Source organism: Cytobacillus mangrovibacter (assembly GCF_042865275.1).
GTDB classification, from domain to species: domain Bacteria; phylum Bacillota; class Bacilli; order Bacillales; family Cytobacillaceae; genus Cytobacillus; species Cytobacillus mangrovibacter.
In genome coordinates this window covers 173,015-355,977 of record NZ_JBIACJ010000005.1, presented here as the reverse complement: position 1 = coordinate 355,977, position 182,963 = coordinate 173,015, and the positions used below count along the sequence as shown (strand labels likewise).

At 38.5% G+C, this 182,963-nt stretch carries 159 protein-coding genes, 1 tRNA gene, 1 riboswitch and 6 other annotated features (1 of these 167 cut by a window edge); of the genes, 133 read left to right on the top strand and 27 right to left on the bottom strand.

Translation table 11 applies throughout. The features are described 5' to 3' along the window. Positions 1-121: 121 nt before the first annotated feature. The gene (locus tag ACFYKT_RS11995; RefSeq protein WP_389219745.1) at positions 122-2,173 is read right to left on the bottom strand and encodes a methyl-accepting chemotaxis protein; all 2,052 of its coding nucleotides are present in this window, start codon (positions 2,171-2,173) and stop codon (positions 122-124) included. 222 nt (positions 2,174-2,395) lie between these two features. Here ACFYKT_RS11995 and ACFYKT_RS11990 point away from each other — a divergent pair, with 222 nt between their 5' ends. From ACFYKT_RS11990 to murC, 5 genes are all read left to right on the top strand, one after another. Beyond that, positions 2,396-2,713: a thioredoxin family protein gene (locus ACFYKT_RS11990; protein ID WP_389219743.1), complete on the top strand. Its 318-nt coding sequence runs from the start codon at positions 2,396-2,398 to the stop codon at positions 2,711-2,713. An 85-nt stretch (positions 2,714-2,798) separates the two neighbouring features. Then, positions 2,799-3,599, top strand: coding sequence for a DUF1444 domain-containing protein (locus ACFYKT_RS11985; protein WP_389219741.1), 801 nt, complete (start codon positions 2,799-2,801; stop codon positions 3,597-3,599). Between the two features lie 276 nt (positions 3,600-3,875). Continuing rightward, positions 3,876-6,134 (top strand): DNA translocase FtsK, encoded by a 2,259-nt coding sequence (locus tag ACFYKT_RS11980; RefSeq protein ID WP_449257596.1) that lies wholly within the window; start codon positions 3,876-3,878, stop codon positions 6,132-6,134. Positions 6,135-6,206: 72 nt separating this feature from the next. Then, complete coding sequence (locus ACFYKT_RS11975; protein WP_389219737.1) at positions 6,207-7,304, top strand: nicotinate phosphoribosyltransferase; 1,098 nt, start codon at positions 6,207-6,209, stop codon at positions 7,302-7,304. A gap of 224 nt (positions 7,305-7,528) precedes the next feature. Further along, a complete protein-coding gene (gene murC, locus ACFYKT_RS11970) occupies positions 7,529-8,824 on the top strand; it encodes a UDP-N-acetylmuramate--L-alanine ligase (RefSeq protein ID WP_389219735.1) in 1,296 nt (431 codons plus the stop codon). A 41-nt stretch (positions 8,825-8,865) separates the two neighbouring features. Here the strand turns inward: murC and ACFYKT_RS11965 are convergent, their stop codons facing one another. After that, the gene (locus ACFYKT_RS11965; RefSeq protein ID WP_389219733.1) at positions 8,866-9,981 is read right to left on the bottom strand and encodes an aminopeptidase; all 1,116 of its coding nucleotides are present in this window, start codon (positions 9,979-9,981) and stop codon (positions 8,866-8,868) included. Between the two features lie 232 nt (positions 9,982-10,213). Between ACFYKT_RS11965 and ACFYKT_RS11960 the strand changes: the two genes are divergently transcribed. The 3 genes from ACFYKT_RS11960 to ytxJ all read left to right on the top strand — a co-directional run bounded on the left by ACFYKT_RS11960 (position 10,214) and on the right by ytxJ (position 11,581). Next, positions 10,214-10,693 carry a DUF948 domain-containing protein gene (locus ACFYKT_RS11960; protein WP_389219731.1) on the top strand — a complete coding sequence of 160 codons (480 nt, stop codon included), beginning with the start codon at positions 10,214-10,216 and terminating at the stop codon, positions 10,691-10,693. Between the two features lie 16 nt (positions 10,694-10,709). Continuing rightward, a complete protein-coding gene (locus tag ACFYKT_RS11955; RefSeq protein ID WP_389219729.1) occupies positions 10,710-11,180 on the top strand; it encodes a YtxH domain-containing protein in 471 nt (156 codons plus the stop codon). A gap of 71 nt (positions 11,181-11,251) precedes the next feature. Then, entirely contained in the window at positions 11,252-11,581 is a 330-nt protein-coding gene (gene ytxJ / locus ACFYKT_RS11950; RefSeq protein ID WP_389219728.1) for a bacillithiol system redox-active protein YtxJ, read from the top strand. A 16-nt stretch (positions 11,582-11,597) separates the two neighbouring features. Here ytxJ and ACFYKT_RS11945 read toward each other — a convergent pair whose 3' ends face one another. Then, the gene (locus ACFYKT_RS11945) at positions 11,598-13,763 is read right to left on the bottom strand and encodes a cell division FtsA domain-containing protein (RefSeq protein ID WP_389219726.1); all 2,166 of its coding nucleotides are present in this window, start codon (positions 13,761-13,763) and stop codon (positions 11,598-11,600) included. 225 nt (positions 13,764-13,988) lie between these two features. On the opposite strand from ACFYKT_RS11945, the gene ACFYKT_RS11940 reads away from it, so the two are divergent. From ACFYKT_RS11940 to motS, 4 genes are all read left to right on the top strand, one after another. Next, complete coding sequence (locus tag ACFYKT_RS11940; protein WP_389219724.1) at positions 13,989-15,062, top strand: bifunctional 3-deoxy-7-phosphoheptulonate synthase/chorismate mutase; 1,074 nt, start codon at positions 13,989-13,991, stop codon at positions 15,060-15,062. 429 nt (positions 15,063-15,491) lie between these two features. Further along, entirely contained in the window at positions 15,492-16,490 is a 999-nt protein-coding gene (gene ccpA, locus ACFYKT_RS11935) for a catabolite control protein A (protein WP_389219722.1), read from the top strand. Between the two features lie 31 nt (positions 16,491-16,521). Then, complete coding sequence (gene motP, locus ACFYKT_RS11930; RefSeq protein ID WP_389219720.1) at positions 16,522-17,340, top strand: flagellar motor protein MotP; 819 nt, start codon at positions 16,522-16,524, stop codon at positions 17,338-17,340. Then, positions 17,327-18,082, top strand: a complete 756-nt coding sequence (gene motS / locus ACFYKT_RS11925) for a flagellar motor protein MotS (protein ID WP_389219718.1) — start codon at positions 17,327-17,329, stop codon at positions 18,080-18,082. The genes motP and motS overlap by 14 nt, the downstream gene beginning before the upstream one ends. Before the next feature lie 23 nt (positions 18,083-18,105). On the opposite strand, the gene ACFYKT_RS11920 is transcribed toward motS, so the two are convergent. The 3 genes from ACFYKT_RS11920 to ACFYKT_RS11910 are packed head-to-tail and all read right to left on the bottom strand — an operon-like array spanning position 18,106 to position 20,589. Then, positions 18,106-19,278 carry an acetoin utilization protein AcuC gene (locus tag ACFYKT_RS11920; RefSeq protein WP_389219716.1) on the bottom strand — a complete coding sequence of 391 codons (1,173 nt, stop codon included), beginning with the start codon at positions 19,276-19,278 and terminating at the stop codon, positions 18,106-18,108. Continuing rightward, positions 19,275-19,922, bottom strand: coding sequence for an acetoin utilization AcuB family protein (locus tag ACFYKT_RS11915; RefSeq protein ID WP_389219714.1), 648 nt, complete (start codon positions 19,920-19,922; stop codon positions 19,275-19,277). Before ACFYKT_RS11915 ends, ACFYKT_RS11920 begins: the two co-directional genes overlap by 4 nt. 34 nt (positions 19,923-19,956) lie before the next feature. Next, the gene (locus ACFYKT_RS11910; protein WP_389219713.1) at positions 19,957-20,589 is read right to left on the bottom strand and encodes a GNAT family N-acetyltransferase; all 633 of its coding nucleotides are present in this window, start codon (positions 20,587-20,589) and stop codon (positions 19,957-19,959) included. Positions 20,590-20,891: 302 nt separating this feature from the next. Between ACFYKT_RS11910 and acsA the strand changes: the two genes are divergently transcribed. Next, on the top strand, positions 20,892-22,610 hold the full coding sequence (gene acsA, locus ACFYKT_RS11905) for an acetate--CoA ligase (RefSeq protein WP_389219711.1): 1,719 nt from the start codon (positions 20,892-20,894) through the stop codon (positions 22,608-22,610). A 62-nt stretch (positions 22,611-22,672) separates the two neighbouring features. On the opposite strand, the gene ACFYKT_RS11900 is transcribed toward acsA, so the two are convergent. Next, complete coding sequence (locus ACFYKT_RS11900; RefSeq protein WP_389219709.1) at positions 22,673-25,606, bottom strand: transglycosylase domain-containing protein; 2,934 nt, start codon at positions 25,604-25,606, stop codon at positions 22,673-22,675. Positions 25,607-25,813: 207 nt separating this feature from the next. Continuing rightward, positions 25,814-26,040, top strand: a binding site (T-box leader). Between the two features lie 266 nt (positions 26,041-26,306). Between ACFYKT_RS11900 and tyrS the strand changes: the two genes are divergently transcribed. Then, positions 26,307-27,563, top strand: a complete 1,257-nt coding sequence (gene tyrS, locus ACFYKT_RS11895; RefSeq protein ID WP_389219708.1) for a tyrosine--tRNA ligase — start codon at positions 26,307-26,309, stop codon at positions 27,561-27,563. Positions 27,564-27,973: 410 nt separating this feature from the next. On the opposite strand, the gene rpsD is transcribed toward tyrS, so the two are convergent. Continuing rightward, positions 27,974-28,576, bottom strand: a complete 603-nt coding sequence (gene rpsD / locus ACFYKT_RS11890) for a 30S ribosomal protein S4 (protein ID WP_389219706.1) — start codon at positions 28,574-28,576, stop codon at positions 27,974-27,976. Positions 28,577-29,042: 466 nt separating this feature from the next. On the opposite strand from rpsD, the gene ACFYKT_RS11885 reads away from it, so the two are divergent. The 3 genes from ACFYKT_RS11885 to megL all read left to right on the top strand — a co-directional run bounded on the left by ACFYKT_RS11885 (position 29,043) and on the right by megL (position 32,895). After that, entirely contained in the window at positions 29,043-29,636 is a 594-nt protein-coding gene (locus ACFYKT_RS11885; RefSeq protein WP_389219704.1) for a hypothetical protein, read from the top strand. Positions 29,637-29,742: 106 nt separating this feature from the next. Continuing rightward, the gene (locus ACFYKT_RS11880; protein ID WP_389219702.1) at positions 29,743-31,548 is read left to right on the top strand and encodes a sensor domain-containing diguanylate cyclase; all 1,806 of its coding nucleotides are present in this window, start codon (positions 29,743-29,745) and stop codon (positions 31,546-31,548) included. Positions 31,549-31,707: 159 nt separating this feature from the next. Next, on the top strand, positions 31,708-32,895 hold the full coding sequence (gene megL, locus ACFYKT_RS11875) for a methionine gamma-lyase (RefSeq protein ID WP_389219700.1): 1,188 nt from the start codon (positions 31,708-31,710) through the stop codon (positions 32,893-32,895). 51 nt (positions 32,896-32,946) lie between these two features. On the opposite strand, the gene ACFYKT_RS11870 is transcribed toward megL, so the two are convergent. Further along, positions 32,947-33,426, bottom strand: a complete 480-nt coding sequence (locus ACFYKT_RS11870) for a GAF domain-containing protein (RefSeq protein WP_389219698.1) — start codon at positions 33,424-33,426, stop codon at positions 32,947-32,949. Between the two features lie 171 nt (positions 33,427-33,597). Between ACFYKT_RS11870 and refZ the strand changes: the two genes are divergently transcribed. Beyond that, on the top strand, positions 33,598-34,233 hold the full coding sequence (gene refZ, locus ACFYKT_RS11865) for a forespore capture DNA-binding protein RefZ (RefSeq protein ID WP_389219696.1): 636 nt from the start codon (positions 33,598-33,600) through the stop codon (positions 34,231-34,233). An 11-nt stretch (positions 34,234-34,244) separates the two neighbouring features. Here the strand turns inward: refZ and hisJ are convergent, their stop codons facing one another. Next, entirely contained in the window at positions 34,245-35,054 is an 810-nt protein-coding gene (gene hisJ / locus ACFYKT_RS11860; RefSeq protein WP_389219694.1) for a histidinol-phosphatase HisJ, read from the bottom strand. A 244-nt stretch (positions 35,055-35,298) separates the two neighbouring features. On the opposite strand from hisJ, the gene ezrA reads away from it, so the two are divergent. After that, positions 35,299-36,984 carry a septation ring formation regulator EzrA gene (gene ezrA, locus ACFYKT_RS11855; protein ID WP_389219692.1) on the top strand — a complete coding sequence of 562 codons (1,686 nt, stop codon included), beginning with the start codon at positions 35,299-35,301 and terminating at the stop codon, positions 36,982-36,984. Between the two features lie 303 nt (positions 36,985-37,287). Here ezrA and brnQ (ACFYKT_RS11850) read toward each other — a convergent pair whose 3' ends face one another. Beyond that, a complete protein-coding gene (brnQ, locus tag ACFYKT_RS11850; RefSeq protein WP_389219690.1) occupies positions 37,288-38,628 on the bottom strand; it encodes a branched-chain amino acid transport system II carrier protein in 1,341 nt (446 codons plus the stop codon). Positions 38,629-38,937: 309 nt separating this feature from the next. Continuing rightward, on the bottom strand, positions 38,938-40,275 hold the full coding sequence (brnQ, locus tag ACFYKT_RS11845; protein ID WP_389219688.1) for a branched-chain amino acid transport system II carrier protein: 1,338 nt from the start codon (positions 40,273-40,275) through the stop codon (positions 38,938-38,940). Positions 40,276-40,652: 377 nt separating this feature from the next. Here brnQ (ACFYKT_RS11845) and ACFYKT_RS11840 point away from each other — a divergent pair, with 377 nt between their 5' ends. From ACFYKT_RS11840 to ACFYKT_RS11810, 7 genes are all read left to right on the top strand, one after another. Continuing rightward, positions 40,653-41,795 (top strand): cysteine desulfurase family protein, encoded by a 1,143-nt coding sequence (locus ACFYKT_RS11840; protein ID WP_389219686.1) that lies wholly within the window; start codon positions 40,653-40,655, stop codon positions 41,793-41,795. 1 nt (position 41,796) lies between these two features. Continuing rightward, positions 41,797-43,002, top strand: coding sequence for a tRNA uracil 4-sulfurtransferase ThiI (gene thiI / locus ACFYKT_RS11835; protein ID WP_389219685.1), 1,206 nt, complete (start codon positions 41,797-41,799; stop codon positions 43,000-43,002). A 296-nt stretch (positions 43,003-43,298) separates the two neighbouring features. Next, the gene (locus ACFYKT_RS11830) at positions 43,299-43,505 is read left to right on the top strand and encodes an alpha/beta-type small acid-soluble spore protein (RefSeq protein ID WP_102274259.1); all 207 of its coding nucleotides are present in this window, start codon (positions 43,299-43,301) and stop codon (positions 43,503-43,505) included. A 195-nt stretch (positions 43,506-43,700) separates the two neighbouring features. Further along, the gene (gene mbcS / locus ACFYKT_RS11825) at positions 43,701-45,287 is read left to right on the top strand and encodes an acyl-CoA synthetase MbcS (RefSeq protein WP_389219683.1); all 1,587 of its coding nucleotides are present in this window, start codon (positions 43,701-43,703) and stop codon (positions 45,285-45,287) included. Positions 45,288-45,367: 80 nt separating this feature from the next. Next, positions 45,368-46,969 (top strand): amidohydrolase, encoded by a 1,602-nt coding sequence (locus tag ACFYKT_RS11820; protein WP_389219681.1) that lies wholly within the window; start codon positions 45,368-45,370, stop codon positions 46,967-46,969. A 95-nt stretch (positions 46,970-47,064) separates the two neighbouring features. Beyond that, positions 47,065-48,021 carry an EamA family transporter RarD gene (rarD, locus tag ACFYKT_RS11815; RefSeq protein WP_389219679.1) on the top strand — a complete coding sequence of 319 codons (957 nt, stop codon included), beginning with the start codon at positions 47,065-47,067 and terminating at the stop codon, positions 48,019-48,021. 41 nt (positions 48,022-48,062) lie between these two features. Further along, the gene (locus ACFYKT_RS11810; protein ID WP_389219771.1) at positions 48,063-49,676 is read left to right on the top strand and encodes a M20/M25/M40 family metallo-hydrolase; all 1,614 of its coding nucleotides are present in this window, start codon (positions 48,063-48,065) and stop codon (positions 49,674-49,676) included. Positions 49,677-49,810: 134 nt separating this feature from the next. Here ACFYKT_RS11810 and ACFYKT_RS11805 read toward each other — a convergent pair whose 3' ends face one another. After that, positions 49,811-50,611 carry an NAD kinase gene (locus ACFYKT_RS11805; RefSeq protein ID WP_389219677.1) on the bottom strand — a complete coding sequence of 267 codons (801 nt, stop codon included), beginning with the start codon at positions 50,609-50,611 and terminating at the stop codon, positions 49,811-49,813. 158 nt (positions 50,612-50,769) lie between these two features. Here ACFYKT_RS11805 and sppA point away from each other — a divergent pair, with 158 nt between their 5' ends. The 9 genes from sppA to ACFYKT_RS11760 all read left to right on the top strand — a co-directional run bounded on the left by sppA (position 50,770) and on the right by ACFYKT_RS11760 (position 58,638). Next, entirely contained in the window at positions 50,770-51,780 is a 1,011-nt protein-coding gene (gene sppA, locus ACFYKT_RS11800) for a signal peptide peptidase SppA (protein ID WP_389219675.1), read from the top strand. A gap of 140 nt (positions 51,781-51,920) precedes the next feature. Next, complete coding sequence (locus ACFYKT_RS11795; RefSeq protein ID WP_389219770.1) at positions 51,921-52,352, top strand: RDD family protein; 432 nt, start codon at positions 51,921-51,923, stop codon at positions 52,350-52,352. 86 nt (positions 52,353-52,438) lie between these two features. Then, a complete protein-coding gene (locus tag ACFYKT_RS11790; protein WP_389219673.1) occupies positions 52,439-53,134 on the top strand; it encodes a DUF2953 domain-containing protein in 696 nt (231 codons plus the stop codon). A gap of 16 nt (positions 53,135-53,150) precedes the next feature. Continuing rightward, positions 53,151-53,639, top strand: a complete 489-nt coding sequence (ytfJ, locus tag ACFYKT_RS11785) for a GerW family sporulation protein (RefSeq protein ID WP_389219671.1) — start codon at positions 53,151-53,153, stop codon at positions 53,637-53,639. Positions 53,640-53,771: 132 nt separating this feature from the next. Next, a complete protein-coding gene (gene tpx, locus ACFYKT_RS11780) occupies positions 53,772-54,272 on the top strand; it encodes a thiol peroxidase (protein WP_389219669.1) in 501 nt (166 codons plus the stop codon). A 126-nt stretch (positions 54,273-54,398) separates the two neighbouring features. Next, positions 54,399-55,385 (top strand): class I SAM-dependent methyltransferase, encoded by a 987-nt coding sequence (locus ACFYKT_RS11775; protein ID WP_389219667.1) that lies wholly within the window; start codon positions 54,399-54,401, stop codon positions 55,383-55,385. A gap of 504 nt (positions 55,386-55,889) precedes the next feature. After that, a complete protein-coding gene (locus tag ACFYKT_RS11770) occupies positions 55,890-57,077 on the top strand; it encodes an acetate kinase (RefSeq protein WP_389219666.1) in 1,188 nt (395 codons plus the stop codon). Between the two features lie 209 nt (positions 57,078-57,286). After that, positions 57,287-58,129 (top strand): EcsC family protein, encoded by an 843-nt coding sequence (locus ACFYKT_RS11765; protein ID WP_389219768.1) that lies wholly within the window; start codon positions 57,287-57,289, stop codon positions 58,127-58,129. Continuing rightward, the gene (locus ACFYKT_RS11760; protein ID WP_389219664.1) at positions 58,126-58,638 is read left to right on the top strand and encodes a MogA/MoaB family molybdenum cofactor biosynthesis protein; all 513 of its coding nucleotides are present in this window, start codon (positions 58,126-58,128) and stop codon (positions 58,636-58,638) included. The genes ACFYKT_RS11765 and ACFYKT_RS11760 overlap by 4 nt, the downstream gene beginning before the upstream one ends. 268 nt (positions 58,639-58,906) lie before the next feature. On the opposite strand, the gene ACFYKT_RS11755 is transcribed toward ACFYKT_RS11760, so the two are convergent. Further along, a complete protein-coding gene (locus ACFYKT_RS11755) occupies positions 58,907-59,221 on the bottom strand; it encodes a hypothetical protein (RefSeq protein WP_389219766.1) in 315 nt (104 codons plus the stop codon). A 251-nt stretch (positions 59,222-59,472) separates the two neighbouring features. Here ACFYKT_RS11755 and ACFYKT_RS11750 point away from each other — a divergent pair, with 251 nt between their 5' ends. The 4 genes from ACFYKT_RS11750 (at position 59,473) to ACFYKT_RS11735 (ending at position 62,822) form a co-directional block, all read left to right on the top strand. Next, entirely contained in the window at positions 59,473-60,681 is a 1,209-nt protein-coding gene (locus tag ACFYKT_RS11750) for an argininosuccinate synthase (protein WP_389219662.1), read from the top strand. Then, positions 60,678-62,066: an argininosuccinate lyase gene (argH, locus tag ACFYKT_RS11745; RefSeq protein WP_389219660.1), complete on the top strand. Its 1,389-nt coding sequence runs from the start codon at positions 60,678-60,680 to the stop codon at positions 62,064-62,066. The genes ACFYKT_RS11750 and argH overlap by 4 nt, the downstream gene beginning before the upstream one ends. 161 nt (positions 62,067-62,227) lie before the next feature. Further along, entirely contained in the window at positions 62,228-62,374 is a 147-nt protein-coding gene (locus ACFYKT_RS11740) for a hypothetical protein (RefSeq protein ID WP_389219658.1), read from the top strand. A 145-nt stretch (positions 62,375-62,519) separates the two neighbouring features. After that, positions 62,520-62,822, top strand: coding sequence for a DUF2087 domain-containing protein (locus ACFYKT_RS11735; protein ID WP_389219656.1), 303 nt, complete (start codon positions 62,520-62,522; stop codon positions 62,820-62,822). Between the two features lie 45 nt (positions 62,823-62,867). Here ACFYKT_RS11735 and ACFYKT_RS11730 read toward each other — a convergent pair whose 3' ends face one another. Continuing rightward, entirely contained in the window at positions 62,868-63,320 is a 453-nt protein-coding gene (locus ACFYKT_RS11730; RefSeq protein WP_389219654.1) for a universal stress protein, read from the bottom strand. Between the two features lie 114 nt (positions 63,321-63,434). Between ACFYKT_RS11730 and ACFYKT_RS11725 the strand changes: the two genes are divergently transcribed. Continuing rightward, on the top strand, positions 63,435-63,602 hold the full coding sequence (locus ACFYKT_RS11725; RefSeq protein WP_389219653.1) for a hypothetical protein: 168 nt from the start codon (positions 63,435-63,437) through the stop codon (positions 63,600-63,602). A gap of 133 nt (positions 63,603-63,735) precedes the next feature. On the opposite strand, the gene ACFYKT_RS11720 is transcribed toward ACFYKT_RS11725, so the two are convergent. Beyond that, positions 63,736-64,833 (bottom strand): M24 family metallopeptidase, encoded by a 1,098-nt coding sequence (locus tag ACFYKT_RS11720; RefSeq protein WP_389219651.1) that lies wholly within the window; start codon positions 64,831-64,833, stop codon positions 63,736-63,738. A 162-nt stretch (positions 64,834-64,995) separates the two neighbouring features. Here ACFYKT_RS11720 and ACFYKT_RS11715 point away from each other — a divergent pair, with 162 nt between their 5' ends. The 3 genes from ACFYKT_RS11715 to ACFYKT_RS11705 all read left to right on the top strand — a co-directional run bounded on the left by ACFYKT_RS11715 (position 64,996) and on the right by ACFYKT_RS11705 (position 67,436). Further along, entirely contained in the window at positions 64,996-65,676 is a 681-nt protein-coding gene (locus ACFYKT_RS11715) for a metal-dependent hydrolase (protein ID WP_389219649.1), read from the top strand. 96 nt (positions 65,677-65,772) lie between these two features. After that, a complete protein-coding gene (locus ACFYKT_RS11710) occupies positions 65,773-66,021 on the top strand; it encodes a hypothetical protein (RefSeq protein ID WP_389219647.1) in 249 nt (82 codons plus the stop codon). Positions 66,022-66,119: 98 nt separating this feature from the next. Further along, positions 66,120-67,436, top strand: coding sequence for a DRTGG domain-containing protein (locus tag ACFYKT_RS11705; RefSeq protein ID WP_389219645.1), 1,317 nt, complete (start codon positions 66,120-66,122; stop codon positions 67,434-67,436). Between the two features lie 89 nt (positions 67,437-67,525). Here ACFYKT_RS11705 and ACFYKT_RS11700 read toward each other — a convergent pair whose 3' ends face one another. Continuing rightward, complete coding sequence (locus ACFYKT_RS11700) at positions 67,526-67,822, bottom strand: YtpI family protein (protein WP_389219643.1); 297 nt, start codon at positions 67,820-67,822, stop codon at positions 67,526-67,528. A 110-nt stretch (positions 67,823-67,932) separates the two neighbouring features. Between ACFYKT_RS11700 and ACFYKT_RS11695 the strand changes: the two genes are divergently transcribed. Beyond that, positions 67,933-68,868: a DHH family phosphoesterase gene (locus ACFYKT_RS11695; protein ID WP_389219641.1), complete on the top strand. Its 936-nt coding sequence runs from the start codon at positions 67,933-67,935 to the stop codon at positions 68,866-68,868. A gap of 54 nt (positions 68,869-68,922) precedes the next feature. Here ACFYKT_RS11695 and ytrI read toward each other — a convergent pair whose 3' ends face one another. Both ytrI and ACFYKT_RS11685 read right to left on the bottom strand, forming a co-directional pair. Continuing rightward, positions 68,923-69,423 (bottom strand): sporulation membrane protein YtrI, encoded by a 501-nt coding sequence (ytrI, locus tag ACFYKT_RS11690; protein ID WP_389219639.1) that lies wholly within the window; start codon positions 69,421-69,423, stop codon positions 68,923-68,925. Beyond that, complete coding sequence (locus tag ACFYKT_RS11685; protein WP_389219637.1) at positions 69,420-69,755, bottom strand: YtrH family sporulation protein; 336 nt, start codon at positions 69,753-69,755, stop codon at positions 69,420-69,422. The genes ytrI and ACFYKT_RS11685 overlap by 4 nt, the downstream gene beginning before the upstream one ends. Before the next feature lie 436 nt (positions 69,756-70,191). On the opposite strand from ACFYKT_RS11685, the gene dnaE reads away from it, so the two are divergent. From dnaE to ACFYKT_RS11645, 8 genes are all read left to right on the top strand, one after another. Then, positions 70,192-73,554: a DNA polymerase III subunit alpha gene (dnaE, locus tag ACFYKT_RS11680; RefSeq protein ID WP_389219635.1), complete on the top strand. Its 3,363-nt coding sequence runs from the start codon at positions 70,192-70,194 to the stop codon at positions 73,552-73,554. A gap of 403 nt (positions 73,555-73,957) precedes the next feature. Continuing rightward, positions 73,958-75,196, top strand: coding sequence for an NAD(P)-dependent malic enzyme (locus ACFYKT_RS11675; protein WP_389219633.1), 1,239 nt, complete (start codon positions 73,958-73,960; stop codon positions 75,194-75,196). 69 nt (positions 75,197-75,265) lie between these two features. After that, positions 75,266-75,829: a FadR/GntR family transcriptional regulator gene (locus ACFYKT_RS11670; protein WP_389219764.1), complete on the top strand. Its 564-nt coding sequence runs from the start codon at positions 75,266-75,268 to the stop codon at positions 75,827-75,829. A 433-nt stretch (positions 75,830-76,262) separates the two neighbouring features. After that, complete coding sequence (accD, locus tag ACFYKT_RS11665) at positions 76,263-77,150, top strand: acetyl-CoA carboxylase, carboxyltransferase subunit beta (RefSeq protein WP_389219631.1); 888 nt, start codon at positions 76,263-76,265, stop codon at positions 77,148-77,150. After that, positions 77,144-78,121, top strand: a complete 978-nt coding sequence (accA, locus tag ACFYKT_RS11660) for an acetyl-CoA carboxylase carboxyl transferase subunit alpha (RefSeq protein ID WP_389219629.1) — start codon at positions 77,144-77,146, stop codon at positions 78,119-78,121. The genes accD and accA overlap by 7 nt, the downstream gene beginning before the upstream one ends. Before the next feature lie 318 nt (positions 78,122-78,439). After that, the gene (gene pfkA, locus ACFYKT_RS11655) at positions 78,440-79,399 is read left to right on the top strand and encodes a 6-phosphofructokinase (RefSeq protein ID WP_389219627.1); all 960 of its coding nucleotides are present in this window, start codon (positions 78,440-78,442) and stop codon (positions 79,397-79,399) included. A gap of 38 nt (positions 79,400-79,437) precedes the next feature. After that, positions 79,438-81,198, top strand: a complete 1,761-nt coding sequence (pyk, locus tag ACFYKT_RS11650; protein WP_389219625.1) for a pyruvate kinase — start codon at positions 79,438-79,440, stop codon at positions 81,196-81,198. An 81-nt stretch (positions 81,199-81,279) separates the two neighbouring features. Continuing rightward, positions 81,280-81,666, top strand: a complete 387-nt coding sequence (locus ACFYKT_RS11645) for an FxsA family protein (RefSeq protein ID WP_389219624.1) — start codon at positions 81,280-81,282, stop codon at positions 81,664-81,666. Between the two features lie 43 nt (positions 81,667-81,709). Here ACFYKT_RS11645 and ytvI read toward each other — a convergent pair whose 3' ends face one another. Continuing rightward, on the bottom strand, positions 81,710-82,837 hold the full coding sequence (gene ytvI, locus ACFYKT_RS11640; RefSeq protein WP_389219623.1) for a sporulation integral membrane protein YtvI: 1,128 nt from the start codon (positions 82,835-82,837) through the stop codon (positions 81,710-81,712). 709 nt (positions 82,838-83,546) lie between these two features. Between ytvI and citZ the strand changes: the two genes are divergently transcribed. The 24 genes from citZ to ACFYKT_RS11520 all read left to right on the top strand — a co-directional run bounded on the left by citZ (position 83,547) and on the right by ACFYKT_RS11520 (position 109,409). Continuing rightward, the gene (gene citZ, locus ACFYKT_RS11635) at positions 83,547-84,665 is read left to right on the top strand and encodes a citrate synthase (RefSeq protein WP_389219621.1); all 1,119 of its coding nucleotides are present in this window, start codon (positions 83,547-83,549) and stop codon (positions 84,663-84,665) included. A gap of 197 nt (positions 84,666-84,862) precedes the next feature. After that, positions 84,863-86,131 carry an NADP-dependent isocitrate dehydrogenase gene (icd, locus tag ACFYKT_RS11630; RefSeq protein WP_389219619.1) on the top strand — a complete coding sequence of 423 codons (1,269 nt, stop codon included), beginning with the start codon at positions 84,863-84,865 and terminating at the stop codon, positions 86,129-86,131. An 88-nt stretch (positions 86,132-86,219) separates the two neighbouring features. Next, complete coding sequence (gene mdh / locus ACFYKT_RS11625) at positions 86,220-87,158, top strand: malate dehydrogenase (protein WP_389219618.1); 939 nt, start codon at positions 86,220-86,222, stop codon at positions 87,156-87,158. Between the two features lie 182 nt (positions 87,159-87,340). Then, the gene (locus tag ACFYKT_RS11620; RefSeq protein WP_389219616.1) at positions 87,341-87,817 is read left to right on the top strand and encodes a MaoC/PaaZ C-terminal domain-containing protein; all 477 of its coding nucleotides are present in this window, start codon (positions 87,341-87,343) and stop codon (positions 87,815-87,817) included. Between the two features lie 422 nt (positions 87,818-88,239). After that, positions 88,240-88,956, top strand: coding sequence for a winged helix-turn-helix domain-containing protein (locus tag ACFYKT_RS11615; RefSeq protein WP_389219614.1), 717 nt, complete (start codon positions 88,240-88,242; stop codon positions 88,954-88,956). After that, positions 88,953-90,722 (top strand): two-component system histidine kinase PnpS, encoded by a 1,770-nt coding sequence (gene pnpS, locus ACFYKT_RS11610; RefSeq protein ID WP_389219612.1) that lies wholly within the window; start codon positions 88,953-88,955, stop codon positions 90,720-90,722. Before ACFYKT_RS11615 ends, pnpS begins: the two co-directional genes overlap by 4 nt. Before the next feature lie 134 nt (positions 90,723-90,856). Next, positions 90,857-91,822: an FtsH protease activity modulator HflK gene (gene hflK, locus ACFYKT_RS11605; protein WP_389219610.1), complete on the top strand. Its 966-nt coding sequence runs from the start codon at positions 90,857-90,859 to the stop codon at positions 91,820-91,822. Beyond that, on the top strand, positions 91,815-92,750 hold the full coding sequence (gene hflC / locus ACFYKT_RS11600) for a protease modulator HflC (protein ID WP_389219608.1): 936 nt from the start codon (positions 91,815-91,817) through the stop codon (positions 92,748-92,750). The genes hflK and hflC overlap by 8 nt, the downstream gene beginning before the upstream one ends. A gap of 97 nt (positions 92,751-92,847) precedes the next feature. Then, complete coding sequence (gene polA, locus ACFYKT_RS11595; protein WP_389219606.1) at positions 92,848-95,481, top strand: DNA polymerase I; 2,634 nt, start codon at positions 92,848-92,850, stop codon at positions 95,479-95,481. A 54-nt stretch (positions 95,482-95,535) separates the two neighbouring features. Continuing rightward, positions 95,536-96,363: a DNA-formamidopyrimidine glycosylase gene (mutM, locus tag ACFYKT_RS11590; RefSeq protein ID WP_389219604.1), complete on the top strand. Its 828-nt coding sequence runs from the start codon at positions 95,536-95,538 to the stop codon at positions 96,361-96,363. A gap of 235 nt (positions 96,364-96,598) precedes the next feature. Further along, complete coding sequence (ytaF, locus tag ACFYKT_RS11585) at positions 96,599-97,231, top strand: sporulation membrane protein YtaF (protein ID WP_389219762.1); 633 nt, start codon at positions 96,599-96,601, stop codon at positions 97,229-97,231. 20 nt (positions 97,232-97,251) lie between these two features. Further along, positions 97,252-97,851 carry a dephospho-CoA kinase gene (coaE, locus tag ACFYKT_RS11580; RefSeq protein WP_389219603.1) on the top strand — a complete coding sequence of 200 codons (600 nt, stop codon included), beginning with the start codon at positions 97,252-97,254 and terminating at the stop codon, positions 97,849-97,851. Between the two features lie 442 nt (positions 97,852-98,293). Beyond that, a complete protein-coding gene (locus tag ACFYKT_RS11575; RefSeq protein WP_389219601.1) occupies positions 98,294-99,328 on the top strand; it encodes a glyceraldehyde-3-phosphate dehydrogenase in 1,035 nt (344 codons plus the stop codon). A 327-nt stretch (positions 99,329-99,655) separates the two neighbouring features. Next, positions 99,656-100,030 (top strand): adenosylmethionine decarboxylase, encoded by a 375-nt coding sequence (speD, locus tag ACFYKT_RS11570; protein ID WP_389219599.1) that lies wholly within the window; start codon positions 99,656-99,658, stop codon positions 100,028-100,030. A gap of 163 nt (positions 100,031-100,193) precedes the next feature. Next, on the top strand, positions 100,194-100,652 hold the full coding sequence (gene nrdR, locus ACFYKT_RS11565) for a transcriptional regulator NrdR (protein WP_389219598.1): 459 nt from the start codon (positions 100,194-100,196) through the stop codon (positions 100,650-100,652). 125 nt (positions 100,653-100,777) lie between these two features. Then, the gene (locus ACFYKT_RS11560) at positions 100,778-102,199 is read left to right on the top strand and encodes a replication initiation and membrane attachment family protein (RefSeq protein ID WP_389219596.1); all 1,422 of its coding nucleotides are present in this window, start codon (positions 100,778-100,780) and stop codon (positions 102,197-102,199) included. Then, positions 102,200-103,129, top strand: coding sequence for a primosomal protein DnaI (gene dnaI, locus ACFYKT_RS11555; RefSeq protein WP_389219594.1), 930 nt, complete (start codon positions 102,200-102,202; stop codon positions 103,127-103,129). Positions 103,130-103,246: 117 nt separating this feature from the next. Further along, the gene (gene ytxC / locus ACFYKT_RS11550; RefSeq protein ID WP_389219592.1) at positions 103,247-104,122 is read left to right on the top strand and encodes a putative sporulation protein YtxC; all 876 of its coding nucleotides are present in this window, start codon (positions 103,247-103,249) and stop codon (positions 104,120-104,122) included. A gap of 60 nt (positions 104,123-104,182) precedes the next feature. Then, positions 104,183-104,462 (top strand) — a binding site (T-box leader). A gap of 207 nt (positions 104,463-104,669) precedes the next feature. Next, positions 104,670-106,601 (top strand): threonine--tRNA ligase, encoded by a 1,932-nt coding sequence (gene thrS / locus ACFYKT_RS11545; RefSeq protein WP_389219590.1) that lies wholly within the window; start codon positions 104,670-104,672, stop codon positions 106,599-106,601. Between the two features lie 247 nt (positions 106,602-106,848). Further along, positions 106,849-106,980, top strand: a sequence feature (ribosomal protein L20 leader region). A 155-nt stretch (positions 106,981-107,135) separates the two neighbouring features. Then, on the top strand, positions 107,136-107,642 hold the full coding sequence (infC, locus tag ACFYKT_RS11540; RefSeq protein WP_389219588.1) for a translation initiation factor IF-3: 507 nt from the start codon (positions 107,136-107,138) through the stop codon (positions 107,640-107,642). Between the two features lie 15 nt (positions 107,643-107,657). Continuing rightward, complete coding sequence (rpmI, locus tag ACFYKT_RS11535; protein WP_009333215.1) at positions 107,658-107,858, top strand: 50S ribosomal protein L35; 201 nt, start codon at positions 107,658-107,660, stop codon at positions 107,856-107,858. A 26-nt stretch (positions 107,859-107,884) separates the two neighbouring features. Then, positions 107,885-108,244 (top strand): 50S ribosomal protein L20, encoded by a 360-nt coding sequence (rplT, locus tag ACFYKT_RS11530; RefSeq protein WP_389219585.1) that lies wholly within the window; start codon positions 107,885-107,887, stop codon positions 108,242-108,244. A gap of 259 nt (positions 108,245-108,503) precedes the next feature. Continuing rightward, a complete protein-coding gene (locus ACFYKT_RS11525) occupies positions 108,504-108,776 on the top strand; it encodes a DUF1294 domain-containing protein (protein ID WP_389219583.1) in 273 nt (90 codons plus the stop codon). A 63-nt stretch (positions 108,777-108,839) separates the two neighbouring features. Continuing rightward, on the top strand, positions 108,840-109,409 hold the full coding sequence (locus tag ACFYKT_RS11520) for a TVP38/TMEM64 family protein (RefSeq protein WP_389219760.1): 570 nt from the start codon (positions 108,840-108,842) through the stop codon (positions 109,407-109,409). A 31-nt stretch (positions 109,410-109,440) separates the two neighbouring features. Here ACFYKT_RS11520 and ACFYKT_RS11515 read toward each other — a convergent pair whose 3' ends face one another. Then, on the bottom strand, positions 109,441-109,857 hold the full coding sequence (locus tag ACFYKT_RS11515) for a sigma-w pathway protein ysdB (RefSeq protein ID WP_389219581.1): 417 nt from the start codon (positions 109,855-109,857) through the stop codon (positions 109,441-109,443). Between the two features lie 138 nt (positions 109,858-109,995). Between ACFYKT_RS11515 and ACFYKT_RS11510 the strand changes: the two genes are divergently transcribed. Both ACFYKT_RS11510 and ACFYKT_RS11505 read left to right on the top strand, forming a co-directional pair. Continuing rightward, positions 109,996-110,487 carry a dUTP diphosphatase gene (locus tag ACFYKT_RS11510; RefSeq protein WP_389219580.1) on the top strand — a complete coding sequence of 164 codons (492 nt, stop codon included), beginning with the start codon at positions 109,996-109,998 and terminating at the stop codon, positions 110,485-110,487. Between the two features lie 285 nt (positions 110,488-110,772). Then, a complete protein-coding gene (locus ACFYKT_RS11505; RefSeq protein ID WP_389219578.1) occupies positions 110,773-111,858 on the top strand; it encodes a M42 family metallopeptidase in 1,086 nt (361 codons plus the stop codon). Between the two features lie 250 nt (positions 111,859-112,108). Here ACFYKT_RS11505 and ACFYKT_RS11500 read toward each other — a convergent pair whose 3' ends face one another. Continuing rightward, complete coding sequence (locus tag ACFYKT_RS11500) at positions 112,109-112,360, bottom strand: hypothetical protein (RefSeq protein ID WP_389219577.1); 252 nt, start codon at positions 112,358-112,360, stop codon at positions 112,109-112,111. 130 nt (positions 112,361-112,490) lie between these two features. Next, positions 112,491-112,697, bottom strand: a complete 207-nt coding sequence (sspI, locus tag ACFYKT_RS11495) for a small acid-soluble spore protein SspI (RefSeq protein WP_389219576.1) — start codon at positions 112,695-112,697, stop codon at positions 112,491-112,493. 116 nt (positions 112,698-112,813) lie between these two features. Here sspI and ACFYKT_RS11490 point away from each other — a divergent pair, with 116 nt between their 5' ends. From ACFYKT_RS11490 to pheT, 3 genes are all read left to right on the top strand, one after another. Next, positions 112,814-113,572, top strand: a complete 759-nt coding sequence (locus ACFYKT_RS11490; protein ID WP_389219574.1) for a TrmH family RNA methyltransferase — start codon at positions 112,814-112,816, stop codon at positions 113,570-113,572. A gap of 68 nt (positions 113,573-113,640) precedes the next feature. Further along, positions 113,641-113,895 (top strand) — a binding site (T-box leader). Between the two features lie 54 nt (positions 113,896-113,949). After that, positions 113,950-114,987, top strand: a complete 1,038-nt coding sequence (pheS, locus tag ACFYKT_RS11485) for a phenylalanine--tRNA ligase subunit alpha (protein WP_066396598.1) — start codon at positions 113,950-113,952, stop codon at positions 114,985-114,987. 23 nt (positions 114,988-115,010) lie between these two features. After that, positions 115,011-117,425 (top strand): phenylalanine--tRNA ligase subunit beta, encoded by a 2,415-nt coding sequence (gene pheT / locus ACFYKT_RS11480; RefSeq protein ID WP_389219572.1) that lies wholly within the window; start codon positions 115,011-115,013, stop codon positions 117,423-117,425. Positions 117,426-117,456: 31 nt separating this feature from the next. Here the strand turns inward: pheT and rnhC are convergent, their stop codons facing one another. Next, positions 117,457-118,404, bottom strand: a complete 948-nt coding sequence (rnhC, locus tag ACFYKT_RS11475) for a ribonuclease HIII (RefSeq protein ID WP_389219570.1) — start codon at positions 118,402-118,404, stop codon at positions 117,457-117,459. Positions 118,405-118,572: 168 nt separating this feature from the next. Between rnhC and zapA the strand changes: the two genes are divergently transcribed. From zapA to ACFYKT_RS11410, 13 genes are all read left to right on the top strand, one after another. Then, the gene (zapA, locus tag ACFYKT_RS11470) at positions 118,573-118,833 is read left to right on the top strand and encodes a cell division protein ZapA (protein WP_389219568.1); all 261 of its coding nucleotides are present in this window, start codon (positions 118,573-118,575) and stop codon (positions 118,831-118,833) included. A 7-nt stretch (positions 118,834-118,840) separates the two neighbouring features. Continuing rightward, entirely contained in the window at positions 118,841-119,383 is a 543-nt protein-coding gene (locus ACFYKT_RS11465) for a CvpA family protein (protein WP_389219566.1), read from the top strand. Positions 119,384-119,723: 340 nt separating this feature from the next. Then, positions 119,724-121,445: a DNA polymerase/3'-5' exonuclease PolX gene (polX, locus tag ACFYKT_RS11460; RefSeq protein WP_389219564.1), complete on the top strand. Its 1,722-nt coding sequence runs from the start codon at positions 119,724-119,726 to the stop codon at positions 121,443-121,445. Positions 121,446-121,707: 262 nt separating this feature from the next. After that, positions 121,708-124,062, top strand: coding sequence for an endonuclease MutS2 (locus tag ACFYKT_RS11455; RefSeq protein ID WP_389219562.1), 2,355 nt, complete (start codon positions 121,708-121,710; stop codon positions 124,060-124,062). 18 nt (positions 124,063-124,080) lie between these two features. Then, positions 124,081-124,488: a DUF350 domain-containing protein gene (locus ACFYKT_RS11450; RefSeq protein WP_389219560.1), complete on the top strand. Its 408-nt coding sequence runs from the start codon at positions 124,081-124,083 to the stop codon at positions 124,486-124,488. Positions 124,489-124,766: 278 nt separating this feature from the next. After that, the gene (locus ACFYKT_RS11445) at positions 124,767-126,470 is read left to right on the top strand and encodes a long-chain-fatty-acid--CoA ligase (protein WP_389219558.1); all 1,704 of its coding nucleotides are present in this window, start codon (positions 124,767-124,769) and stop codon (positions 126,468-126,470) included. Between the two features lie 507 nt (positions 126,471-126,977). Beyond that, complete coding sequence (locus tag ACFYKT_RS11440; RefSeq protein ID WP_389219556.1) at positions 126,978-127,568, top strand: TetR/AcrR family transcriptional regulator; 591 nt, start codon at positions 126,978-126,980, stop codon at positions 127,566-127,568. A 43-nt stretch (positions 127,569-127,611) separates the two neighbouring features. After that, positions 127,612-128,385, top strand: a complete 774-nt coding sequence (locus ACFYKT_RS11435) for an enoyl-CoA hydratase (RefSeq protein WP_389219554.1) — start codon at positions 127,612-127,614, stop codon at positions 128,383-128,385. A 207-nt stretch (positions 128,386-128,592) separates the two neighbouring features. Further along, entirely contained in the window at positions 128,593-129,366 is a 774-nt protein-coding gene (locus ACFYKT_RS11430) for an electron transfer flavoprotein subunit beta/FixA family protein (RefSeq protein ID WP_389219552.1), read from the top strand. 155 nt (positions 129,367-129,521) lie between these two features. Next, positions 129,522-130,499, top strand: coding sequence for an electron transfer flavoprotein subunit alpha/FixB family protein (locus tag ACFYKT_RS11425; RefSeq protein WP_389219550.1), 978 nt, complete (start codon positions 129,522-129,524; stop codon positions 130,497-130,499). 194 nt (positions 130,500-130,693) lie between these two features. After that, the gene (gene trxA / locus ACFYKT_RS11420; RefSeq protein WP_389219548.1) at positions 130,694-131,008 is read left to right on the top strand and encodes a thioredoxin; all 315 of its coding nucleotides are present in this window, start codon (positions 130,694-130,696) and stop codon (positions 131,006-131,008) included. A gap of 99 nt (positions 131,009-131,107) precedes the next feature. Next, positions 131,108-132,880, top strand: a complete 1,773-nt coding sequence (uvrC, locus tag ACFYKT_RS11415) for an excinuclease ABC subunit UvrC (protein WP_389219546.1) — start codon at positions 131,108-131,110, stop codon at positions 132,878-132,880. 103 nt (positions 132,881-132,983) lie between these two features. Continuing rightward, positions 132,984-133,163, top strand: a riboswitch (Lysine riboswitch). 151 nt (positions 133,164-133,314) lie between these two features. After that, entirely contained in the window at positions 133,315-134,544 is a 1,230-nt protein-coding gene (locus tag ACFYKT_RS11410) for an aspartate kinase (RefSeq protein ID WP_389219544.1), read from the top strand. 55 nt (positions 134,545-134,599) lie between these two features. On the opposite strand, the gene ACFYKT_RS11405 is transcribed toward ACFYKT_RS11410, so the two are convergent. Beyond that, positions 134,600-135,055 (bottom strand): YslB family protein, encoded by a 456-nt coding sequence (locus ACFYKT_RS11405; protein ID WP_389219542.1) that lies wholly within the window; start codon positions 135,053-135,055, stop codon positions 134,600-134,602. A gap of 388 nt (positions 135,056-135,443) precedes the next feature. Here ACFYKT_RS11405 and ACFYKT_RS11400 point away from each other — a divergent pair, with 388 nt between their 5' ends. The 29 genes from ACFYKT_RS11400 (at position 135,444) to ACFYKT_RS11260 (ending at position 168,676) form a co-directional block, all read left to right on the top strand. Next, a complete protein-coding gene (locus ACFYKT_RS11400; RefSeq protein WP_389219540.1) occupies positions 135,444-136,052 on the top strand; it encodes a succinate dehydrogenase cytochrome b558 subunit in 609 nt (202 codons plus the stop codon). A gap of 74 nt (positions 136,053-136,126) precedes the next feature. After that, positions 136,127-137,878 carry a succinate dehydrogenase flavoprotein subunit gene (sdhA, locus tag ACFYKT_RS11395; RefSeq protein ID WP_389219538.1) on the top strand — a complete coding sequence of 584 codons (1,752 nt, stop codon included), beginning with the start codon at positions 136,127-136,129 and terminating at the stop codon, positions 137,876-137,878. A gap of 19 nt (positions 137,879-137,897) precedes the next feature. Further along, entirely contained in the window at positions 137,898-138,659 is a 762-nt protein-coding gene (gene sdhB, locus ACFYKT_RS11390) for a succinate dehydrogenase iron-sulfur subunit (RefSeq protein ID WP_389219536.1), read from the top strand. A gap of 426 nt (positions 138,660-139,085) precedes the next feature. Continuing rightward, positions 139,086-139,550, top strand: a complete 465-nt coding sequence (locus ACFYKT_RS11385; RefSeq protein ID WP_389219534.1) for an acyl-CoA thioesterase — start codon at positions 139,086-139,088, stop codon at positions 139,548-139,550. Between the two features lie 147 nt (positions 139,551-139,697). After that, positions 139,698-139,922, top strand: a complete 225-nt coding sequence (locus tag ACFYKT_RS11380) for a helix-turn-helix domain-containing protein (RefSeq protein WP_009333184.1) — start codon at positions 139,698-139,700, stop codon at positions 139,920-139,922. A gap of 179 nt (positions 139,923-140,101) precedes the next feature. Then, complete coding sequence (locus tag ACFYKT_RS11375; protein ID WP_389219532.1) at positions 140,102-140,560, top strand: MarR family winged helix-turn-helix transcriptional regulator; 459 nt, start codon at positions 140,102-140,104, stop codon at positions 140,558-140,560. A 10-nt stretch (positions 140,561-140,570) separates the two neighbouring features. Further along, complete coding sequence (racE, locus tag ACFYKT_RS11370; RefSeq protein WP_389219531.1) at positions 140,571-141,365, top strand: glutamate racemase; 795 nt, start codon at positions 140,571-140,573, stop codon at positions 141,363-141,365. 100 nt (positions 141,366-141,465) lie between these two features. Further along, positions 141,466-143,610 carry a DNA helicase RecQ gene (recQ, locus tag ACFYKT_RS11365; protein WP_389219529.1) on the top strand — a complete coding sequence of 715 codons (2,145 nt, stop codon included), beginning with the start codon at positions 141,466-141,468 and terminating at the stop codon, positions 143,608-143,610. Positions 143,611-143,747: 137 nt separating this feature from the next. Then, on the top strand, positions 143,748-144,821 hold the full coding sequence (locus ACFYKT_RS11360) for a GerMN domain-containing protein (RefSeq protein WP_389219527.1): 1,074 nt from the start codon (positions 143,748-143,750) through the stop codon (positions 144,819-144,821). A gap of 99 nt (positions 144,822-144,920) precedes the next feature. Further along, positions 144,921-145,676 carry a ribonuclease PH gene (gene rph / locus ACFYKT_RS11355; RefSeq protein WP_389219525.1) on the top strand — a complete coding sequence of 252 codons (756 nt, stop codon included), beginning with the start codon at positions 144,921-144,923 and terminating at the stop codon, positions 145,674-145,676. 16 nt (positions 145,677-145,692) lie between these two features. Further along, positions 145,693-146,304, top strand: coding sequence for an XTP/dITP diphosphatase (locus tag ACFYKT_RS11350; RefSeq protein WP_389219523.1), 612 nt, complete (start codon positions 145,693-145,695; stop codon positions 146,302-146,304). Then, the gene (locus tag ACFYKT_RS11345) at positions 146,301-146,822 is read left to right on the top strand and encodes a metallophosphoesterase (protein WP_389219521.1); all 522 of its coding nucleotides are present in this window, start codon (positions 146,301-146,303) and stop codon (positions 146,820-146,822) included. The genes ACFYKT_RS11350 and ACFYKT_RS11345 overlap by 4 nt, the downstream gene beginning before the upstream one ends. Before the next feature lie 128 nt (positions 146,823-146,950). Beyond that, positions 146,951-147,024: transfer RNA gene (locus ACFYKT_RS11340), tRNA-Arg, on the top strand. A 491-nt stretch (positions 147,025-147,515) separates the two neighbouring features. Then, positions 147,516-147,771, top strand: a binding site (T-box leader). A 78-nt stretch (positions 147,772-147,849) separates the two neighbouring features. After that, positions 147,850-149,565 carry an acetolactate synthase large subunit gene (gene ilvB / locus ACFYKT_RS11335; protein ID WP_389219520.1) on the top strand — a complete coding sequence of 572 codons (1,716 nt, stop codon included), beginning with the start codon at positions 147,850-147,852 and terminating at the stop codon, positions 149,563-149,565. Next, on the top strand, positions 149,562-150,080 hold the full coding sequence (ilvN, locus tag ACFYKT_RS11330) for an acetolactate synthase small subunit (RefSeq protein WP_389219518.1): 519 nt from the start codon (positions 149,562-149,564) through the stop codon (positions 150,078-150,080). Before ilvB ends, ilvN begins: the two co-directional genes overlap by 4 nt. A 289-nt stretch (positions 150,081-150,369) precedes the next feature. Then, entirely contained in the window at positions 150,370-151,392 is a 1,023-nt protein-coding gene (gene ilvC, locus ACFYKT_RS11325) for a ketol-acid reductoisomerase (RefSeq protein WP_389219516.1), read from the top strand. Further along, a complete protein-coding gene (locus ACFYKT_RS11320) occupies positions 151,379-152,926 on the top strand; it encodes a 2-isopropylmalate synthase (protein ID WP_389219514.1) in 1,548 nt (515 codons plus the stop codon). Before ilvC ends, ACFYKT_RS11320 begins: the two co-directional genes overlap by 14 nt. A 65-nt stretch (positions 152,927-152,991) precedes the next feature. Next, a complete protein-coding gene (leuB, locus tag ACFYKT_RS11315) occupies positions 152,992-154,104 on the top strand; it encodes a 3-isopropylmalate dehydrogenase (RefSeq protein ID WP_389219512.1) in 1,113 nt (370 codons plus the stop codon). Positions 154,105-154,431: 327 nt separating this feature from the next. Then, positions 154,432-155,844, top strand: a complete 1,413-nt coding sequence (gene leuC, locus ACFYKT_RS11310; protein ID WP_389219510.1) for a 3-isopropylmalate dehydratase large subunit — start codon at positions 154,432-154,434, stop codon at positions 155,842-155,844. 19 nt (positions 155,845-155,863) lie between these two features. After that, positions 155,864-156,457 (top strand): 3-isopropylmalate dehydratase small subunit, encoded by a 594-nt coding sequence (gene leuD / locus ACFYKT_RS11305; protein WP_389219508.1) that lies wholly within the window; start codon positions 155,864-155,866, stop codon positions 156,455-156,457. A 402-nt stretch (positions 156,458-156,859) separates the two neighbouring features. Beyond that, positions 156,860-157,885: a tetratricopeptide repeat protein gene (locus ACFYKT_RS11300; protein ID WP_389219506.1), complete on the top strand. Its 1,026-nt coding sequence runs from the start codon at positions 156,860-156,862 to the stop codon at positions 157,883-157,885. A gap of 161 nt (positions 157,886-158,046) precedes the next feature. Then, positions 158,047-159,330 (top strand): trigger factor, encoded by a 1,284-nt coding sequence (tig, locus tag ACFYKT_RS11295; protein ID WP_389219504.1) that lies wholly within the window; start codon positions 158,047-158,049, stop codon positions 159,328-159,330. 556 nt (positions 159,331-159,886) lie between these two features. Further along, positions 159,887-161,152, top strand: a complete 1,266-nt coding sequence (clpX, locus tag ACFYKT_RS11290; RefSeq protein ID WP_389219502.1) for an ATP-dependent protease ATP-binding subunit ClpX — start codon at positions 159,887-159,889, stop codon at positions 161,150-161,152. A 198-nt stretch (positions 161,153-161,350) separates the two neighbouring features. Then, positions 161,351-163,018, top strand: coding sequence for an ATP-dependent protease LonB (lonB, locus tag ACFYKT_RS11285; RefSeq protein WP_389219500.1), 1,668 nt, complete (start codon positions 161,351-161,353; stop codon positions 163,016-163,018). A gap of 326 nt (positions 163,019-163,344) precedes the next feature. Continuing rightward, positions 163,345-165,672: an endopeptidase La gene (gene lon / locus ACFYKT_RS11280; protein WP_389219498.1), complete on the top strand. Its 2,328-nt coding sequence runs from the start codon at positions 163,345-163,347 to the stop codon at positions 165,670-165,672. After that, positions 165,669-166,250, top strand: coding sequence for a ribosome biogenesis GTP-binding protein YihA/YsxC (gene yihA, locus ACFYKT_RS11275; RefSeq protein WP_389219496.1), 582 nt, complete (start codon positions 165,669-165,671; stop codon positions 166,248-166,250). Before lon ends, yihA begins: the two co-directional genes overlap by 4 nt. A 168-nt stretch (positions 166,251-166,418) precedes the next feature. Next, positions 166,419-167,195, top strand: coding sequence for a transporter substrate-binding domain-containing protein (locus ACFYKT_RS11270; RefSeq protein WP_389219494.1), 777 nt, complete (start codon positions 166,419-166,421; stop codon positions 167,193-167,195). A 79-nt stretch (positions 167,196-167,274) separates the two neighbouring features. Then, positions 167,275-167,922, top strand: coding sequence for an amino acid ABC transporter permease (locus ACFYKT_RS11265; RefSeq protein WP_389219492.1), 648 nt, complete (start codon positions 167,275-167,277; stop codon positions 167,920-167,922). A gap of 16 nt (positions 167,923-167,938) precedes the next feature. Beyond that, positions 167,939-168,676: an amino acid ABC transporter ATP-binding protein gene (locus ACFYKT_RS11260; RefSeq protein WP_389219490.1), complete on the top strand. Its 738-nt coding sequence runs from the start codon at positions 167,939-167,941 to the stop codon at positions 168,674-168,676. Positions 168,677-168,716: 40 nt separating this feature from the next. On the opposite strand, the gene ACFYKT_RS11255 is transcribed toward ACFYKT_RS11260, so the two are convergent. After that, positions 168,717-169,202, bottom strand: a complete 486-nt coding sequence (locus tag ACFYKT_RS11255) for a LiaI-LiaF-like domain-containing protein (RefSeq protein ID WP_389219488.1) — start codon at positions 169,200-169,202, stop codon at positions 168,717-168,719. Between the two features lie 244 nt (positions 169,203-169,446). Between ACFYKT_RS11255 and hemA the strand changes: the two genes are divergently transcribed. From hemA to ysxE, 8 genes are all read left to right on the top strand, one after another. Then, entirely contained in the window at positions 169,447-170,793 is a 1,347-nt protein-coding gene (hemA, locus tag ACFYKT_RS11250) for a glutamyl-tRNA reductase (protein WP_389219486.1), read from the top strand. Between the two features lie 14 nt (positions 170,794-170,807). Then, positions 170,808-171,641: a cytochrome C assembly family protein gene (locus ACFYKT_RS11245; protein ID WP_389219484.1), complete on the top strand. Its 834-nt coding sequence runs from the start codon at positions 170,808-170,810 to the stop codon at positions 171,639-171,641. 22 nt (positions 171,642-171,663) lie between these two features. Next, positions 171,664-172,599 (top strand): hydroxymethylbilane synthase, encoded by a 936-nt coding sequence (gene hemC, locus ACFYKT_RS11240; protein ID WP_389219482.1) that lies wholly within the window; start codon positions 171,664-171,666, stop codon positions 172,597-172,599. Beyond that, positions 172,596-173,390, top strand: coding sequence for a uroporphyrinogen-III synthase (locus tag ACFYKT_RS11235; protein ID WP_389219480.1), 795 nt, complete (start codon positions 172,596-172,598; stop codon positions 173,388-173,390). Before hemC ends, ACFYKT_RS11235 begins: the two co-directional genes overlap by 4 nt. Further along, positions 173,390-174,370 carry a porphobilinogen synthase gene (gene hemB, locus ACFYKT_RS11230; protein WP_389219478.1) on the top strand — a complete coding sequence of 327 codons (981 nt, stop codon included), beginning with the start codon at positions 173,390-173,392 and terminating at the stop codon, positions 174,368-174,370. Before ACFYKT_RS11235 ends, hemB begins: the two co-directional genes overlap by 1 nt. A 269-nt stretch (positions 174,371-174,639) precedes the next feature. After that, on the top strand, positions 174,640-175,929 hold the full coding sequence (gene hemL / locus ACFYKT_RS11225) for a glutamate-1-semialdehyde 2,1-aminomutase (RefSeq protein WP_389219476.1): 1,290 nt from the start codon (positions 174,640-174,642) through the stop codon (positions 175,927-175,929). Between the two features lie 414 nt (positions 175,930-176,343). Next, the gene (gene spoVID / locus ACFYKT_RS11220) at positions 176,344-177,516 is read left to right on the top strand and encodes a stage VI sporulation protein D (RefSeq protein ID WP_389219474.1); all 1,173 of its coding nucleotides are present in this window, start codon (positions 176,344-176,346) and stop codon (positions 177,514-177,516) included. A 231-nt stretch (positions 177,517-177,747) separates the two neighbouring features. Further along, complete coding sequence (ysxE, locus tag ACFYKT_RS11215; protein WP_389219472.1) at positions 177,748-178,812, top strand: spore coat protein YsxE; 1,065 nt, start codon at positions 177,748-177,750, stop codon at positions 178,810-178,812. Between the two features lie 16 nt (positions 178,813-178,828). On the opposite strand, the gene ACFYKT_RS11210 is transcribed toward ysxE, so the two are convergent. Further along, positions 178,829-179,020, bottom strand: coding sequence for a hypothetical protein (locus ACFYKT_RS11210; protein ID WP_389219470.1), 192 nt, complete (start codon positions 179,018-179,020; stop codon positions 178,829-178,831). A gap of 199 nt (positions 179,021-179,219) precedes the next feature. Further along, positions 179,220-179,491: a binding site (T-box leader), on the top strand. A 68-nt stretch (positions 179,492-179,559) separates the two neighbouring features. Here ACFYKT_RS11210 and ACFYKT_RS11205 point away from each other — a divergent pair. Together ACFYKT_RS11205 and ACFYKT_RS11200 are read left to right on the top strand one after the other, a co-directional pair. Continuing rightward, positions 179,560-182,208, top strand: coding sequence for a valine--tRNA ligase (locus ACFYKT_RS11205; RefSeq protein WP_389219468.1), 2,649 nt, complete (start codon positions 179,560-179,562; stop codon positions 182,206-182,208). 65 nt (positions 182,209-182,273) lie between these two features. Continuing rightward, positions 182,274-182,963, top strand: partial view of a bifunctional folylpolyglutamate synthase/dihydrofolate synthase gene (locus ACFYKT_RS11200; RefSeq protein ID WP_389219466.1) — the 5' portion only. 618 nt of this gene lie beyond the right edge of the window; the window shows 690 of its 1,308 coding nt (coding positions 1-690); the start codon lies at positions 182,274-182,276; its stop codon lies beyond the right edge, outside the window.

The following is a 182,963-nucleotide window of genomic DNA, read 5'->3' as shown; positions in this document are numbered from 1 at the left end:
AGGGCTTAAAAGTCTACAAGACCGTTATAAAATCTTGCGTCAATTATCTTAATTGAACCGCCGTATACGGAACCGTATGTACGGTGGTGTGAGAGGTCGGAGGTTAATCACCCCCTCCTACTCAATTCCTTTTCTTGAAAAAGTTGATGAATCGCAGCTGCTTTTTTGTGTTCTTTACAATATCTTTTGTGTCTGCTGTATCTAGCTTAAATTGATTGACTTCTTGCTGGAGGTCACCGGCAATTTGGCTAAGCTGAGCCGCCGCAGCATTTACCTTTGAAATGGCATGAAGCTGAGTTTCACTTGAGGCGGCTACCTCTTCAGATGTTGCAACAGAGCTTTGTGAAACGGTAAATACATTATGGATTCGATCTGTTAATGAATCATTTGAAGACTCGACATTTTTTACAGCTGCTTCAATGGTACTTATTTTTCCATGAATGCTTTTTATATGATGAACAATATTCTCAAAGGCGCTTTTCGTCATTTCGACAGAAGCACCCTGGCGGAGTTTATAGTCATTAAAGTGTTCAGATTCAGATTTTAATTCCTCCATCATTTGTCCCATTGAGGATACGAATGTTTGTATTTCCATTGCTTCTAATTTCGATCGTTCAGCCAATTTTCTTACTTCTGTTGCTACGACTGCAAAGCCTTTTCCTGCTTCACCAGCTCTTGCAGCCTCGATCGTCGCATTTAATGCCAGTAAATTAGTATTTTCAGCGATCCCTTGTATCTTGTCAATAATGGATGAAATATTTTCTGATTGAATGGCAGCCTCAATTACTTTCTCAGTTAAATGATTTGCAAGCAGCAAAAACTGATCAGAAATCGTTTGCAGTTCTTGGATCGTATGTAAACCATTATGGCCTTCTTTTTCTGTCAGGGCTGCTTCAGAAGCTATTTCCGTACTCAATCGTTCAGTATACTGGATGGCTTTTGTCACTTGTTCAATATCTGTACCGCTTGCTTCAAGCTGGGTTGACTGTTCTTCTGCCCCAATCGCGATATGCTTAATAGCCAAGTTGACTTCATTGGCCTGGGCAGTCGTTTCTTTCGAAATAGAAGCGAGGTGCTGGGAAGAAGCTTGAAGTTGATTAGCAGAATCAAGAATATGAAGAAAAGTTTGCTGTACCTTTTCAGCCATTTGATTAAATGTATGAGCAAGTGCACCCATCTCATCCTTTGCAATGGCAGGTACTCTGTAAGCTAAATTTCCGTTGCCGATCTTTTCTGCACCAGATTTTAATGAACGAATTGATTTGGATATATTTCTTAGCAAATAGATTCCGACAAAGGATAGAACAATAATGAGTAATAGACTGATAGCATAAGTACTATTTGTATAAAGAGTGTTTTGTTTCTCAAGTTCATTTTTCAGGATAGACTGATTAGTTAAAACGGATTTTTCAATCTCAGCTACAGCACTTTCAATGGAACGAGCTTGATCATCGAATTGAATAATAAATTCCTCCGTTTGGTTAAAAGAAGAATTTATGGAATCTAAAGCAGACTGATAATCGGATAATCTTTGAACTAGATAATCCTTGGAGCGCGCATCAATATCACTATTTGCTTGAAATTCTCCCTTAAATGCATCTGATGACTCAATGAATTTCTGATAAGAATCTTCATCTCTTATTGCTAGGTATTTCTTTTCATACATCATCATTAGTAGGAGTTGTTCATTGATGCTGGGAATGTTAAGGGATTTAGTTAGGTTTAAAATCTGATAGGATGTATTTTCAATTTGTCCTTTTAGTCCATGCTCGTCACTGTAGCCGACAAGCTGATACATTTTGGCAAGTGTATTAAAACTCTCTATGTAGTCTTCCGTATTTTGAATGACTTTCGTAAATTGATTTTGTAGATCTTGATCATTAAGCATCTTACTTAATTGGCCTGACTCTGTTTTCACTCTTAAAATATTTTGAATAACTAATTCTTCACCTATTTTGTCGGGAGATCTTAAGAATTGCTGTTCATATTTTCTTGTCATGGCTAGATTGTATTTAATATCTTTACTTCTATCTACAATAGAAAGTAAGGCTGTCTCTTTTTCATCGATATTTTTTTGTAAGATATTTAATAGAAAGTTAAAGGATAGCAGTAAAATGAGACCTCCAATTGTCATGCTTAAAATGAGAATAAGCTTGCTGCGAATTGTTTTCAAATGTATTCACCTCACTATGAATTAATAATATTCTAAAAATTAAAATTTTAACTAATTATAGAACTTATTTCCCATTATTACAATATGAGTTGAAATAATTGTCTAAAAGGAGTACGAAGGGGAGCAGTTCACTAGACCTGTAGTAAAAGGCTTGCTATTATCAGAGTAGATGGGGAAAATAAGACGAATGCAAGTTAAATATCTGCGCAGGAGGAGATAGAAATGAAAAAACTTGAATCAATGGAGCAATTTGAACAACTAAGAGACAATGGAAAACATATCTTTATGTTTTCAGCAGATTGGTGTCCGGATTGCCGTATAATTGATCCGATTCTTCCAGAAGTGGAAGCGAAATATCAAGACTATACTTTTATTTATGTTGATCGTGATCAATTTATTGATTTATGCATACAGCTTGAGGTATTTGGCATCCCTAGCTTTATCGGGTATAAGGATGGGCAAGAACTGGGACGTTTTGTCAGTAAAGACCGAAAGACACAAGAAGAAATTGAGAACTTTATTGATAGCTTAAGTAATTAAGCACCGATGAACCCCCCATCCTTTATGGTGGGGGATTTTTCATGTACAATATAGATTGAAAAAGCTCCTTTAAGGAGGGACTTGTATGAAAATGGATAGTATAAAGATGAAGAAAGAACTAGAAAAGCGCTTAACAAATTCGAATCGCATTTTTTCTTTTGATAAGAAAAAGGATGAGCTTCGGATTGAAAATAAACAGACAGGCAAAGGAATTACGATTTCGTTGCCGGGAATTATTGCTAAGTGGGAAATAGAAAAGGATAAGGCGATCGATGAAGTTGTTTATTATGTAGAAGAAGGACTTCAGGCTATGGAAGGAGATATTGAGCTTAGTGGGCATGAAAAGAATATTTTTCCGGTTATTCGCTCAGCCTCGTTTCCATCAGAATCTGAGGAAGGTGTATCATTTTTATTTGATGAGCATACAGCGGAAACAAGAATATATTATGCGCTTGATCTAGGTACAACCTACCGTCTTATTGATACAAAACTAATGCAAAAAGAAGGCTGGGTTCCTGAAAGAATAAAGGAAACTGCTTTATTTAATGTTCGTTCATTGTCTACAGAGATGAAAAGTGACAAGGTTGCAGGCAATATATTTTATTTCTTAAATAAAAACGATGGATATGATGCTAGCAGGATTTTAAATGAAGCCTTCATTAAAAAGATGGAGCAGCAAATGGAAGGCTCAATGGCAGTAGCCGTACCACATCAGGATGTATTAATTATTGCTGATATCATGAACGAGATTGGTTATGATATTCTCGCTGAGCTGACAATGAGCTTTTTCACTAGTGGACGCGTCCCTATTACCTCTTTATCTTTTCTCTATGAAAATGGGACATTTGAACCGATCTTTATCCTTGGAAAAAATCAAAAAAAATAACCAGCTGTGTTTAAGAAAAAGGATCACATTTGTGGTCCTTTTCCTTAAGAGCAGAATAGTTACGATTGTTCATTAATGATAGTTTAGCCTCGGCATTTAGACTCATTCTCTATTTTTTCTCCAAATTTCGCGAAATACTGCTAAAATAAGAAGGATAGAAATGAAAGAAAGAGTTGGTATAAATTGAGTTGGATTAAAAAGCTTTTTCAAATGTTTAAGAGTGATGAAGATGATTATGAATTAGAGGAAAAACAAGAGTTCACGGAATATAGCCGAATGAAGAATCAATCAGAACCATCAAAAGATATCGACGCAAAGATTGTGTATCAATATCCAAAAGGCCAATTTCGTTTCCCATTAATCCCAGATGAAAAGAATGAAATACAAAAAAGAGAGCCAAAAAATAGGCAGGCAAATACAAGCGAGAAACCGCCACAAATGAGGTTAAGAGAGCATAAGGCTGTATCAAGGACAAGGACCCAGAATAATGATCTTGAACAAAAAAGAAATGAAGGGATTGAAGTTAAAAAGAAAGGTCCTTTCCGACCAACGGAAATTCCCTCACCGATTTATGGATTTGGTCGTCCAAAAATGAGAAGGACAGAGCAAGCTGATTTAGAGCCAATTGTCTATGAGTTATCAGAAGAGACAAGTGCCGAAATAGAGAACAAGCCTATAGTTGACAATTCGGAAGTCGCTAGAGAAGAAGTTATAGTGACTCCAATACAATTGGGGCATGAAGTGGAGCCGTTTGGCTATGCAGACGAGCAAACACTCAGCATTGATGAGCAGCAGGTTGAGCACAAACAGGAAGTAGAAGAGCCTGAAATACGAGCTGTTTTCGAAGATGTTCAAGAAGATCTTAGTCCAAGTTCAGATAAGCCAGAAGAAAGACCCGAAGAAAAACCAGAAGAAAATGAAGAAGCAGAAGCATCAGTACCTTCATCTAGAAAACATATCCCATTTAATGTCATCATGCTTAATCAGGATAAACAGAAGCTAGTGGAGAAACGCATGCCTCTAAAAAGTGAGGAGCCTTTACATGTTCCTTCAGCCCCTAAGACGGAAACATATAGAGTAGCAGAAGAAGAGGAAAGTGATGAAATTGCCTATTATGAATTTCCATCAAGAAGTTTACTTATCCCTTCTGTTAATCAGGAAGAAGCACCGGAATGGTTGAATGAACAGGAACAATTATTAAACTCAACTTTAACGAACTTCAATGTACATGCAAAAGTAGTCAATATTACGCAAGGACCATCAGTGACAAGATATGAAGTTCAACCTGAACCAGGTGTAAAAGTAAATAAAATCACAAACCTCTCAGATGATATTAAATTAAGTCTTGCTGCAAGAGATATCAGAATTGAAGCACCCATACCTGGTAAGCATACAATTGGGATTGAAGTACCTAATAAGAAAAGCAGACCTGTCTTTATTAGTGAAATTATTAATAGTTCTGAGTTTCGTCAGAGCCCTTCACCACTGACAGCTGTGCTTGGTTTAGACATTGCAGGAAATCCGATTGTAACAGATCTGAGCAAAATGCCTCATGGTTTGATTGCTGGTGCAACAGGGTCAGGGAAAAGTGTCTGTATTAATTCCATTCTTATTAGTCTTTTGTACAAAGCTAATCCAGATGAATTGAAGTTAATTCTTATTGATCCAAAAATGGTGGAGCTAGCTCCGTATAATCGTATTCCCCATCTAGTTAGTCCGGTAATTACGGATGTGAAGGCTGCGACTGCTGCATTAAAATGGGCTGTGGAGGAAATGGAACGCCGCTATGAGCTATTCGTTCATGCCGGAGTTAGGGATATTAACCGATTTAATGAGACGGCTAAAGAACATAAACGCTATTCTGACATGCTTCCATATATAGTGATCATTATTGATGAGCTAGCTGATTTAATGATGATGTCCCCTGCGGACGTAGAGGAGGCAATTTGTCGTATTGCCCAAAAGGCAAGGGCCTGTGGAATTCACCTCATTATCGCTACTCAGAGGCCATCTGTTGATGTTATTACAGGATTAATCAAGGCAAATGTTCCGACTAGAATTGCTTTTTCTGTCTCATCACAAATTGATTCACGGACAATTATCGATATAAGCGGAGCGGAGAAACTACTCGGACGAGGGGATATGCTATTTTTGGAAAATGGTTCATCCAAGCCTGTTCGATTGCAAGGGACTTATGTGTCTGATAATGAAATCGATGAGGTCGTTGCACATGTGAGGAGAGAACGGGAGCCTGAATATTTGTTTGAAAAGGAAGACCTCCTGAAAAAGGCACAAGCAATAGAAGAGGAAGATGAGCTTTTTTATGAAGCTTGTGAGTTTGTTGTGGATCACGGCTCTGCTTCCACCTCGAGCCTGCAAAGAAGGTTTAAAATAGGCTATAATCGTGCGGCCCGATTAATTGATATGATGGAACAGCAAGGAATGATTTCAGAGGCACGTGGCAGCAAGCCTAGAGATGTCCTTATTACCGAGGTTGATCTTGAATCGCTTCAAGGTACTAGTACAATAATTTAATCCATGGTATTCTTTACTTGCATGTTTTAAATAATAAGAATAAATATTTGCTTTTATTGAGGAGCTTTTAGAATGAAGGAAATTGAATTAAAATTACAAGGGAAAATTAAACGTTTAACTAACCAGACTTTTAAATTTGATGAGCGGGTTAAAGATGGATGGTTTTCCGCTGTTTATTTTTTGAAGACAAGAGATATCGTAAATAAATATAAGAAGGACAACATCGTCACCATGCAGTTTTTTCAAAAAAACCATGCGGTATTATGCGGGACTGATGAAGTAATCGCCCTTCTTAAAACTTTTGCTGATAATCCAGATGACCTTGAAATATATTCATTAAAGGATGGCGACAAGATTTCTCCATTTGAAACGGTATTAACCATTACAGGCCAGTACCAGACGTTTGGTTACCTAGAAGGTGTCATTGATGGGATATTATCAAGACGGACTTCAGTCGCTACCAATGTATATAATGTTGTCAAGGCAGCGAGTGCCTCTGGCAAACAAAAACAAGTTATTTTCATGGGAGACCGTGATGATCATTATATCACTCAGGCTGGAGATGGCTATGCTGCTCATATTGGCGGGGCAACAGCACAAGCTACTCATGCAATGAATGAGTGGTGGGGGAAACATGGAATGGGCACCATGCCACATGCTCTGATCCAACTATTTAATGGAGATATTGTCTCCGCTACTAAGGCATACCAGGAAACTTTCCCTGAGGATGAGCTTGTTGCTTTAGTTGATTACAATAATGATGTAATAACTGACTCCCTCAAGGTTGCGAGAACGTTTGGCAAGGATCTAAAAGGAGTACGTTTAGATACTTCCAGAACACTTATTGATCAATACTTTTTGAGAAATCAGCATCTTCTGGGTACGTTTGATCCACGTGGCGTAAATGCGGAATTAGTTTTCGCCCTTAGAAATGCTTTAGATGAGGAAGGCTATTCACATGTAAAAATCGTTGTGAGCGGCGGTTTTAATGAATCTCGAATTCAAGAGTTTGAAGAAAACGGTGTCCCGGTTGATACATATGGCGTTGGGAGCAGTTTGCTAAAGATTAATATTGGATTCACAGGTGACAATGTACTAATTAACGGAAAGCATGCAGCCAAAGCTGGCAGACGCTACAGACCCAATCCATTGCTTGAAAAAGTGGAATAACAGACAAGTTAGAATGAAGACTAGATTTATAATCTAGCTTAATCAGATGTAATAGGCACTATTTTTATTACATAGTTATAACTCATAATTAATGTTATAATGTTTGAATATGAAGAAAGTGCATAAGAAATCGATTCAAAGTCATGTCCTAATATGGGGTGTGCGCAAAACTAGATAAATGTCATATACTGTTTTACAGATATACGATGGTTGGAGGTTCTTATATGACTATTTACCATTTCATAGGTATTAAGGGGTCTGGGATGAGTGCCTTGGCTCAAATTCTCCATGATATGAATTATCAAGTTCAGGGCTCAGATTATGATAAATACTTTTTCACTCAGCTTGGCCTTGAACAATCAGGAATAAAGATCCTTCCCTTTCAAAAAGAAAATATACAGCCCGGAATGACAATTATTGCTGGGAATGCATTCCCGGATACTCATGAAGAAATCCAAGAGGCAATGAAGCTTGGCTTGCCAATTGTACGTTATCATCGTTTCCTCGGTGACTTCATGAAAAACTTCACAAGTATTGCTGTAACAGGTGCTCATGGGAAAACGTCGACTACAGGTTTGCTTGCACATGTCATGAAAGGTGCCAAGCCAACTTCATTCCTTATCGGAGATGGTACAGGAAAAGGGGAAGAGAACGCAGAATATTTTGTTTTTGAAGCTTGTGAATATAGACGGCATTTTTTATCCTATTTCCCTGATTATGCAATCATGACGAATATTGATTTCGATCACCCAGATTATTTTGCCAATATTGACGATGTATTTTCTGCTTTTCAGGAAATGTCATGGCAAGTGAACAAGGGTATTTTTGCATGTGGTGATGATGAACAGCTACAAAAAATTCAAGCAAAAGTTCCAGTGCTTTTTTATGGATTTGGTGAAGAAAATGATTTCCAAGCTCGAAATATTGTTAAATCAACAGAAGGCACGACATTTGATGTATTTGTAAGAAATACATTTTATGAAACGTTTTCAATTCGCTCATTCGGAGATCATAACATCTTAAATTCATTGGCTGTTATTGCCATTTGTCATTATGAAGAAATTGATCCACAGATCGTTCAAGAATATCTTCATTCCTTTGAGGGAGTAAAAAGAAGATTTTCTGAAAAAGAGATCGGAACGCAAGTCATTATTGATGACTATGCCCATCATCCAACAGAAATTAAAGCTACCATTGATGCGGCAAGACAAAAGTATCCTGAACGTGAAGTGATTGGCGTATTTCAGCCGCATACCTTTACGAGAACTCAAACCTTTCTTGATGAGTTTGGTGAAAGTTTAAACTTAGCAGATAAAGTTTATTTATGTGAGATTTTTGGATCTGCAAGAGAAAATCATGGGAAGCTTTCAATTGAGGATCTAAAAGCGAAGATTCCTGACTCTGAAATCCTATTAGAAGAGGAAACAGCTATTTTAAAGACACATGAGAATGCTGTTATTATTTTCATGGGCGCAGGGGATATCCAAAAGTTTCAAAAGGCGTATGAAAAGCAGCTATAATGAAAAAAGGATGCAAGCTATTTGGCTGCATCCTTTTTATTTTACTTCAAATTCTCAGGGTTTAGCGCTTCTAATTCAGGAATAACGAAACGGCCGTCTTTGCGAATCAAGCGATCATCGAAATAAATCTCGCCGCCACCGTAATCTGGACGCTGAATGTTAACCATATCCCAATGAATATTGGATTTGTTTCCATTATAGGCATCGTCATATGCTTGACCAGGTGTAAAGTGGAAGCTGCCTTCAATTTTTTCATCAAATAAAATATCCTGCATTGGATGTTGGATAAATGGATTTACACCAATAGCGAATTCACCGATATAACGGGCACCCTCATCCGTATCAAAGATTTTATTGATTCGTTCATTATCATTTGCTGTAGCTTCAACAATTTTTCCATCCTTAAAGGTTAATTTTACATTTTCGAATGTAAAGCCCTGGTATGGAGATGGTGTATTATAAGTGATGACACCATTAACAGAATCACGAACAGGTGCCGTATAAACTTCACCGTCAGGAATATTCATCTGCCCTGAACATTTAATGGCTGGAATGTCTTTAATTGAGAAGGATAGGTCTGTTCCAGGTCCAGTGATTTTCACTTTGTCTGTCTTGTTCATTAATTCAACAAGATTGTCCATTGCTTGATCCATTTTTCCATAGTCAAGATTACATACTTCAAAATAGAAATCTTCAAATGCTTCTGTGCTCATTTTAGCTAATTGAGCCATGGAATTTGTAGGGTATCTAAGGACTACCCATTTTGTTTTTGGTACACGAATGTCACGATGAACCTTTTTGCCGATTGTTGATCCATGGATTCTCATTTTATCATCAGGCACATCTGATTGTTCATTGATGTTATCTCCTGCGCGAAGACCTATGTATGCATCCATTTTGCTCATCACATTTGCTTCAAAGTCTGCCATCATGTCAAATTGTTCTTCTTGTGCACCTAATAGAAGAGAACGATCGACTTGATGATCTTTTAATGAAACGAAAGGATAGCCTCCCGCCGCATAGGCTTCTTTAACTAGAGCTGTTACAAGCTCTTTTTGCAGTCCAAAGTTCTCGATAAGAACCTTTTCCCCTTTTTGCAGACGGACTGAATAGTTAATTAAATTTTTTGCAAGTGTTTCAATTCGAGGATCTTTCATTTTAATACCTCCGAATAACTAATTAATATGCCACCATACTATTGTACCCGAAATTTTTATTTTTGTTTATTTAAACCATTCAGATATGATAAATTAATTATTGTAAATAGAAATGTCGTAAGTTAAAGAAGGAAATAGCTCTTTTGTATGGAAGACTATTAATGAACAGTAGGTTTATGTCGAACTAAATAGGGTAAAAAAGAAAGAAGTTAGCTAAATGGAGGTTTTTTTGTTGCAAATTATTTTATATTTAAGTATTGCGGTAATTGCTATTGCCTTTTTGATTCTTGTGATTTATTTGTCCAAGACATTGAAATCCTTACAAGTGACATTGGATAGTGTTTCAAAAACATTAGTTGGCTTGGAGAAACAATTAGATGGTGTAACTAGAGAGACGACAGACCTGCTACATAAGACAAATGAACTTGCTCTGGATATACAACATAAATCAGAGAGCTTGAACAGTGTAGTATACGCTGTGAAAGATGTAGGAGATACTGTTAGAGGTTTCAATGGATCCATTCAAAAGATTACATCCTCTATCAATAGTCAACTTGAGGAAAACAAAGAAAAGATATCTTCAGTCGTCCAATGGAGTCAAGTTTTTCTCGAAATGAAGGATAAGTGGAAAAAGAGAAAACAAGACTCCTTTGAACATATAGTGGAGGACGAGCAACCCCTTCAGAAAAAAAGGGAAAGAGGAAGAAACTAAAAGGAGGAATAAGAGTATGAGTAGTCAAGAGCGAAACCAGAACGAACAATATCAGTCAAAGTCGGAAGAAAGTATTAATACAAAGGATTTTTTGATTGGGGCTTTAATCGGTGGGATCGTTGGAGCTGCAACTGCCCTATTCCTAGCGCCTAAATCTGGGAAAGAACTAAGAACAGATATTAATGAACAGGCCATTGTACTAAAAGAAAAGACAGGACAAATTCGTGAAACAGCCGTTGCAAGGGGAACTGAATTAGCGACAGCAGCAAAGGAAAAGACCAATGCCATTACACAAACCGTTTCTAAACAAGGAGCGGAATTGGTTAATAAGGTAAAAAGTATAAAGCCAACCGAAGAAATGAATCATCAAGTTGAAGAAAGCAGTTCAGAATCTATTGTTTTATCAGCACCAACTGATGAGATTCAGCAGAAATTAGAAGAAACAAAGCGAGCTTTTGATGAAACAGAAGTGAAAGTTCACCAATAAGCAATATCATTGTTTTAGAAATGGTGAAGTGATAAAATAACTTCACCATTTTCTAAAAGGAGGCAATTTCTATGGAAAGAATGAATGAACAGGAAGCATTTGATAGACAAGTTCCATCCAGCAATCTATTTCTTCTGTTTAAACATAGTTCAACATGCCCGGTTAGTCAGGGAGCTTTTGAGGAGTATGAAAAGTTTGCCAATGAACATGCGGATGTAGAAACATTCTATCTTGTCGTTCAAGAGGATCGCGCATTGTCGAATCATATTGCAGAAACCTTTCATATCAAACACGAGTCCCCACAAGCTATTCTTTTCAAAAATGGAGATGTCGTCTGGCATACTTCCCATTGGAAGATTACGGACCAATCATTAACAAAGGCAATTGAAGAAAATATTTAATAACAAAAGACATCCATTAAATGGATGTCTTTTGTTTGACTGGCCAAACTATTTTTAAATCATCTCCAGGTTCCAGCTTACTATGAAAGGTTGCTTGTTCCCCATTTCTTAGTAAAACAAAGTTCCCGTTTGCTTGGGCAGGCATTTCAATATCGACATGGCCGAATAAGTCTTGAAACAGGAAGGGCTCTAATTTACGCTGCTCAATGAATAGCTGGTCTCCATCCTCGACCGTATCTTCTTCTGTTAGAAGAACTCCCTTTCTTTTTATGAAAGAAACTGGTTTTTGAAGGGTGATTTTTTTGTTATTAAATGAAATAGGAATGGCCTGTGAAAGTATTATTTGCTTCAATTGAGTTAATTCTTTAACTGTTGGTTTGTGTTTTTTCTCTATAATGATATGGTCATGATGCTCATAGCTGTTATGAATCTTACTTTCCATGCCATTTCGATATACTTTACCAGAGAAGGATGGAATAAAAGTATCTCTTTCATTTATTTTGACTCTGAATGGTCTCAATTCTGCAATCAGCTTATGTAAGCCTAATGAAAGAAGCAGTTCTTCAATGGTTTCAGGTATTTTACATTCAATAATATCTCGATCTTCGATAAGTCTCTCTGGTGAGGCTATATGGCCATTGCAAGTGATTGCAGCAGAGATAATATACTTCTCTTCATTTATTTTTACTTCTTTTTTGGGGACTTCATCAATTAGATCGTTTATTTGTATCGTTGCTTTATGGCCATCTTTTCCTTTTTCAACAAGGAGCTGATCTCCATTTTCAATTTCGCTGTCTAGTGAACTAGGTTCTCCATTACGCAGAATTAAGGGAGCCTCCCCATGTCCACCTGGGATTGTCACACTTTGTCCATTTAAGGTTACAATAAGAGCTAAGCCTGGCTTTCCATATAATCTGTTCATTTTTATACCTGATGCAAGCAGACAATCTCCAACTGTGAGTTTGTTGACTTCAAACAATCGCACAGGCTGTTCATTCACATAAACGGTTTTGTATTGAACGGGAGAATGATGTGCAGCGATTGCGATTCCAATTGGTGTAACCAATTCAGGCCCCTGTGCAATATGGGCTGAAATGGTTAATGAACGTATGGCATCAATTCCACGAATAGCCACTCTATTTTCGGGAAGATTAAGTTTTTCAGCAACCCTTTTTGGCAATTCTGGAGTCAGGCTGCCGCCGCCCACTAGCATGACAGCTTTGGGAGATTTATTATTGTTAAGCCCCAAGATTTCATTACAAATTGAGGATGCGAGTTTATCTAACACGGGAGAAATCTGTGCAACGATTTCCTCTTTATTCACTTCAGTCTCAAATCCTAGAATATCTGTAACTATTATTGTATCATTCTTATATAATTCTCTTTTCGCATTTTCGGCAAGTGGAAAGTCTAAGAGTAATTGGTCACTTATTGCTTCAGTTATTTCGTCGCCAGCAATGGGGACCATTCCATAGGCAATAACTGTTCTGAGATCTGTAATGGCGATATCAGATGTACCTGCTCCAATGTCCACTAGAGCAACATTGAGACGTCGCATGGATGGAGGGATTAATACATTAATCGCAGCAATAGGCTCGAGTGTTAAAGCCTCCATCTCAAGACCTGCACGATGAAGGGCAGATAGAAGTGATTCGACGACAACCTTCGGAAGAAAAGTAGCAATAATTTCGACGGATGCTTCTTCCCCCTGCTGATCAATTAAATTACCAATCTCTTCGCCATCCAAACGGTAATAGAGAACGGAATAGCCAACACAATAATAGTAATGGCTTTTTTCTGATTCATGCTTTTCTGCAACAAGGGACTGTGCCTGCTGAACCGCACTTAGTTCGAGATGAAGGATGTCTTGTTTTTTGATAAGCGGTTTCCCATTTATATCGATCGTCACTTTTGAACGTTCTGTTTTCAAAGCTCGGCCAGCCGCCGCCACACATACTTTCTTTAAGGGTCCGTGTTTTTCTTCGAGCTGCTGTTTAATTTCAGAAATAATTTTTGAAACAGACAGGACATCATGTATTTGTCCATCAAGCATTGCCCGTTCTGTATGCTCTTTAACAAGAATGTCTACGACTTGGTAGTGCCCATTTTGTTCTTCAAGTATAATGCCAATTACAGAACGGGTCCCAATATCTAAGGCAAATAGCTTTTTTTGTTCTAGCAAAGGATACACCTTCTTCATAGTTCATTGGTCACTTTATCGCTTAAAAGCGTTTAATTAATAAAGAAATTTTTCGTGACATACTAAGATAATTCATATATAATAACTCTAATTATTTAAAATGTAACACATATTATAAGGGCGATAAAGAAGAATGAGATAAATCAGAGATAATTCATCGATCATTCTTTTTCTGGCTCCACTTTAAATGGAAGGGAAGGGATTATAATGAGTAATGAACTTGATCAACTACGGAATCGTGTGGATGAACTAAACTTACAGCTATTATCATTAATTAATGAGAGAGCGAAGCTGGTTCAGGAAATTGGAAAGGCAAAGGAAACGCAGGGGGTCTATCGTTATGATCCTGTCCGCGAGCGAAAAATGCTTGATCAAATTAAAGAGCATAATGACGGTCCATTTGAAAACTCAACTATTGAGCATATGTTTAAAGAGATTTTCAAAGCAGGTTTGGAGCTTCAGGAGGACGATCACCGGAAGGCGCTATTAGTCTCAAGGAAAAAGAAACCTGAAAATACCATTATCAATCTTAAAGGGGAAATGATTGGGGATGGAAAGCCGCATTTAGTCTTTGGCCCATGTGCGGTGGAATCTTATGAACAAGTAGCAACTGTTGCTGATGCTGTACGATCTAAGGGATTGAAACTCCTACGTGGAGGTGCCTTTAAACCGAGAACATCACCATATGATTTTCAGGGGCTTGGCCTAGAAGGATTAAAGATTTTAAAGCAGATTGGAGACGAGTATGACCTTGCTGTAATAAGTGAGATTGTAAGTCCTTCTGATATTGAACTAGCTGTTGAGTATCTAGATGTTATCCAAATCGGTGCTAGAAATATGCAAAACTTTGAGCTGTTGAAGGCAGCAGGGGCTGTAAATAAGCCAGTTCTTTTGAAACGTGGCATTGCTGCAACGATTGAGGAATTCATTAATGCTGCAGAATATATTATGGCTCAAGGAAATGGACAAATTATCCTTTGTGAGCGCGGAATTCGGACGTATGAGCGTGCGACTAGAAATACTCTTGATATCTCAGCTGTTCCGATTCTGAAGCAAGAAACACACTTACCAGTATTAGTTGATGTAACGCATTCAACGGGAAGACGAGATTTATTGCTTCCAGCGGCAAAAGCAGCAATAGCAATTGGTGCGGATGGAGTAATGGCTGAAGTACACCCAGATCCAGCCGTAGCATTATCGGATAATGCACAGCAAATGGATTTAAAGCAATTTGATGAATTTATGAAAGAACTGCAATCATCTGCTTTCGTTAGAGTATAATAGTAGGAAAGCCTTCTGCATCTTGTAGAAGGTTTTTTATTATCATTTTGTGAAAAAGCAAGGCTTTGCATTGCGGCATGTCAAATACTGTCGTATGATTAAATACATAATTATACATAAATTATAGCTCTTTTCTAAAAGGTTGTTGTATTTGTGATTGCAACTGTTGACCCAAAAGGTTGATTGGAGCGTAAGGTGCGAGACTCCTGCGGGAGAAGTGGGACAGCTGAGACCCCACAGGTGCTTTAGCGCCGAGGAGGCTCAGCGCCCACCCCGCGGAAAGTGAGCATCCTGAAGCGCAAATCAACCTCTTCCAACTAAATATAATTTATACAATATTTTTAAAACAGCCTAACGAACAGATATCAAGAGCTGAAAATAGCAGGGAGATAATGAAAGAGCCTGATAAATTAATGAGGAGTGAAAGTGATGAATGTAACAATATATGATGTTGCAAGAGAAGCAAATGTATCAATGGCAACCGTTTCACGAGTTGTAAACGGAAATCCAAACGTAAAGCCTGCCACACGAAAAAAAGTAGTAGAAGTTATTGATAGGCTTGGCTATCGTCCAAATGCTGTTGCAAGGGGCCTGGCAAGTAAAAAAACAACAACAGTTGGTGTAATCATACCAGATATCTCAAGTACCTTTTTTGCTGAGCTTGCCCGAGGGATAGAAGATATTGCAACAATGTATAAATATAATATTATTCTAAGTAATTCAGATCAAAACCTTGATAAAGAGCTCCATTTACTCAATACAATGCTTGGCAAGCAAGTGGATGGAATTGTTTTTATGGGCGGAAATATTACCTCAGAACTTGTGGAAGAGTTTGAAAAGTCTCCGGTACCGATTGTGCTTGCTGGCTCTGTTGAGGAAAGCGGGAAAATTCCGTCGGTTAATATTGATTATCAACAAGCTACATTTGATGTGATTAATTCCTTTATTGAAAATGGACATAAAGAAATCGCTATTGTGATAGGGCCATTACAAGAGCCGATTAACCGTGATAAAAAATTAGCCGGATACAAACAGGCACTTGCTGAAGCGGGAATTAAATTCAGGGAAGATTTCGTAGTCGAAGGGGATTATACTTACGATTCTGGGATTGAATCCATTGAAAAGCTGCTTGAGCTTGAAAGTAAACCTTCAGCCATTTTCTCTGGATCTGATGAAATGTCGTTAGGTGTTATCCATGGTGCTGTAGATAAAGGATACCGAATCCCTGAGGACTTTGAGGTAATAAGCTCAGATAACACCCGATTAACATTAATGGTTCGTCCACAGCTAACTACAATTGTACAGCCTTTATATGATATTGGTGCCGTGGCTATGAGGCTTCTTACAAAGCTGATGAATAAAGAAGAAATCTCTGATCATATTGTCATTCTACCTCATAGGATTGAACAGCGAAACTCAACTAAATAAAGAAAATTCTTAAATGATCGGGAGAAGACGGATGAAAAGGTTTGATGTATTAACGCCAATTGGATTAATTGTAGGCCTTGCGATGATTATCTTCGGAATTGTTACCAATGATGGAATCAGCGGTTTTCTTGCTTTTATTGACCCTGCCTCGATGCTTATTGTATTAGGTGGAGTTATAGCTGGGTTACTGATGAGCTTTCCACTTAAAGATATGAGACGGATGTTCACTGTTATTAGGCATGGATTTTCTCATAATGAGCAAAATTTAAGCAGATTAATTAAAACATTTGTTCATCTTTCAGATCGTGCACGGCGCGAGGGATTGCTATCGCTAGAAGTGGTAGTAGAAGAGGTTGAGGATCCGTTCATTCGAAAGGGAGTATTACTTGCTGTTGATGGGATTGAACCCGATGTCATAAACGATATTATGAATGCAGAAATTGCAGCAATGGAAGAAAGACATAGAAAGGGAAGAAGTATTCTTGAAAAAGCTGGGGAATATGCCCCTGCATGGGGGATGATTGGTACACTAATCGGTCTAGTTCTCATGTTAAAAAGCTTAAATGATCCTTCCACACTAGGCCCGAATATGGCGCTTGCCCTTTTAACTACCTTATACGGCACATTGCTTGCCAACTTATTCTTCTTGCCATTGGCTTCCAAGCTTGCCTTGAAGACAGAACAAGAGGTTTTCTTAAAGCAAATCATAATTGAGGGAGTGATCGGGGTACAGTCTGGGCAGAATCCGAAACTTTTGGAAGAAAAATTAAGTGCCTTTTTATCCTCGAACGAACGTAGGGAAGCTATACAAGCCTTCAATACAGGAGGGGCTTTGGATGATGAAGCTTAAGAGAAGGTCGACATCTAATACTCCAGGTGCCCCTAGCTGGATGGTCACATTCTCTGATTTGGTCACATTAATACTAGTCTTTTTTATTTTACTATTTTCCATGTCTCAAATTGATATGATGAAATTTAAAGCCATTTCAGAATCATTAAGAGATCAATTCTTTGATTTCTATCCTTCCGTTATTCCAGCTGAAAATCCACCAGGTACAGAAACGGATATACCAGTGGAGGACAACGGCAAAAGTGATCTTGACTTATCTGAAGAATCCTTAAGTAATTTATTGACTGAAATACAAAGTTTCTTAGATATAAATGGGATGGGAGATGTAATTGTTGCCAATCGCACTGATCGAGGAGTGGTTCTTGTGCTCCAAGAGCAGGTTCTGTTTGATCCTGGCGAAGCAACTTTACTCGGAGACGCTTATTTATTCCTGAATAAGGTTGGAGAACTTTTGTTGGAGCTGCCTAATCTAGTGAAAGTAGAAGGTCATTCGGATGATATTCCAATGAGTTCTTTTCGCTATCCTTCCAATTGGGAGCTTTCTGCAGCACGAGCAAGCAGTGTGATTAATTATCTAATTGAAAATCATCAGCTTGACAGCAGACGATTTATGGCGGTCGGCTATGCGGATACTAGACCGATTGTATCGAATGATAGCCCAGAAAACCGACAAAAAAATCGCCGTGTGGAAATTATCATATCTGATCCTAAATATAATGAAAATGATTATATCGAAAAATGAAAAGGACCTAGACAAGGTCCTTTTTACATAGATTCTGTACGGGAATGATTCCTGATTGGAAATAATGCTTTTTCTAAGGTTTGTCTATTTTTCTCGGTAATTTCTAATTTTCGAGGGATTGGTTTATAAAGATCATCAGGATCATCCCATTGAGTAGGAAGTGGAACAGGTGCAGCTGTCCTCCATCCATCAATCCATTCTGAAGGTAAACTTCCGTAACAGTTTGAGTTTTCGGTCATTTCGAGCCATATTAAGGCCCAAGCACGGGGGACTACTCGCCATATGTCGTATCCGCCACCCCCAACGGCTATCCATTTTCCATCACAATATTGATGAGCAATTTCATGTGCAAGCTTAGGGATTTCTCGATAGATTTTCATTGTTGATGATAAATGTGTCAGTGGGTCGAGAAAATGAGAATCAGCCCCGTTCTGTGTAAGAATAACATCAGGTTTGAAATATTCAGCCACTTCTCTTAAAGAAGTACGGTACATTTCAAGCCAAGAGTCATCTTCTGTAAAAGCATCGACAGGGATATTAAAAGAATAGCCGTATCCTTTTCCTTGGCCACGCTCATTGACATTTCCTGTCCCAGGGAATAAATATCTACCTGTTTCATGAATGGAAAGTGTGCAAACATCTGGATCATCATAAAATGACCATTGAACACCATCCCCATGATGGGCATCTGTATCTATGTATAAGACCCTAGCTTTATATTTCTCCTGAATATATTTAATCGCAACAGAGCTGTCGTTATATACACAAAAACCAGATGCTTTTCCCCGAAAGCCATGGTGCAATCCTCCGCCTAGATGAAGGGCATGTTTGGCATGGCCGTTCATAACATAATCAACAGCTGTTAAAGTTCCACCAACAAGCAATGAACTAGCTTCATGCATATTAGGGAAAATAGGAACATCTTCTGTACCAAGACCATAATTATCTGCAATATCGGAAGAGAGCTTTCCGCTGCCAGCAAGTTTTACTGCCTGGACATAACTAGGATCATGGATTAACTGGAGCTCCTCATCTGTTGCAGTACGTGGCGAAATGAGCTGTCCGTCTTCTATTGCTTGCAAATGCTGAAGCAAATCAAATGTTAATTTAATTCGTATCTGATTAAAGGGATGATTCATACTGAATTTGTAGTTCAACAAGTCTTCTGAATAGATAAATACAGAGTTTTGTATCATGATGGCATCCCTGGATGATTTGGCCAAAGCACTTGATGCCCGGCATTTTTTAAATCCTCAATTAGTGAAAGCGGATTCATTGTTTGAAGTCTTATTACAATAATTTTATATTTTTCATCACTTTTATCAGGGTAGACGAGTACACTTTGAATATTCGCTTTCTTATTTGTAATGACTGTTGAAATCTCATAGAGCATTCCTGTTTTATTTGGTACTCTCACTTCAATTTGTGAGCCTGGCTGATGTGCTCCTGTTAATTCAACTAATGTACGAAGCAAATCTGTTTCTGTTACAATTCCAACTAATTTTTTGTTATTTATGATTGGAAGACAGCCAATTCGATGTTCATATAAAATGGCTGAGACTTCTTCAACAAAATCAAGCGGATGTCCAGTGATCACATCTTTTTTCATAATCATTTTCAGCGGATTTTGTAACCCCACTTTAAATTTCTCTGTTTCAAAAATAGATGGGGTTGCATCACGAATATCTCTGTCAGTAACAAGGCCAACCAAAACCTGATTTTCATCAACGATTGGGAGATGACGAATTTTTTTCTCGCCCATTAATTGGATGGCATCAGCTATACGATCATTCTCAGACAATGTAGTAATATCTGTCTTCATAATTTCTTCAATAATCACTTATAATCTCCCCCATACTTAAATGACTATAAAACTAGTACATGAAGCGATTCATGAAACGGAGACGATCAAATTGCTGCACAGATTCAAGATCGACCCTTTTGCCGATTTTCGCCATTAAACAATTGGCAGGATGTGAGCTTATTTCTGGATCATCTGTTGCGTACCATTCAAGGCCGCCTGCATTCATCATTTTCTCCATTACTTTTCGATATTCCCAGACATTTAAGCCTGTTCCTTTTAAATCCCAATGCCAATAATACTCGGTAGTAATGGTAATATAATCCTCCATTGCATCATCCATCATAGAAACTCTTAATAAGTTTTTTCCGGTTCCAGAGCCTCTGAATTCAGGAATGACTTCAATTGCACCAAGTTCAATTAAATTATCCATTTTTCCCTCAGACCATCTTTCAAGTGGATCGGGATAAACATAGGTTACATAACCAACGATTATATCCCTATGTCGTGCAATGATAATCCTTCCTTCAGGCAGAGCTGCAATTTCTATAAGTGCCTTCTTCTGCTGCTCAGGCGGACGGAAAGCAACTAAATCCTTATGAAACTCGTATTCCATTAATTTTCCTGGTGAGACAGGACCTTCAATTAATAGATTTCCCTTTGGTGTTTTTATTTCCTTTGCATTATACGTTTTTCGATGTTCCATTTATTCACCGCCTAAAAACAAGATTTATGATAATTCTATTATACATAAAATTCTACCTTTAAAAGTATCTTCAAGTCATTTTCCATTGTATTCAAAGTAAATTTGTGACAATTTAGAATACAAACTTTATTAGTAATTTATTGGTTATAGAATATTTTTAAAATTGAGAATTGAATAAACTTATAATATAATAATAAACAATTAAGAGAAATAGGGATGCTACGCTTAATCTTTTAGTAGCTAGTTCTTATAAAGATTATATAAACGTCCAGGCAATTCAGTTCAAAGGGGGATGAGGGTTTATGAAAGTAGAAGCGCTGCCAGTTACTAAAGGGGATTATAATCTGAAAAATTATGATGAACTGTACAAAAACTTTGATTGGAAAGATGTTGAAAAGGAATTCTCATGGAATGAAACAGGGCGAGTAAATATGGCCTATGAAGCCATTGATCGGCATGCAGAAACTTTCAGGAAAAATAAAGTTGCTCTATATTTCAGAGAAGGCTTAAGAAATGAAAAATATACATTTAAAGAAATGAAGGAGCTTTCAAATAAAGCTGGAAATGTTTTAAAAGCATATGGGGATGTTGAAAAAGGGGATCGAGTATTTATTTTTATGCCGCGTTCTCCAGAGCTTTATTTTGCTGCATTAGGTGCAATCAAGTTGGGTGCTATTGTTGGGCCGTTATTTGAAGCATTCATGGAGGGAGCAGTACGAGATCGCTTGGAGGATAGTGAAGCAAAGGTGCTGATTACTACACCAGAGCTTCTAAAGCGAGTTCCTGTTGCTGAATTACCCGCACTTAAATATATTTTCCTAATCGGGGATGATGTTGAAGAAGAAGGGGCATACATTGATTTTAATAAACGATTTGCAGAAGCAAGCAAGAGGCTATCCATTGAATGGGTGGAGCGGACAGATGGACTTATTCTGCATTATACTTCTGGCTCTACTGGGAAGCCTAAAGGCGTTCTTCACGTACACAATGCAATGATTCAACATTATCAAACGGCTAAATGGGTACTAGATTTAAAAGAAGAAGATGTATATTGGTGCACTGCTGATCCGGGTTGGGTAACTGGTACTTCATATGGCATATTCGGCCCATGGCTAGCTGGGGTTTCTAATTTAATTGTTGGAGGAAGATTTAATCCAGAATCATGGTACAAGATGATTGAAGAGTATGGGGTTTCGGTATGGTATAGTGCTCCTACTGCATTTAGGATGCTTATGGGAGCAGGAGATGAAGTTGTTAAGCGATTCGACCTAACAAGTCTTCGCCATGTTGTGAGCGTGGGAGAGCCATTGAATCCAGAGGTAGTTAAATGGGGAATGAAGGTATTCCATCTCCGCATACATGATACATGGTGGATGACTGAAACAGGCGGTTTATTAATATGTAATTACCCATGCTTAGAGATTAAGCCTGGCTCGATGGGCAAGCCTATTCCTGGCGTTATTGCTGCAATTGTAGATGATCAAGGCAATGAGCTCCCACCATATCGAATGGGAAACCTGGCGATTAAAAAAGGCTGGCCAGCGATGATGCATACCATTTGGAATAATGAACAGAAATATGAATCCTATTTCATGCCAGGTGATTGGTATGTATCTGGAGATTCAGCTTATATGGATGAAGGCGGCTATTTTTGGTTCCAAGGACGTGTAGATGATGTCATCATGACCTCTGGAGAACGGGTTGGCCCATTTGAAGTAGAGAGTAAGCTGCTGGAGCATCCAGCTGTTGCTGAAGCGGGTGTTATTGGGAAGCCAGATCCTGTTCGGGGAGAAATTATTAAAGCTTTCATTGCCTTGCTGGACGGATATGAACCAACAGAAGAATTAATTGAGGATATTCGCCAATTTGTGAAAAAAGGCCTTGCAGCACATGCTGCACCTCGTGAAATTGAATTCCGAGATAAATTGCCGAAAACAAGAAGCGGGAAGATTATGCGCCGTGTCTTAAAAGCTTGGGAGCTTGATCTGCCTACAGGCGATCTTTCAACAATGGAGGATTAATAGTAAATAACAAATAAGAGAACCGCACTCAAAAACTTGAGTGCGGTTCTCTTATTTGTTAACTATCCATTATTATTATTATTATTATTATTATTATTATTATTATTATTATTATTATTTGGTGGAGGCTCAGTTTCGCCATTCTGATTATTGCCGCTTCCATCCTCATTTCCAGGAGGTGTTGTTTCTCCATCTCCTGGAGGATCCGGTTTCTCGACTGCTGGCGGTTCGGTTTCCTTTTCAGGTTTCTTTCCAACTTGTATCAAATTGGATGGAGCAGATTCTTTTCCTGCAATATCGACAGCAGTTACATAGAACTCCCCGTTTGGAGCAGTAAAGGTTAGTGAATTTCCTGCAGATATACTGGCTACTTTCTTTGCACCACTCTCTGTCTTCTGATAGACACGATAACCTACTACATCACCTTCAGGATGTTTCCCCCATGTAATAGTAGAATTACCTCCACTTATACTTGGCGCATTAGGTTGTTTGCCATTTTCCTCGAGCTTTGATTCAGCGACTAGCAAACTTCCCCATCGGCCTAAATTAGGAATTAAATGGGATGTATCTTTAATTGGTATTCCGTACTTATTTTCAAAATAGTTTGGGCTCAGTATGACCCCAGTTGTAGTGAATTCTTCAGGTGTGCTATCTAATGCTAAGTAGCGGCTATCCCCTATTTGAACGTATCTGCCATTTGCAAAGCTATCATCTGAGCTTGAAGGAACAAACTTTGCGTTATACCAATCGGATTCAACAAGGCCGGCTTTCGAACAAGCATCAGAAGGAAGAAGACCAGATGCTGCACAATAAGAGCGTTTAACAATTCCGCCAGGCATTTGGAATTGTTTATCTGGATCCACTATACTTGGAGCTACATCATAAGCTGAATTCATTAAGTGTGCCCATAAATAAATGATTCGTGGGCTATGGTGAAGACCTTTATATCTCAATTCCATTGGCTTTGGTGTATCATATCCAGTCCAGACGCCAAAGCTGACATTTGGATTAGTTGCAACAAACCAAGTATCTTTTAAATCTTGGCCTGTTCCAGTTTTTCCAGCCCAATCTGAGCTGAATTTTAAACGGCTTTTTAAAGAGTTGGCTGTCCCGCTATTTATTACATCTCTCATCATATCAATGGTTAACCAAGCGGTTTGAGGGCTGAATACTTCAACAGGCTTTACCTCATGCTGATAAACAATATTTCCTGAACTATCGACAATTTTATCGATGATATAGCTGTCGATGAATTTCCCCTCGTTAGCAAATGTCCCGAATGCGTTCACGTTTTCTTCAACGGTCACTCCATTTGTTATCCCGCCGAGTGCGAGAGAAGGATTATGATAATCACTTTCGATTACTGATGAGAAACCCATTTTTTCTAAATATTGAGCTGGACGCTGATCCATGATGGATCTATACGTTAGCATGGCTGGAACATTATAGGACATCTTTAATGCATGACGAGCCGATACTAAACCGCTGTATCTCTTATCATAGTTTGTAGGATAAGGAACATCCGGTTTTGCTGGATTTAAGTATACAGGAACATCAGGTATGACTGTTCCTGGAGCAACAGCACCAAGTTCCATAGCAGGAGCGTATACGAGTAAAGGCTTCATTGTAGATCCGTTTGGTCTTAAAGCATCTGTAGCATGATTAAGCTGTTCCACTTCATAATCTCTTCCACCAACAAATGAAAGGATTTTCCCAGTACTGTTCTCTATAAGAATAGCACCGAGCTGCACTGGCTCGACTACTTCCTTCTTTTCCCCTGTTTCAGGGTCCTTAACAATTTCTACTTTGTCACTTCCGTAATACTCAAATTTATCTCTTGCTGCTTGCATAGAATCGTAGATCTCTTTATTAATAGTCGTATGAATTTGGTAGCCATTCTGACGTAAATTACGGTCAGCTAGAATTTTGTACTCATTTCTAAGCTCGCTGTCATCTTTTAAGTCTTGTTCATCGTAGCCATCATGCTCTGCTAATAGCATGGACATGACTTCAACTGCACGCTTTTCGATTTCGAATGTTAAATAAGGGTACTTTTCAATCGAACTTTCGACGCGTGGGATGAAGTCCTTTGTAATATCATAGGCTATTGCATCATTATATTGATTTTGGTCAATCCTTCCATCATCAAACATCCTTTTTAATACCGTTTCCATACGTGTTAAGCCTGGTTTAATCCCTTCAGGAGTTTTTAATTCTCCTTTTTGGGTATAGGGTGTATAACCAAATGGACTCTGTGGAAGACCAGCAATGAAAGCAGCTTGTGGAAGATTTAATTCCTTTGCACTTACTCCAAACAACCCTTTAGCAGCTGCTTGAACTCCAGCAATATTTCTTCCAGATGAGTTTCTGCCAAAAGTAGAGACGTTTAAATAAGCTTCAAGTATCTCTTTCTTGTCGAAGAACTTTTCAAGTCGAAGGGCAAGCAAAATTTCCTTTGCTTTTCGTTCAAAAGAAACCTCGTTTGTCAGCAGCTGATTTTTGATTAGCTGCTGTGTCAGCGTACTTCCTCCTGTTTGGACAGAAGAATTAGAAACCTCTTGGAAAATAGCACGCATAATCGCTTTAGGCACAACACCGTCATGCTCATAAAAATACTCATCTTCTGTGGCAACGACAGCATTTATTACATGCTCTGATACATCCTCAAGCTTGACTTCTTCACGCTCAAGGTCTGTCCGGAGCTTTCCAAGATAGACATTATCTGCAAAGTATAATTCCGATGTTTCTTCATAATTGTATATATCTTTTTTCATATTTTCGTATGGACGTATCTGCTCATCCTTTACAAGAGAGGCGAAATAGCCAGCACCAACTCCACCAGCAAATGAACCGCCTAGGACCATTAATATGATAAAAAGTAAAACTAAGTTCCATGTGACTTGTAAAGTGACACTTGCACCCTTTTTTGTCTTTTTATTAGTAAAAAGGCTAAGCCAAGACTTCAATTGATTCATAAAGTTTCGGTTTTCTTTCATTCAATCATCCCCCTAAAATCACATACATTATAGCATAAACTGGCATACTATTATCTCTAGGTTCGCTTTTTTTCAGAATTTCCCTTCTTTTTGTTTGTCGAATAACGTAAGTATTAAGTTTCAATATTTAAGAAGTATTTTATTGTTTTTTATGTTGACATTTGTTCATGATATATGATAAAAATGATGCTATATCCTAAAAGTTTATATTAAGCATTGACGGGATCCCATGTAGTGCTTCTATCTCTGTTTCAGAAAGCTGACGGCTGCTGCGAGTCAGTACATGTAGAAGGATGAATTACCTCCCCGAGCTTTCACTGTCAACTTGCACATGCAATAATAGCAGTGAACGGTTATCCGTTATCGTAATGAGTGGAGGATTTTTTTGTCCTCAATCTGGGTGGTACCGCGCAAAATTAATATGCGTCCCTGCAATTATGCAGGGGCGCTTTTTTGTATTTTTGAAAAATTGTTTTGATAAGTTGTGTGAATGTAAGTTGTTGATTGGAGCGGAAGGTGTGAGACTCCTGCGGGAGGAGTGGGACAGGTGAGACCCCGCAGGAGCGGATGCTCCGAGGAGGCTCACCGCCCACCCCGCGGAAAGCGAGCACCTGGAGCGGAAATCAACCTTTACCAACTATGTTTTCATTAGGCAATCTAGGTAATTAATTTGGATAAAAAAGTTTAGGAGGTATATGAAATGAATTTACTTGAAGATTTACAGTGGAGAGGAATTATCTACCAGCAAACAGATGCAGAGGGAATGAAGGAAACACTTGAAAAGGAGAAAATCTCCTTATACTGTGGGATGGATCCTACTGGTGATAGCATGCATATTGGACACTTGCTGCCATTCCTTACATTAAGAAGATTTCAAAACCATGGCCATCGTCCAATTGTTCTTGTTGGTGGGGCAACTGGATTAATTGGTGATCCAAAGGCAACCGAAGAAAGAACACTGCAAACGATTGAGACGGTTCAGCATAATGTTGAATGTTTAACGGCTCAACTGAAAACGATTTTTAACTTTGAAGGTGAGAATGGAGCGATCATGGTCAATAACTATGATTGGACTTCAGAGATGAATATGATTACATTCCTCAGAGATTACGGGAAGCATATCGGAATCAACTATATGCTGGCAAAGGATACGATTGCGAGCCGTTTAGAAACTGGAATCTCCTTTACTGAGTTCGCTTATACGATCATGCAAGGAATGGACTTCAAGCATCTATACGAGAATCATCAGTGCAAATTACAAATTGGCGGCAGTGACCAATGGGGAAATATTACGACTGGTCTTGAGCTTATCCGCAAAATGGTTGGGGAAGGCTCGAAGGCATACGGCATGACAATACCGCTTGTGACAAAAGCAGATGGAACGAAATTCGGCAAGACAGAAAGCGGAGCAGTTTGGTTAGATCCAGAGAAAACAACTCCATATGAGTTCTACCAATTCTGGATTAATGCTGCAGATGCCGATGTGATTAAATACTTAAAATACTTCACATTCCTTTCTAAAGAAGAGATTGAAGCACTAGAACAATCTGTCCAAGAAGAGGCACATCTCCGCAAAGCCCAAAAAGCGCTTGCTGAGGAAATGACTCGTATGATTCATGGGGAAGAATCATTAATTCAGGCGATAAAAATTTCTGAGGCACTTTTCAGCGGAGACGTTAGAAATCTTTCAGCTTCTGAAATTAAACAAGGTTTTAAAGATGTTCCGTCTTACGAGCATACAGCAGGAGAAGATATCAATATTGTTGATCTTCTAGTTGAGGCTAAAATTTCTCCATCTAAGCGCCAAGCGCGTGAAGATGTTGGAAATGGGGCTGTTTATGTGAATGGAGAACGTGTAACAGAACTTGAATATGTTCTTTCTGAAAAGGACCGGATTGAAGGGCAATTTACTGTCATTAGACGCGGGAAGAAGAAATATTTCTTAATTAAGTACTAAAACCTTCAATAGTTAAACAGTTCATTTTTCGTGGAGAAACATTAGAAGTTAGTAGACCAAATCGCACTGATTTGGTCTTTTCCATTTGAAAAGGGTGAGGAGGTAGAAATTTACTTGCCAGTTCGTTAATAAACCATAAAATTGAAGAATTTTGCGGACTGTTGTTCCGCTATTTCAAAAAAATAGTATTTATTTCTTATAATTTTGGACTCTGGTTCCGCTATTAGCGTTTGATATAGTAAATTTTGTACGATTATGATCATTTAACGGAACTGTTGTCCGCTAGCGCTACGAAAATAGTGGATATTATATAAATAGCGGAATAGGTGTCCGTTAAATTTCTGAGAACAAATAAAAACCCTAGAACCATTAGGTCTCTAGGGTTTTTAATATTGCTCTTTGCAAAGCTATTAACGAGAGTAGAATTCTACGATTAGTGATTCGTTAATTTCAGCAGGAAGCTCAGAACGCTCTGGTAAGCGAGTGAAAGTTCCTTCTAATTTGTCTGCATCGAAAGTAACGAAGTCAGGAACGAAGTTAGTAACTTCGATTGCTTCTTTAACGATGTCAAGGTTACGAGATTTCTCGCGAAGTGTAATTGTTTGGCCAGGAGCTAAACGGTATGATGGGATATCAACACGACGTCCATCAACCATGATATGTCCGTGGTTAACAATTTGACGAGCCTGACGGCGAGTGCGAGCAAGACCTAAACGATAAACAACGTTGTCAAGACGTGATTCAAGAAGAATCATGAAGTTTTCACCGTGTTTACCAGCCATTTTGCCAGCTTTATCAAATAAGTTACGGAATTGACGCTCATTTACACCATACATATGACGAAGCTTTTGCTTCTCTTGTAATTGTAATCCGTACTCAGATAATTTTTTACGTTGGTTTGGACCATGTTGTCCAGGAGCGTAAGGACGCTTTTCTAATTCTTTACCAGTACCGCTTAGTGAAATACCAAGACGACGTGATAATTTCCAGCTTGGGCCAGTATAACGAGCCATGAATGACTCCTCCTTTAAATGTTTTTATTTTGTAAAATAAAAACAGATGCACGCAACAATCATGTCCATTTTGTTTTCATGTACCTTCGCCCCAGCAGCAGGGGGTTACACAGTACCCCATCATCGAAAAATGCGGAAGGTGCCCGCTTATCGGCGACAAGCATAAGACGAGCCGGCATGAAGGTTGTTCTTTAACCTTCTTGTCGGATTGGCTTATGACCTCGAGCCGATGGCACCTGGAGCTAGACAGCTTCAGGAATCCGATTGAGGAACAAAATGAGAGCATCAAGGCGCTCACATAGGCTGCAATATTTTACACAAAGAGTATTATATAACTTTTTAATATAAAATGTCAATATGTATTTACCTATATGTATTTAACTGAATATCAAACTTTTTTACTAGCCCGCCTATTTAGATATGGTATAATAAAGTTGGATAAATGATTAATAAAGAGTGATTCCATTTGAAAGAATCGTTGAAAGAAAGACGTGTCCGATTTATATTAATCGGTTTTTTTATGTTTTTAATTGTTAGCGCTTTTCTATATCGCTTTGATCAGCAGCAAGTACATGTGAAACAATATCCATCTATGGCTCTTGTTCTAGAACAGAGTAATCAAGCTAGAGTTAATCCGGTTGTTGCTCTATATGAATATATACATAACCAGCATGTATTGGCGATCTATGAAGTTGAGAGTTCGAATCGATTTAGATTTAAAGCAAGGCATGCGATTGAATTGAAGGATGCACCCGACCGCTTGCTCCCAGATGTAACAGGTGAAGGGATATGGGCAAATGTTCGGGGAGACTGGATATACTTTACGCAAAATTTACAGGAGGAGAAAAGGGATCCCGGACAGCGGAGCTCAGATTCTCCATTTGAAACCCGATTTCAATTTGATGAAAATGAATCCATTATTAATATAAATGGCAAACAATCAATAACTATGGTGATAGGCGAAAAGCCAACTGGGCTGCATTCTTTATCTGAGAATGGGTCATTATGGCTTGTTATTACTGAAACGGATATAAAAATTGCTGAGATTGAAACGAAATAGACAAAAATAAGCAGGGAATTTAAGGCAAAAATATATATAATTTTAAATGTAAGAATATACAATTTTAATTACGCGTGAATAGTATGACTAATAGGTGATGATTAGAATGGAACAGTTTGAGCTGCAAATGAAATTAAAATTGAAAAGTCATTTTTTCGACATCATGGATACGGAAGATGGCTTATTAAATGATGATCAATTAATGAAAGCAATGCTCGAAACGATAAAAGAGTTGACGGGGGCACTGGATGTTTCCTTCTTAGACACATCAATAATAGAGAAGAAGATGCCTTCGATCGTTCCTTTTTCCATTTCTGAACTTAGTCGTCTAAGCAAGGTTTATAAACAATTAGTACCTGAATTCGAAGAATATGATCTCATGCTGCTCCTTATCCATAAGGATTGCTTACTAGGTGGCATATTGCTAAAAGGAATAGAAGGATCATTTTCAGATGAATTTTTTGACATGCTAAGCGAAGAATCTGCGCGATTCTTATATAAAGCTCGCCAGCTAGTGAAAACAATTTCAGAAGAAAAAAGATATAAACAATTGTACCGTGTAACGGAGAAATTCCATTCCTCAATGAACATAGATGATGTGCTAGGAGAGATCATTTATACATTACAGGAGGTCTATCCGTCGTTTATCTATTATCTTCTCCTATCACATGATAATAATAAGCTCGGAGACTTGCCAATCAAGGATTTAGAATATGATAGTGAAAATATTGCAGCGATGCAAGCGTATGTGACTGGAACTTCTCAATTCGAGGATTCTATACAAGAAAAAAAATCTATTTTATATACTCCGTTAAAAGGGAAACAAGGAGTATATGGAGTATTACAGGTGATTGCGCCGAATTCACTTGTATTTCCAAATAATGAAGTGGAGTTCATTACCCTTTTGGCTAATACAGCCGGAACGGCATTAGAAAATGCACAGCTTTATCAGCAATCGAAGCGGCTAATTACAGATCTTCAACTAATTAATGAAACTTCACATCGATTAAATTCAAATTTGCGATTAACCGAAACAATGACATTCATTACCGAACAGATCATCCATTCATTTGATGCGGAAGAAGTCGGCTTTATTTTATTTTCAAAGGATTATAAGGAAATAAAAATATTAAAAGGCAGTACGGATTTCTTTCAGCAAAAGGATGCAGAATTATATATAAATTACACAAAGGGAAAAGTAGAAAAAGAGAAGGAATCTCTTTTTATTGGGGATTTTAATCTGCAGGACTCCCTGACAAGGATTCAATATAAGTCAATAATGGCTGTTCCTATGACTCAATCAGGTGTACTCAAAGGCATTGCACTTGTGATGCATCAACAACCTTATCATTTCACTTTTGAAACCTTTAAATTGCTGCAATCACTTGTCCACCACTCTACTCTTGCCTTTACAAATTCGATGTTAAGAGAAGAGCTAGAGAAAATGGTTGTGACAGATCATTTGACAAAACTTTATTCAAGAAGTTACTTAGATGAGAAAATTCATCTGTCAATGAATAAGGATCAAGAAGGTACATTCATGATGATTGATATTGATAATTTCAAATTAATTAATGACACATTTGGTCATCAAGTAGGCGATGACGTCATTATCCAAGTGGCTGATCTTATTAATGCGAATATTAGAGGATCTGATATCGGTGCACGATGGGGTGGAGAAGAACTGGCTATTTATTTGCCAGGTGTATCCCTAAACGCTGGAATTATCATAGCAGAAAGGCTTGTAAGAAGAGTTTCTGAATGTACGAAACCTCAGGTGACTATTTCTTGCGGTGTCTCACATTGGAATAAGGGCTGCCATGACTCTTACCCTGCATTATTTAAGCGTGCTGATAGAGCTCTTTATATGGCTAAACAATCAGGAAAAAATAAAGTTGTTGTTCAAAAGTAGTGATGGACATTCATATTGGAATCTGCTGTGTAATCATCGGCAGATTCTTATTTTTTGTAAATGGCTTTCAAAATAGTTCGAATTATCATATCCTATAATTAAGAGTTATATTTTTTTGAACCTTATGAAAGCGTTTACAACAGAAAGGGGGAGGAAAAAATGAACAAAAATAATTCAATGAACTTTGAAACAAAAATCATTCATGAAGGATATGAATCAGAAAAATATAGTGGAAGCCTCGCACCGCCTATATTCCAAACATCAACCTTTACATTTGAAACAGCGCAACAAGGGGAACGCCGCTTTGCTGGAGAAGAAGATGGATATATTTATTCAAGGCTTGGCAATCCAACGGTTACGATGCTGGAGGAAAGAATGGCTGCTCTAGAAAATGGAGAAGCGGCCCTTGCATTTGGTTCGGGAATGGCTGCTGTCTCGGCTATTCTGCTCGGTTTAACAAAAACAGGTGATCATATTCTGTGCTCACAAGGGGTATATGGCTGTACATTCGGTTTATTGGAGATGATGAACGATAAGTATAAAATCAGTCATGACTTCTCGGCGATGGAATCGAAAGAACAGTTATTACAAGCTATTCGCCCAGAAACGGTATGTATTTATGTTGAATCACCAATTAACCCAACAATGAAGCTAGTGGATTTGCAAATGGTTGCTGAAGTTGGAAAAGAAAAAGGAATCCCAGTAGTTGTGGATAATACATTCTGTTCCCCGTATTTGCAAAATCCGATTTCTCTTGGCTGTGATGTTGTTATTCATAGTGCGACAAAATATATATGTGGTCATGGTGACGTGATTGCTGGAATTGCTGTTGGGAAAAAGGATTTTATGAGAAAAATGGCAATGACAACACAGAAGGATATTGGTGGTATTATATCCCCGTTCGATGCGTGGCTGCTGCTTCGAGGATTAAAGACGCTAGCAGTAAGGATGGATCGCCATTGTGAGAATGCAAGAAAGTTAGCAAGCTTTCTATTAACCCATCCAAAAGTAGCTCATGTTTATTTTCCAGGGGATGAGAAAAGTCCTGACTATGCCATTGCCCAAAAGCAAATGAGGCAGCCAGGCGGGATAATATCCTTTACATTACATGGGGATAAAGAAACAGCTCAAGTTCTAATGAATGAATTAAAGCTTATCAAAATTGCTGTTAGTCTTGGGGATGCTGAGACATTAATTCAGCATCCTGCAACAATGACACATGCAGTTGTGCCAAAAGAGTCTAGGGAAAAGATGGGCATAGAGGACACATTGCTCAGATTATCAGTTGGACTGGAATCATGGGAAGATATTCGCGACGATCTCGAGCAAGCATTAAGTAAAATTTAATAGAAACAAAGAAAGCGATGATTTAAATATCATCGCTTTCTTTCTTATGAATTATAAATACCTCACTAGAACCTCAACAAACTCTTCTAATTTTCTTTGATCCAACTCGTCAAAGCGGCTTTTTTCAGGTGAATCAATATCTAAAACACCAATAAGCTGGCCATCCTTTACTAGAGGAACAACAATTTCTGATAGAGAAGCTGCATCACAAGCAATATGGCCAGGAAAAAGATTCACATCTTCTACCAATATCGTTTCCATTTGCTTAGCAGAGGTGCCGCAAACGCCTCTGCCTATTGGGATTCTCACACATGCAGGAAGTCCTTGAAAGGGGCCTAATACTAGTTCATTCTCCTCCATTAAATAGAAGCCAACCCAATTGATACGGTCTAAAAATTGATTTAATAAAGCGGATGCATTACTTAAATTGGCGATACGGTTCGGCTCACCTTCTAGCAATGCGGCAAGCTGCTTAATTACTAAAGTGTAATTTTCCTCGCGAGTTCCTCGGTAAAATTCGACGTTAAACATCTTTAATCACCTTACTTCCTTGTATAGTATTTAAATTATAGCAAAACAAGAGGAAATAAGTGAAACTTTGTCGAGAACTATATAAAGGATAAGGCGGTTTTAACAAGAATGTTTATATATAACAAGAAATCAACGTAATTTGACAGCAATATTTGAAAGCGGGGTGGAGAAATGAAAAAGGATACAAAAGAAGTCATTGTTGCTGCTTCCATACATTTATTTAATGTAAACGGGTTTCATGGAACATCGATTAGGGATATTGCTGGAAAGGCAAAAGTGAATCCAGCGAATATTGCCTATTACTTTGAAAATAAACATGGTTTACTTGAGCATTGTTTCACCATTTTCTTTGAGAGATATGTGGAGGAAATTGAGAAGGGATTTGCATTTATCGAACAGGGGGCTTCCGTTTGTTTGAAGAAAATAGCAGAAAACATTATGTTTTTTCAATTTGAAAATCTACATTTAACTCGGCTGATTTTGCGTGAGATTTCAATTGATTCACAGATTGTGCGTGAAATTATGTCTACTTATCTTACGAAGGAACGATTTTATTTTAATAGGGTCATTGAAAGAGGAATGAAGACGAAGGAATTTTGCCATGTAAACGCTGATTATATTACTTTGCAGCTGAAAGGGCTGTTGAATATGCCTTTTTTGAATACGCACTATTTAAGTGAAGTCTTGCATGTCCTGCCAAATGAGAAATATTTTGCCGAGAAATATATAAAAGAGGTTTATAAATGGATTGACGGTGTTATCTGTAAGAATGAATATGAAAGGGCTTATTTAGCAGTGAATTATTAGCTAGAAGGGAATCAAATGAGTGGATCCCCTTCTAATGTCATCATGCTAAGACCTTGACCAAGTTCTTTAGATTGATGTGCATCAGAGCCGTAGACAAGCTTAATCCCCATTTTTGAGGCTTCTGCAGCCACCCATTCAGGTGGATAGGCTTCCTTGCAAAGAGGTTTCGAAAACCCTGCCCCGTTATAATCAATTTCATACTCGGAAGCTTTGATAGCAGTTAACACTTCCATGATCTCTTTTGTAAATTCCCTTTTTACGGGAAATTTTTTTTGGAATTTTTTCACTAAGGTTATATGACCGATTCGAGTAGGCTTATAAGGCCCTAAGTCAGAATAGATAGACTGCAGTAAGGTATTGAAGTACGTACGATAAATGGCTTCACTGGTTCCATATGCAGCAAGCATTTGACCGAAGCCTTTTGGTGAATAATCTAAACAGTCATATTGGCCCCTATATTTTAAAAAATGAACAGAAAGGATGGAATCGTCTAAATAGCTGCCGTATTGATTCAGGAAATTTTTAATTTCATGTTCAAAGCCTTCGATATAATCAACCTCAAGCCCCGTATTGATTTTGATTCGTCCATCGTAAATAGATTTGATCCTTGAAATCTCCTCAAAGTAAAATCCCAATTCATTGATCCTCATAGACGAATCTTTTTGGGGAGTAGGATCATGAAACCCTTTTGGTAATGGTGCGTGCTCTGTAAAGGATATTTCCCTGAAGCCTAATGAAAGGGCTTTTTCTACATATTCTTCTAATGTATCCTTTGTGCCATGCGGGCAAAATGGAGTATGAATATGACCATCTTTAATCATTTGACATTCCCCTTTCTTCTTGTATATTAAAAAAACAGAATGAAATATTTGAAAATTTAAGTAATATACAGATAAAATGAGTATGCATATATGTTTTTTCACAATAATTTAGATAAAAATATGAAATAAATAGTCAATAAATGTCGTTTACATGGTATCATAAAAACATTGAACTGAACATGATTTCAAAAATTCATATAGATTATCATATATCGGCTCGGTACAGAACAGGGGGCTTTAAAAAGTGGAATACATTATTGGCGTTATCGTCATTCTATTGGGGTTATTTTTAACCGGATTTATATTAAAGAAAAAATACTATAAAGATATTGATCGACTTGAAGCATGGAAGATGGATATTATGAATCGCCCTGTTCTAGATGAAATGTCAAAAGTAAAGCAACTAAATATGACAGGTCAAACAGAAGAGCTGTTTGAACGCTGGCGGATGGAATGGGATGAAATTGTAACTGCCCAATTGCCGAATGTAGAAGAGTATTTATTCGATGCGGAAGAATATATTGATAAATACAGGTTCAAAAAAGCCAAAGATGTTCAGCAGGAAATTGAAAAGTTCTTAACTGAAATTGAAGATAATATCAAAAAATTATTGAATGAGTTGAATGAGCTCGTAGGAAGTGAAGAGAAAAACAGGACGGAGATTGAAGAATTAAAAGATATTTATCGTGAGAACAAAAAAACATTACTCGCCCATCGCCATACATATGGAAAAGCAGCGGATATTCTTGAAACACAGTTAGATGAGGCCTTTGCAAAGTTTCAAGACTTTAATGATAAAACGAGTAGTGGGAACTATCTTGAGGCAAGAGAAATTGTGCTAACAATAAAAGGGGAGTTAGAACAAGTAAATGTAAAGATGGAAGAAATTCCGACTTTACTGGTTGAATGTCTTTCGAAAGTTCCTTCTGAAATAAAAGAATTGAAAGACGGGTATAAGGATATGCTCGAGCAAGGATTCATTCTTGACCATATTCAGTTTGAGAAAGAGGTTGAGAGGCTAGAAGAAGAAGTAGCCAACTATAAAGCTTGTGTCGAACGAACAGAAATTGTTGATGTACAAAGAGGAATGGGAGAAATGAAAGATCGTATTGAATTATTATATGATCTCCTAGAAGAGGAAGTACATTCAAAGCATTTTATTAATAAGCAGGACGGCGCAACAAGAAATATGCTTTTTACAAACAGAGAAATTAATAAGCAATTAAAGACGGAGTTAGAAATTGTTCGTCAAAGCTATCATGTGTCAGACAAAGATGTAGAAATTCAAACGCAGCTTGATAAGAAATTATCCCAATTATTTAATCGCTTTGAATTACTTGACCATAAAATTAATAGTCAAAGCACGGCCCATTCACTTCTTAAAGAAGAGCTTGATGGGATTAAGAGTCAGCTTGAAGAAATTGAGGATGAACAAGCAGCATTTGCTGAAAAACTGCAAATGCTGAGAAAAGATGAAATGACTGCCCGCGAAAAAGTAAAGGAACTTAGGAAAAGAATTGCTGAAACGGTTAGACTCATTTCAAAAAGTAATGTACCAGGGCTACCTCAGGACTACAAATATTTAATGCAAGATGCAAAGGAAAGTATTGAAAATGTGATTGCAAAGCTTGAAGAGCAGCCGCTAAATATCCAGACGATTCAGCAATATTTAGAAGTTGCTGTGCTTACGGTAGATAAGGTTGTGGATACAACAGAGGATATCGTTGAAACGATCATCCTAGTCGAGAAAGTGATTCAATACGGAAATCGATACCGGAGCAGATACCCGTCAATTGAAAAGGGGCTGCTTGATGCAGAAGCATCATTTAGGGGATTTGATTATAAGACGGCATTAGAGCAGGCGGCAACAGCGATAGAGGAAATTGAACCTGGTGCCATTAATAAGATTGAGATCTTGATAAAAGAATAGTTGCATTAAAAAGCCCGCTATTGCGGGCTTTTTGTATGTGGAAAATGGTCAGCCTGATTAATTAAACAAGGCTTTATGAGAGAAGTGATACCCAGCGCATGAAATGTACCTACTTAGTAGTGAGAAAATACCCATAGTAAAGGGTGTTTTTCAGGAATATCAAAAAAGGTCCGATTTCTCAATTCTAATGCTGAGAAATTGGACCTTTTTATATTTACTTTTAGTACAAAATAGTTCTTAAATTTGATGAAATTAATTTCCTAAAGTGGTACATCTGAACAAAGATTTCCTTTTTAATAACTATTAGTTATTCGATGGAACTGTTTTGTTCTTTGCTGAACCAACAACTAAAGCGATAGCATATCCAACTACAGCACCTACAATAGCAGGAACAAGCCAGCCTAAACCTTGTGAGAATAATGGAAGTACATCTAATACTTCTGTAATTGCAGAAACGTTAACCCCAGCAGCATTTAAACCGTCTACTAGACCGATTAGACCAGTTGGAATTAATGCAAAGCGATAAACTAAAGCGTATCCATTGAATAGATTGTGAACAAATGATAGTAAGATTAACACGATAGCAAGTGGGTAGATAAATACTAATACTGGTACTGAGAAGCTAATAAGCTGAGTTAAACCAACGTTAGCGATTACTGCACTAAAAGCTGCGAAGATAATTACTAAAGTCTTATAAGAAAGATTTGGCATTAATTTATTGAAGTATTGCGCACAAGATGAAATTAAGCCAACTGCTGTTGTTAAACAAGCGAACAAGATTGCTAAGCCAAGAATAACTGATCCAAATGAACCGAATAAGTGACTAGCTGCAGCTGATAGAAGTGATCCGCCATTTTCATGCAGGCCAATTGCTTCTGGGCTAGTAGATCCGATGTATGCAAGTGATAGATAAACAAGTGCAAGACCAGCGGCAGCAACTACTGCAGCTTTAATCGTAAGCTTTGATAATGATTTTGTATTTGTTACACCCATACCTTTAATTGTAGCAATAACCATTCCGCCAAAAACTAGAGAAGCAATAGCATCCATTGTTAAATAACCTTCAACAAAACCTTTGAAAAATGCGCCATCAGCATATGGGCCAACTGGTGCTTGTGGTGCTCCTAATGGAGTGATAAGTGCTTTAACTACGAATAATCCTAAAACAGTTAATAATGCTGGTGTTAATAATTTACCGATACGATCAACTAATTTTGATGGGTTCATTGATAACCAAGCAGAAATGATAAAATAAATGATTGTAAAAACTAATAGCCAAATACCAGTTGATGTACCTTCTGGCAAGAATGGAACTACACCGATTTCAAATGCAACTGTTCCAGTACGTGGAATTGCGAAAAGTGGTCCGATAACTAGATATAGAACAACTGCAAAGATAACTGCAAAAACTGGATGAACTCTGTTACCTAATGTTTGTAAGTCACCAACTTTTGAAATAGCGATAACACCTAATAATGGTAATCCAACACCTGTTATTAGAAAACCAATAATGGCTGTCCACATATTCGTTCCTGCGTCTTGTCCAAGAAATGGAGGGAAAATCATATTTCCTGCTCCGAAGAATAATGCGAATAACATAAGTCCAACTGCTGTAATTTGTTTTCCTGATAAGTTAGTATTCATTGTTTTTCCCCCTGTTGTAATTTAAAAAATGTTTTGAAAATTTATGACAAAATAATAGAATTATTATTTACTTAATATTGTTTATGGAAATAATCCAGTGTAGTAACCTGTTGTCATCCCTTTTTCCTCCTAATTTTATATTTACAAAATGTTGTGACAATTTAGGGTAAAAATTATTTAAATATACTAAATTAATTATGATTATATATTATGTCGAAGATTCTGTAAATTGGTTTTTAAAAAAAAATATATTTTTTTAATAGGAGTAATCTTGTGGATTACTCCTATTAAATTAAACCTTTATTACTATTAATTCGTTTGAATAGTTTTCTGTGTTGCTCCTGAAGCTAAAGCAATGAAATACCCTACGATAGCTCCTACAATAGCTGGTACAACCCAACCGATGCCTTGTGAGAATAATGGAAGGAAACTCAATGCATCCATTACACCAGAAACGTTTACACCAGCAGTATTTAAGCCATCCAAAAGACTAATAATACCTGTTGGGATTAATGCACAAATATAAACTAAAGAATAGCCTTTAAATGCATTATGGAAAAACGATAGAACAATCAGCACGATAGCTAGTGGATAAATAATTACTAGAACAGGTACCGAGAAATTAATAAGCTGTGTTAAGCCAATATTAGCAATGATCGTACTAAATATTGAGAAAATTAAAACTATAGTTTTGTAAGAATATCTTGGTAATAACTTGTTAAAATACGTTGCACATGCTGATACTAGACCAATTGAAGTGGTCAAGCATGCAAATACTATCGCTAACGCAAGAATAATGGATCCGAATGACCCGAATAAGTAGCTAGCAGCTCCTGAAAGAATTGCCCCACCATTTTGTTGTAATCCTAAAGCATCAGGTGCAGTAGATCCGATAAAAGCAAGTGCAATATAAACAAGTGCAAGTCCTGCCGCGGCAATTAGCCCAGCTTGTACACAAATTTTTGTAATTGATTTTTTGTTTGTTACGCCTAAACCTTGAATGGAACTAATAACAATAATTCCAAATACAAGTGCTGCAATAGTATCCATTGTTAGGTAGCCTTCAACAAAACCTTTAAAGAAAGCTCCATCAACATATGCACCAGTTGGAGCTTGTGCGTCTCCTAATGGCGTAATAAGACTCTTAACAACAATAATGCCTAAAATAATTAATAGTGCAGGTGTTAAAACCTTTCCAATCGTATCAACTAATTTAGTTGGGTTCATTGCAAGCCATGCTGTAATGATAAAGAAAACGATTGAAAAAATAATAAGAGGTACAGGACTGTTTATAGCGCTTTCAGATAAAAACGGGATCATACCGATTTCATATGAAACAGTCGCTGTACGTGGAATCGCAAACAGTGGTCCAATAACTAAGTACATGACTACTGTAAAGATCACGCCGTATACTGGGTGAACACGGCTAGCCATTGTTTGTACATCACCAACTCTTGCAATTGCGATGATAGCTAGTAACGGCAACCCAACCCCAGTTATTAAAAATCCTATGATGGCAGTCCACACATTTGTTCCTGCATCTTGTCCTAAAAATGGAGGAAAAATCATATTTCCTGCCCCGAAAAATAGTGCAAATAACATGAGCCCAACGGCCATGATTTGCTTAGATGATAACTTTGAATTCATACTTCATCCCCCTGAATCAGTCCCCTAAATATTTTGAACATTTACATAGTAACATAAGTGTTAAAAAAATTGTCGAATATTATCAAAGTCTTAATTTTAAATATATTAAGATAACGTTTTCAATCTGCAATTTTATACTTACCATAGCGTAATTGTTCCCATAAATAAAGGGGTTTATTAAAGTTTACAACAATATTTCATTTCAAAAAAATAACAGGATTGGGCAAAATAAATAATAAAATTAAACTTTCGTCATAGGAGTTTTTTATCATTGACGGATTATTTTATAATGAATATGAGGCAAAGAAATTTAATTGCTAAAACTTTTATGATATGATTTAAAGTTGCCAATACGTTTTTGGAGGAAGGAGAAGACAATGATTTACTTCGATAACAGTGCAACAACAAAGCCATATAAGGAAGTATTAGAGGCGTTCAACAAAGTATCAGCTGAATATTTTGGAAATCCATCCTCCCTGCATGGGTTAGGCGGAATGGCAGAGAAACTCCTCTTACAAGCTAGAGAACAAATGGCTAAGCTTCTAAAGGTACAATCGAATGAAATTTATTTTACTTCTGGCGGTACAGAAAGTAATAATATAGCTATTAAAGGGACAGCCCTTATGTATAGAAACAGAGGTCGCCATATTATTACAACGAAGATTGAGCATCCTTCTATAAAGGAATCAATGGAACAGCTTAGAAGTCTAGGCTTTCAGATTACATACATTCCAGTCGATGATCGCGGGATTGTAAGTGTTAGTGAAATTGAAAAGGCGATTACAGATGAAACCATCTTGGTCTCTGTCATGCATGTAAATAATGAAACGGGGTCCGTTCAACCGATTAAAGAGATTGGTCAGCTTTTAAAACGGTATTCGAAAGTCCTTTTTCATGTCGATCATGTTCAGGGGATCGGGAAAGTTCCTCTCCATTTCTATGAAAGCAACATAGACTTATGTACAATTTCAGGCCATAAATTTCATGGATTAAAGGGTACGGGAGCATTGTTTATTCGTCATGGAGTGAAAATATCTCCCCTGTTTTCAGGAGGGGGCCAAGAATGGAATCAAAGAAGCGGCACTGAAAATGTGGCAGGAATGGTAGCAATGGCTAAAGCATTGAGATTGACGCTTCTCAGACAGGATACAGGTCTGGCTGAACTAATAATTATCAAGGATTTTTTGAGGAAGGAATTGGAAAAGATAGAGGGGGTACAGATTTACACTCCTGCTACTCAATCGTCCCCTCATATAATAAATTTTTCAATTAGAGGGTTTAAGGCGGAAGTATTCGTTCATGCACTTGAGGAGAGAAATATCTTTGTCTCTACAACAAGTGCTTGCGCTTCCAAAACACGGAAAGCTAGCAGCGTGCTTTTAGCAATGGGTGTTCCAGAAGATGAGGCAATGAGTTCCATTAGGTTAAGTCTTTCATTTGAGAACACACTTGATGAAGCAAAACAATTTATTGCTTCGGTAAAAGAAGCTGTACTAAAGCTAAGAGAGGTAATGAATTAATATGAATTATGATCGAATTCTTATTCGTTTTGGAGAATTATCGACAAAAGGAAGAAACCGTAAAGCGTTTATTTATAAACTCAGACGGAATATCAAGCGAGTATTAAGGGATTTTGAACAAATAAAAATTGAAGTAAATAGAGAGCGAATGTTTATTCTTTTGAATGGGGAAAACGGATTTGAAATCGTAGAATTATTGAAGAGTGTGTTTGGTATTCAATCCTTTAGTCCAGCAATTAAAACAGATAAAGAGATTGAAAACATGAAGGACGCTGCTTTAGATTTGTTCAAAAAGATCTATCAAGAAGGAAATACTTTCAAAATTACAACAAAGAGATCGGATAAACGGTATTTTCTAGATACAAATGGGGTTAATCAAACATTTGGTGCCCATTTACTGAAAAATATCCCTGGATTAAAAGTAGATGTAAAAAATCCGGATATTAATCTTCAAATTGAAATTAGAGACGAGGCCGTTTATTTCTCTTGTGAAAACATTCTAGGTGCTGGCGGGCTTCCAGTAGGTTCGGGCGGAAAAGGAATGCTGATGCTTTCAGGTGGAATTGATAGCCCTGTCGCAGGATTTTTATCAATGAAAAGAGGCGTAGAAATTGAAGCTGTTCATTTCTATAGCCCTCCATTTACGAGTGAACGTTCAAAACAGAAGGTAATTGACCTAACAGCGAAGCTCGCGAATATAAGTGGTGCAGTAAAGCTTCATATCGTCCCTTTTACTGATATACAACAACTTATCCAAAAGCAGATTCCTGAGAACTATTCTATGACAACGACTAGACGGTTGATGCTTCAAATAACAGATGAAATCAGAAGGAAGAATGAAGGTCTTGCGATTATCACTGGTGAGAGTTTAGGGCAAGTAGCTAGCCAAACACTTGAAAGTATGTATGCGATCAATGACGTAACAAGTACGCCTATTCTACGTCCGTTAATTACAATGGACAAGTCTGAGATTATTGACATATCAAGAATAATTGATACTTTCGATATCTCTAATCGGCCATATGAAGATTGTTGTACAGTTTTTGTTCCATCTTCACCAAAAACAAAACCAAAAAAAGAAAAGGTTCAACATTTTGAAAGCTACATTGATTTTGAACCTCTTATTACAAAAGCCGTAGAAAACACTGAAGTGATCGTAATTACTCCACAATCTTCACAACAGGATCCGTTAAGTGAATTATTTTAAAAGTTTTTCTAAATGATTGTTGTTCTTCAAATAAGTTTTACTTCTAAAAAAGGTTGTTGATTGGAGCGGAAGGTGCGAGACTCCTGCGGGAGAAGTGGGACAGGTGAGACCCCGCAGGAGCGGATGCTCCGAGGAGGCTCACCGCCCACCCCGCGGAAAGCGAGTACCTGGAGCGGAAATCAACCTCTACACACTACATGGTCTCAACTGGATTTCAATGAAGTAATTACCAATAAATATTTGAATATGGTCATGTGATTCTACACATTCTATACTCACAAGGAGGTGAAAATCACATGGCTAACAACAACAGTAACTCAAATCAACTTTTAGTTCCTGGAGTGCAACAAGCTCTAGACCAAATGAAATATGAAATTGCTTCTGAGTTCGGTGTTAACTTAGGTGCTGATACAACTTCTCGTGCTAACGGTTCAGTTGGTGGAGAAATTACAAAGCGTTTAGTTCAAACAGCTCAACAACAACTAGCTGGTTTTGGACGATAATAAAAAAATAAATAATATGGCTACAAGGAGCAGGAATCCATTCCTGCTCCTTATTTATGTTTATAGAAAAAGATTAAATTAATATTTTTAAAAAATAAATGGTTTTGAATTATTAAATAATTTAGTATAATTAGTTCGAAGATAGAAGCTTTATGAAAACAAACTAGTTCAACTTACTTTTAGGGGGAGATATTGATGAAGCGAGAAGATCTATTAGCACCGGAAAAGTATAATTTAGTTGCTGAGATGGAGCGTTATGCAGCTGATTCTGATCGATTGGCCATTAGATGGGAAGATGAACAAGGTGAGAAAAAAGAAATTACATACTCTCAGTTATTAAAAAATGCCAACAGAATTGGCAATGTATTTGCTAATCGTGGGTTGGAAAAAGGGGATGTCGTCCTCGTTATTGTGCCACGTCTGATTGAGGCGTACCAGGCTTATGTTGCTGCATTAAAATTGGGTCTTGTTGTGATTCCAAGTTCTGAGATGCTTCGCTCAAAGGATCTTCAGTATCGAATTACACATGGTGATGTGAAAGGGATTGTTAGCTATCTTCCGTATGTAGACCAATTCTCCTCAATAAATGAAGCAAATGATCTCCCGAAATTTGTTATTGGAGGCCAAGCTGAAAATTGGATTGATTTAGATAGTGAAATGAAGAATGCTTCTGAGGAACTTCCATTGGCGGATACGAATCAAGAGGATATGGCTTTCCTTTCCTATACATCTGGAACGACTGGCAATCCGAAAGGTGTCGTACATACACATGGCTGGGCATTTGCTCATCTTCGTACAGCAGCTCCGAATTGGTTATGTATTGAGGAAGGAGATACAGTTTGGGCAACGGCAGGTCCTGGGTGGCAGAAATGGATATGGAGTCCGTTCCTTTCTGTACTTGGCTCTGGAGCAACAGGCTTTGTATACAATGGCAAATTTGAACCGAAGAAGTATTTACAGCTTTTGGGGGATTATCAAGTGAATGTGCTATGCTGTACCCCAACAGAGTATCGCATAATGGCTAAAGTCGATACCATTCATGAATATAAGCTGCCACATCTTCGCAGTGCTGTTTCTGCTGGTGAGCCGCTGAATCGTGAAGTCATTGATATTTTCAAGGAGAATTTCAATGTGGATGTTCGCGATGGCTATGGGCAAACAGAAAATACTTTACTTGTCGGTGTAACGAAAGGAATGGAACTAAAGGCAGGTTCCATGGGCAAGCCGACACCAGGAAATAGAGTCGAAATCATTGATGAAGATGGAAAGCCTTGTCATGTAAATGAAGTGGGGGATATTGCTGTACATATTGAAACACCTGCTTTATTCAAAAACTATTATAAAGATCCTGAAAGAACTGCAATGCAATTCCGTGGGGACTATTATGTAACAGGTGACAAAGCAAAAATGGATGAGGAAGGCTATTTCTGGTTCGAGGGACGTGGAGACGACATTATCATAAGCTCCGGCTATACAATTGGACCGTTTGAAGTAGAAGACGCCCTTGTAAAGCACCCTTCTGTTAAAGAATGTGCAGTTGTGGGCAGTCCAGACGAGATACGCGGCTTGATTGTTAAAGCGTTTATTGTATTGCGTGAAGGTGTAGATGAAAAAGACCCAGATCTGATCAAGAATTTGCAGGAACATGTGAAGGAGCTAACGGCACCATATAAATACCCTCGAAAAATCGAATTTTTGGCTGAACTCCCTAAAACAACTTCTGGTAAAATTAGACGAGTTGAGCTCAGAAAAAAAGAAATGGAAACAGCGGCACAAAATTAAATCAAAGCACTTAATGCAGGCGTGTAATCGCCTGCATTTTTGATATAGTAAATAGGGGTAGATAAAGGAGGAGCTGGGTTATGGGAACAATTTGGTATGGTGGCAATATTTATACACTGCAAGAAATGGATCATCAAGCAGATGCTGTTTTTACACGAGATAATAAGATTATTGAGCTTGGATCTGCTCGAATACTTGAGGAAAAGTATAAAGATGAAATTGTCAGCAGAATGGACCTTAAGGGGCGCACGATGCTGCCGGGATTTACTGACAGTCACATGCATTTAATTGGCCATGGTCAAAGGCTAATTAGCTTAGATTTATCTAATTGTCTCTCAAAGGCAGAGGTTCTTCAAACAGTTAAACAATATGCTGAAAACTTGGATGCGAATGAATGGCTTATAGGCGAAGGCTGGAATGAAAACCTTTGGTGTGAGCCTGACCCAATAGTTGTGACAGAATTGGATGAAATTGTACCGAATCATCCCGTTTTATTAAAGCGGGTTTGCCGTCATGCACTTGTTGTTAATTCACTGGCTTTAAAGGCTGCATCCATTAATGCAAGTACGGAAAATCCTCCCGGTGGTGTCATTGAAAAGGATGAGTTTGGCAGGCCGAACGGTTTACTAAAGGATCAAGCACAAGAATTGATATTTGAAGTACTTCCGGCCATTTCAGAGGCTTACATCAAAAAAGCCCTTCGAGCAGCTATTAAAGATGCCCATTCATTAGGTTTAGTTGGTGCACATACAGAAGACTTAAATTACTATGGCAGCTATGAGAAGACTTTTCAGGCTTTCAAGCAGGTGATCGAAGAGGAAGGGCAGCATTTTCGTGCACATCTTCTTGTCCATCATGAAGTGGTTGACGAAATGATTAAAGCTGGAGAATACTTTTTAAGTGGAAATGAATGGATTGAGTTTGGGGCAATGAAGATTTTTGCAGACGGGGCTCTAGGTGGGAGAACGGCATTGCTCAGTCATCCATATGCAGATGATCCTTCTACATCAGGGGTAGCCATTTTTACACAGCAGCAATTAGATGATCTGGTTAAGAAGGCCCGAGAATATAAGCTGCCTGTTGCTGTTCACGCCATTGGCGATTTGGCATTTGAAATGGTATTAGATGCAATTGAAAAACATCCACTGACAGGAGAAGGCAGAGACCGGCTAATCCATGCCCAGATCCTTCGGAAGGAACTCGTCTTGCGTGCGAAGAAATTACCACTAATACTTGATATCCAGCCAAGATTTCTTGCTTCTGATTTTCCGTGGGTAATCGACCGGATTGGTGAAGAACATATGGACTATTGTTATGCCTGGAAAACGCTATTAAATGAAGGACTGCCATGTGCTGGTGGATCAGATGCCCCAATCGAGCCGTTAAATCCACTGCTGGGTATTCATGCTGCTGTAACAAGGACGAATATCTGCGATCCTGAGAAAAAGGTCTTTAATGCAGATGAAGCTTTAACGATTTATGAAGCAGTTTGTTTATTTACTAAAGGAAGTGCCTATGCTGTCAGCCATGAATTTGACCGCGGAATAATTAAGGAAGGATTTTTGGCTGATTTTACAATATTGGAGGAAGATATTTTCAATATTAATCCTGAACAGATTCCAAATATTAATGTATCTCAAACGGTTGTTGGAGGGGAAATTGTTTATGATTTGGATAAATAAGGAATGGGCAGATTGATAATAAACATTGTCAGCATCTTACTATTCGAACTATAATATAAATATTTCGATAATAGAAAGAATAGAGGCTCATGCTGATGAAAAACAATGAAGTACATATGGGGATTATTTATGCTGGATTTTCGTACTTTTTATGGGGATTATTACCGATCTATTGGAAGCTGCTACACCATGTGAATGCAGATGAGATTTTAGCTAACCGAATTTTTTGGTCCTTTTTCTTTATGGTAGCTATCTTGCTCTTTACTAGAAAATGGGGAGCGTTTATACAAACACTTATTCATTTTCGCACGAATAAAAAACAGTTAGCCGTGTTGGTGGTTGCTTCTCTTCTAGTCAGCTGCAATTGGTTCATCTATATATGGGCGGTTAACTCAGAGCATTTAATTGAAGCAAGTCTTGGCTACTATATTAATCCGTTAGTCAGTGTAATCCTTGGGATGATCATTTTTAGGGAGAAGCTTTCATTGGCTCAATATGCCTCCTTTGGAATAGCGTTAATGGGAGTACTAATCTTAACTATTTCTTACGGGAAGTTCCCTTGGGTTTCTATCTTTCTAGCATTATCATTTGGTCTATACGGTTTAATGAAGAAAATGGTGAAAGTAGATTCTGCGATTGGTTTAACACTAGAAACACTTGTTGTTGCACCTATTGCATTTATTTATATGATTATCTTATTTATGAAAGGTTCACAATCGTTTTTAGCAGTGTCAGCTGGAACAGACGTATTATTGATAGGTGCTGGAGTGGCAACGGCGGTGCCCCTCCTCTATTTTGCAAAAGGGGCACAGAAAATCCCAATGTCAACTCTAGGATTCTTGCAATTTATTGCACCAACCTTAACATTAATTCTAGGTATTTTTATTTATCATGAACATTTTTCAAAAACTCACTTTATCTCGTTTTTATTTATATGGACAGCCATTTCGATTTATTCTCTTTCAAAGACAAAACTATTTATCAAGCTGGAGGCAAAATGGGATAGGGGGACAGGTCCTGCGTCCCAATCCCAATATAAAAGGGGACAATAATCCTGTCCCCATGTCCCTAGTATAAAGGAGCACTAGAAGTGATGGGAAAAACAATGATGCAATCTCCAGAGCAAATGCTCAATTTATTAAATGATCTTGTTTCAATTGGCAGTATTTCTTTATCAGAGGCAGAAATTCAATTTCCATTGAGGGTTGAGCATCATTTGAAACAAATCCCTTATTTCTCTGAAAAGTCTTCATTCATTACCAATCATTTGACAACGGATGGAAGATCGTTTTTGACTGCGTTATATAAGCATGAGGAAGCAGTGAAAACGGTTGTGATGATTAGCCATTTTGATGTTGTAAATGTTGAAGATTATGGTGATTTGAAGCATCTTGCTTTTCAGCCTATTGAGCTGACAGAAGCACTATTTGACAGATTAGAAGAGCTTCCTCAAGATGCGAGGGAGGACTTAGCAAGCAAGGAATGGCTTTTCGGTCGAGGAACAATGGATATGAAATGTGGCTTGGTTCAGCATATGAGCTTGCTTGAAAAAGCAGCAACTGAACAGTGGAAGCTGAACTTGCTCTTATTGACGGTTCCTGATGAGGAAGTCAATTCAGTAGGGATGCGGGAAGCAGTACCTAAGCTTGAGGAAATAGCTAATCAGCATCATTTAAACTATACATTATTTTTAAATTCTGAGCCCATGTTTGCTTTAGAGCCACAGGATAAAAACTTTTATTTTTATACTGGGACGATAGGGAAAATTATGCCTGCAGCACTTTGCTTTGGTAAGGAGACACATGTAGGTGAGACGCTTTCCGGCTTGAATGCTGCATGGATGACATCAGTGCTTACTCAGGAAGTCGAATGGAATGAGCAGCTTTGTGAAACGGTTAATGGGCAAATGAGTCCTCCGCCGACTTTATTGTGGCAGCGGGATCTAAAAAAGGATTATACAACTCAAATCCCCCATCGCTCAGTCAGCCTATACAATCTCTTATTAATGAAAAGAAATGCAGCTGATGTGATGGAAGAAATAAGAGGAGTAGCCGAATTAGCAGCAAATAAGATGGAAGAATTCATGAAAGAAAAATATCGTATCTTTCAACTGGACGAAAGCCAGCTGCCGACTATTCGAGTTCTATTATATGAAGAATTAAGAGCATATGCTTGTGAAAAGATGGGTGCTGAGTTTATTACGATGTTAGAGCAGTCTGTTATTACACAGACGATTGGTGATAGCCGGGAACAATCGATTCAGGTAGTGGATCAATTAGCGATGCTTTGTCAAGAGCTCGGGCCAATGATTGTTTTGTTCTATGCACCACCGTACTATCCTGCAATTAATACAGCTGACAATCCGATTATACAAGAGCTTTCAGATTCCATCATTCAATACTCAAGCGAAGCGTTTGGATATGAGTTGCTGCCAGTTGAATATTTCAATGGCATCTGTGACTTAAGCTATGCAGGTTTGCAAGGCTTGCTTTCGGATATGAACCGCTATGATACGAATTTACCTGGTGGGAAGGAGCTTTATTCGATTCCATTCCACGAGATGGCTAAACTGACTGCTCCAGTTATAAATGTGGGTCCAATCGGAAGGGATGCTCATAAAAAAACAGAACGGCTTCACCTGCCATTTGCCTTCAAACAGCTGCCAAAATTATTGGAGCATCTATTACTAACACATAAAGGTCAATGAAAATATATTGATCTTTTAAAACTAATTGTAGATAGGGAAAAGCCTGTGGGGCACGCTGTCAGAAACTGATCCAAAGAACGGATCAAAATTCTGCCCGCATACCCCACAGGCAATTCATATTGGCTCTTCCTTATTTATAAAAATGTCCTCTTCACTTTTTCCCAGAAAGAATTATCCTTTAGTTTGACAGTTTTAATCCTCTTCTCACTCAGTTTAATATCAATTTTTTTCACATGTTGGATGCTTAATGCCTCATTATCCATCCCCATTGTTGGATGGTCATTTCCATCTTGAACAACGTTTAATGTCAGCTTTCTTTCTCCGCTCAAAATGAAGGAGGAACCGAGTGTCCGGTAGCGATTATTATTTAATGAAGCCATCTCGCTTACTTGCATGCAAGGAAGGAGCGGATCAACAACAGAACCCCGTAAAGATTTGTTGTAGGCAGTGCTTCCTGTCGGTGTTGCTACGACCATCCCATCTCCTCTAAACGTTTCGAAATGAAAATCGTCAATATAAACATCAAGTAAAAATGTCTTGATAATTGCTGAACGAATGCTAAATTCATTTAAACAATGGAAGGATGTTTGATCATCGATTGTCACCTCAATGGTCGGGTAGCGCCGTACTTCTATTTGTTCATTTGTCATCGCTTCAATCATTTTTTGTTCATCATCAATATGGAAGTCGCAGTAAAGGCTGAGGCTTCCAGTGGTTGAAATCCCCGCATATAAGCAATCATCACGGAAGCCAGTTTTCCGAACTGCCTGCAAAAATGCACCATCCCCACCAATACTGATAATAATATTTGCCTTTTTATAATCGGTAACAATATTGAAATGATAGGCTTCAGCCAGTTTGTAAAGTGCGCTAACCTTCTCAATCATTTCGGCATCCTTTTTATGATGGAAATATAAATTGCGGCGAGTAAGCATATCCATTCCTCCAGACAGTTAATAGTCATTTCTCTTAATTTTACCCATATTATTAATTATTTGGTATGATAATGGTTGTCGAAATCAGTTTACACGTTTTTGAAACATTTTAAAAGTGAATCCCGTAAAGACTAATGGACAATGAGGAGGATGATTGGATGAATGGAAAACGTTGGGCCGCATTAGGCATCGCGGCAGGATTATTTATATTTTCAGTACTCACAAATATTGCTACTGGCATCGCGTTTAGTGATGTGGAAAGTTCGATAACTCAGATTTTCGATAGTACGGATGCTGCTTTTATGGAGGAAGTAGTGGAAGAGGGCAGTGAATTAAAGAAAATTGCTGTGCTTGAAGTGAATGGCACGATCCAGGATACAGGTGAAGCAACATCTCTTTTTACTTCGGGAGGATATAACCATAAAGGATTTATGGACAGGCTCAAGCAAATCAAAGAAGATAGCACTGTAAAGGCTGTCGTTATTCAAGTGAACTCCCCAGGTGGAGGAGTTGTTGAAAGTGCTCAAATTCATGATAAATTGAAAGAAATTCAAGAGGAAACAAAGAAGCCAATTTATATTTCAATGGGCTCAATGGCTGCTTCAGGTGGCTATTATATTTCGGCTCCTGCTGATAAAATTTTTGCAAGTCCAGAGACATTAACAGGATCCCTTGGTGTGATCATGCAAGGCGTAAATTATGCCGGCCTTGCTGAAAAATATGGGGTTGATTTCGTAACGATCAAAAGCGGTCCTTATAAAGATATAATGAGCCCTTCAAGAGAAATGACGGAAGAGGAAAGAAAGATTCTTCAATCGATGATTAATAATTCATATGAAGGATTTGTAAAGGTCATCTCTGAAGGCCGTAATATTCCTCCGGCGAAAGTAAAGGAAATTGCCGATGGAAGAATTTATGACGGACGACAAGCACTTGAATTAAATTTAATTGACGGATTTGGCTATGTGGAGGATGTCATAGATACCTTAAAGGAAGATCATAAGCTGAAAGATGCAAAAGTTGTTAAATATACAGATAATCTAGGCTTTGGTTCTTTATTTAGCATGGGGGCTCAAAAGCTAATGGGGAAAGATATCGAAATGACTGGCATGATGAAGATGTTGTCACAGCCTAATTCTCCACGATTAATGTATCTATATGCTGAATAGGAGGTGTAAAGATGACATCAAATGATAAGGAGATTGAAAAGTTCGAGACTATAAGCAGTGATTCATACAAAGAGCAGGCTGCGCCAGTTTTAACAAAAGAAAATCGCCATGAACAGTCCTTTTATAGTCAGCATAGTCAGATGATCGGCAATCATATCCCAGTAAGATTTGCTGGATTTTGGATGCGTTTTTGGGCTTATCTTCTTGATTTAATTGTAATTGGCAGTATAGACCGATTGATTGTTAATCCTGTGTTTAGACTATTGAAAATCCCGTTAAATGAATTTAGTATCTTTGCACCAATTTCGATTGTGACGGCTATTATCTTCTATGCTTATTTTGTTTTAATGACGCGATTCTTTAATCAAACATTAGGGAAGATGGTTTTTGGATTAAAGGTTGTTCATCTAGAGGGGAAAAGCTTGTCATGGAGTACGATCCTCTTTAGAGAGTGGATAGGCCGATTTATTTCGGCAACTGTACTAGTCAGTTATGTGATCATTGCCTTCTTGCCAAAAAAGCAAGGATTGCATGATCTATTCTCGGATACAACGGTTGTTCATGAAAAATAGGAATAAACCTGCCTGCTCTAAAAAAGCTGGCAGGTTTATTTTTTTTTGAATCGGCAATAATGATAAGCTGAAAGGTTGTGAAGTAATTGAAATGGCTGCTCATCGCTTTAATCATCCTCATTCTGCTGATTATCCTTGTAATGGCAACGAAATTAAATATTATTTTATATTATTTTCACAACAATGATAATGATCATTTAAAGGTTGAATTGAAAGCATGGTTTGGCCTTATTAAGTATAAAATTGAACTTCCGCTAATCAAAATTGATGATAATTCCCCAACGATTGTTACGAAGAAAGAAAAAACAGCAGGTTCACAGGAAAGCCCTGAGAAAACAGAGACGAAACAGTACTCAACCGACGATCTCCTTAATAGTTTGCAAGATACAAAAGAGCTTCTTACACATGTTATTTCACTTCATCGGATAGTACGAACATTCGTAAAGAAGATTTCTATTAAAAAATTTGAATGGCAGACCTTGGTTGGGGTTGGAGATGCAGCAATTACAGGCATGCTGACAGGTGCAATATGGGCAATAAAAGGAAGTATAATCGGGCTTTTAAGTCATTATACAAAACTGAAGGTTGAACCAAATATTATGGTCATCCCCCAATTTCAATTTGCGGTGTCACAAACGGTTATTTCATGTATGTTTCAATTCCGAATCGGACATGCTATGGTTGCAGGAATTAAATTGATTAAATATTGGAAAGGCGGGAAGGCAAAGTTTAAGACAAAGCCTTTATCTGCCTTATCTAATAATAAAACAAAATCAGTATAAAAGGGGAGGCTAACGTATGTCTGACCATCCAATTCAAGGGCTAATGACAACAGCCATGGAAAATTTAAAAGAAATGATTGATGTAAATACGATTATTGGTGATCCTGTTGAAACACCTGATGGCAGTGTCATATTAACTGTATCGAAAGTTGGTTTCGGTTTCGCTGCTGGCGGGAGTGAATTTAAGCTTGATAGCCAATCAAATAGTGGCGGCCAAGGGCAGGGACAAGGACAAGGACAATCAAGCGGACATCCATTTGGCGGAGGTAGTGGAGGCGGTGTTTCCATTACACCAATTGCCTTTCTAATCGTTAACTCAAATGAAGTGAAAATGGTTCATCTAGATGAAAGCACTCACTTATATGAAAGAATCTTAGATCTAGCACCTCAAGCAGTCGATAAGATTCAGCAAATGTTTAATAGTAAAAAAAGTGACGGAAACACCAATCAAGGAAATCAAAATAAACAAGAATACAATGAGCCTAAGCAAGAATTAGATATTTGATGCAGGAGGGTTAACTTTCCAAGAAAGGAGAGTTAACTTTTTTCTTGTCAAAGGAATCTAAATCTTTGCAAAAAAGGTAATGAAAAGTTATGATTTACAATGTACATATGATGTTTAAGGAGGATGAGTGTAGTGGCGTCTATCACATTTAAAGGCAATCCAGTTACATTATTAGGAAATGAAGTAAAGGTTGGGGACAAAGCTCCAGAATTTAAGGTTCTTGCCAATGATTTATCAGAAGTAGGTCTTGCAGATTCAAAAGGACATGTTCGTTTAATTAGTGTTGTTCCTTCAATCGATACAGGTGTTTGTGATGCACAAACGCGTCGTTTCAATGAAGAAGCTTCTAAATTAGATAATGTGAAAATCCTAACAGTTAGCGTGGATCTTCCATTTGCTCAAAAGCGTTGGTGTGCAGCAGCTGGAATTGAAAATGTGCAAACAGTTTCAGACCATCGTGAGCTGTCTTTCGGTGAAGCATTTGGCGTAGCTATTCAAGAGCTTCGTCTTCTAGCACGTGCTGTTTTCGTTGTTGATTCCAATGATACAGTGACATATGCTGAATATGTGAGTGAAGCAACTGACCATCCAAATTACGAAGCGGCAGTGGAAGCTGCGAAACAAGCGAAGTAATTTAAAAATTAGCCCCGGGCCATTGTCCGGGGCTTTTACTTGTCATGATAATCTTGCCATTTTACTTGTGATATGATGAAAACCTCTTTAAAATAGGACGATAGAATATAATTGGAGGATTTGTGAATGAGTATAACACCAGTAGAGCAATTATTTACTGTTTTCAATGAAACAGCGTTAATCATACAAGAAGAATTATCTTGCACCTATTTAGAAGCTCTAGCAGAAACAGGGGAAAACATTTTTCAAGAAAGTATTTTACAAAGTGATGAACTGAGCGAGTTAACCGTTAAAAGATTAAAAAAGAGCTACGATTCCATCCGAATAAGTGATTTTTCTAAAGAGGATATTCGAAAATCATTCCAGCTCGCCATTCTTAAGGGAATGAAAGAAAATGTTCAGCCCAATCATCAAATGACACCTGATGCTGTCGGAATGCTTGTCGGTTATTTAGTTGATAAATTTGTTCCAGAAAAATCTTTCCGGCTCCTTGATCCAGCTGTTGGAACAGGAAATTTATTAACGACAGTTATGAATCAGCAGCCTACAAAAAATATTGAGGCAATTGGTCTTGAAATTGATGATATTTTAATAAAGCTCAGTTATGTCAATGCAAACTTGCAGCAGCATCCAATTCAGTTTTTCAATCAGGATAGTCTTGAACCTTTGTTTATTCAAGAGGCAGATGCAGTAGTTAGTGATTTGCCTGTGGGCTACTATCCAAATGATGTAAGAGCAGCTGAATATGAAATGAAGGCTGATCAAGGTCATACATACGCACATCATTTATTCATTGAGCAAAGCATGAGGCATGTGAAAGCGGGAGGCTATTTATTCTTTATCGTTCCAAATGGTCTTTTTGAAAGCGAACAAGCGCCAAAGCTTCATGAGTACATTAAAGAATACGCAGTTATGCAAGGACTGCTCCAGCTGCCACAAACCTTATTTAAAAACAAAAATGCCGCCAAAAGCATCTTTATTCTTCAAAAGAAAGGCGAAGATGTCAAGCCGCCAAAGCAAGTACTCCTCGTCAACTTGCCAAGCCTATCCAAAACAGCAGAAGTTGAAAAAATCCTTGGCAAAATTGATGGATGGTATAAAGAGAATAAATAAGGCATTAGAAATAATATAAGAATTAGCATATCAATTCACATACAAATTGGTATGCTTTTTTTATTGGATATAACAGTGTTTTTAATAAAAATTAATCTAAAATATCACCAAATAGCATTTTTAAAAAATGTTGTCAGAATTAAAACTGTTAGTTGATTGTAGCGGAAGGTTGCGAGACTCCTGCGGGAGTAGTGGGACAGGTGAGACCCCACAGGAGCGGATGCTCCGAGGAGGCTCACCGCCCACCCCGCGGAAAGCGAGCAACCTGGAGCGGAAATCAACCTCTACCAATCCTTTTTTTATAACCAAATTGTCTTCGAAAACAACCTTTCTTATTCAGAAAACTTTTACTTTACAATGAAACCGATAACAAATGAAAGTGTACCTTGAAATGTTTGGCTGACAATGTTTAAATGAGGAATTGAGAGATATTAATGATGTCCGTTGTACAAAATAAGATTGTACTGTTTAGTGACGTTGTTATGTAAAAGGAGCGGTAGAATTATGGCAAAAATTATTGCAATTAACGCCGGCAGTTCTTCATTAAAGTTTCAATTATTTGAAATGCCTAGTGAGGAAGTTATTACAAAAGGTTTAATTGAACGGATAGGTCTAAATGATTCAATCTTTAATATAGTAGCAAATGGAGAAAAAGTGAAGGAAATAAGGGATATCCCTAATCATGATGTCGCAGTTAAGCTATTACTGGAGAAATTAACAAGTTTGGGAATCATTCAATCACTAGATGAAATTGAAGGAATTGGCCATCGTGTGGTTCATGGTGGAGAAGAGTTTTCTGACTCTGTACTAATCACGGATGAGGTACTGTCAAAAATTGAAGAATTATCAGAGCTTGCACCTCTTCATAATCCAGCAAATATTACAGGGATTAAAGCTTTTCAGCAAGTGTTGCCCAATGTACCTGCAATTGGTGTTTTTGATACGGCATTCCATCAAACAATGCCAGCAAGCTCGTTTCTTTATAGTTTGCCGTATGAGTATTATAAGGAATATGGAATTCGTAAATATGGTTTCCATGGCACCTCGCATAAATATGTGTCACAGCGTGCTGCAGAAATGCTTGGTCGCCCCTTGGAGCAATTGCGGTTAATCTCCTGCCATCTTGGAAATGGCGCAAGTATTGCAGCGATTGAAGGTGGAAAATCAATCGATACTTCCATGGGATTCACTCCACTTGCTGGTGTGACAATGGGGACGCGTTCAGGGAATATTGACCCGGCTCTAATTCCTTTTATAATGGAAAAAACAAATCAAACAGCTGACGAAGTTCTGGATGTATTAAATAAAAAGAGTGGAATGCTCGCAGTATCTGGATTCTCAAGCGATTTACGTGATATTGAGGTTCAGGCATCTGAAGGAAATGAACGGGCAAAATTAGCGCTTGAAGTTTTTGCGGGAAGAATTCATAAATACATTGGCTCTTACGCTGCCAAAATGTACGGTGTAGATGCGATTATCTTCACAGCCGGCATTGGAGAAAATAGTGATGTCATTCGTGCTCGTGTCCTTCAAGGTCTTGAGTTTATGGGTATTTATTGGGATCCTTCTCTTAATAAGGTTCGTGGAGAAGAAGCATTCATTAACTACCCACATTCACCTGTTAAGGTAATGATCATTCCGACTGATGAAGAAGTCATGATTGCAAGAGATGTTGTAAGATTATCTAAATAACTTGATGCCACAGCTTTTTAATAAGCTGTGGTATTTTTGTAGGGAGAATTTTAGGTTTGTCCAATACCTGCTTGTTTAGCGAATAAAATAGGGTTTTGTCCAATAAACGATATAGTTTGTCCAATAAAAATACACGATTGAGAAATATTATATCATTGAGCAACTATGCTATACTTTAGCAAAAGAGGTAGGAAATGGAGGAACCCATTATGGCATTGAACGAACGGGAGAACAGGGTTTTGGCCGAGATTCAAGAGTGGGAAATGAAATTGTATGGTTATGAACCGAATGATTTTGAACTAACATACGAAAAATATTTAGAAAGATCATTTTCGTTACTACCAGATAATGTTCAGGAGCAGTTCTTTTCCACACTCGATAACTGGCTCTTTCATCTTCATGCATTAATTCAAGGATCACAGATGCAAATGGATGCGAAAGAAAGGGTATTAACAGCAGGGCGTGTGTTTAACGCTGAAATTGAAACAATCAATGATCTAAATAAATTACATATTGATCAGCTTCAATATATTGCTCATCAGCAAATTGCCCGTCATCGCCTGTATTCCTTTGCACAGGGGGTAATGGCTGGCTCTGGCAGTCCGCTCATGCTTGGGGCAGATATTCCGGCGATGGCGGTGATCAATTTAAGAGTGGTCCAGCTCATCGCGATGACCTATGGAATTGAAGTGAATACACCGTATGAAATGATGAGCTCACTCAAGGTTTTCCATGCAGCCACCCTTCCGCCGCGTATGCAAGGCAGAGCATGGGAAGAATTAATGGGTGAACTTCAGAACCAAGAGGATTATTACTTTTATGAGGGCAATGATGAACTGGCTGATGTGACTTGGATTGAACAGCCGATCAAACAATTATTTAAAGCAATGGCCATTTTTATTTTCCGAAAGAAGTCGCTTCAGGGAATACCATTTATCAGTATGGCAATCGGTGCAAGCTCAAATTATCAACTGACAAGGAAAGTATCTGAGTTTGCCCATAAATATTATCAATACCGATATTTGCATAAGAAAGAAGGGAACCATAGATGAGTACGCAAGAGCATAAAATGGAGGCGCCTAAACAGGTAGCATGTAAGGTTATTACTGTAAGTGATACGAGGGATAAGGATACGGATAAAAGTGGAAAGCTAATGATGGAATTATTAGAAGAAGCTGGACACACAGTAGTTAGCTATGCCATTGTTAAGGACGAGACGGATGAACTCCGTACGGAAGTTCTGAACGGATGTAATGACCCTGAAATTGATGTAGTCCTGACAAATGGGGGAACAGGAATCGCCCTAAGAGATATCACAATTGAAACAGTTAAGGGATTATTTGATAAGGAAATCAGCGGGTTTGGCGAGCTTTTCCGTATGCTTAGCTATCAAGAAGATATTGGTTCCGCAGCGATTTTGTCGCGTGCGGTTGCAGGGACAGTGAAAGATAAAGCTATCTTCTCAACACCAGGCTCATCAGGTGCAGTGAAGCTAGCAATGAACAAGTTAATTTTACCTGAACTAGGCCATGTAGTAAGAGAATTGAAAAAGGATTTATAATAGGGGCTGCACCTCCAAAGTACATAGGAGCCCCAGAAATACAAAAAATGGGTAAAGTAGTCACTAAAAAGAAAATAGGAGCCTCCAAAATACAAAAAATGGGTAAAGTGGTCACTAAAAAGAAAATACGAGCCCTAAAAATACAAAAAGTGGGTAAAGCGGTCACTAAAAAGAAAATTCGTGCCCTATAAATACAAAAATTGGATAAAGTTGCCCCTAATAAATCCATAAAAAAATCCTTTCTAATTACAGAAAGGATTTTTCTTATCTACATATGAATCTTTGCTGAAATATCCTGATGTGTTCGGTACCATAACCACAGGTCATTAATGATCGAAGCCAGATCAGCGATTTCAGTATTAAGCTCGCATGATTTAATGAAGTTCTCTTCATCTGAAAGCTTCGCCTGCTTCCTATTGATTTGTTCCTCCAATTCGGCAATTCGATCTGGAATCTTTCCACGAATGTTTTCCCAATGAAACAAAATGGCTTGCTGTATATCTTCTGAATATTGATCCCACCCTCTATCAAATGATGGAATCGCAATACCGAGTCGTTCGTTATATGAAAAATGGTCCAAGATTCAATAAGCCTCCCTAAGCCAAGTTTCTTTCATTCTACTACATTCTATAGCTCCCTTCCATGCATTGTCACATAAGGCATGAAAATTCAGCGGATTAAACTTCCCTTGTCGCTAGAACCTTACTAATTTATTTTTATACAATTATACGAATAAGTATTGATTTTTGATTAAAATATGTTATCTTAATACATATAAATGAATAAAAACAAAGATAAATGAATAATTATTCGTAATCTAGGAGGAAATATATTATGTCAAATCCAAAAGTCGTACTTGCCTATTCAGGCGGTTTAGATACTTCAGTAGCAATTAAATGGTTAGGAGATCAAGGCTATTCAGTAGTTGCTTGCTGTTTAGATGTTGGAGAAGGCAAAGACCTTCAGTTTATTCAAGAAAAAGCGTTAACAGTTGGAGCTGTTCAATCGTATGTCATTGATGCGAAGAATGAGTTTGCGAGTGAATATGCATTAATGGCCCTGCAAGCTCATGCACTCTATGAAAATAAGTATCCACTAATCTCTGCACTTTCACGTCCGCTTATTGCGAAGAAGCTTGTGGAAGTTGCTGAAAAGGAAGGCGCAGTTGCTGTAGCTCACGGCTGTACTGGTAAAGGAAATGACCAAGTCCGCTTTGAAGTGGCTATTCAAGCATTAAATCCAGAACTTGAAGTTTTGGCTCCAGTTCGTGAGTGGAAATGGTCACGTGAAGAGGAAATTGAATATGCCAAGCAAAAGGATATTCCGATTCCAATTAATCTAGACTCTCCTTACTCTATTGACCAAAATTTATGGGGAAGAAGCAATGAGTGTGGAATTTTGGAAGACCCTTGGGCGGCTCCTCCTGAAGGTGCGTATGATCTGACAGTCAGTCTAGAAGAGGCACCTGACACGCCTGATGTTGTAGAAATTGGTTTTGAAAAAGGAGTACCTGTCAGCTTGGACGGAAAACAATACCCATTATCAGAGCTTATTTTAGAATTAAATACCCTTGCAGGAAAGCATGGGGTTGGCAGAATTGACCATGTGGAAAATCGTCTTGTCGGCATCAAGTCACGTGAAGTGTATGAATGTCCAGGAGCAATGACTTTAATTAAAGCACATAAAGAGCTCGAGGATTTAACACTTGTAAAAGAAGTGGCACATTTCAAACCAGTAATAGAGAAAAAAATTGCGGAATTAATTTATGAAGGACTATGGTTCTCACCACTGCAAAAGGCATTAGCAGCTTTCCTACAAGAGACACAAACCTTTGTAACAGGGACAGTTCGAGTCAAATTATTTAAAGGCCATGCAATTATTGAAGGAAGAAAATCGCCATATTCTTTATATGATGAAAAGCTGGCAACTTATACATCTGAGGACGAATTTGATCATAATGCGGCTGTTGGATTCATTAAGCTTTGGGGTCTGCCAACGAAGGTGCAAAGCATTGTTCAAAAGAACGGGAAGGTGACAGTGTGAAAAAGCTATGGGGCGGCAGATTTACAAAATCAGCTGAAGAATGGGTCGATGAATTTGGCGCTTCCATTTCGTTTGACCAAGAATTAGTAATGGAAGATATTGAAGGAAGCCTTGCGCATGTAACGATGCTAGCCACATCTGGAATTATTTCTGATGAAGAGGCAAGCACGATTAAGGATGGGCTAAAGCTACTTAAGAAGAAGGCAGAAAATGATGAGCTTTCTTACTCGGTTAAATTGGAGGATATTCATTTAAATCTTGAAAGCTATTTAACAGAGATCGTTGGTCCGGTTGGCGGAAAGTTGCATACAGCTAGAAGCAGGAATGATCAAGTGGCAACAGATATGCATTTATACTTGCGTAAGCAGGTTAAAGTAATTATTGAACTGATTCAGGAAATGCAGGAAGCTCTTATCGACCAGGCAGAATCAAATATTGAGACGGTTATGCCAGGCTATACGCATCTCCAGAGAGCACAGCCGATTTCATTTGCTCACCATTTAATGGCCTATTTCTGGATGCTTGAAAGAGACAAGGAACGTTTCAGTGAAAGTATGAAGCGAATTAATCTTTCCCCATTGGGGGCTGGTGCGTTAGCTGGAACGACTTTCCCTATCGATCGATATGCAACAGCTGAATTGCTTAGATTTGAAGGGATTTATGAAAACAGCCTTGATGCAGTTTCAGATCGCGACTTCATTCTCGAATTTTTATCGAATTCATCGACTTTAATGATGCATTTATCGAGATTAAGCGAAGAATTCATCCTTTGGTCTAGCCAGGAATTCAAGTTTATTGAACTCGATGACAGCTTTGCCACAGGCAGCAGCATTATGCCGCAAAAGAAAAACCCGGATATGGCAGAGCTCATTCGCGGGAAAACTGGTCGGGTGTACGGAAACCTAATGGGGCTTTTAACAGTACTTAAAGGACTGCCTTTAGCTTATAATAAGGATATGCAAGAGGACAAGGAAGGTATGTTTGATACAGTGAAAACCGTGACAGGTTCACTCAAAATCTTCGCTGGTATGATTCAGACGATGAAAGTGAACAAAGATCATATGGAAAAAGCAACAAAAACGGATTTTTCCAATGCGACGGAGCTTGCGGATTACTTGTCGGATAAAGGAATTCCATTTAGAGAGGCACATGAGATTGTCGGGAAACTTGTACTGACATGTGTCCAGCAAGGCTGTTACCTTGGTGATTTGCCATTAGCAGAATATCAGAAAGCAAATCCGCTTTTTGAAGAGGATATTTATGTGGTATTAGACCCAGTCACCGCTGTAAGGAGAAGAAATAGTGCAGGTGGAACTGGATTTAAGCAAGTTGCCATTGCACTTGAAAAAGCTAAGGGATTGCTAATAAAGAAACAGGAAGTTTAATAATGAGTAGAAAAAAGAGAGCTGATCAGCTCTCTTTTTATTTAAAATTAGGATATTTCTGACTATAATAAAAATATATGCTAGAATAGAATGGCAGCTGAATATTGTTAGGGTGGTTGGTTATCATTCTTCTTTCCAAAAAAGGAAGGGGGGTGATAATTATGGAAACATTTCTTGAAATTCTACAAGAAGTTCTCAAAGGGATCGTGCGAGAAGTTGGTGCATATTTCTTTCGGAAAAACATTCTAGAAAACAAGAAAACCGCCCTACGCCGTCGCAAGCTCAAGGGTGGTTCGCACAAAGAATAACTTAACTTGACAACCATCCCCCTGACGGTAGAGGCTGTGGGGAGAAGTGTTTGCTGCACTTCTCTCTTTAATATATATCCATTATACATAAATATATTCATAATGAAAAGGGAATGCCACAGTATCTTCCGAAAGGGTGTTAGTTGTGTATATAAATAAGTTTACAATTACTGCTGAGGAAAGGAATAAGACGATTGCAGCCTTTTTCAAAGAAGGGGTACTTAGAGAATTGCCAAGTAAAGAAAAAAGAAAGATAATTATTCTTTTAGAATTAATAAAGCAGTTCGAGTGTGGGGTCACTTACTCAGAAAAAGAAGTAAATGAACGATTATCAAGTATCTTTGCGGACTTTGCTATTTTAAGAAGATATTTAGTGGATTATCAATTACTTGAAAGAAGTAAGGATTGCAGAGATTATTGGGTAAACGAGGCTTTAGCAGATCATTAAAAATGATGCATGGATTAGATTATCCCATGCATCATTTTTTTTATTTTATGACTCTTCTTTATTTGTCCGAACAACTAATACATCACAAGGAGCATAGCGGGTAATATTTTCAGATACACTGCCGATAAGGAATCGTTCAACTGCATTCATCCCAGTGGCACCGCAGATAATAAGATCTACCTCATGCTTTTTGGCAATATCTTTTGGGATTTTAATTTTTGGAGAACCGTAGTCAATAACGAATTCTACATGTTCAACACCAGCTTCAACCGCTTCGCTTTTGTATTTACCCATCAGCTCTCTAGCAAACATATCCGCTCTTTCGGCAATTGTACGATCATACGCCTCTACAGTTGCAAAAGTACGAGTGTCAATAATATGAGCTAGCAGAAGATGTGAATCATTTCGTTTTGCCACTTCAATCGCTTTCTTAAAAGCCCACTCAGCCTCTGTTGAACCATCCACAGCAACTAAAATATTTTTATATTTCATTCCCATATAAATCTCCTCCTTTACCTTTATTATACAGTAGGAAATGAGGTATATCTGTAGCGAAAAATCGAACAATAAGGGAGGCAGTCCAATTTATTTTTTATAAGGAGAGAATATAACATGAACAAGCGTGAGCCACAAAGCCAAGCGAATCTATTTTTTGATGAAGAAGGAACAAATGCTGTAAGCGAGCAAATTATGGATGTGTATAATAGCGGTGTGATCGATCAGTCCAATGCTAATTTTGATCTAGATGCAGGACAGGAAGATACTGAAGGGGAAGCTTAATTTATTTATAAAAAATTATCTGTTTATCAAAAAGCCTGTGGGATACACGTTAGCAAAAGTGATCCAATAGACGGATCAAATCTCTGCTTACATGCCCACAGGCTATTTTTGTCATACGAATATGGCTGAAAAATTAACGTATTACTTGCAGTTCTTTAGGGAACTTTGTTAAGATTTCTACCCCATTTTTTGTTACTGCTAAATCATCCTCAATGCGCACACCGGCAACCTGTGGAACATAAATCCCTGGTTCGATTGTAAATACCATGCCTTCTTCAAGTAAAAGCGAGTTTGTTTCTGTTAAGGACGGGTACTCATGAACACTTATCCCTAAGCCATGTCCAAGACGATGTGGGAAATACTCTCCATACCCTGCTCCTGCAATAATGTTTCTAGCAGTTAAGTCTACTTCAGAGCAAGTCACTCCTGGCTTACTTGCTTCAACTGCAGCAAGCTGTGCTTTTAAAACTGTGTCATATATTTCTTTTTGTTTATCATTAATATCCCCGTAAGCAACTGTTCGAGTAATATCTGAACAGTATCCATTCCAAACAACACCTAGATCGAAAAGAACAAGATCCCCTTTTTGAATCTTTGTCATTCCTGGTGTTCCATGTGGGGAAGCACCGTTCGCACCAGTCAATACCATGGTAGAGAACGACATTTCGTTGACGCCCTTTTTCTTTAAAGCATATTCAATGGCTGCCAATACATCAAGCTCAGTCTTGCCTTCCTTGATTTCTGCACAGCCTGTTTCAATAGCGAAATCAGCTAACGCACAAGCCTCACGAATGATTTCAAGCTCTTTCTCGTCTTTAACCATCCGAAGTTTTCTTAGCTTTTCTTCAGCAGGTACAAAAGTAGCACCGTTAAAAAGGTGTGAGATCGCTTCATAGCGTTCGACATTCATATGTTCTTTTTCAATCGCAACCTTCGTTACTTTTGAGATTCGCTTATTGATTGCCTTATGTATAAATTCCCAAGGGTTTTCAATATCGCTATAACCGATAATTTCATTGTCCCATCCAGCATTTTTGGCATCTGGCTTTTCCATTGCCGGGCATACAAGGAATGGTTCTTCCTCTTGAAATACGGCTAAACCAAGAAGGCGTTCATGAGGATCGCTTAAAAAACCGCTAAAATAAAATACATTTTCAGGTGCTGTTACAAAGCAAACCTGCACATCATTTTCTTTCATCCAATTAGATAGCTTTTTTAATCGAGTGTTCACGGGTTTAACCTCCTAAATGTTTATATAAAAAGAGTAGCAACTAATTAATAAAAAGTAAACTTTTAGAACAGTTTGGAAAAGGGAATGATTTTTGAAGGCAGGAGAAAATCAATTTTCGTTGAAGTAAACTAACAGACCATATGAATGGAAAGGGGAATAAATATGAAAGTATCCTATCATGGACATGCTGTTGTAAAAGTAGAATCAAAGGGGAAGACGATTTTATTTGACCCATTTATTAGAGGTAACGCTTTAACAGATTTACAAGTGGATGATATAAAGCCTGATGTTATTATTGTCACACATGGTCATGGCGATCATCTCGGCGATACGGTTGAATTAGCTAAGAAAAATAACTCATTGGTTATTGCGAATTTTGAGCTTGCTACTTATTTAAGCTGGCAAGATGTGAATACACATGGAATGAGTATTGGCGGGGCATATACATTTGATTTTGGTAAGGTGAAGCTGACACCTGCTTTTCATGGGACAGGCCTGGAGACAGAAAATAATGAAATCATTTACCTGGGCATGCCTGCAGGTGTGCTTCTAACAATTGATGGCAAAACAATTTATCATGCAGGGGATACTGGCCTATTTTCAGATATGAAGCTGATTGGCGATCGTCATCCGATTGATCTCGCCTTCCTGCCAATCGGTGATAATTTTACTATGGGTCCTGAGGATGCGGCATACGCTGCCAAATTATTAGGGGCGAAAAAAGTGGTACCTATACACTTCAATACTTTCCCGCCAATCAAGCAGGACCCGCATCAATTTGTAAAAATGCTGAATGAGGGTGTTGGACAAGTATTAGAAGCAGGAGAAGCGATCGAACTATAAGAAAAGGCGCAGCGAATCGATGCTGCGCTTTTTTCAATACATGATTTCAGCCTGTCCGCATAAATATTAAAGAAGAAGTTCTAAGGAGGTTGGATGATGAATAAAAATCGTTATTTGCTGTGCTTGCTTGTCTGTGGTCTTCTCCTTTACTATGCAGTGCCGAAGCTAAATATATTCAGTGAAGGACTAGAAGGTGCATTTGCACTTTCATGGCTCGCATTTGCCTTAATTGTTATCGCTGGCAACCTAACAGCTATCCTTTATTCGCCAAAGAAAACAAAATCGCGACTAGCAACAAAATCTGTTGTTGCCGAAAGAAAAAGAGCCAGATCGTTTTATCGCTAAAGAATATATTATTCATGACATTGTCACATCGAATTGAATTCAAGACGTTTTTAACCTTATAATGAAAATATAGGAATTTTATAAAAAGGGTGAACGTCTTGGCTACGAAGCATAAACAAATTTTGCAATATATTGATGAGTTGCCGGTAGGGGAAAAAATATCAGTTAGACAGATTGCCAAGGCACTGACAGTCAGTGAAGGTACCGCCTATAGGGCGATTAAGGATGCAGAGAATAAAGGATATGTTAGCACGATTGAACGAGTAGGAACGATTCGGATTGAACGAAAGAAGAAAGAGAATATTGAAAAGCTCACTTTTGCTGAAGTAGTGAATATCGTAGATGGCCAAGTATTGGGTGGAAGAGACGGATTGCACAAAACTTTAAATAAGTTTGTCATCGGTGCGATGAAGCTTGAGGCCATGATGCGATATACAGATGCTGGTAGCCTCTTGATCGTTGGTAACCGTACGCAGGCACATGAACTAGCACTTAAAGCTGGGGCAGCTGTCTTGATTACAGGTGGATTTGATTCAGATGATAGTGTAAAGAAACTAGCAGATGAACTGCAGCTTCCGATTATCTCAAGCAGCTACGACACATTTACCGTTGCAACAATGATTAATCGTGCAATCTATGACCAACTAATTAAGAAAGAAATTGTTCTTGTAGAAGATATACTAACGCCAGTAGAGGAGACAATCAGTGTAAGAACGACTGATAAGATTACTGATTGGCTTAAAGTGAACCGGGAAACAATGCATAGCAGGTTCCCAGTAGTTGACAAAAATTTAAAGGTCGTTGGAATGGTGACCTCAAAGGATATCATGGGTCATGATCCTGAAACACAAATTGATAAGATTATGACAAAGAATCCTATGACAGTCGGAAGGAAGACAAGTGTGGCTTCCTCTTCTCATATGATGGTGTGGGAAGGAATTGAAGTTCTTCCAGTAGTAGATGACTCCAATAGGCTTGAGGGAATTGTCAGCAGGCAAGATGTGTTAAAAGCTCTCCAAATGATCCAGCGTCAGCCGCAAGTAGGTGAAACCATTGATGATATTGTGACAAATCAACTTGTGCTTACCCGAGGGAAAACAAAAGGGGATGATGTATACAGATGTGAAGTTACCCCACAAATGACGAATCATCTCGGTACAATATCCTATGGCGTGTTTACAACTATTGTTTCTGAAGCCGCAAGCAGAGTGCTTAGAAACTATAAAAAAGGGGATTTAGTTGTAGAGAATATGACAATCTACTTTATTAAACCTGTACAAATTGAAAGCATGCTTGAAATTTTCCCGAAAGTACTAGAAGTCGGGAGGAAATTCGGTAAAGTGGATGTTGAAGTCTTCAATGGAGGCGTCCTCGTAGGAAAAGCCATGATGATGTGCCAACTAATTGAACGGTAATCAACTTCTACGAATTCGTGTTAAAAGCAATAATGTTTGCGAAAACTGCCAAAAGAAAAGACGTTCCTTAAACGGAACGTCTTAGTAAATTAAGATTCCTGTGCTTCTTTTGCAGCAAGGGGTAAATAATGTTTATATGCCTTAAAGCCGGCAAACATGCTGAATCCGCCTATAAGGATAAAAATAATAGCGACAATATATGTGACGGTGTTGCCATTTAAAAAGAACTGATTGACACCGAAAAGTGCTACAAAAAGACCAAGGGCAATACTTGACTTAGAAGAGATCCACTTTCTTTCCACTGGCCGTCTGCTGCGGACATACTTTACTTTATACACTAAGTAAAAAGAAAGAGAGAGAACGATTAAAATTACTAATACAGGCATAAGATTATATCCTCCATTATTCGACATACTCTATTTATTTTAACGGCAAACAGAAGAAAATGCTATCAATAGCTTAAAATTATACGATCTCATTCATAAAGGAGCAGAAAATGAAAGAAAGAATCTTAGATGTTATCAAGAGCTATGAAACGATTATTATTCATCGACATGTCCGGCCAGATCCAGATGCGTACGGTTCTCAGGGAGGGCTGGCTGAAATTTTGAAGGCTTCATTTCCAGAAAAGAATATTTTTACAGTAGGGAAAGAAGAAGAGACCCTTCATTATCTGCGCAGACTTGATCAAATTCCTGATGATGCATACGAAGGGGCATTGGTCATTGTTTGTGATACTGCAAATGCTGAGCGAATCTGTGATAATCGCTATAATCTAGGTGATAAATTAATCAAAATTGATCATCATCCAAATGTGGATGCATATGGAGATATGATGTGGGTGGACACAGATGCTAGTTCTGTAAGTGAAATGATCTATGAATTTTATCTATCTGGAAAAGATGATGGGTTAAAAATGTCTGATGAGGCAGCGAGATTATTATTTGCTGGCATTGTAGGAGATACAGGGCGTTTCCTTTTTCCAAGTACATCGAAAAAAACTTTTGCATATGCTGGAGAGCTCATCCATTACAATTTCTCACGTCCAGAGCTGTTTGACAAAATGTATGAACTATCTCCGAATGTTGTTAAATTAAATGGCTATGTCCTTCAAAATTTTGAAATGAAGCATAATGGTGCAGCTGCTATGGTATTAAGAAAGGAATTATTGGAGGAGTTTCAAGTAAAGGCCTCTGAAGCCTCCCTTCTTGTCGGCACATTAGGCAATATTGCCGGGATCAAAGCATGGGTATTCTTTATTGAAGAAGAGGACCAAATTCGTGTGAGACTTCGTTCAAAGGGCCCGATTATTAATGAGATTGCAAGAAACTATCAGGGCGGGGGGCATCCGCTGGCTGCAGGAGCATCCATCTATTCGTGGGATGACATGGATGCAGTAATCAATGAGCTAGAAGAAACTTGTAAAAGTTAAATACTGCCCGGCTCATGCCCGGGCAGCTTTCTTAATCTATTTGTGTAGCTGACCTTAATCAAGCATAATATCTAAATGAATCGATAAGGTCGTATAGATTACTGTATTTATAACCTTCAGTCGATACCTCTTTTCATTTACTTTTATCGTCTTATTCTCGATTACTTTTTTAATTAGTCCTCTGCTTTTATAGACTGTATCAATATCTTTGGCTATCATATTTGATATATCCTCTTTAATTTGCTCTTCTACTTCATATACACTGTATAGATCAAGCTTATACTTATCGCCGTTTTCTATTTTCACTTTGATGTCTTGAACGGTTAACAATTCCCGATTCTTTTTATTTAATTCTTTAAATTCTTCCTGCCATATTTCCTTTTCCTTTCTAAGGTCAGAAATTTCATCTGCTTGGCTTTTGATTTGCTTACTGTATTTCTCCTGCCACTCACCAAAAATATACAAAAAAACAAACCAACTGATCATTCCGCCAATCGCAATACCTGCTAAAAAACGCTGCCAGATAGGCTGACGGTAATATGGTGGGATTCTCATGAAATATGTTCCTGTGTCAGCCAGTTAATAAGCATTGCCCCTGTCTGAGCTCCACCAAGAGCCGCAAGAATTAACAAAAATTGCTTGAAAATATCCTTTGTTCCCCCTTGAAGAAGCCCTTTTTCGAAGCTGTATACCGTATCAAAAGTCCCTCCAATTGCGGCAACAATGGCCCATACTCGAATGATATTTGATATCCGATAGGCTTCTGTTAAAGGTGGCTTTCCTGTTAGAAAGGCAGCAAGGCTCCCGATAATTGAACCGCCAATTAAAACACCAAGTGCGATGAAGTAGCTATCAAACAATGTAGCGAAAAAAGGCTGGATTTTCATTTTCATCCTTCCTTACCGCAGGAAGACCCCTGCTAAGATAAACTGATACTTCATCATATGGACAAACTACTAAAATTATGTTGAATTGCAGCAAGCAATTTTTAAAGAAAGACTCTTTTCAAAAAGATTATTGTTTTTGAGGAGGTCATGCAAAAAGAGACTCTTAACAAAATAGGTTGTTGATTGGAGCGGAAGGTGCGAGACTCTAGCGGGAGTAGTGGGACAGCTGAGACCCCACAGGAGCGGATGCTCCGAGGAGACTCAGCGCCCACCCCGCGGAAAGCGAGCATCCTGGAGCAGAAATCAACTTCTACTCACTTAAGATAGAAGCGATAATGTTTGCAAAAATAGCCTTTCAAAAAGAGAACGTATTTTCCTTTTTCAAGCAAGCAACTTATAATATATGTATAGTAGAAGAAATAAGGGTGTGAACGATATGTCATTTATTCATCTTCATGTATATAGTGCATATAGTTTGCTTACTAGTACAGCCACAGTTGAGCAAATAGTAACAGATGCGAAACAAAAAGGGTTTCAGGCCATTGCATTAACCGATCGTAATGTGATGTATGGTGCTGTGGCTTTTTATAAGGAATGCCTGAAGCAATCTATTAAACCAATTATCGGCTTGACCGTTGATGTACTCAGTGAACAAACAGCAACAGAATCTTTTCCAATTGTGCTTCTTGCAAAAAATCAAATTGGATTTCAAAATCTATTAAAAATTACAAGTGTTGTTCAAACAAAGTCACCAGAAGGGATTCCAATGAAATGGCTAAAAGCCTATTCAAATGGATTAATTGCTATTAGTCCCGGAATGGATGGAGAAATCGAACACTATTTAGCTAATGAAGAATATGAAAAGGCGAAGACCGTAGCAGGCTTATATGAGCAAGCATTTGCTAAGAAGCATTTTTATCTATCCCTTCAAAATCATCAAACAGAATCTGAAGAAAAGATACTTACGAGTCTTGTGAAATTGGCCAATGAATTGGATATAGAATTAGCGGTAACCAATCAAGTCTATTATTTAGCGAAAGAAGACGCCTTTGCGCAGGAATGTTTATTAGCTATTAAAAATGGTGACAAATTACAGGATGAGGCAAGAGAGCGGTTGGAGAGTAGCGAATACTCTTTGAAAAACGCTCAAGAAATGGCTGAGTTGTTTGCACAGTATCCAGTTGCCCTAGAAAATACAATCAAAATTGCTGAACAATGTAATGTCATGCTAGAACTCCACCAGCAAAATCTCCCTAAGTATCCAGTTGAAAAGAATCAAACAGCAGATCAGCTTCTTGAGCAAATGTGCTGGAAGGGTTTTAAGGAAAGATATAAACAAGCCTCTGATGTTCATTTTGAACGGTTAAAATATGAACTCCAAGTGATTAAAAAAATGAAATTCAGTGACTATTTTCTAATTGTCTGGGATTTCATGAAATTTTCTAAGGAAAATGGAATCTTAACTGGACCTGGCCGGGGATCTGCTGCGGGTTCGATGGTCGCCTATGTATTGTATATAACAGATGTAGACCCAATTGAGCATCAATTACTTTTTGAAAGATTCCTTAATCCAGAACGAATTTCCATGCCCGATATTGATATCGATTTTCCGGATCATCGCAGGGACGAGGTCATAAAATACGTTTCTTTAAGATATGGAGAGCTGCATGTTGCGCAGATCATCACATTCGGTACTCTTGCTGCAAAAGCTGCCCTACGAGATGTAGGCAGGGCTTTTGGATTAAATCCTCAGGAACTTGATAGGCTTTCTAAGAGTGTCCCAGCAAAGACGGGAATTACATTAAAAAATGCTTATAAAGAATCAGGAGCTTTACAAGTTTTTATCAATGAATCGAGCACAAACCGCAAACTATTTGAAACGGCGCTTAAGCTTGAAGGACTTCCAAGACATACGTCAACACATGCTGCAGGGGTAATTATCAGCGAAAAGCCTTTAGTAAATGTCATTCCCATTCAGAGTGGTCATGATCAGGTGTACTTAACTCAGTATTCAATGGAACATCTAGAAGATGTTGGTTTATTGAAGATGGATTTTCTCGGCCTGCGGAATTTATCATTAATCGAAAATATTTTGCAATCGATCCAAAGAAAGACAGGAAACCAAATTGATATAAAATCCATTCCTCTCGATGATGTGGAAACATATTCTTTATTAAGCCGAGGGGAGACAACTGGCATTTTTCAGCTTGAATCAGAGGGAATGCGGAATGTATTAAAGAGGCTTCGTCCGAATTGCTTTGAAGATATTGTAGCTGTAAATGCATTGTATCGCCCAGGTCCAATGGAAAATATTCCACTATTTATTGAGAGAAAGCATGAAAAGCAGCAGGTCGCTTATCCTCATCCAGATCTCATTCCAATCCTTGAGAATACATATGGGGTTATTGTCTATCAGGAGCAAATTATGCAAATTGCCGCTGCTATGGCCGGATTTACACTTGGTGAAGCCGATCTCCTACGGCGTGCTGTTAGTAAAAAACAAAAGGAAGTCCTTGATCGGGAACGGGGGCATTTTGTCAATGGTGCTCTAAAAAAAGGCTATGATGAAAAAACAGCAAATGATATTTATGATTTAATTGTCCGCTTTGCAAACTATGGATTTAACCGAAGCCATTCTGTTGCATACAGTTTTATTTCATATCAGTTAGCTTATTTAAAAACACATTATCCACTGTATTTCATGGCTGCTCTTCTTACATCAGCCATTGGGAATGAGGGGAGAGTCTCTCAGTATATTAAAGAACTGAAACAAATGAAACTTAAGCTTCTCCCCCCTTCAATTAATAGTAGCGGCTATTCATTTTTAGTGGAAAAAGAAGCGATTCGCTTTAGTCTATCAGCAATTAAGGGGCTGGGAGCAGCGGTGCTAAGGGATATTTTCCAGTCTAGGAAAAGTAAGCGATTTAATGATTTATTTGATTTTTGCATACGAGTTTCGTCTAAAGCTGTGAATCGAAAAATCATGGAAGCGCTCATACACTCAGGCAGCTTCGATGAATTTGGGGAGGATCGAGCTATTTTGCTTGCAACCCTAGATGCAGCAATTGACCATGCCCAATTAATGAAGACAGATGATGAGCAATTTGACTTCTTTACAGAAGTTGACTTTTTCCCAAAGCCAAAATATACAAAGGTCGAACCTATTCCATCAGAAGATAAGCTTGCTATGGAAAGGGAGGTTCTTGGTTTCTATCTTTCAGACCACCCAGTATCCTTATATGAAGAAAAATTAACTTTGCTAAGAGCTCTGCCGCTTGCTGATCTACATCCTCAATTGAAAAGAGGGAGATCGGTTGTTTATTTGATAGAAATGAAGGAAATTCGCACCAAAAAAGGCGATTCGATGGCTTTTTTATCCATAAGCGACCAAACAGATGAGATGGAGGCAGTCGTGTTTCCTACAGTATTTAACCGCTTCTCCTTCTTATTAAAACAAGGAAGCATCCTTTTGATAGAAGGGAAGGTAGAGGAAAGAGAAGGAAAACGCCAGTTTATTATTGAGCTGATTGATGAGGTAAAGAAGGCAATTGAAAAGGAAGAGAGTAAAGACCCAAAATTGTATTTGAAAATAACAAAGGAACTGGAAAATGCTGATCTGCTTTATGATTTGAAACATCTATTTAGACAAAATGAGGGGACAATCCAAGTCATCTTGTATTACGAAAGCACGAATAAAAAGATCAATCTTGGAGAAGAGGATTTAATAAATCCATCTGATCCTTTTATAAAGAAATTAAGAGAATTACTAGGCGAAAATAATGTAATCCTCAAACGCTAGTACTTTACAACACCATCATTTATGGTATATTTGTTAAGAAACAACTGGTCTGACCACCGTTATTAAAGTGGGACTAGAATAAATCAGCATTCAGTTTTCATTTATCGCAGATTAAAGAGTTTATTATTGCACCAGCTAAATTAAAGATTATTGTTTACAAAAAAGTTTGGTTGATTGGAGCGTAAGGTGCGAGACTCCTGCGGGAGGAGTGGGACAGGTGAGACCCCGCAGACGCTTTAGCGTCGAGGAGGCTCAGCGCCCACCCCGCGGGTCGCTGTGCACCTGGAGCGCAAATCAACCTTCTACAAAATACATTGTATGTATCAACAATGTCACGAAAACAGCCTTATTATTAAAATCCAGTACCTATATATATTTACAGTTAATAGAAGGAGTGAAATGCATGACTTTACGTGAAGAAGCACTTCATATGCATAGAGTAAATAAAGGAAAATTAGAATCTAAATCCAAAGTGGAAGTGAAAAATGCAAGAGATTTAAGTCTTGCTTACTCACCTGGTGTTGCTGAGCCTTGTAAAGAAATTTATGATAAGCCGGAAACCGTATATGAATACACGATGAAGGGCAATATGGTTGCTGTTGTTTCAGATGGAACAGCGGTTCTTGGACTAGGGAATATCGGCCCTGAAGCAGCGCTGCCAGTAATGGAAGGAAAGGCCGTTCTATTTAAAAGTTTTGCTGGTGTCGATGCATTTCCAATCTGTTTGAATACAACAGATGTAGACAAGATTGTTGAGACGGTTAAATTACTTGAACCAACATTTGGCGGTGTTAATCTTGAAGATATTGCTGCTCCAAGATGTTTCGAAATTGAGGAACGTCTAAAAAAAGAAGCAAATATTCCAGTTTTTCATGATGATCAGCATGGAACAGCGATTGTAACGGTTGCTGGTCTTGTGAATGCATTAAAGATTACTGGGAAGAAAATGAACGAAATTCGTGTCGTTGCTAATGGAGCGGGAGCAGCAGGGATAGCGATTATTAAGCTTTTGTACACTTATGGAGTGCGAGATATCATTATGTGTGACCGAAAGGGAGCGATTTATGAAGGGCGCTCTGAAGGAATGAACGATATTAAAAACGAAGTAGCGAAATATACAAATCGAGATAATAAGAAAGGCAGCCTTGCAGATGTCATTAAAGAAGCAGATGTCTTTATTGGTGTTTCTGCTGCTGGTTCATTAACAGCTGAAATGGTTCGGACAATGAATCAAGATCCGATTATTTTTGCAATGGCCAATCCGATACCAGAAATTATGCCTGAAGAAGCAAAAGCAGCTGGAGCTTCTGTCATTGGTACAGGAAGATCTGACTTCCCTAACCAAGTGAATAATGTTCTTGCATTTCCTGGGATTTTCCGTGGTGCTTTAGATGTGAGAGCAACACATATCAATGAAAAAATGAAAATTGCAGCTGTAGAGGCTATTGCGAGTCTAGTGACAGAAGAAGAGTTAAATGTCGACTATGTCATTCCTGCTCCATTCGATTCTAGAGTAGCTCCAGAGGTTGCGGCTGCAGTGGCAAAAGCAGCTATGGAAACGGGCGTGGCTCGGATTAAAGTAGATCCTGAGGAAATTAAAGAAAAAACAAGAAAATTAGCTGTTATTGGGAAAAGTGAGTGATCCAAGAACGTGATTCAGCCTTTTAATGACAAAAAGATTTATGTTGAAATCGTCAATCAGCTGAGAATGATGATTGAGAGGAATAACTTAAAATCAGGTGATAAATTACCTTCTGAACGTGAATTGTCTGAGCGCCTTAATGTTGGGCGCTCATCCGTTCGTGAAGCACTTAGAGCGCTTGAACTCCTTGGTTTAATTGAGACGAGAAGAGGAGAAGGAACGTTTATTCGTGATTTTGAGGGGCATCAGCTTGTCCAATTATTAAGTACATTTATTCTTCAAGATGATAAAGCAAAAAGAGACATCATGGAAACAAAATATTTAATTGAGTTAGATTGTTTATGGTTAACTATTCATAAATCTTCAGATGAACAGCTTATTGAGTTCAAAAACTGGGCTGATACAGCTGATTATACGGATGATGAATTTTTTTTAAAAGTCGTACGCTTCTCTGATAATCATTTATTCCTTAGAATATGGACAATTTTAAAAGATTATTATAACTCCTTGCCTTTAGACCCGGTAATCGTTTCTAAAGTGGAATATTCACAATTAGTAGAAACACTGTTAACCAGGAAAGAATCAGCGGTTAGGAAGGCATATAGGCTTTTGAGGAAATTGTCGAATAAGTAACGACAATTTTTTGCACATTTTGTAACGCTTTTATTTTATATTGAATAGGATAAGACAAGCTTCGCCGAAATTTCACCTATTGGTAGGCGATTATTTTTTGATGAAAGTGGTCTGACCACTGCATTCGAAGAATTCGATTTTCATGTGTTAGGCCATCATTTCATAAGACTTATAAATATAGTCTCTTTTCTAAAGATTGCTTTTTTGAATAAGCAGTATGGAAGTAATTGATTGACGAATAGGTTGGTTGATTGAAGCGGAAGGCGTGAGACTCCTGCGGGAAGAGTGGGACAGCTGAGACCCCACAGGAGCGTTGTGCTCCGAGGAGGCTCAGCGCCCACCCCGCGGAAAGCGAACGCCTGAAGCGGAAATCAACCTCTACAAACTAGATTTTTATTAAGTTATCCAAAATTGATTCGTAAAATTTGAACATATGTTACGGGGAGGTTTCACTTTGCTAAAAGTTTTTACCAAATCAAAGAAGAAGAAATATGCCACAATCCCTTCGGAAATGGCAAAGCAGGATGTACCCGAAGGAATCATGACGAAATGTCCGAATTGCAAAAAGATCATGTACACAAAAGAATTAGTCAAAAATTTAAAAGTATGTTTTCATTGCCAATACCATCATTCAATGAATTCAAAGGAACGGTTAGATAGCTTTATAGATGACAATAGTTTTGAAGAATTGAATGCTGGTATGATCTCAGAGAATCCATTGAATTTCCCAGATTATCTTGAGAAGATTGAAAAGGATAGGAAAAAGACGGATATAAATGAAGCCGTAGTTACTGGAATTGGGGCTGTTGATGGACAAGCAATAGTCGTTGCTGTTATGGACTCTACCTTCCGAATGGGGAGTATGGGATCAGTAGTTGGGGAGAAAATTACGCGTGCTGTTGAAAAAGCAGACGAATTATCTGTACCCTTTGTCATTTTTACAGCTTCAGGCGGAGCCCGTATGCAAGAGGGAGTTCTAAGCTTAATGCAAATGGCGAAGACAAGTGTTGCCTTGAAAAGATTTAGCGATCATGGCGGATTAATTTTCTCAATCATGACACATCCAACGACTGGAGGCGTATCGGCGAGCTTTGCTTCTCTTGGTGATTACAATCTAGCTGAACCTGGGGCATTAATCGGCTTTGCGGGCAGAAGGATTATTGAGCAGACGATCCGTGAAGAACTGCCTGAGGATTTCCAAACGGCTGAATTTCTATTAAAGCACGGACAATTAGATGCAGTTATTTCAAGACTTGAGCTGAAAGAAAAGATTTCCAATATCTTATCCATACATGAACAAGGAGGTGACCTAGAATGGTAGGTGAACTTGAATTTGAAAAACCAGTAATTGAGCTCAGAAAGAAAATAGCTGGGCTTAAGGAATTTACTAAAGATGCAGATGTAGATCTATCTTCTGAAATTGACAAATTAGAGGCACGCTTAGAAAAATTAGAGGCAGATATTTATGATCATTTGAAGCCATGGGATCGAGTACAAATCGCTCGCCATCCTGGGCGTCCAACAACTTTAGATTATATTTCTCTTCTCTTTACTGATTTCTTTGAATGTCATGGGGACAGAACATATGCAGATGATGAGGCGATCGTTGGAGGGATAGCGAAATTTAGAGGGCTTCCTATTACGGTTATCGGTCATCAGCGTGGCAAGGATACGAAAGAAAATATTCGCAGAAATTTCGGGATGCCACATCCTGAAGGTTATCGAAAAGCCTTGAGGCTGATGAAACAGGCAGATAAATTCAGAAGGCCTATTATTTGCTTTATTGATACAAAGGGTGCCTACCCGGGAAAAGCAGCAGAAGAACGGGGACAAAGTGAAGCAATTGCACGTAATCTATTTGAAATGGCGAGTTTAAAAGTACCTGTCGTATGCATCGTGATTGGAGAAGGTGGAAGTGGTGGTGCTTTAGCACTAGGAGTCGGAAATCATATTCATATGCTAGAAAACTCCACATACTCTGTTATTTCACCTGAAGGAGCAGCCGCGATATTATGGAAGGATGCAACGCAGGCTAAGAAAGCAGCAGAAAGCATGAAAATTACGGCTCCTGACTTGAAAAAATTAGGAGTTGTTGATGAAATTATCCCAGAAGTAAAAGGCGGAGCCCACAAAGATGTGAAAGCTCAGGCTGAAGAAATAGAGACGATTTTATTCCAATCGCTTAAAGAGCTTAGAATGCTAAATGAGGAACAATTAGTGGCCCATCGATATGATAAATATAAGTCAATTGGTGAATACTCCTTTATAAAGGAAGTAATTGGAGTCAATTAAAAGCGTGCTTTCATGCACGTTTTTCTTTTTCATTAAAGAAAATTTAAGAATTGTTTGCATTTTATTAAAACGCTTTCAGTTCACTGATAATTTCACCTATTAATAGATTGTTTGCATTAAGTTGTGATAGCTGTTCCTTCATGGTATTTTAATAAGTATAATAAGAAAATTAAGCCTATTAGCAAATGATATGCTTAGTCATGTTAAAGAAATATTACTGTTTGTTTTGTTAATAATAAGATGGTACTAAGAATGATGTAATCATGGAAATGAAATCGTACATAAGTAAATGAGGAAAACTTTTTCGAGGTGATCGATTTGAAAAGAATTGGTGTACTGACAAGCGGGGGAGATTCTCCCGGTATGAATGCGGCCGTTCGGGCAGTAGTTCGGAAGGCGATTTATCATAATGTAGAAGTTTATGGAATATATGGTGGCTATGCAGGTTTAATTAGCGGCAATATTAAGAAGCTAGAGCTGGGGTCTGTTGGTGATATCATTCATCGAGGCGGCACAGTTCTATATTCTGCGAGATGTGAAGAGTTTCGAACAAAGGAAGGCCAGCAAAAAGGAATGGAGCAGTTGAAAAAGCATGGTATTGAAGGTCTTGTTGTCATAGGTGGGGATGGATCATACCGAGGCGCTAAGGCATTAACTGAACAGGGATTTCCTTGTTCAGGTGTACCAGGTACGATTGATAACGATATTGAAGGTACTCAATTCACCATTGGCTTTGATACGGCATTGAATACGGTTATTGATGCGATTGATAAGATTCGTGATACGGCTACATCCCATGAACGAACATTTATCATTGAAGTAATGGGAAGGAATGCTGGAGATATCGCTCTATGGTCTGGCCTCGCTGGCGGAGCCGAAACGATCTTAATTCCTGAAGAGAATTACAATATGGATGAAATTGCTTCCCGATTAATGAAGGGGCATGAGCGTGGAAAGAAACATAGTATTATCATCGTTGCTGAGGGTGTTTCAAGTGGAATGGAATTTGCGAAAGAGCTGGAAGAAGCAACTAGCTTTGATACAAGGGTTTCTGTTCTTGGCCATATGCAGCGCGGTGGTTCGCCAACGGCATTTGATCGTGTACTAGCTAGTCGTCTTGGTGCACGGGCAGTGGAGCTTTTGCTTGAAGGCAAAGGTGGCCGTGCAGTTGGAATAGAGAATAATCAAGTTGTAGATCATGATATTATTGAGATCCTCGACAAAAAGCATTCAATCGACTTAGATTTATATAAATTATCAAAAGAACTTTCAATTTAATTCTATTGGTTTCGAGTTAACAGAGGAGGAAACTTTTTATGCGTAAAACAAAGATTGTATGTACGATTGGTCCTGCAAGTGAAAGCGTAGAAAAATTAACGCAACTCATTGAAGCTGGAATGAATGTAGCACGATTAAACTTTTCACATGGTAACTTTGAGGAGCATGGCAACCGAATTCAAAATATTCGCGAAGCCGCAAAGAAAACAGGAAAAACGGTTGCTATTCTTTTAGATACAAAGGGACCAGAAATCCGTACAAATAATATGCAAAATGATGCGATTGAATTGAGTGCAGGAAATGAGATCATCGTTTCAATGAATGAAGTGGTAGGGACAACTGAAAAGTTTTCTGTTACATATGCTGGACTAATCGAAGACATTGAATTAGGCTCGAAAATTCTATTAGATGATGGATTAATTGGCTTAGAGGTTATGAAAATCGATCGTGAAGCAAATGAAATCCATACGAAAATTTTAAATAGCGGTACGTTAAAAAATAAAAAAGGTGTAAATGTTCCTGGAGTTTCAGTAAATTTGCCAGGCATTACAGAAAAAGATGCGAAGGATATTCTGTTTGGGATTGAACAAGGCGTAGATTTTATCGCTGCTTCCTTTGTTCGCAGAGCATCCGATGTATTAGAAATTAGACAGCTTTTAGAGGAAAATAATGCTTCTTATATTAATATTATTCCAAAGATTGAAAACCAAGAGGGTGTCGATAAAATCGATGAAATTCTTGAGGTTTCAGATGGATTAATGGTGGCAAGGGGAGATCTTGGCGTTGAGATTCCTGCCGAGGAAGTACCATTAGTTCAAAAGGAATTAATTAAAAAGTGCAATGCACAAGGAAAACCAGTAATCACAGCAACCCAAATGCTTGATTCGATGCAGCGCAACCCGCGTCCAACTCGTGCGGAAGCAAGTGATGTAGCAAATGCCATTTTTGATGGAACAGATGCGATTATGCTTTCAGGTGAAACGGCAGCAGGAACTTATCCTATTGAAGCAGTTCAAACCATGCATAATATTGCTTCTCGTGCTGAATCAGCATTGGCTCATAAAGAAATTCTTTCAATGCGCAGTAAAGATAATGAACATAATATGACCGATGCTATTGGACAATCAGTAGCACACACAGCCCTTAATCTTGATGTACATGCGATTATTACACCAACTGAAAGTGGTCACACGGCAAGAATGATTTCGAAATATCGACCAAAGGCTCCAATTATTGCTGTTACATCCAATGATTATGTATCACGTCGATTGGCTTTGGCATGGGGTGTCTATCCTCGTATCGGAAAAATAGCCAAAACAACGGATGATATGCTTGATACTGCTGTAGAAGAAAGCTTGAATAGCGGAATGGTTTCTTCAGGCGATTTGGTCGTGATTACTGCAGGTGTTCCGGTTGGTGAAGCAGGTACAACCAATCTGATGAAAATTCATGTAATAGGCGATATTCTTGCTAAAGCACAAGGAATTGGCCGAAAGTCTGCATTCGGGAAAGTTGTCATTGCACGCAATGCTGCTGAGGCTTTAGCTAAAGTAACAGAAGGTTCTATCTTGGTGACAATTGGGTCTGACCGGGAAATGGTACCAGCAATTGAAAAATGCAGTGCGCTTATTACTGAAGAAGGCGGACTGACAAGTCATGCGGCAGTTGTCGGATTAAATGTGGGCATTCCGGTTATTGTAGGCGTTGAGAATGCAACAGCCCTATTAAAAGACGGGCAGGAAATCACTGTCGACTCAAACAGGGGCGTTATTTATAATGGACATGCGAGTGTGCTCTAAATAAGATAACAGCAGGAAATTATCTTAGCTGCTTGATTTCTGCTATAATAAGAAGTAATTCTTATAAAAAGAGGTGGCACGATGCGCTACATTCTCTTATTAATCATTATTATTCCATTAGCAGAAATCAGTGTTCTTCTTCTCTCGGGCAATTTGATCGGTGTTTGGCCGACAATCGGACTTCTTCTTTTCACAGGAATTCTAGGAGCTTATCTTGCAAAAAGGCAAGGACTTGAGACGATTAAGAGGGCACAAGAGCAGCTGCAATACGGACAAATGCCAGGAGAAGCGATTTTGGATGGTATTCGCATCTTGGCTGGTGGAATATTACTGCTCACACCTGGATTTATTTCAGATATATTAGGATTATTGCTTCTTATTCCTCCTTCCAAATTCTTATTTCAAAGGATGATATTCAAAGGGCTAAGAAGATGGATGGATAAGAATACGTATACAATTATTAGGTAATAGAATGAAAGGTCACTCCGGAATTGAACGGAGTGACCTTTTCTTATGCTCTATTTGTAGGATCCTTTCCTTTAATAAATACCCAAATGTCCCGAAATACATTAGCTCTATGCAAGGTTGTAATAATGACTAACAGTACTGGTCCCACAATAAGCCCTAGAAAGCCGATGAGTTTAAACCCTACAAATAAAGCAACTAATGTAGCTAGTGGATCCATTCCGATATTGGATGAAAGTATTTTTGGCTCCATTACTTGACGCTGTACAAGAACAATCAAATACAAAATGCCTAAGCCAATAGCCATGTTCATTTCTCCAGCAACAGCTTCATAGATAATCCATGGGACAAAAATCAACCCAGTTCCTAAATAAGGGATGATATCCACAATTCCAGTAATTAGAGCAATCGTGATTGCGTAATCAACGCGTAGGACGAGTAATCCGATTAGTATAATGACAGTTGTAATGGAAATTAATGTTGCCTGTGCCTTCACAAATCCGAATAAAGCCTTTTTTAAATCAGAAAAAACTGTCTTGCTGCTAGTTTTTGCACGGCTTGGAATGAGCTTGTTTCCAAAAGCAGCTAGGCGGTACCAATCTTTGCTAATAAAAAATGTAGCTAACAAAGAAAAGATTAGAACAGTTGCAGCATTAGGAAACCAAGATATTATATTGGGGATTTTCCCAAAGAAATTTTGGATGAAAGATCCAACAGTTGTTCCGATCTGACTTCCGACATTTTTGATATTCGCTACAATGGTATCCTGCTGTCCTGTACCTAAATTCTTAAATAAGCTAGTCAATTGATCATATAGTGGAATGATTTGGGCTGCAAAGAATTCCTCAATATAGTTAATTAATGTGTCTAAATGATCTGGAACAACCTCTGACAGATAATTTGCACCTGAGACGATTTCTACGATAAGTAAAGTAATTAACCCTGCAAAGACTCCAATAAGCAGGATTAGACTAATGAGAACAGCTAGAGATCGAGGCATTCGGCCCTTTTTTTCTAGAAAATTAACAGGTGGGTTGATAAGAAAAGCAATGGCGAGCCCAATGATAAACGGATAAGTTACCTTTGACAAATAGAAGCAGCTTAATAACAGAAGCACGACAAAACCGATCACTAGAAAAAAACGTATGGTTCTATGTAAATATACAGGATTCAAATAAAATACCTCCTACTTTCTAATTGTCATTTTAGAAAACGATGGCAGTTTGTCCAGAGTACCACTGCAATACGCAGATAGATGTAGGGTTATAATCGATATCTTCTGATTATTTATTATATACCAGTACTCTACGAGGCATGAATACAAAAAGATTCATTTAATTCGTATAAATGAAGAAATATTTATAAAAATTCGGTACAAGATTTGAAAGAGATTTAGAAGTAGTTATAGTAAAAAAGGATAATATATTTTTAATATTTACAAAGTTATGTTAGAATAATTTCAAGAGTTATATTGAAAAATAATAATTTTTTCACATTTTAGTCACTTACCATTCACAAAAGTCAGATAATTGTTTATAATAGGACTTAAATATACAACTATTATTACAAGCTACAATAAAAAATGATCTAAATCCTATTATTCTAGTATTTTTGTTTTAGAAGAAAGAAATGTAAGCATTTTCTTTTTTGATAAGTTGAGCAATCGCTCATTTAAAAATGTAAGGACTTTTTAATTATTTGTGTATAGAAGTTAATTAAAATTGGTCTGTGGTTCGGCTTATGCGGTCGGCTTTTAGCGGCAATAATTATTGCTTATAAATATCAGAATATTTTATTAAAAGTTGGATGGTAGGATTCAGTTTCAAGCATACTTACAGACAATAGGGTATGGGGAATTTTATAATGTAAAGGAGAGATTCAGTATGACAGTTACACGTGGTCTTGAAGGGGTAGTTGCTACTACATCATCTATTAGTTCTATCATTGATGATACATTAACTTATGTTGGTTATGATATTGATGATCTAGCTGTAAATGCAAGCTTTGAAGAAGTTATCTATCTTCTATGGCATAGAAAGCTTCCTACTCAATCAGAGTTGGAGGAATTAAAGAATCAATTAGCTGAAAACGCAAATTTACCAAAAGAAGTATTGGACCATTTCAAAATGTATCCAATTGATCAAGTACATCCGATGGCTGCCCTTCGTTCGGCTGTTTCTCTTTTAGGTTTGTATGATGAAGAGGCAGACGCAATGGATGAGAAAGCAAATTTTAATAAAGCCATTCGTTTACAAGCGAAAATGCCTGCTATTGTAACGGCATTTGCTCGTGTAAGAAAGGGCTTGGAGCCGATTGCTCCTAGAAAAGACTTGGGTTTTGCTGCTAACTTCCTTTATATGCTAACAGGCAAAGAACCTGCACCAATTGAAGTGGAAGCTTTTGATAAGGCACTTGTTTTGCATGCTGACCATGAATTGAATGCATCTACTTTTACAGCACGTGTTTGTGTCGCAACATTATCAGATGTTTACTCAGGAATCACAGCTGCTATTGGAGCGCTTAAAGGACCATTACATGGCGGTGCCAATGAAGCAGTAATGAAAATGCTTTCTGAAATTGGAACTCTTGAAAATGTAGATTCATATATTCGGGAAAAACTAGACAAGAAAGAAAAGATCATGGGCTTTGGTCACCGTGTCTATCGAAAAGGTGATCCACGTGCAAAGCATTTGCGAGAAATGTCTAAGAAATTGACAGAGCTTACTGGTGAGCCTCATTGGTATGATATGTCAACACAGATTGAAGCTATTGTAACAGGCGAGAAAAATCTGCCGCCAAATGTAGATTTCTACTCAGCTTCTGTATACCATAGTCTAGGGATTGATCATGATCTCTTTACGCCAATCTTTGCAGTAAGCCGTGTCTCTGGCTGGCTTGCTCATATCCTTGAACAATATGAGAACAATCGCTTAATCCGCCCGCGTGCTGACTATACAGGGCCGGGAATGCAGAAATATGTTCCTATTGGACTAAGAGACTAATAATACATGTAAAAACGCTTGTGCTTAAACAGTATTTGCCTTTTATAAAGGGGCTGCTGTTATAATGAGAGTGGAAAAAAGGTTAGGGGCTTATGCCTTCTAACCTTTGATTCTGATATATTGCTGGGCAGATCTTATATACATAAAAGGCTTTAGCCAGGGACTGCCAGTGCTTTTTAAAAATGGAGGGAAAAGACATGCTAGGAGAAAAAATCACAGTTAGTAATGGCGTATTAAATGTACCAAACAATCCAATCGTTCCATTTATCGAAGGAGACGGAACAGGTCCAGATATTTGGGCTTCATCTTCAAGAGTATTGGACGCTGCAGTAGAAAAAGCTTATAAAGGCGAACGTAAGATTGTTTGGAAAGAAGTTCTTGCTGGTGAAAAGGCATTCAATCAAACTGGTGAATGGCTGCCATCTGAAACATTAGATGTCATTAATGAGTATTTAATCGCAATTAAAGGACCTTTAACAACTCCAATCGGAGGCGGAATTCGTTCATTAAACGTTGCCCTTCGTCAAGAGTTAGACTTGTTCGTATGTTTACGTCCTGTTCGCTGGTTCGAAGGTGTTCCTTCACCAGTAAAACGTCCTCAAGATACAGACATGGTTATTTTCCGTGAAAATACAGAGGATATTTACGCAGGAATTGAATACGCAAAAGGTTCAGATGAAGTGAAAAAGCTAATCGCTTTCCTTCAAGATGAAATGGGCGTTAATAAAATTCGTTTCCCTGAAACATCTGGTATCGGCATTAAGCCAGTGTCTGAGGAAGGGACAGGCCGTCTAGTGCGTGCAGCTATTGAGTATGCAATTAAAGAAGGGCGCAAATCTTTAACTTTAGTGCATAAAGGAAATATTATGAAGTTCACTGAAGGCGCATTTAAAAACTGGGGCTATGAGCTAGCTGAGAGAGAATACGGAGATAAGGTATTCACTTGGGCTCAGTATGACCGTATTAAAGAAGAGCAAGGTGCAGAAGCTGCAGACAAAGCGCAGGCAGATGCAGAAGCTGCAGGTAAGATCATTGTTAAAGATGCAATTGCAGATATTTTCTTACAGCAAATTCTTACTCGTCCGAAGGAATTTGATGTGGTTGCAACAATGAACCTTAATGGAGACTATATTTCTGATGCCCTTGCTGCACAAGTTGGTGGAATCGGTATTGCACCTGGTGCGAATATCAATTATGAAACAGGTCATGCGATCTTTGAAGCTACACATGGTACAGCTCCAAAGTATGCAGGTCTAGATAAAGTAAACCCATCATCAGTTATTCTTTCTGGCGTATTAATGCTAGAACATTTAGGCTGGAACGAAGCAGCAGACATGATTGTGAAATCTATGGAGAAATCAATTGCTTCTAAAGTAGTAACATATGATTTCGCACGTCTAATGGATGGCGCAACTGAAGTGAAATGCTCTGAATTTGGTGATGAATTAATTAAGAATATGGAGTAATATATGTTATTAGGAGGCTGTTTCTTACATAAGAAACAGCCCTCCTTATATAATAAACATTTGGTATATCCCTAAGGAGGAACTGGCCATGTCATTAAAACGCAAAAAGATTTCCGTCATTGGTGGAGGATTTACAGGAGCAACTACTGCATTCTTGCTTGCACAGAAAGAATTAGGGGATGTTGTATTAGTAGATATCCCGCAAATGGAAAACCCAACAAAGGGAAAAGCTTTGGATATGCTTGAAGCAAGTCCTGTCCAAGGATTTGATGCGAATATTACTGGTACATCTAGCTATGTAGATACAGCTGATTCTGATATCGTTGTTGTAACAGCTGGAATTGCACGTAAGCCTGGCATGAGCCGTGATGACTTAGTTCAAACAAACCAAAAAATTATGAAAAGCGTTGCACAAGAAATTGCGAAGCATTCACCTAATAGCTTTATCGTTGTTTTAACAAATCCAGTTGATGCTATGACTTATACAATCTTTAAAGAATCTGGATTCCCGAAAAACCGTGTAATCGGCCAGTCTGGTGTCCTAGATTCTGCTCGTTTCCGTACATTTATTGCTCAAGAATTAAACCTTTCAGTCAAAGATATTACTGGCTTTGTACTTGGAGGCCATGGCGATGACATGGTTCCATTAGTACGTTACTCTTATGCTGGCGGTATTCCACTTGAAACATTAATTTCAAAAGAGCGCCTTGAGGCGATCGTAGAGCGTACGCGCAAAGGTGGAGGGGAAATCGTTAACCTGTTAGGCAATGGAAGTGCTTACTACGCTCCAGCGGCATCACTTGTAGAAATGTGTGAGGCGATTCTTAAAGATCAGCGCCGTGTTCTTCCATCCATTGCTTACCTTGAAGGAGAGTATGGCTACGAAGGAATCTATTTAGGTGTTCCTACTATTCTTGGTGCAAATGGAATTGAAAAGGTGATCGAATTGGATTTAACTGCAGATGAAAAAGCTGCATTAGATAAATCAGCTGAAGCTGTTCGTAATGTAATGGCTGTATTAGTATAATTTTCTACAATAGTAAAATAAATAAAAAAATTCGGGGAATTCCCGGATTTTTTTATTTATAGCCTTTTGTGGATAATATAATAATGATATAATAGAATAAATAGACTGATAATTTTAATAATTATTAGCTATTTTTTTAAGTATCATTGAAATCGTTTACATAAATTCGGAGGTGCAGAAAAATGTTACTTGGGAAAAAGCGCAAATTAGGAAGACAAATTGAAGAGATCTCTGTAGGAGAAAAATTAACTTTAACCGAAAAAATTGAAGATAAAGATTTATTATTATATCTAGGTTTAACAAATGATGCTAATCCACTTTATATTCAACATGACTATGCTTCACAAACACCTTATAAAAAGCCAATTGTTCCAAGTATTATGTTGAATGGAATTATCAATTCAGCGGTTTCAAAATACTTGCCTGGTCCAGGAAGCCATGTGCTTAAGCAAGATATTGAGTTTCTAAAGCCTGTCTACCATTACGGAACGGTACAATTCCTTTTTGAAGTAACAGAGGTTAGCAACAGCAGTCACACTGTTCAAATTGAAGTAATAGCTACGAATGAAGAAGAGGAAACAGTAATTAAAGGAAGCTTACTCGTATGTCCACCACATCGCCTTCATAAGATGGAAGGAGAGGCACTCGATAATTTTTAACTTAATCATTCCTAGAAAGAGATATGCCAATGCATGTCTCTTTTTTTAGGAATTTATATATGATCGGAGGATGTTGATAACTTTAGTGAGTTGGTATTTAAACGAAAACTGTTAACAAAAAAATTGTTGATTGGAGCGGAAGGTGCGAGACTCCTGCGGGAGGAGTGGGACAGGTGAGACCCCGCAGGAGCGGATGCTCCGAGGAGGCTCAGCGCCCACCCCGCGGAAAGCGAGCAACCTGGAGCGGAAATCAACCTCTACTCACTACATTTCAAGTAGGAACATTTGTGGAAACAGCTACATTTAATAGTGTTTCTCTTGTTACAATTTTGCACACAGTTTATATTATAGGTAAGGCGGTTGATTTGGGTATTTTTTCTATCCAAAAGCTTTTCTAGGATTATATAGACATGGAGGCAAATATGGAGAAGAGAATTCTTGTTGTTGATGATGAACAATCAATCCTGACGTTATTGGAGTATAATCTGCAGCAGGCAGGCTTTAAAGTAATTACGGCAATGGATGGGGAAGAAGGAATCAATTTGGCTCTAACCCACTTACCGGATTTAATTGTACTTGATCTTATGCTTCCGAAACTTGATGGTATTGAGGTGTGTAAACAGCTTCGACAGCAAAAGGTGCTAACCCCGATTTTAATGTTAACAGCAAAAGATGATGAGTTTGATAAAGTGCTTGGTCTAGAATTAGGCGCGGACGATTATATGACTAAACCGTTTAGTCCTAGGGAAGTAGTAGCAAGGGTAAAGGCCATTTTGAGGAGAACGCAGATTCAGTTAGAAGCAACGCCAATAGGTGAAGAGGAATTAGGTCAAATGCGTATTGCGGGACTGAAAATAATTCCTGATCATTATGAAGCCTATTTTGAAGATAAGCTGTTAGAATTAACACCAAAGGAATTTGAACTTCTCTTATACTTAGCAAAGAACAAAGGCCGTGTACTGACTCGTGATCAGCTTCTAAGTGCTGTGTGGAACTACGACTTTGCTGGGGATACTCGAATTGTTGATGTACATATTAGCCATTTAAGAGAAAAAATTGAAAACAATACAAAGAAGCCAGTCTATATAAAGACTATTCGTGGATTGGGCTACAAGTTGGAGGAGCCAAAAGGAGAATGATAAAGTTCCGATCACGGCTGCTTTTTGCATTAATTACATTGATATTTGCCGTTCTTATTGGATTAGGCCTCTTGCTCGGGCAACTTTATAAAAGTTATTATTTGAATGCTTTTGATGAGCGCTTAAAAAAAGAAAGTGAATGGATATCAAGCTATGTGGAAGATGAAGGCGGAATTCATTCATTAAAAATAGAAACACTTGATAAATATAGTAAGATATTGGATGTCCGTGTAACCATTGCTGATACTTCAGGTTCAATAATATATGAAAGTAATCAATTAAAGGAAAATGGACTTACCGATCATCAGGCTGTTATAAGAAAGATGATTGAGAAGAAAGGGACAGGAAGCGATTTAATAGAAGTGGATGATGGTCATGATCTTCATTATTACTGGCGATCAATTACGCAATCAGGTATAGATGAGGGTTTTGTTGTTCTTAGTACAAAAACGACGGAAATAAATAAGGCCTATCAACAGATTTGGTGGATATTGATCATCAGTTTAGGGTTTGCGTTTGTTATTATCCTCTTATTAGGAACAAGAATTACTAATCGGTATACGAAACCCATTGAATCGGCAACCAAAACAGCTATAGAACTAGCTAAAGGGAATTACCAAGCACGAGCGTATGAAGATCAGATTGATGAAACAGGCATGCTGAGTGCTTCCATTAATGTTCTTGCAAGGAATCTTCAAGATATGCGAAAATCTCAGGAAACGCACCAGGATAGGCTAGCTGCTCTTATTGAAAATATGGGAAGCGGACTGATCTTGATTGATAGAAAAGGATATATAACTTTAATAAACCGCCCATATAAAGAATTCTTTCGTGTACAAACATCAGATTATATTAATAAACTTTATTATGAAGTCATCGAACATCACGAGATCATAACATTAATTGAAGAGCTTTTTATGACGGAACAAAAAATAAGGAAACAGTTATTTATTCCATTAAATAGTGGAAGACAGTATTTTGAAATGTATGGTGTTCCAATCATTGGCACAAACGATGTGTGGAGAGGAATCTTACTTGTCTTTCATGATATTTCAGATTTGAAGAAGCTTGAACAGGTCAGAAAGGACTTTGTAGCAAATGTTTCTCATGAATTAAAAACACCTATTACTTCGATAAAGGGATTTTCTGAAACGCTATTAGATGGAGCCATGGAAAATAAGCAGGTGCTTGAAGACTTTCTGAAAATTATATTGCAAGAGAGCGATCGGCTACAATCACTTATTCAAGATTTATTAGACTTATCAAAAATTGAACAGCTTGGTTTCCATCTCTCCATTCAGCAATATGATATTACGACGACGCTAGAGGAAGTGATAGCTATCCTGAGTAAAAAGGCTGCTGAGAAGGAGATAACGCTTGAATATGAAAAAGGCAGTGACTCCATTTTGATTGAAGGGGATGCTGATCGTTTGAAACAAGTGTTTCTTAATCTTGTATCGAATGCGATTTCGTATACACCAATTGGCGGCCATGTGCTTCTTCGTATAATCCAATCCGAATCTAATATACTTGTTGAGGTGAAGGATACCGGAATAGGAATGGATGAGGAAGAAACACCAAGAATTTTTGAGCGATTCTATCGGATAGACAAAGCACGCAGCCGCAATTCAGGAGGAACTGGACTGGGCCTTGCGATTGTAAAGCATATAGTTGAGGCACATAATGGAAAAATCACTGTTCAAAGTGAAGTAGGAAAAGGAACAACCTTTATAGTTGAACTAAATAAAAGAATTCAAGGAAACTAATGATTTGTACAATATTTTAATATAAACAAAAGTTGGAGAAAGTGTCACTTGCTTTCTCCTTTTCAATTAATTGAAACTTTTCAATCAGATGATCGTATTAAATATCAACGAAATAAAAAGAAGGGGGAGAGTAGATGACCAGTCTAAAGAGAATTTATACAGTTACAGGTCTTGTACTTTTAATAATTATTTTAGGGATTACTGCTTTTACAACATGGTATACAGTGGATGAATCCGATCAAGCGGTTATTCTAACATTTGGAAAAGTGGAGGAAGGAATCACAGAACCGGGTCTTCATTTTAAACTGCCATGGCCGATTCAAAGTGTAGAAAAGCTTTCAAAAGAAACCTTTAGCCTTCAATTTGGTTATGAGGATAAAGATGGGAAGACGAAGGACTTTCCAGAAGAAACAAAGATGATAACTGGAGACGAAAATATTGTCATGGCTGATCTTGTTGTTCAATGGAAGATTACCAATCCAGAAAAATATTTATATAATTCATCAAATCCGAAAGAGATTCTTCATGATGCTACGTCCGCCTCTTTAAGAAGTATCATCGGAAACTCAAAAATTGATGATGCTTTAACATCAGGTAAGGCCAAAATTGAAGCAGATGTGAGGGATTTGCTGACATCGCTAATAGATAAATATGATATTGGTATTTCTGTATTAGCGGTTAAGCTTCAGGATGTTGAGCTTCCTAATGCTGAAGTCCGAAAGGCGTTCACAGATGTGACGGACGCAAGAGAAACAGCGAATACCAAAAAAAATGAAGCCCAAAAGTATCTAAATCAAAAGATGAATGAAGCAAATGGTGAGAAAGATGCACTTATTTCAAGAGCACAAGGAGAGAAGGCTGCTCGTTTAGAAAGAGCACGTGGGGATGTAGCAGTTTTCAACAAGCTTTATGCTGAATATAAGAATAATCCTGAGATCACTAGAGAGCGTCTTGTGATTGAAACACTTGAGCAAGTACTTCCAAATGCAGAAATTTATATTATGAATGATGACGGAAATACAATGAAATACTTCCCGATTCGTCCTTTAGAAAAAGAGGAGTCTAAGCCTAAAGCAGAAGGAAGTGAAAATAATGAGTGATCAAAATGTTGTTAATATGAATGAGCGCGGTGGAAATAATATGCAATGGAGAAAATATACTAAGCTCGGTATTTTCTTCGTTATTCTTTTTGTCTTGATAGGCATATTAATTAGCAATCTTATCGTAGTAAAGGAAGGGGAATACAAGGTAATTAGGCAGTTCGGTGAAGTAGTTAGAATTGAAAGTGAACCAGGGCTGACATATAAAATTCCATTTATCCAAAGTGCCTCTACCCTGCCTAAATATCAAATGACCTATGATGTTTCGGAAGCTGAGATTAATACAAAGGATAAAAAACGGATCATCATTGACAACTATGCAGTTTGGCGTATAGAGGATCCTAAGAAGATGATTGCTAACGCAAGAACATTGGAAAGTGCTGAATCAAGAATGGAAGAATTTGTTTACTCGGTCACGAGGACAGAACTTGGACAGTTGAATTATGAGGAGATTATTAATGATGAAAAATCTTCAAGAGGCTCATTAAATGATCAGATTACTGAAAAAGTAAACGAATTGCTTAAACAGGATAATTACGGAATTGTTGTCACGGATGTACGAATGAAACGTACAGATTTACCAGCAGAGAATGAACAGTCCGTCTATACAAGGATGATTTCTGAACGTCAATCGAAAGCTCAAGAATATTTATCAAAAGGGGATGCAGATAAGAATGTTATTATCGCCAATACTGATAAAGAGGTAAAAGAAATATTGTCAAAGGCTCAAGCTGATGCTGAAGAAATTCGGGCGGAAGGGGAAGGTGGAGCCGCTAAGGTATATAATGAAGCTTTTTCAAAAGACCCTAGCTTCTATTCCTTGTACCGTACATTAGAATCTTATAAAAAGACAATCAATGGGGAAACGGTTATTGTCTTGCCATCAAATTCACCATATGCTCACTTTTTAATGGGAAATACAAACTAAATCGTTTTAAAACCGTTATTTTTCATTCTTTATCTACTCATGATAAAATGGAGAAAAATAACGGTTTTTTGCTTTAGGCAAAGGAAGGAGAATTTTTTTGAATAAAAAGCTTGTTTTAATTGACGGCAATAGCATTGCTTACCGTGCTTTTTTTGCCTTGCCTCTTCTAAATAATGATAAAGGGATTCATACGAACGCCGTTTATGGATTTACGATGATGCTAAATCGCATTCTTGAGGATGAAAAGCCTACCCATCTATTAGTTGCCTTTGATGCAGGGAAGACAACATTTCGTCATAAGACATTTAGCGAATACAAGGGTGGCAGACAAAAGACGCCGCCAGAGTTATCCGAACAATTCCCTTTCATTCGGGAGCTGTTAGATGCCTATGGAATTTCACGCTATGAATTAGAAAATTATGAAGCAGATGATATTATTGGTACTCTCTCTCTTCATGCTGAAAATGATGGCTATAAAGTGAAAGTTATTTCGGGTGACAAAGATTTGACGCAATTAAGCTCTGAAAAAACAACTGTTTCAATCACCCGTAAAGGAATTACCGAAATTGAAGAGTATACCCCTTCCTATATTCAAGAAAAGTATGGAATTACACCGGATCGCATTATTGATATGAAGGGTCTAATGGGGGATGCTTCCGATAATATTCCGGGTGTGCCAGGTGTTGGGGAGAAGACGGCCCTGAAATTACTGAAGGAATTTGGAACACTTGAGACCATTTTATCTTCTGTGGACAAGGTTGGCGGAAATAAACTGAAGGAAAAGCTTGAGGAATTTAAAGATCAGGCATTAATGAGCAAGGAATTAGCAACGATTACGAGGGAGGCACCGATAGAAATCGGGCTAAGCGAAGTGGCGTATGAAGGATATGAAAGAGAAAAGGTAGCTAGCATCTATAAAGAACTCGGATTTAATTCATTATTGGACAAGCTTAGCGGGGAACCAGGATCAGAGGAAGAAGTGGAGCTTGAAGAGATAGAGTTTGAAGCTGTAAATGAAGTAACGGCGGATATTTTTTCATCTGACAATGCCTTTTATATTGAAGTGTTAGAGGATAATTATCATTATGCAGATATTATTGGCTTTTCGATTGCTAATGATAAAGGGAACTTTTTTATTTCGACAGAGACAGCACTAGCTTCACCAGTCTTTAAACAATGGGCAGAGGATGAGAGTAAAGAAAAAGTTGTATATGATGCGAAAAGATCGGAAGTGTCACTTCGCCACCATGGAATCCATTTAACAGGGGTAAACTTTGATCTTCTTCTTGCTTCTTATCTTATTAATCCATCAGCAACGATTGAAGATGTAGCTTCTGTTGCAAAAAGCCACGGCTATGAATCGATTCAATCTGACGAAGCTTTCTATGGAAAAGGTGCGAAACGAAGGGTACCAGAAGAAGATGTATTGGCTAAGCACCTTGCGAGAAAAGCAGCTGCATTACTATCATTGAAAGATAAGCTGGATGAGGAACTCAAGGAAAATCAACAAGCTGAATTATTCTATGATCTAGAAATGCCTTTATCATTAATTTTGGCAGATATGGAATCATGCGGGATTAAAATGGATCTTGATCGCTTAAAGGCAATGGGTGAGGAGATTCTTGCTAAGCTGGCAGAATTTGAGCTGCGCATACATGAACTAGCCGGTGAAAAGTTTAATATTAATTCTCCGAAACAGCTGGGGACTATTCTTTTCGATAAGCTGGGGCTTCCAGTTTATAAAAAGACCAAAACGGGCTACTCTACTTCAGCGGATGTTCTAGAGAAACTGGAATCTCAGCATGAAATCATTAGGCAAATACTGCATTATCGTCAGCTTGGCAAGCTTCAGTCCACATATATTGAGGGATTGCTAAAAATTGTTAACAAAGATAATGAGAAGGTGCACACAAGATTTAATCAAGCTTTAACGCAAACAGGGCGTTTGAGCTCGACAGATCCAAACCTTCAGAACATCCCAATTCGATTGGAAGAAGGGAGAAAAATTAGACAGGCATTTATCCCTTCAGAAAAAGACTGGGTGATTTTTGCGGCGGATTATTCCCAAATCGAACTAAGGGTGCTTGCCCATATTGCAAATGATGAAAAGCTTATTGAGGCATTTAATCAGGATATGGATATTCATACGAAAACAGCGATGGAAGTTTTCCATGTAAGTGAAGATGAAGTTACATCAAATATGCGCCGCCATGCAAAGGCTGTAAACTTCGGCATTGTGTATGGGATCAGTGATTATGGTTTATCCCAAAGCCTAGGAATTACTCGAAAGGAAGCTGGTGAATTTATCACTCGCTATTTAAAAAGCTATCCTGGTGTTAAAGACTATATGGATGATATTGTTGCTGATGCCAAGCAAAAAGGATATGTTTCTACTCTTCTTCATCGCAGAAGATACCTACCAGAGATCACAAGTCGAAACTTTAACTTGCGCAGCTTTGCAGAGCGTACAGCCATGAATACGCCAATTCAAGGAAGTGCAGCAGATATTATTAAGAAGGCCATGATTGATATGGCTTCACGTTTGAAAAGTGAAAATCTGAAAACACGCTTGCTCCTGCAAGTTCATGATGAATTAATATTTGAAGCACCAAAGGATGAATTAGAAGTGTTGAAAAGGATCGTTCCTGAAGTGATGGAAAACGCAGTTGAGCTTGAGGTTCCGCTAAAGGTTGATTATGCCTATGGACCAACATGGTTTGATGCTAAATAAGTGAATAGAATAATGGTGTAAGTTGACCTATTGATTATACAGGAAGTGATAACAATGCCTGAATTACCAGAGGTAGAAACCGTACGCAGGACATTAAAGGAACTAGTAATGAATAAACAAATTGAAAATGTTTCCGTCTTTTGGCCGAAGATCATTAAACGTCCAGAAGAAGCAGATCAATTCAGGGATGCACTAGTTGGTCAGACGTTGGTTGATATTGGCCGGCGAGGGAAATTTCTTATCCTATATACGAATGATTATGCCCTTGTTTCTCATTTGAGAATGGAGGGGAAGTATGGTGTCTTTAATAAAGATGAGCCAGTGGATAAGCATACTCATGTCATTTTTCATTTTACTGATGGGACCGAATTGCGTTACAAGGATGTTCGGAAATTTGGCACAATGCATCTTTACGCAAAAGGACAGGAATTCGACACCCTTCCCTTATCTCATTTAGGGCCGGAGCCATTTTCAGAGGATTTTACAATCGAAGCATTAGCCTCAAAGCTTGCAAAAACAAAAAGAAATATCAAAGCTGTTTTGCTTGATCAAAAAGTAGTCGTAGGTCTCGGGAATATTTATGTTGATGAAGCATTGTTCCGCTCGGGAATCCATCCGGAAAGAGCAGCCGACAGCTTAACAAAAGGTGAAATAGCTAGACTCCATAAGGAAATTTCAGATACCTTATCAGAAGCTGTTGAAAAAGGAGGGAGTACGATCCGTTCGTACGTAAACTCCCAAGGACAAATCGGTATGTTTCAACTGGAACTCTTTGTCTATGGCAGAAAAGGGGAAGATTGTAAGGTTTGCGGAAGCTTACTTGAAAGAATTGTCTCAGGAGGACGCGGAACCGTCTTTTGTCCAACATGCCAAGTGAAATAATTTTCAAATAGGAATCAGGTGAGCAAGGCGCTTCCGCTTTTCAATGTCCAGCTGCAGCGACTAGGGGCTCGAGGTCATAAGCCAAACTGGCTAGAAGGTTAAAGAGCAACCTTCCATCCAGTTTGTCTTGTGCTTGTCGGGGGTGAGCAAGGCGCTTCCGCTATTCTAATAACACTGGATAGGCTTCTTCCATATACTATCTTAGCGATTGTAAGGGAGGAGTCCGATCCAAGTGATGCAATTAGTTACCCTTTTAATATTAGCCTTTGCAGTGAGTCTTGACAGTTTTAGTGTCGGATTAACTTATGGTATAAGAAAAATGCATATTCCTTTAAAATCAATTGGCATAATCGCCTGTTGTTCAGCCATTGCTTTAATGCTTGCAATGATGATTGGCCGTATTTCTACTCAATTTTTATCGCCTTCCTTTGCGGAAAGATTAGGTGGAATCATTCTAATTTGTCTTGGGGCATGGGTTTTATATCAATTTTTTCGTCCCGAAAAGGCTAAAGATGTTCTTCCACATGAGAAGACGATTGTTAATTTTGAAATAAAATCACTAGGTCTTGTGATTAATATTTTGCAAAAGCCGATGTCGGCTGATTTTGATAAATCGGGGACAATTACCGGAATTGAAGCATTGATGCTTGGTGTTGCCTTATCCTTGGATGCCTTTGGAGCAGGAGTTGGAGCGGCTATGCTAGGATATTCCCCATATTATTTAGCATTGGCTGTGGCGATTATGAGTTCATTATTTGTGTTTATGGGATTGAAGGTGGGGTCTTTTTTTTCCAACAGCAGTTGGGTTCAAAAGTGTTCATTCATTCCAGGCGTACTGTTGATTTTAATAGGAATTTGGAAAATTTAGAGGTTTGGGAGATTTAGCTAATGTCTATTATTGTTGGTTTAACGGGAGGAATTGCTAGCGGGAAAAGCACGGTTTCCTCTATTTTGATCGAAAAAGGAATAACAGTTATTGATGCAGATCTTGAAGCACGCCTAGCCGTAGAAAAAGGGGAAGAAGCATATAATGAAATTGTCAGCCACTTCGGTGAACAAATTTTGCTTGAAGATGGATCGATTAACCGGGAGAAATTAGGATCAGTTATATTTCATAATCAGGACCAGCGTTTAAAGTTAAATAGTATTGTCCATCCGGCCGTCCGAAAAAGAATGCTCATGAAAAAGGAAGAGGCAATTGATAAAGGAGAGGAATTAGTTATCATGGATATTCCTCTTCTTTTTGAGAGTAAACTCACATCAATGGTTGACAAAACAATTGTCGTGTATGTGGACGAAACGATTCAATTGGAGCGACTAATGAATCGTAATCAGCTTTCAAAAGCGGATGCTCTTGCAAGAGTCCGTTCTCAGATGCCCCTAAAAGAGAAAATCCAATTAGCGGATGCTGTGATTAATAATAATGGAACAATCGAGGAAACAAAAAAACAGCTTTTAAATATTCTTAGTAATTGGAAAGCGATATAAAAATGCTGACTGTCCCGTAGAGAAATATTCTATGGGACAGTTTTTTGTTGAATTTTTTACTTTTGTCCTATTGAGCTGTTCAATGGGACAAATTTATGCTTTTTCCAGAAGATTTGTCTCATAGGGCCATTCAATGGGACATTATACATTCTGGCTTTCCAATTTTGTCCCATAGCCCTCTTTCATGAGACAGTTCTCTCGTCCTTACATGTACATCTATCCCATATCTCCGAATATATTCTACGTTTGAAATTCCCCAATGAAACACATTCGATTTATATGCTCTCCAGCAATTATTATTTCTTCGTAGCACACTTGAATTGACAGAATAATAAAACATCCAAATTCCACATTTTAATCATCACAAACATGCACAAATATGTTATACTAATTACATCAATTAACATTAAGAGTATAACATTAATGTGGAGGGAGCCGTAATATGAAGGCGAAAATTGCGATTAATGGTTTTGGGAGAATTGGACGAATGGTATTTAGAAAAGCCATTCTTGATGACAAACTTGATGTGGTTGCCATAAATGCAAGCTATCCAGCTGAAACTTTGGCCCACTTAATTAAATATGATACCAATCATGGGAAATTTGAAGGGGAAGTCATTCCTGAGGATGGAGCTATTATTGTAAATGGGAAGAGAGTTCAGTTATTGAGCAATCGTAACCCGTTGGAGCTTCCATGGACGGAATTAGGAATTGATATTGTTATTGAAGCTACAGGGAAGTTTAATTCCCGCGATAAGGCAGCTCTTCATTTAGAAGCAGGAGCGAAAAAGGTTATCTTAACAGCACCTGGGAAAAATGAAGATGTAACAATTGTTATGGGTGTAAATGAAAGCGCATTAAATATCGAAGAACATGATGTCATTTCTAATGCTTCTTGTACAACGAATTGTTTAGCACCTGTTGTGAAGGTACTTGATGAACAGTTTGGAATTGAGAATGGATTAATGACAACCATTCATGCGTACACAAATGATCAGAATAATATTGACAATCCACATAAGGATTTGCGCCGTGCTCGATCATGTGCCCAATCTATTATTCCGACTTCAACTGGAGCAGCGAAAGCCTTGTCATTAGTGCTCCCACATTTAAAAGGAAAGCTGCACGGAATGGCGTTACGCGTACCAACACCAAACGTGTCACTTGTTGACTTAGTTGTTGATCTTAAATCAGACGTAACAATTGATCAAATTAATGAGGCATTTGAAGCTGCTGCAAAAGGTTCAATGAATGGTATAGTAGCTATTACTGACGAACCTCTAGTATCCATCGATTTCAATACAAACGAACACTCTGCCATTATTGATGGATTATCAACAATGGTCATCGGATCCAATAAAGTAAAGGTTTTAGCATGGTATGATAATGAGTGGGGCTATTCTTGCCGCGTTGTTGACTTAACGAAATATGTAGCTCATGAACTTTCACGCTCATCATTTGTAAAAGTTGCCAACTAAATAATCGATTTTACTGCATATTTAAGGCTTGCCGTTTCATTGGCAAGCCTATTTGCTGTTGGTTTAAGTACATTTTTAATGACTTCTAATAAAATGGGTGAATGGAAAGAAACAGAGGAGCAGATCCCCATTATCAAATTTTTTTAAAAGCTTATATTGCAAAAAGAAAGTAAACAAAGTATACTAGTCCTCGTGAACTTCTTAAATTTTGGTTATAATAGCTACTTAAAGGGTTAGGACCTCTCTGGACTAACTTTCCCCCGTGGTAGTTGTGAACCATTGGAAACTTAGAAATTCATTATTATTGTTAAAGGGGGAAATTTGAATATGGAAACAATGGGTCGTCATGTTATCTCTGAGTTATGGGGATGCGATTTTGAAAAGTTAAATAATATGGATTTTATTGAGAGAACTTTCGTAGGTGCAGCTTTAAAGTCAGGTGCTGAAATCCGTGAGGTTGCTTTTCATAAATTTGCGCCACAAGGTGTGAGTGGGGTTGTAATTATCTCCGAATCACATTTAACGATTCACAGCTTCCCAGAACATGGATATGCAAGTATTGATGTATATACATGTGGTGATCTTGACCCTAGCATTGCTGCGAATTATATTGCAGAAGCACTAGGAGCAGAGACATGTGAGAATATTGAGATTCCTCGTGGTATGGGTCCTGTTCAAGTTAAGCAATCTAACATTCTATAATGTGAAACTCAAGAGGTGTATACTATGCACCTCTTTTTATTTTGTCTAGAACAGTCGCCTGCGCTTTTCATTTTGTCTCGATTATACTGTTGGGGTTTTTCATAAAAAATAGTACAATAAAAGTATCTACATATATGATCGAATAGGATTCGGAGCTGATATTATGAAATGTCCTTCATGTCAAAGTAACAATACCCGTGTTCTCGACTCCCGACCAGTTGATGATTACAGGTCCATTCGCCGAAGAAGAGAATGTGAGAGCTGTGCATACCGCTTTACAACCTTTGAGAAGGTCGAAGAAATTCCACTCATAGTTGTTAAAAAGGAAGGAACAAGGGAAGAATTTAGCCGTGATAAGATCTTGCGGGGGCTTATTAAAGCATGTGAAAAACGGCCTGTTGCATTAAAAGAACTAGAAGAAATTACATCTAGTGTGGAAAAGGAACTTCGCAGCAACGGTGTGTCTGAAATCAAAAGTGAAGCTGTTGGCGAAATGGTTATGGACAGACTAGCCAAAATTGACGATGTAGCCTATGTGAGATTCGCTTCGGTATACAGGCAATTTAAAGATATCAATGTATTTATCGAAGAACTGAAGGAATTGATTAAGAAAGAGCAGTAAATTTTACCTGAGCTGAAGACCTTCTTTGGCTCTTTTATGTTAGGAAAAATAAATGACTGGTCTGACTAATTAGTAACAATGTTCGCGAAAACAGTTTTTAGATCAAACTAGAAAGGTTGATAATTATGGCCCAGCATTGGCAGGAAATGCTTCCGATAGACAGATATACAGTGGCTGCTAGCGGGCTGATGCATGAATATGACCGGAAAGTACTAACCTTTTTGTATCAGCCTTTAATTGGCGCAACTTGTTTTAGTTTGTATATGACATTGTGGGCAGAGCTAGAAGAGAACCGATTATGGTCGAGAACAAACTCTCATCACAGTTTAATGAATTTTATGGATATGAATTTGGAAAAAATCTATCGTGCGAGAATTAAACTTGAAGGGATGGGCCTTCTAAAAGTATATGAAAAAAAGGATGAGGAATCTAGAGCATTTATTTATGAGTTGAATCCGCCATTAACACCAGAGCAATTCTTTTTAGATGGGATGCTCAATATTTATTTGTATAGAAAAGTAGGAAAAAACCAATATTCAAGATTAAAGCGTTTCTTTTCAGAGAAGAATGTTCAATCGAAGGAAGAGTATAAAGAGGTGACTAAGTCCTTCCATGATGTATATATGTCAGGTCACCAAGAATCCATTGCGATTGATTCAGACACTGAACAAATGATGCAGCCAGAGGATGAACAGTTGTTCATTGGAAGAAATGATCAAGGAAGTATTCAAATTCATTCTGCCCTTTTTAATTTTGATCTCCTTTTGGCTGGGTTAAATGAGTCACTTGTTCCCAAAAAAGCACTGACAAATAAGGTGAAAAATGCGATTAGCAATCTTGCCTTTTTGTATGGGATTGATCCAATTCAAATGAAAAATATCGTTATTAGTGCACTAACAGAAGATAACGAAATTAATATAGAAGAACTGAGAAAGTCTGCGAGAGACTGGTATCAGTTCCAAAATTATGATCAGCTCCCATCCCTTGTTGATCGAACACAGCCTGCTGTACACCAGACACAAAAAAAGGAACCAGCAACGAAAGAAGAAGAATTACTTCGGTATTTAGAGACGACATCTCCAAGACAGCTGCTGAAGGATATTTCTGGAGGTGCAGAGCCTTCTAAATCGGATTTGCAGATTATTGAAGATGTGATGTTCCAGCAGAAGTTATTGCCCGGAGTTGTAAATGTGTTGATCCAGTATGTTATGCTAAAGTCAGATATGAAGTTGACAAAAGCGTATGTTGAGAAAATTGCTAGTCATTGGGCAAGAAAGAAGATCACCACGTCTAATGAGGCGATGGTTTTAGCTAAAAATGAACATAAACAATATATGGAATGGGCTGAAGGTAAAAAGGCCCCGAAAACGGCGAAAGCTACTGGAAAGAGAAAACCAATTCGTACCGAAATGCTACCTGATTGGTTTGATGATAAGGAAAAACCTCAACCAGCGAGCAAGAAAAAGGATGAGGAAGAGCTTAAATTGAAAAAACGAGAATTAGAGGAAACATTGAAAAAGTTGCGTTCTGGGGAGGGGACTGAATAAATGGAGAAAATCAACGATACATTGAAACGGCTGGCTGGGAAGGCAGACTTTCAAAAAAGGTATGAGATGCAGCGCAGGGAAACATTGAATAATCCTGATGTACAAGAATTTCTTAAAAGTCATGAGGACGAATTAACAGATGATATGGTAAATAAAAGCTTAATGAAGCTTTATGATTACGCGCAGCAGAGTAAGGAATGCAACCGGTGTTCGAGCTTAGCGGACTGTCAAAATGTGATGAAGGGCTATCATCCTAAGCTCGTCATTCAAAGGGGAAGCATCGACCTTCATTATGAAAAATGCCCCCGAAAAGTGATGGATGATGAAAAGCGAAGAAATGAAAAACTGATTCAAAGTTTGTATGTACCAAGTGATATCCTGCATGCTTCCTTTGACTCTATTTATGCGGATGACGATCGAATTGATGCTGTCCAAAAAGCAGCTTCCTTTCTGATGAATTATAAAGTGGGCTCTAATCAAAAAGGACTTTATTTTTACGGGAAATTTGGTGTCGGCAAATCCTATTTATTAGGTGCAATTGCAAATGCACTAGCCAATAAAAAGGTATCCTCGATGATTGTATATGTTCCTGAATTATTAAGGGAAATGAAAAGCTCGATTGCCGATTCAACCTTAAATGACAAAATTTCCGCAATCAAAAAGGTGCCTGTTTTGATGTTTGACGATATTGGGGCTGAAACAATGTCCAGCTGGACAAGGGATGAGGTAATAGGTCCTATCCTTCAGTTCAGGATGCTAGAAAGACTGCCGACCTTTTTTACGTCGAACTTTGATTTTCAAGAGCTGGAGCATCATTTATCTTACAGCCAGCGCGGTGAAGAAGAAAAGATGAAAGCAAGAAGAATCATGGAGCGGATCAAATATTTAGCTGAGCCAGTTTTAGTAGAAGGTCCTAATCGCAGGGTATAATATTTTAAAGAGAAAGCTGTCAGAGCATATTCTGGCAGCTTTTTATAAATGACTTCTATTTTGTCCAAGTTCCCCATATACATTTAAAACAAAGATTTTACAAAAGGGGGGATTTGGTTGATCGAAATCATTTTCCAAAAGAATGAAGATGCAACAGATTTCTATGGATATCTGCAACTATTTCTGGCGTCTTCTGCATTATCCAATAAAAATATTCTTCAATTTGAAGATCAACATATAGTTAAAATTAATATTAAGCCAAATATGAAGGAGCATTTGGCGATCATACAAGAAGCTTTTTATCAGTTTATTGTAAAAAGTAAACAAGATAATTGGTTTCGTCGAATCTTAGCAGATCATTATTACTATCAAGATGTAGAAGAACAGCAGCAAATTCTTGAGATCATCCATTCCATTCTTGAGGGAAACCGGGAGGATCTAGCGGCATTTGTAAGTGAGTTGGATGTAGAAAGGGATTTAAAGGCAACGATTAGTCAGATTTTCCAAGAGAATATTGCGTTCTCCTTTGATTCCTTTGTGAAATTTCGGATGCGTCCACTAATGAATCAATTGGCCAAGTATGTGGAGATATCTATCGACGAATACAAAATGGAACAGGAATATCAGATGTTTATTCAAACGTTAAGAGATTTTTTATCTGGAAGAGATGCAAAGCTTAATCAAATTCATTTGCTTCTTGATGATGGGGTTCATTTTTTTGATGAGCATTTCTATGAAATAAAGCGTCCGGACCTTACAAGGATGATTGATCGAAAGCTTTTATTTAATCACCCTGTGTATGTGGATTCCGTTACGATTGCTCCATTGCTTTCAATTGCGCCATCTGCCATTTATCTGTATTCAGAAGAAATTGACCAGCCGCTTGTCCGAACGATTCAAAACATTTTCGAAGAAAGACTCATTCTTAATTCGATTGCTGTATTTTATAATAGTAAACGGCAGTTTTCTTTTATCGCCGACGAAAAAATCTAATAAGAGCCCTTGCATTCCTAATATTAACGAACTATAATACAGTACATATTAAGATAATTAGTAATTGTAATGATGAGGACAAGGGTATTCGTAATGACGGTTTATAGAGAGGGAAGGCACGGCTGAAACCTTCCTAACACGATTAGAATGCTTACCACCTCTGAACTTCAACCTTGAACTTTTGCTTGAGTGCAGCTGACGAAGAGATTCGCAGCCTGCCATTTGCCAAAATAGTATGGGTTGACGGAACAAGCCGTTATCTTGCTACAAGTCATTTCTTGCGTATTTATGAAATGAGAAGTAGGGTGGAACCACGTGTGTATAATAACTCGTCCCTTTTTATAGGGACGGGTTTTTTGTTTTATTTGCATTATTAGTTAGTTGGCGTCTTAGGAGCAAGTTTTGAATCTAGTTCCAGCGTCTAGCCCTTCGAGTCATAAGCCAATCCCCCCAGAAAGGTAAAGTACACCTTTCGGGGAGGCTTGTCTAATGCTATGCCTGAGGCTAGGCGAGACGCTTCCACTTTATAATTTAGGAGGAAATAACGATGTCAGAAGTTGTTAAAGTTTCATTCCCAGATGGCGCAGTAAAGGAGTTTCCTAAAGGATCGACAACAGAGGAGATAGCTGCTTCCATTAGTCCTGGACTGAAGAAGAAATCACTTGCTGGTAAATTCAACGGGCAAATGTATGATCTGCGCCGTCCAATTGAGGAAGATGGAACAATAGAAATTATTACACAAGACAGTAAAGAAGCATTAGAAATCCTTCGTCATAGCTCTGCCCACTTAATGGCTCAGGCAATTAAGCGCTTATACAAAGATGTTAAGCTTGGTGTCGGCCCTGTAATTGAAGGTGGATTTTACTATGATATGGATCTTGAACAATCATTAACACCTGAAGATCTGCCACTAATTGAAAAAGAAATGAAGAAAATCATTAATGAAAACATTGAGATTATCCGTAAAGAAGTGAGCCGTGACGAAGCGGTACAGCTTTTCAAGGAAATGGATGATGAATACAAGCTTGAGCTAATCGAAGCAATTCCAGCCGATGAAACGGTTACACTTTATCAGCAAGGGGAGTTCATTGACCTTTGCCGTGGTGTCCATGTGCCTTCTACTGGCAAGCTGAAGGAAATTAAACTATTAAGCATTGCAGGTGCTTACTGGCGTGGAAATAGCGATAATAAAATGCTTCAGCGCATCTATGGAACAGCCTTTTTCAAAAAAGAAGATTTAGCTGAGCATTTACGCCTGCTTGAAGAAGCAAAAGAACGTGACCACCGTAAAATTGGGAAGGAATTAAGCCTATTCACAAATTCGCAATTAGTCGGTCAAGGATTGCCGCTGTGGCTTCCTAAAGGTGCTACTATTCGTCGCATTGTTGAAAGATATATTGTTGATAAGGAAGAACGCCTTGGTTACAGCCATGTATACACTCCTGTGCTAGGAAGTGTGGAATTATACAAAACTTCAGGTCACTGGGGTCACTATCAAGAGGACATGTTCCCTGTTATGGATATGGACAATGAACAGCTTGTCCTTCGTCCAATGAACTGTCCGCATCATATGATGGTATACAAAAACAGTATCCACAGCTATCGTGAGCTTCCAATTCGGATTGCGGAGCTTGGAACGATGCATCGCTATGAAATGTCAGGAGCATTATCAGGACTTCAACGTGTACGTGGAATGACGTTAAATGATGCTCATATCTTCGTCCGCCCTGACCAAATTAAAGATGAATTTAAGCGAGTTGTTCATTTAATTCTTGACGTGTATAAGGACTTTGATTTAAATAATTATTCTTTCCGCCTATCTTATCGTGATCCTGCTGATACAGAGAAATACTTTGATGATGACATGATGTGGGAAAAGGCACAATCGATGTTAAAAGAAGCAATGGATGAATTAGGTGTGGAATATTACGAAGCTGAAGGGGAAGCTGCATTCTATGGTCCGAAATTAGATGTCCAAGTGAAAACAGCTTTAGGCAAAGAGGAAACTTTATCAACTGTTCAGCTTGACTTCTTACAGCCGGAACGCTTTGATTTAACATATGTTGGTGAAGACGGGAAGCAGCATCGTCCGGTTGTTATCCATCGTGGTGTTGTTTCAACAATGGAGCGATTTGTAGCCTTCTTGATTGAAGAATATAAAGGCGCGTTCCCAACATGGCTTGCACCAGTTCAAGTGCAAGTAATCCCAGTTTCACCAGAAATTCATTTTGACTATGCGAAGCAGGTTCAGGAGCAATTACAAGCAGAAGGCTTCCGCGTCGAGCTTGATAATCGTAACGAGAAAATTGGTTATAAAATCCGTGAAGCTCAAATGCAGAAGATCCCTTATATGCTAGTAGTTGGCGATAATGAAGTAGCAGAAAAAGCTGTCAATGTCCGTAAATATGGCGAACAGAAATCAGAAACAGTGTCATTTGAAGATTTTACAGCGGGATTGAAAGCAGAAGTAAGACGTTAATCAGACCCGATACTGCGGGGGAAATCCGATTGTGAATAATATGGAAATCCTGCAAAATAACTCAGGATTTCCGCAAAATAAAATGTGAGTTTAACATTTTAGGAATGATGTTCCATAATAAATATCAAAAAATCTATTGCATGATCTTCATTCTGTTGTTATAATTCAATTCGTTGCTGTAATAATGATTCGTTTGACACGTTAGACTTCTTTGTGATATAGTAACTAAGGTAATTGAATACAGTTTGAGGAAAAGAAGAAGCACCCGCTTCTCACCTGATTGACGCAAAAGTGAGCTGTTAACAGGTATTACGTGAACATTTTTTGTTTGAATTTGTCCGTAAAGTGTGGGTGTTATCATCCACACTTTTTTATTTGCAAAAAAAACAAATCTGCTCCTCAATTGAGCGGGAATGTAATGTATTACTTGCGACTTTCGTTTGGTCCGGTGTAGATTCGTTGGAAGAGCGCCATTCTTGACCCAAACATTGTGTTCGCATTAAACCTTGGAGGTGTCTAACTATTAGCAAAGATATGTTGTTAAACGAAGGTATTCGTGCCCGCGAAGTTCGTCTCATTGACCAAAACGGCGAGCAATTGGGAATTAAATCAAAAATCGAAGCACTTGAAATAGCTGCTCGTGTAAATCTTGACCTTGTTCTGGTTGCACCGAATGCGAAACCTCCTGTTGGCCGTATCATGGACTACGGAAAGTTCAAATTCGAACAGCAGAAGAAAGAGAAAGAAGCGCGTAAAAACCAAAAGGTTATTAGCCTTAAAGAAGTTCGTCTTAGCCCGACAATTGATGAACATGATTTTAATACAAAACTTCGTAATGCAATTAAATTCCTTGAAAAAGGCGATAAAGTTAAAGCATCCATTCGATTTAAAGGACGTGCCATCACGCATAAAGAAATCGGCCAACGTGTTTTAATTCGTTTTGCTCAAAGCTGCAATGAAGTTGGAATAGTAGAATCACATCCAAAAATGGACGGCAGAAGCATGTTTATGGTCTTAGCACCTAAAAACAACGACAAGTAAGAGGAGGAATTCCAAATGCCAAAAATGAAAACTCACCGCGGCGCTGCCAAGCGTTTCAAAAGAACAGGATCTGGTAAACTTAAGCGTTCACATGCTTACAGAAGCCATATGTTCGCTAATAAATCTCAAAAACAAAAGCGTAAGCTTCGCAAAGGAACTCTTGTTTCTTCAGGCGATTACAAACGCATCCGTAACTTACTAGTAAATCTTAAGTAATATCTCGAAATTAGGAGGGAAATCATATGCCACGTGTAAAAGGCGGTACAGTTACTCGCAAACGTCGTAAAAAAGTTCTTAAATTAGCTAAAGGTTATTATGGTTCAAAACATACATTATATAAAGTTGCTAACCAACAGGTAATGAAATCATTAATGTATGCATACCGCGATCGTCGTCAGAAAAAGCGCGACTTCCGCAAACTATGGGTTACTCGTATCAACGCAGCAGCTCGTATGAACGGTCTTTCTTATAGCCGTTTAATGCACGGTTTAAAGCTTGCTGGTATCGAAGTAAACCGCAAAATGCTTGCAGAATTAGCAGTTGCTGACGAAAAAGCATTTGCAGAATTAGCAACAGTTGCTAAGCAAAACTTAAGCAAGTAATAAAAGCGGAAGCGCCTTGTTCAGCCCCGACAAGCATAAGACGAGCCGGCATGAAGGTTGTACTCTAACCTTCTTGTCGGATTGGCTTATGACCTCGAGGGGCTAGGCGCTGGAGCTAGACAATAAAAAAAGTGAAAGCGGCTTTTGACTCGAGGGTCTAGCCGATGAAGCTTGACGATATAAAAGCCATTCTCTCTAGGGGGAATGGCTTTTTCCATAATAAAAAGTTAAGCTTAGATAAAGAAAAGGGAGGATGAGTATGGAAACTGTAATAATGATTTTCTTTATTATCATGAATATAATTGGCTATTACATCATGAAAGCTGATAAGACAAAGGCGAGAAAGAACGAGTATCGCATAAGTGAAAAAACACTATGGCTCATTGCAATATTCTTTGGCGCTTTAGGAATGACGATTGCCATGCAAACCTTCAGGCACAAAACAAAGCATCTTCAGTTTAAAATAGGTTTACCTGTCCTTGCGCTTATTGAGGTCATTCTTGGCCAGTACCTCCTTAATCATTTGTCATAACCAGCACAATTCTTCAATAAGCTGTAAGAGACACTGGAAAACAGCTAAAAGAGGTGAGGCATGATGAATGACCAATTAGCAATGCTGTTTGTAATGGTGGAAACGGCCGGGATTTTAGCACCAATTGCCTTCATATTGTTTCATATTCTAAGACAATTTCTATTTATACCAGTTTCTTTAGTTTGCATAGCAGGCGGGGTCCTATTTGGGAGTTTCTTTGGAAGTGTCTTTTCAATGATTGGTTTAGTGCTTAGCAGTGTTTTTTTCTATTTTCTTATTAGCAAAATGCCCAAAACACATGATAAGCTCTCTAGATTAAAGAAGCGTTGGTTCGGTGAATACCGAAATCTAACAGTCGGTCAAATTAGTGTACTAAAGCTAATCCCATTTGTTCATTATCATCTATTAAACTTTTGTTTAATAGAGAGAAATAAAAGCTTCAAAGATTACTTGAAAAATTCATGGATCACAAATTTGCCACTGGCTGTTTTTTATACAGTATTTGGGGAATTTATTAGCCGATTTACTCCTTCTATGATCCTTATCATTTTATTCTCACTAGGGGTTCTTGTTTTCATTTTACGGGAAAAAGTGACAATCATTAAGTGGCGAGAATTTTTTAAAACGGTATAAGAAAAAACGTTCGGGATAAGTACCGAACGTTTTAAATAAGGTCACCAAATGGTGTAGTGGGTGAATTGCCTTTTTCCATAAATTCCTTAAGTGGACTTTTCCAATCGATTTTTGCATTTGGATATTGTTCACTTACTTTTCTTTCAATAAATTGTAAATCTTCCCGAACCATACCCTTTAGAGAAGCTATGCTTCGTGGCCAAATAAAGATAGAAATTACCTCAAAGGCATTTTCAGTAGTGCCTAAATACTTCTCCCCTTCAAATAATACTCCCTTATAGGTAATGAGGAAATTTTTTCGGACATTATCCTGATCGTCCAGAAAGTAATATCGCTTCTGCTCATGGGCAAGTTCAAGCTTGCGTTTTGGATTTAGCAAATATTTGATTGTGCTATATATGAGAAAGATAATAAGTGCAAATAACAGGAAGCGGATAAACCACATCATAAAGAGCCCTCCAATGTATTTTCCTTTACTTACGGATATGTCTCAAAAAAGTTTCATCTTTTTTGTAATTTGTTATAATTTTTTATATCCCATTAAGCAAATGTTAAACGGATGGGCTGAAAATTAGGATGGTGACTTATGAATTATCAAAAATTGTTTATGATGCAAAAGGGTCTTGATCAACATATCGAAAGCAAGCATCAATTAGAAAAGGAAGATTTGTTTGATCGGAAAATCCTAGCTTTGCTAGTTGAATTAGGAGAGTTGGCGAATGAAACTCGGTGTTTTAAATTTTGGAGTTTAAAGGAGTCTTCACCAAAGCCAATCATATTAGAAGAGTATGTTGATGGAGTACATTTTATTTTATCGCTTGGGCTGGAGTGCGGCTTTGATCAGGAAGAAGATTATCGGACAGATTTACTTAAAGCGGAATCAGTAAATGATCAATTTTTATTAATTTTTGACCAGATAAGCAAATTTAGAACAAGTAGATCTGTGCATGATTTTAAAGCGTTAGTGTGTGCCTATTTACATTTAGGCGAGCTACTAGGATTTAGTTCTGAGGAGACCGAGCAGGCGTACATAGATAAAAATGAAGTGAATTATGAAAGACAGCAGCAAGGGTACTGAATAAGAATCTGTCAGAAAATCTGCAGTATGGTGGACTCATTTGCCCATAACTAGATCAACTGTAAAATAGTTGAAAGGCGGAATAATATTTTTCAAAGCATGTAATTAAGTTTGCTAAATTCGCAAAGAATATCTGTGTTACGGAAGTTAATGGGAAAATTTTGGATCTAAAGATTAAAGCAGCCTCACATGAAAACGAAGGTTGCTTGTTTGATAATTCTTTCAATTATTTGATGTGTTTTGTATAATGAAAACGAATATATTAATATTAAGGGAGTCGAAGGAATGACAAAATTAGATGCCACATTAACAATGCTGAAGGAATTAACAGACGCAAATGGAATTCCTGGTAATGAGCGCGAACCGCGTGAAGTAATGAAGAAATACATAAGCGAGTATGCAGATGAAGTAACAACAGATGGTCTAGGAAGTCTAATTGCGAAAAAGACAGGAAAAGAAGGCGGCCCGAAAATTATGGTTGCGGGCCATTTAGATGAAGTTGGCTTCATGATTACGAATATTGATGACAAAGGCTTTCTTCGTTTCCAAACAGTAGGAGGCTGGTGGTCTCAAGTTATGCTTGCTCAGCGTGTAACGATCGTAACGAACAAAGGGAATGTAACTGGTGTTATTGGTTCAAAGCCACCGCATATCCTTTCTCCTGAAGCACGCAAAAAGCCGGTAGATATTAAAGATATGTTCATCGATATCGGTGCATCAAGCCGTGAAGAAGCACAAGGATGGGGAGTTAAGCCAGGCGACATGGTCGTTCCTTATTTCGAATTTACAGTGATGAATAACGAGAAAATGCTTTTAGCAAAAGCATGGGATAACCGCATCGGCTGTGCAATTGCTATTGATGTGTTAAAAGAACTGAAGGATGCTGATCATCCGAATGTTGTTTATGGTGTAGGCACAGTGCAAGAAGAAGTGGGTCTTCGTGGGGCACGTACATCCGCACAAAAAATTGAGCCGGATATTGCTTTCGGAGTAGATGTAGGTATCGCAGGGGATACACCAGGAATTACCGAAAAAGAAGCCCTTAGCAAAATGGGCAAAGGTCCACAAATCATTCTTTATGACGCGTCAATGGTTTCTCATAAAGGATTGCGTGACCTCGTGACTGATACAGCTGATGAATTGAATATTCCATATCAGTTTGATTCTGTGCCTGGTGGCGGAACTGATTCTGGTGCCATCCATTTGACACATAACGGAGTTCCAGCCCTTTCGATTACCATTGCCACACGCTACATCCATTCACACGCAGCAATGCTTCACCGTGATGATTATGAGAATGCAGTAAAACTGATTGCTGAAGTAATCAAACGCCTAGATCGCGAAACAGTTAATAGAATTACATTTGAATAAGGGTCGAAGATACTCCAGGACTCTAGGATTCCCTGGAGTATCTTTCTCTATAGGTCTGCAATAAGTGTTGGAAGATATTTTGGTTGGAGTGAACAATTGTGGGTATTTTATAGAGGTATTGAGTTTAGGTAAAAATACTGATGTTTTAACTAATTTATCAGCTTACGTCCATCTTTTATCCGTTTTTGGGTAGGCTTGTCCTGTTTAATTGTAAATTTTGTGATCTTTTTATCGATTATTAATTCATACATTATTCTTTACCCTCAACTTCCTTCAAGAATTCTTCTAAAGTATCGAAATTACCCTTAGTGATCCTCTCATTGGCTTCAGTAATTGCCTTCTGTTCTTCTTTTGTTGGCTTAGCCTCCGGAATATTTTTTTCCCTTCCTTTACTTAATTCATGTCTAACTGTTTCTAATATTTTTTGTAAGGTTTCTGTATCTACATTATCAGTGATTGAATGTAGTTCTTTTTTTAAATTATCTCGTAATGCGCTCACCAAAAAAAACCCCCTTTTTTTCATAATTATATCAAACAACCTGTCTTAAGTAATCATTCGAATAATCAGTTTAGAGTATATTTCATAACTTTTGTATAAATAAAAAAGCGGCCATTCAGCCGCTATCTCGAACTTATTTCAAACCACTTTCCAGCGTTTGCAGCATTTCCTGCTTGTCCTGTTCTGAAGAATGATTCCAAATGACTTCAAACAATACTCCGAGCCCAGGAAGCATCTTTTCTTCTCCGTTTTGAATTGCGTCTACGATTGTATCTTTTAGCTCATCTTGTGAATTGCCAGTTACATTGTGTATGATAGCGTTGCGTAAGTTCAAGTTCATTTCACACACTCCTTATTTTTAATCATTTCGATATTATGTTTTCTATTTTTGAATTTATTATGTATTTTATTTAGGATATAATGGTGTAACCTGAGAAAAGTAAAGGAGGAACAGTGTTGAAGTATATTCACTCTGCCAATAATCCTCAAGTAAAACAATGGAAAAAACTACTAACAAAAAAAGAACGTGACAAAACGAACCTATTTTTAGTGGAAGGCTTTCACCTTGTAGAAGAAGCGCTGATAGGGGATCAAATAATCGAAATCATTATTAGTGAGAAGAAAAACTTGCCTCCTAGCTGGGATTACGGTTCCACTCCTGTCACGATGGTTACAGATGAAATTATTGATGGGCTTTCTGATACAGAGGCGCCTCAAGGGGTGCTTGCCGTATGCCGCCAGCGGGAAGCGAGTTCTGACATCGCCAGAGGAGAAAGATTTTTATTAGTGGATGCTGTTCAAGATCCAGGAAATTTAGGAACAATGATTCGAACCGCAGATGCGGCAGGAATGGATGCTGTAATTGTTGGTGAGGGAAGTGTTGATATTTACAATCCGAAAGTACTTCGCTCTGCCCAAGGCAGCCATTTTCATTTGCCAATCATTAGAGGGAATCTATTTGAATGGGTTGATGAGTTAAAAGCTGCTCAAATACCTGTATATGGTACGGCTTTAGAAAATGCCAAAGAATACACGGATATACAGGGACAAGGGAAATCTGCATTAATCGTCGGAAATGAAGGCAGTGGTGTAAATAAAGATTTATTAGGCTTAACTACGGCCAATCTCTACATCCCGATTTTTGGAAAAAGTGAATCGTTAAATGTCGCAGTTGCAACTGGGATCCTGCTGTACCATTTACAACGTGAAAAATAGGCGCGATATTTTCAGGAAAAGTTTGAAACTATGTGAAGAATATACTATAATTAACAGCAAATTATATTTATAAAACAATGACGGAGAAAAAGTAGTTTGCGAAAGAACTTTAAAGGGAGAGAATGCCTAGACTGAAAGCATTCTTAAGGGAAAGCAAAGGAATATTCACCTCCAGAGTTGACATCGGGACCATTGAATAGCTATTTCAATGTAAAGATGTACCGGCTTGTCGCCGTTATCTGAATGAAGCGAATGCATAAGCTGTTTACTTTGCTTTTGTGTTAAAAAGGGTGGTACCGCGAATCCAAAACCTCGTCCCTTTATAGGATGAGGTTTTTTATTTTGCCAAAAAACAGGATTTTAAGGAGGAGTATCAGATGCAAGAACGTTTAAAAGAATTGCAAACGGAAGCGTTGGAAAAAGTCAGCCAATCAGCTAATTTAAAGGAACTAAATGATATCCGTGTATCTTATTTAGGTAAAAAGGGTCCAATTACCGAAGTACTTAAAGGAATGGGGAAATTATCCGCTGAGGAACGTCCGATGATGGGCGCACTTGCTAATGAAGTAAGAGATGCGATTACTTCAGGGATTGAAGAAAAGCAGAAGCATCTAGAGGAAGCAGCTGTTCATGAAAAATTGGCTGCAGAAACAATTGATGTAACACTGCCAGGGCGACCAGTGAAAACGGGGAATCATCACCCGCTCACACGCATTATTGAAGAGATTGAAGATTTATTCATTGGAATGGGCTACACAGTGGCTGAAGGTCCAGAAGTGGAAAAGGACTATTATAACTTTGAAGCGCTTAATTTACCAAAGGATCACCCAGCTCGTGACATGCAAGATTCGTTCTATATTACTGAAGAAACGCTACTTCGTACACAAACGTCTCCAGTACAGGCAAGAACGATGGAAAAGCATGATGGAAAGGGTCCTGTGAAAATTATTTGTCCAGGAAAGGTGTTCCGTCGTGATAATGATGATGCCACACATTCACATCAATTTATGCAAATTGAAGGTCTTGTTGTAGGCGAAAATATTCGCATGACAGATTTAAAAGGAACATTAGAAGTGTTTGCGAAGAAATTATTTGGTGAAGATCGAGAAATTCGGATGCGTCCTAGCTTCTTCCCATTCACAGAGCCTTCGGTAGAAGTAGATGTATCATGCTTTAAGTGTGGAGGGAAAGGCTGTAATATTTGCAAGAAAACAGGATGGATCGAAATATTAGGTTCGGGAATGGTTCATCCGAATGTACTTGAAATGTCAGGTTTTGATTCGAAGAAATACTCTGGCTTTGCATTTGGTATGGGGGTTGAACGAATCGCTATGCTGAAATATGGCGTAGAAGATATCCGCCATTTCTATACAAATGATGTTCGTTTCTTAAATAATTTCCAAGTCCATGAATAAGACAATATTGAGGAGGATGTAATATGTACGTTTCATATAAATGGCTACAGGAATACGTTGATTTATCCGGCGTATCTCCTGAAGAATTAGCAGAAAAAATCACGAAGAGCGGAATTGAAGTTGAAGGCGTAGAGACGCTGAATGAAGGAATCAGCGGTGTGGTCGTTGGCTATGTTCAAGAAAGAGAACAGCATCCGAATGCTGATAAATTAAATAAATGCTTAGTTGATATTGGTGCAGAGGAACCTGTACAAATTATCTGTGGAGCAGCAAACGTCGATAAGGGGCAGAAAGTAGCAGTTGCCACTGTTGGAGCAGTATTGCCTGGCAATTTCAAAATTAAAAAAGCCAAGCTTCGTGGAGAAGAATCACATGGGATGATTTGTTCACTGCAGGAATTAGGCTTTGAAAGCAAGCTTGTTGCAAAGGAATTTGCAGAAGGGATTTATAATTTCCCTCAAGATACTGAGGTTGGTCTTGATGCATTGGAGCAATTACACCGCGATGACCAAGTATTAGAGCTTGGTTTAACACCAAACCGTGCAGACTGTTTAAGCATGCTTGGAGTCGCTTATGAAGTAGCAGCGATTTTAGGAAGAGAAGTGAAGCTTCCTGTTTCGGGAGTTGAAACCTCTTCAGAGAAAGCAACCGATTATATTCAAGTGACTGTCGATGCGAAAGAGGATAATCCTTTATATGTGGCAAAAGTGATTAAAAATGTGAAAATTGGTCCTTCTCCATTATGGATGCAGGCAAGATTAACAGCAGCTGGCATTCGCCCGCATAATAATGTTGTTGATATTACAAATTACATCCTGCTTGAATATGGGCAGCCGCTACATGCTTTTGACTATGACCGTCTTGGTTCAAAAGAAATCCTTGTACGCAGAGCAAAGGCTGGAGAGGAAATCGTTACACTTGATGATGCGAAGCGCAAGTTAACTGCGGATCATTTAGTCATTACAAATGGGGAAAATCCAATTGCCCTTGCCGGAGTAATGGGTGGGGCAAATTCTGAGGTTCAAGCAGATACAACGAATGTCCTTTTAGAATCTGCTTATTTCATCGGAGGACCTGTTCGAAAGGCATCAAAAGATCACGGATTACGCAGTGAAGCAAGCGCACGCTATGAAAAGGGTGTAGATCCGAATCGAGTAAGAGCAGCAGCAGAAAGAGCGGCACAGCTTCTTGCTGAATATGCAGAGGGTGAAGTGCTGGAAGGTTCTGTCGAAGCTAATTCACTATCAGTTGAGCCAGCTGTTGTTTCTGTTACTTTAGAAAAAATTAACCGTGTGCTTGGCACAGACTTAAGTATGAAAGATGTAGAGGATATATTTTCTCGTCTTCAATTTGAAACAGCCACTGACAATGGAGCGATCATTGTTACGGTACCGACACGTCGTGGAGATATTACAATTGAAGAAGACTTGATTGAAGAAGTGGGCCGATTATTTGGCTATGATAATTTAGCATCCACACTTCCAATCGGATCAGCAACACCAGGCCATCTTACTCCATACCAAAGCAAACGAAGAATGGTTCGTCATTACCTAGAGGGTGCTGGACTTTATCAAGCAGTAACTTACTCTTTAACAAATGAATCAAAAGCAGGACAATACTCACTTGAGAAGCGTGAACCTGTTCGATTAGCGATGCCAATGAGTGAAGACCGCAGCGTCCTGCGTTTAAGCATCATTCCACAGCTTCTCGAAGTATTAAAGTATAATACTGCCCGTCAAAATGATAGTCTTGCGGTTTACGAAACAGGCGCAGTATTTTTGGCAAATGGTTCGGAAGAATTACCAGAAGAACGAGAGCATCTTGCAGGTGCAGTAACTGGCCTTTGGCAGAGCCACCTATGGCAGGGTGAAAAGAAGCCAGTTGATTTCTTTGTTGTCAAAGGAATCCTTGAAGGCTTATTTGAAAAGCTTGGGGTTACTAGTGCGGTAGAATTCCGTCAGTCAGAAAAAGAAGGAATGCATCCTGGAAGAACAGCAGAAATCTATTTATCAGGGACATCTGTCGGCTTTATCGGTCAAACACATCCAACAGTAGAAAAAGAATATGATTTAAAAGAAACATATGTTTTCGAATTATCATTAAAGGCAATTTTAGAAGCGGACGTTCCACCATTGCAATATGTAGCGATTCCGCGCTTCCCATCAATTACACGTGATATTGCCCTTGTTGTTGATAAGGAAAAAGCAGCTGGTGAGCTGAAAAGCATTATTAAAGAAGCGGGCGGCACATTATTGAAAGAGGTTCATGTGTTTGACTTATATGAGGGTGAGCGCATGGAAGAAGGGAAGAAATCAATTGCTTTCTCTCTGAAATATTTTGATCCTGAACGAACGTTAACAGATGAAGAAGTTGTGAAGGCTCATGATAAAGTATTAGAAGCAGTGAAGGAGAAATCCGGAGCTGTATTAAGAGGATAGCAATGAAAAGGCAGCCGAAAGCGGCTGCTTTTTATCTGTATTTTTTGGCGTAAATATTCATTGCTTTTTCTGTGTTGGCAAAATGCAGTTTAACAAATGCTGGCAGTGCGTCCTTTCCTTTTTCATGAATCAGCCGTGCAGCTGCTTCATCAACTTTAGATCCTGCTCCTTTTGTAAGCGTGAAGCCTGCTGCTTTACTTAATCTTTCAAAATACTTAACAAATGCATAACGAGCCAAAATGGAGGCCGCAGCAACGGAGAGGTGGACACCTTCTGCTTTTGTACTGAAAAAAACATTCTTTCTTTGGATGATCTTTTCATTTTTAAGATATTGATAATAAATTTCTTCCTTTGCAAATTGGTCGATTAAAATGGCATCAGGCTGATCAGGGGCAATTTTTCCAAGTACATGGCCGATTGCTTGATTATGAAGCAAGGCTTTCAGTTTTCCTTGGGACATTCCTGATTTCTGCATCTTATTATATTTTTCATTGTGTAAAGTTAGTAAGCTGTATGGAACAATATCCTTTATTTGTTTTGCGATGTGTATGATTTGCTCATCCTTTAGGTTTTTAGAATCCTTCACACCTAATTCTTTTAATAATGGAATCTGCTCCTTCTTCACATAGGCTGCAACAACTGTGATCGGACCAAAGAAGTCACCTGTACCAACTTCATCAGATCCAACAACAGAAAGTGTTTCGAAATTCTCTGGCAAGTGGGACCCTGGGGTATTTGCCTTTTTTGCTGTATGGGCTGGTTTAGAAGCTGAAAGGCTCTCTCCCCATTTTGCTGCTTCTGCAGTGCTGTTTCCCCCTTGAAATAAGACTTTTCCAGATTTATAAGCAGTGATTGAACAACTGGGTGTTTTGGCTGCAAATACACTTCCAGGTGGGTATTTATCAGTTAAATAAGTTTGATAATATATTTTCATTTCCTCAATTTCGTTCAATTTTTTTATGATAACTACATTGCTCATGAAAGCACTCCTTCTGTTTTCTCATATTCCTTGTAAAATAGTTTACTACTTATCTTCGGTCGCAGAACCTGACATAGTCTGTTAAGTTTTGACAAGCTTCTACTTCCCACGTTTTTCTGTTCGTGTTATGATATTGTGTAGGATTCTTAAGAATGGGGGGCATGAATGTTGTCAGATGTACAAAAAAACCGTACAAGTGTTGATATATATGGAATTCAGTATATCATTATAGGTACCGAAAGCCCCAGCCATATACGTCTTGTAGCCTCGATGGTTGATGATAAGATGCGTGAAATCAGCTCGAAGAATCCTTCCCTCGGCAGCAACAAACTAGCTGTATTAACAGCGGTCAACGCAGTAAATGATTATATTAAAGCAAAAGACCGTATAGAACAGCTTGAAAATGAATTAAAAAGAGTAAAGGACTGAATAAGTCATGCTGGATCTCGCAATATTAATTATATTAGTTTTTGGATTTTTCATTGGACTAAAAAGAGGCTTTATCCTGCAATTAATCCATTTAACAGGATTTATTATTGCATTCATCATTGCAAATATGTATTATGAAAAGCTTGCTCCGAAACTAACACTTTGGGTGCCATACTTAAGCTTTGGGGATCGTTCTGCTTTTCAAATGCTTTTTGATCAAGCAAATCTTGAAGAAGCCTATTATCGCGCCATTGCCTATGTCGTGATTTTTATTGCTGTAAAAATAATTCTCCAAATTATTGGCAGTATGCTTGATTTTGTAACGAATTTGCCAGTACTGAAACAGCTCAATGTTTGGGCTGGCGGGATACTTGGATTTTTAGAAGTCTATCTTATCATGTTTATTTTATTATACATAGCCGCACTTGTACCAGTAGAAGCGATTCAAACTGCTTTAAATGATTCATTTATGGGCAAAGGGATCATCAAACATACCCCGATATTATCACAGCAAATTAAAGAGATGTGGATCGAATATATGGCTTCATAACTTCTCTAGAACTAGAGAAGTTTTCTTTTAATAGGCTGTTTTTGTAACATTATTGCTAAAGGAACGTAGTTAGTAGAGGTTGATTTGCGCTCCAGGTGCTCGCTTTCCGCGGGGTGGGCGCTGAGCCTCCTCGGCGCTAAAGCGCCTGTGGGGTCTCAGCTGTCCCACTACTCCCGCAGGAGTCTCGCACCTTCCGCTCCAATCAACAATTTTTTTTGCTAAAGGACAATTTACTTAAAAACAACAATTATTTGCAATTGCTAACCTTCCCTGTATGTTTATATACAAGAGAAATACACTATTTGTAAGTTAATCTAAATAGTTAAGGTGGGTGTGACCCATGAGTATAAATAAAAAAGATGTGATTAGGCTTCTTGAGACGATTGCCGTTTATATGGAGCTCAAAGGGGAAAATACATTTAAAACAGCTGCTTTTCGGAAAGCTGCTGCAGCACTTGAAACAAATGATAAAAGTCTAGATGAAATAGAGGATTTCACTAAGCTGCCAGGGATCGGAAAAGGCACGTCATCAGTCATTGTTGAGTATATGACTGAGGGGAAATCGACAGTTCTGCAGGAATTAAAAGAGGAAGTTCCAAAAGGCTTAATTCCACTCCTTCAGATCCAAGGCCTTGGGGGCAAAAAAATTGCTAAGCTGTATAAAGAGCTTGGTATTGAGAGTGCGATTGATCTGGAGGAAGCATGCCGCAATGGGAAAGTACAGACCCTTGCTGGATTCGGAAAAAAGACGGAAGAAAAAATACTTGCTGCTCTTGCGAATGCAGGAGCAAGACCAGAACGACTTCCGCTTGCCTACATGCTGCCAATAGCTGAAGCAATTGAATTGGAGCTTAGTCAAATCGATGAAATAGCGAAATTTTCTCGAGCAGGCAGTTTAAGACGGATGAGAGAGACCATCAAGGACTTAGATTTTATCATTGCAACAGAAAATCCCTCAGCAGTAAAGGACAAGCTATTAAAGTTTCCAAAAATAAAAGAAATTGTCGCAGCTGGTGAAACAAAGGTGTCGATTACCTTCGAGCACAGCTATGATATATCGGTTGATTTCAGACTTGTCCAGCCACATGAATTTGCAACAACTCTCCATCATTTCACCGGTTCCAAAGAGCATAATGTTCGGATGAGGCAGCTTGCGAAGGAACGCGGGGAGAAAATAAGCGAGTATGGTGTGGAAAATAATGAGTCAGGTGAAATTCTTACTTTTTCATCTGAAGAAGCGTTTTATCGCTATTTTGATTTACCGCTCATCCCGCCTGAGCTTAGGGAAGATGGGCAAGAGGTTGAAGCATACACGAAAGAATATGATATAATTTCCCTTGCTGATATAAAGGGCGATCTGCATATGCATACAACCTGGAGCGATGGTGCCTTTACAATCGAACAAATGGTGGAGGCATGCCGGGCAAAAGGCTATACATATATGGCGATAACAGATCACTCTCAGTATTTAAAGGTCGCAGGTGGATTGACACCAGAGAGACTAAGGCAGCAAAAGGAAGAAATTAAGCTTTTGAATGAGCGCTATGATGATATTACAATTTTATCAGGTGTGGAAATGGATATATTGCCTGACGGTACACTGGATTATGATGATGAATTACTTGCGGAAATGGATATTGTCATTGCGTCGATCCATTCTGCTTTTTCACAATCAAAGTCTAAAATAATGGAACGATTAAAGGCAGCCATGAACAATCCTCATGTAGATATTATTGCTCACCCTACTGGCAGATTAATTGGTCGAAGGGAAGGTTATGAAGTAGATATTGACGAGTTAATTGAGCTGGCAAAGGCAACTGGTACTGTGTTGGAGCTGAATGCAAACCCAAACCGCTTAGATCTGGCGCCAGAGCATATTCGAAAAGCGCAAGAAGCTGGTGTGAAGATTGTCATTAATACAGATGCACATAAAATTGATACACTCTCTCATATGGAAATCGGTGTTTCTACCGCTAAAAAAGGCTGGATTAAGAAGAACACAGTCCTGAATGCGATGAATATAGATGAATTGCTATCATTTTTGTCGAAGGATCTTTTCTAAAAGATTGTTGTTTTTGAATAAGTTTTTCATTGGTAAAAAAGGTTGTTGATTGGAGCGAAAGGTGCGAGACTCCTGCGGGAAGTGTGGGACAGGTGAGACCCCACAGGAGCGGATGCTCCGAGGAGGCTCACCGCCCACCCCGCGGAAAGGGAGCATCCTGTAGCGGAAATCAACCTCTACCAACAAAATGTCATTAGCAACAATGTTTGCAAAAAAAGCCTTGTCGAAAAGCAGAAATGAGCTAAATAGGAGGTAAATCCTCATGCAGGAACGTATTTTTAAAGTATTAGAATTTAATAAAGTGAAGGAACAATTGCTTGAGCATGTGTCGTCCTCATTAGGAAAAAGAAAGGCAGAGCAGTTAATGCCGTCTGTCGATTATGAGGAAGTCATTCGCTGGCAAGAGGAAACAGACGAGGCCGTTAAGGTTTTGCGAATAAAAGGAAATGTTCCTCTTGGAGGTATTTTTGATATTCGTCCCCATGTAAAAAGATCGGTTATTGGCGGAATGCTCAGCCCACTAGAATTAACGCAAGTGGCAAGCACAATTCATGCGAGCAGACAAATGAAACGATTCATTGAGGAATTCGTTGATGAAAGAAGCAGTCTTCCGATTTTATTAGATTATGTGAACCGATATACTGTTTTAGCATACTTAGAAACAACGATTAGAAATGCGATTGATGATAATGGTGAGGTGCTGGATAGTGCTAGTGATGCGCTTCGTGCACTACGTAATCAGCTTCGTACGAAGGAATCACGTGTAAGAGAACGCCTAGAAAGCATGATTCGTTCTTCTAATGCTCAGAAAATGCTTTCTGATGCAATTATTACGATTCGTAATGACCGTTTTGTTATCCCTGTTAAACAGGAATACAAGGGACATTATGGCGGAATTATTCATGATCAGAGCTCTTCAGGTCAAACCTTATTTATTGAACCTCAATCCATTGTGCAATTAAATAATGAGCTTCAAGAAATACGTGTGAAGGAACAGCAAGAGATTGAAAGAATTTTAATCGAGCTGTCTGGAAAAGTAGCTGAGGAAAGTGCAGAGCTTGAGATCATTGTTGAAGTGCTGACTGAAATTGATTTCATGTTTGCAAAGGCTCGTCACAGTAAACGCGTGAAAGGCTCGAAGCCAAAGGTAAATAATGAAGGAAGAATTGCTTTATATAAAGCGCGCCATCCACTAATTCCAGCTGATGTTGTGGTAGCGAATGATGTAACATTGGGAAAGGACTATTCTACGATTGTCATTACAGGTCCAAATACTGGCGGGAAAACGGTGGCACTAAAAACAGTCGGTTTATGTACATTAATGGCACAAGCAGGGTTGCAAATTCCAGCACTAGATGGATCTGAAACCGCTGTCTTTGAGGCGGTTTATGCAGATATTGGTGATGAACAATCAATTGAGCAAAGCCTTAGTACCTTCTCGTCCCATATGGTCAATATTGTTGATATTTTGAAAAAGGTAGACTATAACAGTCTTGTCCTTTTTGATGAATTAGGAGCCGGTACAGATCCACAGGAGGGGGCCGCCCTTGCCATTTCTATTCTTGATGAAGTATATAAGCGAGGAGCAAGAGTCATCGCAACAACCCATTACCCTGAATTAAAAGCCTATGGGTATAATCGAGAAGGAGTCATTAATGCAAGTGTTGAATTTGATATTGAAACCTTGAGTCCTACCTATAAACTATTAATTGGAGTACCTGGGCGAAGCAATGCATTTGAAATATCCAAAAGACTTGGTTTAAATGATGAAGTCATCGATATCGCCCGTTCTTATATTAGTGCAGATAGCAATCAGGTAGAAAATATGATTGCTTCACTTGAAGAGAGCAAAAGAATGGCAGAAGCAGAAAGAGAAGAAGCAAATGAATTCCTAAGAAATGCTGAAAAGCTTCATAAAGATATACAAAAACAAATGATAGAGTTTTATGAACAAAAGGATGATCTTCATGAAAAGGCGGCAGAAAAGGCAGCAGCCATTGTTGATCAGGCGAAAGAAGAAGCAGAAGCAATTATCCGCGATTTAAGAAAGATGCGCATCGAAAAGTCTGCTGAGATCAAAGAGCATGAGTTAATCGAAGCAAAGAAACGTTTAGAAGATGCAGCCCCTAAAGTAACCAAGACGAAGAAGCCTGTTAAAGCAAAAGAAAAACATGTCCTTAAAGCTGGCGATGAAGTAAAGGTACTAAGTTTTGGCCAAAAGGGTCATCTTATTGAAAAAACATCTGATAATGAATGGCATGTACAAATTGGGATTTTAAAAATGAAAGTTGCTGAAAAGGATTTAGAATTTATAAAGAGCCAAAAAGTAGTGGAAACAAGACCAATGGCCACTGTAAAGGGAAGAGATTATCATGTTAGTCTCGAACTAGATTTAAGGGGAGAACGATTCGAAAATGCCTTGCTGCGCGTTGAAAAATATATTGATGACGCACTTTTAGCTGCCTATCCGCGGGTGTCCATTATTCATGGAAAAGGGACAGGAGTACTAAGGCAAGGGGTACAGGAATATTTACGTAATCATCGTTCAGTCAAAAACATTCGTTTTGGTGAAGCAGGTGAAGGCGGTTCCGGTGTCACGGTAGTAGAGTTTAAATAATGGGCGGGGAGAATAGGTATGAACCAATTTTGGGAAAATGAGTTTGTGCAAACTGCGGGGTATTTCAGTGTTGTCGTTCTCTGTATGATTGTTTTTCTGGCTATTTTCGAACTAGTCACGAAATATAAGAACTGGGAAGAGATAAAAAAGGGAAATATAGCAGTTGCCATGGCCACTGGGGGAAAAATCTTTGGGATTGCTAATATTTTCCGACACTCCATTATGCATAATGATACATTATTTACAATGATAAGCTGGGGGGTCTTTGGCTTTTTATTATTGCTAATTGGCTATTTTATCTTTGAATTTATGACCCCAAAATTCAAAATAGATGAGGAAATTGAGAATAATAACAAGGCTGTTGGTTTAATTTCGATGATTATTTCAGTGGGCTTGTCATATATTATCGGTGCAGGGTTATCTTAAGGAGCGATTGAATATATGGAAAAATTAGCAAAGGTATTAATGGTTTTATGTGGCTTGTTCATACTTATTGGTGCATATTACTTAATATTTATAGCATAATGTTTTATGATAATTATTTTTCAAAAATCACCATGTAATGTGGTGATTTTTTTTTGGCTCAAAAAACTTTCCAATAGGTGAACAGACTTATTCTAATTGTCATGTAATCTGCATTAGATTATAATAGAAACGAACAGTTGGAATGTTCTAAAAATTTTATTTTTAAAGGAGGGAATCAATTGTTAGAACAAAGGCCGTGGCTTAAAAATTACCCAGACGAAATCCCCTCGACTTTGACTTATAAAAATCAGCAAGTCCAGGATTATTTAAAAAGGGCTGCAGAGGATAACCCTGAAAAAATTGCTATCCATTTTATGGGTAAGGAAACAACCTATAAAGATATTTATGAGTCTGCACTCAAATTTGCAGGGTACTTACAAGAGATAGGTATTGAAAAAGGGGATCGGGTGGCTATTATGCTTCCGAATATGCCCGCATCAGTGATTAGTTATTATGGGATTTTAATGGCAGGCGGGGTTGTTGTTCAAACGAATCCACTGTATATGGAGCGAGAGCTTGAATATCAAATGAAGGATTCTGGTGCGAAAGCAATCATCACAATGGATATTTTATTTCCGCGCGTGACAAAGGTAATGCCACAAACAGATTTGCAGCATGTGATTGTAACCGCTATCAAAGACTACCTCCCATTTCCAAAGAACTTAATTTATCCATTTATTCAAAAGAAGCAGTACGGAATTGTTGTGAACGTTAATCATGAGGGCAACCAGCATTTATTAACAGAAATATTAAAACAGCCAAAACGAGAGCTAAAGGAATATGATTTTAATTCTGATGATGAATTAGCTTTATTGCAATATACAGGTGGAACAACTGGATTTCCAAAAGGTGTTATGCTTACTCATAGAAATCTCGTTGCGAATGCTGCGATGTGTAGGGCATGGCTATATAAGACAAAACCGGGTCAAGAGATTGTACTTGGGATTCTCCCATTTTTCCATGTTTACGGAATGACAACCGTTTTAATTCTCTCTGTTATGGATGCGAATAAAATGGTATTGCTTCCAAAGTTTGATGCAGAAACAACACTTAAAACCATTCAAAAGCAGCGGCCAACATTATTCCCAGGTGCCCCAACGATCTATATTGGATTATTAAATCATCCAGATTTAAAGAAGTATGATTTGTCTTCTATTGATTCATGTATTAGCGGATCTGCAGCACTGCCTGTTGAAGTTCAGCAAAAGTTTGAAGAAGTGACTGGCGGAAAGCTTGTGGAAGGCTATGGATTAACAGAGTCCTCACCAGTTACACATGCCAATTTCTTATGGGATCGTCCGCGTGTGAAAGGAAGTATCGGTGTACCTTGGCCGGATACAGATGCAGCGATTTTTTCAATGGAAACGGGTGAAGCACTGCCAGCTGGTGAAGTAGGAGAAATTGCTGTTAAAGGGCCGCAAGTGATGAAGGGGTATTGGAATCGTCCAGAAGATACAGCAGAAACGTTAAGAGATGGATGGCTTCTCACTGGTGATCTTGGCTATATGGATGAGGATGGATATTTCTATGTAGTGGATCGTAAGAAAGATATGATTATTGCTGGAGGCTATAATATTTACCCACGTGAGATCGAGGAAGTACTTTATGAACATCCAGCTGTCCAGGAAGTGGTAGCAGCAGGCATACCAGATCCTTATCGCGGGGAGACAGTAAAGGCGTATATTGTTCTTAAAGAAGGGGCCAAGGTTAGCGAAGATGAATTAAATAAGTTTGCCAGAAAGCATCTTGCCGCTTTTAAGGCACCAAGATTGTATGAGTTTCGTGATGAGCTTCCAAAAACAGCCGTTGGAAAAATTCTTAGAAGGGCTTTAGTGGATGAAGAAAAAAAGAAATTAAATAATGAACAAGAAAAGCGGGCTTAATCGTAGAGACCGATTTATCGGCTCTTTATTTTTGACAAGTAATGCTTGTCCATATTCAGCAGAGTGGCAAAAGTGATCCTTATTTGTATATAATATTTGTAGGATAATTTCTTGACAGAAATGAATTGTGACACTATTATAAAAATATGAATGATGATTCATTCATTATCTAAAGAAGATAAATAATTAGCTTTTTATCTAGGCTCTTTCTAAAAGATTGTTGTTTTTCAAATAAGCTTTTGTGAATGAAAGCTGAAGCAATATAAGTTAGTTGATTGGAGCGGAAGGTTGCGAGACTCCAGCGGGAGTAGTGGGACAGCTGAGACCCCGCAGACGCTTTAGCGTCGAGGCGGCTCAGCGCCCACCCCGCGGAAAGCGAGCGACCTGGAGCGGAAATCAACTTCTACCCACCACATATTAATTAACAACAATGTTTGCGAAAATAGCCTTAAGCTAACAAAGTTATAGCTCGAGTTGCTCTTGCTTTTTTCTTGGAGGAGGAAAAGTTTGAAAAAGAATAAACCAAAATATCGACAAATCATAGATGCAGCAGTTATAGTCATTGCAGAAAATGGATATCATCAGGCCCAAGTATCAAAAATCGCTAAACAGGCTGGTGTCGCTGATGGAACCATCTATTTATATTTTAAGAATAAAGAAGACATACTAATCTCTCTCTTTCAGGAAAAAATGGGTAATTTCGTTGAAATGATTGAAGAAAAAATTGCAGGAAAAGAAACGGCTGCAGAGAAATTATTAATGATGGTGGAAACACATTTTAATATTCTCTCAGATGACCCGCATTTAGCCATTGTTACTCAGTTAGAGTTAAGACAATCGAACAAAGATCTGCGCCTTAAAATTAATGAGGTGCTAAAAGGATATCTTTCCTTGGTTGAACAGATCTTATCTAATGGGAAAGAAAGTGGAGAGTTTTCTCCTACTCTCGATGTAAGGTTGGCTCGCCAGATGATTTTTGGTACGATGGATGAGACAGTAACAACTTGGGTGATGAATGACCAAAAATATGATATTACTGAATTAGCGGGTCCTGTTCATCGATTGCTTCTTAGTGGATGCCAAAAGCAAGACAACTAGAAATGCTGTTGCACCTTCGAAACAAGTCAAAAGGGGGATGAAAATGGATTTTTTAAAATGGTCTTTTCAAGATGGGGTTGCCACGATTACGTTGGATAGACCTCCAGCAAATGCACTTTCGTCAGGTTTATTAAGAGAACTTTCTTCCGTCTTGGATGAAATTGAAACAAATGATGATATCAGAGTTATTCTAATACATGGAGAAGGCCGTTTCTTCTCTGCTGGTGCTGATATCAAAGAGTTCACTACTATTAAAACTGGTGACGAATTTGCCAATCTTTCTACATATGGACAAGATCTATTTGAACGTATGGAGCAATTTTCAAAACCGATTATTGCAGCCATTCATGGAGCCTCACTTGGCGGAGGATTAGAACTGGCAATGGGCTGTCATTTCAGATTAGTAGCTGATAATGCGAAGCTTGGGCTGCCAGAACTTCAACTTGGATTAATTCCTGGATTTGCAGGGACTCAGCGTCTGCCTCGATTAGTTGGGACAGCAAAAGCAGCAGAAATGTTATTCACAAGTGATCCGATCACAGGGCTTGAAGCTGTTCAATATGGATTAGCTAATCATGCTTATCCAGAAGGCGAGCTTTTAGAAAATGCGTATAAAATGGCAAAGAAGATTGCGAAGAAAAGTCCTGTTTCTATTAAAGCCGCTATTAAGCTTTTGAATTATTCTAAAACAGAAAAGTATTATGAAGGTGTAAAAAAAGAAGCTGAGCTATTTGGTGAAGTATTCGTTTCTAATGATGGAAAGGAAGGCATCTCTGCGTTTATTGAAAAAAGAGAGCCAAACTTTACTGGAAAATAGAAACTTTTCGAATTTTCATTATCAATCTTTCTAGTAATCTATTATAATAATCTATAAGGAGAGATTTTATATTCTCCTTATGCAATAAATTATCATAATCTTTCGAAGTGGTGAAATGTTTACATTTGTCATTATCGAGATTGAGCGCTTCTTGATTCAAGAATTCTTGGGTAAGGCGCTTCCACTTTTAATTTCAGGAGGGAAATCATGAACATCTATGTTTTAATGAAAAGAACCTTTGATACGGAAGAAAAAATCACCATTTCAGGTGGCAAAATAAATGAAGATGGAGCAGAATTCATCATTAACCCTTATGATGAATATGCGGTTGAAGAAGCAATCCAAGTGCGTGATGCACAGGGTGGAGAAGTAACAGTCATTTCAGTAGGCAGTGAAGAATCTGAAAAGCAGCTTCGTACAGCATTAGCTATGGGTGCGGATAAAGCTGTCTTGATTAATACTGAAGATGATGTGGAAAATGGGGATCAATTTACAACGGCTAAAATTCTATCCGAGTATTTAAAAGATAAAGACGCAGATTTAATCATTGCTGGTAATGTAGCAATTGACGGTGGATCAGGTCAAGTGGGACCACGTGTGGCAGAGCTTCTAAATATTCCTTACGTAACAACAATTACGAAGCTGGATATTGCCGGAAGCAATGCAACGGTTGTTCGTGATGTAGAAGGTGACTCTGAAGTAATCGAAACGACACTTCCACTACTTGTAACTGCTCAACAAGGCTTAAACGAACCTCGTTATCCATCATTGCCAGGTATCATGAAAGCGAAGAAAAAGCCGCTTGAGGAACTGGAACTCGATGATCTTGATCTTGATGAAGATGATGTAGAAGCCAAAACAAAGACAATTGAAATCTATCTGCCACCTAAAAAAGAAGCAGGAAAAGTTCTTGAAGGCGAGATAGCTGATCAAGTAAAAGAACTTGTTAGCCTACTTCATACAGAAGCGAAAGTTGTTTGATCGATAAAAGACGATATTCAAGGAAGAACGATATAAACTGAAATTTTGGTAGGTAGAGCTGTCGGTAATAAATAAAAGCAATCGGTCATTTGCCGATTGACACTAATCCAACCTCTGACCTCTAATCTCTAAAATAACGCAGGGGGTAAAACATAATGGCTAGAAAAGTATTAGTATTAGGTGAAGTCCGTGATGGATCATTACGTAATGTTTCCTTTGAAGCAGTAGCAGCAGCAAAAACAGCGGCTGAAGGCGGAGAAGTTGTCGGTGTTTTAATTGGCGATTCTGTAAACGCTTTAGCAGGAGAATTAATTCACTATGGTGCAGATCGTGTAGTTACAGTTGAAAATGAAAATTTAAAGCAGTATACTCCTGACGGATTCTCACAGGCATTAATGGCAGTCGTTGATGCAGAAAGCCCAGAGGGTCTTATACTAGGCCATACTTCATTAGGTAAGGACTTAGCTCCTAAAGTAGCAGCGAAACTAGCATCTGGATTAATTTCTGACGTTACAGGTTTAGAGGAAGTTGGCGGAAATCTAGTATTCACACGACCAATCTATTCTGGTAAAGCATTTGAGAAGAAAATTGTCACAGATGGATTAGTATTTGCTACTATTCGTCCGAATAACATCAGTCCATTAGCAAAAGACGAGTCTAGAACTGGTGATATATCTTCTTTATCTGTTGATGTTAAAGATCTTCGCACAATTATTAAAGAAGTTGTCCGCAAAGCAAGTGAGGGAGTAGATCTCTCTGAAGCGAAAGTAGTTATTGCTGGTGGACGTGGTGTGAAAAGTGAAGAAGGTTTTGAACCATTAAAGGAACTTGCAAAAGTTCTAAATGGAGCAGTAGGCGCTTCTCGTGGTGCATGTGATGCCGATTATTGTGATTATTCACTGCAGATTGGCCAAACAGGAAAAGTAGTTACACCTGACCTTTATATTGCATGTGGGATTTCAGGAGCGATTCAGCATCTTGCAGGTATGTCTAACTCTAAAGTAATTGTTGCAATCAATAAAGATCCAGAAGCTAATATCTTTAAAGTAGCTGATTACGGCATTGTAGGAGATTTATTCGAAGTCGTGCCAATGTTAACAGAAGAGTTTAGAAAATTAGTTGTAAATGCATAATAATCAAACGAGCGGCGAATAGCCGCTCGTTTTCATGATTGCTTAGTCAAACAGCTTTAAGTGTTAATGCCCTTCATGCATAGCTAAAAGAAATGAAGGGGAAATTACAAAGTGAAGCAAATTGGTAGCTTCACTACATAAACTAATGATATACTGTCGTTAGATTTTGAGTTGAAATTTAGGAGGCAAATAATATGGCAATTACAAATGTAACAGATCAAAATTTTTCTAATGAAACAGGTTCAGGCGTAGTTCTTGCAGATTTCTGGGCACCATGGTGCGGACCTTGCAAAATGATCGCTCCTGTATTAGAAGAGCTTGATTCTGAAGTAGGCGATAAAGTTAAGATTGTAAAGCTTGATGTAGATGAAAACCAAGAAACATCAGCAAAGTATGGTGTAATGAGCATCCCTACTTTACTTGTTTTTAAAGATGGCGAAGTAGTAGATAAAGTTGTTGGCTTCCAGCCAAAAGAAGCACTTGCAGAACTATTAAATAAACATGCCTAATTAGAAAATAGCTAATTGAAGAAATCCTCGGCTTTATTTAAGTCGGGGATTTTTGTATGATCAAAATAGGATAGAGTGGAGCTTAGGGAGGTGACATCCATGAATGAAATCATAAAAAATAAACTCATGCTTTTGCCAGATCAGCCAGGCTGTTATTTAATGAAGGATCGTCAAGGGACGATTATATATGTTGGTAAGGCAAAAGTATTAAAAAACAGAGTCCGATCGTACTTTACAGGTTCACATGATGGAAAAACATTAAGGCTTGTCAATGAAATTGAAGACCTGGAGTACATTGTTACTTCCTCCAATATGGAAGCTTTAATTCTCGAAATGAATTTAATAAAAAAATATGATCCGAAGTACAATATTATGCTAAAGGATGATAAGAGCTATCCATTTATTAAGTTAACTGCAGAGAGGCACCCGCGCCTAATCACAACGCGAAAAGTAAAAAAAGATAAAGGGAAATATTTTGGACCCTATCCCAATGTGCAGGCTGCAAATGAGACAAAAAAGCTGCTGGACAAAATTTATCCACTAAGAAAATGTTCGACCTTACCTGATCGTGTTTGTCTTTACTACCACTTAGGACAATGTCTTGCCCCTTGTGTTAACGATGTAAGTGAGCAGGAATATAAAAAAATGGTTGATGAAATTACTCGCTTTCTTAATGGAGGTTACAAGGAGATTAAGAAAGATTTAACTGAAAAGATGACAGCCGCGGCTGAAGAGCTAGATTTTGAAAGGGCAAAAGAGTTTCGCGACAAAATTGCCCATATTGATACGACAATGGAGAAGCAAAAGATCACTTCAACTGATTTAACAGATCGGGATGTATTTGGATATGCTGTAGATAAGGGTTGGATGTGTGTGCAGGTTTTCTTTATTAGACAGGGGAAATTGATCGAGCGTGATGTATCGATGTTTCCAATCCATGATGAGCCAGATGATGAAATATTGACTTTTCTTGGCCAGTTCTATTTAAAGGAAAACCATTTTAAACCGCGTGAAATATTGGTTCCTGATTCAGTAAATGCTGAAATGGCTGAAGAATTCTTAGGGGTAAAGGTTCTAAAGCCTCAGCGTGGACAGAAAAAGGATCTCGTTAAGCTGGCATATAAAAATGCAAAGATTGCTCTACAGGAAAAGTTTTCTTTAATCGAGCGTGATGAAGAAAGAACAATTAAAGCAATTGAAAATTTAGGTCAGCAGCTTGGAATATATACACCCCATCGAATCGAAGCATTTGATAACTCGAATATTCAAGGAACGGATCCAGTATCTGCGATGATTGTCTTTATTGATGGTAAACCAGAGAAAAGGGAATACCGCAAATATAAAATAAAATCTGTACAAGGTCCTGATGATTATGACTCTATGCGGGAGGTTGTCCGAAGGAGGTACACTCGGGTTCTAAAAGAAGGTTTGCCTCTTCCGGATTTAATCATAATTGATGGGGGAAAAGGGCATGTAGAAACGGTAAGAGATGTACTAGAGAATGAACTGAGTCTTGATATCCCTATATCTGGACTTGTAAAAGATGAAAAGCATCGGACATCTCAGCTGCTCTACGGGAAGCCACTAGAAATGATTCCACTTGCAAGAAACAGCCAAGAGTTCTATTTATTGCAAAGAATTCAAGATGAAGTGCATCGCTTTGCCATCACCTTCCACCGACAATTGCGTGGGAAGAATGCATTTCAATCTGTGCTTGATGATATCCCGGGAATTGGAGAAAAGAGGAAGAAGCAGCTATTAAAAACGTTTGGATCTATTAAGAAAATGAAGGATGCACCTATTGAGGAGTTCACAAATATCGGGATTCCATTAAATGTCGCAAAAGAACTAATAAAAAAATTACAGGAATAGATTGTTTGAAAAAAATGAATATGCTATAATTACTGAAAAATTAAATATCACTTTATAGTATTAAAGTAAGTTTAAAGGAACCAACCCTTTGAACTTCCTCTAAAGTGAAGGTAGAGGTGCGAACTTCAAAAGTAAAAGCTTGGAGAAGAATGAGCTTCAATGAAAAGCTTTGAAAGGGAATGTTTGCCGAAGTGAAGAAAGTCTCATCACTTTCTTTGCTGGTTTTGTATTGAATAAATGCAAGATTGTCAAGTTGAAAATGACTTGGAGAGCTATCTCACTGTGTGTGCGTATGCTTCTTTTGTACGTTAATCCCACAGCAATGAGATAGTTTCTCGTTGCTGTTTTTTTGTGTTAAAAATCAGATGTGCACTTGAAAATGGTTGCGTGAGACTTCAAAAGATTAACCGAAAAGGGTAGGAAGAGGGAAAATCATGGGATTAATCGTGCAGAAATTTGGTGGAACATCCGTTGGAGACGCGGAGAAGATTCAAAATGTAGCCACTCGAGTGATCGAAGAAAAGGAGAAAGGAAACGATGTAGTCGTAGTTGTTTCAGCAATGGGGAAATCAACAGACCATCTCGTTGACCTTGCAAAAGGAATATCCATACGCCCAAATAGAAGAGAAATGGACATGCTTTTAACAACAGGGGAACAAATCACGATTTCATTAGTAGCCATGGCATTAGCTGATAGAGGCTATCCGGCTGTTTCGCTTACTGGATGGCAGGCTGGAATCATAACAGAGCCCGTTCATGGCAATGCACGAATTATCGGCATGAATACAGAAAGAATAGATAGTGAGTTAAAGCAGGGAAGGATTGTTGTTGTAGCAGGCTTCCAAGGAATAACAGAAGATGGGGCGATTTCAACCTTGGGGCGAGGTGGATCTGACACAACGGCTGTCGCATTAGCAGCAGCATTACAAGCTGATAAATGTGAAATATACACAGATGTAACTGGTGTATTTACAACAGACCCGCGCTATGTGAAAGATGCTAGAAAGCTTTTGGCGGTATCTTATGATGAGATGCTGGAGCTAGCCCATTTAGGTGCTGGAGTTCTGCACCCAAGGGCAGTAGAGTTTGCTAAAAATTATCAAATTCAGCTAGAAGTCCGCTCTAGTATTGAAAGAGAAGCTGGGACGATTATCGAGGAGGAAGTAACAATGGAACAAAACTTAGTTGTGCGGGGAGTGGCTTTTGAGGAGGACATTACAAGAGTAACTGTTATCGGTTTACCGAACTCCTTAACAGGTCTTTCTGTTATTTTTTCAAAACTAGCAGAAAGTCATATTAACGTCGATATTATCATTCATAGTATATTAGCAGATCAATTAACCAATTTATCCTTTTCAATAAAAAACGAAGACCTGGAAGATACAATCAAGGTATTGGAGAACAGCAAGGAAAAGTTAAATTATGAACGAATTGAGTCAGAATCTGGACTTGCTAAGGTATCAATTGTTGGTTCAGGAATGGCATCCAATCCAGGGGTCGCAGCTGAAATGTTTGCGGTATTAGCATCCAATGATATTGAAGTGAAAATGGTCAGCACCTCCGAAATTAAAGTATCCACAGTGGTAGAACATGCCAAAATGCTGCATGCAGTTGAAGTGCTGCACCATGCTTTTAAACTTTCGGGCACCTTAGTTACACCTTAAAGGTAAAGAAAAAAGCTTCAAACCATCATATGGTTGAAGCTTTTTTCTTTGTTACTTATGGAAGAATACTGTCCTTCTTATCCCATTTAACAGTAAAATGGATCTTTCCCTTTTTTTTATTAGGGTGCTCAAATGCTTCACAAATGACTTCTTTTTGACTCTCTATTTGCTCGGCAATAAATCCAGCTTCCAGTTGAAAAGTACATGGATTGTTTTGACTGCATCGCATTTTTATTATAGGGCTGAACAATTCAAGTTCCATTTCATTTTTGGATTCCTTCACAATCGATAAATCTCCCCAAGCGGATTTCTGAAAAAACTCAACTACTTCATTCAGAGTGTCCATTGGGTATTTACGAGCAAGTCTTTTGCCTGCCCAGTATAAGATTTCCGGTGTATCATTGCCTAATAGTTCATGCAAAAGCACTTCCCGAATAAGTTCATAACCAAATAGTGGAACTGATTCAGTTGTATTTTCATATTTAATTGCATCTATTGCTGATTCGCCCAAGCTGTATTCCCCACTTTCTATTATTCTTCTATTATATACAAAACTGTTGAATTTTAGTCACCCAATCATGGAAAAAGGTTATTTTTCTTAGAGGAAATTATTGTTATTTTAGTATATGTGGAAAACCTAGAAGTCTATTGAAATATAAGGTTTTTTCTTTTATTTAAGTAATACCAATATATTTTAATAATTTTCTCTTTTATGAACACTTTATGTAATCGTTTCCTTGACGCTATATTATGTTGGGAGTAAAATGGACATGTCACATAATTGTAAGAATATGCAGTACTATTTTTATCGTGATGTTTAGGTGGAACATTTGTATACATAATGCTTATAAAAGTGGAAAGTGAAACCTCAACATCTTCAAAAACTAGGGGGGTAAAACATGGCGGGTAATCGTGAGTTTTTTAATCGCAGACTGCATTCATTGCTTGGTGTCATTCCTGTTGGCTTGTTCTTAATTCAGCATCTAGTAGTGAATCATTTTGCAACAGGAGGAGAAGAGTCGTTTAATAAAGCGGCAGGTTTCATGGAACATCTTCCGTTCCGAACTTTATTAGAGACTTTTGTAATTTTCTTGCCTTTATTATTTCATGCAATTTATGGCCTTTACATTGCTTTTACGGCTAAGAATAATACGAGCAGATTTGGCTTTTTCCGTAACTGGATGTTCATGATTCAACGTATATCGGGTGTTATTACACTAGTATTTATCACATGGCATGTATGGCAAACTCGCGTTCAAGCAGCATTTGGCGCAGACGTTAACTTTCAAATGATGGAGAATATCCTTTCGAATCCATTTATGTTCTGGTTCTACTTACTTGGTGTTATCTCTACAATTTTCCATTTCTCTAATGGCCTTTGGTCATTCTGTGTTAGCTGGGGAATTACCATTACACCTCGTTCACAGCGAATTTCAACATATGTAACCATTGGTGTCTTTGTTGCCCTTTCTATTGTAGGAATTCGTGCGCTTACAGCATTTATTTAATTTTAATAATCTATTAATTGTTCGGATCTAATAGTGTTAATTCGGATTTACTAAGTATTAGGGAGTGAGTCACAATGGGTAAAGGTAAGGTTATCGTTGTCGGCGGCGGCTTAGCTGGCTTAATGGCAACAATCAAGGTGGCAGAAACAGGAACTCCGGTTGAGTTATTTTCATTAGTACCGGTTAAACGATCACATTCTGTTTGTGCTCAAGGCGGTATTAACGGAGCGGTAAATACAAAAGGTGAAGGAGATTCTCCTTGGATTCACTTTGACGATACTATTTATGGTGGGGACTTCCTAGCAAATCAGCCGCCAGTTAAAGCAATGGCTGAGGCTGCACCAGGAATTATTCATTTATTGGATCGTATGGGTGTTATGTTTAACCGTACGCCAGAAGGATTGCTTGACTTCCGCCGTTTCGGAGGTACACAGCATCATCGTACGGCTTTTGCGGGTGCAACTACAGGTCAGCAATTGCTTTATGCATTGGATGAGCAGGTGCGCCGTCATGAAGTTGCAGGTTTAGTTACTAAATATGAAGGCTGGGAATTCCTGGGTTCTGTTATTGATGAAGAAGGCATTTGCCGTGGAGTTGTTGCACAAAACTTAACTTCAATGGAAATTAAATCATTTGCAGCTGATGCTGTTATTATGGCAACAGGTGGACCTGGTATTATCTTTGGTAAATCCACAAACTCCGTAATTAACACAGGTTCTGCAGCTTCAATCGTGTATCAGCAGGGTGTTTACTATGCGAATGGTGAGTTCATCCAAATCCATCCAACAGCTATTCCTGGAGATGACAAGCTTCGTCTAATGAGTGAATCAGCTCGTGGAGAGGGCGGCCGTATTTGGACATATAAGGATGGGAAGCCATGGTACTTCTTAGAAGAGAAGTATCCAGCGTATGGAAACCTTGTTCCACGAGATATTGCAACAAGAGAAATCTTTGATGTCTGCGTGAATGAGAAGTTGGGAATCAACGGGGAAAACATGGTTTACCTAGATTTATCTCATAAAGATCCACATGAGCTTGATGTTAAATTAGGTGGAATTATAGAAATTTATGAGAAGTTTACTGGGGATGATCCACGTAAGCTTCCAATGAAAATATTCCCGGCTGTTCACTATTCAATGGGTGGACTATGGGTAGATTATGATCAAATGACAAATATTCCAGGATTGTTTGCTGCTGGGGAATGTGATTATTCACAGCATGGTGCAAACCGTCTTGGTGCGAACTCCTTGCTTTCTGCGATTTACGGCGGGATGGTTGCCGGTCCAAAGGCTTTGGAATATATTAGCGGCCTTAGCAAGCATGCTGAGGATGTTTCTTCAACTGTATTTGATGGACATGTTAAACAGGAAGAAGATAAATGGAATAAAATTATGTCAATGAATGGAACAGAAAATGCGTATGTCATTCATAAAGAGCTTGGCGAATGGATGACAGATAATGTTACCGTTGTACGTCATAATGACAGACTTCTAAAGACAGATGAAAAAATCGTTGAGCTTTTAGAGCGTTATCAAAATATTAATATAAATGATACGTCTAAATGGAGCAACCAAGGCGCATTCTTTACGCGTCAGCTTCAAAATATGCTTCAATTGGCACGTGTTATTACAATTGGTGCTTATAATCGAAATGAAAGCCGTGGGGCTCATTATAAGCCAGAATTCCCTAAACGTAATGATGATGAGTTCTTGAAAACAACGATGGCGAAGTTCGTTGATGCTAACTCTGCGCCAGCCTTCCACTATGAAGAGGTTGATACTGGAATGATCAAACCACGTGAACGTGACTATACAAAAAAACATTAATAGAAAGGGAGAGTAAATGATGAGTGACAAAAAAACAGTTCGCTTTATAATAACTCGTCAAGATAATACAGATTCTGCCCCTTATCAGGAAGAGTTCGAACTAGCGTATCGTCCAAATATGAACGTCATCTCTGCGCTAATGGAAATTCGTAGGAATCCGGTAGATGTAAACGGGAAACAAACAGCTCCAATCGCTTGGGATATGAACTGTCTAGAGGAAGTGTGCGGTGCCTGTTCGATGATTATTAATGGGAAACCACGCCAATCTTGTACAGCATTAGTTGATCAATTAGAACAGCCGATTCGCCTGGAACCAATGCGCACATTCCCTGTTGTTCGTGATCTGCAGGTTGATAGAAGCCGTATGTTTGATTCCTTGAAAAAGGTAAAGGCTTGGATTCCAATTGATGGTACATATGACCTTGGCCCTGGACCTCGTATGCCTGAACCAAAGCGTCAATGGGCATATGAATTATCGAAATGTATGACATGCGGTGTTTGTTTAGAAGCTTGTCCAAACGTAAATAGCAAATCGGACTTTATTGGACCGGCTGCATTTAACCAAGTACGCTTATTCAACGCCCACCCAACAGGTGCTATGAATAAAGCAGAACGTCTAAATGCATTCATGGAAGATGGCGGCATGCAAGGGTGTGGAAACTCTCAAAACTGTGTTCAATCATGCCCTAAAGGCATTCCAATTACCACTTCAATTGCTGCAGTAAACCGTGATGCCACATTCCAATCTTTCAAGAACTTCTTTGGAAGCGATCAAATTTAATAACAGAACTTGCCCTCTTCTCCAATCTGGAAAAGAGGGTTTTTTGATAAGGAAATACAATAGAGTAAATGATACTTTTCATATTTTTCAAACTAATCTATAATTAAAATAGAGTGAATAGCGATTCATTTTTAAAAGCTCTTTTCAAAAGGATTGTTGTTTTTGAATAGGTTGTAAAAATTTATACTTTTGACAAAAAAGATTGTTGATTGTAGCGGAAGGTGGCGAGACTCCAGCGGGAGTAGTGGGACAGCTGAGACCCCGCAGGCGCTCGCGCCGAGGAGGCTCAGCGCCCACCCCGCGGAAAGCGAGCCACCTGGAGCGAAAATCAACCTCTACCACAACTGTTTAATTAACATCAATATTTGCGAAACCAGCTCAATAAAAAAAGATAAATTTTTACTGATATATACAGGAGGTATGGAAATGTCAAAAATAAATTACATTACAGAAATGACAGAATGGGAAAAGGATTTTAATTTCTATTATCCAATTAAAGTTCGCTTTTCGGAAACGGATATGTTTGGCCATTTAAATAATACAGTTCCCTTTACGTATTTTGAGATGGCAAGAATTGAATTTTTTAAATATAAAGGATTTATGCAAGAATGGGTAAAGCCTTCAAATGAAACGATTCCAGTTGTTGCAGACCTTCAATGTGATTTCCTGCAGCAAGTATTCTTTGATGAAGAGTTAAAAATTTACGTGAAGGCAAATAAAGTTGGCACATCTTCTGTAGATATTCATTATATGGGAAGAAGAGAAGATGGCTCCATCTGCTTTACTGGCAGAGGGACAATGGTACAAATATCAAAAAAGACAGGAAAAGGGGTCCCTTGGACGGAAGATAAGCGAAATTTACTTCAAACACATGAAAATATAAATGTATAAAGCAAAAAAAGCACATTTTCAAAAATAAAACGTTCTTCCAATAGGATTGCAGTCACTTCAGACCTTTCTTTCACATATGATATGGTGACTAAATATATACCCACTCCAAGGTTCATAGCTGGCGAAAGGCAAGGAGGGTTACAATACTTGAAGGAGAACGAATATACTCACAAGCCGTTACTCACCAAACGAGAAAGAGAAGTATTCGAACTGTTAGTACAAGATAAAACAACAAGGGAAATCGCTGGTGAATTGTTTATAAGCGAAAAAACAGTTCGGAACCACATTTCGAATGCCATGCAAAAGCTTGGTGTTAAGGGGCGATCACAAGCTGTTGTAGAGCTCCTTCGAATGGGAGAGCTAGAACTTTAATTAAGACCGGCACTCCATTTTTGGGATGCCGGTTATAATTATTGTAGGGCAGTCTTTTTTTTACACTGATTTCTTCTTGAAATTTAGTCGGAAAAGGGTGAAAATAAGTGGAAAAGGGAAGTAGTGCTAGTATTCATTTTTTATGTCTGAAAAGAAAAGTATAATGGGAGTTGTTTCGAGTGGAACTTGAAGATGTGAAAATAAATGAAGAAGCGGATACGGTGGCGGTAATTGAAAAGGAATTAAGGTACATATCCGGTATTATTAAGCAAAAGGGCCGGGAGATTTTAAGTAATTATAAAATTACCCCACCCCAATTTGTTGCGCTTCAATGGCTTTTTGAAGATGGGGACATGACAATAGGTGAACTATCTAATAAAATGTTTTTAGCATTTAGCACAACGACTGATCTTGTTGATCGCATGGAAAAGAATACGCTTGTTAAGCGGGTGAAAGACCCGAATGATCGAAGAGTTGTACGTATCCATCTCCTTGAAGAAGGTGGACGGATCATTGATGAGGTTATCAGGAAGCGGCAATTATATTTAAAAGAAGTGCTAATTAACTTTTCGAATGAAGAAGTTCAACTCTTAGAAAAGAGTTTAATAAAATTACACCAAGATATGCGCGTAGAATGAGGCGGTATGATTGAAACAACCAATTGGTATCATTGATTCTGGTGTTGGCGGGCTAACAGTTGCTAAAGAAGTGATGCGCCAGCTCCCGAATGAAAATATTATTTATTTAGGTGACACAGCACGTTGCCCGTATGGACCAAGGCCTGCAGAAGAAGTAAAGGCTTTCACTTGGGAAATGTCTAAATTTCTGTTATCGAAAGATATAAAAATGCTTATTATTGCATGTAATACGGCAACAGCTGTTGTGCTTGATGAAATCCGTAACGAGTTATCCATCCCTGTTCTTGGCGTTATTTCTCCTGGAGCGAGAGCAGCGATTAAAAAGACAGGAAGTCATAGGATTGGTGTGATCGGAACAGATGGCACCATTAAAAGTCGGGCTTATGAGACAGCGCTTAAGCAAATAAACAGACGAACAGTCGTTCATGGCCTTGCTTGTCCTAAGTTTGTTCCACTCGTCGAAAGTGGAGAATACGAAGGTCCTTTAGCTGAAAAAATTGTAACAGAAACATTGCAGCCATTAGTCAATAAGGATTTAGATACATTGATTCTTGGGTGTACGCATTATCCGCTCCTTGAACCACTTGTGAAAAATGTGATGGGGGATCAAGTGGAAGTAATCAGCTCAGGTGAGGAAACGGCGAGGGAAGCAAGTACAATTCTTTCTCATTATCGAATGCTGAATACATGCCAAGATGAAATAGATTATCAATTTATTACTACTGGATCTAGAACTATTTTTAAGAGAATTGCTTCGAAATGGCTTCAGTTCCCGGTTTTGAATGTAAGTAAGATTACCCTTTAAAAACCTTCTTCGAGAAGGTTTTTTTGATATTGTTTAAGTGTACCCTGACGGAAGGGAACATGATAAAATGGAGATAAATTTAATAGAATAGGGTGATTATTTGTTAAAGCAAGCTGAACATTATTTAATGCAATACTTTGGCTATTCCTCCTTTCGATCAGGTCAAGGGGAGATCATTCGTAATTTATTGGAACAGAAAAATACGCTTGGCATCCTTCCTACCGGGGGCGGGAAATCACTCTGCTTCCAAATACCTGCTCTCATATTCCCTGGAACCGCCATCGTCATCTCTCCCTTAATATCTCTCATGAAAGACCAAGTAGATGCGCTTCTAGCAGCGAATATACGAGCCACTTTTATAAACAGCTCCCTCTCTAAGCTAGAATATCAGGAAAGAATAAATGGGATTTACAAAGGTGAATATAAGCTTATTTATGTTGCTCCTGAACGATTTGAATCAGAAAGCTTTTTAGCGATGCTGAATTCTATCGATATCTCGATGATTGTATTTGATGAAGGGCATTGTATTTCCCAATGGGGGCATGATTTCAGACCAAGCTATCGATCAATTGTAGATAATTTAACTAGGTTAAACCAAACCCCTCTAATCGCAGCTTTAACGGCAACGGCAACAAAGGATGTAGCTGATGACATTAGAATGCTATTAAATATTGGAGCTGAGGATAGTTTTATTACTGGCTTTGCAAGAGAGAATCTAGCTTTTCATATGATGAAAGGTGTAAATAAGAGAGAGTTTATTAGCAAGTATATTAAGAATCACCCGAATGAGTCGGGGATCATTTATACATCAAGCCGTAAAGAGACAGATCAGCTTTATAATCATCTAAAGGATCAGCATCATTCAGTTGCGAAATATCATGCAGGGCTTAATGAGACAGACCGGAAAAATGCCCAAAATGAATTTGTTTATGATGAAGTTGATATTATGATTGCTACGAATGCATTCGGAATGGGGATAGATAAATCAAACGTCCGATTTGTCATTCACTATAATCTTCCTCGCAATATTGAAGCTTACTACCAGGAAGCAGGACGAGCAGGAAGAGATGGAGAAGAAAGTACATGCTATTTATTATTTTCACCACAGGATATCCAGCTTCAAAAGTTTCTAATTGAGGAATCGAACCTAGACTTTCAGAAGAGAGAGCAGGAGTACAACAAGTTAAAGCAAATGGTTAACTACTGCCATACGGAAAAATGCTTGCAATCGTATATTATTGAGTATTTTGATGCTAATAGTATAGTAGAGAACTGCGGGAAATGCAGCAATTGCCAAGATAAACGGGAGCAAGTAGATATTACGAAGGAAGCGCTGATGATATTCTCTTGTATCAAAAGGATGGGAGAACGCTTTGGTGTGACGATAACTGCCCAAGTTTTGAAAGGATCACAGAATAAACGCATTCAAGAACTAGGCTTTAATGGTTTATCTACTTATGGATTACTTAAACATTATAAAGAAAAGGAAATCAGCAATATTATCAATTATTTGCTTGCTGAAGGCTATCTGATTTTGACGGATAGCAAATATCCTGTCGTCAAATTAAGCGAGAAATCTTTGCCAGTGTTAAAGCAGCAAGAAAAATTATATATGAAAATAAGTATTCAAGCTCCTGTCAGTGAAGTGGAGGAAAATAGTGATTTATTTGCTATTCTTCGTGCATTGCGAAAGAAATTGGCAGATCAAGAACGAGTACCCCCATATGTTGTTTTTGCAGATACTGCCTTACGGGAAATGAGTCAGTACTATCCAATTTCAAAGGATGCGATGTTAAGAATTAAAGGCGTTGGTCAGATGAAGTTTGATAAGTACGGCGAATTTTTCATTGAAGAGATTAAGAAATTCATGACTGATCAGAATATTGTCATTGAAGAACAGATTCCAATAGAGAATCCTGCTAGAACTTTAAGAAAAACAGAGAATACAGATGTACCAAGCTTTATGCATTCTTATCAAAGCTATATAAATGGTTTATCAATTAAAGAAATTGCTAAAGAACGCAATTTCTCCCCCATTACTATTCAGGAACATATTCTTCGTGCAGTTAGAGAAGGCAATGATATCAATTGGGAAGAAATATTTGATGGACAAACAGAAGAACTTATCTTAGAGGCTATTCAAAGAGTAGGCACAGAAAAGCTTAAACCGATCAAAGAAGAGCTGCCTGATGAAATAGAATATTTCACAATCAAAGCAGTGTTAACGAAAAATGGAATTTCTTAAAAGGAGTTTCACTAATTAAAGGGTAGTTGCATTTGGAAATGCTTGATGAGAAAATCACTTTTTTTCTCCGAAGACGGTCTAATTTACAAATAGGCTCGTATACATGTTAGTACAAACTGTCTTTGGAGGGATTAAATATGTCCATAAATAAAAAGTCAACGATCGTGTCAGCTGTCCTTGTCTCATCTGTTTTATTATCAGGATGCGGATTGTTTGGGAGTGGTGGAAAAGAAAAGCTTGATCCACCGCAAGCGGTCACATATACGGATGATGAAGCATCAATAACGGAAGAAACAACAGGTGTTGAAAAGGAAAATGCTGGGGACGAAGAGGCTGTTACAGAAACGATTCAAACAGAATTATACTTAATTAATAAAGATGGCTTAGTTGTACCTCAAACTCTGGAGCTTCCAAAAACGGAATCAGTAGCAACACAGGCACTTGAGTATCTTGTAAAAGATGGTAAGGTTACAGAAATGCTTCCAAATGATTTCATGGCAGTCTTACCAGCAGAAACGAAGCTAAATATTGATATTAAGGATAAGGTTGCAACCGTAGACTTCTCTAAAGAATTTAAGGATTATCAAGCTGAAGATGAAATGAAGATACTTCAATCTGTTACATGGACTTTAACACAGTTTGATTCCATCGAAAAAGTGAAATTCCAATTGAACGGGAATGAACTAAAGGAAATGCCTGTGAATGGAACCCCTATTGGCGATTCCTATAGCAGAGAAAATGGAATAAATTTAGATACAACAGATGTAGCTGATATTACAAATACGAGACCAGTCACTGTATATTATATGGGCGGGAATGAAGGGGCCTATTATTATGTACCTATCACAAAGCGAGTCTCCAATAAAGATGCAAATAATTTAACTGCTGTTGTCAATGAGCTTGTAAAAGGGCCAAATTATGCATCAAATCTTGAAACGGATTTCTTAACAGATGTAAAGTTATTAGACGAGCCGAAAATTGAAAATGGAAAAGTGACATTGAATTTTAACGAAGCAGTTTACAGTAATTTCGAGGAAAAAATGATTTCCCAGCATTTATTGACTGCTTTAGTTCTATCTTTAACTGAACAAAAAGACATTGAAAGTGTTGCTGTGACTGTCAATGGAAAAGCAGAGCTAGTGGATGAGTCAGGTGAAAAGCTAACTGAACCAGTCACTCGTCCTGAAAAAGTAAATACAGGTAGTTTTTAAAAAAAAGTTTTTGATATACTATATAATAATAATGAAAAGAGAGGAGGCATACACTGCCACCTCTTTTCATTGTGTTTTTATTAAGGGAGGAACCAACTTTTGCGTGCAGATGGACGAGAACAGCTACAGTTAAGACCTATACATATTGAAACGAATTATTTAATGCATCCTGAAGGCTCTGTTTTAATTAGTGTTGGAAATACAAAGGTGATTTGTACTGCGAGCATTGATGATCGTGTGCCTCCTTTTATGCGAGGGGAAGGAAAGGGCTGGATAACAGCAGAGTATTCGATGCTTCCTAGGGCAACAGAGACAAGAAATATTAGAGAAGCGGCAAAAGGGAAAATTACGGGCCGGACGATGGAGATCCAACGCTTGATTGGACGTGCTTTACGAGCGGTTGTTGACTTGGAAGCGCTTGGAGAAAAAACGATCTGGCTTGACTGTGATGTGATCCAGGCAGATGGCGGCACAAGAACCGCATCGATTACGGGAGCGTTTGTGGCGATGGCACTAGCTTTAGAAAAAGTAAGTACATCGAAAAAGATGAAAAGATATCCCATTAAAGATTTTTTAGCAGCAACTAGCGTTGGGATATTAGAGAACAAGCAAGTGGTCGTTGATTTAAATTATATTGAGGATTCAAAAGCACATGTCGATATGAATATTGTCATGACGGGAAATGGCGAATTTGTCGAATTACAGGGGACAGGTGAGGAAGCGACTTTTTCTTACAATGAGCTTCAAGATTTGCTAAAAGCTGGGCAGGATGGGATTGTCCAATTATTTGAAATTCAAAAAGAAGCACTTGGCGAAGAAATCACTAGTAAAATACAGTCAAGAAACGAGAAATAAGGGAAGGTGCACGGGAATGTCTGAGGTTATTATTGCAACAAAGAATCAAGGAAAAGCAAAGGAATTTACTCGAATGTTCCAACCGCTAGGCTTTGAAGTGAAGACACTGTTAGATTTTCCAGAAATAAAGGATGTTGAAGAGACAGGAACAACCTTCGAGGAAAATGCGATATTGAAAGCAGAAACGATTGCTAGGCTTCTTGATAGAATGGTTATTGCAGATGATTCAGGTCTTGCGATTGATGCGCTAGAAGGAAGACCAGGGATTTATTCGGCTAGATATGCCGGAGAAGAAAAAAGCGATGAAGCCAATATGAACAAAGTGCTAGAAGAGCTTACAGATGTGCCAGATAATGAGCGAAAGGCAAGATTTTTCTGTGCTCTTGCAGTGGCATCACCAGGAAAAGAAACCTTTATAGTCTCTGGGACATGTGAAGGGCTAATATTACGTGAAAAAAGGGGCTCCTACGGATTTGGCTATGATCCGATTTTCTTTGCAATTGAGAAAGGAAAGGCGATGGCAGAGCTCACACCTGAAGAAAAAGCGCAAATTAGTCACCGTGCAAATGCCCTGCGTAAATTAGAAAGTGAACTACCCTCTCTTCTAGCTGGAGCCGGGAAAAAGTGAAAATTCTAATTGTCAGTGACAGTCATGGACTCACAGAGGAGCTGCGGGAAATAAAGGCACAATATGCCGATGAGGTTCAAATGATGATCCATTGCGGAGATTCAGAGCTTCAAGCAGATGAGAAAGTTTTAGAAAACTTTATAGTTGTTCAGGGTAATTGTGACTTTTCAGGGCAATTTCCTGAGGCTCTAGTTGAAGAAATTGGCGGTCTGCGTATTTTTGTTACCCATGGCCACCTCTATTCAGTTAAATCAACACTGCTGAATCTTTCTTTACGTGCCCAAGAAGCAGCTGCGAATATTGTTTGTTTTGGACATTCTCATTTCCTTGGGGCAGAAATGATTGATGGCATTCTTTATATCAACCCTGGAAGCATCAGGCTGCCAAGAGGAAGAACAGAAAAAACTTTTGTTATTTTAGAAGTAAATGAGAATGAGATGAAACTTCATGTTCATGATCTTAATCATGGAAAGCTAGATGACTTAACCCAAGTATTTTCACTTCCAAAAAGAGATTGAACAGCATATACTACTAGGGAAGCTAAAAAACTTCCCTAGTAAAAAAATATCAATTTTGTGTTGACTTTTAATTGTTTGCCTTATATAATAAAACTTGTCGTTGAAATACTTTTTAAAAATTTTATTAAGTCCCAGTAGCTCAGCTGGATAGAGCATACGCCTTCTAAGCGTACGGTCGGGAGTTCGAATCTCTCCTGGGACGTTATTTACACATCAGACTAGCTATATATTTTATTTTTAAAAACTCACTTCTTTAGATGAGTTTTTTTTATGTTAAATTTTCCTCGAATAATTGCCTTAATCATGCCCGCAATCGATTAAGAGGTGATGCTAAGAGAACGATAAGGAGCTAATCGTTCCCTTAATCGATCAAATCACAAAACAATGGTAACGATAATGCGTTTCAACATGAAAAGCTCATTGGAAAAATATTTTTATAATCTTACAGAATATTTACAGGTCAACGATGAAAGCGTATACAATTAATCAGATTAATTTAAATTATCAAACAATTTTTAAAAAGGGTGTTGACGGTTTAATAAAATGGGCGTAAGATAGTCCTCAATATAAGAAATCAAAAAATTATGAAATAAAAACCAGCCAACTTTTAGGTTAGCGAAACCAATTAATACATAGTTTTTTTTAACCTAAAAATTCAATGGTTTAAAGTGCTAAAACAAAAAATATAATAGCTATAAAGCGAAGAAGAGGATAAGTAGTTTTATGAATTGGAATTTACAGAGAGCCGGAGCTGCTGTGAACCGGTAATTCCCCCATAAAATGAACTCACCTCAGAGCATCAGCTTGAAAGAGTCAATCGAGTAGAGTTGATCGGGTGTCTATCACCCGTTATCAAAACGGACAGGAAATAGTTGTCCATAAGTGCATGCAGATTGCGTGAATTTAGGGTGGTACCGTGGAATGGGATTAAAGCCTTTTCACCCCTTATACCTAGGATTAGTAGGTTTTTAAGGGGTGGAAAGGCTTTTTATATTGAATTAAAGGAAAAAGAGGAGGTTTTATACAAATGTTGCAGCAAGCTGCCATGGCAGAATCAAAGGCTAAGACCGAAATGGTCACTGGTGCTGATCTGTTATTAGAGGCCTTGGAAAAAGAAAAGGTGGAAGTGATCTTTGGATATCCTGGAGGAGCTGTACTTCCGATTTATGACAAGCTCTATGATTCAAAAATTCTCCACGTTTTGCCAAGGCATGAGCAAGGAGGAATTCATGCAGCGGAAGGGTATGCAAGAATTTCCGGGAAACCTGGGGTGGTTATTGCCACATCTGGCCCAGGAGCAACGAACATTGTTACGGGTCTCACAGACGCAATGATGGACTCTCTTCCGCTCGTCGTATTCACTGGTCAGGTTCCGACAAATGTAATCGGTTCTGATGCTTTCCAAGAAGCAGATGTTTTAGGGATTACAACACCGATTACGAAATACAATTACCAAGTTCGAAGGATTGAAGATATCCCTCGAATTGTGAAAGAGGCATTTTATATTGCAACAAGCGGAAGACCAGGGCCAGTCTTGATAGATATTCCAAAAGATATTGCAGCAACTGTATCAAAACCTCCAGAAGAACAAGAGATAAAGCTACCTGGCTATCAGCCAACCGTACAGCCTAACTATTTGCAAATCAGAAAACTATCTGAGGCAGTTAGTCGGGCGAAAAAGCCAGTTATACTTGCTGGAGCTGGTGTCCTTCTTGGGCAAGCTTCGAGTGAATTAAAAGCATATGCAGAACAGCAGCAGCTTCCCGTTATTCATACACTTCTTGGTTTAGGCGGATTCCCAGCAGACCATCAACTGTTTGTTGGAATGGCTGGCATGCATGGCTGTTATGCATCGAATATGGGTTTAAGCGAATGTGATTTATTAATTAATATTGGAGCAAGATTTGATGACCGGCTTACAGGAAATTTGCAATTCTTTGCCCCTCATGCAACGGTTGCTCACATCGATATTGATCCAGCTGAAATTGGGAAGAACGTTCCAACAGCCATACCAGTTGTTGCAGATGCAAAAGAAGCATTAAAAGAATTAATCAAGCAAAATGGAAAACCGCCAGCCCATTCGGAATGGTTGGAACAAATTCATAAATGGCAAGAGGAGTATCCTTATCATTATGGGGAGTCAGACACTCTTAAGCCCCAAAAAGTGTTAGAGATGCTTTATGAAAAAACAGCTGGGGATGCAATCGTCGTCACAGATGTTGGGCAGCACCAAATGTGGGCAGCACAGTATTACCAATTTAAAAAAGCGAATCGATGGGTGACTTCAGGTGGTCTTGGAACCATGGGTTTTGGATTACCGGCAAGCATTGGAGCGCAGCTAGCTGATCCGGAACGATGTGTCATTGCTGTTCTTGGGGATGGCGGATTTCAAATGTCTACACAAGAGCTTACAGTCATTAAAGAATTAAATCTCCCGATAAAAATCGCAATATTCAATAATTTATCACTCGGAATGGTTCGGCAATGGCAGGAAATCTTTTATGACAAACGGTATTCCCATAGTAAAATTCCTATCCAGCCTTCCTTTGTGAAGCTAGCAGAAGCTTACGGAATAAAAGGATATGAAATAAATACAGCTGAAGAAGCAGAAGTCCTTTTTGAGGAAGTGTTGAATAGCCGAGAGCCTGTTCTGCTTGATATTCGAATTGATCCTGATGAGAATGTCTATCCGATGATTGCCCCAGGGAAAGGGCTGCATGAAATGGTAGGTGTGAAACCATGAAAAAAATTATTAGTATGACGGTTTTAAACCGCCCAGGTGTTCTCAATCGAATTACGAATCTTTTTTCTAAGCGGAATTACAATATTGAAAGCATCTCTGTTGGGTTAACGGAACAAGAAGGCGTTTCAAGAATTACTTGCGTCATTCATGTAGAAAGTGATCGAGAAGCTGAACAAATTACAAAACAGCTGAATAAACAGATTGATATTTTAAAAGTAACAGATATTAGTGATCAAGCAATTGTGGCAAGAGAGCTGGCATTAATTAAAGTGCTCTCAACCCCGCAAACAAGAAATGAACTCTATGCATTAATCGAACCATTTCGAGCAGCTGTTATTGATATAAGCAAGGATAGCTTAGTCATTCAGATAACAGGAGAATCCGATAAGATTGAAGCATTTATCGAACTGATTAAGCCTTATGGAATAAAGGAGCTCGCTCGCACAGGAACGACAGCATTCCCAAGAGGAACACAAAAACCAGTCAATCCGCAAAAAACATACTCAATTGTTTAATTGGATGTTAGTAAAAAGCTTAGTTGATTGGAGTGGAAGGTGCGAGACTCCTCGAAAATGCTGTCGCATTTCCTTCGTGCGGTGTCAATCCTAAGAAGACTACTCAATGTCCTGCGGGAGTAGTGGGACAGGTGAGACCCCACAGGAGCGTTAGCGACGAGGAGGCTCAGCGCCCACCCCGCGGAAAGCGAGCATCCTGAAGCGGAAATCAACTTCCACAAATTATCTATTAATTAGTAATAACCTTTACAAGAATAGTCTTAGATTTAAAAAAGAGAGGAAGATAATAATGGCGAAAATGTACTATAACGGAGATGCAAATCCAGCTTATTTAAATGGGAAAAAGGTAGCGGTGATCGGCTATGGATCACAAGGTCATGCACATGCATTAAATCTGAGAGACAGCGGAGTTGAAGTCGTAATTGGGCTTCGCAAAGGGAAATCATGGGATAAAGCAGCAGAAGATGGCTTTCAAGTATATTCAGTAGCGGAAGCGACAGCACAGGCAGACGTAGTCATGATTCTTTTGCCAGATGAACTCCAAACGAAAGTATATAAAGAAGAAATTGAACCGAATGTAACGAATCAAGCACTGATGTTTGCCCATGGTTTTAATGTTCATTTCAATCAAATTGTTCCACCAAAGGAAAGCGATGTGCTTCTTGTTGCCCCTAAAGGTCCAGGCCATCTTGTAAGGAGAACGTATGAACAGGATGCAGGTGTTCCAGCACTTTTCGCTATCCATCAGGATGTATCAGGTGAAGCACAAGAGCTTGCTCTAGCTTATGCAAGAGGCATTGGGGCGTTACGTGCAGGTGCATTAGAAACCACATTTAAGGAAGAAACAGAAACCGACCTATTCGGTGAACAGGCTGTCCTTTGTGGAGGATTGACCTCACTTGTTAAGGCAGGATTTGAAACGTTAGTCGAAGCAGGATACCAGCCTGAACTAGCCTACTTTGAATGCTTGCACGAATTGAAGCTCATCGTTGATTTAATGTATGAAGGCGGATTAGAAGGAATGCGTTATTCGATCTCAGATACAGCACAATGGGGAGACTTTGTCAGTGGTCCGCGTGTAGTGGATGGAAGAGTGAAGGAAGAAATGAAAGCAATTCTTAAAGATATTCAGGATGGGAAATTTGCGAAAGGCTGGATCCTAGAAAATCAAGCAAATCGCCCTGAATTTAATGCAGTAAATGAGAGAGAAAAGCAGCATCAAATTGAGCAGGTGGGCAGAGAACTTAGAAAAATGATGCCGTTCGTTAATAGCGGAAAAAAGAAGGAAGCTGTTGCTAGTGCAAACCATTAAAATCTTCGACACAACCTTAAGGGATGGAGAACAGTCAGCCGGTGTGAACCTTAATTTTTCGGAAAAGCTAGAAATCGCCAAGCAACTGGAAAGGTTAAATGTAGATATTATGGAAGCGGGTTTTCCGGCCGCCTCGAAAGGCGATTTCTCGTCCGTACAAAAACTTGCCCAAACGATAAAAAATTGTTCTGTCACGGGACTTGCACGGGCAGTTATCTCGGATATCGATGCAGCATGGGAAGCGCTGAAAGACGGTGCAGAACCAAGGCTCCATACCTTTCTTGCAACATCGCCGATTCATCGAGAATACAAATTGAAAATGTCGAAGGAAGAAGTCATCCATACAGCTGTAGAAACAGTCAAATATGCAGCTAAGAAATTCCCAATTATTCAATGGTCGGCAGAAGATGCTTCAAGGACGGAGCTACCCTTCTTAGCCGAAATTATCGAAAAGGTCATTCAGGCTGGAGCGAGAGTAATTAATATTCCTGATACGGTCGGATATGGAACACCACAAGAATATGGAGCCATTTTTAAATACTTAAAAGAAAATGTTCCTTCTATTAATAAGGTTTCCTTATCAACCCACTGTCATGATGATTTAGGAATGGCAATCGCCAATTCACTTGCAGCAGTTGAAAATGGTGCAACGCAAGTAGAAGGAACAATCAATGGCATTGGGGAAAGAGCAGGAAATGCTGCTTTGGAGGAGTTTGCGGTAGCCTTGCATGTTAGAAAGGATTATTATCAGGCATCAACTCGTCTCAATCTTCATGAGATCAGCCGCACAAGCAGTCTTGTCAGCAAGCTGACGGGAATGATTGTCCCTGCGAATAAGGCAGTTGTCGGCAAAAATGCCTATGCACATGAATCTGGGATTCATCAGGATGGGGTACTCAAGGAAAAAACAACCTATGAAATTATTTCTCCGGATCTAGTAGGATTCCAGTCGAACTCTTTAGTTTTAGGAAAGCATTCAGGCAGGCATGCCTTTAAAAACCGGTTAGATGAATTAGGACTTAATGTTCCTGAGGAAAATATTAAACCGCTATTTAATGCATTCAAAGACTTAGCTGACCGCAAAAAAGAAATGACTGACGAAGATTTGGTTGCACTTGTCCTTGAAGAAGAGTTATCAAAGGAAGAGCGTTTCTATGAATTAATTCATTTGCAAATCCAATACGGGACGAATCAAGTACCAACAGCGACCGTTACTTTATCAGGAGCGGATAAGGAAGTCATCCAAGAGGCTGGAACGGGAGCGGGAAGTATCGAAGCCCTTTATAATACATTGGAAAAATGTGTGGAAGGGTCAATCAATCTATTAGATTACCGCATCCAGTCTGTTGGAGCAGGAAGAGATGCACTTGCCCAAGTATATGTGAAACTCACCTATCTGGATATTGAAACAAGTGGACGGGGGCTTGCACAAGATGTGCTGGAGGCTTCAGCAAAAGCATATTTAAATGCGATTAATAGAGTTATCTATATGAAGGATAAGGGACCTGAAGCGGAAATGAGCTTTACTAACTAATACCGATTGAAACAACCAGTTATCAAATATAAATACATTCATAATCATAAGACGGAGGGATAACAATGAAAAAACGTATCGCAGTACTACCAGGAGATGGAATCGGCAAAGAAGTGGCAAAGGGAGCAATTGAAGTTTTACAGGCTGTTGGAGAGCGTTTCGGACACCAGTTTTATTTTCAATATGGAATGATCGGTGGAGAAGCAATTGATGCGGTGGGGTCCCCACTTCCAAATGAAACAATTGAACTTTGCAAACAAAGCGATGCGGTTTTACTTGGAGCGGTAGGCGGTCCTAAATGGGAGCGTCAGCCAGCACACCTTCGTCCTGAGCGTGGATTATTAAAGATCCGAAAAGAGCTTAATTTATATGCGAACCTTAGACCAACAAGTTATTATTCTAGTCTTGCAGAATCTTCCCCGCTTCGGAAAGAAGTCATTGAAGGTGTAGACATGGTCATGGTAAGGGAATTAACTGGCGGTTTATATTTTGGCAAACCGAGTGAGCGTACACAGGAAAACGGTAAAGATGCAGTAGTAGATACGCTCTATTACAAAAGAGAAGAAATGGAACGAGTGATCAAACTGGCATTCCAGCTTGCAAAAGAAAGAAAAGGGAAAGTGACATCAGTTGATAAGGCAAATGTGTTGGAATCCAGCCGAATGTGGAGAGAGGTAGCGGAAGCTGTTTCTAAACAATATCCAGATGTAGAGCTTGAGCATATGCTTGTAGACAATGCAGCCATGCAAATGATTAAGCATCCGAAACGCTTTGATGTCGTTGTTACGGAGAATATGTTTGGGGATATCTTAAGCGATGAGGCTTCCGTATTAACTGGATCATTAGGCATGCTTCCTTCAGCGAGCCTATCTGAAGAGGGGCCATATCTATATGAACCGATCCATGGTTCAGCACCTGATATTGAAGGGGAAAATACAGCTAATCCACTGGCAATGATTCTTTCAGCTGCCATGATGCTTCGTTTATCATTTGGGATGCATGAAGAGGCAGAAGCAGTTGAGCAAGCAGTAAACCAAGTGCTTGATGCAGGATACAGAACGAAAGATATTATGACATTCGGCAAAAAAGCTGTATCAACAAAAGAAATGGTAGAAGAAGTGAAAGCAACACTTATGGACAATGAAGCCATCATGCATATCATGAGTGCGTACGCATAATAGCTAGTACCTAGCTATGGAATGACAAAAAAATCTGAAACACGACCACAGTTGGTCGTGTTTCTTTTAAAAAGGCTCTATTCTAAAAGATTGTTGTTTTTGAATAAGCTTTCAATTTACAAAAAAGATTAGTTGATTGGAGCGGAAGGTGCTCGACTCCTGCGGGAAGTGTGGGACAGTTGAGACCCCGCAGGCGTAAAGCGCCGAGGAGGCCGGGCGCCCACCCCGCGGAAAGCGAGCACCTGAAGCGGAAATCAACCTTTACCTACTACTTTTAGCAACAAAGTTTATGAAAACAGCCTTTAAAAAAGAAAGCAGGAGGAAAAAATGGGGAAAACAATTATTGATAAGATATGGGAAAAGCATGTTGTCCATCAAGAGGAAGGAAAGCCAGATTTAATCTATATTGATCTTCATTTAGTACACGAAGTGACATCTCCACAGGCATTTTCCGGTTTAAGAATGAAAAATCGGAAAGTAAGAAAACCGGAAAGAACATTTGCGACAATGGACCATAATGTGCCTACCGTTAATAGAAATAAAATCGATGACCCAGTGGCCTTAAATCAAATGACAACTTTAGAAAAAAATTGCTTGGAATTTGGCATCCCTCTTGCTGGTATGGATAGCCCTGAGCAGGGAATCGTTCATGTGATTGGACCTGAGCTTGGTCTAACACAGCCAGGAATGACGATTGTTTGCGGCGACAGTCATACTTCTACACATGGTGCATTTGGAGCCATTGCCTTTGGAATCGGTACAAGTGAAGTGGAGCATGTACTGGCAACACAAACACTTTGGCAAACGAAACCAAAAGCATTGAATATCGAAATAAATGGACAGCTGAGAAAAGGGGTTACAGCAAAGGATGTCATTCTCTATATTCTTTCCCAAAATGGAGTCAACTTTGGTCAAGGGTATGTGATTGAGTACAGTGGAGAAGTAATAAAAAAGATGACAATGGAAGAGCGAATGACCATTTGTAATATGTCTATTGAAGGAGGCGCCCGAGCTGGCTTAGTTAGTCCTGATGAAACAACTTTTTCTTATTTAGAAGGGAGAAAGCATGCCCCGAAAGGAAGGGAATTCGAGAAAGCTATCCAAAATTGGAGTGAACTCGCATCAGATAAGGATGCCGTTTTTGATAAAGTAATTTCCGTCGATGCAACGAAAATTACTCCAATGGTGAGCTGGGGAACAAATCCTTCCATGACTTCAAGCGTTAGAGAAAGGATTCCCCTTTTAGAAGATTGCAATAGTAAAATAGAGCAAAAATCGTTGGAAAACGCTTTAGCATATATGGGTTTAGAAGCGGGTCAGAAAATTGCTGACATTGAAATCCAGCATGTTTTTATTGGATCATGTACCAATTCTCGCTTAGAGGATTTACGGCAAGCGGCTGAAATGGTGAAAGGGAAAAATATTCATCCGAAAGTTAGAGCCTTAGTTGTTCCAGGATCACAGCAGATTAAGAGACAAGCTGAACAAGAAGGATTGGATCAGATATTTCAAATGGCGGGCTTTGAGTGGAGAGAATCAGGCTGCAGTATGTGCTTAAGTATGAACAATGATATCGTTCCGAGTGGCGAACATTGTGCATCCACCTCGAATCGTAATTTTGAAGGGAGACAAGGGTCAGGAGCAAGAACGCATTTAGTCAGCCCAGTAATGGCAGCCGCAGCTGCGATATATGGGCGATTTGTGGATGTTAGTGAATTAGTTGAGGCAGAAGTAATTTAATAGAAGGGAAGTGAAGAGAATGAGCGGATTTACAATTATAGAAGGAAAGGCCATTGCTATGGACCGGGCAAATGTTGATACAGATCAAATCATTCCAAAACAATTTTTGAAAAGAATTGAGAAGACAGGATTTGGTCAATATTTATTTTATGATTGGCGATATACGAAGGATGGCGAGTTAAATCCCCACTTTGAGTTAAACCTGCCAGAGAATCAAGGAGCAGCGATATTAATTGCCAATGAGAATTTTGGCTGTGGCTCTTCGAGAGAGCATGCACCATGGGCGTTATCTGATTACGGATTTAAAGCCGTCATTGCACCGACTTTTGCAGATATATTTCATCAAAACTGTTTGAAAAATGGAATGCTCCCTATTAAATTAAAACCAGAAGATGTTTCCTATTTATTAGAAGAGGCAAAAAAACAACCTCTTCAGCTGAAAATTGATCTTGAAAATGAAACCGTGACAAATAACGCAAGTTTTTCCGTTTCCTTCCCAATTAATATGTATTGGAAGAAGATGCTGATGAATGGCTGGGATGAAATTGAACTTACCCTTCAATTAGAAGAAAAAATAGTAAAATTCGAAGATGACGCTGCAGCTATATCTTAGGGCTCTTTTCTTAAAGAATGTTGTTTTTGAATAGATTGCGTGAATGAAAACTGTTGATACAATGGCCAAAAAGCTTGGTTGATTGGAGCGGAAGGTGCGACACTCCTGCGGGAGAAGTGGGACAGGTGAGACCCCACAGGTGCTTTAGCACCGAGGAGGCTCACCGCCCACCCCGCGGAAAGGGAGCATCCTGGAGCGGAAATCAACCTTTACCAACTATGTGTATATTAACGAAAAAAGCCTGTAGGGTATTCGAACAGAAAATGATCAGTAAGGCGATCAAAATTTTGCTCGTACACCTCACAGGCTTTTTTCTCATTATCCTTGTTTGAAGTTATATTTTGTTTTTTCATGATTTACATGCTAAACTTACTTCAAATTTAAGTTAGAGGCGGGAATTGAATGAAGAAACGAGATCGGAAAAAATTAAATGATAAAGTAATTCTTTTTCCCGATCTGGAAAAAAGGCTCCTTGAAAAAGGCCTCGAAAAAATGAAACAAAAAAGATTTAGGGAGGCGATTGACCTTTTTGAAGAAGCTAATCAGTTGGAGCCCGAAAATAGTGATGTCCATATTGGCCTAGTACTTGCTCACTTTGAATTAGGCTCTTTGCAAAAGGCAAAAGAACTAGCAAATGATATGCTGCAAAAAGGGATAGGAGAATATTTCCAAATCATTGATTTTTACCTGATGATTCTTGTTCAGCTTCATCAGTATGATGAAATTGTTACAACGATAGAAATTTTATTAGAGGAAAAAGAAATTCCCGTAGAGAAATACGAAAACTTTGCACGTATGCTTGAATTTAGTAGAAGGATGGTGAAAGCATCCACAACGATAGAAGTGGAACAGGCACCTCCTGAAGATTATGACGAAGAAATCGATTTGTTTTCCTACATAGATCAACAAGAGCAAATGATGTTAGCTGCCAAGCTTGCAGAAAGAAATATAAGATCATATGTTGATCGGATAAAAAATTATTTGACCTCAAATCAAGGGGATCTTTTCTTTAAAACATTGCTTCTAAACGTCTTGTCAGAGCATGAGTATGATAAAGAAATCAAGGTTAGAAAACTAGATAGAGAACTTTCGGTTATTCCAGCCAATCTTCCTGCTGTTCATGAGCTCCCTGATATGGAGTTAATACTCCGACTGTTAAGTGATCAAATAGAGCATGATGATCCAATTTTATTTGAAAATAGTAAAAGTCTAATCAACCGGCATTTTTTCATCCTCTATCCTTTTTCATTTGATTCATTTAAGGAAAATGTTTGGGCTGCTGCTTATCATTCCTTGGCTGCAGAATATTGTGGAATTCAGTATTCATATGAGGATTTTGCCTTAAGTTATCAAGTGAAAATGGAAGAGATGAACCAGGCACATGCTTTTTTAATGAAACTAGAAGAAATTTCATACGGCAATTTTTAGTCTTCAATGTTGAAAGAAAAAGAACGTGTGTTATAATATAATGGTTGTATATGTAAATGGTATTTTTTACTTTGTGAGAAATATTGCTTGCAAAACAAGAATTATCTATACCAATTCGTGATATATGAAATGATAATAGATTGTTGGAGGGAACTAAATTTATGTCTGCAAAATTTGAAAAGCTAGAAGGGAACCAAGGGGTTCTTACAATTGAAGTAGATGCAGAAAAAGTAAACGAAGGTTTAGACGCTGCATTTAAAAAAGTCGTTAAACAAGTAAACGTACCAGGCTTCCGTAAAGGGAAAATGCCTCGTGGAATGTTTGAAAAACGTTTCGGTATTGAATCTTTATATCAAGATGCTGTTGATTTTCTTCTACCAGAAGCATATGCAACTGCTATCGAAGAAACTGGAATCGAGCCAGTTGATCGTCCAGAAATCGATGTAGAGCAAATGGAAAAAGGCAAAAGCTTAATCTTTAAAGCAACAGTAACAGTTAAGCCAGAAGTGAAACTTGGCGAATACAAAGGACTTGAAGTTGAAAAGTTCAATACTGAAGTGACTGAAGAAGACGTTACTAATGAATTAACTGCTATGCAAGAAAAGCTTGCTGAGCTTGTTGTAAAAGAAGAAGGCAAAGCTGAAAACGGCGATACAGTTGTTATGGACTTTGAAGGATTTGTTGATGGTGAAGCATTTGAAGGCGGCAAAGCTGAAAACTATTCACTTGAACTTGGATCAGGTCAATTTATTCCTGGGTTTGAAGAGCAATTAGTAGGAATCTCTGCTGGAGAGTCAAAAGATGTTGAACTTACTTTCCCAGAAGAATACCATGCTGCTGAACTAGCTGGTAAGCCAGCAGTTTTCAAAGTGACTATTCATGAAATTAAAGGAAAAGAACTTCCTGCACTAGATGATGAGTTCGCTAAAGATGCTGATGAAGAAGTAGAAACTTTAGATGCACTTAAAGAAAAAGTGAAAACTCGTTTAGAAGAAAGCAAGAAACATGAAGCAGAGCATTTTGTACAAGATACAGTAGTAGAAACAGCTTCTGCAAATGCAGAAATTGATCTTCCAGCTGTTATGATTGATACGGAAGTTGACCGTATGATGAATGAGTTTGGACAACGTCTTCAAGCACAAGGCATGAATCTTGAGCTTTACTTCCAATTCTCTGGTCAAGATGAAAGTGCATTACGTGACCAAATGAAAGAAGAAGCTGAGAAGCGCGTTCGCGTTAACTTAACACTTGAAGCAATTGCAAAAGCAGAAAACATCGTAGTAACTGATGAAGAAGTAACTGAAGAGCTGAATAAAATGGCTGAAATGTACAATATGACAGTTGAAAACATTCAAAAAGCTCTTGGAAGCCTTGAGGGCCTAAAAGGCGATCTTCAAGTTAAAAAAGCAGTTGATTTCCTTGTGGAAAACAGTAAAACTGTTTAATATAATAAAAAAGAAGCTAAACATAAAAGTAAGCTAGATAAAAAACATAATGAACAAGGCGCGATATAATCGTGCCTTGTTTTGTACAATTGACATACTTAATTTTTACTGGAGAATTTTTTAAAATCTTTTTGGCATGAATAAATCAGCATTTAAGCTTAATTTATTCTATTCCGACTTTTTAAACCTCACCTCCAGACTATACATATGCAGTTTTTGGATAAAAACTATCGACTTAATTTGACCATTATTGGTTAAGCTTATTTAGAATATCTTTTTTTCAGCCTAAGCGAATCGTCTATAAACATACATAACTGATCATGATCTTTTGTTAAGTGTTATCATTTCCTGTCCAAAGTGGAAATGTGTTACAATGCAATATACATAACTAATGAAGAATAAAGAAATAAACGTACGCTTTGACCAGCGATGATAAGTTCACATCGGCTGGCTAGGCGCTAAAAGCAAGATAGTTTTCAAGGCTGAAACTAATTTGTTTGTATACGATTCGCATAAGCTTTTTATAACGATTTGAAGTTTTCAAGGGGTGAAGGATTTGTTTAAATTTAATGATGAAAAAGGGCAATTGAAGTGTTCATTCTGTGGCAAAACACAGGATCAAGTTCGTAAGCTTGTTGCCGGTCCAGGAGTTTATATATGTGATGAATGTATTGAACTTTGTACCGAGATTGTAGAAGAAGAGCTTGGAACGGAAGAGGAAGTTGAGTTTAAGGATGTTCCGAAGCCTTCAGAAATTCGTGATATTCTTAATGAATATGTCATTGGTCAAGATCAGGCAAAGAAATCCTTATCAGTTGCTGTGTACAATCACTACAAACGTATTAATTCCAACAGCAAAATTGATGATGTGGAACTTTCAAAAAGCAATATTGCTATGATAGGGCCGACAGGAAGCGGAAAAACATTGCTGGCGCAAACATTAGCTCGAATTTTGAATGTGCCTTTTGCCATTGCTGATGCTACTTCATTAACAGAAGCGGGATATGTAGGGGAGGATGTTGAAAATATTCTCTTGAAGCTTATCCAATCTGCTGACTATGATGTTGAAAAAGCAGAAAAAGGAATTATTTATATTGATGAAATTGATAAAGTTGCCAGAAAATCTGAAAATCCTTCGATTACAAGAGATGTATCTGGTGAAGGAGTTCAGCAGGCATTATTAAAAATTCTTGAAGGGACAGTTGCAAGTGTTCCTCCACAAGGCGGACGAAAACACCCGCATCAAGAATTTATCCAAATTGATACAACAAATATCTTGTTCATTTGTGGCGGAGCTTTTGATGGAATCGAGCAAATTATTAAGCGTCGTCTTGGACAGAAGGTAATCGGTTTTGGATCTGACTCGAAGCAAAATGAGCTTGAACAAAAGGAACTTCTATCAAAAGTATTGCCTGAAGATTTATTAAGATTTGGTTTAATCCCAGAATTCATCGGTCGTCTTCCAGTTATTTCGAGTTTGACGCCTTTAGATGAAGAAGCATTGATAGAAATTCTTACTAAACCTAAGAATGCGCTTGTTAAACAATATCAGAAAATGCTTGAGCTTGATGATGTTGAGCTTGAGTTTGAAGAAGAAGCACTTGTTGAAATTGCCAAAAAAGCAATTGAACGCAAAACAGGTGCCCGTGGTCTTCGTTCAATTATTGAAGGAATCATGTTGGATGTGATGTTTGACCTTCCTTCACGTGATGATATTAAGAAATGTATCATTACGAAAGAAGCGATCGTGGATAACTCTGCACCGAAGCTAATTCTCGAAGATGGAACAATCATTGATGAAGAACGCAAAACGTCTGCTTAAAAAAGCATGGCTAATTCTTTAATTTAATTATTGCATAACTATGCTTTATGAAAGCCAAACCGTAAAAGGTTTGGCTTTTTTGCAGCTATTTTTAGTGTATCAATCCTTCTTCATTTCTAATAAATTCTTGTTTATTCCAACTCAGTGAAGGAGATACTAGCATTATCAGCGAGAACTTTTAATGCAGGAGGGAACTATATGAGTTGGACGGGGATTGCCTTATTTATTCAACTGTTTTTTGGAATCGTGATCGGGCTTTACTTTTGGAACTTACTTAAAAATCAGCGAACACAAAAGGTTTCCATTGATCGAGAGTCGAAAAAGGAGATGGATCAACTAAGAAAGATGAGATCTATTTCTTTAACAGAGCCCTTAGCAGAGAAAGTAAGACCATCTAGTTTTGCTGACATTGTTGGACAGGAAGATGGAATCAAGTCGCTAAAGGCGGCACTATGCAGTCCAAACCCGCAGCATGTAATCATTTACGGACCGCCTGGTGTTGGGAAAACTGCTGCAGCTAGACTTGTATTAGAAGAAGCCAAAAAAACGGCAAAGTCACCATTTAAACCTTCTTCTGTTTTTATTGAATTAGATGCAACGACTGCTCGTTTCGATGAACGAGGTATCGCTGACCCGCTCATTGGCTCTGTTCATGATCCAATTTATCAGGGGGCTGGTGCGATGGGACAAGCTGGTATCCCGCAGCCTAAACAAGGAGCCGTAACAAATGCGCACGGAGGCGTACTGTTTATCGACGAGATTGGCGAGCTTCACCCGATTCAAATGAATAAATTATTGAAGGTTTTAGAGGATAGAAAGGTATTCTTAGAAAGTGCCTATTATAATGAAGAAAATACACAAATTCCAAATCATATTCATGATATTTTTAAAAATGGGCTCCCTGCTGATTTCAGATTAGTTGGGGCAACAACGAGAACACCAAGTGAAATCCCGCCTGCGATCCGCTCAAGATGTATGGAGGTATTCTTCAGAGAATTATCAGAGGAAGAAATCATCGAGATTGGAAGAAAGGGAGCTCAAAAGGTTAATCTTAAGATTAGTGAAAATGCATTAGCTATATTAGCCTCCTATGCTAGAAATGGCCGAGAAGCGGTGAATCTGATTCAAATTTCTGCTGGGCTAGCCATCACAGAGGATAGGGACTACATAAAGGATGAGGATATTGAGTGGGTGATTCAATCAAGCCAGCTCACTCCAAGAATGGAAAGGAAAATTAATGCGAATGCAGCTGTCGGTCTTGTGAATGGACTTGCAGTATATGGGCCAAATACTGGGGCGCTTCTGGAAATTGAAGTTACGGTAATACCAGCTGCGGATAAAGGAAGCATTAATATTACGGGAATTGTAGAAGAGGAAAGCATTGGTGGGCAAGGAAAATCTATTCGCAGAAAAAGTATGGCCAGAGGGTCGATTGAAAATGTCATTACAGTCCTTCGATCAATGGGGGTTCCAGCAAATGATTATGATATTCATGTAAACTTTCCTGGAGGTATTCCAATTGACGGACCTTCAGCAGGTATTGCAATGGCAACGGGGATTTATTCAGCCATCTACAACCTTCCAATTGATCATACGGTAGCAATGACTGGAGAAATAAGCATCCATGGACATGTCAAACCAATTGGCGGCGTGTATCCGAAGGTGAAAGCAGCGAAGAAGGCTGGAGCAAAAACAGTGATTATTCCAGCGGAAAATATGCAATCGATTTTGAAAGAAATAACAGGGATAAGAATTGTTCCTGTAAGCCATTTGAATGAAGTTTTTGATATAGCCCTACTAAAGAATTTCCACCTCGAGAAATCGATAACTGCTTCAATCGAATTAGCGAAAAAAGAAAGCATTTAGATGGTGCGATAAACTTCGGCTTGCAATCGAATGCGATAAGCCGAAGTTTTCTTTATGCAGTTAAAGAAATGTGCTTGTCGGGGCTAAACAGTTGCCTCCGCTTTTCAGATTGTCTAGCTTCAGCGCCTACCCCCTCGAGGTCACAAGCCAATCCGACAAGAAGGTAAAGAACAACCTTCATGCCGGCTTGTCTTGTGCTTGTCGGGGGTAAACAAGGCGCTTCCGCCTTTCAGATTAGACACTATCTTCTAAATGCGATAGAATTGTACAAAGAAATTACTAGCCATTTTATGCTAATAAAGATTTACATTTGGAGGTGCTTTAGTTTGGCGAAAAAGAAAGAAATCATCGTCCCCCTCCTGCCGCTTCGGGGTTTGCTTGTTTATCCAACAATGGTTCTACATTTAGATGTAGGACGTGAAAAATCGGTACAAGCCCTTGAAAAAGCGATGGTAGATGACCATTTAATTTTCCTAACTACGCAAAATGAAATCTCGATAGATGAACCAGGAGAAGAGGATTTGTACAAAAGAGGCACGTTAACACGTGTGAAACAAATGCTTAAACTCCCAAATGGTACAATACGAGTATTAGTAGAAGGACTCAAAAGAGCTGAAATTGTTGAATTCTATGATGAAACAAATTACTATGCTGTAAGTATTGATGTTTTTGAAGAATCAACAACAAAGGATGTAGAAGATCAAGCCTTAATGAGAACTATGCTTGAGTACTTTGAGCAATACATAAAAGTATCAAAGAAAATATCAGCAGAAACCTATTCAGCTGTTGCGGATATTGAAGAACCAGGACGAATGGCAGATATCATTTCATCTCATTTACCTTTAAAGCTAAAGGAAAAGCAGGAAATCCTGGAGACGATTGATGTTAAAGAGCGGATGAATCAAGTAATCGAAATTATTCATAATGAAAAAGAAGTCCTTAATTTAGAAAAGAAAATTGGCCAGCGGGTCAAAAAATCAATGGAACGAACGCAGAAGGAATATTATTTGCGCGAACAGATGAAGGCGATTCAGAAAGAATTAGGGGATAAAGAAGGCAAGACAGGCGAAATTGCTGATCTAACTGAAAAAATTGAAAAGGCTGGTATGCCTGAACATGTTCAATTAACTGCTCTGAAGGAACTGGACAGATATGAAAAAATCCCATCCAGCTCAGCAGAGAGTGCAGTGATCCGCAATTATATTGACTGGCTTATTTCTTTGCCATGGAGCAATGCGACTGAAGATGATTTAAATATTCATAAGGCTGAGCGCATACTGAATGAAGATCACTATGGACTTGATAAAGTGAAGGAACGTGTTCTTGAGTATTTAGCTGTACAAAAGCTAACCAATTCACTAAAAGGGCCTATCCTTTGTCTGGCAGGACCTCCTGGTGTTGGGAAAACAAGCTTGGCCCGTTCAATCGCTACTTCCCTTAATCGGAAATTTGTCCGCATCTCTCTTGGGGGAGTGAGGGACGAATCTGAAGTTCGCGGTCATAGAAGAACATATGTAGGTGCAATGCCTGGCAGAATTATTCAAGGAATGAAGAAAGCTGGCACGATTAATCCTGTATTCTTATTAGATGAAATTGACAAAATGTCAAATGACTTCCGCGGAGATCCATCCGCAGCGATGCTAGAAGTGCTGGATCCTGAACAAAATCATAGTTTCAGCGACCATTATATCGAAGAGTCCTATGATCTTTCAAAGGTGATGTTTATTGCAACTGCCAATGATTTAGGAACAATTCCGGGCCCGCTGCGTGATCGAATGGAAATTATTACGATTGCAGGCTATACAGAGCTAGAGAAGATTCATATTGCCAAAGATCACCTTTTACAAAAGCAAATAAAAGACCATGGATTGTCTAAATCCCAGCTTCAAATTCGGGAAGATGGCATTCAAAAAATAGTCCGATATTACACAAGAGAAGCTGGTGTCCGTAGCCTTGAGCGACAATTAGCGACCATTTGCCGAAAAACAGCAAAAATCCTCGTTTCTGGGGAAAAGAAAAAAGTTGTGATCACAGAAAAGAATATTGAAGAGTTTCTTGGGAAGACCAAATTCCGTTATGGACAAGCTGAAGCAGAGGATCAAGTGGGGGTAGCGACTGGCCTTGCGTATACGACAGTTGGCGGAGATACATTGCAAATCGAAGTGTCTCTTTCTCCAGGAAAAGGAAAGCTTGTTCTTACAGGTAAGCTTGGGGATGTTATGAAGGAATCGGCTCAAGCGGCATTTAGTTATGTTCGTTCAAAAGCGAAAGAATTAGATATAGAAGAAGATTTTCATGAAAAGTATGATATTCATATCCATGTACCTGAGGGAGCGGTACCTAAAGATGGGCCGTCCGCAGGAATTACCATAACGACTGCACTCGTATCCGCTCTCTCAGGAAAGTCGATTCGCAAGGAAGTCGGAATGACTGGGGAGATCACATTGCGTGGGCGTGTTCTTCCAATAGGCGGGTTGAAAGAAAAATCATTAAGTGCACACAGGGCAGGACTAACAAAGATTATCATCCCAAAGGATAATGAAAAGGATATTGATGATATTCCTGAAAGTGTTCGAGAAGATCTAACCTTTATTCTCGTCTCCCATGTTGACGAAGTATTAAAGCATGCATTGAATGGGGGAGAGCAAGCATGAAAGTAAATTCAGCAGACATCGTAATTAGTGCGGTAAAGCCTGACCAGTATCCTGGGGAGGCTTTGCCAGAGTTTGCCCTAGCAGGCAGATCAAATGTGGGGAAATCATCATTTATTAATAAAATGCTCAATCGAAAAAATTTAGCAAGAACATCATCAAAACCCGGAAAAACACAGACATTAAATTTCTATCTTATTAATGAAATCTTACATTTTGTTGATGTACCGGGCTACGGCTACGCAAAAGTGTCAAAATCAGAAAGAGAAGCCTGGGGGAAAATGATCGAAACGTATTTAACGAATAGAGAGCAGCTAAGAGCTGTTGTCCAAATCGTTGATCTTCGCCACCCGCCATCTAAAGATGATGTAATGATGTATAATTTCTTAAAACATTATGAGATTCCATGTATTATAATCGCAACAAAGGCAGACAAAATTCCCAAAGCTAAATGGCAAAAGCACTTAAAAATAGCTAAGGAAACATTAGATTTGGACCCTAATGATCATATCATTCTCTTTTCTTCTGAAACAGGTCAGGGAAAAGATGAGGCTTGGGGATTATTAAGAAGTTATATGTAATAGAAAAGAATTCCATTGCGAATATGCGATGGGATTCTTTTTTTTATACTAATTATGTGATGAGATAGTATGAATTATCACTAAATGTGAATTTTGTGAATATTAGAGACGTATGATAAGGTAGGAAGCTCAAAAATTGAAAGAGAAACAAAGGGGGAATTCTTACTAGTGAAACATTTTGGAAAAGGTGTAATTCTGCTATTGCTCATTTTTGTACTGGCTGCATGCGGAGCAAAAGAAGCTTCGAATAAAGGCATGAAACTAGTGGATGATGGAAAGTTTACTTATGCATCTTCAGGAGAGTTTAATCCATTCAGTGTAACAAACGATGATGGGACAATGAGTGGGTTTGATATTGAAGTAGGTGAAGCGGTTGCGAAGGAATTAGGACTAGAACCAGTCCAGCATAAATTCAAGTTTGGCGGAATTGTTGAAGGTGTGAAATCCGGTCGATTTGATGCAGCTGTTGCAAGTCATACGATAACAGAAGAACGATTAGAAGCTGTTAATTTTTCAATTCCCTATTATTTCTCGGGGCCGCAAATCTATGTTCGTCCGGATAGCTCAATGGAGACACTGGATGATTTAAAAGGACTGGAAATTGCTGTAGCAAAAGGCACTACATATGCTGCAGATGCAGAAAAGGCAACAGATAATATTAAATTCTATGATAGCGATGTAGTAGCACTTGAGGCATTAAGCAAAGGAAAGCATGATGCGGTTATAACTGACTTTATCACTGGTAAAGAAGCAATCGGTGCTGGTATGAATATTGTTGGCAAAGAATTGCTTGGCCGCAGTGAACAAGCAATTGCTGTTGCAAAAGAAAATACAGAGCTTCTTGAAAAAATTAATAAAGCGCTTGAAAAGCTCCATGAGAATGGAACGCTAACAGAAATAAGCAAAAAATATATCGGTGAGGATATTACTGTTGTTCCAGAGTAGCAATAAGCATGCAGGCGAATGTAGCAGAAATACATTCGCCTTTTTTCATAACTATAACCTACTTTAAAGGAGGAAACCTGTGGGCTTATTAACAAAATTCATCGACACATACCCTGTCTTTTTAAAAGGAATGCTTCTCACTTTTGAATTAACAATCGTCTCAATTTTTATTGCTATTTTTATCGGCTTATTTTTTGCCTTTTTAAAAATATCCAATATAAAAATACTGGAATGGATTGCTGATTTATATATCTTCTTAGTTCGTGGTACCCCGCTTGTTGTCCAGATCTTTATCTTCTACTTTGGATTAACCGCTTTTAATATTTCCGATTTTCTGGCTGTTGTTCTAGGACTAGCCTTTCATAACGGGGCCTATATCGCGGAGATTTTCCGCGGAGCTATTCAGTCGATTGATCATGGTCAAATGGAGGCTGGACGTTCACTTGGAATGACAATGTGCTTAACGATGAGAAGAATTATTTTGCCGCAAGCAAGCCGTAGAGCGCTCCCGCCGCTGGGAAATCAATTCATTATTGCCTTAAAGGACTCCTCGCTCGCCTCGTTTATTGGTATGTACGAGCTCTTTAATGTGGCAACCACACATGGTTCTCTTAAATATGACTATATGAGCTATTTGCTTATTGTTGCTGTCTATTATTTAATTCTCGTTTTATTCTTCTCTATTATCGTAAGAATGATTGAGAAAAAAATGTCTAGCAGTGATTAAAGGAAGGAAGAGGAGTATGAGCAAAACTATTATGATAAATGTTGAAAAGCTGAATAAATCCTTTGGTAATTTACATGTTCTAAAGGATGTCGATATGACGGTTAAGAAAAGTGAAGTTGTTTGCCTAATTGGTGCGAGCGGATCTGGAAAGAGCACGCTTCTGCGCTGTATCAATTTTTTAGAAATAAAAGATAGTGGACTTGTCGTAATCGGGGGAGAAAAAATTGAGAAGGAAACTCATGATCTTAATGAAGTAAGAGCAAAAGTTGGAATGGTTTTTCAGCATTTTAATTTATTTCCGCATAAAACAGTACTTGAAAACGTGATGGAGGCGCCTATTTACGTTAAAAAGCGCCCAAAGGAAGAAGCAAAAGTGGAAGCAAGAGCCTTGTTGAAAAAAGTAGGTCTTTCAGATAAAGAGAATGTGTATCCATCAAAGCTTTCTGGCGGACAGAAACAGCGTGTAGCAATTGCAAGAGCCCTTGCGATGAAACCGGAAATAATGTTATTTGATGAACCAACCTCTGCACTTGATCCTGAACTAGTAGGAGAGGTGCTAGCAACAATGAAGGAACTGGCGGAGGAGGGAATGACAATGGTTGTTGTTACCCATGAGATAGGGTTTGCAAGAGAGGTTGCCGACTGGGCTGTCTATATGAATGAAGGTCGTATTGTTGAGGTTGGACATCCAAAGCAATTATTCTCTAATCCAAAGGAAGAAAGAACAAAAAACTTTTTAGATTCGGTACTGTAATCGAAAAGGACAGGGAAAACTATATACCCCTGTCTCTTTTTTATTTCTTCTTTATAAAGAGTAGATAACCGCCAATAAAAATGAGGCTGACAGGCCAAAATTTCCAAACCTTGGACACCCCATTCTCTAATAGTCCAAACCAGACAATTACACGATCATAAAAAAGCAGCAAAATTGATAATAGTAAGAAGAGAAGCCCTTGAAATAATCCTGACCCAGTCTTTTGATGCTGCAGCATCAAGCCGAGTGCTAGAATTAAAATAAAGATACCGATATGATCTGGCCAAATCTCCAGCCGATTGACCACATGAAAATGCAGACCAAATCCAGTCAGAATGACACCAGGCAGGATGGCATGGTACTCTTTCGCACCGTAGCCTTGAAATAAAAAAGCAATTCCAATAATCATTAGTAATGAAGGCCAAGTGAAATAAGGCTGCAAAACAGGTATATTGGATTGTTCAAGAAAAAAGTATGCACCAAAGCCAATTAGAATAATTCCAGGAAAAAAACGTTGATTTCTCATTGTCACACCGCTTCCAATAAGGTTCACTTGAAACTGTTATGTTTTTTTGTTACTGTACATATGGGAGGATTTTGTCGAATGATAGAAAGTGGATAGAGTACTGAATTCTTTCATCATGCACTCTTACTTTATTTTACCATATGAATTCACTATCTGTTCACATTTTACCATTAGATGAAACGATAGAAATGTTACAATTATAGTAGTATTTTTGTGCAATTTAATTGGGGGGGTCAATTGAAACATGCATATTTTAGTTGTCGGTATAAATTATAAAACAGCCCCTGTCGAAATTCGTGAGCGTTTGACATTTAACCCGTCTCAGCTTGCAGATGCTATGAACACATTAAAGAATAAGAAGAGCATCCTTGAGAACGTAATTTTGTCAACATGTAATCGGACTGAGATTTATGCGGTTGTTGATCAGCTTCATACAGGCCGTTATTATATTAAAGAATTTTTGTCAGAGTGGTTTCAGATAGAAAAGGAAGAATTTTCACCATATTTGTTTATATATGAGCAAGAGGGTGCGATGGAGCATCTATTTAATGTATCTTGCGGGTTAAACTCCATGATTCTTGGAGAAACCCAAATCTTAGGGCAGGTTCGTACAAGCTTCCTGCAAGCACAGGAAGAGAATACAACTGGAACGGTGTTTAATCATTTGTTTAAGCAAGCCATTACGCTTGCCAAACGTGCTCATTCTGAGACGGAAATTGGAGCTAATGCTGTTTCTGTAAGTTATGCGGCAGTTGAGTTGGCTAAGAAAATCTTTGGGTCTTTAGAGAATAAGCATGTTCTTATTCTGGGCGCAGGAAAAATGGGTGAGCTGGCTATTCAAAACCTCCATGCAAATGGAGCGAGTAAAGTAACGGTTATCAATCGTACGTTTGAAAAGGCACAGGATTTGGCTAACCGCTATGAAGGTCAGGCAAAAACACTGAAAGAACTTCAATGTGCTTTACTAGAAGCTGATATTCTTATTAGCTCTACAGGAGCAAAGGAATTTGTCGTAACAAAATGCATGATGCTGCAAGTGGAAAAAATGCGCAAAGGCAAGCCATTATTTATGGTTGATATTGCTGTTCCACGTGATTTAGATCCGCTGCTTGCTGAAATGGATAGTGTGTTCCTTTATGATATTGATGATCTTGAGGGAATCGTTGAAGCAAACCTTCAGGAACGTAAGAAGGCAGCAGAAAAGATTCAGCTTATGATTGAAGGGGAAATCGTCGAATTCAAACAATGGCTGAATTTACTTGGAGTTGTTCCAGTTATTTCTGCCTTACGTGAAAAAGCCCTAACAATTCAGGCAGAAACGATGACAAGCATTGAAAGAAAGATGCCGAATTTGAGTGAACGGGATATAAAGGTATTAAATAAACATACAAAGAGTATTATTAATCAGCTATTGAAGGATCCTATTTTACAGGCTAAAGAAATGGCCGGTCAGAAAGATGCTGACAAAGCGCTGGATTTATTTGTGAAAATCTTTAATATAGGAGAACTTGTTAATGAGCGGCAGGAAGTAAGAGACGCTGATCCACAGCACTTGGCCGTTCAATCGCCACAGGCTTCCTTTCAATCATAAAAGGAGTACTGTCCATGCTTGATATCTATATGACACGGCTGCATGAGTTTACAGTCGTTCTATATGCCTTATGTGTCTTATTATATTTTGTTGATTTTCTGACGTCTAACCGGAAGGCAAACCGAATTGCCTTCTGGTTACTTGCATTTGTATGGGCTTTGCAAACGATTTTCCTTATTTTGTACATGCTTAAAACAGGAAGATTTCCTGTTTTAACAATTTTCGAAGGCCTTTATTTTTATGCATGGGTGCTTATCACCTTATCCTTAATCATTAATCGCTTACTTCGAGTGGATTTTATCGTTTTTTTTACCAATGTTCTTGGTTTTATAATTATGGCCATCCATACATTTGCACCAATGCAATACGAATCAAATGTAATGGCCCAGCAGTTGATTTCTGAATTGCTGCTTATTCATATCACAGTGGCTATTCTTTCTTATGGCGCCTTTTCACTTTCATTTGTGTTTTCCCTGTTGTACTTAATTCAGTACGATCTTTTGAAGCAAAAAAAGTGGGGACCACGATTACTGCGGATTGCGGATCTTTCTAAGCTCGATAAAATGTCTTTCGTATTAAATGTCATTGGTGTGCCTATGCTTATTATCAGCTTAATTCTTGGCGTTACATGGGCATATATTAAAGTTCCAGATATGATTTGGTATGATTCTAAAGTAATTGGATCATTTATTGTTCTTGTCATTTACAGTATTTATTTATATTTAAAGGTTGGGAAAGGGCTAACTGGAAATAAGCTTGCGCTATGGAATTTCGCATCCTTTCTAATCGTTTTAATAAATTTCTTCTTATTTGGTACACTATCATCTTTCCACTTTTGGAATGCTTAAAGCTAAAATTTAGGAGGCAATCATGAGAAAAGTTATCGTTGGTTCACGTAGAAGTAAACTTGCATTAACACAAACAAATTGGGTGATTAATCAATTAAAGGCGCTAGATCCTTCTTTTGATTTCGAGGTGAAGGAAATTGTTACAAAAGGGGACCGGATTCTGGATGTAACACTTTCAAAGGTTGGCGGCAAAGGGCTTTTCGTTAAGGAAATTGAACAAGCAATGCTTGATAAGGAAATTGATATGGCAGTACATAGCATGAAGGATATGCCGGCTGTTCTTCCTGAGGGACTTGTCATTGGCTGTATCCCAGAAAGGGAAGATCATCGGGATGCACTTATTTCTAAAGGGCATATTCCGTTTGATCAGCTTAAATCTGGATCAATCATTGGAACAAGCAGCTTGCGAAGAGGGGCACAGCTTCTTGCTCGCCGTCCAGATATAGAAATTAAATGGATCAGAGGAAATGTTGAAACACGTCTTGCGAAACTAGAAACAGAAGAATATGATGCAATTATTTTGGCTGCTGCTGGTTTATCAAGATTAGGCTGGGCATCTGATGTTGTAACCGAATTTCTAGATCCAGATATTTGTCTTCCAGCTATCGGCCAAGGAGCTCTGTCGATCGAATGTCGCGGAAATGATGATGAACTTCTTGATTTATTAAAGAAATTCACATGTGAAGAAACAAGTGTAACAGTAAGAGCTGAACGTGCATTCCTTCATAAGATGGAAGGTGGCTGTCAGGTACCGATTGCGGGATTCGCTGAGTTAAATGCCAAGGGAGAAATCATTTTGACTGCCCTTGTTGGCTCTCCAGATGGAAAAATTATTTATAAAGAACAAATAACTGGAACAGATCCAGAAAAGGTTGGTATTGAAGCTGCTGATAGTTTAATTAAGCAAGGTGGCAAGGCATTAATCGATCAAGTTAAAGAGGAGCTGGCTGGTGAATGACTGCCATCTCCCTCCCTTTAAGAGGGAAAAATGTTCTTGTTCCTAGGAGCACGGGGCAGGCAAAGTCATTTTCGGACCTTGTGAAGAGCTATGGCGGGATTCCGGTAGAAATTCCGCTTCTTGCTTTTAGACCTGCTGCGCTGTCAGAAGAAATGGCTGTAATTATGAAAGAAATACATACGTATGATTGGCTTATTTTCACAAGCAGCATTACGGTTGAAACCTTTCTTTCCTTTGTATCTTCTTCAGAAAGAAAGCAGCTTCCGAAAATAGCAGCTATTGGCAAGAAAACTGAAAGCTTTCTGTTAGATAAGAAGCTTCAAGTGGATTTTACCCCAAAGGAATTTGTTGCGGAGGGTTTTGTGGAAGAGTTTTTACCTTATGTAAAAAAAGGAATGAAGGTATTAATTCCAAAAGGAAACCTGGCACGGAACTATATTGCTACTGTTTTATCAAAAAAAGGTGCAATAGTGGATGAAATCATTATTTATGAAACCTTTTTTCCAGAGGAGAGCAGGGAGCTTATAAAAGATAAGCTGTCACGGGACCAATTAGATATTCTAACCTTTACAAGTCCGTCTACCATTGATCACTTAATGGATGTGGTTAAAGAGTATAATCTTCATGATAAGGTAGAAGAATGCATCATCGGCTGTATCGGACCAGTCACGAAAGAAAGAATTGAGTCTTATGGACTTAAGGTTCATAGCGCGCCAGAAGAATACACCGTTCATCAAATGTTAAAGAGTATTATTAACTATTTAGAAAATGAATATCGGAGGGTATTATAATGGATTTACAATTCACACGTCATAGACGTTTACGTCAAAGTGCCAATATGCGTGCATTAGTGCGCGAAAATCATTTAAGAACAGATGATTTAATCTACCCGATCTTCGTTGCTGAAGGCAATGATATTAAGAGAGAAATCTCTTCAATGCCTGGCATTTATAATTTATCATTAGACCATTTAGAAGAAGAAATGAATGAAGTGGTTGCTCTAGGAATTAAATCAGTGCTCTTATTCGGAATTCCGCTTGAAAAGGATGAGTGTGGGCAGCAGGCTTATCACGATCATGGAATCGTTCAAGAAGCGACTCGTTTAATTAAGGCAAAGTATCCTGAAGTTCTTGTGATTGCAGACACTTGTCTTTGTGAATATACAAGTCATGGACATTGCGGGTTAATAGAAGGGGATCAAGTATTAAATGATGCTTCCTTAGAACTATTAGTACAGACTGCTGTCAGTCAGGCAAAAGCCGGTGCAGATATTATTGCTCCTTCTAATATGATGGACGGGTTTGTTACAGCGATTCGTGCTGGTTTAGATGAAGCAGGCTTCGAAAATATTCCGATCATGTCATATGCAGTGAAATATGCTTCTGCTTTCTACGGCCCATTCCGTGATGCAGCAGACAGCACACCACAATTCGGTGACCGGAAAGCTTATCAAATGGACCCAGCCAATCGGATGGAAGCATTGCGTGAAGCTGAATCTGATTTAATGGAGGGCGCTGATTTCCTTATTGTGAAGCCAGGTATGCCATATCTTGATATTGTTCGTGATGTGAAGAATCACTTCAATCTTCCACTTGCTATTTATAATGTAAGCGGCGAATATTCAATGGTAAAAGCAGCAGCACAGAACGGCTGGATTGATGAACAAAGAATCGTTATGGAAATGCTCACAGGCATGAAACGTGCGGGCTGTGACCTAATTATTACTTATCATGCAAAAGATGCAGCTAGATGGTTGAAAGAACAAATTTGATATAATTTGGTAAAGAAAAGCCTGTGGGGCACGCGTTCAAAAAGTGATCCAAAGGACGGATCAAAAATTTGCCCGCATACCCCACAGGCAATTTTGTTATATAAGACTAATGGCTTTATTAATGTTTATTGTTGATAAACAGCCTGTGATATACACGAGAATGGGTTTTATTCGAATGAATAACGTAATGAGCGGGTGTATCACAGGCGCTAAATGCACTAACAATATAATTTAATAAAGCCAAACTAATAAATGGGAAGAGGGATTGCATGCGCTCTTACGATAAATCTATTCAGGCTTTTAAGGAAGCGAAGACATTAATGCCAGGCGGAGTAAATTCACCTGTTCGTGCCTTTAAATCGGTGAATATGGATCCGATTTTTATGGAAAGAGGAAAAGGATCGAAAATTTATGATATCGATGGCAATGAATATATTGACTATGTTTTATCATGGGGACCACTGATCTTAGGCCATACAAATGATCGTGTGGTTGAGTCGATTAAGAAGATTGCTGAACTAGGTACAAGCTTCGGTGCACCAACTGTTACTGAAAATGAGCTTGCGAAGCTTGTCATTGAAAGAGTACCGTCCATTGAAATTATCCGCATGGTTTCATCTGGAACAGAAGCAACGATGAGTGCACTTAGACTTGCACGCGGCTATACAGGACGGAACAAAATTTTGAAATTTGAAGGATGCTATCATGGCCATGGAGACTCCTTACTGATTAAAGCAGGATCTGGCGTTGCCACATTAGGTCTGCCTGACAGCCCTGGCGTACCAGAGGGAGTTGCTAAGAATACGATTACTGTTCCTTACAATGACTTGGAAAGTGTTAAATTCGCTTTCGAACAGTTTGGTGAGGATATTGCAGGAATTATCGTTGAGCCTGTTGCTGGTAATATGGGTGTCGTTCCACCGCTGCCAGGGTTTTTAGAAGGTTTGAGAGAACTTACTACTCAATATGGTGCGTTATTAATTTTTGATGAAGTGATGACAGGCTTCCGTGTTGGTTACGAATGTGCGCAAGGCTATTTCAATGTAACGCCGGATATTACATGTCTTGGAAAAGTAATCGGTGGTGGGCTACCAGTAGGTGCTTACGGCGGCAAGGCAGAAATCATGGAACAAATCGCCCCAAGCGGACCGATCTACCAAGCTGGAACATTATCTGGGAACCCATTAGCGATGACAGCAGGATTTGAAACATTAAGTCAGCTAACTCCTGACACATACAAGGAGTTTACGCGCAAAGGGGATATTCTTGAAACAGGCATTAAAGCACTGGCAAAGAAATATGAGATCCCGAATACAGTAAACCGTGCCGGTTCCATGATTGGCTTCTTCTTTACGAATGAAGAGGTTATCAATTATGAAAAGGCAAAAACATCAAACTTAGACTATTTTGCAGCGTATTACCGTGAAATGGCCAATCAAGGTGTTTTCCTGCCTCCTTCCCAATTTGAAGGCCTATTCCTTTCAACGGCACATAGCGACGAAGATATAGAAAAAACACTTCAAGCTATTGAAATATCCTTTTCAAAAATTAAAGGATAATAATTTTGACACCCATCTAGATGAAGATGGGTGTTTTTTTATAGGCTATTTTCTATAAGATTATTGTTTTTTGAATAAATATTGTGATTGAAATCTAGACCAATATGTCTAGTTGATTGGAGCGGAAGGTGCGAGACTCCTGCGGGAGTAGTGGGACAGGTGAGACCCCGCAAGCGCTTTAGCGCTGAGGAGGCTCACCGCCCACCCCGCGGAAAGCGAGTACCTGAAGCGGAAATCAACCTCTACTATCTGCATCTTGATTAGTATTCCTGCAATCATATTTATAACAGAATGAAACTTTCCTCTTTTCTTTTTGCCAAGTCATGTTATTTCAGGTCATAAATAAATAATCTATCTCATAAATTGTAAATGACATAGTGATTAAACGTGAAGGTTATGAAAGGAGGAGACGAATTGTCTCAAGAGAACCCATCGTGTTTACGATTTTCTTTAGAAGAGTCCGTCTGGTTTCAAAAAGGACAGGAAGTACTAGATTTAATTTCTATATCGTTAGACCCAGATATTTTCATTCAGGAAAATGATCAATATGTTACGATTCAAGGAGCACTAGAGCTAACAGGTGAATATAAACGCAATGAAACAGGAGAACAGGAAAATGAGAACCCATTTGCCACTCCAAAATTCATTCAAGTGGTTGAAGAAAGAGGGGAAGGGCTTTGTGAATTTACCCATTACTTCCCAGTAGATATAACCATACCAAATAATAGAATCAAAGACATTAATCAGATTGATGTCCAAGTGGAATCATTTGATTATGTTTTTCCAGAGAGAAGCTGCATGAAACTATCAGCTAATTTAATGATTTTAGGTTTATACGGGGAGCAACAGCATAACAGGCCTGTCGAAGCAGTAGAGGAAGAAGAATACGAATCGCTTTATCGATCTTCCGCAGCATCTGTGGAAGTAGATGTGAATCTATTTGAAAAGCCTTCCGATGATGTGGAAGAAGAAGTTGAAGAAGAAAGAACAGAAATCCTTCTAAGTCCTTCTAATGTAGAAGTTGATGGATATGATGAGGGAGAAAAACTGGAAAAAGATGAAGTAGAGGAAATCTATGCTCCTTTTGAAGCGGAAGCAAGAAAGCAGCCAGCATTAGAAATAATTGAAGAAGATGTACGCGAAGAGAAAATAGAAGAAGTAAAACCGGAAATATCATTTTCAGCTCAAAGAAGTGAAGAGCCACAGCCTTCTGCAGAAGACATATTCGGGATACCTGATGAAAGTCCAATTCAAGCAGGTAAGCCAGAAGAAGTTGAAATGATTGAACAGGAAGTCAAACTAGAATCACCAGAAAAGGTAGAAGAAGCACCAGAAAAAAATACAAAGCAGAAAAAGAAATCCAAAAAGAAAAGCATGAGCCTTACGGAATTTTTTGCCCGCAAGGAAGAAGCGGATGATGTGGCCAAATTAAAAGTATGTATTGTTCAGAATGGTGATACGATTGATACCATTGCAGAAAGATATGATGTTGGCGTACATCATTTGTTAAGTGTCAACCATTTAGAAATCAATCAAGATATTTTCGAAGGGCAAGTGCTTTACATTCCAATTGCTGTAGCCCGTTAGAAACAATGAAAAAACAGGCTGGGCGGGTAAGTGAACACACCTGCTTAGGCTGTTTTCTTTTTTTAATAAGCTTTGTTAGTGTTGATAGTTGATCAAGTGCCATTGGTGTAGACAAGAATGAGTTTTATTCGAATGAATAACTTAATGAGCGGTTACACCAATGGCGATTTTGTGCACCAACAATATTATTGGTTTATACCCTCGTTTTTCTGTGAAAGAGAGTGAATTCTAATGAGTAAAGAAAACCGCCTATTAAAGGTTGCGCCGATTTTAAAACCATATGCGCTTGAGCCGCATTTTGTTGAGGAGTTCGGGCGTGTCCAGAAAATCTATACGAATAAAGGCGTTTTTGCATTAAAGAAGATTAATCCAAAGCATGGTGGTGAATTCATACGTCATGTGCAGGAATTATTTCAAAAGGGCTATAACCGAATCGTGCCCATCTTTCCAACTGTGGATGGAAGATATGCGGTTTTACATGAGAATGAGCTTTATTATTTAATGCCTTGGTTAGCTAATGAGGAAAAGGAAAATCGATTTGAGCGTCATCAACTGCTGTTCCGTGAACTGGCGAGGCTCCATACATTGTCCGCTCGAGAAATAACAATCAGCAAGGAAGAGCGAACAGAGCATTATGAAAAGACACTGCTTGAATGGGAGAAGGAAAATGAATTTTTGGAAGGATTTATTGAGGCTTGCGAAAAAAAAGAGTACTTGTCTCCATTCGAATTAATGTTTTCCCTTTCGTATCATGATGTTAGTCAGGCATTGCAATTCTCCATCAAGAGATTTAAAACTTGGTATGAAAAGACGGAGGAAAGTGAAAAAGCTCGTATGGTGGTTATTCATGGGAAAATTTCTACTGAACATTTCTTATATGACGACAGGGGCTATGGCTATTTCACAAACTTTGAAAAGTCGAGACCTGGTTCCCCCATTCATGATTTATTGCCATTCTTATCAAGAACTTTGAAAACTTATCCTAAAAAATCCGAAGAATGTATTGAATGGATTTATACCTATTTAAAATATTTCCCATTTAAAGAAGATGAGTTATTACTATTCCAAAGCTATTTTGCCCATCCAGGGGCAGTCATCAAATCTGCTGAAAGCTATTATAAAGGACAAAGCAATAAGGGAGAGAGGAAATCGGTCCAGCACTTCCAAAGACAGTATTGGCTCCTAAAGAACACGGAGTATATTCTAATGAGAATTGAGGAGATTGAAGCCCAAAAAGCACAAGCAAAAGCGCAGGCTGAGGCCCAAGCTCAGGCACAAGAAGGAGCCCAAAATTAAACAGATTTTTGGGCTCCTAAATTAGATCTAAGTGAAAAGCCAAAGCTAATAAGATTAAAACAGTGAGCAGCAATACATCGAGAGTAAATGGAAATAGGATCGTTCGTATCCCTTGAAAGACACAGATAGGGATAATAAATTGTGCACAAACCCCTCGAATCTTTCTTAACCATGGCGGGAGGATATATGGATTATACCGTCTCTTCAATGGACATGCCCCCTTTCACAACATCTCTATCTCATACTATTCTATGTGAAAGCCTTACTTAAAGTGCCTATAATTTGTGGAGCCCTTTTTTCAAAAAGGAGCACATCCAAGAATAAAACGTATAAAATATAAAAAAAATGGTGATAATTATTGACTAGAATCCTCTTTTTTCGGTAGTATATTGATTATATAAATAAATTGATCAGCAAAGATAGGGAAGAGTACAATAGCGATTTGCTTTAAGAGAGGAAAACCATTAGCTGAAAGGTTTTCTAAGCGGAACTGTTGGAAGGTCGCCCTTGAGCTTCTTTCGTGAAAGGATGTTTATCCAAGTAGTGAAAGACGGGAAATCCGTTATCTATTTAAGAGTCAATCATTTTTTTAGGAAATGTCAGTGCCTAAGAGCTTCTGCTTTTCTCACATGATTGAAAAAAAGGTGGTACCGCGAAGCAAACTCCATTCGTCCTTTTAAGACGAATGGGGTTTTTTTATTTTTCTTGAGAATATTAAAAACCATTGAACAGAAAGGGAGATTGACGATGGAAACGAAGGAACTGACAATGCCAACTAAGTATGATCCACAGGCAATTGAGCAAGGACGTTATGATTGGTGGCTAAAGGGGAAATATTTTGAGGCAAAGGATGACGAAAAGAAGGAGCCTTATACAATCGTTATTCCGCCGCCTAACGTAACAGGAAGATTGCATCTTGGGCATGCATGGGATACGACTCTTCAAGATATCCTTACACGTATGAAGCGGATGCAAGGGTATGATGTATTATGGCTGCCAGGCATGGACCATGCTGGAATTGCGACACAGGCAAAAGTAGAAGAGAAGCTTCGCAATGAAGGAAAGAGCCGCTATGATCTAGGCCGTGAGAAATTTGTTGAAGAAACGTGGAAGTGGAAAGAGGAATATGCAAGCCATATTCGTCAGCAATGGTCTAAGCTTGGTCTAGGACTTGATTACAACCGTGAGCGCTTTACGCTTGATGAGGGCCTATCAAAGGCTGTTCGTGAAGTATTTGTTTCTCTTTATAATAAGGGACTAATCTACCGTGGTGAATATATTATTAACTGGGATCCATCAACGAAAACGGCCCTTTCTGATATTGAGGTTATTCATAAAGATGTTCAAGGTGCATTCTATCATATGAGATACCCACTGGCTGATGGGTCAGGACATATTGAAATTGCGACAACACGTCCAGAGACAATGCTTGGAGATACAGCTGTAGCTGTTCATCCAGAAGATGAGCGTTATCAGCATTTAATTGGCAAAACAGTGAAGCTCCCAATCGTTGGCCGTGAAATCCCAATCGTTGCGGATGATTATGTAGATATGGAGTTTGGTTCTGGGGCTGTTAAAATTACGCCTGCACATGACCCGAATGATTTCGAAATTGGAAACCGACACAATCTTGAACGTGTTCTTGTTATGAATGAAGACGGCTCTATGAATGCAAAGGCTGATAAATATCAAGGAATGGACCGTTTTGAATGCCGGAAGCAAATTGTGAAAGATCTCCAAGAGCAAGATGTACTATTTAAAATTGAAGAGCATATGCATTCGGTTGGCCACTCTGAACGAAGCGGTGCAGTTGTTGAGCCATATCTCTCTACTCAATGGTTTGTAAAAATGCAGCCACTAGCAGATGAAGCAGTTGCCCTTCAATCGAAAGAAGATAAAGTAAACTTTGTTCCGAATCGATTTGAAAATACGTATCTTCGCTGGATGGAAAATATCCGCGACTGGTGTATTTCTCGTCAGCTATGGTGGGGACATCGTATTCCAGCTTGGTATCATAAAGAGACAGGTGAAGTTTTTGTAGGCAACGAAGCTCCAGCTGATATTGAAAACTGGGAACAGGATAAGGATGTTTTAGATACTTGGTTCAGCTCTGCATTATGGCCGTTCTCCACAATGGGCTGGCCTGATACAGAAGCGGCTGATTACAAGCGTTATTATCCAACAGCGGCTCTAGTTACTGGGTATGACATTATTTTCTTCTGGGTATCTCGGATGATTTTCCAAGGACTTGAATTTACAGGTGAACGTCCATTCAAAGATGTACTTATTCATGGGTTAGTTCGTGATGCTGAAGGGCGCAAGATGAGTAAGTCGCTTGGAAACGGTGTCGATCCAATGGATGTTATTGATAAGTATGGTGCGGATTCTCTACGCTATTTCTTATCGACAGGCAGCTCACCAGGCCAGGATTTACGATTCAGCATGGAAAAGGTTGAAGCAACATGGAACTTTGCCAATAAAATTTGGAATGCATCCCGTTTTGCTTTAATGAATATGAATGGCTTAACATATGATGAAATTGATCTGAGCGGTGAAAAATCAGTTGCAGACAAATGGATTTTAACTCGATTAAATGAAACGATTGAGACGGTAACACGATTATCTGACCGCTATGAATTTGGTGAAGTGGGCCGTGTGCTTTATAACTTTATTTGGGACGATTTCTGTGATTGGTATATTGAAATGGCGAAGCTCCCTCTATATGGTGAAGACGAAGCAGCGAAGAAAACAACTCGATCTATTCTAGCTTATGTATTGGATAACACGATGCGTCTGCTGCATCCATTTATGCCATTCATTACCGAGGAAATTTGGCAAAACCTTCCTCATTCAGGTGAATCGATTACAACTGCTGCATGGCCTGAAGTGAAGCCTGAATTCACGGATGAGAAAGCTGCAGATGAAATGAAGCTATTAGTTGAAATCATTCGATCTGTCCGTAATAGCCGTGCAGAAGTGAACACACCATTGAGCAAGAAGATTAAGATGATCTTAAAAGCGAAAGATGCGGAAGTTCTTCATACTCTTGAGAAAAACAGCGGATATATTGAGCGCTTCTGTAATCCAGAGCACCTGACTATTGCGATCGAAGTGGAAACACCAGAAAAAGCAATGACTGCCGTTGTAACGGGTGCAGAAATTATCTTGCCGCTTGAGGGATTAATCAATATTGAAGAAGAAGTGGCCCGTTTAGAAAAAGAATGGGATAAACTGAACAAAGAGGTAGAACGTGTTCAGAAGAAACTAAGCAATGAAGGCTTTGTTAAAAAGGCTCCTGAGAAGGTAATTGAAGAAGAAAAGGCAAAAGAGCTTGATTATAGTGAGAAGAGAGCGGCTGTTGAAGCGCGAATTAAAGAGCTTAAAGGCGAAGAATAATGTAGAGGGAAGGCGAATCCAATTGATGGATTCGTCTTCCTCATGTAGATAGGAGGAAAAGTGGCATGTTTACAACATATGAAGAAGCGGTTTTTTGGATTCACTCACGCTTAAGACTCGGGATAAAGCCTGGATTAAAAAGAATGGAATGGATGATGGAAAAGCTTGATCATCCAGAAAGAAGAATAAAGTCTATCCATATTGGTGGAACAAATGGAAAAGGGTCAACTGTTACGTATCTTCGCAATATTTTGCAAGAAGCCGGCTACCAAGTTGGGACTTTTACCTCCCCATATTTCGAACAATTTAATGAAAGAATTGCCTGGAATGGGGTTCCAATAAAGGATGAAGAAATTGTTCGACTGGCAAATGACCTGTATCCCCTTTCTTTAGAATTAGAAAAAACAGATCTTGGCGGGCCAACAGAATTTGAAATTATCACAGCCATGGCTCTCCAATATTTTGGTCATGTACAGCCAATGGATATCGTCCTTTTTGAAGTAGGACTTGGGGGAAGATTTGATTCCACAAATATTATTTATCCGCTGCTATCTATCATTACGAATATTGGCCTTGACCATACAGCCATTCTAGGCAATACATATGCAGAAATTGCAGGGGAAAAGGCAGGAATTATCAAGCCAGGGACGAGTGTCATCACAGCTGTGAAGCAGGAAGAAGCAAAACCGATTATTGAAAATAAAGCAATTGAAATGAAGGCTACAATGTATTCTCTGGATAGTCAGTTTTGCATT

What these genes read in the sequence shown, in the direction of transcription:
- ACFYKT_RS11615 (WP_389219614.1), top strand. Translation starts at nt 88,240, where the DNA reads ATGGAGAAGAGAATTCTTGTTGTTGATGATGAACAATCAATCCTGACG.
- ACFYKT_RS11425 (WP_389219550.1), top strand. Translation starts at nt 129,522, where the DNA reads ATGGCTAGAAAAGTATTAGTATTAGGTGAAGTCCGTGATGGATCATTA.
- hemA (WP_389219486.1), top strand. Translation starts at nt 169,447, where the DNA reads ATGCATATTTTAGTTGTCGGTATAAATTATAAAACAGCCCCTGTCGAA.
- nrdR (WP_389219598.1), top strand. Translation starts at nt 100,194, where the DNA reads ATGAAATGTCCTTCATGTCAAAGTAACAATACCCGTGTTCTCGACTCC.
- ACFYKT_RS11260 (WP_389219490.1), top strand. Translation starts at nt 167,939, where the DNA reads ATGAGCAAAACTATTATGATAAATGTTGAAAAGCTGAATAAATCCTTT.
- ACFYKT_RS11400 (WP_389219540.1), top strand. Translation starts at nt 135,444, where the DNA reads ATGGCGGGTAATCGTGAGTTTTTTAATCGCAGACTGCATTCATTGCTT.
- ACFYKT_RS11465 (WP_389219566.1), top strand. Translation starts at nt 118,841, where the DNA reads ATGCTGGATCTCGCAATATTAATTATATTAGTTTTTGGATTTTTCATT.
- leuB (WP_389219512.1), top strand. Translation starts at nt 152,992, where the DNA reads ATGAAAAAACGTATCGCAGTACTACCAGGAGATGGAATCGGCAAAGAA.
- ACFYKT_RS11765 (WP_389219768.1), top strand. Translation starts at nt 57,287, where the DNA reads ATGGCATTGAACGAACGGGAGAACAGGGTTTTGGCCGAGATTCAAGAG.
- ACFYKT_RS11675 (WP_389219633.1), top strand. Translation starts at nt 73,958, where the DNA reads ATGACTTTACGTGAAGAAGCACTTCATATGCATAGAGTAAATAAAGGA.
- sdhB (WP_389219536.1), top strand. Translation starts at nt 137,898, where the DNA reads ATGAGTGACAAAAAAACAGTTCGCTTTATAATAACTCGTCAAGATAAT.
- ACFYKT_RS11510 (WP_389219580.1), top strand. Translation starts at nt 109,996, where the DNA reads ATGAATTATCAAAAATTGTTTATGATGCAAAAGGGTCTTGATCAACAT.
- mbcS (WP_389219683.1), top strand. Translation starts at nt 43,701, where the DNA reads ATGAAGCGAGAAGATCTATTAGCACCGGAAAAGTATAATTTAGTTGCT.
- pnpS (WP_389219612.1), top strand. Translation starts at nt 88,953, where the DNA reads ATGATAAAGTTCCGATCACGGCTGCTTTTTGCATTAATTACATTGATA.
- ACFYKT_RS11715 (WP_389219649.1), top strand. Translation starts at nt 64,996, where the DNA reads ATGAAAGTATCCTATCATGGACATGCTGTTGTAAAAGTAGAATCAAAG.
- ACFYKT_RS11525 (WP_389219583.1), top strand. Translation starts at nt 108,504, where the DNA reads ATGGAAACTGTAATAATGATTTTCTTTATTATCATGAATATAATTGGC.
- mutM (WP_389219604.1), top strand. Translation starts at nt 95,536, where the DNA reads ATGCCTGAATTACCAGAGGTAGAAACCGTACGCAGGACATTAAAGGAA.
- ACFYKT_RS11410 (WP_389219544.1), top strand. Translation starts at nt 133,315, where the DNA reads ATGGGATTAATCGTGCAGAAATTTGGTGGAACATCCGTTGGAGACGCG.
- ACFYKT_RS11670 (WP_389219764.1), top strand. Translation starts at nt 75,266, where the DNA reads ATGATTGAGAGGAATAACTTAAAATCAGGTGATAAATTACCTTCTGAA.
- tig (WP_389219504.1), top strand. Translation starts at nt 158,047, where the DNA reads ATGTCTGCAAAATTTGAAAAGCTAGAAGGGAACCAAGGGGTTCTTACA.
- ACFYKT_RS11980 (WP_449257596.1), top strand. Translation starts at nt 3,876, where the DNA reads ATGAAGAATCAATCAGAACCATCAAAAGATATCGACGCAAAGATTGTG.
- brnQ (WP_389219688.1), bottom strand. Translation starts at nt 40,275, where the DNA reads ATGAATTCAAAGTTATCATCTAAGCAAATCATGGCCGTTGGGCTCATG.
- ACFYKT_RS11955 (WP_389219729.1), top strand. Translation starts at nt 10,710, where the DNA reads ATGAGTAGTCAAGAGCGAAACCAGAACGAACAATATCAGTCAAAGTCG.
- ACFYKT_RS11840 (WP_389219686.1), top strand. Translation starts at nt 40,653, where the DNA reads ATGATTTACTTCGATAACAGTGCAACAACAAAGCCATATAAGGAAGTA.
- ACFYKT_RS11740 (WP_389219658.1), top strand. Translation starts at nt 62,228, where the DNA reads ATGGAAACATTTCTTGAAATTCTACAAGAAGTTCTCAAAGGGATCGTG.
- ACFYKT_RS11990 (WP_389219743.1), top strand. Translation starts at nt 2,396, where the DNA reads ATGAAAAAACTTGAATCAATGGAGCAATTTGAACAACTAAGAGACAAT.
- ytaF (WP_389219762.1), top strand. Translation starts at nt 96,599, where the DNA reads ATGCAATTAGTTACCCTTTTAATATTAGCCTTTGCAGTGAGTCTTGAC.
- ACFYKT_RS11750 (WP_389219662.1), top strand. Translation starts at nt 59,473, where the DNA reads ATGTCAAATCCAAAAGTCGTACTTGCCTATTCAGGCGGTTTAGATACT.
- coaE (WP_389219603.1), top strand. Translation starts at nt 97,252, where the DNA reads ATGTCTATTATTGTTGGTTTAACGGGAGGAATTGCTAGCGGGAAAAGC.
- refZ (WP_389219696.1), top strand. Translation starts at nt 33,598, where the DNA reads ATGAAAAAGGATACAAAAGAAGTCATTGTTGCTGCTTCCATACATTTA.
- ACFYKT_RS11965 (WP_389219733.1), bottom strand. Translation starts at nt 9,981, where the DNA reads ATGAAAGATCCTCGAATTGAAACACTTGCAAAAAATTTAATTAACTAT.
- ACFYKT_RS11645 (WP_389219624.1), top strand. Translation starts at nt 81,280, where the DNA reads ATGCGCTACATTCTCTTATTAATCATTATTATTCCATTAGCAGAAATC.
- ACFYKT_RS11985 (WP_389219741.1), top strand. Translation starts at nt 2,799, where the DNA reads ATGAAAATGGATAGTATAAAGATGAAGAAAGAACTAGAAAAGCGCTTA.
- pyk (WP_389219625.1), top strand. Translation starts at nt 79,438, where the DNA reads ATGCGTAAAACAAAGATTGTATGTACGATTGGTCCTGCAAGTGAAAGC.
- ACFYKT_RS11205 (WP_389219468.1), top strand. Translation starts at nt 179,560, where the DNA reads ATGGAAACGAAGGAACTGACAATGCCAACTAAGTATGATCCACAGGCA.
- ilvC (WP_389219516.1), top strand. Translation starts at nt 150,370, where the DNA reads ATGGCGAAAATGTACTATAACGGAGATGCAAATCCAGCTTATTTAAAT.
- ysxE (WP_389219472.1), top strand. Translation starts at nt 177,748, where the DNA reads ATGAGTAAAGAAAACCGCCTATTAAAGGTTGCGCCGATTTTAAAACCA.
- ACFYKT_RS11695 (WP_389219641.1), top strand. Translation starts at nt 67,933, where the DNA reads ATGAAAGAAAGAATCTTAGATGTTATCAAGAGCTATGAAACGATTATT.
- thrS (WP_389219590.1), top strand. Translation starts at nt 104,670, where the DNA reads ATGTCAGAAGTTGTTAAAGTTTCATTCCCAGATGGCGCAGTAAAGGAG.
- ACFYKT_RS11575 (WP_389219601.1), top strand. Translation starts at nt 98,294, where the DNA reads ATGAAGGCGAAAATTGCGATTAATGGTTTTGGGAGAATTGGACGAATG.
- ACFYKT_RS11880 (WP_389219702.1), top strand. Translation starts at nt 29,743, where the DNA reads ATGGAACAGTTTGAGCTGCAAATGAAATTAAAATTGAAAAGTCATTTT.
- ACFYKT_RS11520 (WP_389219760.1), top strand. Translation starts at nt 108,840, where the DNA reads ATGAATGACCAATTAGCAATGCTGTTTGTAATGGTGGAAACGGCCGGG.
- pheT (WP_389219572.1), top strand. Translation starts at nt 115,011, where the DNA reads ATGTACGTTTCATATAAATGGCTACAGGAATACGTTGATTTATCCGGC.
- ACFYKT_RS11900 (WP_389219709.1), bottom strand. Translation starts at nt 25,606, where the DNA reads ATGAAAGAAAACCGAAACTTTATGAATCAATTGAAGTCTTGGCTTAGC.
- hflC (WP_389219608.1), top strand. Translation starts at nt 91,815, where the DNA reads ATGAGTGATCAAAATGTTGTTAATATGAATGAGCGCGGTGGAAATAAT.
- ccpA (WP_389219722.1), top strand. Translation starts at nt 15,492, where the DNA reads ATGAATGTAACAATATATGATGTTGCAAGAGAAGCAAATGTATCAATG.
- hisJ (WP_389219694.1), bottom strand. Translation starts at nt 35,054, where the DNA reads ATGATTAAAGATGGTCATATTCATACTCCATTTTGCCCGCATGGCACA.
- ACFYKT_RS11760 (WP_389219664.1), top strand. Translation starts at nt 58,126, where the DNA reads ATGAGTACGCAAGAGCATAAAATGGAGGCGCCTAAACAGGTAGCATGT.
- ACFYKT_RS11505 (WP_389219578.1), top strand. Translation starts at nt 110,773, where the DNA reads ATGACAAAATTAGATGCCACATTAACAATGCTGAAGGAATTAACAGAC.
- motS (WP_389219718.1), top strand. Translation starts at nt 17,327, where the DNA reads ATGATGAAGCTTAAGAGAAGGTCGACATCTAATACTCCAGGTGCCCCT.
- tyrS (WP_389219708.1), top strand. Translation starts at nt 26,307, where the DNA reads ATGAATTTACTTGAAGATTTACAGTGGAGAGGAATTATCTACCAGCAA.
- leuC (WP_389219510.1), top strand. Translation starts at nt 154,432, where the DNA reads ATGGGGAAAACAATTATTGATAAGATATGGGAAAAGCATGTTGTCCAT.
- ACFYKT_RS11730 (WP_389219654.1), bottom strand. Translation starts at nt 63,320, where the DNA reads ATGGGAATGAAATATAAAAATATTTTAGTTGCTGTGGATGGTTCAACA.
- accD (WP_389219631.1), top strand. Translation starts at nt 76,263, where the DNA reads ATGTTACGGGGAGGTTTCACTTTGCTAAAAGTTTTTACCAAATCAAAG.
- hemL (WP_389219476.1), top strand. Translation starts at nt 174,640, where the DNA reads ATGCGCTCTTACGATAAATCTATTCAGGCTTTTAAGGAAGCGAAGACA.
- dnaE (WP_389219635.1), top strand. Translation starts at nt 70,192, where the DNA reads ATGTCATTTATTCATCTTCATGTATATAGTGCATATAGTTTGCTTACT.
- ACFYKT_RS11820 (WP_389219681.1), top strand. Translation starts at nt 45,368, where the DNA reads ATGGGAACAATTTGGTATGGTGGCAATATTTATACACTGCAAGAAATG.
- dnaI (WP_389219594.1), top strand. Translation starts at nt 102,200, where the DNA reads ATGGAGAAAATCAACGATACATTGAAACGGCTGGCTGGGAAGGCAGAC.
- polX (WP_389219564.1), top strand. Translation starts at nt 119,724, where the DNA reads ATGAGTATAAATAAAAAAGATGTGATTAGGCTTCTTGAGACGATTGCC.
- ACFYKT_RS11975 (WP_389219737.1), top strand. Translation starts at nt 6,207, where the DNA reads ATGAAGGAAATTGAATTAAAATTACAAGGGAAAATTAAACGTTTAACT.
- ACFYKT_RS11515 (WP_389219581.1), bottom strand. Translation starts at nt 109,857, where the DNA reads ATGATGTGGTTTATCCGCTTCCTGTTATTTGCACTTATTATCTTTCTC.
- yihA (WP_389219496.1), top strand. Translation starts at nt 165,669, where the DNA reads ATGAAAGTAAATTCAGCAGACATCGTAATTAGTGCGGTAAAGCCTGAC.
- infC (WP_389219588.1), top strand. Translation starts at nt 107,136, where the DNA reads ATGTTGTTAAACGAAGGTATTCGTGCCCGCGAAGTTCGTCTCATTGAC.
- pheS (WP_066396598.1), top strand. Translation starts at nt 113,950, where the DNA reads ATGCAAGAACGTTTAAAAGAATTGCAAACGGAAGCGTTGGAAAAAGTC.
- ACFYKT_RS11710 (WP_389219647.1), top strand. Translation starts at nt 65,773, where the DNA reads ATGAATAAAAATCGTTATTTGCTGTGCTTGCTTGTCTGTGGTCTTCTC.
- leuD (WP_389219508.1), top strand. Translation starts at nt 155,864, where the DNA reads ATGAGCGGATTTACAATTATAGAAGGAAAGGCCATTGCTATGGACCGG.
- ACFYKT_RS11235 (WP_389219480.1), top strand. Translation starts at nt 172,596, where the DNA reads ATGACTGCCATCTCCCTCCCTTTAAGAGGGAAAAATGTTCTTGTTCCT.
- ACFYKT_RS11455 (WP_389219562.1), top strand. Translation starts at nt 121,708, where the DNA reads ATGCAGGAACGTATTTTTAAAGTATTAGAATTTAATAAAGTGAAGGAA.
- accA (WP_389219629.1), top strand. Translation starts at nt 77,144, where the DNA reads ATGGTAGGTGAACTTGAATTTGAAAAACCAGTAATTGAGCTCAGAAAG.
- citZ (WP_389219621.1), top strand. Translation starts at nt 83,547, where the DNA reads ATGACAGTTACACGTGGTCTTGAAGGGGTAGTTGCTACTACATCATCT.
- rpsD (WP_389219706.1), bottom strand. Translation starts at nt 28,576, where the DNA reads ATGGCTCGTTATACTGGCCCAAGCTGGAAATTATCACGTCGTCTTGGT.
- acsA (WP_389219711.1), top strand. Translation starts at nt 20,892, where the DNA reads ATGAAAGTAGAAGCGCTGCCAGTTACTAAAGGGGATTATAATCTGAAA.
- rnhC (WP_389219570.1), bottom strand. Translation starts at nt 118,404, where the DNA reads ATGAGCAATGTAGTTATCATAAAAAAATTGAACGAAATTGAGGAAATG.
- motP (WP_389219720.1), top strand. Translation starts at nt 16,522, where the DNA reads ATGAAAAGGTTTGATGTATTAACGCCAATTGGATTAATTGTAGGCCTT.
- ilvB (WP_389219520.1), top strand. Translation starts at nt 147,850, where the DNA reads ATGTTGCAGCAAGCTGCCATGGCAGAATCAAAGGCTAAGACCGAAATG.
- ytfJ (WP_389219671.1), top strand. Translation starts at nt 53,151, where the DNA reads ATGTCTGACCATCCAATTCAAGGGCTAATGACAACAGCCATGGAAAAT.
- ACFYKT_RS11920 (WP_389219716.1), bottom strand. Translation starts at nt 19,278, where the DNA reads ATGATACAAAACTCTGTATTTATCTATTCAGAAGACTTGTTGAACTAC.
- ilvN (WP_389219518.1), top strand. Translation starts at nt 149,562, where the DNA reads ATGAAAAAAATTATTAGTATGACGGTTTTAAACCGCCCAGGTGTTCTC.
- ACFYKT_RS11430 (WP_389219552.1), top strand. Translation starts at nt 128,593, where the DNA reads ATGAACATCTATGTTTTAATGAAAAGAACCTTTGATACGGAAGAAAAA.
- rpmI (WP_009333215.1), top strand. Translation starts at nt 107,658, where the DNA reads ATGCCAAAAATGAAAACTCACCGCGGCGCTGCCAAGCGTTTCAAAAGA.
- rplT (WP_389219585.1), top strand. Translation starts at nt 107,885, where the DNA reads ATGCCACGTGTAAAAGGCGGTACAGTTACTCGCAAACGTCGTAAAAAA.
- ACFYKT_RS11805 (WP_389219677.1), bottom strand. Translation starts at nt 50,611, where the DNA reads ATGCTTACTCGCCGCAATTTATATTTCCATCATAAAAAGGATGCCGAA.
- rarD (WP_389219679.1), top strand. Translation starts at nt 47,065, where the DNA reads ATGAAAAACAATGAAGTACATATGGGGATTATTTATGCTGGATTTTCG.
- hemB (WP_389219478.1), top strand. Translation starts at nt 173,390, where the DNA reads ATGGATTTACAATTCACACGTCATAGACGTTTACGTCAAAGTGCCAAT.
- ACFYKT_RS11300 (WP_389219506.1), top strand. Translation starts at nt 156,860, where the DNA reads ATGAAGAAACGAGATCGGAAAAAATTAAATGATAAAGTAATTCTTTTT.
- ACFYKT_RS11450 (WP_389219560.1), top strand. Translation starts at nt 124,081, where the DNA reads ATGAACCAATTTTGGGAAAATGAGTTTGTGCAAACTGCGGGGTATTTC.
- icd (WP_389219619.1), top strand. Translation starts at nt 84,863, where the DNA reads ATGCTAGGAGAAAAAATCACAGTTAGTAATGGCGTATTAAATGTACCA.
- trxA (WP_389219548.1), top strand. Translation starts at nt 130,694, where the DNA reads ATGGCAATTACAAATGTAACAGATCAAAATTTTTCTAATGAAACAGGT.
- sppA (WP_389219675.1), top strand. Translation starts at nt 50,770, where the DNA reads ATGAATGGAAAACGTTGGGCCGCATTAGGCATCGCGGCAGGATTATTT.
- ACFYKT_RS11685 (WP_389219637.1), bottom strand. Translation starts at nt 69,755, where the DNA reads ATGAAAATCCAGCCTTTTTTCGCTACATTGTTTGATAGCTACTTCATC.
- ytrI (WP_389219639.1), bottom strand. Translation starts at nt 69,423, where the DNA reads ATGAGAATCCCACCATATTACCGTCAGCCTATCTGGCAGCGTTTTTTA.
- mdh (WP_389219618.1), top strand. Translation starts at nt 86,220, where the DNA reads ATGTCATTAAAACGCAAAAAGATTTCCGTCATTGGTGGAGGATTTACA.
- ACFYKT_RS11255 (WP_389219488.1), bottom strand. Translation starts at nt 169,202, where the DNA reads ATGAGAAATCAACGTTTTTTTCCTGGAATTATTCTAATTGGCTTTGGT.
- ACFYKT_RS11910 (WP_389219713.1), bottom strand. Translation starts at nt 20,589, where the DNA reads ATGGAACATCGAAAAACGTATAATGCAAAGGAAATAAAAACACCAAAG.
- speD (WP_389219599.1), top strand. Translation starts at nt 99,656, where the DNA reads ATGGAAACAATGGGTCGTCATGTTATCTCTGAGTTATGGGGATGCGAT.
- ACFYKT_RS11795 (WP_389219770.1), top strand. Translation starts at nt 51,921, where the DNA reads ATGATCGGCAATCATATCCCAGTAAGATTTGCTGGATTTTGGATGCGT.
- ACFYKT_RS11350 (WP_389219523.1), top strand. Translation starts at nt 145,693, where the DNA reads ATGTCTGAGGTTATTATTGCAACAAAGAATCAAGGAAAAGCAAAGGAA.
- ACFYKT_RS11725 (WP_389219653.1), top strand. Translation starts at nt 63,435, where the DNA reads ATGAACAAGCGTGAGCCACAAAGCCAAGCGAATCTATTTTTTGATGAA.
- ACFYKT_RS11830 (WP_102274259.1), top strand. Translation starts at nt 43,299, where the DNA reads ATGGCTAACAACAACAGTAACTCAAATCAACTTTTAGTTCCTGGAGTG.
- hflK (WP_389219610.1), top strand. Translation starts at nt 90,857, where the DNA reads ATGACCAGTCTAAAGAGAATTTATACAGTTACAGGTCTTGTACTTTTA.
- brnQ (WP_389219690.1), bottom strand. Translation starts at nt 38,628, where the DNA reads ATGAATACTAACTTATCAGGAAAACAAATTACAGCAGTTGGACTTATG.
- ACFYKT_RS11870 (WP_389219698.1), bottom strand. Translation starts at nt 33,426, where the DNA reads ATGTTTAACGTCGAATTTTACCGAGGAACTCGCGAGGAAAATTACACT.
- ACFYKT_RS11775 (WP_389219667.1), top strand. Translation starts at nt 54,399, where the DNA reads ATGAGTATAACACCAGTAGAGCAATTATTTACTGTTTTCAATGAAACA.
- ACFYKT_RS11245 (WP_389219484.1), top strand. Translation starts at nt 170,808, where the DNA reads ATGCTTGATATCTATATGACACGGCTGCATGAGTTTACAGTCGTTCTA.
- ACFYKT_RS11700 (WP_389219643.1), bottom strand. Translation starts at nt 67,822, where the DNA reads ATGCCTGTATTAGTAATTTTAATCGTTCTCTCTCTTTCTTTTTACTTA.
- megL (WP_389219700.1), top strand. Translation starts at nt 31,708, where the DNA reads ATGAACAAAAATAATTCAATGAACTTTGAAACAAAAATCATTCATGAA.
- ACFYKT_RS11810 (WP_389219771.1), top strand. Translation starts at nt 48,063, where the DNA reads ATGGGAAAAACAATGATGCAATCTCCAGAGCAAATGCTCAATTTATTA.
- ACFYKT_RS11770 (WP_389219666.1), top strand. Translation starts at nt 55,890, where the DNA reads ATGGCAAAAATTATTGCAATTAACGCCGGCAGTTCTTCATTAAAGTTT.
- murC (WP_389219735.1), top strand. Translation starts at nt 7,529, where the DNA reads ATGACTATTTACCATTTCATAGGTATTAAGGGGTCTGGGATGAGTGCC.
- ACFYKT_RS11385 (WP_389219534.1), top strand. Translation starts at nt 139,086, where the DNA reads ATGTCAAAAATAAATTACATTACAGAAATGACAGAATGGGAAAAGGAT.
- ACFYKT_RS11620 (WP_389219616.1), top strand. Translation starts at nt 87,341, where the DNA reads ATGTTACTTGGGAAAAAGCGCAAATTAGGAAGACAAATTGAAGAGATC.
- ACFYKT_RS11435 (WP_389219554.1), top strand. Translation starts at nt 127,612, where the DNA reads ATGGATTTTTTAAAATGGTCTTTTCAAGATGGGGTTGCCACGATTACG.
- sspI (WP_389219576.1), bottom strand. Translation starts at nt 112,697, where the DNA reads ATGAACTTGAACTTACGCAACGCTATCATACACAATGTAACTGGCAAT.
- ACFYKT_RS11360 (WP_389219527.1), top strand. Translation starts at nt 143,748, where the DNA reads ATGTCCATAAATAAAAAGTCAACGATCGTGTCAGCTGTCCTTGTCTCA.
- lonB (WP_389219500.1), top strand. Translation starts at nt 161,351, where the DNA reads ATGAGTTGGACGGGGATTGCCTTATTTATTCAACTGTTTTTTGGAATC.
- thiI (WP_389219685.1), top strand. Translation starts at nt 41,797, where the DNA reads ATGAATTATGATCGAATTCTTATTCGTTTTGGAGAATTATCGACAAAA.
- sdhA (WP_389219538.1), top strand. Translation starts at nt 136,127, where the DNA reads ATGGGTAAAGGTAAGGTTATCGTTGTCGGCGGCGGCTTAGCTGGCTTA.
- ytxJ (WP_389219728.1), top strand. Translation starts at nt 11,252, where the DNA reads ATGGAAAGAATGAATGAACAGGAAGCATTTGATAGACAAGTTCCATCC.
- ACFYKT_RS11940 (WP_389219724.1), top strand. Translation starts at nt 13,989, where the DNA reads ATGAGTAATGAACTTGATCAACTACGGAATCGTGTGGATGAACTAAAC.
- ACFYKT_RS11560 (WP_389219596.1), top strand. Translation starts at nt 100,778, where the DNA reads ATGGCCCAGCATTGGCAGGAAATGCTTCCGATAGACAGATATACAGTG.
- uvrC (WP_389219546.1), top strand. Translation starts at nt 131,108, where the DNA reads ATGAATGAAATCATAAAAAATAAACTCATGCTTTTGCCAGATCAGCCA.
- hemC (WP_389219482.1), top strand. Translation starts at nt 171,664, where the DNA reads ATGAGAAAAGTTATCGTTGGTTCACGTAGAAGTAAACTTGCATTAACA.